We start from the raw sequence: 230686 nt of genomic DNA, 5'->3' as shown, positions 1-230686 counted from the left end.
TTCAATATCAGTTTTAAAAACATGGTTTATTCTGTGAGCTAAATCTTCAATTGATTTAGGTTTTTTATAGGATATCATAATTTTATCTACCCTTTCTAAATCTTGTGAAAAGAAGTTAAGCGTGTAGAAAAACATAAAAAAGAGTAAGGTAATTTTTTTCATAAAATTGCAATTTAGAATGTCCAATATAATAAATTTATATCAAAAGAAATTCAATAGCTACCTCACCATCAATAAGTAAAAATGCTCTTTTACTATTAGCAGGTGCAGCAATACTAATCTCTGCCGTGTTATTTTTAAAAGTAATTTTTGGTTGTTTAACATACCTTTCTCCAATAAATCCAAAATGAATTCTTTGACTAGGTTTCACGTTTTTTAAGCTAACTTTAATAGAAGAATCTGCTTCTCGTTTTAAAATTCCCGACGTAGGTTTGCTAAGGATGTAATCGTTTTTAAGAAATGAAGAACTATAAATAGGTTGGTTAAAATATTCATCTATTTCCATTCTTTTTACTCTAAGTTGCCATACAGTATCTTCTGGATAATGTGTGAAAAAATACTTGCTTTTAGGAATGTTGAAATAATAGTTGTTAAAGTTGCGTTGCCATTTTCCGTTAGTAACAGCTCCTGCTGCCCAGGTAGGATCTACATATTGCCATTTATTATTGATTTTAACGGCATTCCATGCATGATTTGTAGTGTTTCTTATACGGCCAATATCGCGAGAAGAGTTTCTTACGTAGCCTTTGATTACTTCATTTTCAATATTTAAAAGAGTACAAACTTTACTAAATGTTTGCGCAAACCCTTCACAGACAGCACTTCTACTAGTCAAAGTGTTTTTAACGATCTTGTCTTTAATAGCTCTTATTTTGGCTTGCTTTTCAGCTTCATCTCTATATCGAAAACCAATTCTTTTTTGCTTAGGATTGTAATACTCATCTAAGTTATATCGAATGTTTTTAGCTAGCCAAATAAAAACAGCTCTCACTTTATCTTCATCAGAAGTAAAATCAGTGGCAATTTGAGTTGCTAATTTTTCAGCAGTAATATGTTTTGGGTAAGTTTTTACTGTGTTATCTACAGCGGAAAAGTCTTGTGCCGATAAGGTTGAGACTGTAAGGAAAAGGAAAAAATAAAGTTGCTTCATACTAATGAGTTAAAACAACTTTATTCATCAAAAATTGTGCCTATAAATTATTTATAGTTTTTCTTATCGAAGTTAGGTTGGTAAGTAATTTTTCTAAGTAGTCAAGGTGTAACATATTTGCACCGTCGCTCTTAGCATTAGAAGGATCAAAATGTGTTTCAATAAATAATCCATCTACATTGTTTACAACACCAGCTCTTGCAATCGTTTCAATCATATCTGGTCTACCACCAGTAACTCCGCTCGATTGGTTTGGCTGTTGTAAAGAATGGGTAACATCTAAAATAGTAGGAGCGTATTGACGCATAGTAGGAATACCTCTAAAGTCAACAATCATGTCTTGGTATCCAAACATTGTACCTCTATCTGTTATCCATGCTTTTTCATTACCAGCATCGTGTACTTTTCTAACAGCATGTTGCATCGCTTCAGGACTCATAAACTGTCCCTTTTTTAAGTTAACAACTTTACCTGTTTTAGCAGCAGCCACTACTAAATCGGTTTGACGTACTAAAAAGGCAGGAATTTGTAAAACATCAACATATTCAGCAGCTTTAGCAGCATCAGATGCTTCATGGATATCAGTTACGGTAGGAACATTAAAAGTTTCTGAAACTTTCTTTAAGATTTTTAAAGCTTTTTCATCACCAATTCCTGTAAAGCTATCAATTCTACTACGATTTGCTTTTTTAAAACTCCCTTTAAAGATGTAAGGAATTTCTAATTTATCGGTTATAGAAACTACTTTTTCAGCAATTCTTAATGCCATCTCTTCACTTTCAATAGCACATGGGCCAGCTAAAAGGAAAAAGTTATTAGAATCGGCGTGTTTTATATTGGGAATAAGGTTTAAATCCATGATTAAAAATTTTGAACAAAATTAAGAAATTAAATTGGCTATCTTTAGCCTTTTAAATTAAATAAGATGAAAAAAACAATATACACTGTAATGGCTTTGGCAGTCTTAACAGCAGCCTGTAAAACAACTAAAAGTACAGATGCTAAAGTGGCTGAAAAAGTTATGGAAGCTCCTAAAAAAGAATTACAAAATCCAGTTAACATAGATTCTTCTTTGGTAAGAAAGCACTTATATACTTTGGCGGCTGATGATATGGAAGGACGTAAGCCTGGAACACCTGGAATGGAAAAAGCTACACAGTATATAGAAAATGAATATAAACGAATTGGTTTAAAACATTTTGATACGTTATCAACTTACCGCCAGAATTTTACACATGATGGTATACAAATGAGTAATATTATTGGGGTGTTAGAAGGAACTACTAAAAAAGATGAGTTTGTAATTGTATCTGCTCACCACGATCATTTAGGAATGAAGAAAGATGGAGAAGGTGATCGTATTTTTAATGGAGCCAATGACGATGCTTCTGGTGTTGTAGGTGTATTAGCTTTAGCAGATTATTATGCGAAAAAAGGGAATAACGAGCGTAGTATTTTGTTTGTATGTTTTACAGCTGAAGAAATGGGATTAGTAGGTTCTAAATATTTTGGAAAAGACATAGATCCATCAAAATTTGTAGCAGGAATAAACTTAGAGTTAATAGGGAAGGAGCCAAAAACAGGACCTAAAACAGCTTGGTTAACTGGTTTTGAGCGTTCAGATTTTGGAAAGATTATTCAGAAAAACTTAGAAGGTACTGGATATAGATTATTCCCAGACCCGTATAAGAAATTCAATTTATTTTTCAGATCTGATAATGCTTCTTTAGCACGTTTAGGAGTGCCTTCTCATACTTTCTCAACAACACCTATTGATGTTGATGCAGATTACCATAAAGTATCTGATGAAGCTGAAACTTTAGATGTTGGTATTCTTACTGAAACTGTAAAAGCAGTGGCTAAAGGAACTGAAAGTATTATTAACGGAAAAGACACTCCAACTAGGGTTGTTATTGAAGAAAAATAATCCTTAAAAACAATTTTTTTAAAGAGCCTTTTTTAAGGCTCTTTTTTTATGCTTTTTTCTTAATAAAATTAGGTTTTATTTGTTGTTTTGGTAATTTAAATACGGTTAAATTAATTATGTTGTTAAAATTATATTAAAATTTTAGTATATTCGCAAAGTTTTAATTAAACCCTTCAATATTATGAAAAAACAAATCCTAAGCTTAGCTATTGTATTAGCTATGTTTTCTTGTTCTCAAAATGACAATTTAGAAATCGCTGATCCTCAGAATGATGTGCTTTCTAAAAAAGAAATCAATGCAATTATTAACAAATCTTTAAAATCTACTGGAGATTTTGATTGGACTTCGCAAGAAGTAAACACAATTTGGAGTGCGGTAAACCATGGAGAAAATATTTTAACTATTGGTTATGGTACTTCAAAAAATAACTTTGCAAGAAGTGCAGAAGCCAATACTATTAAAAACGATTTAATTGCCTTAGTTCGAAGTTTAGAAGGAACTTCAGCAAAAGGAGCTACTGAATTATATGTAGATGAAAATATTAATGTAATAGACATTAAGGTTACTAACAAAGAAACAATTGGAGTTTTATTAAAAGATAGTAGAGTACGCTATATAGAGCCAACTGGATATAGTTTTGTTGGTGAAAATAATCAAGCACGTTCATCTTCATCATCATCTGGAGGATCTGGATGTGGTTATGGAACGGCTAATTTAAGTTCTAATGATTATCGTACAGTATCGCCAGGAGCAAGAGTACCTTGGTCTTTCGATGCACACAATATTCCACAAGCATGGAATCATAGTACTGGTGCTGGAATTACAGTTGCTATTGTTGATTCTGGATTATCGCCAGAGCAAAAATGGATGAACCAATATTTTAACGATGGGGCTTCTTCTGGAAGATTTGTTCAGAAGTATGGAACTTTTGTCGATTCTTGGTGGGCTTGGTCTAATAACTACGATGGTGTAAACGATAAGTGTGGTCATGGTACAAAAATGGCTGCAGTTGCTACTGCTCCTAGAAATAATGATAATTTACCTGTTGGTGTAGCATACAATGCAAACTTAGTTTCTTATAGAGCTGTTGAAAATGTTGTAATTGACGATTATCATGAAAAAAGAGGTATTGTGGAAGCTTTAACAGCATTAGCTAACAGAAGCGATGTAAAAGTAATATCAATGTCGTTAGGATATCCGTTTAGCATTGGTAATGTATCGGATGCTATAAAGTATGCACATAGTAAAGGTAAAATGGTATTAGCAGCTGGAGGTACTTCAACTTCTTTTACTACTTGGTATGGAGTTATTTTCCCAGCAAGTATGTCGGAAACAGTAGCGGTTACAGGTGTAAAAGAAGGACAATATGATGAGTGCGATGTTTGTCACTCAGGTTCTAAAATCGATTTTACAGTTCAAATGCAACGTACTAATGGAACAGATAATAAAGTTCCAGTATTAAGTTACTATAACGGACAAGCTAATTATGTAGGTGGTTCATCTGTAGCAACAGCAACAACTGCTGGTATTGCAGCTTTAGTATGGGCGAAACATCCAACTTGGACTCGTGCACAAGTATTGCAAAAAATGAAAGAGTCTGCAGATTTTTATCCAAATAAACACTCAGAATACGGATATGGAAATATCGATGCTTTAAAAGCAGTTCAATAAATCAATCAACTAACTAATCATCAAAAAGTCTCGTTAATTCGAGGCTTTTTGTATTTTTATCAGGCACGTTTTTTGATAGCTAATCAATAAATTTTTAAATTATGAGATACTTAACATTCCTTTTCTTATTTATTTTAATGAGTTGTTCTTCTACAAAAGTGGTATATGATTACGACAGTCAAACAAATTTTACAGCTTATAAAACCTTTAATTTTTTTGAAGATGCTGGTAAAGGTTTGAATGAGTTAGATGTAAAAAGAGTAACTAACGAACTAACTGATAAATTGAAAGCAAAAGGAATGCGTTTGTCTGATAATCCAGATATTTTTATCAATATCGTATCTCAAGAGCGAGAATCGGAAAGAAGAAATACCATTGGTGTTGGCTTAGGTGGTGGCGGAAATGTTGGTTTTGGAATTTCTGGAGGTATTCCTATTGGGAGTAAAAAGATCAACCAAGAATTGATTATTGATTTTGTTGAAAGTAAAAGTGATGAACTTGTTTGGCAAGGAATAGCCAATAGTGAGTTGAAACAACGTAGTACACCCCAAGAACGCGTAATGCATTATAGAAAAGTAATTACAGAAATATTAAAGGGTTATCCACCAAAAAAAGCCTCTAAATAATATAGAGGCTTTTATTACAACACACTACTAAAATACTAATCTAAAGTTAGGTTTTTAGAAATTTTTCTCCAGTCTACTATTTTAAAATTCTGATGTAAACTGTCTTTGTTTTGAGTATTTGCTCCATCTTGAGCGATGAAAATACCTTTCGGATATTTAGCTCCCAAATTAACTGAGGTAACATCAATTCCGTCTGTATCGTAAGTTCCGTCAATAATACTGTCTTTTAAAGAGAAACTATGTAAGTATTTATTGCTAACCCTATCTATTACAGCATAGCTATTGTTTCCTTGTGAAGAAAGAATAATATAACCTTTACCGTTTCCTGAATCGTATAAAGTAACTCCTTCAAAGTCTGGATGCATATTTTTATCTTTAGTACTAATTACTTCAGTAGCATCTATAGAAGTGTCTGGTTCTGCATTAAATTTCCATAGGGCAGTTTCTTCTTCTCCGATATAAACCTTTGCGTAAAAATCATCGGCAACAATTCCTTCTCCTTGACTTTTTAATGCAAAACTTCTCACTAGTTTAGCATCAATTTTACTATTGTTTTCAAATAGTTCCCATTGTTCTATACCTCCTTCTTTTCCTACCAAGAAAACATATATTTTAGAAGTTTCTTTGCTTTTATACATGCCTAATCCATAAACTTCATTTAAGTTAGATGTTATTGGTCTTGCTGAAACTTCTTCTAATTCTCCCGTTGATTTTACGATTAAAATAGAAATTGTATTGTGTGTTCTGTTACTTGCAGTAACTACAGAAACAGTTTCGTTGTTGAGTACAAATCCATTACGAATATCTACATTGTTCACACGTCCTATTTTGTAGGAGTATAAGCGTTCTCCTTCTAAACTATATACTTCTAAACCTTCTTTTTTATTCGTTCCTATGATTGTTGATTTTGAAACATCTTTTGGATTGATCCAAACACAAGGATCATCGGCAGCATCGTCGTAAGAAGTAACTGGAGTTGTTTCAGCATCGGCAGTTAACGCAATTATAGGATTGCTATTGGTTGTTTTTATGGTTGCTTTTTTTTCTGTTTTACAAGCTATAAATAAAGTAGCTGTAATAATTATTTTTAAAATGATTCTCATTGTTAGAAGTTATATTTTAACCCAATATTCCAGTTGTAGTTATAGAATTCGGCTTGTCTAGTTTGGTTTTTAGTTCCTTGGTAGAAACGTAATTCTTGGTTGGTTAAGTTTTTAGCTTCAGCAAAAACACGAAGCTTTTTAGTAATGTTATAGGCAGCGTTTACATCTAAAAATAATTGCTGATCATAAAAAACATCAGTAAAGGTGTCTTTTCCATATTCAGAAATATAATCATCTGCAAAGTTTAACGATGTTCTTACCGATAGTTTTGAAGTTTCATAAGCTAGTGAAGCATTGAACATATTTTTTACGGCACCTGCTAATGGCAAACCATCGTTTCTGTCAGCAATTCCATCTGTTTTTGAATCTGTAAAAGTATAGTTTCCATAAACTGTTAGGTTTCTTAAAAAACTAGGTAAGAAGTTTAATTTTCTTTGTAAAGCTATTTCAAAACCATAGATTTCAGCTGTACCTCCGTTAAAAGGTCTTGTTACATCATAAACATCTGTGGTTCCATTTATGGTTATGGATTCTTTTGAAATTGAATTGTAAATAAATTTATCAATGTCTTTGTAAAAAACTCCCGCTGATATAATTCCTACGTTACTAAAATAATGTTCAAACATTAAATCTAGGTTCATAGATTCGGTTGGATTCAAATCTGGATTTCCATATTCTGCTTCTATATCGTCACTATTGATATTTCTATAAGGAACCAAATCGAAATAATTAGGTCTAGCAATTGTATTGGTCCAAGCAGCTCTTAGTATTGTATTCTTATTTACTTTGTACTTAGCATGGAAATTTGGTAGCCAGTTGGTATAGTTTTTACTTCCCGATGTTCTAGTTGCGTCGTCTATTGTTTGAGCAGTTTCAACATCAATAGCAAAACCATTGTAATCAATCGTTGTTTTTTCAGCTCTAAGTCCAGCGATAATTGAGAATTTTTGACCTAATTTTTGTTGTAGCATTCCATAGAAAGCATATATGTTTTCGTTGGCATCGTAATTTTCAGGAACAAACTCATCCAATACAGCTTCACCATTTGCCAAAATAAGACTTCCTAAAAATTCTTTTGAAGTAAATAATCCCGATTTATAATTGTTTCCTGCTAAGAAACCATTGACAGTATAATCGGCAGTAATTGTAGCATTCATAGTTGGAATCTGACTTTCTAAATCATATTCAAAGAAATTATTATCTCTTAATTTTTCTTTGTACTTGTGCTTGAATCCAAATTTTAAAGAATTCTTATAAGTTCCTGTGGCGTTAATAGGTATTAGGATATTGAAGTCAGAACTAATTTTACGCTCCTGTGTAAAACGTCTTTCTTGAGTTACTTCGTCATATACAAATTTAGAAGGATCGTTAAAGTCGTTATTTGTTGGAATTAAACTAGGAAACTTTGCTCTTGAAAAGTCTTGAGTTACTTCAATATTATCGTTTTCAAAACGAATATAACGCTCGTTTGGACGTTCTTCTTTCGCTTTTGAAATTCCCGTTTTCCAATCCAATTTAATGTTTCCAAAAATTAGATGTTCACCTCCCAAAGACAATTTATATACACTTTGTTTTTCTAAACGTGTATTATCGTTGGTACTGTTGTTAATTCCTCCTTTGGTTTGTCTACGAACTTCTGCTTTTGAAATTCCAGCAGCGTTAGGCTCGTCAATTTTTCTAAAACGTAATCGGTAACGATTTTCAAAGTCGTTTCTTTGGTTGTACATTGATTTAAAGAAAAAAGTATTGTTGCTGCTAGCATTCCAATCTAAGTTTACAGCAACACTCATTCTATTTCTTTTCACATCGTATCGTCTAATATCGTGTTCACCAATATAGGTTTTATTGTTTTCTTGTTCCCATTCAAACTCTACGTTGTCTGATCCATAATCGTTAGAATTGTATGAAGTATTGATTACGTATCCTAGTTTTTTATTGAAAATTCGATCAGCAACTAAAGCTGAGAAATTATAATTAGGCGAATTTCTTACTGGGTTGCGACCGTATGATCCTGTAAGAAAAGCTCTAAAAGTACTAGGAGCAGAACGTGTTATTAAATTTACAGAACCTCCAATTGCGTCTCCTTCCATATCTGGAGTTACTGCCTTGTTAACTTCAATAGTTTGAATCATATCAGAAGGAATTAAATCCATTTGAACTCTTCGGTTGTCTCCTTCTGCTGAAGGAATTCGATCTCCGTTTAAAGTCACTGAATTTAATTGAGGAGCTAAACCACGAATAATAATATCTCTTGCTTCTCCTTGATCGTTTTGCATTGAAATTCCTGGAACACGTTTTAAAGCATCTCCAATATTAGCATCGGGAAATTTTCCAACCTGATCTGCAGAAATAATGTTGGTAATATTCGCTTTATTTTTTTGTTGATTTAAAGCTTTTGCCTGTCCTTTTCCAATGCTTCCTTTAATAATTACTTCTTCTAGTTTGTTCATTTTAGGAGCTAGCGAAAAGTTCTTAATTAAAACACCATTTTGTATAGAAACAGTTTCTTCAATTGTTTGGTATCCTATAAATGAAATTGAGATTACATGATTTCCTTCTGGAATGTTTAAAAGCTCATAGTATCCATTAAAGTTACTTGAAATACCAATTTTTAAAGATGGTATTACAATAGTGGCACCAGGTAAAGGAAGGTTGCTTTCGTCTAAAATTCTTCCTTTTAAACTAGATTTGTCCTGTGCGTACCCCCATAAGCTCAAAAGACAAATACTAACTAGTAGTAGTTTTTTCATTTTGTATATAATTGATGTTGAATTAGTTCATGCAAAACTATTTATCAAAAAGAGCAATTGGATTTTGAAATTGTTAGTAAACTATTACGAACTTTTAATGAAAAGATTAATAGATTGTTAATTTGTTGAATATTTTCTAATGTTTAGTTTAATTTTAAATTACGTAAAAATTACTTTTTAAAAACATTCACTATGACATATAACGAGTTTTTAACCGATAGGATATCGCAGTTTTTTCATGAGAAACACGTTTCTTTTTATGAGAAGAAAATGTTTGGATCGCTTTGTTTTATGGTTAATGATAAGATGTGTGTTATTGTAAACAAAAACGAATTAATGGCTCGAATACATCCTGATATTTATGAGGAAGCACTAACAAAAGATGGTTGTGAAGATATGAGCTTTAGTGGGAAAAGAAAACCTGTAAAAGGCTATGTGATATTAACTGAAGAAGCTTTTGATTTAGATGAAGATTTACATTACTGGTTACAATTAGCTTTAGATTATAATCCATTAGCAAAAGCTAGCAAAAAGAAAACCTCCAAATAATGGAGGTTTGTATTTTATATTAAGATTGGTTGTTAGAATCGGTAACGAACACCTAAACCAAAATCAGATTGGAATCCGTCGTAAAAACCACTAAACCCAATTTCAGGTCTGTAATCTAAAGAGATTGCTAATGGAATATCAAAATTATATTCTATACCAACTACACCAGCAGCAAAAATAGCAGTACTACTATTTGCAGAAGCTATTCCTCCTCCAGCACCAGCAAACCATTGGAAGTTTTGTTCTAATGCCCATACCCATTGGTATAATCCAGTAGCCTTAAAAGCATCTCCTTTTCTAATACCTAAATCAATTTCTAATCTGTTGCTATCGCTTAATTTTCTTTGATAAGAGATTTCTCCTCCAAAACCATTATTATCTCCAAAACGTACCCCAATAGCATTTTCAGAAATGTCTTGTGCTTGCATTGTAAATGCAGCTAAAAATAACCCGATAGTTAAAAGTATTTTTTTCATTTTTTTTCTGATTTAATGTTATGCGAATATAATAATTAACGGTTTACTGAAGATAATAGTATTGCCATAATTCCGTTAAACTAGTTTATTTTACCGTTGGTCATAATTCTGTTTCTAACCTTTTAGAATCAAGTTAGTTTTGAGTAAAAATTCAAAATATACTATTATGATCAAAACGTTAAAAATATTAATAATTGCAGTGCTTTTTTCAAGTTGTACATCCATTAAAGAGCATCCAAATACAATTATAAGTACAGATGTAACTAATTTTTGGGAGGCTTATGATAAAATTAAAAAAACAAAAGATTCTACTCAACAAATTAATTATTTAAAAGAACTGTTTTTAGATAAAGGTACCGCTGGATTAAAAGCTATTATGGAAGCGAGAAGATATACGGCTGATTCTTATATGAAAGCAATACATAAGTATCCTAAATTTTGGGAAACAATTCGACCTAATACTTTAAAAATAAACGGATATAAAGAAGCGATACATAATGGAATTGAACGATTTAAGAGTTTATATCCAGAAGCAAGACCTGCTACAATATATTTTACTATTGGAGCACTTAAAACAGGAGGAACTACTATGGATGATAAAGTACTTATCGGTTCTGAGGTTGCCTTGGGTGATTTATCTGTAAACGCTTCTGAATTAAAAAGGGACTTTCCTAATTTGCTAAATCACTTTAAATTAAATGTTCCTGATGAAAGTATTGTGTTTGGCAACGTACATGAATATGTGCATACACAACAGGATACTACTATAGCCAATTCGTTATTGTCTAAAACATTAATTGAAGGAGTAGGGGAGTTTGTTGCAGAGAAGTCATTAAACATAGCATCGCCAAACGAAAGTATAATTTATGGTAAGCAACACGATAAAAAGATAAAGGATGCCTTTGTAAAGGAAATGTTTACCAAATTTGAAATCAGATGGTTTTGGTCTAATACTAACAATCAGTTTAAAGTAGGAGATTTAGGTTATTATGTGGGGTATGCTATTTGTAAAAGTTATTATGAGAAAGCTAAAGATAAGAAGCTAGCGATAAAAGAAATGATTGAGTTGGATTATTTAGATGAAGATGAGGTTTATAAATTTATAGATGCATCTAAGTATTTTGAAAAGCCAATAGCTGTATATAAAAAAGAGTTTGAGCGTTACAGACCTCGTGTTATTGGTATTAGCGAATTTGAAAACAATTCAGCAAAAGTTGATACTGCTATTAAAACAATGACACTTGAGTTTTCTAAAGCAATGGATACTACTATGGTAAATTTACGATTAGGACCTTTAGGTGAAAAGAATTTATTAGAGATAACTGATATTATAGGATGGTCTAAAGACAAAAAGAAAATTACTTATAAAATAGCTTTGCAACCTAATTTAAGGCAGCAATTATTAATAACAGATATTTTTCGCTCTAAAGATGGTTATTTATTGGCTCCTTATTTAGTTGATATTACCACAAAATAAATACATTTACTTTTTTGAATAACTTCTAACAATAGCTATAAGAAATTTAAAGATGAATTATTTTTTCTCAAAAAAAGCAATACCTAATTACAGCGTGTGGGCAATTACATTAATGTCTTCATATGTGATGAAAATTAGTGATTTAGGGAAAAGTAGAGAGCTAATCTATTATCTGGTTTCAGAATGTATGCTTTGGTTTTTCTTAGGTGTGCTATTAACAGGAGTTATTCAAATTGGTTTAGAAACATTTACTAAAAACAAAAAAGTTACTGTTAAAGCCTTGTATTTAGTTTTGTTAATGCTAATTGCTTCTGTTATTTTTAATTATGTTTTTTGGCCTTTGATAGATTTGTTACATGAATATTTTCTGAATAAATCAAGTTACCATGGTAAGTTTGCAACTCGTATTTTTAATTGGCTTAATTGGATTATATGGTTTGTGTCTTTTACCGCATTTAATCTGTATACTGAGGTAAAAGAAGCTAAGATGAAAAACCTAGTTTTGCAAGCAACTTTAAAAGAATCGCAGTTAAATACTTTAAAAGGACAAATTAATCCTCATTTTATGTTTAATAGTTTAAATAATATTCGAGGATTAATGTTGGAAGATGTAGGGAAAGCAAGACAAATGTTAACGTCATTATCAGAAACGTTACGCTACGCACTTACTCAAAATTCAATTACAACCATTGCGTTGGAAGACGAATTGGAAATGGTAGAAAAGTATATTGATATTTCTAAAATTCAATTTGAAAATAGATTGCATTATGAGACTGTAATAGATAATTCATCTCTTAGTGTACAAATACCTCCAATGCTCGTTCAAATGCTAATAGAGAATGCTATTAAGCATGGGATTTCTAAATTAAAAGAAGGAGGAAGAATTTTATTATCAACTAAGGTAGATTCTGAGAAACTATTCATCAGTGTTATAAATTCAGGAGTTTTAAAAAAAGATAATAAAACTACTCAGGTAGGGGTAGAGAATATAAAAAAACGATTAGAGTTATTGTATGAGTCTAAGGCTGTTTTTAGTTTAGAGGAAAGAGAAAAAGAAGTTGTTGCTATTATAGAAATACCATTATCATGAAACAATTAAAAGCGGTTATAGTAGAAGATTCTCGTTTGGCTAGAAATGAGTTAAAAGAGTTATTAAAAGAGCATAAGGAAATAGTATTGGAAGGAGAAGCTGAAAATGTAGATGAAGGCTTTGAATTGATTACAAAAAAGAATCCTGATTTATTGTTTTTGGATATTAATATGCCAGAGAAAGACGGGTTTGATCTTTTGGAAATGTTAGATGAAGTTCCTACAACTATTTTTACAACAGCTTTTGATGAATATGCTATCAAATCATTCGAATACAATGCTTTTGATTATTTATTAAAACCAATTAATCCGAAGCGTTTTGCTAAAACTATAGAGAAAGTTGTAGAAGAGTATAGTAAAGATGATAGAAAAGAAGAAAAAATAGCAAATAAGTTAAGTCCAGAAAAACAAATTTTTATAAAAGAGGGAGAGCGTTGTTGGTTGGTGAAAATAAAAGATATAACTCTATTTGAAATTGTAGGAAACTATACTAGAGTGTTTTTTGAAGACAATAAGCCACTCATATATAAGTCGCTTGCACAAATAGAAGAAAAGTTACCAGAGGTATTGTTTTTTAGAGCTAACAGACAACAAATAATAAACATTAATCATGTAAAAAAAGTAGTGGTATGGTTTAATGGGAAATTAAAAATAGAAATGCAATCTGGAGAAGAAATAGAAATCTCCAGAAGGCAATCCTATATATTTAAAGAGCGTTTAAGCTTTTAAATAATTTTATTTAACTGTTATACGTGTTCCTTTACTGTGGCTACTAAATTCAGGAGCATACATACTTTGAATTGTAGTAATTCCATTACTAAAGTTACCAGCATTATTTACTCTTACATCGTATTCGAAAACATATACTCCTTTTGGTAAGTAATCGAAAAAGAAGTTTGTAGCAGCGTCTTTAGTACTTTGGTAATACCCTAAACCGTCTTGCCACTTGTATTCTGATAATACATTTACTGGCTCAACACCACTAGCACGCATATCTTTCATATGAATAAATTCCATATTTCTATCAGAGCGTAATACAATTCTTGTGGTAATTAAATCACCAACTTTTAATGAAGTTTTATCGGTTATTTCTATAAGTTTTTTACCAGTATCTGAGTTTACTTTTTTAAATAATTTCTTTTCTAATTGTAAAGGTGTTTTTGCTGAAGTAATTTTATCTAAATCTTCAAAATATTGCCAGTATAAACCTCCCCAAGCAATACCTTTTCCTTTTTTAGAAATGGTTACTTCACTCATTTTTTTAGTAATTTCAGAAGTATTCCAAGAAGTTTTAAAATAACCTGTTCCTGCTTCTACTTTTACTGCTGGCATTTTACTTGGTTCAATTTTAAGATCACCTAAAGTAACATCAACAGCATCGGTTACTGATATCCAATCGCTACCTTGTAATAGCAATGCATACACTGCTTCTGAAGTTGCTTTGGTAGTTTTCCATTGGCTTATTTGCTTATTTTTCAACAACCATATTTTTAAATTATCAATTGTTTTGGTGTCGTTTTCTATTTCAGAAAATGCTTCAATTAGTAAAGATTGTGTTTCAATAGGTGCTTGATACCAAAACCAACTTGGTTTGTTAGCCTTCCAGTACATTCCTAATTCATTAGAAGTAATACTATTTTCTTTTAATGATTTTAGAATTTTGTTTGCAATTGTTTTAGTTCCTGTTCTGTGCTGAATTAATGCAACTAATCCCTTACCGTACAAGTTTTGTTGATCCCAATATTTAGCTGTTTGATTTGTGTAATAATCGATAGCTTTTTTTGTTTCGTTACCAATTGTAATATCATTATAAAAACTACGCATGTATAAATACTGTAAAACAAAATAGTTTACATGGTTTTTAGCTAAGTATTCTTTATACTTTTTCTCTCCATTTCTCTCTTTTACACGTTGTGCTTCTTTTAATAATTCTTGATATTGATTTTCTATCTCAAGGTCTAAAAATTGTACTGTTTTATTAATTATAGCAGTAGTTTTTGAATCAAATTGGCTAATACCAAGATGCTTTAAATGTCCAAATCCACTTGCAATATAATTGGTGATATAACGACTAGGGTAGTGTCCTCCTTTAAACCAAGGAAAACCACCATTGCTCATTTGCATGTTTTGAAGTTTGTTAACTGCTTTTCGTTGTTCGTTTTTCATTTTGTTTAAATCAAACAACAATGCAATTCTTTTCTTCTGTTCAGTTTCTGATTGCGCATCTCGTAACCATGGTGTTTCTTGAATAATTAAGGATTTTAATTCTTGATTTTTTTCAAGATGTGAAAGCAATGCTTCACTTGTTTTCCATTGATTAAATACTTCTTGAATTCTAGGGTTAGAATTTGCAATATGACTTGCTAGAGTATTGGCATAGTAACGCGCAAATGTTTGCTCAGAACATTCGTATGGATATTCCATTAAATACGGTAATGCTTGTACTGCATACCATGCTGGATTTGAAGTAACCTCTAAAGTTAGTTTATGGTTTTTTAACGTTGTTGAGGTATGATTTTTAAGTTTATTTAATGTAAATGTTTTTGTTTGATTTGAACGAACCCACATTGGTAAGGTTTCTGTTACTAACATTCTGTTAGATAATACTGGCAAAGCATTTTGCTCACCGTCAGAAAAATCACCTGCTTTAGCTATTACTTTGTATTGAACTGCTTGTACTGTAATTGGAATAGTTAAATTCCAAGATATATTAGTATTTCCATCCTTATCTACAGTAAATGATTGATTTTTTGTTGAATTATCTAACAAGTTAATTTCTTTTCCTGTAATGGCATCGCTTAGTATAAGCTGTGCTAAACCTTGTAAGTTTTTATCTGATAAGTTTGAAATTTTTGCACTTAAGGTAATTTTATCCCCTTCTCTTAAAAAACGTGGTGCATTTGGAACTACCATCAACTCTTTTTGAGTAACCGTTGTTAAGGTTTTTGTAGCTGAATGTAAGTTTTTGGTATGTGCCAATAATTGTAATTTCCATTTAGTTAAAGCTTCAGGGACTGTAAAATTAAATGAAACATTTCCTTTTGCATCAGTTGTTAAGTGTGGATAGAAAAAAGCTGTTTCTTGTAGGTTTTTACGGATCTGTATTCCTTTTGAAAAGTCTTTTTCGTTATTATTATCTACCTTTTGAAATTCATCTTGAGAAATATTAGATATCCAACCACTTATCCCTTTTTCTAATGCCAAATTTTCACTTTTCATCATTGCAGGAGCAGGAGCTTGCCCTCTTATTGTCAATTTATTTCTTTTAGAAGTTCCATAGGCTGTTACTACTACTTCCTCTAAAAGATCACCGTTTTCCATTACTACGAACAAGTGTTTGAAGTCCCCAACTGTTTTTTCTACAGTTTTCATTCCAACGAACTTAAATTCTAAAACATCTCCTTTATTTACTTTTAGGCTAAAGTTTCCTTCAAAATCTGTTTCAGTTCCATAGTTAGTACCTTTAATAATAACAGTAACGCCAGGTAATGGACCGCTTTCGTCTTCTACAACTCCTGTAAGAGTTCCATCAAAATTAGTACGTTGAATAGATAAATTACTTAAGTATTGCCTGTTAACCCAACTTCTATTGGTAAAACTAAACCCAAACCAATTTAAACGATCATAACTTTGTTGTGGGAAGCCATAGTTGCTTCTTCTATCTGAATAATTATGTATGTTAAATTGAGTATTTCCAAAACTTTGATTGGCCGTAGCTGTGTTATACGCATGATAAATTGGTTTTTCAATTGGATTGAATAGCCATTGGTGTGCTTTAAACTGATCTAAAGAAGCATCGTACATACTCGCCAATAATTCAGCAGCTAACTTATCTTTTTGTGTTCCTTTTATGGTAAACTTCCAAGTTTCGTTGGTACCTGGTTGTAGTTTATCTCTAAACGTATTTGTGATAATTTCTAAATCTGTACTTGGATATGGAACAGATATGCTTATTGCTTCTTGTTCAAATGCATTGTAATTGGTGAAATAATAAGTAATACCAAACCCGCCAATATCCTCTTTAGTTACAGGGATCTTTATAGTTTTACTATTCTTATCTAGTTTTATGTAATAAGAACTAGTAATTTGGTGTTTCTTTTCTACAAAAAACATTACCGTAATGTCTTCCGAATTAGAACTAATAGTTAGTATAGCAGTATCACCAGCTTTGTAGTTTTCTTTGTCAGTTGTTACTTGTACTAATTTGTTATCAGAAGGAAGTTTATCTTTTAAAGAATATACCGAAAAGAAATGCTTATCAGTTACTTTTTGATCAAATTTATCTTTGGTATTTAACTCAACTACATAGTTTCCAGAAGTCCATTTTTTAATATTTTTTAACTGGATTTCTTTCTCTTTTGCTGTATTGAACTTTGTTTCAAAAACCAATTTTCCTTTTTTCCATTGGTATACATTATCTTCGTTTTGATATGCCTCATGAGGAAACTTATTTATAAACTCTTTTTTAGGTATTATTTGAAAATCTGGTGCTTTCCATGGGCGTTTTCTTAACGGATAATTTGGTGCTTGTAGTTTGTATATTTTAATTGTTCCATTAGCCGCTACAAATTCGTCGTTTAGATTTTTTGTGTCAATTTTAAAAGAATTATTCTTAATCGATTTATCTATTGAACTCTCCATGTCAATAGCAGCAATTAAGCTATGATAACCAACCTTAACAGAGGAAGTAGCACTTCTCGTTTCTCCGTTAATATCTGTTACATCCGCGGTAACTTCATAGGTAAAAATAGGAAGATTATCTTTAGAAACACTTTCGTCTGCCAAAGCTTTGAACTTGATTGTAAAGTTTCCTGAATCATCTGTAGTACTTTCTCCGAAAGTTATTTCTTGTGGCTCTGAAACAAAACTTGGTTTGTACCAATACCACCATCTAGGATATTGTACTTTTCTATGAACTCTATAAACAACTTTAGCATCGGTTATGTTGGCACCAGAATACGCTTTTGCAAATCCTTTTATTGTAACACTATCGTTTATTTTGTACGATTGCGTAATTGGATTAAAGTCCGTTTCAAATTTTGGACGCTTATATTCTTCTACAGCTATTCTTGTTGAATTTTTTCTGCCTCCAACTTCTACTTCAATAGTAAAGCTTCCTGTAAGTCCTGTATTTGGTATTGTTAAAGTACTTGAGAAAGAACCAAAATCATTGGTTTTCAATTCTAAAGTTTTTATGATTTGATAATTAACATCATAAAAATTAATGGTCGAATTTTTATTAGTAACAACTTCCGATTTGTTTTTAAAAACCTTCATTGATATTCCTTTAAAATGAAGGATTTGTCCAGGACGGTATATGCTTCTATCAGTAAATAAAAAGGTTTGAATGTGTGATTTATAATTGTCGCTATTTTTGAAACGTTTGTTTAAATAAAACGGCTTAAAAACTGCTGTATCATTTTGATGACTTACGGTAGCTGTTACATTATAGTAATAGCTACTTGGATTGTAAGTAAATTCTCCATTATGATCAGTAGTGAAATATTTGGCTATTTTTTTCTCATAACGGTTAGGGTTATTAGAGAATTTAACTCTAGCATTTTCTATTGGTTTTCCTGTATTCCTATCAACTACTTGGTAAGTTTTTCTTCCGTCATTATTTCTAGCTATTAGCGCTAAATTTGTTACTTGAACATCAGTTGTACCTATAATTGCTTCTTCTAAGTTTTTAGAAGTTGAAGCGACTATTAAATAGTTTCCTAATCCTAGTTTAGGAATTATTACCTCACTTGTATGTTGTTGATAATCGTTTTCATTTTTTAATTTCGAAGACCAAGAATTTACTTTTTTTAAGGTGTTGATTAATTCAATTTTTTCTTTTTTCTGATAACTCTTTTCTAATTTTTCTAATTCTGATTTACTTATTTCGTAAGCACTGAAATAAATTTGATTTAAATTTTTATAGCTTACTAATGTTTTAGAAAATTGGTTTGAAGGAATATTTTTTTCAGTAGTTAATTGAATTGTTTTTTCTAGTATTTTATTCTTTAAAGTACCGCATTTTAATGCTCCTTTACTTTTAGGGAATTGTTTTATAATTTCATTACATATAGCAAGCGCTTCTTTATTTTTAAATCGATATTCGATGTTTTTTTCTGGTTTGTACAAATTACCAAGTTCATTATAAGATTTTGCTAATTCATAAGCGTATAAACCAGAAAGCTCATTGCCTTTTAAGTTATTTTGCGATGCGATTAAAGTTGCTATAAGTATTTGCTGTTTGTTACTAAAAACGGCATGTTGGTTTACAAAGGCTAAACGATGTAAATCAACGTCAACTAAAGCTCTCTTGCTGTTTTTTGTATGAAATTTGATTAAATCTTGATAGATTTTTAATGCATTAAATTGAAGTGATAATGAATCTTTACTTTCTAGTTTAAGTGAACTGAAAGTACCAGCATCGCTAAGATACTTTTTATTGTTTAGTTTAAATTGATACGCTGGCTTGGTAATATTTGTTTCTGTTGTTTTATAAAACTCTAATGCATTGTGTGCTAAAAAATCATAAAGCGATGGTCTATATCTCTTAGAGCCTTTTACAATATTTAAAATATCAGAAAATGTATAAATATCAATTTGTTGTAATTGTTTTTTGTTTTCTAATGATTTTTGGAACGTTAAATGTATTTCTTTGAACAAAGTATTTAAATCCCATGTTCTAAAATCATTAGTGTCAACTTTTTCTTTTGTTTGTGTTCTATTGTAAAACTTCCACCTATTTTGATTGAAATATTGCCAGTAGAGATTGGCTAAGATGTTTTCTAAAAAATTGCTAGTTGGAAACTCACTTTGATTAATGTGTTTTTTGAATTGATTGATGACTTTTAGTTGCGAATTTTCCTCTAATGTTAGAGAAAATTTACTCTTGTACAATAAGGTTTTAACTAGTTGAGGAGTATTCTTTTCTTTTTCGGCCTTTACATAGATTTTCTCTACAACTTTTAAAGCTGATTTAGGTAAGTTTTCTAATTCAAACTTGTGAACTTCTTCCCACATTTTTTTGTAGTTTTTTTGAGCGTTTACAATGGTTGAAAATAAAATCACTAATATAATTGAGGTTAGTTTTTTCATAACTATATTCATTTAATTATTCAAAGCACTTAAATGTTTATGAACAATGCAATAAGCAATGTGTTAACACCAATTTTAAGTGAGTGAACATAACTATTCAAAGAGTTTCGATTTAAAGATACTTAAAGTATTTCTATTGGTATAAACAAAAAGCAAGCCATTTAGCTTGCTTTTTATATTTATCTATAATATTTGTTTAATTACAAATTCACATCGTCTGTTAAGTTCGTGTTGTTCTTCAGAGCAATCTTCTTCTGTTTTACACTTTATAATTGGTTTTGTTTCACCATAACCAACAGCGGTAATTCTATCAGGTTCAATATCATTTTTCATAAAATACATTCTTACTGCTGTAGCTCTTTTTTGAGATAACTCTAAGTTGTATTTGTTATTACCTCTAATGTCTGAATGTGTTCCTACTTCCATAACCATGTCAGGATATTTTTTCATAAGCATGATAACCTTATCTATTGCTTTTTTAGTATCACGTCTTAAATACCAAAGATTATAGTCAAAATTAATGTCATCTGTTCTCACAACTAATTGTCCATTTTTAGGAACAATATCTTTTTCTTTAGCTATAATTTCTTTTATCTTTTTTTGTTTTTCTATTTCTAGCTGTAAGTCTTGCTTTCTTTTTAATTCCTTTTCTTTAGCATTTTGTAAAGCAATAGCTTCTCTTTTTTCTTTTTCTAGTTGCAAAATAGACTTCAAGCTCATTGAGGCATCGTTGTTCTTTTTTCGTTCCTTGTTTAAACTTAGTGTTCTTTGTTCAGTTCTATAGCCTTCTTTAATTGCTTTTACAATGTATGTTGTTTCACAGGCAACAGTAAAAAAGAATTTACCTTCATTGTCGGTATTAATTTCAGTGACTTTATTGGTTGTCTTATTACTTAGGATAATTGTGGTATTAGGTAAAATTTCTTCAGTATCAATATCAGTAATTATTCCTGAAATGTATTGTTTACAATCTTCAATAACTAAAGGTTTTTCTTCTATAATTTTATAAATATCATCACTCCCTTTTCCTTCAAGCCTGTTTGATGCAAAGAAACCTTCTTTTGTATCTGAATTGATATTAAAAGAAAAGTCGTCATATCCTGAATTTATAGGAAGCCCAACATTATCTGGTTTAGAGTATTTATTATCGGTTATTGCACTAACAAAAACATCTAATGAACCAAAACCTGGATGCCCGTTTGAAGAGAAGTATAATTTATCATCTTTACTAACAAAAGGAAATTGTTCTTTCTTTTCTGTGTTTATTGTAGTACCTAAATTTTTAGGAACTCCATAAGTGTTATTGTTGTGTATTGTTACCGAATAGATATCAAACGAACCAAATCCATTTGGCATGTCTGAAGCAAAATAAAGTGTTTTTTCATCACTACTTAATGCTGGATGCTCTGTAGAATACTCATTACTGTTAAAAGGCAAAGGAGTTATGTTTTTCCATTTTCCTTTAATGAGTTCTGCTTTGTAAATTTGAACGTGAGTAACTTTTTTATTGTCCTTTTTTCGTTTTCCTTTTACTAAGTTATTTCGGGTGAAATATGCTGTTTTTCCATCTTTGGTAAAGATGATATTTGATTCGTGAACTTTTGTGTTAATTGAAGAAGAGAAGCTTTTAATATTTTCTTCTTCAATTTGATTATCAGAAACCTCATAAATATCCAAATAATTGTTTCCGGTCCAACCAAAACGTTTGTGATAACCTTCTTCTTTTTTAGGCGCTGCAAAAATTATTGAATTTCCTTTTTGAATAGCACCAAACTCTGAGTTTTCTGTATTGATATTTAGGTTTTCAATTTTATAACGATTACCTATTGCAGCTATATTTTCTAGATACATTATTGATTTTTCTAAATCGGATAATTGCTCATCTTTATAATGAGAGCGTAGTAAATTATTTGCTCTATTATATTCTCCCTGTGCTTTAAGGGCATTTGCATACCTGAAAAAATAAGGTTCTTTTATAATTTTACGATAATCTCTAAAAAGTAGTTTATAATACTTTGAAGCCTTGTTCATATTATTTAGAAAATAATAAGCATCTGCTAAGTTTCTTATAACTTTATAACTTTTGTTTTCTGAAATTGCTTTTTCATACAAAGGAATGGCTTGGCTATAAAAAGTTCTATTAAAATATTTATGAGCTCTTTTTAAATCTCTATTAATTTGAGCATTACTCAAACTAACGATGAATATGGTAATTAGTATGGTTATTATTTTTTTCATATCGACTTTTTAAAAGAATCTAGGAGATTTATCGTAGCCATTTTTTAACCCTAATGTATCAAGGTCATAAAGCACAAATACTTCATGGGTTCCTGAATTGAAGTTACTTAGGTTGGTAGTTGTATAATCGTAGGCATATCCGATTTTTAAACTACTACTTGCTCTTATATTAAACATAGCACTTAAAGAATCGTCAAATCGATATGATAAACCACCTTCTAATCTGTTGTTAAAAAGAACATTAATAGAAGCATCAACAACAAGAGGCGAACCTTTTACTGCCTTTACCAATGTTGAAGGTTTTAATTTAACTACGTCACTTAATCTAAATACGTATCCTGCATTTAAGAATAAGTGGATTTCTTCTCCTCCGATACTTCTTAAACCGTTTTTTTCTGTAACGTGCTTCGAGTTTAAAAGGTTAGGAACTGAAAGTCCCACATAATATTTGTCGGTAAAGTAAAATGCTCCAACTCCAAAATTAGGAGATGTTTTATTTTGATTATCAAAAGCAGTATCGTTAGTTAATATTCCATTAAGAGGATCGTCGTCTGGGAACCTAAAATCAGCAAAATTTGTTCTAAAATTAGTAAATCCAGCTTTTAATCCTAAGGAAAGTTTATGACCTTCATTTAGTGATAAAATATAAGCAAAATCGGCATAAACATTATTTTCTCTTAATACTCCATCACCAATATTATCTGTTATTAAAGATAATCCTACTTCAAATTTTTCTGTAATAGGAGTGTGTGCAAAAAAAGTATATGTTTTAGGTGCTCCAACAGCATTTGTCCATTGAGTTCTGTGCATAAATCCAAAGTTAATTACTCCCAGTTCATTAGTTGTATAAGCAGGATTTATAACACTTTGATTGTACATGTAATTTGTATACTGTGGGTCTTGTTGAGAAAAAACGTTACTCAACGTACTGATAAATACAATTATTAAAAAGATCTTTTTCATATTCTTATTTACTTAAGTAAATTCTTCCTTGTTTAGCTTTAATATTGTCTCTGTTATAATTAAGAATATAAAAGTAAACTCCACTTGTAACATCGCTATTCGACATGTTTTGTCCATTCCATTTAGGTGAATTGATATTTCCTCTAAATAGCAGTTGACCGTATCTATTGAAAATTTCTAATTGATAATCAGGATAAAAATATCTGATATTTGGAATGTAATAGAAATCATTGACCCCATCTCCGTTTGGCGAAAAACCATCTGGAATAAAAAAGTTGTAATCTTCAGGATTACAGTTGTTAAGTGTTACTTCAATAGGAGTACGTTCACTTTCACACCCTGAGTTTATATGCATATTAGCTACATAGTATACAATTCCTTCTTCTAATAAATCAGCTTTATCAAGCTCTGTACCTCCTGTTGAAGCATCGTACCAAATAAATTCATGACCAGTGGTATTGGTTAATGAACTTTCAAAATCTAAAAGAGTAAGGTTTTCCAATGCACATAAAAGTGTAGTTCCAGTTAGTTGAGGTTTAGGAGGATTGATAACTGTAACATTAAAAGATAATCGGTTAATACTTTCACATCCGTTGATACTTTCTGTAGCATAGTAAGTAACTCCATCTACCAAAAGCGTATCAGGAGCTAATAAATTACCACCTGATAAACTATCATACCAAAGAAGAGTTCCTGAGTTAACGACAGCATCTAAATTCGCAAGAGTAGGTTTGTCTATACCACAAAACAAAGGTGTAGTATTTGTAGAAGTTACATTCTGAGGCGTGTGTATCGTAACTGTAACTGGAGTTCTTTTAGAGCTTTCACAATTTGTATTTAAACTTGTAGCGCTTACGAAATAGTCTTCACCATCAACTAGAATTGTGTTTGGATCAAGTTTAACATTAGTAGTGTTATCAGCGTACCAAGATAAGTTATCGCCACTTTTTATTTTTATATCAGCTAGGGTAGGTAAATTTGGATGAAAATCTGAAGTACAAAATGTTTGATTAGCATCAAGTTCTGGTGCTTCTGGAATACCATCTATAGAGAAGTTTTCTTCGATTTCAAAGTCAAACTTTGTTCTACAAGGAGTGGTGTCGTTCTGAGTACTTTTTAAGATAACATTGTAAAAACCCTTATCTAAATTGGTAATATCAATATTATAATTTGCTATTCCTCCACTAAAAATAATCGTATTTTCAGTTAATACTTTACCAGTAGCAACTTCGGTCACTTTATAGTTTATAGTGTAATCACCACTTGTAAGTTTCGGAGCATCAATTTTTACTTTTAAATCTGAAGCATCACATTTATTATCTATTGCTAAATCTAATTGAATGTCATCAGGAATTCTATTAATAGTAAAATTGTAATTAATACAACTCAATCCGTTTTCAGTAGCTGGAGTGATTTTAAAATTAAAATCATTTTCTGTTTTAGGGAATTTAGATAAATCTAGAGGAATAATAGCTTCACCATTTACAAAATTAATATCATAATTAGTTATGGTTGAAGTTGTATTGTTACTTGCTATTGTATATGTAACATTTTCAATATCATTTGATAAATTACCATCTTTATTATAAAAATCATAAATAGTTAAATCGATACTTCCACCATCATAACAAGTATTGTCTAACTTAGCTTTTGCTTCATTAATAGTAAAACTATCTTCAACTACTGTAAATGAATTACAAATAATACCTCTAATATCATCTATAGATTTTGTTCTTATAATATAGCTTCCTGGAGGTAAGGTGGTGTTTGGTAATGTTATTTCAGGAGAATTGATTGTTCCATCAATATTTACGATGTTAATGTCTAAAAGCGTGTCAGTATACATGACTAAATTAGTAGTAGCGTTTATAATTTCATACTCTAAATTGTATGTCATTGTAGAATTTAGCGTACGGTCATGTAAGATTTTTATGAATAATGAGTTTTCTCTACATTGGTTTTGAACAGAAAACTCACCTGATATTTTAGGAAGAATTACAGAGACCGTTGCAGTTTCTTCACCACAAACCCCGTGTACAGGGTATACTGTATATTTAAAATCATATTTACCTGACCCGAAATTATTATAGATTTCTTGAATGTTGATAATAGCATCTAATGGACCACTAATTTGGCCTGTTCCACTTTCATCTACCCATATGCCATTCGAGTCGCCTCCAATGATATAATCAAACAAATTAACATTGGTATAGGGGCTTAAATCATCTGTATCACAAATTTCAATATTTTGAGCTGTTCCAGCTCTAGCAGCTCTATGGACTTCTATAACTACTGTAGCTTCCCTAGCGTTGCAAGTATCAACTTTGTCAACTGTATATGTAAAAGTATAGGTGCCAACGCCTGCAGCTTGTGCATTAAAGTAGTTGTCAGTTAAAAGTCCAGTGGGAGTACCAGCGGCAGGACTCCATTGTCCGTTAATATCGGCACTTAAGTTAATTAAATCATTATCTAAAAATGTAAATAAGTCTACAGTACTATTATCACTACAAGCATTAGCACCTCCGTCTACATTGTCTTCTCCTGGATAACCTCCAAGAAGGATAGTAATCTCTGCACTTTCACCACATTTAGGGTTTGTATAAGTAAATTTATGTTCTCCAAATCGATTAATAGCCCATAAGTTTACAATACCGGTAGTTTTGTTAATTACATGTTGATTGATTGGAGTGTTGGCCGTCCAAGTACCTCCATTTTCTGGAACTCCATTTAATTGATTAAATAGATTGAAATTTTGATAGTTTGGATCAGCATCCTTATTACAAATTGTAATAGAATTATTTGCTCCAGCACATTGTGAAAAAGCTTTATTTGAAATAAAAATAAAGCAAAATAAAAAAATAAGAAGAGTGGATCTTAATAACATTGTATATAGCAATTTATATTGTTATTTTTCTGACTACAAAAAAACGGAAATTTTAGAGATTAATAAAAAAAGGAGCCTCCTTTTTAAAAAGGATTGTTTTGCTTTCTATATGCTAGTATACTTCATTATCTTTACGGAAAATTTAGGATATTTTAATGAATATACATTTTATAGCTATAGGAGGAAGTGCTATGCATAATTTAGCAATAGCGTTACAACAAAAAGGATATCAAATAACAGGTAGTGATGATACTATTCATGATCCGTCTAAGTCGCGTTTAGAAAATAAAGGTTTGTTGCCAGAAGAATTTGGATGGTTTCCTGAAAAAATTTCTACAGACTTAGATGCTATAATTTTAGGAATGCATGCTAAGAAAGATAATCCAGAATTGTTAAAAGCTCAAGAATTAGGAGTTAAAATATATTCATACCCTGAATTTTTATATGAACAATCGAAGAATAAAACCCGAGTTGTTATTGGGGGTTCTCATGGAAAAACTACCATTACTTCAATGATTTTACATGTGTTAAATTATCACGATAGGGAAGTAGATTATATGGTAGGGGCTCAATTAGATGGATTTGATACCATGGTAAAGCTTACTGAAGAGAACGAGTTTATTGTTTTAGAAGGTGATGAGTACTTAAGTTCGCCAATTGATATGCGTCCAAAGTTTCATTTGTATAAACCAAATATAGCTTTGTTAAGTGGTATAGCTTGGGATCATATAAACGTGTTTCCAACTTTTGAAAATTATGTTGAGCAGTTTTCAATTTTTACCAATTCTCTTACCAATGGAGGAATTATGGTGTATAATGAAGAAGATGAAAATGTAAAAAGGGTAGTAGAGGGAAGTGAGCATCCAATAAAAAAATATTCATATAAAACACCTCCATATTTTATTGAAAATGGAACTACTTTTATAGAAACTGAAGAAGGTGATTTACCTTTAGAAGTTTTTGGAGAACATAATTTGCAAAATATAGCTGGAGCAAAATGGATTTGTCAGCATATGGGAATTGAGGAAGATGAGTTTTATGAAGCTATTGAGAGTTTTAAGGGAGCAAGTAAACGTTTAGAGAAAATAGCAGAAAATAATTCTACTGTAATTTTTAAGGACTTTGCTCATAGTCCAAGTAAAGTACAAGCAACTACTACCGCTGTTAAAAATCAATATAAAGACAGAACTTTATTGGCTTGTTTAGAATTACATACATACAGTAGCTTAAATGCTGAGTTTTTAGCTGAATATAAAGGAGCACTAAATAATGCTGATAAGGCAGTTGTTTTTTATTCGCCACATGCTGTAAAAATTAAACAGTTAGAAGAGGTTACTGAAGAGCAAATAGCCAAAGCTTTTGAACGTGATGATTTAATAATTTATACAAATCCACAAGAATTTAAAGAATTTTTATTCAAGCAAAATATAGAAAATACAGCTGTGCTTTTAATGAGTTCAGGTAATTATGGAGGATTGGATTTTGTAGAGGTTAGGAATCTGGTTTAAATTTTAAGTACTTTTTTAAGTAAATATTTTCTGTAATTTTTAATATAAAAAGATTTTAAAATTATTTCCAATCTAGTTTTATATAAAAAAAATAGGTCCCATTTTTTTTTATTAAAAGCTGCAAGTTTTGGGGTGTTTATAAATTTTAATTGTATTTTTTTAAAGTTTTCTGTTTCAGAAGATTTTGTGTAATCTAAAGATTTTGGGTGATTAAATAGCATACTAGAACTTGCTATAAAATTATTTAACTTTGAAGAAAAAGGAGATTTAAAATCTGTCAAAGTTTTTTTTACTGAAGTTAATTTTGATAGTAGATATAAATCATAAGAATTTCTTAAGGAAATAGTTTTGTAATATTGTCCCCAATCATTAAGTTGTTTATTAAAACATGTCATTAAAACTTGATCTTCATACGATAAGATGTTTATGTTATTATGAATAGTTTTTAATTTTGGTTTAACTATTTGATAATTAAAATCTTTTTCATTTGTAATCATTTTGTAATGTACTTCAATAGCTCCTATTTTCCCTTTTTTTGTTATTTTAGGATAATGTCTATTTAGAAAAGTATTATCAATAAAGTTTTCTGATTTTTCAGCATAACCATTGTTTTTTAATATTTTTAAAGCATTGTTAAATTGATTTTTCGAAGTTAAAAAATCAATATCTCCAACCATTCTTTCAGCAATATCTTCATATAATCCTTCTAGTAAATTCCCTGTACCTTTTAGAAAAATAGGAGTAATATTATTAGCTAACAACAGATCGTTTATTTCTTTAGCTTGTACTATTATTTGCTGATTTCGTTCTCGGTTTAAATCAGTAATATGTTTCATGTATTCTACCAAGTCGTTTGGTAAATAATGAAGAAAGTTAGCACGTTTTAAATTACAATATAAGGCAGGAAATACATAATGTGAAGTGCTTAATTTTACTACATTATCCCAATCAACATTTCCTGATTTTAATTCTTTTTCAATAATCTCTTTGTTCTTAGCCTCATGTGTAATTGTTAGACACTTTCCAACAAAAAATAATGTTTCTTTATAAGTCATTATTAAAGATTTTTGAAACCGTTTCTATCATTTTGTTATTGTTAGAATACGTAAGTTGATAACAAGGGAGTTTAGCAAACCACGTTAAAAAAATTTCTGCATTTGCAGCAATAGGAGATAACCAAGAATCTGGTACTAATTGCTCAAAAGCGTCGATTTTAGATATTTCTTTTAAAATTAAATCACTGTCCTGTTCATATTTTATGAAAATTAAAGCTTTACAAGGTGAATGGGCAGTGTAATTTGAATTATTAGGAGGTAAATAACGCACGATTTTATTTAGTCTCTTGAAATGATATTCAGCAGATGTTTTTAATTCTGGATAAATAGGAAACAGGGTTTCTAAACTGTTCTTTTTTATAGAGATGGCAGAAGGGAAGCTATATACTTCTTGTTTTTCAGAATCAACAGGAACAAAGTCATCTGCTAAACAGATAAAACCATTTGTTTGTAATAGGGCTAAAGAAGTACTTTTTCCATTTCCAGAATCACCTAAAAATAACATAGATTCTTTACCATTACTAATTGCTGAAGCATGAAATACACCTAACCATTCATCTTCAACTTTTTCATGGATATGTTCTACTATTTTCATGGAGAATTTACCTTGAAAATAATGAACTTCATTTAGGTTCCAAGTATTAATTATTTCATTATTAATAGAAAAACTAATACAATCATTATTACTATATACTTTATAATGAAATTTAGCTTTTTGTTGAGGTTGTATTTCTAAGTGAGCAAATTTTGGATGAACTAATGAAACTTCAAAATCAGTCAAATAATCAACTTGAATTACGATGTCGTTTATTAGATAATACTTTTGAAAGTTGAACGATTTAGGTATCTCTATATCTTCAATGTTTTTAATCTCTTCTGTATTCGTTTTTAATAAATTCTGAATATCAGAAACCAAGTTTTCTGCTTGTTGGTAAGGAATATTTATAGAATTAAAAATATTGGTAATAATTTGAGTTTTATCAACTTTGTTGTCTAATAAAGTTAAGATTTCAGCAACTAAAGGCTCAACAACAATATATTCATTGTTGTCTTGAAACCAAACTATCGATTTATTGTCTATTTTTTTATGTATAATCATGTGTCGTAAAAATAATAAAACCCTGATTATATCAGGGTTTTATTATTAAAAATGTTATTGATTTTAAAAACCATCACCAGGATTTTCTGGACTTTGAGCCTGGGCTTTTTGAGGATTCAATATCATATAAGTTCCTAAAGCGGTTAAAGCAGTATATTTTCCATACTTACCTATTTTTTTTAATGCTTCTTTTCTTGATATATTGTTTGTATTCTTGTTTTGTTCTTTCATAATCTCAAAAATTAGACGGGGTTTATTCTAAAATGATTTTCTTATTAGTTTTTCCTATTTCTGAGTTAATTTCAAAAATGTAAATTCCCTTAGCTAAAGAAGGAATTGTGATTGAAGATATTCCGTTAGATAAAAATGTTTTTTGAAAAACTTTCTTTCCTAAAATAGAATAAACATTTAAAGAGGCGTCTTTGGTTTGTAAACCAGTAATGGTTATTGTGTTAGTATTTGATTTGTATATACTAACGTTTTCAATAGTATTATTTTCAGCTACAGTTTTTAAAGCAGTAGTGTGTATGTAAAATCTACCAATACCATCCAGATTTTTGTTTAAAGTAACTTTGTAATTGTTTTCTAATAGATTGATGAATTTATTGTCAATTCGATCTTCCAAAAATACTTTTACACCATTAGGTAAGTTTTTAGCATTAATTGAAAACTCTATTTCTTTACCTGAATCAGCTTTAAGCCCTAATGGAACAACTGTTTTTTCTATGTCACTTAAAGGTAAAGATTGTATAGCTAGGTTTCTTCCATCATTGTTACTAACTAATTGAGAGTATAATGTGAATTTAGATGAAATTCCGCCAAATATTGTACCATCATAACCATTATCAAATCCTTTAGAAGTTCCGTTGATATAGTATATATTAGTTGACTTTGAAGATTTACCTTCATTCACAATTACAGATATTTCAGTTCTTGAGTTTTTTTGAAATGTATCAGTTGTTTGATGACTTTGATTAGCGGTATTGAATGTTACATCGGTATTAGAACCTGCACTAACAAAGAAAGCCTGGCCAGGGGCTACTTGAAAACTACCGTGTGTTCCTGACATTCTTACGTCATAACTACTAGTATTTTCATTCCACATCCAAACTGTTTGTTCAGATAAATTACCTGCATTATCAGTAAAAAAAGTACCTAAATTAATGTAAGAAGTAAATGGATTTCCAACTAAGTTAAAATTGTTGGTTGCTTGAGTAACTCCGTAATTAATATTATTAGAATTAATAGTCCCTGTAAAATTAATATCTCCAATAGAAGCTAGTTTAACTGATAAACCTTCTCCTGAAGAAATAGTACCAGTTGAGGCATTTGTATAATAATTCCAAGCAGTTCCATCGTTTTTATAAGGTGCAATTCCTATTCTTCCTCCACCAGAGCCATTAGCAAAAGTGTTATTAGTTCTTAAATCTTGAACACTTTCTCCAGAAACTGGAGAAGCAACTAAATACCAGTTTGTAGTTGGTAAATTTCTTTTGTAAGTAGCGCTTCCTGTAAATGCTGCATTGGCTATTAATGAGGCTCCAGATTCTATTAAAATAGAATTAACAGTAGTTGATGAAGAAACCGTAGGGTAGTTGGTTAATCCAGCTGGAATAACTACATCAGCACTACTAGAAGGTACAGCTCCTCCTAACCAGTTTGTTGTAGTGCTCCAGTTATTGTCAGTAGCTCCCGTCCATTTAATAGTAGATGCAAAAGAAGTATTATCTGTATTATCTCTACCTGGAGAAAATAAAACAGGGTTACTAACAATAGTAGAATGATCTACAAAAGAGCCAGTAAAGTCAACATTTCTAGCAATAGATTGGTCATTTCCTGCTGCACCATATATTTCAGTTAGAATTGTAGTACCTGATTCATTTTTTATTATAATTGTGTCTCCAGTATTATTCAATCCTAAAGCATTAGAGCTTGCTACTTGAACTAAACCAGGAACAGTAACTAGAGTACCTCCACCAAAAACAACAATAGCTTCATTTGCAGGGATGATAGTTCCATTAGGGAAAGTATGTCTATCGCCAGCTCCATCTGCTAAGATCCATCCAGAAATATCTAAACTAGATCCACTTACATTGTATATTTCAACAAATTCGTCTTCACTTGTATTTACTGTTCCGTCTCCATTAGCATCACCGTTTGTAGGATCTGGATCAGCATGAATTTCATTAATCACAATAGGTAAATCATCATCGGTAATGGTAACTGTGTGTTGTGATGTGGTTATATCGGCTGTTCCAGAAGTTACAGCAATATTTAAAACTACAGTCTCACTTAAGTAATCAGCATCATCATTAATGTCTATAGAAATATTTTGACTTCCGTTACCTGTAAATGTTAAAGAGCTAGTATTTAAAGTATAATCTGCAGCTGCAGCTGTACTACTAGCATCTACAGTTACACTTATGGTAACATCAGCTGAATAATTACTAAAAGTAACAGGTATTGATGTGTTAAAAGTAGCGTCTGTTTCGTTTTCGGTACTAGTTGCGTTATCAAAATTTACTGCAGGATTACCCGAAGGAGCTGTACCTTCAACTAATACATCATCCATCCATAAAAAACCTGCTCTACTAGAAGTAAAGTCAAAGCTCAGACCAAAATTATTATCAAAAGTATAATCAGTATTTGTATTTGTTCCTTTAGAAACAAGGTTGTCAAATCCACCATCACTATCTACTAATAATTCCCAGCTACCAGCATTTGTTCTTGTAACTTTAATACCATATGTATTATTCGAATTCCAGTTTATATCTGATGTAATAATTGCAGTTCCGTCTACTGCTCCATCAGTAACTTTCCATAAAGATAGAAAATCAGAAGTTCCTGAAAAATTTACACCTACAGCATATCCATCAACTGTACTTCCATTTAAATCTGTTTCGTTTGCTGTTAAATATACCCAGAATCTGTTAGCTCCAGATGGATCCCAACTCCCGTTTTTTAGATTAAATTGCCATGTTACATCTTGAGAAGTTAAATCTAAGGAAGATATATCATGATAAATGTAACTTTCACTAGTTGTGCTAGAAAGGTTATGTTTTAAAGATCTTGTGCCAGTTATGGGAGAGTCAGTTGAATTTACCCAATGAGAAGCCGTTCCCTCTGTCCATCCAGTAATATCACCATCTTCAAAGTTATCATTAATTACTTGACTTTGTATTGTAACAAAAGAAAACAATAAGAAGAAGGAGAAAAAGTAATTTTTTTTCATTATATAGTTTTTATGGTGTTTATAATTAGAAAGTTATGAAAAATAAGTTTTAAATGATAGATGTTTTTAAATGTTAACAATTTGTTAAAGAAAAAGGCTTCAATATAATATTGAAGCCTTTTTTTAAATTTATTTATTGCATATGATTAAAATCCATCACCAGGATCTTCTGGACTTTGAGCCTGCGCTTTTTGAGGGTTTAATATCATATAAGTTCCTAAAGCAGTTAAAGCGGTATATTTTCCATACTTACCTATTTTTTTTAATGCTTCTTTTCTTGATATATTATCTGTATTCTTGTTTTGTTCTTTCATAATTTTAAAGGTGAAGGGGTTTTATTCTAAAATAATTTTCTTAGACATATTACCTAAATCAGAATTTAGTTTAACAATATAAACTCCTGAAGCTAAAGTTGGTAATGTAATTTTACTTACTCCATTAGAGTTAATATTTGTATTAACTATTTCTTTACCAAGTATAGAGTATACTTTAATATTAGCTTTAGCTCTTAATCCAGTTACAGTAATTTCTTGTACATCTGATTTGTACATGCTTACATTTTCAAGAGAAGTACTAGGTGTGTTTAACTTTTGAGCAGTAGTATGGATATAAAATTGTCCAATTCCTTTACTAGCATTTGTTAAGTTTACTGTATGTTCTTCTTCAGAAAGATTGATGAATTTATTATTGATTCGATCCTCTAAAAAGATTTGAGTATCAGAAGGTAAGTTTTGTGAATTTACAGAGAAAGTAATTTCTTTGTCTCCATCACTAAGAAGACCTACAGGAATCACCATTTTTTCAATATTTGAGTTAGGTAAAGTTTGAATAGCTAACTTTTTTCCTTCATTATCATTTAATAATTCTGTAAATACAGCAAATTTATGATTTACTCCTCCATACATTTTAGAGTCATATCCATTGTCAAATCCTTTTGTTTTTCCGTCTATAAAGAACACTTTAGTAGATTTTTTGTTTTTTCCTTCAGAAACAAATAATTCAAAAGAAGTTTTTGGTGCTTGTTTCATAAAAGTATCAACACCTTGGTGACTTTGATTTGCTGTAGAGAAAGTAACATTACCAGAACCACTTGCTTCTACAAAGAATCCTTGCGCTGGAGCTATTTGAATTGGACTCACTGCATTATAAGTTACATATTGTGAACCATCCCATAACCAAACCGTTTCTTCACTTAATAATCCTGTGTTTGCATTAGTAAAAATACTTGAGCTAACAAAAGATGTATATGGATTACCAATTAAATTAAAGTTGTTTCTGCTACCTGTAGCAATAGGGAAGCTTACATTTGAAGTATTTAAACTTCCAGTAATTGAAACATCTCCAGCAGCAGCTAATTTCATAGATACACCAGTTCCTGATACTAAAGGACCAGTAGTTGCATTGGTAGCATAAACCCATGGAGTAGGGCCGTTATTTGTAAATGCACCAATACCAATGTTACTTCCAGAACCAGTTGCAAAAGTATGATTAGCAATTACATCTTGTTGTGTTTCACCTGAAACAGGAGCAGATACCAAATACCAGTTGGTGGTAGCTAAGTTTCTTGAATACGTTGTAGTACCAGTAACAGAAGCGTTGGCAATTAGTGAAGCTCCTGAAGCAATATTTATAGAGTTAACTGTTACTGATGATGAAATTGTTGGGTAATTCGTAATTCCATTTGGAATAGTTACATCAGATGTAGCGACTGGAACAGAATTTGTATTCCAGTTAGAAGCAGTATTCCAAGAGTTACTTGTTACTCCAGTCCATGTAATAGCTGAAGTTTCTGTGATTGTAGATATATCTACATCGCTAGAAGTATTTCCAGCATCATCTTCTGCTTGTACTACAAAATTGTTAATACTATTTTGAGTTAAATTAACAGAAAAACTCCAAGAGTTTCCAGAAACGGTATTAGAACCTAATGAAACTGAGTTATCAGCTGTTCCATCGTTGTTAGCATCCACATAAGCATGTACGGTAACCCCGTTTTCAGTATGTGAACCAGAAATTGTTTGTGTATCAGCGTTTATTGTTACAGCTCCAGAAGGAGTTGTTACTATTGGATTGGCAGGACTAGTTGAATCTTCAGTAATTGTAGGTACGTCGACATCACTAGAAGTATCACCACTATCATTTGCTTGTACTACAAAGTTATTAGCTGTATCCTGTGTTAAGTTTACAGAGAAGCTCCAAGCATTTCCACTAACTGTTGCAGAGCCTAAAGAGACTGCATTGTCTGCAGTTCCATCATTATTAGCATCAACATATGCATGTACAGTTACACCGTTTTTGGTATGTGTTCCAGAAATTGTTTGTGTTGCTGCATTTACAGTAATAGCACCAGAAGGAGTTGTTACTACTGGAGCAGCAGTAGGTACTGAAGAAACACTAACTGTCCTAGCATCATTAGCACTACCACTATTTTTATCTGTTGCAGTAACTGTAATGGTTCTATTGGATGTTCCTGGAGTGGTAGAAGTATTTCTATATCGTAACGATTGTAAAACTTCTTGTACAATAGCATTTGTGGCATCAGCATCAAAAGTAATAGTTAGTATTGTATTATTTGTTACAATACCACCACTAGCACTTAAATTTCCAACAACAGTTCCGTTAGAAAGAATATTAGTTCCACTAATAGTAATAGCTGTTCCGTCACCATCAGTATCTGAAATACTTAATTCATCTGCAGCTTCTGCGTTAGCCGTAATTTGAAGAGCTAAAGTTCCGCCATCCCAATCTGAGTCTCCATCTGAATCATTAACAGTTGCTGTAGCGTCTATTTGAGTAGCTGTATTTCCTTCTGTGTAAGCTAGTACAGTGTTGTTAATAGAGATTGTAGGATCTGTGTTTGAAGAGGATGGATTGTCGATAACAAGTTCGTCAATAGAGAATCCACCAGTTATAGCTGTTTCAGGTATAATTACAATTTCGTCTATATTTGAAAAAGAACCTGTTGTGGGGTTTGTAAAATCAAGATTGATTTCAGTATTATGAGCAGGAGATGATAAATTTAAAGTACCAACAATAGCTCCGTCTCTTTTTCCTTGAAACGTAAAGTTTAATGTTGCTGCACCTGAAGATCGTTCATAAGCAAACTCCATAGCAGTAATACTAAATTCAGTACCGCTATCAGAAATTAATGTTGCTGATGAAAATGTGCCGACCGCATCCCCAAGCCAAGAAAGAACGTGGTCAGATGATCCTCCAATAGCATTTGTTCCTGCGCCATTTCCAGAGTTAGCAAAGGCAATTAATCTACTATTACTACTAACAGCAGATACGTTAAAATTATTAAGTAAAGCGTTTACGCTCTGATTGGCTGACGGGTTTGTGGCATTACTAAGAACAACTACTGAACTTCCAAATTCCATAGTTCCTGGAGTTTGAGCTCCTAATTTTTCTGAAGTTAGAATTGATAAGTAGAATAGAAAAAAATAGGGTAGGTAGGTATGGTATTTTTTCATCATGTTATTGTATATTTAATTGACTAGTTATTATTTTGTTAGAAAACTCTTACAAAAAATAGATGTAAGAGTTGTATAAAACATATGTAATAGATATTTAGTTTCTTGAAGGAAAAGTACCTTGTATACATATAATGTATCGAATAGTTGTGGTTGGTTGAGATAAAAGAACTGCTTGATTTGACCCTGTGCTATTTACGGTAACATTTGGGGCAGTTCCTCCTGTGTTAATCATTTGCCCATTTATGGTATTAGTTTCAGGTCCAAAAGACTTTACATTTGTAGCACTTAATCCAGGACCAAAATTAGCTACAGCTGGTATGTCTCCAGCTTGAGGAGTTTCGCGTACCGCATTATCTGTGCTATATTTAATGGTTGCAACACTCCCAGTTCCTGCTGTTACTGTGGTAGTATGACTATGAGAAGGAAGTTGTAAAATATTAAGGTTTGTGTATTCAGATCCATACTTACTACCTTGAATTCTAGTACTTAACCCAGGTCCAGATCCTGCAGAAACGGCTACTCTACCTCTAAAGTCAGGTAAGGCAAAGGTAGTTCTACCATCTCCTCCATATATTGTCCCTATAATTGAGAATAATGCAGTGTTTTGTGAAATTGGCATTAATTGACCATTACAGAAAGCCCAACCTCTTGGAGGAAAGTTTCCTGCAAACATTTTAACTTCTCCTAAAAAGCCTTCCTGTTGGGCATTACTTGTTTTGGTAGATAATAGGCAGACAAATAATAATCCGATGAATTTCAATTTTAATTTCATAATAAATAGTTTTAGTTTGGTTAATGATTTTTTATTTAATTCCTCACAGCAAAGCTATTGGTCACTATCATAGTTTTTTTTAGAAAAGTATTAAGTGAAGTGTTTTAAGGAACGAGTGGGTGTTTTTTTGTAATAAGCGTTTTTGGGTTTTAAAAAGAATAGTATGTTAAAAACATAAGGTAATTTGTAAGAACAAATTTTTCTATATGTGATACAAAACCAATAAGAGATATGTGAATTTTTGATTTTGAATTGATGAAGGATTCATATAAAAAATCAGAAAGAGAATGTATTTCTCTATAGGTTCGGGGGACGTTTATCGAATTATTTTCTTTGGAAGATAATAATCCAATAAAATTATTTTTCATTTTCATATTAAATAAGTCTAGTTTGACTAGTCCAAATTTAACATCAGGAAATTTATTTTTCGGGGTGTTTTTCCCCTAAAAGGTATGATGAAAACATCCTTTCTTCAAAATAGTTATTATGTAAAAGCTTAGTTTTTACGCCAAAAGAAAGGAGTAAGTAAAATTAGAACTGTAAATAATTCTAAACGCCCAATAAGCATTAGGAAAGAACAAAACCATTTTGCTCCTGTAGACAAATGATTAAAATTGTCAACAGGACTAACACTTCCAATAGCTGGTCCTATATTACCTAAAGAAGAAGCACAAGCGCCTAAAGCAGAATATAAATCTAAACCAAAGAAAGCTAAGACTACTGTTCCAATAATAAAAATAAGCATGTATAAAACAAAGAAAGAAAGTATGTTGAATACAATAGTTTGATTTACTGCTTTTCCGTCATAACGCACCGGTATGATAGCATTAGGGTGAATTGATTTCTTGAATTCTAAAAAGCTGTTTTTTAGCATTACAATGTGTCGAACAATTTTTACACCTCCAGAAGTAGAACCTGCCGATCCTCCTAAGAAAAATAATGAAAAGAAAATAGCAGTAACAAAAAAGCTCCACATTGTAAAATCAGCTGTTACAAAACCTGTAGTGGTTACTACTGATATTACTGAAAATAAAGAATGTCTAATAGCGCTTTCTACTTTACCCCAAACCATAGGGTGGTTAATAGTGGTTTGTAATGCTGGATCTTGATAGAAAATAATCATAACAGCAACAATAGAAGATATTATAAGTGTTCCAAATAAATAATATTTGAACTCTTCACTTTGAATTACTTTATTCACTTTTCCTTTCAAAGCAAAATAGGTAAGCACAAAATTTGTACCAGCTATGAACATAAAAAAGATAATGATATATTGTATTAAAGGAGTCCCATTCCAATGAGCAACACTAGCATTTTTTGTTGAAAAACCTCCTGTGCTAACTGTAGCCATAGCATGATTTATTGCATCAAACCAAGTCATTCCAGCTACTTTTAAAAGTAAAAACTCTATAGCAGTTAATAAAACATATATTAACCATAAACGTTTAGCAGTATCGGTAATTCGAGGATGTAACTTATCTGTTGAAGGCCCTGGAGCTTCAGCCATAAATAATTGCATACCTCCAATTCCTAATAAAGGTAATATAGCAATGGTTAATACAATTATTCCCATACCGCCAATCCAGTGAGTAGCACTACGCCAAAAGAGTATTCCTTTGGGCATTGATTCAATATCAGTTAAAATTGATGACCCCGTAGTTGAATAACCAGAAATAGTTTCAAAAAAAGCATTTGTAATACTAGGAATACTACCAGATAATACATAGGGAAGCATTCCAGTAAATGATAATGTAAGCCATCCTAAGGTTACAATTAGGTACCCTTCTTTTTTTTGAATTTTTTTATTGTCAGGTTTGTTAAAAAAATAAAATACTAAACCTAAAGCAACAGTAATAATACCGGCATTTAAAATTCCCCATTTAGAAGGTTCATCATAATAAAAGCTAAATGGCAATGAAAGCCACATAAATAACCCATTAAGAATTGCGGTTATTCCTAAAAAACGATAAATTAATTTGAAATTGAGACTCTCCATTAGTTGAATAAATCTTCTACAGTTGATATGGCTTCAGGTAAACAAAAAACGATTGCTCTATCACCACTTTGTAATTGAAAATCACCAAATGACATATGGGCTTTACCATCTCTAACTACTCCACCAAAAACAGCTTCTCTAGGAAAACGTAATTCTTTAATAGGTTTTTTAGTCACTTTAGCGTTTTCTTGAACTTCAAATTCAAAAACTTCAGCATCAATGTTATGTAAGTTAGCTAATGCTAATATTTCACCTTTTCGAATATGACGAAAAATATTACTAGCAGCTATTAGTTTTTTATTAATAAGAGTATCTATACCAATAGTTTGAGAAATGTTTATATAATCCATATTCTCAACCAAAGCAATTGTCTTTTTAACGCCTTTAGATTTAGCTACTAAACAAGACATAATATTAGTTTCTGAATCTCCAGTAACGGCTACAAAAGCATCCATTTCTCTAATATTTTCTTCCTCTAAGAGACCTAGATCTCTACCATCTCCATGAATAACTAATGTGTCTCTTAAATCTTCAGCAAGATTTAAAGCTTTTTCTCTCTTTCTTTCTACTAGTTTTACCTTAAAATTGTCTTTGCAAAGATTTCTAGAAGTTTTTCGACCAATACTACTTCCTCCAAGAATCATAACATTTTTAATTTCTATCTGCTCTTTACCAATTATAGGGTGCAATTTATCTATGCTATAATTAGGAACAGAAAAATAAACTTGATCGTTCATTTTATAAGGAGTATCTCCACGAGGAATAATAGTTTGAGCTATACCTTCTCGTTTAATAGCAATGGTAATAAAGTCTACCAAGCTAAATTTGTCTTTAGCTTCTTTTACTGTTAAATCTAAAATAGGCGATTTATAACCAAGGGTAGTTCCCATGATATTAAACAAACCGTTTTCAAATGCTACAGTATCATTAAATGATGATTGATTTAAAAGGAACTTGATTTCTTCAGCAGCTAATTCTTCTGGTGAAATCATAAAGTCAACACCGTAATCTTTAAAATTGATGCAATCGTTTTTTAAAAATTCAGGATTGTTTATTCTAGCAATTGTTTTTTTTACGCCTAAAGCTTTTCCTACTACTGAAATCGTAAAGTTTGTATTCTGACTTTCAGTAACAGCTAATAGTAAATCGGCAGATTCAATACCAATTTCTTTCAAAAGTTTTATTGAGGTAGCATCTCCTTTTTTAGTAAAAACATCTAAATGATTATTGATGTAATTTAATTTATCACCATCAAAATCTATCACAAAGGTGTCTTGCGACTCGTAAGAAAGGAGTTTAGCCAAATGAAAACCAACGTCTCCAGCCCCGGCTATAATAATCTTCATATTTTTTATTGAAAAAGATAGAACGCAAAGATACTGTGCTTCTTTGGGTTGTGCAAAAAATGAATTATATTTATCCCTGCTATACAAATAAATTAATATGAAAAAGATACCAATAAAATCGTGGGCTATTGATGATATGCCACGTAAAAAACTGAGGCTGAAAGGAAAAAGTACACTTTCCAACGCAGAATTAATTGCAATTTTAATAGGAGCTGGAAACCGACAAGAATCGGCTGTTGGATTGGCAAAAAGAATTTTGCTATCTGTTGATAATGATTTAAATAGTTTGTCAAAATTATCAGTTCCTGCTTTAATGAAGTTTAACGGAATAGGAGAAGCAAAGGCAATTGCAATTGTATCAGCTCTTGAATTTGGAAAACGAAAATTATTCGCTCAAAAAGAAGAAGAGTTTAAAATTTACGGATCTAAAAATGCTTTTAATATTATTCATCCACTAATAGGAGATATCCAACACGAAGAATTTTGGGCTTTGTATTTGAATAATTCTAATGTAGTATTAGAGAAGTTTCAAATTAGTAAAGGAGGCTTTACAGCTACTTTAGTAGATGTTAGGTTGTTATATAAAAGAGCTTTAGAATTGTCTGCCGTTGGAATTATAGTTTGTCATAATCATCCATCAGGAAAATTAGAACCAAGCAATTCAGATATTGAGTTGACTAAAAAAATAAAAAGAGCAGGAACTACATTAAACATAAAATTGCTAGATCATTTAATAGTTACTGAAAAAACGTACTTTAGCTTTGCCGATGAAATGATTTTATAATTTTCTGGTTTTACAGTTAACATTTACTCATTATGATACTGATTTATACTCATAAGGTTACCCCAAGAGTACGTTATATTTTCAAACATATTTTTACACGTATCTTACAAATTCCAATAGACTTTACAGGAAAGGTGGAAGATTTTGTTGCTTATAACGGAGCAAAGTTTTCATATACTAATGTAGCTTTGGGAAAAGAGTTTTTTGTAAAAAGTAATGAGTTGTTGTTTCAACAAGGAGTAAGGGATATTGATATTAATGTTCAAAAATGGGATGACGTTTCTTGCTTTTTCTTAACAGGAGAACAATCAGAAATACCTTTCGATATTTTTGCAGCTAGCTTTTATTTAATATCTAGATATGAAGAGTATTTACCACATATAAAGGATAAGTATGGTAGATTTTCAGCTGAAGAAAGTTTAGCTTTTAAGAATAACTTTTTAGAAAAACCAATAGTAGATATTTGGGCTTATAAATTTTTGGAGAAATTAAAAATTAAGTTTCCTGATTATGAACATTCAACAAGAAAATATGAATATATTTCTACTATAGATGTTGATAACGCATTTGCCTATAAGCATAAAAGTTTTGTAAGAACAATTGGAGGTTTTTTTAAAGATATTTCTCAATTCAAAATTTTTACTATTTGGGATCGATTAGCTGTACTGTTTAGTATTAAAAGGGATCCTTTTAATACTTTTAATACAATTCTTGAACTAAAAAAAATATATAAAGTAAGAACTATTTTTTTCTTTCTTATTGGTGATTATACAACTTTTGATACCAATGTGTCTACTTCAAAAAGTAAGTTTAGATTGTTAATAAAGGATATGGTTGATTATGCGAGGGTAGGTTTACATCCATCATACTATACCATGAATAATGGATCTTTATTAAAAAAAGAAGTTGAAAGGTTAGAAAGTATTACAAACGTACCTGTTAAACGATCTCGCCAACATTACTTGCGTGTGTCATTACCAGAAACCTACCAAAGATTGATTGATTTAGAGATTGAAGAAGATTATTCAATGGGATATCCAAATTATACTGGTTTTAGAGCAAGTACATGTACTCCGTTTTATTTTTATGATTTAGAATTTGAAATTCAAACACCTTTAAAAATATTCCCGTTTGCATTAATAGATTCTACTTTGAATGATTATATGAAATTAACAGCCAAGCAATCTTTAGGAAAAATAAGAGATTTAAAAAATGAAGTTAAAGCTGTTAATGGAACCTTTATAACTGTTTTTCATAATGAAAGTTTAAGTAATTATCAAAGATGGAAAGGATGGAGAAGAGTATACAGTTCTATGTTGAAAATTGTAAGAAGTTAAAAATAGATTAATGGATATTAAGCACGTTTTTTTTGATTTAGATCATACTTTATGGGATTTTGATAGAAATTCTAAACTAACATTTGAACAAATATTTGAAGAGCAAAATATAAATATTCAGATTGATAAATTTTTGAAAGTATACATGCCAATTAATTTAAAGTATTGGAGACTGTTCAGAGAAAACAAAATTTTAAAAAAAGATTTACGATACAAAAGGTTAAAAGAGGCTTTTGATGTACTCAATTATAAAGCTTCTGATGATTTAATAGATAAAATTTCAGAATATTACATCAAATATTTACCTAATAATAATTATTTGTTTGAGGGAACTTTTGAAATATTAGATTATTTAATTAAAAAATACGAACTCCATATCATAACCAATGGTTTTGAAGAAGTACAAAATGTAAAATTAAAGAAATCAGGAATAGATAAGTATTTCAATAAAGTGATAACCTCTGAATGTATAGGTGTGAAAAAACCTAATCCTAAGATTTTTGAATATGCTTTGAAACAAGCTAATGCATTAGCAGATAATTCAATGATGATTGGAGATAGCTATGAAGCAGATATACAAGGAGCACTGAATGTTGGTATGCAAACAATTCATTTTGTCAATGGGCCTAACCTAAATAATACAATTACAAGTATTAATTCGCTTGCTCAATTAAAGCAATATTTATAGGTTTGTTGCGTTATAAGAAAACCAAATTATGATACTTAAAAGATATTGTTTATTTCTATTACTAAGTTTTACATTTTTTTCATGTGTTAAGAATGTAGATTTAGATCAAGTGGATGATTTTGATTCCCAGCCTAAATTTGTTGCATCATTAGTTTTTTTTAAAATGCCAGCATTGAGCTTTTTAGATAATACTAACAGTGAAATTACTGGGCCTATTACTGATCAATCTAACTTAACCATAATAGAAGAGGAAGTAGTACAAGAAAATTTAATAGAAATCGTTTTTGATTTTGAAATAACAAATCCATTTAATAGAAATATTAATTTAAATATAGAGTTTTTGGATGATTCAAATGTTATTACTTATGCGATAACTCCATTGTTAATACAAGCAAATACTCCAAAGTTTGAACATAAAGAAACTATTATAATTAACAATTCCCCTTTATTCTTAAATACAAGAAAAATTAGAGCTTCTTTAGAGCTGTCAACTCTTACAGGAACACCAATAGACCCTAATGATTTAAATGAGTTTATTCTAAAATCTGCAGGGACATTTACCTTTAAAATATAATTATTAATGCGAAATTTTTTTAAACTAATTGTATTATTAGTATGTGGTGTTTTGTCGGTTAGTGGACAAAATAAACAATTGCTTTATGACTTTGACGAGATACCTCAAACAATGTTATTAAACCCAAGTATTAGACCTAGTTATAAAAGTCATATTGGAATCCCTCTTTTATCAGGAATTCATTTTAATGCAGGAATGAGTGAAATCACAGTAGCTGATTTATTTAGAAATGATAATGTTGATTTTAACATTAAAGTTAGAAATGCAATAGATAGAATTTCAGTGGATGATTATGTAAGTTTTAATCACCAGATTGAAATATTGAGTGCAAGTTACAGACTGAATGAGAAAGATTTTTTGAGTGCTGGTTTTTATACAGAGATTGATTTTTTTGCCAATTACCCTAAAGATGTCATTGATTTAGTGAATGATGGAAATGCTGCAAACTTAAATAGAACTTTTTTAGTGTCTCAAGTAAATGTAAAAGCAGATGCATTAAGTGTTTTGCATATAGGATTATCAAGGAGGATAAACTCACAGTTTACGCTTGGAGGTAGATTTAAAATTTATTCTGGTATAGCTAACGTTACATCTACTAATAATACTGGTAGTTTTACTACACGTTTAGGACAAAACAATATTTACACTCATACAATAAACAATTTAAACTTTAATGGGTATAGTTCTGGATTATATTATGAAAATGATATAACTGCTGGAGATATTATTAGTAAAGGTTTTTTCTCTAATCTAGGTTTAGGTTTCGATATAGGCTTTAGCTATCAATTAGATAAGCAAACAAAAATAACAGCTAGTTTACTAGATGTTGGTTTTATCAATTATTCTAGTGATATAAGAAATGTTACAGCTAAAGGTGATTATAGTTTTTCAGGTATAGAATTCTTATATGATAGTGCCAATACTAATTATTGGGAAAACTTAAACAACGATTTTAAACAGCATGTTCCTTCGGAAGAAAATAAAGAAGCTTATTCAGTAATGAGACCTATTAAATTTAATGCTTCATATAAATATGGATGGGGTAGGAGTAGAAATGAAGAAAATTGTAGCGATATTACTTATAAAGAATATTATAATAACTCTGTTGGGGCACAATTGTTTTCAGTTTTCAGACCAACTGGACCAAAGTTTGCCTTAACTGGTTTTTACGAGCGTAAAATATCAAGAAAAATCAATACTAAATTCACTTATACTATAGATGATTTCTCTTATACAAATATAGGTTTGGGTTTATCAAGTAAAATAGGTAAATTTCACGTTTATGGTTTAGTAGATAATATCTTTGGATTAGCAGATGTAGCAGATACTAATACAGCTTCATTTCAATTTGGTATGAACTTAATTTTTAAATAAATATGAGAAAAATATTTTTTGTTTTTTTACTGATTACAGCATCAGTTTTTAGTCAGAATAGTGTAAATAATTATAAATATGTTATTGTACCTGTTAAGTTTGATTTCTTAAAAAAGGCAGATCAGTATCAAACAAGTTCTTTAACTAAATTCTTCTTTAATAAACATGGATTTAAAGCTTTTTTAAGTAACGAAGAATTACCTGAAGATTTAGTGAAAAATAGATGTAAAGCTTTAATAGGTTCAATTAGCGATGCTTCAGGAATGTTTAATACTAAAAGCGTTGTCGAGTTGAGAGATTGTTATAATAACTTAGTATATTCTTCAAAAGAAGGTAAAAGTTTATTAAAAGATTATAAAAGAGCGTATCATGAAGCAATAAGAAATGCTTTTAAATCTTTTGATGGATTAAATTACAAATACACTCCATCAAAAGAAGAAGTACAGGTTTCTAACAAAACTGTAGTTGCCGAAATCACAAAAGGTATTGAAACTAAGAAAAATGCAAAATCAACTGTAAATAAAGTACATCAATTACTATATGCACAACCAACAGATTCGGGTTATCAAATGATAGATTCAGATCCTAAGGTTGTTTTTAAAGTATTGAAAACTAATGTGAAAGATGTTTATGTGATTCAAGATAAAAATGGAATCCTTTATAAAAACGGGAATGTTTGGATTGCTGAATATTATAAAGATAATGTAAACGTCATTGAGAAATATGAAATTAAGTTTTAATTAACTTAATAATTATATTTATCACCCCAGTGTTGTCTTAGCAATTCTCTAAATTGGTTTTCTCGAGCATTATTACCTGGCTCATAAAGTTTAGTGTTTTTTATTTCGTCAGGTAAAAATTCTTGATTAACAAAATTGTTTTGATAATTATGAGAGTATTGATAGTCTTTACCGTAATCTAAATCTTTCATTAATTTAGTTGGGGCATTTCTTAAATGTAAAGGAACAGATAAGTCGCCAGTAGTTTTAACTAAATTTTGAGCTTCACATATAGCCATATAAGAAGCATTACTTTTAGTAGAATTCGCTAAATATATAGCACATTGACTTAATATTATCCTAGATTCTGGGTATCCAATTGTAGAAACAGCTTGAAAGGTATTATTCGCCATAATAAAAGCTGTAGGATTAGCATTTCCAATATCTTCTGAAGCTAAAATTAACATTCTTCTTGCGATAAACTTTACATCTTCACCACCTTCAATCATTCTAGCCAACCAGTATACAGCAGCATTAGGATCACTTCCTCTAATAGACTTTATAAATGCAGAAACAATATCATAATGTTGTTCTCCAGTTTTATCGTATCTAACTGTGTTTTTTTGAATTTTTGATAAAACTAACTCATTAGTTATTTCTATTTCTTGTTCAGCAGCTACTAATAACTCGAATATATTTAAAAGTTTACGTGCATCACCACCTGATACTTGTAATAATGCATCTGTTTCTTTTAAAGTTATTTTTTTTTGAGAAATGAATTCATCTTCTTTAATGGCTCTATCTATTAAAGCGATTAAATCATTTTTATCAAAAGAATTTAAAATATATACTTGACATCTAGAGAGTAGGGCTGGTATTACTTCAAAACTAGGGTTTTCTGTAGTAGCTCCAACTAAAGTTACCCATCCTTTTTCTACAGCACCTAATAATGAATCTTGTTGAGATTTGCTAAAACGATGAATCTCATCAATAAATAGAATTGGATTTTTTTGTGTGAACAAACCTCCACTTTTCTTAGCTTTTTCAATAACTTCTCTAACATCTTTTACTCCTGAACTAATTGCACTTAATGTATAAAAAGGTCGATTTGATTCTTTTGCAATAATATTAGCTAGAGTTGTTTTACCTATGCCAGGAGGTCCCCAAAGAATTAATGAAGGAATGATTCCTTGTTTAATATGATTGGTTAAAATACCATTATCACCAACTAAATGTTGCTGGCTTATATAATCTGATAATTTTTGAGGACGTATTCTTTCTGCCAAAGGTTGATTCATAATGTAAAAATAGAAAAGTTTTATGACAGATCTTCCGAAATTTCTATTTGGATTTATTTTTGTTAATTTGATTATAATGAAAGAAGAAAATCAATTAAAATATTCAAGTAAGGTTTTTATTATTCCTTTTCTTTTTGTCTTTGTAATATGGTTAGTTTATTGGATAGAGATTAAGTTTGGGTTTAATTTTAACAAATTTGGGGTGTTACCAAGAAAAATAACAGGTTTAAAAGGGATTTTAAGTTCACCTTTTATTCATAGTGATACAAATCATCTTTTTAATAATTCAGTACCTTTATTTGTGCTCTCAGCATGTCTTTTTTATTTTTATGAAGAAGTTGCATTGAAAGTTTTGGTCTATGGAGGTCTTGCAACAGGTTTTCTAACATGGATTATAGCTAGGGAATCTTATCATATTGGGGCTAGTGGAATTGTTTATTTACTTTTTAGTTTTATTTTTTTTAGTGGGATTATAAAAAAGTATTATCGTTTAGTTGCTGTTTCTCTAATTACAATTTTTTTATATGGTAGTATGATATGGTATGTATTGCCAATTAAGGAGGGAATGTCTTGGGAAGGACATTTATCAGGATTTATTATGGGGCTTATTTTATCTATAGTATATAGAAAGAGAGGTATTATAAAAAAGAAATTTGAGTTTACGAGGACAGAGTTTGACGATATGTTTGATGAAAATGGTAACTACGTTCCACCAGTTTTAGAAGAAGAATCAGAAATAAAAGAGATAAACTATAAATATATTTATAAAGAGAATGAATAAAAAAGTCTTGCTTTAGCAAGACTTTTTGTAGTTGTAACATTAAGTTCGTTGTCTAACTGTTTCGTAAAGAAAGGCTCCGCAAGCAACAGAAACATTTAAAGAACCTATTTCTCCTAATAAAGGTAATTTTGCTTTATAGTCTACCATTTTTAAAACAGAATTACTTACACCTTTATGCTCAGAACCCATTACTATAGCAATAGGTTGATTAAAATTAACATCAAAAATAGAGTCTTCAGTTTTTTCAGTAGCAGCAGCTAACTTTATTTCGGCTGCTTGTAATTGAAAAATGGCATCTTTAATATGATCAACTTTACAAATAGGTACTTTAAAAGCTGCACCAGCTGAAGTTTTTATAGTTTCTGCATTGACAGGAGCGCTACCACTTTTTTGGATAATGATTCCATCTACACCAGTACATTCAGCAGTTCTAATAATAGCTCCAAAATTACGTACATCTGATACTTGATCTAATAATAAAAATAAAGGGGTTTTATCAGAGTCTAGAGTTTTTTCAATGAGTGTTTCTAAATCATGAAAATCTACGGGGGAAATTTTAGCTACAGCCCCTTGATGATTATTATGCTTTGATAATCGATCTAGTTTTTCAGTAGGAACTACACTTACTGAAATTTTATTTTTCTTTATTAATTTATCTAATTGAAAAAATAAGTCACCTCTAAGTCCTTTTTGAAGGTAAACTTTATTGATAGAAGCATTACTTTCAATAGCTTCAATTATTGCTCTTATACCAAAGATAGTTGTATTTTCTTCCATGCTGCAAATGTACTTGAATTTATTGTATAAAAAAACCACCTCGTTAGAGGTGGTCTTTTTAACTAATTGTTAAAAATTAGATATTGTTAAATCCTGCATAACCTGGATTGTTGTCAATTTCAGTTTGAGGTATTTTTAAGAAGAATAAGTTACTATTAGCAGGAACGTTAATCGGAATACGGTGAACAGCGTTTCTTGTAATAGGTAAGTTATATCTCTTAGCGTCAAACCAGTGAGGTCCAAATTCTCCATAGAATTCTTTCTTTCTTTCAAGTAAGATTTCATCTAATAAAGCTTGACCTGTAGCTGTAGATTTTACTGCATTAGGATCTCTTGAAGATTGTAATGCAAATAAAAGATCTTGTGCCACTGAAGCATTTCCTAAGTGGTATTGAGCCTCAGCATCAAATAATACCATTTCTGATTTTCTTAAGATAGGAATATCAGATGCAAAAGTAAATGCATACTTAGTTGAAATAAATTCTCTCCAAGGAGTAGAAGCAGAAACACCATAAATATCTCTAAAAGTATTTCTTACGTCAGTAGCAGTAAACTCGTTAACGAATGCTGGGTCAAAATATGAAGCTCTATAACTTAAAGTAAGGTGATCCATCATTGGAGCAGCGTGCCCCCAGAAGAAGTTAGTCTCATCAGAACCATTTTGGAATAAAGCCCATAACCACTCTTGATCAGCCATATTGTTAAATCCGTTACCCCAGTTAGAAGAAGCAACAGCACTACTAGCATTACCTCCATAAGAAGCTCTAGCTAAAGTAGACATTAAAGACCAATCATCTTGTGTTACAGCTAAAACTCTAGCCATTACAGCCTGAGCAACTGCTTTGTTTACATAACTCTTACCAATTCTAGTTGTTGGTAAATCAGCGATAGCGTCAGTTAAATCACTTTTAATTTGATCCATAATTACGCTTGCTGCAACAGGAGGAAGACCTTGAACAGAAGCAATAGATGCTGGGCTAGTATATAAAGGAATTCTTACTAAATCTTTATTGTCCTTAAAGTTTGGAGCAAAATCTAATAATAATTCAAACATATGTAAACCTCTAAAGAATTTACCTTGAGCTATAAATTCTTTTTTATCAGCTGGTGTTAAAGTAGGACTATTAGTTACTCCATCAATTAAGATGTTAGCAAAGTTTACATTCTCGTAGTTAAAACTCCAAGAGAAATTAGTTCTTCTAAAACCAGCTTCTCTATTTTCATGACCATAATCAAATGTATACCAACTTGGTCCTTGAATTAAGTCATTTCCTTTTACTGCTCTAGCAAAGTAAATAGAGTAAATACCACCAGCATCTGGTCGTCCATACTGTCCTTTATAGTTTGCTAAGATACCAGAAATAAATGTCTGAGTAATGTTTCTATCACTGAAGATTAAGGCATCATTTACCCCACTATTATCTTTAGGAGCATCTAAAAACTCATCAGAACATGATGTAAGCACTGAAGTAAACAGTACCACTAAGAACATAGTAAAAATACTATATCTTTTTTGTTTGTTGTTTAAATATCTTTTCATTTTAAATGTTTTTAATTGTCTTTAATATTTTTATCATTTTATTAAATGAATTAATAAAAATCTAATAAATCTAAGAATCTAGAATTCTATTAAAGTTCCAAATGTAATAGTTTTTTGTAATGGAGATCTGTTAGCAGTTAATCCATTAAAAGCTTGCTCAGGATCGATTCCTTTGTGACTTTGCCAAGTAAACATATTTTCACCTAAAAGATATAATCTTACTTTAGATAATCCAACATTATTTAAAATGTCTGAAGGTAAGTTATAACCGAAAGTTATATTCTTTAATCTAATGTAATCGTTCTTAAATAAGAATCTTGTAGATCTGTTGTTAAAACTGTTGTTAGCAGTAGTTAATCTTGGGAAATCAGTGATATCTCCAGGTTGTTGCCAAGCTTTGAAGTTATCAGGGTGAGCAGATCCTCCAGCGTTAGCGAAACTAGCAATTAAACCAGAGTAGTCAGTATCTAATAACCAACCTCCGAAACTATAGTTGAATAATAAAGATAAGTCAAAGTTCTTGTATCTTAAACTAGTGTTGAAACCACCTTGAATATCAGGGATAGAGTTTTTACCAGTTTGATATCTTGTAGCGTCATCATATACATTAGTAGTAGTTCTACCAGTTACATTTCCGTTAGCATCTACTTGATCTTGGTACCATAATGCATCTCCTGTTGCAGGATCTACACCAGCCCATTCTCTAATATAAAACTCTTGAATTGAGCTACCTGGAATCCAAAGTTTACTTCCGTTAATTCTTCTGTCGAAGAAAGGATTTAATTTCTTTAATTCATTTTCTAAGAATGTAAAGTTACCTCCAACACTCCATTGGAAATCTTCTTTGTTAAAAATATTACCGTTTAAAGTAACCTCCCAACCTCTGTTTTCAAGGTCTCCAGCATTAGTTCTTAAGTTTGGAGCTCCTGTTGAAGCAGTAGTTGTAATATCTTGAACTAAGTCAATACTATTTCTTTTGAAGTATTCAACAGAACCAGTAAAATTATTATTGAAAAGACCAAAGTCTAAACCAAAGTTAGAAGTAGCAGTAGTCTCCCATGTTAAGTTAGGATCAATTAAAGTAGAACCTGGTAAAAATGATGCATTACCTTCAACTGGAGATAAAGTAATATTTCCAAAGTTAGCACCACTAAATAAAGCACTAGTAGGGAAGAATCCTCCTGGTAAGTTAATGTTACCTAATTCACCATAAGAACCTCTAATTCTTAAGTTGTTAATCCATTCTACATTAGAAAGGAAGTTCTCTTTATGAATACTCCAACTCGCACCAACTGAGAAGAAATCACCAGTTCTAAATGCTTTAGAGAATTGAGAAGTATCATCCTGTCTGTATGATGCATCGATAAAATACTTATCGTTAATGCTGTAAGATAATCTACCTAAGATACTGGCAATTCTTTGCTCAGCTCTAAGACCACCAAAAGATTCAGCAACTGTACCACTTCCAAATTCTTCTTGTCCAGGTAAGAAACCAGTTGAAGAAGCACGGAAAGTATCAGTATATTGATAGTTAACCTCGTAAATAGCATCAAAAGATAATTTATGAGTACCTCCAAAATAAGAATCACTATAGTTTAAAGCTTCAACAAAGTTAAGAGCAGAAGTTACGTTTCTAGTTTTAGAAACTCTACCTCCTACATTAGAAGCAGCTCCAATTAAATCATCATCAAATGAATGGCTATCAAACATAAAGCTTTCATAGTTCATTGTAGATCTTAACTTGAACTTGTCTAAGAAGCTAACTTCAGCATAAGCAGAACCAGTAAAACTTGTACGGATTCTTTTTTCAGAACCTAATTCTAATGAAGCTAAGATATTTTCTCCATTAATACCTGGTCTGATACTGTTAACTGACTGACCAACTGGTCTACCATTACCATTACCTAAATCGTAGATTCTGTTTCCATCACTGTCTAAAATTAATTGACCGTTAGCATCTCTAACGTAGATTGGATAAATACTACTATTGCTATAGATATAAGAAATAGCTTGAGTTGTAGAACCTGAAGTTTGATCAGGATTGTTAGAAGAAGATCTAGAGAAACCAGTTGTAATACCAGTTTTAAGCCAATCGTTAACATCTGTATCAATTGCAGCTCTTGTAGAAATTCTCTCAAAGTCTGAAATAATTACTGGACCTTCTTCATTTAAGTAATCTAAAGAGAAAGAATAGTTAGTATTATCGCTACCTCCAGTTACAGATAAAGAGTGGTTAATACGTGATACATTATTTCTTAAAATAACGTCTTCCCATTTAGTATCCCAAAGTAATTGAGAACCAGCAACTAAGTTTCCAGTATTGTCAATTGGATTTGCAGTACTGAAAGGGTTATATCCTAAAGTAGGAATTAATTGATTAGTTGCATTGTTAGCAGCATCTGTAGCAGATTGACCAAGAGCATATTGGTTGTTATTTCTGATAGCTTGCCAAGTTAATTTTAAGTAATCTTCTTGGTTTACTAAGTCATGAATACCAACAGCTGGGTTAGAAATACCATATTGACTTCTTACAGTTACTTTAGCAGCAGTGTTTCTCTTACCTCTTTTTGTAGTAATTAAGATAACCCCGTTAGCAGCCCTAGATCCATATAAAGAAGCAGAAGATGCATCTTTTAATACAGAGATAGATGCAATTTGATCCTGACTAATCGCATTTAAGTTACCACTATATGGTGCACCATCAAGAACAATAAGTGGAGCAGTACCAGAAGATAAACTACCAATACCTCTAATGTTAATAGTAGGGTTGCTTCCTGGTTGTCCTCCAGATGTTAATAAGTTTACACCGGCAACACTACCTTGTAAAGCTCTTAATGGAGAAGTTACTTGTTGGTTTTCAATAAGTTCAGTGTCAACTACTTGTACAGAACCAGTAATAGCTTCCCTTTTTTGAGTACCATAAGCAACAACAACTACTTCATCAAGTAAGTTGTCTGTTTCCATAGTAATGTTGATTTGATTAGAAGCTCCAACAGTTTTTTCAACTGTTTTCATACCTACAAAGCTAAAAACTAAAACCTCTCCAGTTTTAACTTTGATAGCATAATTTCCTTCAAAATCAGTTTCGGTACCTTGAGTAGTACCTTTTTTTATGACTGTCACTCCAGGAAGAGGACCCGACTCATCGGCAACTGTCCCTGAAACCGTCTTTTCTTGTGCAAAGGAGATCTGCACAAATAACACTAGTAAAAGTGTTAAAATTCCATTAAACTTTGTTCTCATTATGTAATTATTTGAATTAATTAGTCGCTAAAGTCTTAATTTTATCTTAAATACACAATTTTTTAACAAAAAAAACGTCTTTAGACTAGCTAAAAATGCTTTTTTCAGAGACAAAAATCATTAGAATCTTTTAATATTTATCAATTTAATATTTTGTTAGTTTTTTAAAGGGTTCAGCACATTATTTATCTGTAATGTATAGTTAAAAGGTAGTTTTTTAGATAGTTAGTTTGACTATTTGTGTATAAATTAAGAAGCCAGTAATTTAATTACTGGCTTCTTTTTATGTTTAACTTTTTAACATATTAGTTGAAAAGCCATAACTTATCAAAAATAGTAACTCCTTTTGGTGTATTTGAGTTAGTATTTAATGATTCTTGTGGATATGGTACTCTTTGAATAAACTGAGCAGCTACAGGATTACCATCAGGTTTGATTGGAATAGATAATGTAGCTGGATATTGATAATCATGTCTTCTAACATCCATCCATGATTCTCCGTTCATTGTTACCATAGCTTTATGCTTTTCAGTCATAATTTTCTCTAAAGTAACAGTTGCAGCTGTTTCACTACCAAAGTTAGTAATGTAATTGGCGATTTCTGTCTGATAAGCAGGAACATCTCCTCCAGAAGTAGTTAAGAAAGTAATACTAGCTGGTGTAACTAAATCTAACTGTGCTTGAATAGCTGCGTTTAATGCCGTTGCAGCTCTTGCTCCATCACCAGAACGAAGAGCAGCTTCAGCTTCTATATATAATAATTCAAAATGAGTTACAATTAATTGTGGAGAGTTGTTCTTACCATAAAAACCTTGAGGTCCTACAGGAGAGTAACTTACGTTAGTTGTTCCTAAAGCGTTTGGTTTTCCAACATATCCAACATCAAATCCATCAGTGTTCTTATTGTTCCAATAAGAAATTTTTCTAGGATCGTTTGTGTTAGTAAGAGTATTCATAAATACTTCTGATGCAACTAATTGATTGTTTTCAAACATATGGAACCAACCATTTAAATATTTGTCAGTTCCTTCGTAAGGAAAAGTTAAATCATATGCAGCTGCAGTAAATCCTGCGTTCTTAGCATTAGTAACAGCTGTTAAAGCAGCAGTAGCTGAGCCAGCTGGATCTTTTTTGCTAAAGTGATTTCTATAACGTGCTTCTAAAGCATAAGCTAAAGCTTTCCACTTGTCTTTATTTCCTCCGTATGCAAAGTCTTCTGCTCCAAGATTAACTGTAGTAGTTTTGTCTAAGTCAACTACAGCTTCACTAAGAAGTCTGAAAATTTCAGTATAAATTTCTTCTTGAGTGTCAAATTTTGGTGTAGAATTTTGTCCTCCTTGTAAAGCTTCAACCCAAGGAATAGCTCCATAGTATGATGTTAATGTTCCTAATTGAAGAGCGGTAAGTACTTTTGCAGCACCAACGTGTTGCCAAAGTTGCTGAGTTGTACCTCTTTCAATAACGTCTTTTAAATCATTCAAGGCGTCATATTGAGTAGCCCATGTAGAGTTAACATTTTGGATGTCGTAAACATCATAGTTGATACCAGCTCCGTGATTTCCAGCGAAAGTTTGTACCCATAAACCAGACCAAGTGTCCCAGTCAGTTCCATTTGTAAATCTTCCAAATTTATATAAGACAGCTTCTTCTCCTGCTGTGAAAACTAAAGGTACCCCTGCGTTAGTCGGGTTATTTGGGTCAATATTTAAATGACTAATATCCGTGCACGAAGACATCAAAAATACTAGTGATAATACTGATAATATATATTTTTTCATAATTTTAAAATTTAAAATTTAGCTCTTAATGTAAAACCATAACTTCTTGTATTTGGAGCTGTAATAGTATTGAAACCTTGAACGTTTCCAGCACCAAGTCCATTTGTTTCAGGATCCACTCCTTTATAATCTGTACTTAACCATAAGTTTCTACCAGTGAAAGTGAAGCTTAAGCTATTCATAAATGTGTTTTCTAAGAATTTGCTTGGTAAATTATAAGATAAACTTAAAGTTCTTAATCTTACCCAAGAAGCATCTTCAGCAAAGTTTTCATCTATATTGTTGTAAGTTTGGTGGTAAAAAGTATTTGTTAAAGGTACAGCAATTGTACTTGGTTGTCCAGTACTTTCTATAACTCCATCAAAAACTTTTGTAGCGTTTGCATTAGGGTCTGCTGCGCTGTAGAATCTGTTTTCAGTAGTTTTACTTAAACCAGAGTAAATCCAAGAAACTTCAGCATCATTATATAATGTTCCTCCTTCTTTAAACTCTAAGTTAGCACTTAAAGTAAAGTTTTTATACGATACACTATTGTTAATGTTTAAAATAAAGTCAGGGTTAATGTCACCTAACACTTGGTCTTGAGCAATTTGAGGAACTCCATTGTCATCTAATAATAATTGACCTTGAGCATTTCTCTTGTATGCGTTACCAATAAAGGTACCATATGGTAAACCTGGTCTAGCAACTAATTTTGTACCATTCCAGTATCCATTACCAATAATGATTTCTTCTACTGCATCAGGAACAGAGATAACTTTGTTGTCGTTCTTAGTGAAGTTTAATAAAGCATTCCATCTTACATCTTCAGATTTTCTTAAGATATCATTGAAAGTTAAAATAGCTTCAATACCTGAGTTTTCTACTTCTCCACTGTTTGTGATAAACTCTGTAAATCCAGTTGTAGCTGATAATGGTACAGGTACTACTTGATCAGTGGTTGTTCTCTTATAGTAAGTGAAATCTAAACCAATTAAATTGTCTAAGAATTGTAATTCAGTTCCAACCTCCCAAGAAGTTGATATTTCTGGTTTGATGTTAGGATTGTTTTGTCTTGTGCTTACAGTAAAGATTGGTTGAGCGTTAACATTAGGAGTTAAACGAGCATAAGTATTAATAGTTGAAAATACTGGAGCATCGTTACCTAATTTAGCCCAAGATCCTTTTAATTTACCAAAGTTTAAGATAGACTTGTTTTCCATTAACTCTGAGAAAATGAATCCACCACTAATAGATGGGTAGAAGAAAGAGTTGTTGTTTGTAGGAAGTGTAGAAGACCAGTCATTTCTTCCTGTTATAGAAGCAAATAAATATCCTTTATAATCTATAGTAGCTTCACCAAATAAACCGATAATTCTTTTGTTGTTGTCAGAATTAGTAGCAGTTACGGTTTTTGCGTTAGAAATATCATTAAAGTTTTTAATTAATAATTCTTGACCTTCAACATATAATCTGTCATATCTTTTGTCGTAAATATCAACTCCTGTTAAATATGATAATTTAAGGTTGTCGTTTAAGTTAAAAGCACCAGTAAAGTTAAGGTTAGAAGTAATATCTTTACTGTTAATTCTAATTTCATAGATGTCTCCAAGTCTACCAGTAGTGTTAACTGAAGAAATTGGACGAACTAATTTCTTTTGATCACTATAGTTATCAACACCAATACGGTAATTCATTTTTAACCAGTCAGTAATGTCGTATGAAAGGTTAACGTTACCAATAATTCTGTTAACTTGTCCTTTCTCACCTTCTTCGTTTACAATCCAGTTAGGATCTGGTACGAATGCACTAAACCAAGTTCTTTCAGAGTTAGCATCTTTCCATGGTCTGTTGATGTCCCACATATGGTGCCAGTAAGTTAAACCAGCTCCAATACCAGTGTCACCACCTTGAAAAGCATTAGTTCCTACTGTTGAGTATGTAGCAACTGCTCCAACTTTAAATCTATCGTTGATTTTATAATCTCCTTTTAAAGTGAAGTTTGTTCTTTCGTAAGTGTCATTTGGAACTATACCTTCGTGGTTAGTATGTCCAATAGAAGTATAGAACGTTCCTTTTTCATTACCTCCAGAAACAGATACATTAACGTTTTTTCTAACACCAGTTTGCCAAAATCTCTTGTAGTTGTCTCTAAATAATGGGATTGCTTGTCCTGAAACGTCTTCAGTAGTTCCGTCACCGTCTAAATCTGTAATAGTATTAGCAGGGAAAACTGGGTTTGAAGCATAAGCAGGTCCCCAACTCCAGTGAGTTACATTAGAGTATAAACCATTTCTACCTCTAGCATACTTGTGAGTAAACTCAGGTAATTTATTAGCATTGTCTATTGTAATTCCAGTAGATAAATCAATGCTTAAACCTTTTTGGTTCTTACCTTTTTTAGTTGTAATAATTACAGCACCATTTACAGCTCTAGAACCATATAATGCTGTTGCAGCACCCCCTTTAAGTACTGTCATAGAAGCGATATCGTCTGGGTTGATATCAGAAGCTCTGTTTGAACTTACAACTTTACCGTAGTCTCTAAAGTCACTACCGCTTACGCTACCTGAACTGTTACCAGAATCAGTTGTGTTGTCAATTGGAATACCATCTATTACGAATAAAGGTTGGTTGTTTCCTAAGATACTTGAAGAACCTCTAATTACAATGTTAGTAGAAGCTCCTGGAGAACCTCCAGAGTTAGTAATGTTAACCCCTGCAACTTTACCGTTTAAGGCGTTTACAATACTACTTTGTCCAGATTCTGTAATGCTTTTTGAATTTACAACTTGAGCAGAGTATCCTAATTTGTTTTTGTCTTTTGAAATACCAAGTGCTGTTACAACAACTTCGTCTAATACATTATCAGATGTCATAGTAACGTTAATAGTGTTTGCGCTTGCTACTGTTTTTTCTACTGTTTTAGATCCTACAAAACTGAATACTAAAACATCTCCTGTTTTTGCCTGAATAGCGTATTCACCATTAAAATCTGTTTCTACCCCAGTAGTTGTTCCTTTTTTAATAATACTAACTCCAGGTAAAGGACCAGTTTCGTCAGAAACCACACCTGAAATTGTTCTTTCTTGAGCAAATGTAATTTGAACAAGTAACGCCATGAAAAGCGTTAAAATTCCATTAAACTTTGTTTTCATTGTGTAATTATTTGAATTAATTGCACCAAAAATCATAAAATAATCTTAAAAAAACAACATAAATCATAAAATAATCTTAAAAGTTTAAAAATGTTTTAATGGTTTTTGTAAGGTTTTATGGGGGATGTCGACTCTTTTAGCTTGGGTTAAAATTTAACTGATTTATAAGAAGTTGTGTTATTTGATATAAGGGTGAAATAAAAATAACTAGTTGATATTTGAATGTTTAGAAAAATATCGTACATTTGCGCACTCTTAAAATTAGAGTAATTTAAGTACAAATTAAAAACAAGTAATAATTTAGTATGCCAACTATTCAACAATTAGTTCGTAAAGGAAGAACCAAAATAACTAAGAAGAGTAAATCGGCTGCATTACAAGCATGTCCTCAAAGACGTGGAGTTTGTACGCGTGTGTATACCACTACACCTAAGAAACCTAATTCAGCAATGCGTAAGGTAGCAAGGGTAAGATTAACAAATGGTAACGAAATCAACGCGTATATCCCAGGAGAAGGGCATAACTTGCAAGAGCACTCGATAGTATTAGTTAGAGGTGGAAGGGTAAAAGATTTGCCAGGTGTTAAGTATCACGTTGTTCGTGGTGCATTAGATACTGCAGGAGTTGAGGGAAGAACTCAACGTAGGTCTAAATACGGTGCAAAACGCCCTAAGAAGTAAAATTAATCAATTAACTTTTTTAATGTAAAGACATGAGAAAAAGAAGAGCGAAAAAAAGGATTTTGTTACCGGATCCAAGGTTTAACGACCAATTGGTAACACGTTTTGTGAATAACTTAATGTGGGATGGTAAGAAGTCTGTAGCGTTCAAAGTATTTTACGATGCAATGGATATCGTAAATGAAAAAAAGACTGACGAAGAGAAGTCGGCTTTAGAAGTATGGAAAGACGGGTTGTCAAATGTTATGCCTCACGTAGAAGTACGTTCTCGTAGAGTAGGAGGTGCAACATTCCAAATTCCAATGCAAATTAGACCAGACCGTAAGGTTTCTATGGCTATAAAATGGATGATTTCTTATGCGCGTAAGCGTAATGAAAAAACAATGGCTCAACGTTTAGCTGCTGAGATTTTAGCTGCTGCAAAAGAAGAAGGAGCTGCTGTTAAGAAAAGAGTTGATACTCATAAGATGGCTGAAGCAAATAAAGCATTTTCACACTTTAGATTCTAAGAAATGGCTAGAGATTTAAAATTTACAAGAAATATAGGTATTGCTGCTCATATTGATGCAGGAAAAACTACAACTACTGAGCGTATCTTGTTTTATACAGGAGTTTCTCATAAGATTGGAGAGGTTCACGATGGTGCATCTACGATGGACTGGATGGAGCAAGAAGCAGAAAGAGGTATTACAATTACTTCAGCTGCTACTACTTGTGAGTGGAAGTTTCCAATTGAAAATGGACAACCTACTCCTGATACAAAAGGATATCACTTTAATATAATTGATACTCCTGGTCACGTTGATTTTACTGTAGAGGTAAATCGTTCGTTACGTGTATTAGATGGTTTAGTATTCTTATTCTCTGCTGTTGATGGTGTAGAGCCTCAGTCAGAAACAAACTGGCGTTTAGCTGATAACTATAAAGTTCCTCGTATTGGATTCGTTAATAAAATGGATCGTCAAGGAGCTAACTTCTTAGAAGTTTGTCAGCAAGTAAAAGATATGTTAAAGTCAAATGCAGTGCCAATCGTATTAAATATTGGTGATGAAGCTGACTTTAAAGGAATTGTAGATTTAGTAAAGAATCGTGCTATTGTATGGCATGATGATAACTTCGGATCTACTTTTGATGTTGTTGATATTCCAGAGGAATTAAAAGAGGAAGCTGCTGAATTAAGAGCGAAATTAATCGAAGAGGTAGCTGCTTATGATGAGAATTTATTAGAGAAATTCATGGAAGATGAAGACTCTATTACAGAAGAGGAAGTACACGCTGCTTTACGTGCTGCTGTAATGGATATGTCTATTATTCCTATGGTTTGTGGATCGGCATTCAAAAATAAAGGAGTTCAGTTCTTATTAGATGCTGTATGTCGTTACTTACCTTCTCCAACAGATAAAGAAGCAATTTTAGGTACTGATCCTAATACAGGAGAAGAGATTGCTCGTAAACCAGATGTAAAGGAGCCATTTGCTGCTTTAGCATTTAAGATTGCTACAGATCCTTTTGTAGGTCGTTTAGCTTTCTTCCGTGCATATTCTGGTCGTTTAGATGCAGGTTCTTACGTGTTAAATAATCGTTCTGGTAAAAAAGAGCGTATCTCTCGTATTTACCAAATGCACTCTAATAAGCAAAATGCTATTGAGTTTATTGAAGCTGGAGATATTGGAGCAGCTGTTGGATTTAAAGATATCAAAACAGGAGATACTTTATCTGCAGAAAAAGCACCAATTGTTTTAGAATCTATGGATTTCCCAGATCCAGTAATTGGTATTGCTGTTGAGCCTAAAACTAAAGCTGATGTAGATAAATTAGGTTTATCTTTAGCTAAATTAGCAGAAGAAGATCCTACATTTACAGTAAGAACAGACGAAGCTTCTGGACAAACTATTATCTCAGGAATGGGAGAGTTACACCTTGATATTATTGTTGATCGTTTAAAGCGTGAATTCAAAGTAGAGGTTAACGAAGGTCAACCACAAGTAGAGTACAAAGAAGCTATTACAGCTACTGCTGAACACAGAGAGGTTTATAAGAAACAATCTGGTGGACGTGGTAAGTTTGCTGATATTGTATTCAAAATGGAGCCAGCAGATGAAGGTGTTCAAGGTTTACAATTTGAATCTATAATTAAAGGAGGTAACGTACCAAAAGAATTTGTTCCTTCAGTAGAAAAAGGATTCAAAGAGGCAATGAAGAATGGTCCTTTAGCAGGATACGAGATGGATTCAATGAAAGTTACATTAGTAGATGGATCTTTCCACCCTGTAGATTCTGATCAGTTATCATTCGAATTAGCTGCGAAATTAGGTTATAAAGCTGCTGCAAAAGCTGCAAAAGCTAAAATAATGGAGCCGTTAATGAAGTTAGAAGTGTTAACTCCAGAGGAGAACATGGGAGACATCGTAGGAGATTTAAATAGAAGAAGAGGTCAAGTAAACGACATGAGTGATCGTGCTGGATCTAAAGTTGTAAAAGCATTAGTGCCATTATCAGAAATGTTTGGTTATGTAACTGCTTTAAGAACTATGTCTTCTGGTAGAGCAACTTCTACAATGGAATTTTCTCACTATGCAGAAACTCCTTCAAATGTTTCTGAAGAAGTAATCGCAAAAGCTAAAGGTTAATAAGATATTAAGATGAGCCAAAAAATTAGAATTAAATTAAAATCTTACGATTACAACTTAGTAGATAAATCTGCTGAGAAAATCGTAAAGACAGTAAAGTCAACTGGAGCTGTAGTAAACGGTCCAATTCCTTTACCAACAAATAAAAAGATTTTTACAGTATTACGTTCACCACACGTAAACAAAAAATCTAGAGAGCAATTTCAATTATCTGCTTACAAAAGATTATTAGACATCTATAGTTCTTCTTCAAAAACTATTGATGCTTTAATGAAACTTGAGTTACCAAGCGGTGTTGAAGTTGAGATTAAAGTATAAGTAAATTATGAACTTTCGGTTTAATTTTGTTAAACCGAAAGTTTTTTTTACTTTTGCACACCGAAATTTCATATTTCGTGGTGTACGAATTCTGGTGATTATCAGAATTTAACATGTCCTGAGGGTTTCGCGAAGGAAAAACGGTAAAAAAACAAATTCAGAGTGAAGGCGTTTTTCGCTCTTTTTTTTTGAGAAAACCAAAGGAAAAACTGAAACTTTTGTTTCAAACAATTATTATTAATAGACGCGCTGGATAAAAAAGAAATCTATCGTCTTAAAATTAACAAATATGTCTGGGTTAATAGGTAGAAAAGTAGGTATGACCAGCTTATTCGATGAGAACGGGAAAAATATTCCTTGTACTGTTATCGAAGCAGGGCCATGCGTAGTTACCCAAGTCAGAACCGAAGAAGTTGACGGATACAATGCGTTACAACTAGGTTTCGATGACAAAAAAGCAAAAAGCTCTAATAAAGCTTTAGATGGACACTTTAAAAAAGCTGGTACATCTGCTAAGAAAAAAGTCGTTGAATTTCAAGGTTTTGATGGAGAGTACAAATTAGGAGATTCAATTACTGTAGATTACTTCACTGAAGGAGAATTTGTAGATGTTTCTGGAATCTCTAAAGGTAAAGGATTTCAAGGTGTTGTTAAACGTCACGGATTTGGTGGAGTTGGACAAGCAACTCACGGTCAACACAACCGTTTAAGAGCTCCTGGTTCGATTGGTGCTGCATCTTACCCTGCAAGAGTATTCAAAGGAATGCGTATGGCAGGTCGTATGGGTGGAGACAAAGTAAAAGTTCAAAATTTAAAAGTATTAAAAGTGGTTGCTGATAAGAATCTTATCGTAGTAAAAGGAGCTATTCCTGGTCACAAAAATGCTTTTGTAACTATCGAGAAATAATGAAAGTAGCAGTTTTAGATATTACAGGGAAAGATACTGGTAGAAAAGTTGAGCTTTCTAACGAAGTATTCGGAATTGAGCCAAATGATCACGCAATCTATTTAGATGTTAAGCAATATTTGGCAAATCAAAGACAAGGTACTCATAAATCGAAAGAAAGAGCTGAAATAGCTGGTAGTACAAGAAAGATTAAGAAGCAAAAAGGAACTGGTACTGCACGTGCAGGTTCTATCAAGTCTGGAGTTTTCAGAGGTGGTGGACGTATGTTTGGGCCAAGACCAAGAAACTATTCTTTCAAATTAAATAAAAACTTAAAGCGTTTAGCACGTAAGTCTGCTTTAAGTATTCAAGCAAAAGATAGCAATTTAGTAGTTGTTGAAGATTTCAATTTTGAAGCTCCAAAAACTAAAGAGTTTATCAATGTTTTAAAAGCTTTAGGATTAGAGACTCAAAAGTCTTTATTTGTGTTAAGTGAAGAAAGTAAAAATGTTTACTTATCATCTCGTAACTTAAAAAAATCTAAAGTAGTAAATGCTACAGGAGTTAACACTTATAGCGTATTAAACGCTAACAAAGTAGTTATTTCTGAAAGCTCTTTAGAAGGAATTCAATCTAATTTAAGTAAATAGGGAACAAAATGAGTATTTTAATAAAACCTATTATTACGGAAAAAGCAACAAACGATAGCGAGGTATATAACCGTTATGCATTTGTAGTAAATAAGAAAGCTAACAAAGTAGAAATCAGAGGAGCTGTTGAGGCTGCTTATGGTGTAGCAGTTACTTCTGTTAAAACTATGAACTATCCTATTCAAAGAACTACTAAATACACTAAGAAAGGTTTAGTAACTGGGATAAAAAGTGGATACAAGAAAGCAATTGTTCAGTTAGCTGAAGGAGAAATTATTGATTTTTATAACAATCTTTAAGAAAAGACAGAATGTCAGTTAGAAAATTAAAACCAATAACACCAGGTCAGCGTTTTAGAGTTGTAAATGGGTTCGACACCATTACTACTGATAAGCCGGAGAAATCTTTATTAGCTCCGAAAAAAAGATCTGGAGGTCGAAACAATCAGGGTAGAATGACAACACGTAACATCGGTGGAGGTCATAAACAAAAATACCGTATTATTGATTTTAAAAGAGATAAGCAAGGTATCCCTGCAACAGTAAAAACTATCGAGTACGATCCAAATCGTACTGCATTTATTGCATTAGTTAGTTATGCTGATGGTGAAAAGCGTTATGTAATTGCACAAAACGGATTAAAAGTAGGTCAAACGATCGTTTCAGGTAAAGACGTAGCTCCAGAAGTTGGAAATGCTATGTATTTAAGTGAAATTCCTTTAGGTACTACTATTTCTTGTATCGAGTTACGTCCAGGACAAGGAGCTGTTATGGCTCGTTCAGCTGGTTCATTTGCTCAATTAATGGCAAGAGATGGAAAGTATGCTACAGTGAAGTTACCTTCAGGTGAAACAAGATTAATCTTATTAACTTGTATGGCTACTATCGGAGTTGTTTCTAACTCAGATCATCAATTATTAGTATCTGGTAAAGCAGGTAGAAGTAGATGGTTAGGTAGAAGACCAAGAACTAACCCAGTTAGAATGAATCCAGTTGATCACCCAATGGGTGGTGGTGAAGGGCGTTCTTCAGGAGGACATCCAAGATCTAGAAACGGTATTCCAGCTAAAGGATTTAAGACTAGATCTAAGACTAAAGCTAGTAATAAGTATATTATAGAACGTAGAAAGAAATAAGACATGGCAAGATCATTAAAAAAGGGACCTTTCGTTCACTATAAACTAGAGAAAAAGGTGTTGGCAAACGTTGAAACTGAGAGCAAATCAGTTATCAAAACTTGGTCAAGAGCAAGTATGATTACTCCAGATTTCGTTGGTCAAACAATTGCAGTTCACAACGGACGTCAGTTTGTACCAGTTTACGTTACAGAAAACATGGTAGGTCATAAATTAGGCGAATTTTCACCAACACGTTCTTTTAGAGGGCACGCTGGTGCAAAAAATAAAGGAAAAAAATAAGTAGGAAATTATGGGAAGTCGTAAACATAACATGGCAACACAGTTAAAAGAAGCTAGAAAGTCTAGAGCTTTCGCTAAAATAACTAATTGTCCTACATCACCAAGAAAAATGCGCTTGGTAGCGGATTTAGTAAGAGGAGTAGAGGTTGAAAAAGCTTTACAAATCTTAAAGTTTAGTCCAAAAGAAGCATCTCGTAACTTAGAAAAGTTATTATTATCAGCTATTGCTAACTGGCAAGCTAAAAATGAAGATGCAAGTATCGAAGATGCTGGATTATACGTAAAGTCAATCTGTGTAGATAGCGCAGGTATGTTAAAAAGATTAAGACCAGCTCCACAAGGTCGTGCACATAGAATTCGTAAGCGTTCTAATCACGTAACTTTAGAGTTAGGTGCTAAAAATAACAGTAATTAATCAAAGTAGAAATGGGACAAAAAACAAATCCAATAGGAAATCGTTTAGGAATCATCAGAGGATGGGAATCTAACTGGTATGGTGGAAATGACTACGGAGATAAATTAGCTGAAGACGATAAAATAAGAAAGTATATTAATGCTAGATTATTTAAAGCAAGTGTATCTCGTGTAATTATTGAGCGTACTTTAAAGCTTGTAACCGTTACTATCACTACTGCACGTCCAGGTATCATCATTGGTAAAGGAGGTCAAGAGGTAGACAAATTAAAAGAAGAGCTTAAGAAAATTACTAGTAAAGAAGTTCAAATTAACATTTTCGAAATTAAGCGTCCAGAATTAGATGCTAAATTAGTAGCAGCTAGTGTAGCTCGTCAAATCGAAAACAGAATTTCTTACAAGAGAGCAACAAAAATGGCTATCGCAGCTTCAATGAGAATGAATGCAGAAGGGATTAAAATCCAATTATCTGGTCGTTTAAACGGAGCAGAAATGGCACGTTCTGAACATTATAAAGAAGGAAGAATTCCTCTTTCTACTTTTAGAGCAGATATCGATTATGCACTTGTTGAAGCACATACTCAATACGGAAGAATCGGTGTTAAAGTATGGATTATGAAAGGTGAGGTTTATGGAAAGCGTGAATTATCTCCATTAGTAGGATTATCTAAACAAAAAGGTAACTCTAACAAAGGTGGTGGTAATGGAAAGCGTCAACCTCGCAGAAGAAAATAATTTTTAAAATTAGAAATTAAAAATGTTACAGCCAAAAAGAGTAAAATACCGTAAGGTACAGAAGGCCAAAGGTAATATGAAAGGTAACTCTAATAGAGGAAACCAACTTTCTAACGGAATGTTTGGAATCAAATCATTAGACCAAGACCTATTAACCTCTCGCCAAATAGAGGCAGCTCGTATTGCGGCAACTCGTTATATGAAAAGAGAAGGGCAACTTTGGATTAAAATATTTCCAGACAAACCTATTACTAAGAAGCCTTTAGAGGTACGTATGGGTAAGGGTAAAGGTGCTCCAGATCATTTTGTTGCTGTTGTAAAACCAGGTAGAATTTTGTTTGAAGTTGGTGGTGTACCAATGGATGTTGCAAAAGAAGCTTTACGTTTAGCAGCTCAAAAACTTCCAGTAAAGACGAAGTTTGTTATCGCAAGAGATTTTGATTTTAACGCTTAATTCTAAAAGACATGAAACAATCAGAAATTAAAGAATTATCTATCGCAGACTTACAAGAAAAGTTAGGAGCGTTAAAGAAGAATTATACGGATCTTAAGATGGCTCACGCCATAACTCCATTGGAAAACCCATTAGAGTTACGTAGCTTAAGAAGAACTGTGGCAAGAATTGCTACAGAGTTAACCAAAAGAGAATTACAATAATTCTAGTCAGTTTTAAAGATGGAAAAAAGAAATCTTAGAAAAGAGAGAATAGGTGTTGTATCTAGTAACAAAATGGAGAAATCTATAGTTGTTTCTGAGGTAAAAAGAGTAAAGCACCCAATGTACGGTAAGTTCGTATTAAAAACGAAAAAGTACGTTGCACATGACGAGAATAACGATTGCAACGAAGGAGATACTGTAAGGATAATGGAAACACGTCCTATGAGTAAATCTAAGCGTTGGAGATTAGTAGAAATCCTAGAAAGAGCTAAATAATATGTTACAGACAGAATCAAGATTAAGAGTCGCAGATAACACTGGAGCAAAAGAAGTTTTAGTGATTAGAGTTTTAGGAGGAACAAAAAAGCGTTACGCTAGCGTTGGAGATAAAATTGTAGTAACTGTAAAGTCTGCAACTCCAAACGGAACTGTAAAGAAAGGTCAAGTATCTCGTGCAGTTGTTGTTCGTACTAAGAAGGAAATTAGACGTAAAGACGGATCATATATCAGATTTGATGATAATGCTTGTGTTCTTTTAAATCCTACAGAGGAAATGAGAGGAACTCGTGTATTTGGTCCTGTTGCCCGTGAATTACGTGATAAGCAATTTATGAAGATAGTATCATTAGCACCTGAAGTGCTTTAAATCGACATTAAGATGAAGAAGTTCAAAATCAAATCAGGAGATACTGTTAAAGTATTAGCAGGAGATCACAAAGGATCGGAAGGAAAAGTTTTACAAATCCTTAAAGATAAGGATAGAGTTTTAGTAGAAGGTGTTAACATGGTGTCTAAGCACACTAAACCTAGCGCTGCTAATCCTCAAGGAGGAATTGTAAAGAAAGAAGCTCCATTACATATATCAAACGTTGCTTTAGTTGAAAACGGTGAAGCAGTAAGAGTTGGTTACAAAATGGATGGAGATAAGAAAGTAAGATTTTCAAAAAAATCAGATAAAGCAATATAACCATGAGTTACGTACCAAGATTAAAAGAAGAGTACAAGAGCAGAGTTATCAAAGCTCTTACTGATGAATTTGGTTATAGCAATATAATGCAAGTGCCTAAATTACAAAAGATTGTTGTAAGTAAAGGTGTAGGTGCAGCTATAGCAGATAAGAAGTTAATTGAATATGCTGTTGATGAGTTAACTACTATCACAGGTCAAAAAGCAGTTCCAACAATTTCTAAGAAAGACGTTGCAAACTTCAAATTACGTAAAGGAATGCCAATTGGTGCAAAAGTTACGTTAAGAGGTGATAAAATGTTCGAATTTTTAGATAGATTAGTTACAGCTTCTTTACCACGTGTAAGAGACTTTAACGGAATCAAAGCTAACGGTTTTGATGGTAGAGGTAATTACAATTTAGGAATTACTGAACAAATCATCTATCCTGAAATTAATATTGATCAAGTAAAAAAGATTAGTGGTATGGATATTACTTTTGTAACATCTGCAAACACTGATAAAGAAGCTAAATCATTATTAGGAGAATTAGGTTTACCATTTAAAAAGAACTAAAAGATGGCTAAAGAATCAATGAAAGCGCGTGAGCGCAAAAGAGCTAAAACGGTAGCTAAGTATGCAGAAAAGAGAAAAGCTTTAAAAGAAGCTGGAGACTACGAAGCATTACAAAAATTACCAAAGAATGCATCACCAATTAGAATGCACAATCGTTGTAAATTAACTGGTCGTCCAAAAGGATATATGCGTCAGTTCGGAATTTCACGTGTAACTTTCCGTGAAATGGCTAACCAAGGATTAATTCCAGGAGTAAAAAAAGCAAGCTGGTAGACAGCACGTTTTTATAAATTAAAAAAGGTATATAGCAGTAAAATGCTATATGCCTTTTTTGCTTTTTCTATAATTATATACCATAGATTACTCGGCTTAATTTAAGTTGAAAATAGACAAAAATTAGACCTGATTTACTCCAATAAATTAAGAGTCAAAATGATAAGATTTAAAAACGTTTGAATTTTAAAAAAAATATGTATATTTGCACTCTGTTTTTTATAGGGTAAATTATGTCTTGTAAGTAACTGTTAATAAATTAGCAAAGCCTTATAAGTGATTTATTTCTGAAAAACAAAAAATGAATATTAACTGGTTTCAGGTTCAGTAACAACTTTTTTAAAAAGAAAATTATTGTAAGTTATTGAAAACCAAAGCCGCAATTTAATTAATTATGTATACAGATCCAATCGCGGATTTTCTTACTCGAGTGAGAAATGCTATTGCAGCAAATCACAGAGTAGTTGAAGTTCCTGCTTCAAAGTTGAAGAAGGAAATGACGAAGATTTTGTTCGATCAAGGTTACATTTTAAGTTATCAGTTCAATGACGATAAAGTACAAGGAACTATTAAGATAGCTTTAAAATACGATCGTGACACGAAAGAATCAGTAATCAGAAAAATTCAAAGAATTTCAACACCAGGTTTACGTAAGTACGTTGGCGCTAAAGAAATGCCAAGAGTATTAAACGGATTAGGTATTGCTATCGTTTCTACATCTAAAGGTGTAATGACAAACAAAAAAGCAAGACTTGAGAATGTTGGTGGAGAAGTTTTATGTTACGTTTACTAAAAAACATTTTGTAAGATGAGTAGAATAGGAAAAAATCCAATCGCATTACCACAAGGTGTTGAAGTAAAAGTAGACGGAAACGTGGTTACAGTAAAAGGTAAATTAGGTGAGTTAACTCAAGAGTTAAAATCTGATATTACTGTAAAAATCGAAGATGGTACTTTAACAGTTGAAAGACCATCAGATAGTAAAGACCATAGAGCAGCTCACGGTTTATATCGTGCATTAATCAACAATATGGTTGAAGGTGTTACTAAGGGATATACTAAAGAATTAGAGTTAGTAGGTGTTGGTTATAGAGCATCTAACCAAGGGCAAAAATTAGATTTAGCTTTAGGTTTCTCTCATAACATAGTATTAAATTTAGCTCCAGAAGTTAAGGTTGAGACAGTATCTGAAAAAGGTAAGAATCCAATCGTGAAATTAACTTCACATGACAAACAATTAGTTGGTCAAGTTGCAGCGAAAATCCGTTCTTTCCGTAAGCCAGAGCCTTACAAAGGAAAAGGAATTAAGTTTGTAGGAGAAGTATTAAGAAGAAAAGCAGGTAAATCTGCATAATAAATTAAGAGAAATTATTATGGCATTATCAAAGCTTGAAAGAAGACAACGAATTAAGTATAGAATTAGAAAAGTTGTTACAGGAACAGCTGCTAAACCAAGATTATCAGTTTTTAGAAGTAACAAAGAAATCTATGCTCAGTTAATTGATGACGTAGCTGGAGTAACTTTAGTATCAGCTTCATCAAGAGATAAAGGAATTGCATCTGGTTCTAAAGCAGAGGCAGCTACAGCAGTAGGTAAATCGATTGCTGAAAAAGCAGTTAAAGCTGGCGTTGAAACAGTTTCTTTCGATAGAAATGGTTTTTTATACCACGGTAGAGTTAAAGTATTAGCAGATGCTGCTAGAGAAGCTGGTTTAAAATTTTAAGAAATTATATTATGTTAGGATATAAAAACGTAGAAAGAGTAAAACCAAGCGGATTAGAGCTTGTAGATAAATTAGTTGGTGTACAACGTGTTACTAAAGTAACTAAAGGAGGTAGAGCATTTGGATTCTCTGCTATCGTAGTTGTTGGAGATGGTAACGGTGTTGTAGGTCACGGATTAGGAAAGTCTAAAGATGTTGCTTCTGCAATTGCTAAGGCAGTAGAAGATGCAAAGAAAAATTTAGTACGTATTCCTATTTTAGATGGAACTTTACCTCACGAACAAAAAGGTAAGTTTGGAGGAGCAAAAGTTTTTATTAAACCAGCTTCACATGGTACGGGAGTTATTGCCGGTGGTGCAGTACGTTCAGTATTAGAATCAGTTGGTATTAAAGACGTATTATCTAAGTCTCAAGGATCTTCTAACCCACATAACGTAGTAAAAGCAACTTTTGATGCTTTATTACAGTTACGTAGTGCAGCTACTATTGCTAAGCAAAGAGGTATTTCTTTAGAGAAAGTTTTTAACGGTTAAAATTTAAGACGATGAGTAAAATTAGAGTTACACAAGTAAAAAGTCAAATCGGTCGCCTTAAAAATCAAAAGAGAACTTTAGAGGCATTAGGATTACGAAGAATGAACCAAACAGTAGAGCACGAGGCAACTCCTTCTATTATTGGTATGGTAAATACAGTTAAACACTTAATTTCTGTAGAGGAAGTTAAATAAGACAATATATAATCATGAGTTTACACAACTTAAAACCAGCAGAGGGATCTGTTAAGAAAGTTAAGAGAATTGCACGTGGTGAAGGTTCTGGTAAAGGTGGTACTGCTGCTAGAGGTCACAAAGGAGCTAAGTCTCGTTCTGGTTATTCTCGTAAAGTAGGGTTTGAAGGAGGTCAAATGCCACTTCAAAGACGTGTACCTAAATTTGGATTCACAAACATTAATCGTAAAGAGTATGTTGGTGTTAATTTAGACAAATTACAAGGATTAGTAGATAACGGAAAAATTACAGATACAGTTAATTTAGACGTTTTAGTAGAAAATCGTTTAGCTCGTAAAAACGACTTAGTAAAAATATTAGGTGGTGGAGAATTAAAAGCTAAATTAAATATAACTGTACATAAATTTACTGCATCAGCAAAAGCGGCTATCGAGGCTGCAGGTGGTGAGGCAGTTACCTTATAAGAATTGTAAATGATGAATTTTATAAATACTTTAAAAGATATTTGGAAGATAGAAGAGTTAAAATCTAAATTAATTTTAACCTTAGGTTTAATTGCTGTTTACCGTTTTATGGCGGCAGTTCCATTACCTGGAATTGACCCTACACAGTTATCAGCTTTACAAGACAGTACTTCCGAAGGTCTTTTAGGTTTATTAAACGCATTTACAGGTGGGGCATTTGCTAGAGCGTCGGTTATGGCACTTGGTATAATGCCTTATATTTCAGCATCTATTGTAGTTCAGTTAATGGGTATTGCAGTGCCATATTTACAAAAATTACAAAAAGATGGAGAAAGTGGACGTAAGAAGATTACGCAAATAACAAGATGGCTTACGATTGCTATTACATTGTTTCAAGCACCAACCTATATTGGTATTATTCAAAACCAAATGGGATTAGGACCTGAAGCATTTTTAGTAACAGGAGTTCAATTTTGGGTGTCATCAATTATTCTTTTAAGTGCAGGAACAATTTTTGCAATGTGGTTAGGAGAGCGTATTACTGATAAAGGAGTTGGTAACGGTATATCGTTATTAATTACTGTTGGTATTATTGCTAACTTCCCAGCTGCTTTTGTTCAAGAATTACTTTCTAAGCAAACAGCAGGAGCTGGAGGGATAATGATGATATTAATCGAATTAATAGTTTGGTTTGTAGTAATCTTGTTAACCGTATTATTAGTTACAGCAGTACGTAAAGTAGCAGTTCAGTATGCACGTCGTACAGCAGTTACAAACATTAAAGATGTTGATGGTGCTCGTCAGTACATTCCATTAAAATTGAATGCAGCTGGAGTAATGCCAATTATTTTTGCACAAGCTATTATGTTTTTACCAGTAGCTTTAGGTCAAAAATTCCCAGCATTAAATAGTTTGACTGATAATTTCGGGTTATGGTACAATGTTATATTTGCTTTCTTAATTATTGTTTTTAGTTATTTTTATACGGCGATTACAATCCCAACAAACAAAATGGCTGAGGACTTAAAGAGAAGTAATGGTTTTGTTCCTGGATATAAACCAGGAGAAGAAACAGCTAACTTTTTAGATTCAGTGTTATCAAAAATAACATTACCAGGATCTATCTTTTTAGCAGCGTTATCTATTTTACCTGCAATCATTGTTAAGTTTGGAGTTACTCAAAACTGGGCAATGTTCTTTGGAGGAACTTCTTTAATCATTATGGTTGGAGTTGCAATAGATACCATTCAGCAAATCAATTCGTATTTATTAAACAGTCGTTATGATGGTTTAATGAAAACAGGTAACAGTAACAGAAAATCGTTAAAATAGTATGGCTAAGCAACCAGCAATTCAACAAGACGGAACCATTACAGAAGCATTATCAAATGCAATGTTTCGAGTGGAATTAGAGAACGGACATATTGTTACGGCTCACATTTCAGGAAAAATGCGTATGCATTATATCAAATTATTACCTGGAGATAAGGTAAAATTAGAAATGAGCCCATACGATTTAACTAAGGCAAGAATTACTTACAGATATTAAAAAAACACACTGATGAAAGTAAGAGCATCATTAAAGAAAAGAAGTGCCGATTGCAAAATAGTACGCAGAAAAGGCAGATTATACGTAATAAACAAAAAGAATCCTAGATTTAAACAAAGACAAGGGTAATGGCAAGAATAGCAGGTATAGATATTCCAAAGAATAAAAGAGGTGTTATCGCTTTAACTTACATCTTTGGTATAGGAAACAGCAGAGCTAAAGAAGTTTTAGCAAATGCAAAAGTAGATGAGAGTATCAAAGTTCAAGATTGGACTGATGATCAAATTGCAGCAATTCGTGAGCAAGTAGGAACTTTTACCATTGAAGGTGAGTTACGTTCTGAAGTTCAATTAAACATCAAACGTTTAATGGACATCGGATGTCAAAGAGGTATTCGTCATAGATTAGGTTTACCTTTAAGAGGACAAAGAACTAAGAATAACTCTCGTACAAGAAAAGGTAAGAGAAAAACTGTAGCTAACAAGAAAAAATAATCATTGATTGTTTTTTACTAATAGTAAAGAATTATGGCAAAGTCTAAAATAACAAAAAAACGTAAAGTTGTAATTGAATCAGTAGGTGAAGCTCACATTACTGCATCATTCAACAACATTATTATTTCTTTAACAAACAAAAAAGGTGACGTTATTTCTTGGTCATCTGCAGGAAAAATGGGCTTCAGAGGTTCTAAAAAGAATACTCCATATGCAGCTCAATTAGCAGCAGAAGATTGTGCTAACGTTGCAAAAGAAGCAGGTTTACGTAAAGTAAAAGTGTACGTTAAAGGACCAGGTAACGGTAGAGAATCTGCAATCAGATCTATCCACAATTCAGGAATCGAAGTAACAGAAATCATTGACGTTACACCAATTCCTCACAATGGATGTCGTCCACCTAAAAGAAGAAGAGTATAAGTTGATGTAAATCAACTTATACTTTGTTTTAGTGTACTTTTGTACACAACAAATTATATTTTAAACAAAAGTAGGAACAAGATTATCGAAGGAGTTAGCCTTAATTCATAATCCCTACTAAATTATTAAGAAATGGCAAGATATACAGGACCAAAGACTAAGATTGCTCGTAAATTTGGCGAGGCAATTTTCGGAGAAGACAAAAACTTCGAAAAAAGAAATTTCCCTCCAGGACAGCATGGAAATGCTAGAAGAAGAGGAAAAAAATCTGAATACGCTATCCAATTAATGGAAAAGCAAAAAGCAAAATACTCTTACGGTATTTTAGAGCGTCAATTCAGAAACTTATTCAAAAAAGCATCTGCTTCTAAAGGAATTACTGGTGAGGTTTTACTACAATTATGTGAATCTCGTTTAGATAACGTAGTATTCCGTTTAGGAATTGCTAACTCTAGAAGAGCAGGACGTCAATTAGTATCTCACCGTCACATTACTGTAAATGGTGAAATCGTAAACATCCCATCTTATAGTTTAAAAGCAGGAGATGTTGTTGCAGTAAGAGAAAAGTCTAAGTCATTAGAAGCTATTGAAAATTCATTAGCATCTAACAACAACGTTTATGAGTGGTTAAGCTGGAATGCTGATCAAAAATCTGGAACTTTTATTAAAGCACCAGAAAGATTACAAATTCCTGAGAACATTAAAGAGCAATTAATCGTAGAATTATACTCTAAATAATAAATTAATCATATTGAAGTTCAGCCAAAGGGTTTATTCGTATTTCTTCAAACTTATAAACCGCGCAACTGAATAACAATTAAAAAGAAGAACAAAAACTATGGCAATTTTAAATTTTCAAAAGCCTGACAAAGTAATAATGATTGAATCTACTGATTTTTCAGGAAGATTCGAATTCAGACCTCTTGAACCAGGTTTTGGATTAACAATTGGAAACGCTTTAAGAAGAGTATTATTATCTTCTTTAGAAGGGTTCGCAATTACATCATTACGTGTTGACGGGGTTGATCACGAGTTTTCAACTATTCAAGGTGTTGTTGAAGATGTAACAGAAATCATCTTAAACTTAAAACAAGTTCGTTTTAAGAAACAAATTGAAGAGTCTGATAGAGAAACAGTTTCTATTGCAGTATCTGGTCAAGAGCAATTAACAGCAGGAGATTTACAAAAATTTATCTCAGGTTTCCAAGTACTAAATCCAGATTTAGTATTATGTAACATGGATAAGTCTGTAAACTTCAATGCAGAAATCACTATCGAAAAAGGTAGAGGTTTTGTACCAGCTGAAGAAAACAAAAGAGCAGGAGCTCCATTAGGAACAATTTTTACAGATTCTATTTACACTCCTATTAAGAATGTAAAGTATGGTGTAGAAAACTTCCGTGTAGAACAAAAGACCGATTACGAAAAATTAGTTTTCGATATCGATACTGACGGTTCTATCAATCCAAAAGATGCATTAACAGAGGCAGCTAAAATTTTAATCCACCACTTCATGTTATTCTCTGATGAGCGTATAACATTAGAGGCAGATGAAATTGCTCAAACTGAAACATACGATGAGGAATCATTACATATGCGTCAGTTATTAAAGACGAAATTAGTTGATATGGATTTATCAGTTCGTGCTTTAAACTGCTTAAAAGCTGCAGAAGTAGATACTTTAGGAGACTTAGTATCATTTAACAAAAGTGATTTAATGAAATTTAGAAACTTTGGTAAAAAGTCGTTAACTGAATTAGATGAGTTAGTGGCAAACAAAAACTTAAGTTTCGGAATGGATTTAAGCAAATATAAATTAGATAGAGATTAACCTTTCATATTTTGCTCCCCTTAGTGGGTTGTAGCAAGATGAGAGCTAAAAACCAAATGTCATGAGACACGGAAAGAAATTTAATCATTTAGGTAGACAAACAGCGCACAGAAAAGCGATGTTAGCAAATATGGCTTGTTCATTAATCGAGCACAAGCGTATTAACACAACAGTTGCGAAAGCAAAAGCTTTACGTAAGTTTGTTGAGCCTTTAATTACTAAGTCTAAAGAAGACACAACTCACAACCGTCGTGTTGTATTTAGTTACTTACGTAATAAATATTCTGTTACAGAATTATTCAAAGAAGTTTCTGTAAAAGTAGGAGACAGACCAGGAGGATATGTTCGTATCATCAAATTAGGAAACCGTCAAGGAGATAACGCTCCTATGGCAATGGTAGAATTAGTTGATTACAACGAATTATACAATCCAAAAGGAAACAAAGCTAAGAAGAGTACTCGTCGTAGCCGTCGTGGTGGTGCGAAGAAAGTTGAAGCTGCTGTTGAAACTACAACTTCACAAGAAGAAGAATAAAAATGAAAGTTTTTATAAATTATATCAAGGGGATAAACATTTAATGTTTATCCCTTTTTTTATATATTTTTGCATACAAATTACACAACACACTAAATGAAATATCAAGCACGTAAAAAAGCATTAGTTTTATTAGCAGATGGAACTATCTTCTACGGAAAATCTATCGGAATAGAAGGAACAGCTACAGGGGAAATTTGTTTCAATACCGGAATGACAGGTTACCAAGAAATTTTTACAGATCCATCTTATTTTGGACAAATGATGGTAACTACAAATGCTCATATTGGTAACTATGGTATCAATAATGAAGAAAATGAATCTGAAAGTATCAAAATATCAGGGTTAATTTGCCGTAACTTTAGTTTTACACACTCGAGAGTAGATTCTGATAGTAACTTATACGATTGGTTTGAAAAGCATAATCTAGTTGCTATATCAGATGTAGATACTAGAGCATTGGTTTCTTACATCAGAGATAATGGAGCAATGAATGCTATTATTTCAACAGAGATTGATAATATTGATGAGTTAAAGAAGCAATTAGCTGAAACTCCAAATATGGAAGGATTAGAACTAGCTTCAAAAGTATCTACTAAAGAACCATATTTTGTTGGAGATGAGAATTCATCAATCAAAATTTCAGCTTTAGACATAGGAATTAAAAAGAATATTTTAAGAAACTTAGTAAAAAGAGGAGCTTACGTTAAAGTATATCCATACAATGCTAGTTTTGAAGAAATGAGTGATTTTAATCCTGATGGTTACTTTATTTCTAATGGACCTGGTGATCCAGAGCCATTAGTAGAAGCACAAAATACAGCAAAAGAAATAATCGAAAGAAATTTACCATTATTTGGTATTTGTTTAGGACATCAAGTTATTGCTTTAGCTAATGGGATTTCTACTTATAAAATGCATAACGGGCATAGAGGAATTAACCATCCTGTAAAGAACTTACTTACTGGAAAGGGAGAAATAACTTCTCAAAACCACGGATTTGCTATCAATAGAGAGGAAACTGAAGCGCATGCTGATGTTGAGATTACACATGTACATTTAAATGATCATACAGTAGCAGGAATTAGAATGAAGTCTAAGAATGTATTTTCAGTACAATATCACCCAGAGGCAAGTCCAGGTCCACATGATTCAGAATATTTATTCGATCAGTTTATAGAAAATATAAAAAAGGCAAAGGTAGAAGCGTAAACGTTTTCGTAATTAGTTTTACACAAATAACCAATAATCGGCCACAATTAGTAAATTAGCAAGTATAAAAATAGCATTCCCGTGAGTTTAAATTCACGGGAATCTATATTAAAAATAAACAATTATGAGTATTATAATCAACATTCACGCACGTCAAATTTTTGATTCAAGAGGTAATCCAACAGTAGAAGTAGATGTAACTACAGAAAATGGAGTTATGGGTAGAGCTGCAGTTCCATCAGGAGCTTCAACAGGAGAGCATGAAGCAGTAGAGTTGCGTGATGGAGGTGATAAATATATGGGGAAAGGTGTGTTAAAAGCTGTAGAGAATGTAAACACATTAATTGCTCAAGAATTATTAGGAGTATCAGTTTTTGAACAAAATATGATTGACCAGTTAATGATTGATTTAGATGGAACTCCAAATAAATCTAGAATTGGTGCCAATGCTATTTTAGGAGTATCGTTAGCTGTCGCTAAAGCTGCTGCAAATGAATTAGGATTGCCATTATATCGTTATGTAGGAGGTGTATCAGCAAATACATTACCTGTACCAATGATGAATATCATTAATGGAGGTTCACATTCAGATGCGCCAATAGCATTCCAAGAATTTATGGTAATGCCAGTAAAAGCTAAGAACTTTACAGAGGCAATGCAAGTTGGTTCTGAGATTTTTCACCATTTAAAGAAAGTATTACATGATCGTAATTTATCTACTGCAGTAGGAGATGAGGGAGGTTTTGCTCCAACATTAGAAGGAACTGAAGATGCAATTGAAACTATTGCTTTAGCTACTAAAAATGCAGGGTATGCATTTGGAGAAGAAGTAATGATTGCTTTAGATTGTGCAGCAGCAGAATTCTATGTAGATGGTAAATATGATTACACAAAGTTTGAAGGAGCCAAAGGAGAAGTTCGTTCAAGTAAAGAACAAGCAGATTATCTTGCATCATTAGCAGAAAAATATCCAATCATATCAATTGAAGATGGTATGGATGAAAATGATTGGGAAGGTTGGAAATATTTAACAGAAATTTGTGGAGATAAGGTACAATTAGTTGGAGATGATTTATTTGTAACTAATGTAGAGCGCTTATCTAGAGGAATTGAAAACGGTATTGCAAATTCAATTTTAATTAAAGTAAATCAAATAGGTACTTTAACCGAAACAATTGCAGCAGTAAATATGGCGCATAACGCAGGATTTACTTCTGTAATGAGTCACCGTTCTGGAGAAACAGAAGATAATACTATTGCAGATTTAGCAGTAGCATTAAACACAGGGCAAATTAAAACAGGTTCAGCTTCTCGTTCAGATCGTATGGCAAAGTATAACCAATTATTACGTATTGAAGAAGAGCTTGGAGATGTTGCTTTCTTTCCACAAGAAAAAGCATTTAAAGTAAAATAAAAGTATAGTAAATACAATAACTAAAACCTTGTTAGATTAGCTAACAAGGTTTTGTGTTTTTAACAAATTATGTTATAAGTAGTTCCTATTTTTTCATATTAAAAATCTATGAATACCTATTTTTAAAATCTTACAAAAATTGGTATCTTCGCAACTCACTTCAATAATAAAAATTTTAAGAAATAAAATGTCAGATATAGCAAAATTACAAATTGGCGAAAATACGTATGAGTTCCCATTAGTTAAAGGAACGGAAAATGAAACTGCAATTGATATTAAAACACTAAGAGGAGCTACTGGAGGAGTTATTACCATAGATCCAGGATATAAAAATACAGGTTCTTGCCAAAGTGCTATTACATTTTTAAATGGAGAAGAAGGAATTTTACGTTATAGAGGTTATGCTATCGAAGATTTAGCTGAAAAAGCTGATTTCTTAGAAGTAGCATATTTATTAATTTTTGGAGAGTTACCAAACAAAGAACAACTAGATAAGTTTCATAACGATATTCGTTCAAAAGCAATTGTTGACGAAGACGTAAAGAAAATTATTGAGGCTTTTCCTAAGAATGCACATCCAATGGGAGTGTTATCATCTCTAACAAGTGCTTTAGTAGCATTTAATCCATCTTCTGTGAATGTTGATTCAGAAGAAGAGATGTATAATGCTATTGTAAAAATATTAGCAAAATTCCCAGTATTAGTTGCTTGGGCAATGCGTAAAAAACAAGGATTACCATTAAATTATGGATCTACTAAATTAGGATATGTAGAAAACGTTATGAAAATGATGTTTGAGCAACCTAATGAAGAGTATGAAATCAATCCAATAATTAAAGATGCTTTAGATAAGTTATTAATTTTACATGCAGATCACGAGCAAAACTGTTCTACTTCTACAGTAAGAATCGTAGGGTCATCTCACGCAGGATTATTCGCATCATTATCAGCAGGAATTTCAGCTTTATGGGGACCTTTACATGGAGGTGCTAACCAAGCTGTATTAGAAATGTTAGAAGCGATTAGACAAGATGGAGGAGATACTAAGAAATACATGGCGAAAGCTAAAGATAAAAACGATCCTTTCCGTTTAATGGGATTCGGACATAGAGTTTATAAAAACTTTGATCCAAGAGCAAAAATTATTAAAGTAGCTGCTGATGAAGTATTAGCAGATTTAGGAATTGAAGATCCAATTTTAGATATCGCTAAATCATTAGAGCAAGAAGCTTTAAATGACGAATACTTCGTAAAACGTAAGTTATATCCAAATGTAGATTTCTATTCAGGTATTATATACAGAGCAATGGGAATTCCAGTGGAAATGTTTACAGTAATGTTTGCTTTAGGACGTTTACCAGGATGGATTGCTCAATGGAGAGAAATGCGTTTAGGTAAAGAACCAATTGGTAGACCACGTCAGGTTTATACAGGAGAAAACCACAGAGAATTTGTAAAACTTAGCAGAAGATAAAAAATCGTAAAAGATGTCATTTAAAATTTAGATGACATTTTTTATTAAATATAATTGATGATGAAAGAAATTAAAATTATCAAAAATAGATCAGATATTGGAGCTGGAACACGTGGGTCTGATATGGGAATTGATGCTGTTGAAATAGCAGCTATTAATAGAGATAGTAATTATTTTGATTCTTATGAATTTGAAGATGTAATTACAGAAAATGAATCAGTTTACAATAAAGAAAATAACTCATTTGCTAAGAGAATAAGCAGTGTATTTAATCAATGTAAAAGATTAAGTAATCATGTAAAAGTAAATTTACAAGAAGGAAAATTCCCAATTGTAATTTCAGGAGATCATTCATCTGCTTTAGGAACTATTAGTGGAGTAAAAGCAGCAAATTCAACTAAAAGAGTAGGAGTAGTTTGGATTGATGCACATGGAGATTTACATTCACCGTATACATCACCTTCAGGAAATATTCATGGAATGCCATTGTCAGCAGCTATTTCTGATGATAATTTAGATTGTCAAATAAATGATGTAGACAGAGAAACTACTGAATTATGGGATAGAATGAAAAATATTGGTACGCCTGGACAAAAAGTTTTACCAGAGGATATCGTATTTTTTGGAGTTCGTGATACAGAAGAACCTGAGGATAAGCAAATGGATAAGTATGGAATCAAAAACTATATGGTTGCCGAGGTTCGATACAGAGGATTAGAAGTTTGTGTAAAAGAAGCTTTAGAAAAATTATCAGATTGTGATGTAATTTATGTTTCTTTTGATGTTGATGCTATGGATTGTGATATGATTTCTTATGGAACAGGAACCCCAGTGCCAAAAGGATTCGATCAACATGAGGTGATAGCAATTATAAATCAATTACTAGAAAGTAAAAAAGTAGCTTGTTTAGAGTTTGTTGAAATAAATCCTTTGCTTGATTTTAAAGGAAATAAGATGGCAGAAACAGCTTTTGAAGTACTTGAAGAAGTAACAAAAACGATAGAAAAGTTATAATTTAATTACTTACACACAAATCATAAATAAAACGAGCCTTATTATAAGGCTCGTTTTTTGTATAAAAATCAAAATTAATTATTATTCATTAACGTAATGAATATTGGTAGCTTTTATTTGGAAATCGCTAAAAAAACCTTCAATGCTTAGTATACCTTCATGAAAGCCTGGTTCTAAAGAAATGTTAACCTTGGCTCTAATTAATTTCGGAGGATTTGGACGAACAGTTATACTACCTTTTGCTTCTGAATTAATAGAAGTATATCCAGTACTTCCATTAAACTTGTCAACACTATCAAAATGAAGATTCGTACTAGAACCTAATCCCCATAGTGTATTAATTTTAATAGTACCTATGGCAATGTTTTCACCTGAAGCATGATCGCTAGAAAGAGTTAGTTCCATTGTACCGAACGGACCATTTATAGAATATGGATTTTGAAAAGCATATTCAGCAATGATGCCAATGTCTCCATTCGATAATTTTTCTAATTCAGTATTTGAATTAATAGCTTTTTGAATTGTTGTAGACATGATATAATTTTAAAAATTATAAACGAATAATTCCAACAACGTGAGGTTTCCCTTCTAAAGGTTGATAAATTTCTACGATAGCTTGCCATACTGCCATTGAAGGAGGCACAGAAGCTTCACATTTAAAACGATAGTTTATTCCAGCAACTACTTGCTTAGAAACTTCTTCTGGAGTGTAATTAACCCCTACTAATCCAGCCATAGCTTCATCAAATACTTTACGATCTTCAGGAGTTAAAGCTGTGTATGGAGACCATCCTCCAACTACTGTTTGGTTTTCTGTTAAAGTTTCAGTTTTCATAATTATATAAAGTTTGTAATTAGGTTACCAAAACTAATTCTAACAAGCTTTGTAGAAGTGGGGTTTTTACCCTTTATACATTGATATTTTCCCTTATTTATTTTAGTCAATTTCTTTTATGTAAATAAAAAATATATGAGTATTTTATAAATATATCATGCTAGTTTTTAATATGATTAACTCAATAAAAAATAATTACTTACATTTGTCAGCGTAAGCTTTAGGAGTAGCTAGGTAACTAGTTTGAGAAATATCCTTAGAACCTGATATGGTTAACACCAGCGTAGGAAAAAGTTAGTATCTTAAAATTTAGTGCATGACGTAAGTCAGTACTGAGTATTCTTCTATAGTTTACTTTAAATATTGAATATGATTTTAATTAAAGTAAACGAAAATAAACACCAGTTTTCAAATAATTTAACAGTAAAAGAACTAATAGAGAATCTTAAGGTTCAAACTAATGGTATTGCTTTGGCTGTAAATAATAATGTCATAAAAAAAGAAAATTGGACTTCAGAAACACTCCAAAATAACGACGAGGTTTTAATTATAAAATCAACTCAAGGAGGATAAAAAATATATAACAACAACTAATTTGATTCATTAAACAGTAGTATGAAGAAAAAAGATACAGCTCCAAGCAAAGGAGTAACAAGACAGCCGTTTCCAAATTCAAAGAAAATTTATGTAGAAGGTAAAATCCATCCACAAATGAAAGTAGCGATGCGAGAAATTGAGTTAAGCGATACCGTAGACTCAATGACTAAAAAAAGAACACCTAATGAACCAGTAACAGTTTATGATACTTCTGGACCTTATACAGATCCTAATTGTGAAATAAATATTCATAATGGATTAGAGCGTATTCGTGAGCAGTGGATTTTAGACAGAGGAGATGTTGAGGAATTAGATGAGTTTTCTTCTGAATATTGCAATGAACGTTTGAATAATGAAAAATTAGATCACTTACGATTTAATTTAAAAAACAAACCTAAGAGAGCAAAGAAAGGGCAAAATGTAACGCAATTACATTATGCAAAAAAAGGAATAATTACCCCAGAAATGGAATACATCGCTATTCGAGAAAATCAACGAATAGATGAAATGACTAGGTTAACTAAACAACATCCAGGTCAAGATTTTGGAGCTAGTATTCCTTCAAAAATTACTGCTGAGTTTGTAAGAGAAGAAGTAGCAAGAGGAAGAGCAGTAATTCCATCAAACATAAATCACCCAGAAGCAGAGCCTATGATTATAGGACGTAATTTCTTGGTGAAAATAAATGCCAATATTGGAAATTCAGCAACAACGTCTTCTATAGAAGAAGAAGTAGAAAAAGCCGTTTGGGCTTGTCGTTGGGGAGCAGACAATATCATGGACTTATCTACAGGTAAGAATATTCATGAAACACGTGAATGGATTATTAGAAATTCACCTGTACCAGTTGGAACTGTACCAATTTACCAAGCACTAGAAAAAGTAAATGGAGTTGCAGAAGATTTAACTTGGGAAATATTTAAAGATACTTTAATAGAACAAGCTGAGCAAGGAGTTGATTACTTTACAATTCATGCAGGAGTGCGTTTACGTTATGTACCAATGACTGCAAAACGTGTTACAGGAATTGTATCAAGAGGGGGATCAATAATGGCAAAATGGTGTTTAGCACATCATAAAGAGAGCTTTTTATATACTCATTTCGAAGAAATTTGTGAGATAATGAAAGCTTATGATGTAGCTTTTTCATTAGGAGATGGATTACGTCCAGGTTCAATTGCAGATGCGAATGATGAAGCTCAGTTTGCAGAGTTAGAAACTTTAGGAGAGTTAACACAAATAGCTAGAAAACACGAAGTACAGTGTTTTATAGAAGGACCAGGTCACGTTCCAATGCACATGATTAAAGCAAATATGGATAAGCAACTAGAAGCATGTGACGAAGCACCATTTTATACATTAGGACCTTTAACAACCGATATTGCTCCAGGTTATGACCACATAACATCAGGTATTGGAGCTGCAATGATTGGTTGGTTTGGATGTGCAATGTTGTGTTATGTAACACCAAAAGAACATTTAGGATTACCAAATAAAGATGATGTGCGTACAGGGGTAGTAACCTATAAACTAGCAGCACATGCGGCAGATTTAGCAAAAGGGCATCCAGGAGCACAGCATAGAGATGATGCATTAAGTAAAGCTCGATTTGAATTCCGATGGGAAGATCAATTTAATTTAGGATTAGATCCAGAGTTAGCTAGAGAATACCATGATGAAACACTACCAGCAGAAGGAGCTAAAATTGCACATTTCTGTTCTATGTGTGGACCTAAGTTTTGTTCTATGAAAATATCGCAAGAAGTACGTGATTTTGCAGCTGTAAACAAAGTAGAGGGAGATGAAGTGTTTGAGAAAGGTATGCAAGAAAAATCAAAAGAGTTTATTGATAAAGGATCGGAAGTATACTTATAATCTTTGTTGAATACGAATGTACAGTTAGCAGTTAATTGTACATTCGTAATTCATAATAAATAAACCATATGATGATTGTTTTAATAGCACCGGAAATAGATATAGATAAAGAAATAGAAATCTTACATCAATTATTTGAAGAAGGATTAATGTATTATCATTTTAGAAAACCATCTAAAACATATGAAGAACATGTTAGCTATTTAAATCAAATTGATAAGAAATATCATGATAGAATTGTAACACATTATTTTCACGAGTTAATTAACGAGTTTGACCTAAAAGGAATTCATTTTCAGGAACAAAAAAGAATAGACGCTTTAGAAAATGGAAAAGAATATTTTATAGGATTAAACATGATAGGGAAAACAATGAGTAGTTCGTTTCATGAGCCAGAAGAATTAGCAGCTTGCGAAATTGAATTTGATTATCATTTATTAAGTCCAGTATTTTCATCAATATCTAAGAAAGGGTATGAAGGAAGAGGTTTTGATGTAAATCATATAGATAAAACTATTATAGGTATGGGAGGAATAAATGCAAGTACAATTGGTAAAACCCTCGTTTTAGGATTTCAAGGAATAGGACTTTTAGGTGGAGTATGGAATGCTGAAAATCCATTAGAGAGTTTTAAGGAAATTAAACGTAGTTACGAAGAGAGTACAAAGCAATAGATTACTCCAGTTAAAGTTTTAAAATGTCAATTAAAAAAGATACAAAAAGCTATATACTTACCATAGCAGGTTTGGATCCATCAAGTGGAGCAGGAATAACATCAGATATTAAAACATTTGAAGCTCATGGTTTGTATGGACTGTCTGTATGTACTGCAGTAACGGCTCAAAATGATATTGATTTTAAAGCTTGCAATTGGATTGAAAAGGAAATGATTTTAGAGCAAATAACATTGCTTTTTGATCGGTTTACTATTCCTGTTGCAAAAATTGGAATTGTTCAATCGTGGGAAACATTACTGGAAATATTACAAACATTGAAGGGATTAAATCCATCAATAAAAATAATTCTAGATCCTATATTAAAAGCAAGTGCAGGTTTTAAATTTCATACAGAGGAAAACTTAGAAATACTTGAAAACGTATTGAAAGAATGTGAATTTATTACTCCAAATTATGAAGAGATAAAAGCATTATTTCCAGAAAAGACAATAGAGGAAACAATTGACTTTATTTCAGAAAAAACAAATGTTTATTTAAAAGGAGGGCATAGAACAGAAAAAAAAGGATGGGATGAAGTGTATTACAGTAAAATTGTAAAAATGAATATTCCTCCAAACACAGCAGCTGTTTTTCAAAAGCATGGTAGTGGTTGTGTATTATCAGCAGCCTTAGCAGCTAATATAGCAAATGAAAAACCATTGGAAGATGCTTGTAAAGAAGCAAAATGGTATACAGAGCAATTTTTAAATTCAAATGAAACTTTACTAGGAGTTCATAATTATAACTAAGATGGTAAGTAAATTACATTACATAACACAAGGAAGCACTCCAGAAGAGCATTTAGAAAATATTCAGAGAGCATGTTCTTCGGGAGCAGAGTGGGTTCAACTCCGATTAAAAAAATTAGATCCTAAAACAATTTTAGAAACAGCTAAGAAAGCTAGAGAAATAACAGCGCATTTTCAAACAAGGCTAATTATAAACGATTATTATAAAGTAGCAAAAGAAGTAAATGCAGATGGAGTTCATTTAGGAAAGAAAGATACTTGCCCTTTAAAAGCACGTAATTACTTAGGGAAATTCTATACAATTGGAGGAACTGCCAATACTTTAGATGATTGTAAAAAACTTTTAGAAAAGAAAGTAGATTATATAGGGCTAGGACCTTTTAGATTTACAGAAACTAAAAAGAATTTAAGTCCAGTTTTAGGAACTGTAGGATATCAAGTATTGTTAGAAGAACTAAAAACAGAAACTCCAATTATTGCTATAGGGGGAATTACTATAGAAGATGTTCCAGAGATTATAAATACAGGAGTATATGGTATTGCAGTATCTGGAGAAATAACTAAAGACTTCAACAAAATAGGAGCATTTCATAAAATATTAAAAGCACCAAGCACTAATGAACAGGTGTATAAATTGGGTGATAATAAATAGAAGCTATGAGCACAGAATTAAAAATAGCAGATAAAACTTTCAATTCACGATTATTTACAGGAACAGGAAAGTTTAGTACGTCACAATTAATGAGAGATGCTTTATTAGCATCGGAAAGTGAATTAATAACGGTAGCGTTAAAAAGAGTAGATGTACAAAATGAAGATGACGATATCTTAACACATTTAAATCATTCAAGAATAAATTTATTGCCTAATACTTCAGGAGTAAGAACAGCCAAAGAAGCCGTTTTTGCAGCACAATTGTCAAGAGAAGCATTGGAAACAAATTGGGTGAAATTAGAAATACATCCAGATCCAAGGTATTTATTACCAGATCCAATAGAAACTTTAAAAGCCGCAGAAGAGTTAGTAAAACAAGGTTTTGTAATTATGCCTTATATACACGCAGACCCTGTTTTGTGTAAACGATTAGAAGAAGTAGGAGCACAATGTGTAATGCCATTGGGAGCACCAATAGGGAGTAACAAAGGTTTAAAAACCTTAGAGTTCTTAGAAATAATTATAGAACAATCTAATGTGCCAGTAATAGTGGATGCAGGAATAGGAGCACCATCGCACGCAGCACATGCAATGGAAATAGGTGCAGACGCAGTATTAGTAAACACAGCTATAGCCGTTTCAGAAAATCCAGTAGCCATGGCAAAAGCATTTAAGATGGCAGTAGAAGCAGGAAGAATGGCCTACGAGGCTAAATTAGCACCTGTAAGGAAACAAGCAGAAGCAAGTAGTCCATTGACAAGTTTTTTAAATTAAGACAGTTTAAAAAGGAGTTAAACAGTAATTTTTTAAAATTATTGAATTACAACATATTTCATTAGAATTTAAGATGAAATAACAAAAAGTGAATTGTGATAGAACAAACTTTTGAAAACATATTCAACCAATATAATTGGGATACTACCCTCCAAAGCATTTTTGAGAAAACAGCAGGAGAGGTGGAACAAGCTTTGGCAAAGGAAAAACTAGATTTGGAAGATTTCAAGGCATTAATTTCGCCAGCAGCAAGACCTTATTTGGAGCAAATGGCACAAAGAAGCCGTATGCTTACCAAAAAGCGCTTTGGAAATACTATACAAATGTATGCTCCCATGTATTTAAGCAATGAGTGTCAAAATATATGTACCTATTGTGGCTTTAGCTTAACAAACAAAATTCCGCGCCGTACCTTAACAGATGCTGAGATATTAAAAGAAGTAGCTTTTTTAAAAGAAAAAGGATACGATCATATATTGTTGGTAACAGGTGAAGCCAATAGAACAGTTGGTGTTGAATACATAAAGAACGCTATAGAGTTAATACGTTCGCAGTTTTCAAACATTACTATAGAAGTACAGCCTTTAGATCAAGAAGAATATGAGTTACTTATAGAGAGTGGTTTATACGCAGTTTTGGTATATCAAGAAACATATCATAGAAACGAATATAAAAAACATCATCCAAAAGGGAGAAAATCAAACTTCGAATATCGATTAGACACTCCAGATCGTTTAGGAAAAGCAGGAATACATAAAATAGGATTGGGAGTTTTGTTTGGCTTAGAAGATTGGAGAGCGGATAGTTTTTTTACTGCCTTACATCTTAAATATTTGCAGAAAACCTATTGGAAAACTAAATACTCAATATCGTTTCCGCGTTTACGTCCTCATTCAGGAGGATTAGAACCAAAGGTAGAAATGACCGATGCAGATTTGGTACAGTTAATATGTGCTTTTAGGCTACTAGATGAAGATTTAGAACTCTCAATGTCTACTAGAGAAAGTGAAGTATTTAGAAATAATATTGTTAATTTAGGAGCTACCTCTATGAGTGCAGAATCTAAAACCAATCCAGGAGGTTATAGTGTTGAACCACAGTCATTAGAACAGTTTGAAATATCAGACGAAAGAAGCACAGAAGAAATAGTTACCATGCTAAAAGAACAAGGATTAGAAGTAGTTTGGAAGGATTGGGAAGTTTTTAGTTAAAAGAAAATATGTTTACCAAAGAAGAACAAAAACAATACAATCGTCATCTAATTTTAGATAAAATAGGTGTAGAGGGACAACTAAAATTAAAACAAGCCAAAGTTTTAGTAATAGGAGCTGGAGGTTTAGGATGTCCAGTACTACAGTATTTAACAGCAGCAGGAGTTGGAACTATTGGGATAATTGACGATGATGTGGTAGATCAAAGTAATTTACAACGTCAAATATTGTATACTATAGACGATATTGGTTTTTCAAAAGCTGAAAGTGCTGCAAAACGATTGTCAAAACTAAATCCATTTATCCAGTTTAATGTTTATAAAGAAAAGTTAACCAGAGATAATGCAATTTCAATGTTTAATGCATATGATGTAATTGTTGATGGAAGTGATAATTTTTCAACAAGATATTTAACCAATGATGCAGCAGTACTAACGAATAAACCTTTGGTATACGGAGCAATCTTTAAGTTTGAGGGGCAAGTAAGTGTATTTAATTATAACGGGAGTGCTACCTATAGGTGTTTATATCCTACACCACCAAAACCAGAAGAATCACCTAATTGTTCACAAATAGGAGTACTAGGGGTATTACCAGGAATTATAGGTGGATTTCAAGCAAATGAAGCAATAAAAATTATTTGCGGAATTGGAGAAGTATTAGCCAATAAACTTTTAATGTATAATACTTTAAATATGCGTCAGATGACTTTGAATTTAGAAAAAACATCAAAGTCAAAAGTAACGGCACTAGAAGATGATTATGATTTTTTCTGTGGAATGAAAACAATTGCTAACGAAATAACATTAGCAGAGTTAGAAGAGAATACTGAAAAGTATCATCTTTTAGATGTTAGAGAAGATTGGGAGCGTAAGCAACATCATATTGGAGGACAGCATATTCCACTAGGAGAGTTACAACAACGATTTGAAGAAATAGATATGACAAAAAATGTAGTTGTGTATTGTAAGTCGGGAATAAGAAGTAAAAAAGCAATCATATTTTTAGAAGAGCAAATAGAAGAAATCAAGTTTATCAATTTAAAGAATGGACTTGGATAAAAGTAAAAGATAAATTCCCCTAAGTATAAGCTTAGGGGAATTTTTATATCTTAACTATTAATTTTCTCTATTAAAATTCTAAATCAACAACTAAGTCAAACTCATCATAAATAGCTTTGTCTTTTAATCCGTCAAAGAAACTAGTTGAACCATATTTTACATTGTATTTAGATCTATCTATTTTTAAAGAAGCATTCGCTTTATTTCCATAAACTGAAAGTATAAAATCTACTTTTTTAGTAATGCCTTTAATAGTTAAATCACCAGTAACTTTATATGAATTCTTTCCTGTAGATTTTACTTTTTTGAAAACTAAAGTTGCAGTTGGGTTTTTCTTAACTCCAAAGAAATCATCAGATTTTAAATGCCCTTCTAACTTATTTTTATATTCACCATTTAAATCAGTACAGGCAATGCTTGTCATATCTATAGTGAATTCACCACTAGTTAATTTATTGTTGTTAAAGCTTAAAGAACCCGTTTTTAAAGCAATAGTTCCTTCATGTGAACCAGTAACTTTGTATCCTTTCCAAACAATTTTACTGTTTTTAATTTTAATATCTTTCTTAGTGTCTTTTAAAGTAGTAAAAGAAAATGTAAGAAAAGCTAATAATGCTATGGCCCCGATATTTTTAATTGTATTTTTCATTTTTATTGTTTTTAAGCGTTGTAATAAAATTTTTCTTTAATTATTTTTCCATCTTTCCAGTCTTGAACGGCAACTTGTGTAAAGTTTTTAATCCCCCAATCTTTATGAGTATAATCAAAATGCCATTCGACCATAGTTGTATTTTCTCCAATAGTAACTTTTAACGGTTGTGCAGCTCTAAATTCTGTAATAGCAGCAAAAAACTCTTCTTCACGTTGTCTGTTAGCAGATTTACCTTCAACAATTGGATCGTTATTTTCTTGCATTACAACATCATCATGATAAAATTGATCAAAAGCTTCCAAGGCTTTACCTTGAAGAATCATATCATTAACAGTGCTGATTTTCTCTAATAAAGTATTCATCTTTTTTTGTTTAAATATTATGATACAAATATCTAAAGCATAAAAAAGACTAAAAATGAAGTAGATTATGAAATGATGTTAAACTAGATTAACTTTTATTGGTTTTGAATAATTTGACTTTTAATTTTACTTAAAAATTCTTTAGTAATACCTAAGTAAGAAGCAATCATATATTGAGGAACTCGTTGTTCTATTTTAGGGTATGTTTCTTTAAAAATTAAATAACGTTCTTTAGCAGAAAGACTAAAGTTTCTGATAATTCTTTTTTGAGAAGCAACGAAAGCACGTTCTACTATTTTTCTAAATACGCGCTCTAATTTTGGAATTTCAGCATATAAATATTCAAGGTTTTCAAAAGTAAATTGGATAAGCTGAGTAGTTTCAATACATTGAACATTAAAATCAGAAGGAGTTTGAGTTATAAAACTTCCTAAATCAGAAGCCCACCAATCTTCAATAGAAAACATTACAACATGTTCTTGCCCCTCTTGGTTGGTATAAAAGGTTTTGGTACATCCAGAAATTATAAAATTAACCGTTTTACATACATCTCCTTGCTGAGCTATATATTGATCTTTTAAATAGTTTCTGAACGTAATTTTAGCGTTAAGAATATCTTCTTCCTCTGCTGTTAAGGAAGTATGTTTATTAATATAATCTAATAAAGGTTTTGTATTCATTTGCTTGTTACTAAGATTTCAAATTCTCTTTAGTTATGGATCCCCACTTATTCATTTCAGATAAGACAGGTAAAATTCCAAGTCCAAAATTAGTAAGTTTATATTCAACACGAAGAGGAACTTCTTTAAAAATTAATTTTTCAATAATTCCATCTGCCTCTAATTCACTTACTGTATTTGCTAACATTTTATCACTTATATAAGGTAGAGCTTCTTTGAGCTGATTAAACCTAACTTTACCATCATGTATTTTCCATAAGACAGCTGGTTTCCATCGCTTACCAATAAAACGTAACGTTGTCATGAATGGGCAATCATATTCTAAAAACTTTTCATTTTCAAAATTAGTTGATGCTTTTTTTCTCACACTTACCTTTTTGTTAGTTGCTTACTGTTTGGTTATTGTTATACAAACATACAATTTTGCATAGAGTTTAAAACGTATTCAGATGAAAATTAACTTTATAGGTGCAGGAAATGTAGCATCGAGCTTAGGAGATTTATTTACAAATGTAGGTTATGAAGTAAAGTATGCAACTCCAAATCCAAAAGAAAATCAAATAGCTATTTCAGAAGCTTGTGAAAGCGGAGATATAGTCTGTTTTGCAATTCCATACAATGCAATGAATAATGTGTTGTTAGCAAACAAGGAAGCTTTAAAAGGAAAAATAGTAATAGATATTACAAACGCTATTCATATAGAAAATTGGACTCCTTTATTTTTAGGGGAAGATAGTGGGGGAGAGCAAACCGCTAGGTTATTATCCGAAAGTAAAGTGGTAAAAGCATTTAATACCATATTTGCCGATGTAATGAAAACAGGTAAACAAGAAATTAGTGGAAATAAACTTACAGTTTTTATTGCCTCTGATGATGAAGATGCTGCTGAGGTTGTAAAAAAACTAGCTAATACTATTGGGTTTGAAGGTTTAGTTGTTGGAGGTATTCAAAATGCACGTCATTTAGAAGCTATGGCTCATTTAAATATTTCGATTGCTCTTAATGGAGGCGGAACCGATGCTGGTTTTACCTATTTCCAAAGAAAATAATAAATACAAAGACCAATCATAATTACTAATGAATGGTCTTTTGTTTTAATATTGAATTTTATACTTATTGAATCAATGTGTTTTTATCAATGATTGTTTTGTTTGTTATTTTTTGACCGTTCATGAATGATGTTACAGTTGAGGTAAAAGCCGTAGGCGCAAATAAAGCGATAAAATGAGGAGCATCTTTTACACCAATAAATTTTATATCGTTGTTCTTAGCCATTTTTTTATAATGACGAAGCGCTCCATTGTAATGTGTCTTTGGATCTAATGTTCCATGTAAGATTAATGTTGGAGGCATATTTTTAGGAACTTTAGCAAAGTAGTTATCACGTTGATAAGTAGGCATAGAATTCTCAGCAATTAGTTTAGGTAATGGACTAGTAAATAATAAGCCTTTCGATTCTTTAGTAACGTCACTTTTTTTAGCTTCTGGTTTTAAATTATTTTCAGAGCCTGTAATTACCTGAGTTAAAGGTATAGAGTTAGATGAGGTTTTGTATTTAGCTCCATATTCTGTATAAAACTTTGTAATGTCAGCAATAGCACTATTTAATGGTTCTACGTTGTTGTTAGCTAATGCTTTAATAATCGTAGGAATTTTATTTCGAACTTCAGGAATATCTAACATCATCCCAAAAATTATAGATAAATCTTGCTTAGGTAATTTTTTAGCAAAGTCGCTGTTGTTTTGAGTTTTCTTAAGAATGTTTTGTAACTGATTGTTTAATGAAACAGTATTATTTGGTTCTGGTTTGTTGTATAAATCTAAAACTGCGCGCCCAACATTATTCGTTACAAATGATCTTTGACTTAAATCATAGTCTGTATCATCTTGTAAAGGAACTAGTGAGTCGAGAATAACACCGTCAATCTTCACTGAGTTTAATTGAAGTAAACGTAATACTAATTGAGTTCCGTAAGAAACTCCGTATACATAACGTTTCCCTTTTCCACTTAATTGATTCATTAAAACACTCAAATCATTAGCAGCATTGGTAATAGAAAAAGCTTGTGTGTATGATTTGTTACTAAACATTTGTCCAAAACAAGGCCCCCATTCATTATTAGCCAAAGCAATACCATTAGGTGAATCTATACTTTCTTGTTTAGGACATATTTTACTAGACAATCCAGTACCTCTGTGATCTGGAACAAAAATATCTAAATGCGGAAATAGTTTAGAAAATTGGTTGATTAGAGGATAGAAACTAGCACCAGATTCACCAGGGCCTCCAGCAATAAGCCAAATAGAACCTTTCCTTTTTTTTAGTGAAGGAAATTTTCTAACAAATATATTTAGAGTTTGATCTTTATTTGATTGGTAGTCCAAAGGTGTTTTTACTGTAGTACATAAAGAAGATTTGAATTCTGAAAATTCTTCTTGATCTGAACATTTTGAAAATTGAGCATTACTGTTTAGTGTAATTAGGAAGATAGTAACGAATAGTAGGTAGTGGTGTTTTAGCATTAAAATTGAATTGTTTTAGGTTAGGTTTTTAAGATTACTGTTTACAGTTTTTTTTGAAATCAGCATAGCAATAGAAGAAGTAACCTTTTTTTTTAGATTAAAGGTTCATTCATAAGCTTTCTATATAGACGACATAAGTTTATAAATGGTTACTGTTTTGATAAGATTTTAAGTAGAATTAAAATCTATTATTGATATAATATGCTCTCTATCTAGCCTTAAAAAAGTCAACTTTAGTTATTTCAGAGCTTTTTAAACTCCAGAATGTAGCTTGAATTTTCTTGTGTTTAAAATCTTGGGTTGTATATTCACAATTATAATTCATATCAAAAACCTTATCCCAACTCTTTTCAGTTAAATCCTTTAAAGAATCAGGGTATTGTTCAATATCTGTAAATTTTACTTTAGCTTTATTAAGAAGTTTGTCAAAGTTTAAAACTTGTTCTTCATTATCAGGAATGTACCAATAATTTAATGGGTAATGCCATAAGAGAAAATCTGATAATAGAACTTGGTTTTCTGGTTTTTCAAATTCAATTCTCACGCCTTTTGTACCTTGTGGTAAAAAACCTGATGTTCTTAAGTCAGGTCTTCTGGAAGTACTATCCTTATATTGATACCAAGCCCAAATGGGAAATATATTATCTTGAGGCCTAGGTCCAATCCTGTTTTCCATCTCTTTAATCATCCATTTGTAGGTTTCTTTAAAATGAGGATCAGCGTATTTTTCTAAAGTATAAATTTCTCCATCTTTAATTAGTTTATCGTAAAATTCTATAGGTTGAATTGTCCAGAGTTTCATTTAAAGATTATCTTTTTAAAATGCCTAAATAGTTTATCCAAGGACCAACTTCTTCTGTGTATTGTTTGGCCATAACTCTAGATATTTGAGCAATATGACCTAAGTCATGTACAGCCCAAGTTGAAATTAATTGTTTGAGTGTTACTTGACCAAACTCGGGATGAATTCCTGTAAGGTTATAATCTTCGGTAGTAATGTTTAAAGAAATCAATTCGTTAAGATTACTTTTTCTTATTGTTTTGAATTCTTTTATTAACTCTTGAATTGGTTTGTTTTGGTCTTCTTTAAGTTGAGCAAAACGATCAAAAGGTTCAAAGAGCTTGTTTTCAGATTCGCTTAAAATTGTTTTGATTCTAACCATCCAATCTGTTTTTTCTCCAAATATTAAATGTCCAACAATATCATAAGGACTCCAAGTATTTTCACCTTCATTATTTACAATCCATTCTTTAGATAAACCATTTAATAAGGCTTCTAAAGCTAGAGGAGTTTTTTCTAAAATCTCTATTGATTTATTTAATTCAAAGTTCATTTTAACTTATTGTGTATTCAAAGTTATTATTCTGTTTTTATCATTAGACTTACTCTAAGTTTGATGTAATATTTTGAACGACTTCATTTCTGTATTCAGTAGCTTTTTGAACAAACTCTTCAGTAACAGCTAATCCCTCTTCATGCTTTGCAGACCATAGGATAAGCTCAACTAAAACAGGTATTAAGTCTTTTCCTTTTTCTGTCAAAGAATATACCTTTTGAGTTCTTAGTTTCTCATAAACTCTCGATTCAATAAGTCCAGCTTTTTCAAGCCTTTTTAATCTATCAGATAATATGTTAGTTGCTATTTTTTCTTTTGATTGTAGAAATTCTTTATAAAATTTTTTTTGATCAAAAACGAGGTCTCTAATAATTAGTAAACTCCATTTATCGCCCAGTAAATCAAGAGCGTAACTGATAGGGCAGTTCGAACGATTTGTGTTTTTTTTCATATTTACTTGTTTTTTGCAAGTGAATAATTATCTTTGCTTGCAAAATGCAAGTTATGTAAATATTTAATAAAATGGAAACTTTTGAGATTAATTTAAACAGATTTAAAAGAGAAAATTGGACAAATCAGGAATGTGAAAACGCTGAGGTTGTTGTAGACTTTGTACAGAATATTATGAATAATCATAATTTTGAGTATGTAAAAAAGAAGTATGGTAGCCATAAATACAAGCAGCACAATCAAAGCATGGTTGATGGGTTAAAAGGAGTGTTAGAAGTTGTATCTAATTTTGCTAAGCGCTATCCTGATTATACATACGATGTAAAACATATGTACGTAGATGGACCATTTGTAATTGTACATTCTCATGCAACAAATAATAAAAAACACAGAGGCAATCCTAAAAAAGGATTAAATATTATGGATGTATGGAAGGTTGAAAATGGTGAAATTACTGAACATTGGGATTCTGTTCAACCAATTCATGGTTCCATGAGATTCTTATTTTGGATGATTGGAGGAAAGTTTAGAAACAATAATACTTATTTCTAAATGGAACTTTTAATAAAGTATTGTATTTGATGATTTTCAAATTAACTATTTAAATTATCAAATGCAATATTTCATCAATGCTAAATTTAGCTGTTTAGTAACCAAAAATTGTATGGCTAATTAACCGTTTTTTTTCTTTTTTACTAATAAGTAGATTATAAAAATAGGAGCTATCATTGGAACAATTCCCCAAGTCTTTTTTGCAATAATCCAAGCAACAAGTCCAGTAACAATGATGCCTGCTAAAAAACCAATTAGTAAAGCATTAATTAATTTTGAGCTCTGTTTTTGATTAGTAATTTCTTTATCAGCTAATTCTGAGTTTTTGTTTTCTTGTATCAAAATATGTAGTAAGTTTTTTTAGTTTCAATTGTTTTTAAATTGTAAATGATAAATATATGTAATGCTTTTTTATATAGATTATATTAGGTCCTTTTCAAGATTGCTATTGCAATGAAGTTTCCTCTAAAGACTACATGTAAAGAGTCTCCTTTAAATTCGTCATTTACTTTTGTTAATTTACTATTTAGCTCGCTTTCAAATTTAGTGTACTCCAATTCCCAAAGGTCATCTCTAATAAATTCAAAAAAGCTTCCTCTAAACGCAATTGAAGTTACTTTTCCGTTTGTTTCTGCAATACTCCAAACTTGTTCATTAACACTTTCATATTCGTTATTAGCATTTTTTCTGATAATATTTCTAGAAAGCAAGTCAGCTATATCATCACCTAAGTTTATACCAAAAGAATTCTCTTTTATATCCCATTTCCAACTTGATTTAATTATTTGTGTCATATATGAATGTATTGGAATAGCTTTAATCTAGAGGCAACCTAAATAATACTGAAACAATTTTTTTTGATTGCAATATACTCTAATTAAGGAAAAAATGGCTCAAGTTAATTAAGCATTACAAAATGAGATTTTGCTTAAAGAATACTTTTTAATTAAATTACTATGAGAAAATAAATAAGCAACTAGAGTTTTTATAAAAAGTTTGTACAACTCAAAAAGTAATTAAGAAAAGTTTGTACAGAAATTTTACCGTTAATTTTGTACAAACTTAAAATTAGAATATTTAAAGTTGTACAAAGTATATAATGAGAACTGTAGCATATTTATAAATTTCTAAGATTTATAGAGTAGGTAAAGCGGAAGGTTAATGTGTTTCTGTATGTTTTGTATTTATCCAAAAATATTATTTTATCATTAAAGCTTATCTCCACCTAGCCATAGAGCTAAATACCAGTCTTTTCCAAACAAGGATGTAAAGTTGTCCAAATCAACTCTATTGTTAACTCCATAATAAATACTTTCTTCACCAATTGCGATTATATCATTAGCTGAAGATTGATAAAAATTCATGTTAAGATCATAAATATTTGCAGCTTCTATGTGAATTTCTTTACTTTCTATTTCAAACAGGAAACCATCGTTTATGGCTTTTTTAAGTTCGTTATTAGAACATTTACCTCTAGCCGTAAAATTTTGATTGAAGCATGTTATTTTTAAAACTTCATTAATTAAAAAATCCTGAACAGAATATTTTGTATTCCTCCATTTTCTTTTAAATGGCTTAAATAATAGATTGTTATTTGTGTTTAACCCCCATTTATCACCAGTTTGATCATCAATATGAAGCTCTAAAATTCCAAGACTATTATGTTTTAAACCATTTAAAACTGATTTAAATATATTAGAATGAATTCCAATTTGTTTGTAAAAATCAAACAGTATTTTAGGAAACTTAATTCCAGTTTTTATCTCGATGTTTTTAATGTCTTCGTCAAAATTGATAAAATCATTTTCATTTATATTATTCAATTTTTTTATAATTTCTAATTCCATCAATTTTTATTTAAAGATAAAGTATATATAAGTTTTGAATAAAAAGCTATTTACTCAATCTTAATATTCTAAACGCTCCTTGAATAACTAAAATAAAAACGATTGTTCCGATAACCAAATCAGGTTTACTTGAATTTAACCAGTTTACTAAAAGCCCAGCTATTATTACTCCAAAATTAATAATTACATCATTTGAAGTAAAAATCATACTTGCTTTCATATGGGCTTCTTCCTTACTTTTTGATTTTTGTAAAATGTAAAGACAAATTCCGTTTGCGATGAGTGCAAAAATTGAAACGACAATCATTGTTGAAAAATCAGGAAGTTTCTCATTGCCAAAAAATCTTCTTAACACTTCAATAAAACCTATAACAGCTAGCGTTATTTGAAAATATCCAGCCAGTTTTGCTATTCGTTTTTTCTTAATTAAAGTTCCACCAACAGCAAACAAACTAATTCCGTAAACCAAACTATCTGCAAGCATGTCTAAACTGTCTGCAATTAACCCCAATGACTTGGAGATTATACCCGTTGTCATTTCTATTAAGAAAAAAGTAAAGTTAATTCCCAATACAGACCAGAGTAGTTTTTTCTGGTTTGCATTTTCTTTGAAATCTGTTTTGTCGGTTTGTTCAGTAGAAATTTTTTTTCCTCCCAAATTGAGTTCAAGAATTGATTTTTCTATTTGGTCAATTTCTCCGCTGTGGAAAACAGTCAATTTTCGGTTTGCTATGTCAAAGCTTAAATTAGCAATGCTTGAGATTTCATCCAATTTCATTCTGATGAGGTTTTCCTCTGAAGGACAATCCATTTTAGATATCTCAAATATTGTTTTATTTAGTTGTTTTCTCGACATAAATCACAGCTTATTTATATGAGCTAAAAGTTAGTTTACTTTTCTTATTATAAGAGTTCAATGTACTAAACTTAAGTTAGTAATACAGAGAAGTAGATATTATTTTATTGAATTTTAAGTAGTTTCTTTCGTGATCTATTTACCAGTGGTTGGAGCTTGATAAGTTTTCATTTTAGTAAGAAGCTCATCAATATTTTCACTAATTAAAACCATCTTTCTATTTTTTTCTTTTAAAAGTCCCATTGAAACCATATGATCTAAGAAAGTAATAAGACTGTTGTAAAATCCATTAATATTAAGAATTCCAATTGGTTTTTTATGCAACCCTAATTGTCCCCACGTCAACATTTCAAAAAGTTCTTCCAATGTTCCAAAGCCTCCAGGTAAAGCAATAACACCATCGCAAAGCTCATTCATCTTGGTTTTTCTCTCATGCATAGAATCCACTAAGATTAATTCAGTTAATCTAGTATGAGCTATTTCTTTTGATTTAAGAAAAGTGGGTAAAACTCCTATCACTTTCCCAGAATTTGAAAGTGCTCCATTGGCTACTGCTCCCATTAATCCAACATTTGCTCCACCATAAACCAATTCAATATTTTCAAGAGCTAGTTTTTTTCCAAGTTCTTTTGCTTGGAGTTCAAAATTATTATCTGTTCCAAAACTTGAACCGCAAAAAATTGTAATTCTTTTCATTTTAGTATTTACTTGTTTTATATAATGTGTAACGTGTTCATTAATGGTTTCGTTACGTTGGACTAAGTTAGCAAATAAGCAATGAATTAAAGATATTGTTGGCTGGTTGTTCTAATTTCTACAAGACAATCGTGGTAATCACTTTTTTTCTGACTGTTTCCATGATGAGATACATTAAGAAGTATTCCCTTAAATTTTAATTTTCCATTGCTGATTTTTCAACTAGCTCTTCAATATTCCTTAAGAATTGTTATTTCAATATACTATTAAGTTTTTCTCTAATTTCTTGAGCAGTTGGACTTATTGCTAAGATATTTCCTGTTTTATCAATTAAGAAAATCCCACCACCTGTACCATCAACCCCATACTTTTGCCAAATAAGGTTTTCTTCATCCAATTCAACAAGGTTTAACCAAGGGAATTTTTCTTTTTCTAAAAATTTTTTGAGATTTTCGGTGTTCTTAAATTCACCAGCAACGCCTACTACTGTAAGACCTTTATCTTTAAATTCTTCGTATATAGGAATTAGTTCTTTACTATGAGCTATACAGGGTCCACACCATGTACCCCAAAGATTGATTATAGCTATTTTATTATCTATTAAATCTGATAGTTTAATTAATTTCCCATCAATTGTTGGGGCTGAAAAATCAGTGTATTTTTTTCCTAGCTGAACACCATTCCTACTTGAAATTAAAGTCAATACAATTTCATTATAGGGATGTCCTTTAAATTTACTAGAAAAAGCATCATATTTTTTCTTTACGGCCTTTACATCGTCTATTTTTTTATTAGAAACGAGATTATTATAAAATAAATAATAAGCAAGCAAGTTTTGGTTATCATTTATATATTGTTGTTCCCATTTTTTTTGTTCATCATAGATTTTTTTTATTTTTTCACTGAGGATCTTTGCAGGGATAGTTAAATCTAATTTTAACTTTTTTAAGTGATCCATTTTTTTATACAATGTATCTATTTTATTTTCCTCTTTTTCTAGATCATTTAATATAGATTTCATTGGTTCGCTGAAGTACGTATTATTGTTTATAAGAACTTCAATACTATCCCTTAATGGTTTTATTCTATTTTGAAATTTTATATTTTTAATGTTGGAAAAATCTTTGTATTCTTTATTTTGTTTACCACCTATGATTTCATTTTTATCAAATTCTGATTCTGGATGAATGGTTAGTTTTATTGTTCCTGGTTCTAAAAACACATTTATGTATCTTCCTCCTGACCATCTAGATTTTCCAAAGGAAAGTCTATACCCTTCTGGGTTTTCGACTAATAATTCATGTTTAAATTTACCGTTAATAATAGGTATTTCTATTGCTGTACTTACGCGTAAATCTTCATAAGGTTTAGCTAAAATTATTGATTTATTATCGTTTCCTGTATACGTTCCTTCAATGATACATAGTTGTTTGTTTTTTGAACAACTACTCAAAGTTATAATTAGTAGGGTTAATAAAGTATTGATGTAATTTTTAATTTTCATAAAGTTATTTTTGGTACACTCAAATTTTACATAGCGGTTAAACATAATTTGTTGTTGAGGTTTGATTGTTGTTTTCTATTTCAATTTTTTATTTCATTCCGATATTTTTCTCTGTTCGTTGCGTGAATTTCAAAAAATGTAATTCCACTGTCAAAAATTTTAACTTCAAAATTACGTTTAATTGAATATCTATCATCCAAATCGTTTGATAAGTATACAAATCCTAAAAACAAAACTCCAAATACAATCCAAAATATTTTAGAAATCAGTTTAGGAATGTTGATTTCCCAAAATTTATTTATGGTCAAAGTTAATATTAACCAAAAGGCAAAATAAGTCAAAAAATTAATGGCTATTTCTATCAAAAAGTATTGAGTTGACAGTGAAGTATGGAATCCTTCGCATTTATAAATCAATGGAAATCCATAGAAAAAAGCATCCTTTGCATCTATCGCAATTCCGAACCACCATTTTGTTATAATTCCAAATGAAATTAAAGTCAGAGGTAAAGTCAGTTGAAATATTAATTTTTTCATTTATTCAATTCAGGAGTAACCAAGAACAAACAATTACTTATAGTTATTGTTGTGTTTAGTTTTTTAATCCAATCCAAAAGTCAGAGTTATTATTTTATTCGATTCTTTTTCGGTTGAGATTGCACAAACTAAATATGAAAAAAAAATTGGGTCAGTCAATTTTTCAGAATCAATTTTTTCTGCATTGATATAATAAAAATTCCTAATTGATAATTCAAATTTGTCCAAATTGGAAATAGCTAATTCAAAATTCTTTTTGAATATCGGTAAATCTTCTCCCCAATCTTCGTCTTGACAATATTTTTGAAACTCGGATTTAAAGTCGCTAAAATTAAGTTTTTTAAAATCTGATATGTCAATTTTATTCAGAAGAATTGAGCCATAATAATTCGTTGGTTCTTTTAATTCTTTTTCCATAGTTTTAATTGGACCAAATTCTTTTTCTTTTAGAATATTATTCTTTAATAATTCTTTTAATTCAGGGTTTTTCTCTGAACAGTCAAAAATATTCACGCAGTAGAATCCAAGTCCACTTTCATCTGATTTCCATATATTTTGCTTTAGTTCTAAGTTCATTTTAATTAAACACAACGGTCTGGTATAATCGTCAGTTACAGGTTTTAAGTTACTGTTTTTTGGTTAAGCATTGGCCTTTGTAATTAGGACGTAGTCGAATCCTTCGTAATTACGGTTATACATAGTTGTAGGTAGTTTTTTATGCGTATCCTAATCTCAAATATTCCACTCCATTTTTTTTATAACATTCGAGTATCATAATCAAATCATTAATATCTTTTACGAACTCTCCGTTTCCGTAATATTCAATTTCTGGTGGATACAAAATTCTTATATTTTCAGGTAGTTCTTGATTGTTTTTAAACTTAATTTTATTTGTAAAACCTTTGTTTTTTTCAAGTGTTATTTTGAATTCAATAAGCAATTCAAGTATTGATTCAGTCTTTATTCTTGTTTCCTTTTTATGTTTTTTAAATTCTATTTCTGCATTTTTGATTTGACCATATTTTTCCATTTCCTTAAATATAGACTCATCATCAGTGAAAGTTTTCTGAAAAAGACTCAAGTCAATATTCAGTTCATTTTCTAATTGACTGACAGCAGCATATTCATCATATCCACCAATTTGTTCAAAAAAGTATGATAATCCAGATGGAAAATCATTCGTACAGTCGGTTTCAGTTTCCGGAATCAGATAATAATACATTCCCATATTCAACTTATTTTCTTTTGTTGGCAAAAAGAATATTAAACTAATAAATAATGTAGTTAGTGTTTTCATTTCTAAAATTACTACAACTGTCACGTATAACCATCAGTTATGGATTAAAATTATAGGCTTTATTCCGAATGGATTCGTACTTAGTCAAATCAGCCGTAATTACGGTTATACATTATTGTGCAACGTTTTTATTTTTTTATACAACTCTTTTTCTAATTCAATTGATTTTTTCAATTTAACACTTTCTATTCCGTAAACCCATTCATTTTGATATTCTGTCCAATTAGATTTTTCTAACACGATTTTTTGCCCTATTTCGTTTTCTAATGATTCGAGTTTTTTAAATTCAGGGTTGGTCACTTTTATAACTCGTACATAATTATGAGCAATCAATTCTGACAGGATTTTTCCACAAACAAATTCATTTCCGATTTGAGTATCAGATTCAGAGTAATATTTTTTTACAGAATTATTCAACTCGTAAATTCCTTGAATATCATCATTTATTGAATCAATTAATATGAATTTTATGTGTTCAATAATTTTCGAATTCATTTTTTGATTATGATTTGACAAATGTTGCATAATCGGAATTGTATATGGAACATAGTGTACAAAGACACTAACTTTTGGATTAATACAGAATCGAATTTTTATATTTTGTTTTTAATTTTTCTCTTTTAAAAGCCAAATTAAAAATTTGGTATGCATTTTAAAAATACACAGTCCCTTCGATTTAGCAATTATTAGCTATATTTTATACATTGTGTTAGCCAAAGTTATTTTTCATACTCATAATAAATAATGTTTTGTATTTCCTTTGTCTCATAATCTTTAATGATTTCTTTTTCAAGTAAGCCATTGTCATAATAATAATACTCAGTTTCATCCATGAACTGAGCTTGTTCAACGATTTTAATTTTACCTATTAAAGATTTTTTATATTCAAGATGAGGGAATTCAATTAATTTAAATAGTCTATCATCATCGTATTCGTAAAGTGTTTTCTTTACACTATCTTCATATTTGAAGTATAGGCATTCGTCTAAAAATCCATTCTTATTAAATGTATATTTTACTTTGTCTGGTTCATCAAGATGTGTAATTTTATTAACGGACTTTGTTTTATTCCATTCGTGTTTTATTCGATATACTTCTCCATCATTATATGTGTATCGTTCAAAAGATAAATCATTTCCCAAGTATTCAAAATCACCAGTATAAATTTTAACTTCTTTTTCTTTTTCAATATTTATTAGAACCTCTCTTATTTTTTTATCATTTGAATAAGTGAATTTTTTAATTGAATCAAATTCCTTATCATTTATTGAATCTTCAAATAGATAAAATTTAACAATAAAATTACTATCGGAATATTCATATTCGGAAATTATGCCATTTCTGTAATCAATAATTTTAGAAACTTTATGGTCTTTATAAAAATATTCTTTTCTAATGTCATTTTGTTTATTTGACTTTGTGAAAATCGTTAATTTTTTGAAATCAAGAGGTGCTTGTAGAGGGTCAAAATGTCCTTTAAATATCATTAGTTTTTAATTGGGCTAACTTGTTTATATGTAGAGCTTTGTTTCTTGTATTAGTTATAATTAGTAAAGAGAAACTTAAAATTGCATTCCTACTCTAAAATTCAAGACTCTACCAGTCATAAAATTTGGTATTCCATATTGTGCTTTACTATAAGCGTCACGAACCCATGTATTGGTTATTGAATTACGTATATCAAATACATTAAATAATTCTAAACCAGCAGTAAACTCTTTAAAATTCTTTAAAAAACCAGTTTTGTGCTGTTTGTTGGCATCAGCAAATACATAAGAGATACCAACATCAGCACGTTTGTAATCGTCTAATCTATTTTGAAATTCGTAAACATCAGCATAAGCAGGAGCTCCACCAGGCAACCCTGTATTGTAAACAATATTTAAATGCGCTTTTAAATCTGGTAAATTAGGTACGTAATCTTGAAATAAAGCACCAAATTTTAAACGTTGGTCGGTAGGTCTTGCAATATAACCTCTATTATTGATATTTTCTTCTGTTTTTAAGTATCCAAAACTAACCCAACTATCATTGCCAGGAACAAATTCACCATTTAAGCGTATGTCTAAACCATAAGCATAGGCATCGGTAACATTATCGGCACGATATCGGATACGAACATTGTCTACAGAATAAGCATTAACATCAGATAAGTCTTTATAATATAATTCTGTAGTTAGTTTAAATGGACGTTCCCATAGTATAAAACTGTAGTCATTTCCCGCAACAAGGTGAATAGACTTTTGAGCTTTTACATTCGGATTTATTTGTCCGTCGTAACCACGTAGTTCTTTATAAAATGGAGGTTGAGAATACCATCCTCCTGAAATTCTAAAAAGCATGTCTTTTTCCCAATCTGGTTTTATAGCAAATTGTGCTCTTGGGCTAAAAATAAATTGGTTATCACTACTACTAGTAGCTGTTTTTACTTTCCAAGTTTGTCCTCTCACTCCAATATTCATCCAAACCTGATGATCGCCCCAGTTTGTTTTTCTACTAAATTGAACAAATCCTGATAAACGATTAATATCTACTTCGTTTTCTGCTCTAACATTTCTAAAAGGTTCAATAGGTCCAGTAAAAGGTTGGTAAGGTTGATTATTTCCTGTATGATGAGGTGGGCGTACCGAAAATCCTAACGAGTCGATTACTTCCCATTCACGTATACGGTCTTTAATGTTTTCTGTTTGGTATTTTATTCCTGCTCTCCACTCATTTTTTCCATCTTTTAGTGTTGCTCTAAGTTGAACATTACTAATCAACGCGTCTAAATCGTTACGAGCGTGATTGATTTGTGATCCTATTCCTTGAGAAAATTGTACTTCGCCAAAACTTTCTGAACCTATATTACTATCAACTTCTCCTAAGTTATAAGAAGCAGCAATATCAAAATGTTCTTCTTCTTGGGTGTTAAATGAAGAAACTGTTCCTGTAATTTTTAAGTTTTCGTTGGCTTGATATTCCGCAGAAAAAGCTCCGAAAAGTGTTTTAAACTGATCTATTTCTTGCCCTTGATAAAACACAATCAACTCTAAAGGATTGGCAAGGGTACCAAAACGGGTTTTTCTCGTTAATGGTTTGTAGTTATAATCGTTTAAAGAGAAGTTACTTAATAAATTTAAGGTAAGTTTATTAGTTGCTTTGTACGATAAAAAAGTTTGTACATCTGTAAAACGAGGTCTAAAATTAACTTCTACCTGTTTACTATTTACAAATAAGCTATTGTCTCGATAACGAACACCCACAATTGCACTTAGTTTATTGTTTAAAAAAGTGTCTTCAATAGAAAAACTTCCTCCCAATAAACTTAAGTCTAATTTGGCAGCAAAATCTTTAGGCTTTCTATAAGTAATGTCTAAAACAGAAGAAAGTCTATCTCCATATTTTGCTTGGAAACCTCCTGCCGAAAAATTAATATTTTGTACTAAATGTGGATTTATAAAACTCAATCCTTCTTGTTGTCCTGAACGAATTAAAAAAGGACGGTATACTTCAATTCCATTTACATACACTAGGTTTTCATCAAAATTACCTCCGCGAACATTGTATTGGGTACTTAGTTCATTGTTATTACTAACTCCAGGAAGCGTCATTAAAATATTTTCTACTCCAGCATTGGCACCTAAAATAGTCGTTGCTTTTTTTGCTTCTATTTTAGTAATTCCTTGAGCTTCTTTTTTTAGATTCTTTATAACTACTTCTTCTAATTCTTGGGATTTGAAATTTAAAGTAGGAGAGTAGTTAAAAACTTTTCTACCTCTTGAAGTAAACTTTTTTACAACTGATTTATACGATACATGACTAAAAGTTACCGCAACCGTTTTTCGCATAGGAATGGTAAATTTATAAGTACCATCAGCTTTAGTAGTTGTACCTTTTGATAAGTAGGAAATTGCTACTCCTTCAATGGGGATATTATATTTGTTTGTAATTTTTCCTTTTACAATCACTGTTTTTTGTGCAAAAACTAATGAAGGGAACAGTAGTAATAAAAGTAGTTTTCTCAAGGGTTTTATAATTTATTTTTTTTGAAAAATGTAGCAGAAAAAGTTTTAGTATTTCCCACATTATCAGATACTACAAGTTTAAAAAGATGTTTGCTACCTACCAACTTTTTATCGGAAAAATCGTAAGTAAGGATGCCTTTTTTATGGTTGTATTCCATTAAAACCCACTTACCATCTATGGTTGCACGATAATTTTTTATTCCTGATTCGCGATCTTTTATTCTTAACTTTAATGTTTTGTTTTTAGAAATCCATTGCCCATCTTTAAAATTATAAGATTGGATGGTTGGTTTTACCTTATCGAATAATAATGTATAATCTCCTAATACTTTGGTGGTGGTAAACACCTTATCAATTCTTTTTCTAGTTGAAACGTGTCTTGGATATTTTGGATTGGTAACATTTGCAATATATACATGTTGTTTTTGCTCTTCATTTAAAAATGATGTTTCAAACGTTAATGTATATCTTTTGTCAAGAGGAATGGTTGGGTTATGAATTTTAGCAATTCCATTGTCTAAAGAAAAATCAATAAAGCAATCTTCATAGAATGTGTTTTTAGGAAAAGCAATGGTTATATTTTTGTGCGTAAACTTATTAAAGTCTTTGGCTATTACTTTGTAATTAGTAGTATCTTTTTGTTTGAAAACTAAATTACTTTCTACTCCTTTTACAGGAATAGTTAACGAAGATGTATTGTTTTTAAAGTCTTTGGCAATAATCTCAATATTGTAACTAGCTCCGTTTTCGATATTTATTTTTCCATTGTTTACTAAGTCTTCATAAAGATTTAGTCTGTTAGCTTCTACTTTATGAGTTTTTTGAACTCTATTCTTATAGGTTTTGTAATGTTCATAATCAATTAATAAGTTGATGTATTTACTTTCAGCAAAAGAAAAAGTTTCAACATCGTGGTAATAAACTCTACTACCATTTACTTTCATTTCTAAACTATAAATACCGTTTTTATTTAAGGCCCCATTTAATCTGTCAAAAACACTAATTCCAAAACCAATTACACCGCTGGCATTAATACTTTCACTGATGAATTTATTGTCTCCTATACTTTTAAACGATATGAGAGTTTTTAATGAGGAATTATTAATACGAGAATTATCATTAAGTGGATAGGCGATTAATTTTTTTATACTTGGACTTTTATTGTCAGCCACAGTTAAACCAAAATGCATTGGGTTAATAATATGTTCGGTTTCTGTATTTCTTATCTCATAATGTAAATGAGGTCCTCCTGAACTTCCTGTATCACCAGTATAACCTATGATATCTCCTTTTTTTACAGGAAATTTTTCTGGTTTAGGAAAAAGGTTTCCTGTGTTATAGTTTTCTTTTTTATACTGTATAGCTTTTACATACTTCTGAATTTTTGGTGCATATTTTTTAAGATGCCCATATACAGTAGTATAACCATTTGGGTGTTTTACATATAAAGCTTTACCATAACCATATTGCTTTACTTTGATACGAGATACATATCCATCGGCAGGAGCATATATTGGAATTCCTTGTTTGCCTTGAGTTTTAATATCAATTCCAGAATGAAAGTGATTACTTCTTAATTCACCAAAAGTACCAGAAAGTATAATAGGAATTTTCAAAGGTGCTGAAAAATAGTTTTTTGGATATTGTTTTTGCGCGTAGCTAAAACAAAAAACGAAGCTTAAAAAGAAAGAGAAAATAAATTTCAAATTATAACAGTTTTAAACAAAAATACTAAAATAATATCAAAGAGTTAGACGCTTAATTACTAGTGTTTTAGTAAAATATAGCAAAAGAGTTGCGATTTAAAATCTATATTAATAACTTTGTAGATATAGTTTTATTCTAAAAATTAAATGAGTAACCCTTTAGAAGCAGTTCATTTACTGGAAGATAAGTTGAAAAAACTACTTTCTTATTATGAATTTTTAAAAGAAGAAAATCAGGTTCTGCTTCAAAATAATGCTAAGTTACATATTTTATTAGAAGAGAAAGAGCAACAATTAAAAGCAAGAGATGAAGAATATAAATTGCTTAAAGTTGCAAAAACTATAGAAGGTAGTAACGAAAACACGAGAGAAACAAAACTCAAAATAAATGCTTTAGTTCGAGAGATTGATAAATGTATTACTCTTTTGAATTCATAAAAAGTTCTTTACATGGCAAAAATAAAGGTTAATGTAGTAATTGCTGGTAGAACGTATCCGTTAAGTGTGAAAGACACAAATGAAGAAGAAGGAATGCGTAAAGCTGCAAAAGACATTAATGAGTTGATTGCTAAGTTTGAACAAAATTATGCGGTAGCAGATAAACAAGATGTGTTGGCAATGTGTGCATTGCAGTATGCGTCTAAAGCAGAAATAGTATCATTAACAAATACTAAAGAAAATACCGAAGTATTACATAAAATAAATGAATTGACTAAGTTGTTAGAAGATCATTTATAACGTTCTTTAAAATACATAAATTTAATATTACTGCCTACATTAGTACATTGTTTGTTAAACTCAACACTATTTATTTAGAAAGGATGAGTCTTGGTTAGTAAAGCATGCCGATTTATTCGGATCCTTGATAAGCCAGTTAGTCCTAAACTTGTTTTTTGGAGTTTATAAAACCCTATTAATGTAGGTTTTTTTATACAATCAAATCAAAATTATGGAAGGAATATTATTCCCTGTATTAGCAGGGATTATAGGGGTAGCAATAGGGTTCTTTATTGCTAAAATGTTAGAGAGATCTAACGCTAATAAATTAATTCAAGAGACTAAGAAAGAAGCTAAGAATATTGTAAAAGAAGCGAGAGTAGAAGCAGATGCAATAAAAAAAGATAAAATATTACAAGCCAAAGAAAAGTTTATAGAATTAAAATCTGAACACGAAAAGGTAATTTTATCGAGGGAAAAGAAAGTTTCTGACGTAGAAAAGAGAATAAGAGATAAAGAAAGTCAAGTTTCTTCAGAATTAGATAAGAATAAAAAATTAAATAAATCACTTGAGAAAAAAGCAGGGGATTTAGATTATAAATTAGACTTTTTAGATAAAAAAGAAACTGAATTAGATAAGCTTCACAAGCGTCATGTAGAAATGCTAGAGCAAATCTCAGGTTTGTCTGCTGAAGACGCTAAAACAGAATTAGTAGCTTCGTTAAAAGATGAAGCTAAAGCTGATGCAATGTCTTTTGTACAAGACACTGTAGAAGAGGCAAAAATGACAGCTCAACAAGAAGCTAGAAAAGTTGTTTTAAATACTATTCAAAGAGTAGGAGTAGAACAGGCTGTAGAAAACTGTGTGTCTGTATTTAACTTAGAATCTGATGATGTTAAGGGGCGAATCATTGGTAGAGAAGGACGTAACATACGTGCCTTAGAAGCTGCTACTGGAGTTGAAATTATTGTTGATGATACACCAGAAGCAATCATTTTATCTTGTTTTGATCCAGTTCGTAGAGAAATTGCTCGTTTATCAATGCATAAATTGGTAACTGACGGAAGAATTCACCCAGCAAGAATTGAAGAAATTGTAAAGAAGACCGAGAAGCAAATTGGTCAAGAAATCATAGAAGTTGGTAAGCGTACCGTTATTGATTTAGGAATTCATGGATTACACCCTGAGTTAATTAAAACTGTAGGGCGTATGAAATACCGTTCTTCATATGGACAAAATTTATTACAGCACTCTCGTGAAGTAGCTAACCTTTGTGGTATTATGGCTGCTGAGATGGGATTGAATGCTAAAGCAGCTAAAAGAGCTGGTTTATTACACGATATTGGTAAGGTGCCAGAAACAGAAAGTGAATTGCCACACGCATTATTAGGAATGCAATGGGCTGAGAAATATGGTGAAAAGCCAGATGTATGTAACGCAATTGGAGCACACCACGATGAAATTGAAATGAAGAGTTTATTATCGCCAATAGTACAAGTATGTGATGCTATTTCTGGAGCTAGACCAGGTGCTCGTAGACAAGTATTAGATTCTTATATTCAACGTTTAAAAGATTTAGAAGACATCGCTTTTGGATTTAATGGAGTTCAAAAAGCTTATGCAATTCAAGCTGGACGTGAATTAAGAGTTATGGTTGAGAGTGCTAAAGTAAACGATGCTAAAGCTGCTGAGTTATCATTTAATATTTCGCAAAAAATTCAAAATGATATGACGTATCCAGGGCAAGTTAAAGTAACTGTAATACGAGAAACAAGAGCTGTTAATGTTGCTAAATAATTAATAGCTTAATCAATAAAAAAAGCCTCATCATTTGATGAGGCTTTTTTGTTATCTATTTCTTCTTGATTTTCCTTTTTGTTCTGGAGTTGCTTTGAAGTATAAATCGTCATTGTGATTTCTTCTTTGCTTACGTCTTTTAATAATTCTACTTCTCTTACCGATTTTTGCATTAGGTACTGCTCTGTAATAATAGAAGTCATTATCTTCTTTAAATTGACGGTAGTTTCTTCTAAAATTTCTCTTATAGAAATATACATCATCGTAATCAAAAACACCTCCGATATTAATATCAATATCTATGTTGTCATTATAATATACATCATCTCCACAGTACTCATCAAATTTTACATTTCCATAAAATCTTGGATTTCCCCAACGATCGTATCTAATTGTTAAATTACCGACTTTAGATAATTGTCCAAAACGATATCTTATATAAACACTACCAATTCGTTTTACATTTCCTCTGCTATCATAGTTTATAAAAGTATTACCTACACGTCTTACTCTACCTTTGAAGTCACGTTCAATTCTAACACCACGGTTTACTCTAGTACGTCTACCATAATAATCTACATATCTAGTGTTTTTATAGTGAGTGTTAAAGTCAAAATCACCATTTAAAAATACATGAAATTGCACACCTCTTTCTACGAAGGTAACTACATCATCATAGCGATTTGTAACCCCAATTTTGCTAGTTGATTTGTTTGTGTTATTAGCGTTTACTGTTGCTAATGACATGATTGCTAATAAAAAAAGTATCCCTGTTCTCATAATTGCTAATTTTAGGGTTATGCTTACTCTGTTCGCTTTTCGGCCTCCGCGTTTGATGTATAATTTTCAAAGAGCGTGCCAAAAAATAGTAGTAATTAATCATGATAGCTTTTTAATAGGGAATATGTGGTTTTATTTGATTGATAATGAGTTGTTTGATAAATTTTGCAAAAATATTTTATGAGTACTTGTAAAAAGCTCTATATTTATACGACACACTTGAAAATTTAGATTAACAAATGATTGATGCAATTGAGAAAAACTTACAAAGAGGAGTTAAGTTATTAAATTCTATTACCGATGAACAATATAGTAATAAGAATGTACCTCCTTACTATTCAAGTATAGGAGCAAATATGCGTCATATCTTAGATGTTTTTGCGTGCATTTTCAGTGGTTTAGATAGTAAATGTGTGGATTTTTCTAATAGAGAGCGTAATCAATTAGCGGAAGAAAAAACAGCAGCAGGTATAGAATATTTTAATAGTGTAATTTGTCAATTACATTCATTGAATCCTGCTGATTTTAATAAAATTATTTCTGTTACTGATGATTTGGGAACTGGTAAAGTAACTACTAATTATACTTTAGCGAGTGCTTTGGCTCAAGCTCATAGTCATGCAATACATCATTTTGCAAGTATTGGTTTTATTATTAACCAATTAGATATAGAACTACCTGATCCTGATTTTGGTTATAATCCAACAACACCTAAGAGAGCTGTCTCTTAAGTGTTGCATTTGTTTTATCTTTGGATATATACCCATCCTTTTTGTGTTTTACTTAATGTATCGTTACCAAACTTTAAAGTATAGAAGTAAGTTCCAACTGGTAAATCATCGTTAGCATTTACTGTAGCTCTTCCAGAAGACTTTCCATTCCAATCGTTTTTATAGTCAGATGTTTTATAAACTAGATTTCCCCATCTGTTGTAAACTTCTAATTCGCTTTTGTTATACTGCTCTAATCCTTCGAATACTAAAGTTTCGTTAGTGCTATCTCCATTAGGAGTGAATATAATGTTTACATCATCTAATTTTCCATTAGCTACACCAGCACCTATAGTGATGATTTCATAATCATTAGGAATAAACTCGTTTGAAGTTACCTGACCAGAAGTTAAGTTACCTGATACATTACTACTTCCAAGATCCACCCATTTGTTTTCAGTTTTACTCCAACCTACAACTTTTAATTCTTCTACGTTATTAGTTATAGCTGTAATATCACTTTGACTATCCCAAGTTAATGTAACTGTTGTTTTGTTAGTTCCTTTTAAGTTCCAAAATTCAACTTGACTAATGTTTTCTATAAAAGCTTGCTTTTGATTTGTAACAAAAGTTTGAGCAAAAGTATTTGGTGAATTAGGGTCTTCGTTAAAATAAGCTCCTTTAAAAGTAGTGTTTTGGTTTTGAGCAGGAACAATCATTGGTCTTAATTTGTTGCCAGCTCCAATAGGGAAAACAAATTCTTCAGTACCAGAAACAGAAGCATAACCATCAACATGTCTGTTATCATCTTCACCAGCATAAAAATCATGTTGAATAAAATCTAAAGAAACATTAGCATTTGATTTTGGAGTAACAACCTTTCCATTTATAAAGCTTAATTCATTAGTTACTCCTAAAGAGTTTTTAAGCTCTACATTATTAGTAGCATCTATTTCTATATTTTGAAAAGTAGCTTTGTTGCTTCCAGAAACAGTTATTGTTTCATTATTACTGTAAAAACCAGCTAAACCTTCGTTGTTATTGTCAAGAGTACCATCATTAGTTAAATCAGTATGAAAACCAATGTTAGCGTTTGTGTGCATTTTTACATTACCAAAGTTGTGAAATGCAGTTTGAGCACCTACAGAATATGTAAATAATAATACGGCTATTTTAGTTATTGTTTTCATAATTATTGATTAAAAAGGTTGTTGTTATGTAAATGTTTCTTTGTATTTACACTTCAAAGATGCTTCAAATCAATAAGGATTGATGGCGGTTTTAGTTGAACTGTGTTTTTCTACCGATTAGTGAATTTGACTAGAAAAATCAAGGTCAAAAAAATACCATTTAACGTACGTTAAATGGTATTCATATAAGTTTTAAATATTTTAAAATTATGTTGAAGTTGTTCTATCTCTGAATATAAACCCAACCTTTTTGTTTTTTACTTAATGAATCATTACCAAACTTTAAAGTGTAGAAATAAGTTCCAACTGGTAAATCATCGTTAGCATTTACTGTAGCTCTTCCAGAAGACTTTCCATTCCAATCGTTTTTATAGTCAGATGTTTTATAAACAAGGTTTCCCCATCTGTTATAAATTTCTAATTCACTTTTGTTATACTGCTCTAATCCTTCAAATACTAAAGTTTCGTTAGTGCTATCTCCATTAGGAGTGAATATGATGTTTACATCATCTAACTTTCCATTAGCTACACCAGCACCTATAGTGATGATTTCATAATCATTAGGGATAAACTCATTAGAAGTTACTTGTCCAGAAGTTAAGTTACCTGATACATTACTACTTCCAAGATCCATCCATTTGTTTTCAGTTTTACTCCAACCAACAACTTTTAATTCTTCTACATTATTAGCAATAGCTGTAATATCACTTTGACTATCCCAAGTTAATGTAACTGTTGTTTTGTTAGTTCCTTTTAAGTTCCAAAATTCTAATTGACTAATGTTTTCTATAAAAGCTTGCTTTTGATTTGTAACAAAAGTTTGACTTAAAGTAGTTGGTGAATTAGGATCTTCGTTAAAATAAGCTCCTTTAAAGGTAGTGTTTTGGTTTTGAGCAGGAATAATAATTGGTCTTAATTTGTTATCAGCTCCAATAGGAAAAACAAACTCTTCAGTACCAGAAACAGAAGCATAACCATCAACATGTCTGTTGTCATCTTCACCAGCATAAAAATCATATTGAATAAAATCTAAAGAAACATTAGCATTTGATTTTGGAGTAACAACCTTTCCATTTATAAAGCTTAACTCATTAGTTACACCTAAAGAGTTTTTAAGTTCTACATTATTAGTAGCATCTATTTCTACATTTTGAAAAGTAGCTTTGTTGCTTCCAGAAACAGTTATTGTTTCATTATTACTATAAAAACCAGCTAAACCTTCATTGTTATTGTCAAGAGTACCATCATTAGTTAAATCAGTATGAAAACCAATGTTAGCGTTTGTGTGCATTTTTACATTACCAAAATTGTGAAATGCAGTTTGAGCACCTACAGAATATGTAAATAATAATACGGCTATTTTAGTTATTGTTTTCATAATTATTGATTTAAAATGGTTGTTGTTATGTAAATGTTTCTTTGTATTTACACTTCAAAGATGCTTCAAATCAATAAGGATTAATGGAGGTTTTAGTTGAACTGTGTTTTTCTACCGATTAGCGAATTTGGCTAGAAAAATCATGGTCAAAAAAATACCATTTAACGTACGTTAAATGGTATTCATATAAGTTTTAAATATTTTAAAATTATGTTGAAGTTGTTCTATCTTTGAATATAAACCCAACCTTTTTGTTTTTTACTTAATTTATCTTGGCCAAACTTTAAAGTATAGAAATAAGTTCCAACAGGTAAATCATCATTAGAGTTTATTGTAGCTCTTCCCGAAGATTTTCCATTCCAATCGTTTTTATAGTTAGATGTTTTATAAACAAGGTTTCCCCATCTGTTATAAATCTCTAATTCGTTTCTATTGTATTGTTCTAATCCTTCAAATACTAAAGTTTCGTTAGTGCTATCTCCATTAGGAGAAAAGATAATATTTACGTCGTCTAATTCACCGTCAGGAACACCAGCACCTATAGTGATGATTTCATAATCATTAGGGATAAACTCGTTTGAAGTTACTTGACCAGAAGTTAAGTCTCCAGATATATTACTACTTCCAAGGTCCATCCATTTGTTTTCAATCTTGCTCCAACCAACAACTTTTAATTCTGCAACATTGTTAGCTATAGCAGGAATATCACTTTGGTTATCCCAAGTTAATGTAACTGTTGTTTTGTTTGCTCCATTTAAATCCCAAAACTCAAGTTGACTAATGTTTTCTATAAAAACTTGCTTTTGGTTTGTTAAAAAGGTTTGAGCAAAAGTAGTTGGTGAATTAGGGTCTTCGTTAAAATAAGCTCCTTTAAAGGTAGAATTTTGATTTTGAGTAGGAATAATCATTGGTCTTAATCTATTGTCGTCACCAATAGGGAAAACAAATTCTTCAGTTCCAGAAACAGAAGCATAACCATCAATATGCCTGTTGTCATCTTCACCAGCATAAAAATCATGTTGAATAAAATCTAAGGATATACTAGTGTCCGATTTTGGAGTGATAACTTTTCCGTTTATAAAGCTTAACTCATTAGTTATTCCTAAAGAGTTTCTAAGTTCTAAATCATTATTAGTATCTATTTCTACGTTATAAAAGATAGCTTTATTATTTCCAGATACTATTCTTGTTTCATTATTGCTGTAAAAACCAACTAATCCAACATTGTCATCATCAAGAGTACCATCATTAGTTAAATTAGTATGAAACCCAATACTAGCATTAGTATGCATTTTTACATTACCAAAATTGTGAAATGCAGTTTGAGCACCTACAGAATATGTAAATAATAATATTGTTATTTTAATTATCGTCTTCATAATACCACTGTATTAAATCTTCATTTAGTTAAAAACCACATGGTTGTCGTTTTATAACTGTCCTCATTACACTGTGATGCATAATTCCTACTTACACTTCAAAATTGCCATGAATCAATTAAGTTTGATACATAGATTAGTTGAAGTATATCTTTCTTCTGGCTAGTGGATTCGTCTTTTGAATAAGGTTTTACTGTTTTTTAACGTACGTTAAAAGATGTTTCAGTTAGATTTCAACTGAATTTAAGTTAACACAAAGCATATAAAATAATTATGATAACACCCGCATATTATTATAGTTGTTCTATATACTCTCAGACGAAAATATTTTAATAGTTAGATAAACTATTATTGAAGTAGTAGTAGGTTTCTGTGCATTAAATGTTATAATTTTTTTAAGAGGATTAAACTTTTAATTTTGAAGCTGCAAAAGTAATGTGTTTTTTTGAGACTCTTACGCTTTTATTTGTTAAAATTTTGTTTAACTAATAGATTATTAATTAGTTAAGTTTGTGTATTGTGTAGTTGATGCTAAAAAATATGTTTATTTGTAAGCTGTATAAATCACTAATAAACTTTCGTTTAAAACATCATTTCTCCTTGCAGTAGATCCTATTGTTCCCAAAGAATAGGCTACATTAAGTCTAAATCCATTAGATAAAAAAGTATTTAAAGAAGCAGTAATCTTCCCTAAATCATCACCGTTTTGACTTCCATATCTAATTCCTATACAATTTGAATTAGAAGCATAACGAGAAATGTCATTTATCGAATTTCCGTGTCCCCCAACATAGATAACTTGTTGTGTAAAAGGCGCCCCAGTGTCTCTTACAAAACCATTCATTGTCCCGAATGAATTATTAATCCATGCATTGTTGTTTCCAACCCCATTATCATTATCAATATTAGCTGACTCAATATTTGCGTGAGCTGTAAATGTTATTTGTGAAGGTTGAAAAGGTAGTCCTGTTATATCTTGTGTAAATGTAGCTGAACCTCCGCCAGGACCGTTAATAATAAATGAACCGACAAAAACAGTAGGGCCTAAATAAACTCCTCCGTTTGCTCCTGTAGTTATTTGATTATCAGTTTCAGCTGCAATTAATTCTTTCTTTTCAACAACACCAGTTGCTGTTGCTGTTAAAATATTATTATTAGTGGTAACTGTAGAGATGTCCCTCACCCTAAGTTTACCATTAACATCTAAACGCTCTGTAGGTGCGTCAGTGTTTAAACCAACATGTCCGTTGTTGTTTAAAATGTTGAATGTTTCATCATGCCAAGTGCCATCGTTTCTAGTGATGTAAAAGGCATCAGTATTTCTTCTTCCGAAAGCAAATTTAGCTACTCCAGCGTTTTCAAATGTAAAGGTGTTAAATCCACCATCTGTATCATTGAAATTAATATCAGGCTCTGTCCCTTGAACACGAATAATTCCAATACCATCAGCTAAGTCTCTGCTAATATGAAGAGGACTTGTAGCTCCTACTATCCCTAAGCCGACATACTGGTTTGATTGGTTTATTCTCATAGCCTCTATATTGTTTGTTCTAAATGCTAAATCTTGTCCATCGCTGGTTCCTAGGAAGTTAGTCGTAGGATTTGTTCCTCCATTACCAGCTAATGACCAAAAATTATTAGCAAATGATAACCAAGTTGTACCATCCCATATTTTTATGGTATTTGGTGTTGTACTTGTATCGAACCAAATATCATTTTCTACTGCAACTGGAGTAGGGGTGTTTGGGTCTGTTGCAGAGGTATAAACATTGTTATTATTTACTGTATTTACCGTTCCTTTTTTATCAACTACATTAATTTCTTGTGATTGAATTGAAAAAGAAAATGTTAACAATAAAATTGTAACTATAAACTTTATTATGTTACTAGAGTGAGTCATAAATTTTTTAAACAATGTTTGTTTTAATGATTATTAAATAAATTAAATTCCCCAAAATGTGATTGCATTTTGTTCTATTTCTTGTATTTGTGCCGTTGAAATATCTCTGTTGTACATTATAAATTCTGTAAAACTAGTTCTTGCATGATTTCCTGTTTGATTACCATTGGCCCATCCAATTGTAAAATCTTCCGTTCGGGTACATCTACCATTATTATAAACTCCATTAAATCGCTGTGTTCCCCCAGAACGAGCAATTGTATTGGTGTTTGTTTTCATAAAAGTATATATTTCCCAAACATTATTGTTTGAATTATTGATAAAAGAACGTGTAGCATTACAACAAACACCAGGGTCAAAATAAAGCCTTCCATTACCCCAATTTATGTGAGTGGCCCATCTATTGGCGTTAGTTAATACACCAAAAGAGTGTTGATAGTTATTTGTAGCCCTTGCTATTGTAATCACAGTTCCTTCATCTCCAGCATTTGTTACATCCTGTATTCCGTTAGGAGTATCAATGACCAAATGGTCATTTGATCCATCTCCTTGAAAATAAGGATTACCAGTGTTTGGATAAAATCGAGGCTGTCGATTTCTTGTTGTTTGAATAGCATCTCTTCCTAATCCACTTTGATCGTACCATGTATGGATAAAAACATTGCTTCCTCCTCGCCAAGCATTTATGGCTGCTATGTCTACAATATCATTATCTCCCCATGTAAAGTCCTGTTCAGCGTTATCTCCAGCTCTTCTTAGTCTAACTAAAGGACCATTATAGTCGCTTTCAATAACTCTCATCGAAAAAGCAAAACTAATATTTCCTAAATTTTCATCAAGTATATGATGAGGCTTCATTGTAGGAAAGTTATTGTATTTTACTATTTGACTGTAAGTAAAGGAGTAAATACAACAAAAAAACAATAAAATAATTTTTTGTTTAATCATAATATTTGATTTATCTCCTTAGGTCTCCTGTTAAATGAAAAGTATTAGTGCTTGTTGCTACTAATCCAGCACCAGCATCTCTGCCTGCAGTAATAAACCTTGAAAGTCTATTTAAAACAGTAACTCCTCCAGCTCCACTGATAGTAACTCTTCCGTTACCTGTTTGGTAAATACTTATGTTATATCCAATAGGTAAACCTGTAGGTACTGTAAGTGTAACGTTTGAAGCACTATTAAATGTAATTACTTTTCCGTTGTCTGAAGCAACTAATGTGTAATTTGAAGTTTTATTAACTACTGAAGCTAAATTTAAATCTACCCAGTCTGTTCCGGTACTTGTTGAAGATAAGACTTGACCAGATGTTCCTTCATCTCCATCTTTATCTTTAAAGGTTCCGTCTAATTGCATGTTGTTTGTAATATGCAGACTCTCATTGGGAGTATTGTTGCCAATTCCTAATCGGTTGTTGGTATTGTCCCAAAATAGATTAGTGTTGTTTTCAGTAAGTTTACCGTCTGTTCCCGCAAAAAATATAGAACCTGTTGTGCCGGTATGTGCTATGTCTACCCACGCTGTACCGTTCCATATATTTATTGAATTTGGATTAGTACTAGTGTTAATCCAAATATCGTTTTCTACTGCTACAACTGTAGGTGTATTAGGGTCTGTTGTAGCTGTAAATACATTGTTGTTGTTAATGGCTTTTATAGTTCCTTTATTGTCAACTACACTAACTTCTTGAGCATTGATTTTTAAAGAAAAAAAAATCAATGCCAAAGTTGTTAGAGTCAATTTTAGAAAACTACTATTAACCATTAAAAATTATTATTTAATGTATTGAATTTCTACAATATCACCAGCGTACATTGGTAAATCAGTAGCACTATATGTAATTGTAACAGTATCAGCAGTAACTGAAAAATCAGTTCCAAATCTTAACTTTACACCATTTCTATACACAAATAATTTTGCAGCGGTTGTAAGAGCTGTTAAAGTAGGTAATCCAGTAACAGTAATGTCTACATCAGCAGTTGCATTAGCAGCTTGTGTGTAGTCTACTCTAATACCATCAACTTTTAATAAATCTGATAATTGCATTTTTTGAACCGCTCCAGTAGCTTCATCTCTAATTAATACAGTAAATCCTGTACCAACATTACCGTGAGCTTCACGATCTACAGCATTAGTAGAAGCAGTAGTAACATCTGTAACTAATTGTAAACCATCTAAAGCAAATTCTTTAGCAGCATCAGCTGTAATATAGGTGTTATCAGTTAATACACCTCCTAATTGCCAAGTAGTTACTACACCACCAGAAGGAGTTGTATTTGTGAATGAAGTTAAACCATTAACAGCTTGTAAATACTTAATAGTACCTTTGTTGTCTACTAATTTTACAGCAGTATTTGATGAGTTTAACGTAGCATCCGCTTGTTTAGTAATATCACCTGTTGTTGTCTGTGCATTCACAGTACCAATAGCTAATAAACCAATGGCGGCTAATGCTAATTTAAATTTGTTCGTAATTGTCTTCATAATTGTTTTAAGATTTATATATAGGGTTTAATAAAATTGAACTATTCTTATCTGATCACCCTGATAGCATACTGCTTCAGGTTCTATTTCTATAGTTGTATTATTTACAACAGTAAAATCTATTCTTATTCCGTTTCTGTAAACATTTACTTTTTTAGAATCGCTTATAAGTATAGATGGGGTAAATTGTAATTGTCCGTCTGTGGCAACTATTTCAGTAACTTCTTCTCTAAAGAAACCTGAAGAAGGTACTTTTCTTAATTGCCCTGTGGTTTTATTAACAGTTACTATGTCGTCTTGAGTTGTGTCTCCGTCCTGTAAACCTATGATTGAAAGTGTGTTTACAGCAGATGCTTCTATAATTGTTGGTTTGATTAAAACGCCACCTAGTTCTATTGTTGTTCCAGAACCATTTGTTGTAGCAGCTAATCCGTTATTTGCATTAATATTTAAACTTGTACCAGAACCACTACCAGCAGCCACCCAATTTGTCCCGTTGTATGCATAAATCCTACCATTACTTTGGTCTACGTATACATCACCTGCTATAGGTGTTAAAGAAGGATTGAAAAGAGGAGGTCCATTACCTCTTGTTGGGTTAGAATCTATTCTAATCCATGTGGTTCCATTCCAGATACTAACCGCATTATTTTTTGAACTGTCAATCCAAAAATCACCTGTGTTGTTACTAGTTGGAGCTGTTCCAGAAGTTGTTACATTTATTCCAGTACTAGTTCCATTATTACACAAGTTTTCCCAAGTAGTCCCATTGAAAAAGAAAACACACTTCACATCGGTATTATATACTAATGCACCTTCAAGTGGCGTTATGCTATTCATAACAGAAGTACTAACTCTACTAATTACTAAAACTTTATCTGGACTTTCTAATTCTAATACAGAACTTGGATGTATAATCGAAGGATTGTCCCCAATTTTTACTTGAGCGTAAAAAGGGATTTGAATGATAAGGAGAAGTATTAAAGAGATTTTTACCTTCATACTTTTGGGGGTTAGTATTACAATAATAACTAAATTTTTTGTTAAAAAAAAATAAATTTAACCAGAAAAACCTTGTTTTATTCTTTTGACACAGAGTTTTTTAAAAGGTCACAAAGGTACATTAACTTTTGTTTAATTTAGCAATATATTTAGTATAATTGACTAGTTTTTTAACGTCTTTAAGTAAACCTATTGTTGTTCTGTATGGTACGTTTTTTTGATCGTGATTATATCTTGCTATTTTGTTTAATTGTGTCCAATGTTTTCTAATTTCTTTTAATGCTTGAAAGTAATTAATGTTCTCTGAATCGTAGATATGAGTAGGCTCTGCTAAAATTCCATTTAGTTCAAGGATTTTAAACTTTCCATTTTCTACATCACTAAAAGAATTGTATTTAAGGTCTAATCTTCCATAGAACCAATCGTTAGATTGATTGTTTAATTTATTGAAAGTAGCCTCGAGTTTTTCTGAAATAAGATGATTTCCGTTGATAAAACGAGTTCCTTTCGAATGATTTCCAATAGATGATAATTTTATCTTTTCACCTTTTGAAATGATTTTTTGTAAACCTATATTCTTTGAATTTTCTTTAACTAATTCTAAATAAATTTTAGCTCTATTATCTTTTTTTATGAGTTCTTCGATAGTAGATGTTCCATCACCAATAACATGTAAAAATTCTTTTAAAGTAATAGAGGTAATTTTGCCTTTTTTCTCATTAGGTAATCGATGATAAAAGATTCCACATTCATTTTCTTCAGTTAAAAACTCTTGAATTAAAATGTCTATTGGGTACTTTTTTAAATAGCTAATTAAATTGTCTTTATTCTCAATTTTCTTAACTAATAGGCCTCTAAAACCAATATCAGGCTTAGCTATTAAAGGATATGTTATTTTGCTATTATTAACTGCTTTTAAAGTGTCTTCTATATTTGAATTAGCCTTATGAAATATCGTTTTTGGTAAATATTCCTGAGGTAATAATTGAAGTGTTTTGTATTTAGATTCTGTTCCAATTCCAGAATTTTCAATACCAGGGTTTGTTGCTGTGTAGAAAACTAAACTACCAGCTTTTACTCCATGATAAAAAGCAAAAGGGATGTTAGGAATATAGAACATGTAAAAAGGCCAATGTTCCCAATTTAAGAGCTTTGTTAATTTGATATTTGACTTCAATTTATTTTTGAAATAGATTGTCTAAGAAAGCTTTTATAGTTTTAAACCCATAGTAAACGGTAAATAAAATTAAAAAACCACCTAGCGTTAGTAGTGTGTAGGCTATATAATTTTTAGGGCTCTCAGTAAAAACCCGTAAAGCTTTGAATCCAATACTTAAAACTATTGGAGATACAATTAATAATCCAAGTAGAATTAAGAATCGTTTTACTACTTTATCAAAAGTTGTAGTTTTAGTCATTGTCAAAATTTTTAATAGCTTCTTTTACACTTCCATATTTTTCTAGTAACTGACTTGCCTTTTTTTTGTCGATGTTTAGTTCAGAAACTAACATGTTTTCTCCACGATTTACAAGTTTGTTGTTAGACAATTGCATGTTAACCATTTTATTGCCTTTTACTTTTCCAAGTTGAATCATGGTAGCAGTTGAAAGCATGTTTAAAACTAATTTTTGAGCTGTTCCTGCTTTCATTCTAGAGCTTCCTGTGACAAATTCTGGTCCTACAACAACTTCTACAGGAAATTTAGCTGTTAATGCTAAAGGGCTTTTTTCGTTACAAGTAATACAGCCTGTGACTATATTGTTTTCATTACATTTTTCTAAGGCTGAAATTACATAAGGAGTGGTTCCAGAAGCGGCGATACCAATTACAATATCTTTTTCTGAAATGTTGTAATCAACTAAATCTAACCATCCTTGTTTTGTTGAATCTTCTGCAAACTCTACAGCTTTTCTAATAGCTATATCTCCACCAGCAATTAAACCAACTACTAAATCATGAGATACACCAAAAGTTGGAGGGCATTCACTAGCGTCAACAATTCCTAAACGACCACTAGTCCCAGCACCTATATAAAATAATCGTCCACCTTCTTTTAATTTTAAAACTATTTGTTCAGTTAGTTTTTCAATTTGTGGTAATGATTTTTCTACAGCTAAAGGTACGGTTTGATCTTCCTTATTTATATTGAATAATAATTCAGAAATATTCATTTTTTCTAAATCATTATAATTAGAATCTTGTTCTGTTGTTTTGGTGAATTTCATAATTCAAATTTACTAATTATAAACTTTTGAAAGCTATAAATGTAAAGCTATTTATAGATGTTTAAATAGAAGATAGGGGAGAAGGTTAGAAGTATTGTGTTTAAATAAAAAAAGCAGATGAAATCTCATCTGCTTTTAAATTTATTTATTGCTGTGTTATTAAATACTAGCTAAAATAGTATTTAATGTTTCACTTGGACGCATAACATCGTCAGCTAGGTTATCAGTAGGTTCGTAGTATCCACCAATATTAACTTCTTTACCTTGAACTGAGTTTAATTCATTTACAATTGTATCTACATTTGCAGCTAATTTTTCTGCTACAGGGATAAATTGAGTTTTCAATTCGGTATCTTTATCTTGAGCAGCTAATGCTTGTGCCCAGTACATACCTAAATAAAAATGAGAACCTCTATTGTCTAGTTCACCAGTTCTTCTTGAAGGTCCTTTTTTATTGTCAAGTAATTTATCAGTAGCGTCATCTAGCGCTTCTGCTAATACTTTTGCTTTACTATTATTGTTTGTTTCTCCTAAGTGTTCTAAAGAAACAGCTAAAGCTAAAAATTCACCTAAAGAATCCCAACGTAAGTGGTTTTCTTCAACTAATTGTTGAACGTGTTTAGGAGCAGAACCTCCAGCACCAGTTTCAAATAAGCCTCCACCATTCATTAAAGGAACAATAGAAAGCATTTTAGCAGATGTACCTAATTCTAAAATAGGGAATAAATCTGTTAAGTAATCACGTAATACGTTACCAGTAACAGAAATAGTGTCTTTTCCTTCTTTTACTCTTTCTAAAGTATATTTAGTAGCTTCTACTGGAGATAATATTTTTATTTCTAAACCAGTTGTATCGTGGTTTGGTAAATATTTTTCTACTTTTTTAATAATTTCAGCATCATGTGCTCTGTTTTTTCCTAACCAGAAAACAGCAGGTGTTTGAGTAGCTTTAGCTCTTGTTACAGCTAACTTTACCCAATCCTGAATTGGAGCGTCTTTAGTTTGACACATTCTCCAGATATCACCCTCTTCTACATTGTGCTCTAATAAAACAGCTCCGCTAGCATCAATTACTTGAACCTTACCGTTAGAAGCAATTTGGAAAGTTTTATCGTGAGAACCGTATTCTTCAGCTTTTTGAGCCATTAAACCAACATTAGGAACTGTTCCCATTGTTGTTGGGTCAAAAGCACCATTTTTTATACAGAAATCGATAGTTTCTTGATATAATCCAGCATAAGAACTATCAGGAATTACAGCTTTAGTATCTTGTTGTTTTCCTTCTTTGTTCCACATTTGTCCTGAAGTACGAATCATTGCTGGCATAGAGGCATCAATAATAACATCAGACGGAACATGTAAGTTGGTAATTCCTTTATCAGAGTTAACCATAGCTACATCTGGGTTGTTAGCATAAATAGCATCGATGTCAGCTAAGATTTCAGCTTTTTTATCAGCTGGTAATTCTTCAAGATTACTTAATAGGTTTCCAAATCCATTATTTACATCTACACCAATTTCTTCAAAAGTTTGCCCGTGTTTAGCAAATAAGTCTTTAAAGAAAACACGAACAGCGTGACCAAAAATGATAGGATCTGAAACCTTCATCATTGTAGCTTTCATGTGTAAAGAAAATAATAATCCTTTTTCTTTAGTATCTTTTACTTGTTCTTCTAAGAAAGTTAATAAAGCTTTTTTGCTCATTACTGAAGCGTCAATTACTTCTTCTGCTAATAATGAAACTTTCTCTTTTAAAACAGTTTTGTTTCCGTTTGCATCTGTATGAACAATTTGTACATCAGTAGCTGTTGGAACTGTTGTTGATTTTTCACTGTGAGCAAAATCTCCATCAGTCATAGTTGCTACATGAGTTTTAGAGTCTGAACTCCATGCTCCCATTGAGTGAGGGTTCTTTTTTGCGTAATTTTTTACAGCTTTTGGAGCTCTACGGTCAGAATTACCTTCACGTAAAACTGGATTTACAGCAGATCCTTTAACTTTGTTGTAACGTGCTAAAATTGCTTTTTCTTCTTCTGTATTAGCTTCTTCTGGGAAATCAGGTAAAGCATACCCTAAAACCTGTAATTCTTTGATAGCAGCTTTTAACTGAGGTACAGAAGCAGAAATATTAGGTAATTTTATAATGTTAGCCTCAGGTTTCTTAGCTAAATCTCCTAAAAAGGCTAAAGCATCTTCTACTTTTTGCTCTTCTGTTAGATAATCTGAAAAGTTAGCAAGAATCCTTCCTGCTAAAGAAATATCTTTAGTTTCTATCTCTATGTTAGATGATTTTGTAAATGCCTTTACAATTGGTAAAAACGAACGTGTAGCTAACGCTGGAGCTTCATCCGTTTTTGTGTACATAATTTTAGCAGTCTTGTTCATGTTTATAGATAAAAAATTAAATTAATTTTGAAGTGATGCAAATTTAAGAATTCGGAATGAGTTTTTTGATGCTAAAATGTTATTAATTAGCTTGTTTTATTGCGAATTTGATAAAATAAAAAAAGAGAAAGCTGTTTTTGTTGTTAAAAACAAAAGCCATATCAAACAATTTCTTGTCTAACATGGCTTTCTTTTGAAATAGTATTTGCACTGACCTGTATTGCTACATCGTCAAATAAAACAGTGTTTATGTTATTTCCTTAGAAATTACTGCTTAACTATTTCAAATTGAAACATAACCTTATAAACATTCTATCTATAAAATTTAATGTTTCATTTTGCTTTTAACGAACTCTAAAGTTAAATGTATTTAATAATTACTTATAACCAAATAATTATAAATTATGAAATAACTTATAATTATTATTAAATTGATATTGTCTACTTGCTTTAAAGTGTTTAAAAGCTTTATATAAAGAACGTTACTTTATAAGTTTACTTTAAATGATTTTATAGTAGTAACTATATATTTTAATAATAAACTCACTTCAAAGATATGATATCATTTCTTTGAAGTGAAATATTTAACAGTTTAAATATCAACACGATATGAACGTAGGTTATTAACATTTGTGAATAAAAAAAGCACTCTGTTTAAACAGAGTGCTTTTAATTTCTTTTGGAAAGAGAAATTCTTAGTTTCTTCTTTCTTTAATTCTTGCTTTCTTACCAGTAAGACCTCTAAAGTAGTAGATACGAGCTCTACGAACTTTACCTCTCTTATTAACTTCAATTTTTTGAATAGCAGGTAAGTTTACAGGGAAAATACGTTCAACACCTATAGTACCAGACATTTTTCTGATAGTAAATGTTTCAGAAGTACCTGAACCTCTTTTTTGAATTACAACTCCTCTAAAGAACTGAGTACGTACTTTTTCTCCTTCTCTAATTTCGTAATACACTGTAATAGTGTCTCCAGCTGAAAATTCTGGTAATTCGTTTTTTGTTACAAATTCTTCTTGAACAAATTTTACTAAATCCATTTTAATAAATATTTATATGGTTGTATAAAAGCAACATTCACGATTTTCGTCAGAGGTTGATTTTGTGGCTGCAAATTTAAGACTTATTTTCTAATAATTAAACTCAATTGGTTAATTATTTTTTTGTTAGCATTTTTTGAAACAGTTTTAATAAAGGGTTGACATAATGTGAATTATGTAATGAATGTTTATAAATACTTAAAGTTAATTTGATGTTTTTCGAATGTTGTAAGGATAGTTTTATAGCGATAAAATTAAAGTGTAATTGTAAAACTTAAATAATGTAGCCGCTGTTTAGTATGAAAACCACGTAAAATGATAATTTTTGTATAAAACCCTAATTTTTTCATTAGATAATAAGTCCGGATTTGTGTAGAATAAGTCCTAAAAACCGAAAGAACTCCTAAAACATGTTATAGGATTCCTTTGTAAATAAATGCTTTACTGCGCTTTATACTTTTGTTGGTCAATTGTTAAAATAATTTTAGTAAAAGTATTTAGTTATATGAGCTACAGTAGTGCTATTTCTTCTAGTGTTAGATTAAAAAAACAAAAGTATGTCTTAACGGATTTGTTTTTATCAATAAAAAAACAAGTGTTTCTTATTTATGGGATGTTTTTTTTAAGCTCACTTTTTTTAGTATGCTTATTCAATAAACTTTCACTACACTTATATTTAAATCAGTTCCACACTTCTTTTTTTGATTTCTTTTTTAAATATACGACTCATTTAGGTGACGGGATTATGTTTGGTGTTTTAATCTTAATTTTCTTTTTTGTTAAAAGAAAAATGGCATTGGTTTTTCTAACTAGTGGAATTTTAACTTTAGTAATGACGCATTTTTTTAAGAAGATAATTTTCAAAGGTGTTCCGAGACCTGTTGGAGCTTTAGGAGAAGAGAGTTTATACTTAGTTAAAGGAGTTAAAATGGCGTACTGGAATACTTTTCCTTCAGGACATACAATTACTGCTTTTGCTATTTTTACTATTTTGTGTTTGTATTTCAGAAAGAGTACGTTGCAATATTTATGGTTAGGACTAGCACTAGTAGCTGGTATATCTCGAGTATATCTTTCTCAGCATTTTTGGGTTGATGTTTTTGTAGGGTCAATTATAGGTATATTTATAGGTTTTGTAAGTATGGGATTGTTTTGTCCTAAAAGAAATAAGTTAAGTTAATGAAATGGTCATATAAAAAAGCAACAATAGCGCTTATAGTTTTAGGAACTTTACTAAGGTTTTTTTTAGGAAGAGTTTTGGAGTTTGGAAATGATGAAGTTTATTATTGGTTATATGCAAAATTTCCAGATTTAAGTCACTTTGATCATCCTCCTATGGTTGGTTTTTTTATCCAATTTTTTACTGGAAATTTATATTTCGACTCAGAGCTATTTATTCGGTTAGCGGCAATTATACCTACAAGTATAAATATGTGTGTTGTTTTTTTAATAGGAAGTTATATAAAAAGTGAAAAAGTAGGGTTTATAGCTGTATTATTATATCACTTACATATTTATGGGTTTATAATTGCTGGAACATTTATACTTCCTGATTCTCCATTAGTTTTCTTTTGGTTATTGAGTTTCTACTTTTTTATTCAGGTTTTACCTCAAAAGTCGAGCAAAGAATTAAACACTAAATTACTTTTAGCATTTTTCTTTGCAGCTTGTGCTATTTATTCTAAATATCAAGCAGTCTTTTTATTGTTTGGAGTAGCTTTATATATAGTTTTATTTTCAAGATCTTGGCTGAAAAACATATGGTTATATGTAGGACTTATTTTTTCTTTAATAGCTGTTGGTTTGATATTTTATTGGAATTATGAGAATGATTTTATTAGTTATAAGTTTCATAATAAAAGAGTATCGTTGTTTAGTTTAGATTTTAATATCAATTCTTTTATAAGGGAAGTTTTAGGGCAGTTTGTTTATAATAATCCATACATAGTTGTTACTTTTATATTGGTATTGATTTCTTTTTTTAAGAAAAAGTTTGTGTTCAATAAATCGACACAGTACTTTTTTTACTTGTGTAGCCTTCCATTGATTTTAACTACAATCTATCTTTCGCTATATAGAAATACATTACCACATTGGTCTGGAGTTGCTTATGTAACACTATTGCCAATTATTGCATTGTTTATAGAGGAAAAAAAGAATATTATAAAGAAATTATCATTCGGAATACTTGGGCTTTCAATATTGTTGATTGTAGCTTCACAAGTAATTAACAGAGGAATTATGTTACCTGCCGATACTACATTAGAAAAAGAAAAATTAGGAAAGAATGATGTTTTGCTAGATATGTATGGATGGGAACAAGCTTCTAGAAAGTTGTCAGTAGTTTTTAAAGAATATGATTTAGATAAAACCCCTATTATATCTAATAATTGGTATCCAGCTGCACATATAGATTATTATATAGCAAGACCTAATAATATGAAAGTGTATGGAGCAGGTACTTTAGATAAGATACATAAGTATTATTGGATTAATAAAGAGAATCCCAGATTAGGAAATGAAGTATTGTATATAACTGATGGGAGAAACTTCAAAGATCCCAAAGAGCTATATGGAAGAGATTACCAAAATATTTCAATGATAAAAGCTGTTCCGATAGAAAGAGAAGGAATTATTGTAAAGTATATTTTTTTATACAAGATGTCTAAGGTTTTGATTGATAGTTAGTACAGTAATAGACCCAGAATTTACGAACTTCCTTTTTGTTGTAGTGAAGTATTATAGGATTTAGTTCGGTAACAGTATTAAAGTATGGAAGGAGTTTTTTAGGTATGTCTCCTTTCATATTTTTATTTTTAAATCGTTTGTCAGAATCTAGAAAAATAGCATTTTTATTATTTAACAACGATAAATTGTCTCCTAGATAATCAAAATGTAAAGCAGGTAAGCCAATAATATTTTGTGCGTATACTTTTTCATCTATAAAAAAGTTCAAGGCAGCAGAGGTTTTATAACCATCATCTGCAAAAATAAAGGTATCTGTAGTATAAGTTTCTTGAATTTCTTTTGTTTTATTAGCTAATTCACACCAACCAATCCAAGTATCATCACTTTTAATAGGAACCACATAAAATAAAACTTGAAGGCTTACCAGTAAATGAAACCCTATTGAAGAGATTACTTGATATTTAATCAATTTTTTAGAGATAAACATTCCTGCTAAAATAATTCCAGTGATGTAGGAAGGCATTAACCAATTTAGTTTAATCCAGTAAACAGGACTGATGATAAAAAATCCAATGAATGTAGGGATAAAAAAAGCTAGAAGAAACAATATTTCACTGCTAGGCAGTTTGAATTTAGTAAGAGCTCTTTTGATATATTTAATAGTGAAAACAATGATAACTCCAAAAAGAATAGGGAGTAATAAAAGTGTTTGATGACAAATAGCTCCTAAAAAGTATTCAGGAGATAAGTTAAATTCAGAAATATCACCAGTTCTATTTGAAGATTGAAAAACAAATGAGGCAAAATCATGTTGGTAATTCCACCACCAAACTGGAAAGGCAACTAAAAAAGAGATCACAAGGCTTAGCCATACCCAGGGAGATGTAAGTAATTTTCTGTACTTATTAGAAAATATAACAAAAGCAATTAACCCAAACTGCAATAACAATGCAGTGTATTTACTATTAAAAGCTAAACCCATAGCAATACCGCTATAAATCCAAAACCATTTTTTTTCTTCAAAAATAGCTTTGAATAAACAAATAAGACTAAGAGTCCAGAATAGTAGAAGAGGAACGTCAGGTGTTGAGTTGAATGATAATACTGAAATAAATAGTGTAGATGTTATTAGTATTATTGCGTTGTTTAATTTTTGTTTAGATAGGAATTTGGAAGCTAGTTTGTAAAAGAAAATAAGAGTGAGTGAAGTAATTGTAAAATCGGCTAACTTTATTATAAAAACAGATTTTCCAAAAAGAAAAGTAAAGCCTCTTAAAATATAGCCTATCATACCAGGATGATCAAAGTATGATAGGGATAAGTTTTCACCGTAAAAATGATAATAAGCGTCTTGTGGCATTAAACCCATAAAAGGGAGTAGAACTAGTCTGAATAATTGAAATCCAAGGATAATACTTATTATCGGGTATTGTTTGGTGAAATTTATAAGTTTATTCATCTAAGAGGTCTGGTCTAATCCGTTGTGTCCGCTCATACGCTTTTTCGTTTCGCCATTCTTCTATTTTTGGAAAATTACCTGACAATAGTATGTCTGGAACTTTCATACCTTCATATTCAGAAGGCCTTGTATACACAGGAGGTGATAGTAAATTATCTTGAAAACTATCAGTTAAAGCAGATTGTTCATCTCCTAATACTCCTGGAATTAATCGAATAACAGCATCACACAAAATTGCAGCAGCTAATTCACCTCCGGTTAAAACATAATCACCAATAGATATTTCTTTAGTGATGTATTTATCGCGAACTCGCTGATCTACACCTTTATAGTGTCCTGTCAAGATAATAATATTTTCTTTTAATGACAAGGAATTTGCTGTAGTTTGGTTTAAAGTTTTAGCATCTGGAGTCATATAAATGATTTCATCATATGTTCTCTCAGCTTTAAGTTTCTCAATACATTTAGCAATAGGTTCAATCATTAAAACCATGCCAGCACCTCCGCCAAATTGCATGTCGTCTAGTTTTTTATAGGAACCAATCCCATAATCTCTTAAGTTATGAAAATGTACTTCGGCTAAACCTTTGTCTATTGCTCGTTTCATCATTGAATGTTCAAACGGGCTTTTAAGTAGTTCTGGAGCTACGGTAATAATATCTATGCGCATAGCTGCAAATGTACAAGAATTATAATTTCTTTTTTAAGAAATCATTTATAGAAAGTTTAAATTTTCTCTTTAAAAGGAATCTCTTTTTTAATCTCTTTTTTCTTGGTGTTACCAGGGAAAGTTAATGTAGTGCTTGAATACAATGTTCCAAAAGTTATATTAGCATAATACACTTGAGAAATTGCATCTTCAATTTGTTGTGGAGATAATTCTTTTAATGGATGTGTAAAAACCGACCATAAGATTTCATCAGAAAGAGCATATTTTACATCTAAAGCAGTATGGAAATTTGCTACTAAAGAATTTAAAATTAATTCTTCAGTAAGTTGTTCTTTTTTGGCTATGGGAGAAATGATTCTCATTCGATTTGCTTTTTTATCAGCAACACAAATTAATATTCTGTTTTTATAAATAAATCTCCATGTATTATTTTGGATTAAAAGACTATCAGAGCTTTTAGTTATTATCTCATCTAGTTTTTCAATACTCATATTTTGAGCAGTGATTGTGTAACTAAAGAAAACTAAAAAAAAGAATACTAACTTCATATGAAAACAGTTTTTAATACAGTCGGAAAAAGATTAAAAAACTGACAAGTAAGCTTAGGATTCGGGGAATATTTTTTTAAACTTTTTTGGAAGCTCTTTTTTTATGTTTATTAACTCATTTGTAAATGGATGTACAAACTCTAATGATGAGGCATGTAAATACAATCCTTTACCATTTAAAACTAATTCTTTTATACAATGCTCCTTGTCGCCTAGTATAGGGTTTCCTAAGGAAAGTAGGTGTTTTCTTAGTTGATGTTTTCTCCCTGTGGCTGGCTTCAATTCTACTAAGTTTAAGTATGTAAAACGTGGTGAAGAAACTGTTTGTATTGTTTTATAATGAGTAAGAGCGTTTTTAGAATCGATAGGAGAATTTATTTCGCCGATAGATTCCATCTTTCCAATACTAATAGCGTGATATGTCTTTTGAATATTCTTTTTTTCAAATAACTGATTTAGTAAAGTAATACTTGAGGTCGTTTTACCGATTAAAAGTAGTCCACTTGTGGGGTAGTCTAAACGGTGAACTGGTCTCGGACGCACAGCATCAAATAAAGTACTTTTTGTTAGGTTTTGTTCTAAAGAATTATCGATGGTAGCAAAAGAATTTCCATTAACTAAAATCCCTGAAGGTTTGTATACAATGGCCAAATGTTCGTCTTCAAACAAAACTTCTAAAGAAAAATTGAATTTCTTAACTGTAGAGTTTTGTTCGATTTTAAATAGCTCTATTGTTTCATTGCCTCTAATAAATAAAGCGGTAGAAGCTATTTTTCCATTAACAAAAACTAACTCTTTTTTTATGGCCTTTTTTATACCAGATTTTGTTGGGATAGTTTTAAATATTCCAACGGCGTATTCTTGTAACCGAATAGGAGTTTCTAATAAAGGAACTTTGTGAGTTTCTATATGTTTCATAAATTTATATAAACCATTGCCAAGGTTCTGCAAAAATCAATATAGCCGAAATAATAAGAAGAATTAAAGAAATGTATATGGTTGATTTTAAATTATTAGAAATTAAAATAATTAGAAAGGCAAAAATCTCAAAAATAAATAAGTATACTACATAAAAATATTTAATATAATGAAGTCCAAATAAGGCCCTTTTTTTACCCGAGCTTGACATATATTCATTGTAGATGTTATAGTTGATTACAATGAAAATTATATTACAAATAAATATAAAAGATAAAAAGAGGAAGTTTGTTTTTTGGTGAAGCTTCATTGTGGTAATATCTTTTTGATTAAAACCCAACAGCTTTATCATCACCTCTAGGGTCAGCTCCTCCTTCTAGTTTTCCGTTGTTTAAAACTAATATTCCTTCAACTTTACCAATAACTGGTGCATCTTCTTCATTTAACGTATATCCAATTTTTTGTAAATCTTTTTTTACTATAGTATCAAATTTATTGGGTTCCATCATTATTACATCTGGTAACCATTGATGGTGAAAACGTGGTTGATTCACAGCTTCTTGCATTCCCATTTTAAATTCATGTACATTTAAAATAGTTTGTAAAACAGAAGTAATAATAGTTGATCCTCCTGGTGTTCCAACGACCATCCATAACTTACCGTTTTTTTCAACAATAGTAGGAGTCATAGAGCTTAACATTCTTTTTTCTGGCGCTATTTCATTGGCTTTTGCTCCAATTAAACCAAACATATTAGGAACTCCAGGTTTACTGCTAAAATCGTCCATTTCATTATTTAAAAAGAATCCTAAGTCTGAGCAGTATAATTTAGAACCATAAGCTCCATTAATTGTTGTAGTAACCGAAACAGCGTTTCCAAATGAGTCTACAATTGAGTAGTGTGTTGTTTCGTTACTCTCAACCATTTCAATGCTTCCGTGTGATACATCTTTTGATGATGTTGGTTTTTCAAAAGAAAAATCATTCATTCTATCTTTTGTATACTCTTTACTAATTAATGTTTTCAATGGAATTTTTACAAAGTCTGGATCTCCTAAGAAATGGCTTCTGTCCGCATAAGCTCTTCTTTCTGCTTCTGTAATTACTTGAATTGTTTTAGTAGAGTTATGTCCGTATTTATCTAAATCATAAGGCTCAATAGCATTCATAATTTGTGCTAAACAAATTCCTCCACTTGATGGTGGAGACATTGATATTACTCGTAAATTATCATATGAAAAAGTGATTGGTGTACGCCATTTAGCTTCGTATTTAGCTAAATCTTCTTCGGTCATAATTCCACCGTTGTCTTGCATAAATTTTACAAGACGTTTAGCAGTTTCTCCTTTATAAAATTCATCACGTCCATTTTTTAAAATACGTTCAAAAGTTTCTGCCAAAGCTGGATATTTAATAGTGTCGTTCTTTTTCCAGTTTTTATCAAAAATGATAGGTTCTTTATTAGCCTTTAAAAAATAAGGCTGGTATTTTTTTATTCTTTTTTCCTGTTTTTCAGTAACAATAACCCCTCGTTTAGCTAAAGCAATTACTGGAGTTAATATTTTAGACATTGGTAAGCTTCCAAATTTTTTATGAGCTTCAAAAACTCCTGCCACTGTACCAGGAACTCCAACTGCCATAGCTCCTAAAGTACTTTTGTTTTTAATAATGTTACCTTCTTCATCTAAAAACATGTCTTTTGATGATGCTAAAGGTGCTTTTTCTCTATAATCTAAAGCGCCAATTTCTCCATCATTTTTACGATACACCATAAAACCACCACCGCCAATATTTCCTGCGTATGGATAAGCTACTGCCAAAGCTAATTCAGTTGCGGCCATTGCATCAAAAGCATTACCTCCTTGCTTAAGAATTTCGGAACCTATTTTAGAAGCTTCTTCACGAGCAGAAACAACCATGGCTTTATCGGTAATTAAACCTGTAATTTTTTCTTTTTCTTTAGGTGTTGTTTTACAACTAACAATACTAATTAATGAAAGGGCGATTAGAAATGTTTTTTTCATATGTTTAAGCAGGCTGATTTAGTTTTGAATTGCAAAAATTGCGTAGTTCCTCAAAAAATAAGGTAAAGTCTTCTTCTAATGTTTGGTAATGGATTAATAGATCTTCGGTAGCCAAATTCATTTTTGATTTACCTTGAGTTCGTCTATTCATTCCGTTTAGTACTTCTTGAATTCCTTTGGCAAACTGGTAATTATAAAGCCAGTTGTACTTTGTCATATAAGGAAGTAACTCTTGTGTTTTTTCAGGGAGTATATCGATGTTTTCTTCTAATAATTTATATACTGAGTTAGTATATACACTAAGTGGTATTTCTGAGTACTTTTTCCAGTTTTTAGCTAAGAAGTGATCGTAAAAAATATCAATGATAACGCCATTGTAATGTCTGTAGCGTTCATGTAATCTTCTTTTACTCTTTTTAACGATTTCGTGAGTGTCGGTAAAAGTATCTATTTCTCTATGTAAAATAATGCCTTTTTTTATGCCTTCGGGGAAGTGTGAAAATTTATTTCCTTTAATATGATCGGCAATAAAATTTCCAATCATCAACTCAGTATCACTTCCAGATAGGTATAGATGGGCTAAAAAATTCATTTGATAAATGTAAAAAAAAACCACAACTTAAAAGTTGTGGTTTTAAAAAATATGTTTTTGACTAGTTTTTTACTGGAGTATTTTTTAAAATTTCTAATAAAAACTTCCAATATTTTTGAGTTGAAGAAATTTGTGCACGTTCATCTGGAGAGTGTGCTCCTTTAATATTAGGTCCGAAAGAAACCATATCCATGTTAGGATAGTTTTGACCTAAAATTCCACATTCCAATCCAGCATGACAAGCAGCTACATTAGGTTTTTCTCCATGTAAATCTTCATATAATTTTGTAACCGTTTGTAATATTTCTGAATTTACATTTGGCAACCAACCTGGATAAGATCCAGAAAACTCTACGTTAAATCCTGCTAATTCAAAAGCAGCACGCAATGAATTTGCTAAATCCCATTTGTTTGTCTCAGAAGAAGAACGTGTTAAACATCCTATTTTAATGTTTCCTTCTTTAACAATAACACGTGCAATATTGTTAGATGTCTCTACCAATCCTTCAATATCTGGGCTCATACGGTATACTCCGTTTAGAGCAGTGTATAAAGATTTGATTAAACCTTCTTGAACTCCTAAATCCATTACTTTATTTGGTGTTTCAGCAGGTGTTAATTCAATAGATAAATTAGGTTCTAAAGTCGCAAATTCAGCTTTAATATTGTTGATTAATTCGTGAATTTCAAATAAGAAAGGTTCTTTAGAAACAGTATCAATTACCACAGTAGCAAAGCTTTCACGTGGAATAGCGTTGCGTAAGCTTCCTCCGTTTATTTCAGAAACACGTAAGCCAAAATTAGTGAAACCATCAAATAATAAACGGTTCATTATTTTGTTAGCATTTCCTAAACCTTTAATGATGTCCATTCCTGAATGACCACCGTTTAATCCAGTAATTGAAATTTGAAAAGCTGTGGTGTTTTCTGGAGTATCTTCTTCGTTATAAGTTCTAGTAGCTGTAATATCTACACCGCCAGCACATCCCATACCAATTTCATCATCTTCTTCGGTATCTAAGTTTAATAAGATTTCACCTTGTAAAATTCCACCTTCAAGTCCCATAGCACCAGTCATACCAGTTTCTTCATCAATGGTAAATAAAGCTTCAATAGCTGGGTGTGCAATATCAGTTGATTCTAAAATTGCCATAATAGAAGCAACTCCTAATCCGTTATCGGCTCCTAAAGTAGTTCCGTCAGCTTTAACCCAATCACCATCTACAAACATTTTGATTCCCTCAGTGTCAAAATCAAAATCAGTATCGGCATTTTTTTGGTGAACCATGTCTAAGTGACTTTGCATTACTACCATTTTACGGTCTTCCATACCTGCTGAAGCTGGTTTGCGAATAATTACATTTCCAACTTTGTCAACCATGGTTTCTAAATTTAAGTTATTACCAAAATCAACCATAAATTGAATTACTCTTTCTTCTTTTTTAGAAGGACGAGGTACAGCATTTAAGTCAGCAAAATTTTTCCAAACTGCCTTAGGTTCTAAGTTTTTTATTTCAGAATTCATTGTGAATTGTTAGTTTAGTTTTAAAGTACGAAGATACTTTTTTTAGATGAAATATATTGGTCGTTTCTTAGCTGAAAAATTGTAAATTCGCAGCATGGATTTTTCATCAAAATTATTAGAAAATGCAGTGAATGAAGTAAGTCGATTACCAGGTATTGGTAAGCGAACAGCGCTTCGTTTAGTGTTACATTTATTAAAGCAACCTAAAGAAAATACAAAGTATTTAGCAGAGGCTTTAACCAACTTACGTAATGATGTGAATTCGTGTAAAAAATGTCATAATATTTCTGATACTATTTTATGTGACATTTGCAGTAATCCAAATAGAAATGAAGAAATTGTTTGTGTGGTTGAGGATATCCGTGATGTAATGGCTATTGAAAGTACTGCACAATTTAAAGGTTTGTATCATGTGTTGGGTGGTAAAATTTCACCTATTGAAGGTATTGGACCTCAAAACTTAAAAATAGAATCGTTAGTTGAAAAAGTTAAAGAAGGAGAAATTAAAGAGTTGATTTTTGCTTTAAGTTCTACCATGGAAGGAGATACAACAAACTTCTATATATATAAGCAGATTGAAAAATACAATATAACTACTTCTACCATTGCAAGAGGTATTGCAGTAGGAGGAGAGTTAGAGTATGCTGATGAAGTCACTTTAGGGAGAAGTATTATCAATAGAATTCCTTTTGAAAAAAGTCTCAAATCTTAGGTTATTATTTGTTGTTGTAAACAAGTGATTTAAGGCTTTGTTTAAACCATGTAATAATTCTAAAACTTATCATAAGTTTACATTTAAACTTTCAAACATTTATAAAGAAGTTATTTTAAATTTTAATAAGATTTATTTTTTCTTTATACCTTTTTTTTACATGTTTATTCCAATTATTTAATAGTTTATTCCATTTTTTCTGTTTGATTTTGAGATATTAAAGAGCTTTGAATAGAATGAAAAAAGAAAACTAGTTTACTTTTTATACAATGGGCGTAATCTGAAAAGCCTTTTTTAAATAGAGTAGGAGAATAAAAAAATAAAAAAATGGAAAATTATGTAATCGCTACCAATCAGGATGGACGTGTAGAGGCATTTTATATTGAAGAGAATATTGTTATGCATACATGGCAATTAAAAAAAGATGATAAAACTATTTGGTCAAAGCCTAATTATCTTTTTAGTAATAATAATGGTCAACTAGGGCAACCTTTAAGAAATGCTATTAAAGTTGATGCTACTTCTGATATGAATGGATATATTCAAGTTGTTGCTTATACACAAGATGGTAGTTATTTTACCTGTTATCAAAACGCTGATGGTTGGTTTGGATGGGATCTAATTACACAAAATTAAAAGTTTTTAAGTTATTAATGAAAACTTCTCATTTAAGAGAAGTTTTTGCTTTTTTTTAAAATGGTTTTTAAAACTTAACTATATGTTGGTGATAAGGAAAATTCTTTTACATGAATGAGTTAGCGTCACTATCATAACCTACAAATAAAATATTGCCAAAAACTTCTCTTAATTCCTTGCGTTTTTCAATAGAAAACTTGTTTGGAATAACTCTTATTTCTCTCAGTTTTGGTAGAGAAAGTAGTTCTTTAGGTAAATCTTCTAAAGGATTTCCGCCAAGTTCAATGCTTTCAAGTGATGTTAGTTGTAGAAGTTCTTTAGGAACTGAATGGAGTGAATTGTTAGAGATTACTAAAGTTTTTAAGTTTTTTAAGTTGGTAATAGATTCTGGGAGTAGTTCTAATTTATTTGAATTTAAATTAAGCCAAGTAAGACTTTGTGGTAATTCTGAAAATTCTTCTATATTGTTATTGTGAGCGCTTAAAGAGTTTAGTTTTGATAGTTTTCCTAAAGAAGGAAGTTTTGTTAGTTGATTATATTCAATGTTTAATCGTTTTAACTCTACTAACTCAGCTAATTCATCTGGTAAATGACTTAAATGATTATTTGATATATCAAATACGTTTAGGTTTTGCAGTTTGGTAATGTTTTGACTTATGCTTTCTAATTTATTATGTGATAGGTCTAAATCTTGTAGTTTGGATAAAGAGAATAATGCATCAGGAAGGTCTTTTAGATATTCATTTTTTGCTTTAATTTGCTCTACGTTTTGAAAGAGTCTAATTTCTTCAGGGATAATTCCTTCTCGTGATCCATTACCTCTAATCCATTTTGTAGAAACTTCGTGTGTTTCGCCAAAAAAAGTATAAAAACCTTCTTTTAATACCTTAGATACTGATTTTTTATATTCTTCACGAAGAACTAATTCGTAAGTAATAGGCTCTTTTGAGTTAAATATCATATCGTACTCCGAATCATGCCATGAAGCGCTTGATATTAAATAGGAGTCTTGTTTTTTAAGTTGCTTAAATTCATCAGTTTTTACTGAATTGATGGTGGCTATTTCAACAAGACCTAAAAATAAGTCTTTAAAAAGATCTAATTCAATTTCCATTTCATTATACCATTCCTCGATATTTTCAAATATTTGATTAACCATGTCGGTCAAATCAATTTCCCAATCCAACCAATCTTCGTTGGGCCATTCTTGATATTCATTTTCAGAACCAAAATAAAGAGTTATCCCATTGTTGTAATAGTCGTCCCAATTAATGGCAAAGGTACCTATGTTTTCTTCAAAAGGAATTTCTTTGTATGCTGATTGCAAGCGTTGTTCAATTTTTATTAAATCGGTATGCCAATCCCATTGCTTCAATCGTTTAATGATCTCTGGGTGGTCTTCTTTTATCCATAAATTTTTAGTTTGTTTTAAGTAAATTAAAGCTTCATGTATATAAGTGTTAATACTTTCTTTATAATTAATCATTTTCTGTTTTCATATTTAGGATTGTTGCATTTAAAATACTATTGAGGTTAGCATAATATTAGCGATAACGAATATACCTAAAAACTAAATTTAAAGTATCTAAATATGAAGAATGAGTAATCTTTTTTAAAGTGTTTTGTGATAAAAGAGAATAAGAACTATGAGTAAGAAAAAATACTAACTGCGCTTAGGGAATCGAGGGAAATCATTACACACGCAGTTAGTTAGTTGTCTAAGATTGTTTGTTCAATTATCTCTGTAAATGTATAATAAGTGAACTGTTGTTAGTGTAACAAATGTTACAAATTAATTGAAAAGATTAATTTATAAAACGATGTAGTTTGCTGGTGTAGAATAGGGTCGGTAGTTGATTTTTAGGTGTGAAATTTACAGTTTGATTTGTTTTAAGTGTGTTAACTTTGTTGAAAGCTAAAGAAATAAATATAAAATTGATATAATGATAAGACTACTAGAAGAAACAGATGTTAGAGGACTGAATAGTTTACCTCCAATTGATTGGAGATTTGATTATGAAAGTTTTTTAAGTGATTTTTTAGGAGAAGATTATTTTCGAGCTTTTGTTATAATTCATGAATCGAAAATTGTTGGTACTGGAAATGTTTTCTTTAAAGATAAAATAGGTTGGCTTGCTAATATAATAATTGATAGGAAACAAAGAGGAAAAGGATTGGGAGGAAAGATGGCAAAATTTCTTATAGATTTTATAAAAGATAAAGGCTGCGAAACTCAGTTATTAATAGCTACTGAATTGGGGGTTCCTGTGTATAAAAAATTAGGGTTCAGGCAGATTACAGAATATCAATCTTACGAAACAGAATTTGAAAATGATTACATTTTCTCTAATTCGATACGTGAGTTAGTGATAGGTGATTTAGAAAAAGTATATGAATTAGATTACTTAGTGAATGGAGAGTGTAGAAGACATTTATTAGAAAAGTATTGTAGGTTAGGATATGGGTATTTTGATACTAATAATGAATTGAAAGGATGTTATTTGCCTAGTTTCGGAAGAGGATTGGTGTTGTCAAAAGAGGTAAATGCAGGTGTTGAATTATTGAAATTAAAGCATGCTAAAAAAGGAAGTGTGACGTTGTTACCATTAGATAATAAAAAAGGTGTTGATTTCTTTGAAACTAAAGGTCTGAAAAAAGGAGCTAAATGTGTTAGAATGGTATTAGGGAAGGAAAACGAATGGAATCCTGAGTTTATATATTCTTATGGGAGTGGATGTTTTGGATAAATTTTATGTTGTAATTGTTTTATTGTAATCATCCCATTTTTGTATAAGGAAAGACTCAATATTAATAATTTCATTTAGGGTTAATAACTTGCTAAAATGCTCAACATAAGAAATAATGTATTTTTTGTAATAATCAAAAGAGCCATCTTTTAATCTAAATTCAAAAGACTTCCATTCTTGAAATTCGTTTAAAATATTTTCTAGAAAGATATTTCTGTTTCTTTTATTACTAAGTGATTCTCTAAGGCCATTTTCTATAAAACAATCAAACTGTTCTTTGCCAGCTTGCCCACAACAGCTAATGTTTCTTGCAATTGCTAATTTATAGGTCTCAAGACACCAACCGTATTTTTTAAGGATAGATTCGATATTCCATATTTGTTCAACTTCGTGTTCTAAATCATTTGTTCTTAGAAAATCGATATAATTAGGTATCCATTTTTTGTTTTGAAAAACTAATGAAAGTATAGCGTAAGTACCAGCAGGAGGTCCTTCTTGGTGTTCACCTCTTATCATTAATCTATTACCTTCTTCACCATCATCAGTTACTTTACAATACTCTAAAATTAATGATGCTAAACTTTCGTGTTTAGCTGCTAATTCAAAAAAAGATGATTCTTCTAATGTTTTAGAAGTGTTAGTGTTATCGATAAATTTTATCTCAAACTTTATGCTATCTAATCTATTGTTAAAATGTTGAATTACATTAGTTTGTTCGTCGGGATATAATAGTTTTATTTCTTTAATAGAGGTAATTATGGTTTCAAGTATTTGTTTTAAATCTGTTTTGTTTAAATGATTATCAGAAAGATCTTTAGTTAAAATTTTTTCATGTAGAACTTCTTTTTCCTCATAGTTATCACCGATTAAACCAAAAGCATTTATCAAAATATTTATCTTGTTCATAGATAAAGTGGGGTTAGTATATAGCGAATATACTTAAAACATGTGGTTTTAAAGAATTAAAAAAGCTCTCTAAAGAGAGCTAATTTCATTGTTAATGAGCTGATGTAGGATTATTTTAAATCGCCTACAAAAAAGTAGCTAGCTCCACTACCATGCCCGTGGTCTTTACACCAACGATTACCTCCTTGAACTACTGAGTTATATGATGCTGCAGTAGCACTAAATGTTGTTCCGTCTGCGCAAGTTACTGTACCGTATCCTCCACCATTGATTACTTGTTGCTCTTCTTTACTTAAAGCTGTACCTAAGTTTGAAATGTTGTTTATCATAATATAAAAATTTAAGTTTCTCAAATAAAAGAAATGTTATTGCATGATTGTGATGAAATTCATAAGTGTAAGTAAGAAATGTAAAAGTGATAAATTGAGTGATTAATTTTAAAGTTTTTATAGAGAAGGTTGATCGGAAGAAGTTGTTTAGGGAATAAAAAAAGCGATCCGAAGATCGCTTAAAGCTATTTTTTACACGGAAGACATCTTCTAAGTGTAGAATGGTAGCATAGCATTCCGAAACAAACAGAGCCAAGTCCACCTCCGTTAATAGATTGTTGTTCTTTTTTGTTCAAAGTTGTACCTAAGTTTGAAATGTTCTTTATCATAATATAAAATTTAAGTTTCTCAAATAAAGGGAATATTATTGAGCGGTTTATAAAGAATTCAAAAGCGTAAGAAACAAATGTATATATGTAGGAGGTATACAGAGTGTTTTTTATGTGGTTTCATTAGTAGTAGTTTTTTTAAAAAAGGATATGAAATAAAAAAAAGAAAAGAAGCTGTCCCCCCGGATACTTCTTTTCTAAATTAACTAATCAATCAAACTATTAAAAAAACTTTTAGTTTACACTTCAAAGATAGTAAGGGTTTATGGTTGTGTTTCTGAAAATTAGATGAATAGAGAAAAAGTGTGGATGAAATGTAGTAATATGTAATTAAAGAAATAAAAGATATTGTTTTACTTAGTTAAATAGTGAAGTAATCTTATTAACTAAAGATGTTTGGTGTTTAGAAGTAGGGAAGAAAGTAAGAAGAGAAAGAGGGGGAATTTATTTTCTAATTAGAAAAACTTTGTGAGTGTCAGCCAGTTTAGAGAAAGAGTTGATAGATTTAAAATACCCTAATCGATTATGTCCTTCAATTAAATGATGATTTTTTTTAGTTTTTATATTGGTATTGTCTAATTCAGGGAAATCTATAGGTTTTATAACTATTGGTGGGGTAGCCCAAGTTTTATTGTTTTTCCAGTGATTAAGATCTCTAGGGTTTAAATATGAAAAACTCTCAAAACTTTTGTGTTTTGATTTCATATCTACGTAAGAACTGAATTTGTTGAGTATGGTAAGTTTATTAATTTGATTTGTTGTGAGTTCAACTAGACTAAACTTTACTTCATAAAAATTAATCGATGAATAATTTTTAATAGTAAAAGATTGGTTAAAATGAGGGTACATCCACTGTTTCAAGACTTCATCAGGGATATGATTAAAAGCATTGTTTTTCCTAATTCTTATAAGATAGTCTTGAAAAGACTCATTGGTTAAGCGTTTTAGTTCTAAAAAGGAATTTGACATCTCATTCTAATTTAAAAATTTGGGGTAAAATTAGTTTTAGGAATTGGCCAAATTGAAAAAATTAGATAAAATGATTGAATCTATAGGTGAATAGAGGGTTTTGTTTATTTGAATAGATGTCAGATTGGGGTTAGAAAATTGATAATTCTGATTTTGTGGTGAATTCTTCAAGGAACTTCATTCCTTTGTAGGAGTTTCCTTTAGCGTTTAATTTAGGGCTCCAAACAGCAATACTGTATTTTCCTGGGTGCACTGCTATAATTCCACCGCCAACACCACTTTTACCAGGTAATCCTACTTTAAAAGAAAACTCACCAGACTCATCATAAAATCCACAAGTTTGCATTAAAGCATTGATTCTTTTTGATTGACTCTTGGTTAAGATTTGAGAATTAGTCATTGTTTTTCCTTCGTTGGCTAAGAATAAAAACACTTCAGAAAGTTCTTTGCAATTCATCTCTAAAGAGCATAGATCGAAATAGAAATCAAGAACATCAGAAGGGTTGTTTTTGATGTTTCCAAAAGATTTAATAAAGTTACATAAAGCAATATTTCTAAATCCAACTTCTTTTTCAGAAGTAGCAATTTTACTAGAGTAATTTAATTGGGGGTTGTTGGTAATATTTCTAACAAAATCTAAAAAGTCATCCTTAGGATTGTCTAATATGCTGAGAAGAATATCTGAAATAACTATAGCACCAGCGTTTATAAATGGATTTCGAGGAATTCCATTATCAGTTTCAAGTTGAACTAAAGAGTTAAAGGCATTGCCAGAAGGTTCAACGCCAAGTCGGTTCCAAATATCTTCTCCAAGAGTTCGGTAAGCTAAGCTTAATGATAAAACTTTGGAAATACTTTGAATAGAAAACTTTTCAGAATAATCTCCAATACCGAAGCTCAAATTATCCAATGTAGCTATATGAATCCCAAATTTATTTGAGTCTACTTTTGCTAATTGAGGTATATAGGTAGCTAGTTCACCTTTATTTTCAATATTGTTAGTTTTTTGATAAACTTCTTTAATTACTTCTTTGAAATCCATTAGTAGATATGATTAATACTTTGAGTATTAGTTTTAAGAATTCTAATAAGAATATAAATAACTTAGTTGTTTAATTTTTTGTCTTCATCAATAAGTTCTTGTTCGTATTTGTCCCAAGATTTTTTAGCTCTAATTTTTTTGTAAAAACGAATTCCCATCATTAGTAAAACCCCAAAAAGAATAATACCTACAACTCCCCATATCCAATTAATAGTATCTTTTAAGACAACTAAAAAAACAACAGCAAATAAAATTATGGTTGGAGCTTCGTTAAAAATACGAAGCTTTGTAGAGGTATAGCGTATCTTATCATTTTGTAATTCACTATATATTTTATGACAAAAACCATGGTAAAAATATAAGGCTAAAACAAAAGAAAGTTTAACGTGCATCCATGGCATTTCTAAATAATAAGGATTTTTCCAAAGCATCCAAAAAGCAAAAAAACTAGCTAAAAATAAGGACGGCCAAGTAATTATATACCATAAGCGCTTAGACATTAATTTGTATTGAGTTTGTAAGATAGATTTGGCAGGTTCGTCTTTTTTTTCAGCTTCTACATGGTAAATAAATAAACGACCAATATAGAATAAACCTGCAAACCAAGTTACTACAAAAATAATGTGTAAAGCTTTTACATAAAAAAAATCCATAATTAGTTTTTGTTAAAATCGTTAATCCATCCAGCTAAAACATCAACCCATTCGTCATTATCATTAATACAAGGAACGGTATAGAATTCTTCACCACCAGCTTCTAAAAACTCTTCTTTACCTTCCATGGCAATTTCTTCTAGAGTTTCTAAACAATCAGAAACAAAGGCAGGAGTAACAATTGCAAGTTTTTTAATACCGTCTTTTTCGGCTTTATTCACAATAGTTCTATCAGTATATGGTTGTAGCCAAGGGTCTACTCCTAAACGTGATTGGAATGAGGTTGAAACTTTGTTTTCATCTAAATCTAATTCTGATATTACGTTCTTAGTAGTTTGTAAGCACTGATGACGGTAACAGAATTCATGAGCTTTAGATGGAGTGCTACAACAGCTACCATCTATTTTACAATGACTTTTTGTGATATCTGATTTGTATATATGGCGCTCTGGGACTCCATGGTAAGAGAATAATATATGATCGTAATCTTTATCAGATAAGTAATCTTTAATACTGTTAGATAAAGCTTTGATGTATTCTGGTTTGTTATAAAAAGCAGGCACATCAGTAATCTTCATTTGAGGGAAAAACTCTTTACGTAATTCCTCAGCTAACACAACGATTGTTTCAGTAGTTGCCATAGCAAATTGAGGATAGAGTGGAACTAGCATGACTTCGGTAACACCTTTGTCGTGTAATTCTTGTAATCCAGTTTTTAAAGATGGGTTTCCATATCGCATGGCTAGCGCTACGGGGAGTTCAGTTTTTGCTTGAACCTTGCTTTGTAATCTTTCGGATAAAACAATTAATGGTGAACCTTCTTTCCACCATATTTTTTTATAAGCAGCTGCTGATTTTTTTGGACGAGTATTTAAAATAATACCTTTTACAATAAAAGTACGTAGCCATAATGGAACGTCAATAACGCGTTCGTCCATTAAAAATTCACCTAAATATTCTTTTACGTCCTTAGGGTCAGTGCTTTTTGGTGAGCCTAAGTTTACAAGTAAAACTCCTTTCATTATATACTTTTCAGTTGGTTTGTGGTTTCATATAGAGCAATAGCTAAACTATGAATTACATTCATAGAAGAGTTGCGTCCAAACATTGGAATGGCAACAGTTGCATCTAATAAATTTATATTTTCAATTCCGTTTCTTTCGCTTCCTAATAGCAAGACTATTTTTTCTTTAGAGGAAAAATCAAAATCTTGAATGTTTACGCTTTCGTCTGTGATTTCAATACCTATAATAGTATTTCCTTCTTCTTTTAAATTATTAATAGTTTCTTCAAAACTGGTATAATATTCATAGTCAATTTGATTTAATGTATTCCTAGCAGTTTTCTTAACAATTCTGTTTTCAACTGTTGGGGAATTTTCATGCAGAAATATTTTTTTGACACCAAAACTTTCAGAAATACGGAAACACATCCCAATATTTTCAGGTGTTCTTATAGCATCACAAACTATGGTGATGGGAAAAGTTTTTTGAGTGTTTTGTATGTCGTAATGTGTTAGTTGTTTCATTTATTCTTTTTGTAAGCTCATTACATATTGTTTTGGGGTGGTGCCAAATTTCTTTTTAAAAGCAGCTATAAAATGGCTAGAAGTACTATATCCAACTTGAATGCCAACTTCATTTACGTTAAATTGATTGCTTTCTAAAAGTTTACGAGCATGTTCCATTTTATAATCAAATAAAAAACTGTAAACCGTGTCTCCGTAAATTTGTTTAAAGCCTTCTTTTAACTTCTTTAGGTTTAAACCTACTTCGTTAGCTAGTTCTTGTAGGCTAGGAGGTTCACTCATTTTTGAAATAATAATATCTTTTGCTTTTCTAATCTTTAAAACATCTCTATCGTCAACTAAAAAAGGGCAGTATTCATCATTGGTATTTTCACCATTGTCAAAATGAAGACTTAAAAGTTCGTATGTTTTACCTTTTATATAAAGGTTACGCATAGAACTTTGGTTTTTTGCCGTTAAAATTTGCTGAAGTACTATTAAAGCGTTTGCTTTTATCTCAGTATTATCATAATACTTTTTGTTTTTGTTGTCATCACTTAAAAAAGGAATATAACTAGCCTCGTTGGAAAACAACGCGTGAAATTTTTCAATGGATATGATTATTGAAACCAAAGATGTTTTTGGTAAAATTTCTAAGTTGATAGGTAAATTCTGTTGGGGATTGTATAAGAAAATTGAATGCTTATCAAGTACATTAAAAGTATAACTATTGTTGTTAAAATGAAACTTGCAATTTCCTTTAACACAGTAATGTAATTGAATATATGAGCTGTCAATATCTCTTTTGTATACTTCTGTTTTGTTAGAATTGTTTTGGAATTTTAATACAAAAAAACCTTTTTCTAAAGAAACTTCTCTAAATGTACTTTCTGCGATGTTTTTTGACATAGATCAAAAGATAAATTAAAAATTTTTATTTAGAATGATTCTAATGTAATCCATCCTTAATAGTTGATTTTATTGCAAAAATACACTTTATCTGTGTTTTAGCATTAATTTTACGATAAAAAACAAATAACGACATTAAAAGTTCTTTTAGCGATACTTTTTTATGAGGAAACTTTATATTTTTGACCCACTTTTTATTGACGAAGACTTAATGGTAGAAGAAAAACATAACAAGAATTTATACAACATAGGAGTTAGCTATAAAAAAGCTGACGCAACTATTAGGGGGAAGTTTAGTGTTTCTAAAGAAAACCAAGTAGCACTTTTAGAGGAAGCTAAGAGTAAAGGTATGAAAGGTATTTTTGTACTGTCAACTTGTAATAGAACAGAAATAACTGGTTTTGCAGATCATCCATTTCAATTAATAGGAATGCTTTGTAAGTATTCAAATGGATCTGTAGAAGAATTTGCTCAAGTATCAAATGTATATAAAAACAAAGAGGCGATTAACCACTTGTTTCGAATGGGAACAGGATTGGATAGTCAAATTTTAGGAGATTATGAAATTGTAGGTCAGTTAAGACAAGCTTTTAAATTAGCTAAAGAAGCTGGGACTACCAATGCATATTTTGAGCGATTGTTAAATCACGTAATGCAAGCAAGTAAGCGTGTTAAAAATGAAACTAGGTTAAGTTCAGGAACAACATCCGTTTCTTATGCAGCTGTTCAATACATGATTAAAAACCTAGAAGACTATAATTCAAAAAATGTTTTAGTTTTTGGATTAGGTAAAATGGGAAAACATACTTGTAAAAACTTAGCGGAATACACGCAAAATAAAACAGTAAGTTTAATTAATAGAACAGAAGAAAAAACAATAGCCTTTGTAAAAGAAAATACTTCGATTAGAAATGCGAAGTATGAAAACTTAAATAAGGAGATTGCAAATACAGATGTTTTAATAGTTTCTACAGGAGCTTCAGAGGCAACCATTAAGAAAGAACATATTTTAACAAACAAAGAATTGTTAATTTTAGATTTGTCTATGCCGGCAAACGTTTCTAAAGAAGTAGCTGATTTAGATAATGTAACATTGGTAAATGTAGATGAATTATCTAAAATAACTGATGAAACCTTAGCAATTCGTCAACAAGAAATTCCTGTTGCAGAAGCAATTATTGAAACACATAATGAAGAGTTTCAAGAGTGGTTAAATCATAGAAGGTTTACACCAGCAATTAACGCATTAAAACAATCGTTAAAAACAATCCAACAAGGAGAAATAGCTTTCCACAAGAAAAAAATAAAAGATTTTGATGAAACTCAAGCAGAAGTTATAACATCAAGATTTATCCAAAAAATAACTACACAGTTTGTAAAACACTTAAAAGATGAAGAAACTTCTGTAAACAAAAGTATAGAAGTGATGGCTAAAGTGTTTGGAGCAAATTTAGAAACTATCCATGCAGAAGATAATTAGAATAGGTACACGAGATAGCCAGTTGGCTATGTGGCAAGCAAACAAAGTTCGCAAGCAATTAGAAGAATTAGAGTATAAATGTGAAATAGTTCCAATTAAATCTACTGGAGATTTAGTTTTAGACAAACCTTTATACGAACTAGGAATTACAGGAATATTTACTAAAAATTTAGATATCGCTATGTTAAATGGCGATATTGATATAGCAGTACATTCATTAAAAGATGTTCCAACAGTATTACCACAAGGAATTGTGCAAGCGGCTGTGTTAAAAAGAGCAAACTATGCTGATATTTTGGTGTTAAAAGACAATGAAGAGTTTTTTGGACAACCAAAAGGAATTATAGCAACAGGTAGTTTACGTAGAAAAGCACAATGGTTAAATCGTTACCCAACACATGAGGTCGTTGATTTAAGAGGAAACGTAAATACGCGTTTAGAGAAATTAGCAAACAACGATTGGAATGGAGCTGTTTTTGCAGCGGCAGGATTAGAAAGAATAGGTATAAGACCAAAGGGAGCAATTAGTCTTTCATGGATGATACCTGCACCAGCACAAGGAGCAATTATGATTACAGCTTTAGAAAATGATGATTTCTCTAAAGATGCATGTGAGCAATTGAATCACTATGAAACGCAAGTTTGTGTTGGGATAGAAAGAGAGTTTTTAAATAGACTTGAAGGAGGATGTACAGCACCAATTGGAGCATTAGCTTATATTGACGACAAAACTGAAGAGATTAATTTTAAAGGTATTTTGTTAAGTAGAGACGGAAAGAAAAAGATTTCTGTAAATAAGAAAGGAAAGCTTGGACGTCATAAATTTTTAGCAAAAGATTGTGCAGATTATGTAATTAATAAAGGAGGAAAAGAATTAATGATGGAAGATATGGGACTTGAAAAAGAGTTTGCCATATTTTCAACAAAGAAATTATCAGAAATTCAAAAGAAGTTATTACCAACCTCTATAGCAGTTGAGGATAGTGATTTTATTAAAATTCGTTTTAATAGAATAGCTCCTAAAGTTGTTAAAAATGAAATTGAAAACGTAATCATTACAAGTAAAAATGGAGTAGAAGCAATAGCGAATTCATTTACTTCTGATGAATTGAAGTTTAAAAATATTTATTGTGTTGGTCGAAGAACAAAAAAGTTAATCGAGCAAAAAATAGGTAAGGTTACACATTCAGAAAGAAATGCTGAGAAGTTAGCAGCGTATCTTGTAAAAGAAATAAAAGGTCAGGAAGTAACATATTTTTGTAGCGACTTAAGATTAGATACATTACCAAGTGTTTTAGCAGAAAACGGAATTACAGTAAATGAAGTAGAAGCTTATAAAACGATGTATAGCCCAGCTAAAGTAGGTGAGAAAGTAAACGGAGTTTTATTTTATAGTCCATCTACAGTAGAAAGCTACATGAAAGAAAATGAAGCAGATAAAGTGGCTTTTTGTATAGGAGAAAGCACAGCTAAAGAGGCAAGAAAACATTTTGAAAAGGTAGAAGTTGCAAAATTACCTACAGTAGAAAGTGTAATAGAATTGGTGAATTTACACTTTGTAAAAAAATAGATTAAAATGTCATACGAGCGCAGTATAGAGATATTTGTAAAAAAAATCTCAACTGCGCTCTGTTTGAAAATATGATAAACTATGTTTAGAACACGCAGACTAAGAAAAACAGATGGAATCCGAAGATTAGTAAGAGAAAATCAATTGTCGGTAAACGATTTTATTTATCCTTTATTTATTGAAGAAGGAGAAGGAATAGAAAAAGAAATTGTTTCTATGCCAGGAATAAAACGTTGGTCTTTAGATACTGTTTCAAAAGAATTAGATGAAGTAGTTGCTTTAAACATACCAGCGGTTATTTTATTTGGTATTCCAACTGAAAAAGATGAGGTAGGAACAGAAACATGGAATGATAACGGAATTATGCAACAAGCTGTTCGTTATATTAAAAAGAATTATCCAAGTTTATACGTAATCACAGATGTGTGTTTTTGTGAATATACTTCTCATGGACATTGTGGTGTTTTGTGTGATAATGATGTTGATAATGACGCTACTTTAGTAAATTTAGCAAAGCAAGTAATATCACATGCAAAAGCAGGGGTAGATATGGTAGCGCCTTCAGGAATGATGGACGGAACAATAGCCATGATTAGAGAGAGCTTAGATCAGGCAGGATATCCGAATTTACCAATTATGGGATATTCAGTGAAATATGCATCAGCATTTTATGGACCATTTAGAGATGCAGCAGATTCAGCACCAAGCTTTGGAGATAGAAGAACTTACCAAATGGATCCAGCAAATAGAGATGAAGGATTACGTGAAGCTACGTTTGATGATGAAGAAGGAGCAGATATTTTAATGGTAAAACCAGCATTATCGTATTTAGATATTATTAGAGACTTAAAAGAAAATTTTGATCGTCCAATAGCTTGTTATAATGTAAGTGGGGAATATGCAATGGTAAAAGCAGCTGCAGAAAAAGGATGGATAGATGGGGAAAGAGTAATGATGGAGAGCTTATTATCTATGAAAAGAGCAGGAGCTGATATTATCATTACCTATTTTGCTAAAGAAGCAGCAAGAGTTTTAATGCGATAAAAAATGAAGCAATCAATAGTACATATAGCTTTAGTAGTAAGAGATTATGATGAAGCAATTGAGTTTTATACAAAAAAACTTAAATTTACTTTGATTGAAGACACATATCAACCAGAACAAAATAAAAGATGGGTTGTTGTGGCGCCACCAAATTCAGAAGGAACGTCAATTCTGTTAGCAAGAGCATCTAAAGAAGAGCAAAAAAATTTTATAGGAAATCAAACAGGGGGAAGAGTTTTTCTTTTTTTAAACACAGACGATTTTTGGAGAGACTATAAAGATATGATAGCTAAAGGAATTGAGTTTGTTAGAAAGCCTAAAGAAGCTGAATATGGAACGGTAGCAGTATTTAAAGATTTATATGGGAATTTGTGGGATTTATTAGAATTAAAATAAACAACTCACAGACTAAAAAATAATTTAATTGATAACTAAAGTAGAGTTATGGAATTTAAAAAATCACAAGAATTATATCAACAAGGATTAGTAAATCTAGTAGGAGCAGTAAACTCACCAGTAAGAGCATTTGCTTCAGTAGGAGGGAATCCATTGTTTATTAAAAAAGCAAAAGGAAGTAAAATTATCGATGTAGATGGTAATTCTTATATAGATTTAGTATTGTCTTACGGGCCTATGATATTAGGTCATCGTCATAAAAAAGTACAAAAGGCAATTACAAAAGCTTTAAAAAATGGATATTCATTTGGAGCATCAACAAAAAACGAAATTAAATTAGCAAAAATAGTTTGTGATGCATTTCCAGGAATGGATAAAGTTCGTTTTGTAAACTCAGGAACAGAAGCTGTTTTAAGTGGAATACGTTTAGCAAGAGCTTTTACAGGAAAGGACAAAATTATTAAGTTTTCAGGATGTTACCATGGACACCAAGATGCATTATTGGTAGCAGCAGGATCTGGATTAGCGACTTTAAGTTTACCTGGCTCAAAAGGAGTGCCAGAAGGAGCTGTAAAGAATACTTTAATAGCCAATTATAATGATTTGGAAAGTGTAAAAGCGCACTTTGAAGAGCATGATGATATTGCAGGGGTTATTTTAGAGCCAGTAGCGGGTAATATGGGAGTTGTAACTCCACAAAATAACTTTTTAAAGGAATTAAAAGAGTATTTAAAATCAAAAGGAGCCTTATTAATAGTAGATGAGGTAATGACTGGGTTTAGATCGAAATTTGGAGGAGCTCAAGAATTATTTAATGTAGAAGCTGATATTACTTGTTTAGGAAAAGTAATAGGAGGAGGTTTCCCGGTGGGAGCTTACGGAGCACGTAATGAAATTATGGAAATGGTAGCACCTTTAGGAGGAATGTACCAAGCAGGAACATTAAGTGGTAATCCAATAGCTATGGCAGGAGGAATTGCTACTTTAACAGAATTGAAAAAGCAAAATCCATACGAGAAGTTTAACGAAATAGCTCAAATAATAGAGGTGTTTTTGTTAGAATCAGCAAAAAAATATGGAATAGAAATTACAGTGAATAGGTTTGGGTCAATGATCAATCCTTTCTTCACTAATAAAAAAGTAACGAATTTTGATGAGGCACAAACATGTGATACAGAGAAGTTTGCTGTGTTTTTCTGGGAAATGATGAAAAATGGAGTATTTTTACCTCCATCACAGTTTGAAGCATGGTTTTTATCATCAGCTTTATCAGAAAAAGATATAGAAAAGATAGCGAAAGCGATTGATAAATCTATGGAAGCTGTTTCTAAGATGTAAATTAAAATATAGGAGTTTATGAAAACAATGTTCGCAATTTTTTTTAGTATACTATTAGCATCATGTCCTAATGGCAATAAAGAAAATCAAGAAACAATTATAAACTCTTTATATAAAGGAACATTACCAGGAAATAGTTTAGGAAAGTTTGAAAAAGAGAATCTTGTAATTAAAACCGAAAAAGATTGGAAATTATTTTTGAAAAAAGCTGAAGTAGCTAATCAAATGGATGATTTGATAGATTTTTCAAAGAGTGTTATAGTGGTAGCTATAGATTCTCAAAAAAACACAGGAGGATTTTTAGTAGAAATTTCAAAAATAAAGGAAGAAAAAAGTAAGTTATTGGTAACAATAGAGTCTAAAGGTCCAAAGCCAACGGATATGGTTACTATGGTACTTACACAACCAATACATATAGTAAAAATACCAAAAACAAAGAAAGACATAGTCTTTGTAACAGAATAAAATGATAAAAAACGATTTATTTTTAAGAGCCTTAAAAGGAGAAACTGTTGATCGTCCACCAGTATGGATGATGCGTCAAGCTGGAAGATATTTACCAGAGTTTATGGAAATTAGAAAAAAGTATGATTTCTTTACACGTTGTAGAACTCCAGAACTAGCATCAGAGATTACAGTGCAACCTATTCGTAGATATGGAATGGATGCTGCAATTTTATTCTCAGATATTTTGGTAATACCACAAGCAATGAATATTGAAGTGGAAATGAAGCCAGATTTTGGTCCTTATTTACCAAATCCAGTAAGAGATAAAAAAGGTTTAGATAACGTAATAATTCCAGATGTTCATGAAGAATTAGGATACGTTATGGATGCAATTAAGGCAACCAAAGAAAAATTAAATGACGAAATTCCTTTAATAGGTTTTGCAGGTTCACCATGGACTATTTTGTGTTATGTAGTGCAAGGTCAAGGGTCTAAGAATTTTGATAAAGCAAAGGAGTTTTGTTATACACAACCAATTTTGGCACACCAATTGCTACAGAAGATAACAGATACCACAATTGCTTATTTAAAAGCTAAGGTACAGGCAGGTGTAAATGCTGTTCAGGTTTTTGATTCTTGGGGAGGAATGTTATCTCCAACTGATTATCAGGAATTTTCATGGCAATACATTAATCAAATAATTGAGGCATTAAAAGATGATGCTCCAGTAATCGCTTTCGGAAAAGGATGTTGGTTTGCGTTAGGAGAAATGGCGAAGTCTAACGCATCAGCATTAGGAGTAGATTGGACATGTTCGGCAAGAAATGCACGTTATTTATCAGGAGGAAATGTTACATTACAAGGTAATTTTGATCCATCTAGATTATTGTCTCCGCCTGCAGAAATTAAAAAAATGGTACACCAAATGATAAATGAGTTTGGTAAAGACAAATATATTGTTAACTTGGGGCACGGAATTTTACCTAATATTCCGCTAGATAATGCAAAGGCATTTATTGATGCGGTAAAGGAGTATAATATTTAAAATTTAATCCCCTTAAATTATTAAAAATGAAGAGATTATTACTGGTTTTAGCGTTGATAGCTGTCTCGAATACTTTTGCACAAAAGAAGATTTATTATAAAGATATTGTTGATGATTGTATTGCAACTTCAAGCAATGATGCAGCGTTATTAGACGATATTGTTTACAATTGTATTAGAGATAAGTACATTTCAAACTACGATTTTACTTCTATTGATGGGAAAACTATTAGTACAGATGCAATAAAAAAACCAATCGTATTATTAACAGCAGCTACTTGGTGTGCTCCTTGTTGGGGAGAAATACCAGCTTTAAATAAGTTAGTTGAAAAGTACAGTGATAAAGTTGAATTTATCATGCTTTTTTGGGATAAAGAAGATGGAGTAAAAAGAATGGCAAAAAAATTAGATAAGAGAATATTCTTAGTGCCTTCTAAAGAAAAATTAGCTGATAGATCAAGTATTAGAGTTGCTGGATTTATTCATAAATTAGATTATCCATCTGCATACCTAATTACAGGTAAGAAAAGAATTTTAGACTTTAAAAGAGGTGCACTATCTCCAACTAAAGATATGGGGTGGGATGAAGTAAACGCAGCCAACGAAGAAGAATTAGAAGCTTTTATTAAACCAGTAATTAAATAAAAGTTATTTAAATAAATAAGTAATAAAAAAACTCTTTCTGTAAAGAAAGAGTTTTTTTATGCATAATATTTACAATAAAGAGATTAATTAATTAATTAATTAATCTCTTTATTACTCTAAGTTTATGTGTGTGTTGATGAGTATCTACATTGTAAATACCACTGTGATCTAATTTGTCAATACGAACTTTACCATGAGCGTGAATAATATTATAATCGTTCATAATAATACCAACATGGGTAATAATACCTTCTTCGTTATCAAAAAAGGCAAGATCTCCAGGTTCACTTTCTTCAATAAAACTTAATACATCTCCTTGTGTTGCTTGTTGTTTAGCATCACGTAAAAGATTATAACCACATAATTTATATACTGTTTGCGTAAAACCTGAACAATCAATTCCAAAAGGAGATTTACCTCCCCATAAATACGGAACATTTAAAAATAAATATGCTGTTTCTATAATAGCAGCTTTTGTTAATTGTTTATTACACACCTTTCCTTCATAAAAATAAGAAGTAGTATTAATGGTTATTTTGTTGTTATTAAACAAAGGAAGTCTAGCTCCCATTGGTATGGTAGTTAAGTTATGACTATCATCAGTAATAAAGTCTATTAATTCGCCTGCAAAATGCTTTTTTTCTTGACATAATAGACTATAGTCTTCATTAGAAATTTCTTCGTATTGTTTGTTATCGATATAGCCTTCATAATTATCAAAGGCTAAACGAATTTTACTCCACTTTTTAGTTTTTTCTAAAACTTCAAAATGTTCACCAAAAACAACCTGATTCACCATTTCTGAAACATCAGTAGGCTCTAGTCGAAGAGGAACAACACTTAAATTACAAATTCCGAAAGACATTAACAGCTTTTATTAAAATTATACTCTTTCAATTACCATTGCACTAGCACCACCACCACCGTTACATATACCAGCAGCACCAATTTTAGCGTTGTTTTGTTTTAATATAGATGTTAAAGCAATTATAATTCTAGCTCCAGAAACACCTAATGGATGACCTAATGACACAGCTCCACCGTTTACATTTACTTTATCTGCAGATAATCCTAAAATTTTCATATTAGCTAATCCTACTACAGAAAATGCTTCGTTAAGCTCAAAATAGTCTACATCATCAATAGAAACTCCAGCTTTAGCTAAAGCTTTAGGTAATGCTTTTGCAGGTGCAGTAGTAAACCATTTAGGCTCATGAGCAGCATCAGCATATCCTTTAATTTTTGCTAAAGGAGTTAATCCTAATTCAGCAGCTTTTTCTGCAGACATTAATACTAAAGCAGCTCCACCATCATTAATTGTTGAAGCGTTAGCAGCTGTTACAGTTCCTTCTTTTGTAAAAGCAGCACGTAAAGCTGGAATTTTTTCCATTTTTACGTTTTTGTATTCCTCGTCTTCAGAGAAAATAATTGGTTCTCCTCTACGTTGAGGAATCTCTACAGGAACAACTTCGTCTGCAAATTTACCTTCACTCCAAGCTTTAGCAGAACGGTTGTATGATTCAATAGCAAAAGCATCTTGATCTTCTCTAGAAAATTCATACTCAGTAGCGCATTCATCAGCACATACTCCCATTGCTACTTGCTCATATGCATCAACTAAACCGTCTTTTTGCATACCGTCTTCCATTTTTACAGGACCAAATTTAGTAGCACTACGAGCGTGTTGATAATGAGGTATCATACTCATGTTTTCCATACCACCAGCAACAACAATTTCAGCATCGCCTAAGGCAATTGTTTGCGCTGCTAACATGATAGATTTCATACCAGAAGAACAAACTTTGTTAACTGTTGTACAAGGAACAGTATCAGGAATTCCAGCAAAAATAGCTGCTTGACGTGCAGGTGCCTGACCTAAACCAGCAGAAACTACATTTCCCATAAAAACTTCCTCAACCATTTCTGGTTTTAAGTTTATTTTATCTAAAGCTCCTTTAATTGCTACCGCTCCTAATTTTGGAGCTGGTGTAGTTGATAAAGTTCCTAAAAAACTACCTATTGGAGTTCTTGCAACCGATACGATAACTACTTCTTTCATATATTGAGTATGTTGTATTAAGATTAGTTCTGCGAAAATAACCATTTTATAACAAGTACTCAAATAATAGATAAAGGTTATATTTACATTTTTAAAAGCTAAAAATGAACGATTTTATCAATAAATTGTATAAGAACAATGCAATAATTTACAAAGTATTGTTATTCTTAATAACCGTTACAGCAATTGTTTACTTATTTCCTAAAGGAGGGCAGTTTAAATACGATTTCCCTCAAGGTAAGCCATGGCAGTATGATAATTTATATTCACCCTTTGATTTTGCAATTCAAAAAACAGAAAAAGAAAAAGAAGAGGAGATTAAAAATATAGAAGCAAATGCTAAAAAATATTTTGTTGTAGATACAGGTGTTAAAGCAAAAGTATTGGAAGAGTTTGAGAGTAAAATTATACCATCAGATTCTTTATCGGTTAAAGAAGTTCAGTTTCTGAAAAAAATAGGGAAAAGTATTATTAATTCTATATACAGATATGGTTTATTAGATGCGATTAGTAATGCAAAAGCTAATAAAAGAGACATTGTTATTTTAAGAAAAGGAAATTCTATAGAGGATGTACCCTTTTCTAGATTGATTCAATCCAATGAAGTTTTAAGTTATGTTAATCAGAAAGTAAAAGATTTAAATGTAAATCAACAACAACTAATTTTAAGATACATATCAGAGACTTTAAGGTCAAATGTAAGTTACGATGTAAAATATAGCGAAAGAGAGCTACAAGAGGCTTTAAATAGTATTTCGTTAGCTAAAGGTAAAGTATCGAAAGGAGAGTTAATTATTTTAAAAGGAGATATTGTTGAAGGAAAAAAGTTTAATGTATTAAAATCATATGAGTTAGCTTCTAGCTCTCAAATTTGGACAGAATCGAATTATAATTGGATTGTTTTTGGGTATACAATTTTAGTATCGTTGGCTTTGTTAATGTTATTGCTTTTCTTAGAGAAATACAGACTTGAGATCTATAAAAACAATAATAAAGTAACTTTTATATTCTTCAATATATTCTTAATGATTTTTGTACAAACAATGGTTGTTAAGTACAATTCAGAATATTTATATGTTGTGCCTCTAAGTATTTTGCCAATTGTTTTAAAAGCGTTTTTTGATGCACGATTAGGATTATTTACTCATGTATTAACAGTATTATTATTAGGGTTTATTGTACCCAATAGTTTTGAATTTATTTATTTACACATTATTGCAGGAATTGTAACAATTTTAACGGTTTCGGAATTGTATAAAAGAGCTAGTTTATTTGTCTCAATAGGACAAATTACACTGATTTATATGATTACCTATTTTGCATTTTCAATTTTAAAAGAAGGAAATGCAGATAAAATTAATTGGTTATACTTTGGATTGTTTGCAGCAAATGGATTGTTATCGTTTTTAGCGGTTTTCTTTATCTACTTCTATGAAAAACTATTTGGGTTGGTTTCCGATGTTACATTATTAGAGTTATCAAACACAAATTCGAAGCTTTTAAGAGATTTAAATGAAAAAGCCCCAGGAACATTCCAACATTCTATGCAAGTAGCTAATTTGGCCGAAGCAGCAGCAAATGAAATAGGAGCGAATTCAATGTTAGTAAGAACAGGAGCTTTGTATCATGATATAGGGAAGATGGTACAACCTATGTACTTTACCGAAAACCAATCAACAGGAGTTAATCCGCATAACGACTTGTTGCCTAAAGATAGTGCTCGAATTATTTTAGATCATGTAATTAACGGAATTGAAATAGCTAAGAAGAATAAGTTACCAGATAGAATTATTGATTTTATAAGAACACATCACGGAACAAGTGTAACTTATTATTTTTATAAAAAAGAGCAGGAGAATAATCCAGACGAGGAAATAGATATAAAGAAGTTTCAATATCAAGGACCAATCCCATTTTCTAAAGAAACGGCAATTTTAATGATGTGCGATGCAGCAGAAGCAGCTTCTAAGAGTTTAAAAAATCCAACAGCACAATCCATCGATGAATTAATAGATAAGATTATAAACAAGCAAAAAAACGATAATCAGTTCCGAAATTCGGATATTACGTTTAGAGAAATAGAAAAAATAAAAAAAATTATTAAGAATAAGTTGATGAATATCTACCACTTACGTGTTGAGTATCCAGATTAGTGATTTTTTTCTTCAAAAAAACTTGCGTGAATGTTTAATCGGTTATATATTTGCACTCGCAATTTTTAATTCAAAGTTTCAAACGCTTTGAAAGTCTCCGGAGAGGTGGCAGAGTGGTAATGCAGCAGATTGCTAATCTGTCGACCTTATTGGTCGCCAGGGTTCGAGTCCCTGTCTCTCCGCTAAGAATTGCACTCGGGGCGTAGCGTAGCCCGGTTATCGCGCCGCGTTTGGGACGCGGAGGTCGCAGGTTCGAATCCTGCCGCCCCGACAAAATAAGAGTTACTGGTCGCGTAGCTCAGCTGGATAGAGCATCTGCCTTCTAAGCAGACGGTCACAGGTTCGAATCCTGTCGCGATCACAATAAGCCTTACTGGAAACAGTAAGGCTTTTTTGTTTTTGTATGATTCATTTTAACTAACTTATGTTGTAGCTGGTATAACCATAAAAGGAATCGTTAATTGATGTCCTAAATTTGCTATTACATGTTCTCTAAATAAGTTTTCAAAGAAACTGTGTTTGTATTTTATCATTGTCAAAATATCAATTTTATAAGTATTAATTAAATCGATAATTTCATCTGTTATATTTGTGTACTGAGTTATTTCAGTATAACTAGTTTCTACATTTTTCAAATACATTTGTAAAGAATCTAAATTTTCTTTTTGACTAGTATCTAATTCTTCATTTGTTTGTATATGGAATACGTTTAGTTTAGAATTATACAAACTAATAAGATCTTTGATTTCATCTAGTTCTGTACTATTGTATAAGCGTTTAAATCCACTAGAAAAACCAATATTTTCAGGTTTTTTGTATTCAGTACCATTAGGTATTGCTAATATTGGACATTTAGAAAGGTTACTTATAATTTCTACAGTGTTACTTCCTAAGAAAATTTCTTTAGCACCTGTTGCTCCTTTGGTTCCCATAACAATTAAATCTATATCATGGTTTTCTACAGCAATAGCTACAGCTTGTTCAATATCATGCGTGCTTGTTGATATTTTAAAACTATGCTTAGGGTTCGCAAATGTTTTTTCTACTCGTTCAAGTAAATGTTTTAAATCATTTACAGCATTCTCTTGCATTACACGAGTTAATTTATTTGAAAAAGAAGAGATTCTTGATGACTTAACTGGTGCTGAATGAAGTAAATGAAAAACACATTGTTCATTAGTAAAGAGTTTAAGTGCATAAACAGTGGCTGTCCATGCATTCTCTGAAAAATCGGTTGGTATTAAAATATGTTTCATAATAGTAGGTTTTAGAAATTATAAATGAGACTTCATAATCTGCTTACGCTTACTTAACTGTCTTTCTAGGTCGCTAACTGTATTTTTTACAGCCAATTGATAATTGTCTTCATTAGAAGAAGCAAATATTTGAGGACCAGATTGACTTAAAACCATTTCACAGATTTTACCTTTTGATGTAGGATCATTTTCATATTTTATATAAACTTGAGCTTTTATAAGCCAATCATATTTTTTATAAAGTTTATCAAGTTTTTTTTGAATGAATTCTTGTAAATTTTCACTTACAGGCATTTTAACGAATTGAATATGTACTTCCATTTTTTTTGTTTTGATATTCAAATTTAGCTGTAAGAAATATGTTTTGGAATGATATATATCAGTTTATATCTAAGTTTATTGAGGTATATTTACAGGAAACTGTGTAGATGTTTTTTTGAAATTGACAACAGGATAAAATTTGAAAGAGTATTTTTAAGATATTAAAATTGGTATTTGAATAAAACTCTTTTTTGAAAAGTTAAATAGTAACTATGGTATTATGAAGAGAGTAATTACTAAACCTACCTTTTAGGGTAGCAATGTGTCGTTTGTTTTGAACTAGCTTTGTAATAAACTTAATAACTATGGAAACAAGATATATTAGGAATAGAATCTACTTAACAGAAAGTGAACAAGAGACGATAAAGAATTGTCCTGTTGTACTTGGAGGTTCTGGCATTGGAAGTATTATAGCAGAATGTGCCTTGCGACTTGGGTTCGAAAATATAACTATAATAGATGGAGATGAAGTTGAGTTATCAAATTTGAATAGACAAAATTACACAGAAGCAGATTTAAAAACTAGTAAAGTAGAAGCTATAAAAAAAAGGTTATTGTCTATAAATAAAGAAGCTAATATTAAGATACACGATTGTTATTTAACAACTGAAAATGTTGAAGAGTTTATTTTAGGTCATAGGATTGCTATTAATGCCTTAGATTTTACATCTGATGTACCTTTGACTTTTGATAAAATTTGTCAGAAAAATAATATTCCGGTGTTGCACCCATATAATTTAGGTTGGGGAGGTTTAGTAACAGTGATTAGTCCAGAAGGTTTACCATTAGATTCAATAGAAAAGCCTAATCAAAAATTTAACGAAGTTAAAATGGTTGAATATGCTACAAGTTATTTAAAATTTTGGAGAACACCTCATGCTTGGTTAGAAGAGGCTATGGAAAAATATATGAAAGAGAAAAAAGTTCTACCACCGCCTCAATTATCAATAGCATCTTGGTTAGTAGCAGCTATGAGTACACATCTTTTGTATAATATTGCTACTAACAAAAAAACCAAACAGTTTCCAGAATTTTATTTGTCAACAATAATGAATGATTTAAATTAATTTATTGTTTGTAGTATAAGTAATAGCTTCTGAAATATTAGCTACCCCAAGTTTTTCAAATAATTTCTTCCTGTGAAATTTTACAGTATCAGGTGAGACGTATATAGCTTCAGCTATTTCGTTTATTGTATATCCTCTGGTTGAATGTTTAAGAATTTCTTTTTCTCTGCTGGTTAATTTTGTCGATTCAGTTTCCTTCCAGAAATCTCCTTTTAAATCGTAGTGATATACTTTATTATCTTTTTTATTTGTTACTTTAATATTCCCTGATTTATTTTCGGAAGAAAGAGAAACAATTGCAATTGCTTTCCATAATTTTCCTTCTGATGTCATAAATAAAGGAGTCATTTTATGATTAATCAATGTTTTTTCACCTTCTTTATTAACTAAATGAAAATCATATGAAATAGTGTAGTTTTTACGTTCTTCCATAGGTACTCTTTCATAAAACTCAAAACCAATAGTGTTAATTTTTAAAAGAAGTTCTAGATCAGACTCTATTACATGCTTAAAATAAAATGCGTACCCCATTTTTTTTACTTCTTCAGCAGTATTCCCGCATAATAACAAAGGGTTGTCAGAAACATAATCAAAACCTTTTTTCTCATAATCAATTACATATAAACTTTTGTATGTTGTTCTGGCAAAAGCATCAATTGATTCTAAATAATTAATAGCTTGTTTTTGGTCGTCTTCAGAAACAAAATCAACTTTATTAACAAAAGAGAAAAAATTATTAATATCTGGCATTATAGTTTTTTTTAAGCTTGCTAAATATAATATTTTTAAAAGAATTACACAAAAGGGTAAAATCTTAACTACTCTTTTGTGTGGTTGTGTTTAAGTGGTTCATTACTACACTTTTGTGTAATGAATTTTGAATCTTCTCTAAATAGATTTGAGTACCAAACTTAATACCATGATACTCACAAAAAATTATTTAGAAAAGCTCAAGAAAAATCAATTATTAGATTTAGCGGAATTTGTAGTTACCGAAAACTTCAAACATCATTTAGAAAATAATCTTCCAGAAAATTATAAGAATGATGTAAATGCTATTTATAAAGAGGAATTAAAGTTTTATGAAAATTCAGAAGTTTTTACTACTAGAAATGAAGAAGGAGCAATAGTAGGTGCAATTAGAGTTTTAAAATGGAACTTTATAGATGTTCTACCTATTCAGAAAATTTTTGGAATCAATCCACTTTTAGCAATTAACACTCCTAATGTAAATGATATTTACCATATAGGACGATTTGCGGTAAATAAAGATATACGTGATTTTAATTTATTTAAAAAATTACTAGTCTGTGTAGCTAAACTTATTTGTAATCACAAAGGTAATATGGCTTTTGCCGAATGTGATAGTAAATTATTAAGGGTTTTAAATCTTTTAGGAGTAAAGGCTATGGTTATAGGAGAATCTTTAAATTATTTAGGATCGGAAACAATACCTATTGCAATGACTTATGATGGCGTGATTGAATTTTATAATAATAATAAACATTTAGTAGAGGCTGTTTCAGATAAAGAATACATGATATCATCTTCAAAAGAAAAAACTAATAATACAATTAATACAACAATTGCACTGAGTGCTTAAATATTAAAACAACCAAAATGAATTTAGAGAAAATAAATAATTTAAATTCTTCAGATGTTTTAATAGATTTAATAAAAGAAATTAAAATCCCCCTGAAGTCTATAATAGAAGCTAATAAAAAATTAACAACAATTGATATTATTACAAATAAACAACCAGAAAGAACAACAAATGATATAATCTTTAATAGTAGTAAAGAAATTGCAAGTTTAATAGATGAGGTTGTAAAATTAGCTAAAGAAGGAAAACCCAAAGAAAAGTCCCCTTTGATTTATCAAATATATCATGGTAATGAAAGAGTACAATTTATGTGCAAAAAAGAAATTAACCCTAATAAAATTTCACAACAAGATACTTCATGGTTACTAGAAATGGAAAATGAAGTATATAAAAATATTAAGCATAAAGATTTAAATCTATATGATCTATCATACAAAATGGCTGTTAGTGAAAGACAATTACATCGAAAAATAAAAGGACTTTTACATTTAACACCAAATAAATACATAAGAATATTACGATTGCATAAAGCGAAACAGTTTATAGATGATTATGTATACGACTCAATTTCTCAAATTTCTTATGCTGTTGGTTATTACGATACACATTATTTTTCAAAGTTATTTAGACAACAATATGGGATTTTTCCCAAAAAACTTCTTAATGAAAGAAGGTTTTAAATGGTTTTGATCCTTTCTAGATAAAAAGTGATGCTTTTTATTACGTCGTTTTCAACTGATTCTTTGGCAGTTTTAAAATAGCTTCAAAATATACCTTTAGCCTTATTAATTTTAATACAGAAGCAAATGAAACGTGTACTTTTTTTATTAGGACATCTAAATGATTTGGATATAGAATGGATGATCAATAATGGTAATAAAGAAGATTTAGAAGTAGGTGATAGATTAATACGTAAGGGAGAAGCTATAGAGAATTTATATATAGTTCTTTCTGGTCAACTGTCTATAACCGATGGCTCAAGTGATAAAAGTATAGCGCTTATAGGGGCAGGGGAAATTGTAGGAGAAATGTCGTTTTTAGAATCTAGACCACCTTCAGTATCAGTTATAGCAACACAAGTAACTTCTGTGTATAGTATTTCTAGAGAGTTAATGAATAGTAGATTAGCAAACAATTTAGAATTTAAGGCTAATTTTTATTACGCGATCTCATTATTCTTATCTAATAGGTTAAGGAAAACCACGGGACAATTAGGATATGGAAATCCAGAAGAGGCAGATACAATAGATGAAAATGTACTAGATGGTATTTCACAAGCTGGTTCAAGGTTTGGTCAAATACTTCAAAAATTTTCAGAAGTATAAATAGCTTTAATATGATGCGTAAAGTTGTTATATCAATAATGTTATTACATTTTGTAATTAAAGGATTTAGTCAAAAAGTAATTCCAGTCGACTTGATTGAACTAACGAAAATTACTCTTGCAAAAAATCCATTGGTTAAGCAGAATTTATTAACAGTAAAGGATGCTGAAGGTAGTTTGAGAATACAAAGAAGTGCATTCGATTATCAGTTAACTTCAGGAATATCATCAAACCGAAATACGTTTAGTTTATTAGAAGCAGATCCAAGAAATAATTTTATTAATAAATTAAAGTCGGAAGGAACCAATGTTTCAATAGGTTTTAAAAAAACATTTCGTTCTAGTCTTACAGCCAATTTAGAAGTAGATTATAAGCTAGCTACAGATAATTATCCAATTAATAGATTTAATCAAAATGTAGGGGAGTATATTGGTAACCATACAGTTTTAAGTACATTTTCGTTAACTCAACCTTTATTAAGAGGGAGAGGGAAATCAATTTCAACAGCTTTAGAACAAGCATCAAAATTAAATTTAGAGAGTACAAATCATACTGCAGAATTTCGAAATTCATTTGAGTTGTTTCAAATGAGTATTGCATACTGGGAATATGTAACAGCTTATAAAAGTTTAACTATTTATAAAGAAAATGAAGCTAGAGTAACACGAGTTCTAGAAATAACCCAAGAGTTAGTGAAAGCAGATAGAAGACCTGCTAGTGATTTAGATCAGGTTAAGGCAGATTTGGCAAATCAAGAACGTCAAACAAAAGTAGCAGAACAAATACTTTACAACGCTAAGTTAAATTTAGGGAGAGCTATTGGTTTAAGTGAAGATGATAGTAAAAAATTAGGAACTCCTTTAGATCAATTCCCAGCCATAAATAAATCAGGATATACTGAAAAACTCAATGAAAATATTTTTTTAGAAATAGCACAAAAGAATAGGGCTGATATTGAAGCTGCTAAGAAAATACAAAAGGCTTTAGAATTACGATTAAAACTTTCAGAAAACAGTAAAAAGCCACAATTAGATTTATCAGGGTTTGTAAGCTATGGAGGTATAAATAGCGGTAACGGTTTAAGTACAGCATTGGCAACATTTTCTAGAAATGAAGGAAGGGACTTAGGGTATGGTTTACGGTTGAATTTTACATTTCCACTTAATAATAATCTAGCAAAAGGAAATTTTATTAGAAACAAAGTAGCTCTAAAAGATCAAGAGATTACAACAGAAAACTTAGAAAGGAACATAAATTTAGATGTATCTATTGCGTTCAATAATTTGAAAAATAACGTGGGAGTGTTAAAAAAAGCAAAAGAGGCTTTAGAGTTTTACAAGCAGGTTTATAATAATGAACAAATAAAATTTAGAAATGGAATGACCATTTTATTAAATCTTATCCAGTTTCAAGAAAGACTCACTTTTGCAGAATTAGACTATTTAAGAGCTCATCAGCAATTTGCCAAAGCTATTGTAAATATTAGATATGTAACAGGAACACTATTGGTCAATAAAAATGGAGGAAGCGATGTAAATAAGACATTGTTTTTCACTATCCCTAACTAAAAATAGTAAAAAATAAATAATCATGGCAGCAGGATTTTTCAGAAAAGCAGCATTAGAAAAGTTATCGACTCCAGAAAAACTGGATCAATTAATTAAAGTAACGAACCCTAGAGGATGGATTGCTTTACTCACTATAGTGATAGTTTTAGGAACAGGAATAGCCTGGTCTTTTTTAGGTAATGTAAAAACAAAGTTAAATGTTGTAGGTGTTTTGTTAGGAGGCGAAATTCATGAAGTCGTAGCTACTTCACAAGGACAATTGATAAACCTTAATGTAAAAATAGGAGAAAGGGTAAAAGAAGGAGATATTATAGCAACTATTGAGCAACCTGAGTTATTCCAGCAGATAGAAGAAGTAAAAGCTACTTTAAAAGAACGTGAGTTTGACTTGAAACATCTATTGTCATATGGAAATCAAGATACTCGTTTGCAAGGAGAATTAGTCCAACAACAAAGAATAAGTATAGAGCTTCAAATAGAAACAGAGAATAAAAATTTAGGCTTTTTAAAGGCGCAACTGGCTAGAGAAGAAACTTTGTTAAAACAAGGCTTAATTACCAACTCTCAATTAATAAATACAAAGCAACAAATAGATGTTGCAAAAAATGCCATTGAACGATTAAAAAGTCAATTAGTACAATCTTCTAGTAAAAAACTAAATATAGGATTTGATTTGCAACAAAAATTGAATGTAAGTAAGCAACGCATCGCAGAAACTAAAAGACAATTAGAGCATTTAAAAGAACGATTTGACATACAAACCAATATGCGAAGTTCTTATTCAGGAGAAGTAGTAGAGGTATTATCAGAAGCAGGTATTGTTGTTAGACAAGGAACTCCCTTATTTAAACTAAAAAATAAGAATCAAATTGCTAATGACGGAAAACTTAGAGGAGTACTTTATATCCCTTCACAAGATGGTAAAAAAATTAAGGAGGGTATGGAGGCTTTTGTTGTGCCCTCAACGGTTCAACCTCAAGAATATGGTTTTATGAAAGGTAGAGTAACATATGTTTCAGATTTTCCGATAACACAAAAAGGAATGATGATGACAGTAAAAAATGACCAGTTAGTTTCTGGTTTGTTGTCTAAAGGAGCACTATTTGAAGTATATGTTGAGTTTGAAGAAGATAAAGAAGCTTTTAGTGGTTTTAAGTGGACATCAGCAAAAGGACCTGAAATTGCAATTAATGAAGGTACTTCATGTATGGGGAAAATTACGGTAAAAACAGAACCCCCAGCAGCTATTGTCGTTCCTGCTTTAAAGAAATTTTTTGACTTGTATTAATAATACCAAGAAATTATGAGTAAGAAGACAGAATCAATTATTGAAAAGCAAGCTAAACCTGTTAAAACACCTACTGTACTTCAGATGGAAGCGGTAGAGTGTGGAGCAGCAGCATTGAGTATTATTCTTGGATATTACGGAAAATTTATTCCTTTAGAAAAGTTAAGGATTTCTTGCGGTGTATCAAGAGATGGATTAAAAGCAACAAATATTTTAAAAGCTGCAAGAGAGCACGGATTAGAAGCAAAAGGATATGCTAAATCAGTAGAGAAGTTAATGCAATTACAAATGCCAGCAATTATTTTTTGGAATTTCAATCATTTTCTAGTCATTGAAGGGTTTACCAAAAATAAAGTGTATTTAAGTGATCCTGCTCAAGGAAGATATCATGTGACTCACGAAGAGTTTGATGAAGCTTTTACAGGAGTAGTACTTACCTTTAAACCTGGAGAAAATTTTGTAAAAGGAAACGAAAAAAAAGGATTGTTCAATTCATTGGCTTCTAGAGTGAAAAGTTCCAAATTGAGTATAACGTATATAATTTTAGTAAGTTTATTTTTAGTGATTCCGGGGCTTGTTATTCCATCGTTTACAAAAATATTTATTGATAAATATTTGATAAATGGGGTGTCTGAATTTATAATGCCTTTATTACTAATAATGGGTGCAGTTTTACTTATTAATTCAATGCTGGTTTATTTACAACAATATTATTTATTAAGACTTGAAACCAAATTAGCTTTAACTACATCAAGCAAGTTTTTATGGCATGTGTTTCAGCTACCTATTTCATTTTTTACACAACGATACAGTGGTGAAATAGGAAATCGAGTATCCTTAAATGATAAAGTAGCTAAACTATTAAGTGGTGATTTAGCTAATGCTGCTTTAAATGCTATAGTAGTTGTCTTTTATGCGTTGTTAATGTTGTCTTATGATGTTGTACTTACGGTGATTGGAATAATTATGGCAGGATTAAATATTGTAGCCTTACAATATGTTTCTAGAGCCAGAAAAGATGGAAATCGAAGGTTTCTAAATGAAAATGGGAAACTTCTTGGAACTACAATTTCAGGTATAAGTATGATTGAAACTTTGAAGGCATCTGGAAGGGAAAATGATTTTTTTACTACATGGACTGGGTACTTAGCAAAAGTAATGAATGCTCAACAAGAATTGGGTTGGTTAACTACACGATTAAATATAATTCCGCCTCTTTTAATGTCACTAACCACTACCATTATATTAGGAGTAGGGGCTATGAGAGTTATGGATGGTCAAATGACTTTAGGGATGCTTGTTGCTTTTTTGTATTTAATGAACAACTTTATGGGGCCAGTAAACCAACTTGTAAACGTAGGAAGGTTACTTCAAGAAACAGAAGGAGATATGGCCTGTATTGATGATGTTTTAAATTATGATAAGGCAAATGAGCTTCGTGATAGTAAATCAGATATTAAAACTTCATTAAATACTAATATTAAATTGAATAAGCTAATTGGGCAATTTGAAATGAAGAATATAACATTTGGTTATAATACAACAATGCCTGCGTTAATTGAGAATTTTAGTTTAAGTCTTAAACCAGGAAGTAGAGTTGCTCTAGTAGGTGGATCTGGGAGTGGAAAATCTACAATAGCAAAATTAGCTTCAGGATTATATGAACCATGGGAAGGAGAAATACAATTTGATGGTAAGTTGAGAAAGGAAATTCCTAGACCAGTAATCACAGAATCAGTAGCAGTTATAGACCAAGATGTTTTAATGTTTAAAGGATCTATTCAAGAAAATATAGCATTTTGGGATTCTAAAATTCCCGAAAAACACATTATTCAATCTGCTCGAGATGCTGCTATTCACGATGTAGTAGCTGCTAGAACAAATGCTTATGATAGTCAGGTATTAGAACGCGGTTCAAATTTTAGTGGCGGACAACAACAAAGATTAGAGATTGCAAGAGCTCTAGCATTAAACCCAACTATTTTAATTATGGATGAAGCTACAAGTGCCTTAGATCCAAAATCTGAAAAAATAGTTATGGATAATATTAAGAAACGTGGATGTACATGTTTAATTGTTGCACATAGGTTAAGTACTATTATGGATTGTGATGAGATTATTGTAATGGAATTTGGAAAAATTGTGGAACGAGGTAAGCATCAGGAATTATTAAACAAAAAAGGCACTTATGCCAGACTAATTGATTCAAAATAAAGGATATGTTTGAAAAGAAAAAAATAAGGTTAGATGCCAATCAATCATTAATCCTCAATGAGAATGATCGATTTTGGATGATAACATCAGGTGAGGTAGATGTGTTTTATACAACCATAGGTGAAAATGGGGCATATTTAAGTAAACTAAAATATTTATACAGTGCTAAATCTGGTGAAATATTATTTAGCTTGCTAACAGGAATGGTGAAAGAAGACAATATTAAATTACTTATTGTAAGTAAAGGAGCTTCTTTATTAGCTATAAATAAAAATAAATTATTAGAAATTGATCATTTCTTTTTAAAAAGTATGATTGATAAATGGGTTTTGAAAACTGCAGAAGTTATACAAAATGTTATAGTGCCTAGGTTGTACGAAGTATTAACACCATCAGAATCTGTTGTTTTAAAAAAGGAAACTATAGCTTTTCCTAATAAAGGTATTGTATGGTGTTTCGTAACAGAAGGAGTAATTTTAAAGTATACAGATAATAAGCATATCAACTCAGAAGAAAAACCAAGTTACCCATTCGCTGTTTCAAACAGTTTATGGATAAAAACACTTGAAAAAGGGAGTAGACTTAAAACTTTAAGTACAAGAGAAATACTTAAAGATGAAATATATTTTATGCTATCTTTAAATGATTTGCAAGATCATTTATACACTAAATTAATTGAAAATTCTGAATTAGCACTAAGAGAAGAACAAAATCGTATTATTGACAAAGTAACTTTTGAAGAATCTAAATTAACTAAAACACTTGAGCAATTACGAACCATTGTAATAGGAAAAAAGGATAAAGTATTATTCTCATCGTCCAAAAGTAAGGAGTTGGATAGTAATTTGTACGCAACTTGTAAACTAATAGGTAATGAGGTAGGTTTTAAGTTTGAGGCTCCAAAATATATGGAATCTTACAAGAATAGTACTAAAAATCAACTGTTTGCTATAGCACAAGCTTCAAAAGTCAGAGTTAGAAAAATAATTTTAAGAGGAACTTGGTGGAAAGAAGAAAACGGACACTTGTTAGCATTTTATAAAGAAGATAAAAGACCAGTGGCACTTATACAGAATACTTCTACAAGTTATATTTTAAAAGATGTGTCTAAAGGGGAAGAACATCTAGTAAATTATGAGGTAGTAGAACAATTAGAGCCAATTAGTTATATGTTTTTCTATGGGTTTAATGATACAATGACATCTGTAAAAAGGATAGCTAAATTTGTTTCTCAAGGCATTAAGAAAGATTTAAAATACTTAGTGTTAGCTGCTTTTTTTGGAAGTTTAATAGGATTGTTAGTCCCTATATTATCAGGAGTTGTGTTTGATGATGTTATTCCAACTGCCGATAAATCATTACACTTTGAAGTATTTGCTATTATGCTCATTCTTGGTTTGGTTACTGCTGGACTGCAACTAGTTCAAGGGGTTTTACAGCTTAGAGTAGAAACTAAATCAAGTATAAATATGCAAGCTGGTGTTATTGATCATTTATTAAGATTACCAGTTACTTTTTATAAGAAATTTTCAGCTGGAGATTTAACCAATAGAGCTTTAAGTATTAATGCTATACGTCAAATATTATCCAATACTGTTTTGACAGCTTTTTTAAGTGGAAGTTTTTCATTTGTAAATTTGGTGTTGTTGTTTTATTACAACTCTGATTTAGCATGGATTGGTGTTGGTTTAGCTGTATTAGCTATAATGTTTATTACTATAATAGGTTGGTTAAAGTTAAAATATGATCGTCAAATTTCAGATGTTCAAGGTGATCTACAGGGATTCTTATTTGAGTTTTTATCAGGAATTTCTAAAATAAGAATTACAGGAGGAGAAAAAAGAATATTCACTTTATGGGCAGAAAAATTTTCAAGATTAAAGCAACTAGGATTCAGTTCTGGAAGTTATCAAAATTTTGTTGAGGTTTTTAATAGTTCTTATCCGTTATTTACAAGTATTTTCTTTTTTGCTTTTATTTATTATACAGTAAGTAACGCAACGGTTGTTGGAACAATGATTTCTGTAGGAGCTTTTATGGCATTTATTAGTGCTTTTAATCAATTTTTAAAAGACTGTTTAAAAATGAGTATGGCTCTAATTACCTCTTTGAAAGTAATAACACTTTATGAGAGAGTTAAGCCTATTTTAGAAGAAATACCAGAGTCTTCTGAACAAAGTACTGATCCTGGAGAATTGATTGGTGACATTGAAATGAATTCTGTTCTATTTCGATATCATGAAGATCAACCCTTAGTTTTAAACGATGTTTCTTTTAAAATAAATCGAGGAGAAATGGTTGCTTTTGTGGGAACTTCAGGTTCAGGTAAATCTACTATCATGCGTTTATTGTTAGGGTTTGAAGAACCTGAAAATGGATCCATTTATTATGATAATGATGCATTTGATTCTATGAATAAAGAATTGGTTAGACAACAGATTGGCGTAGTGTTACAGAATGGAGCATTAATGTCAGGAAGTATTTATCAAAATATTGTCGGGAATTCTGAACTTACTTTAGATGATGCATGGGAAGCTGCTCGTTTGGCTGGTATGGAACAAGATATTAAACAAATGCCTATGCAAATGCATACAGTAATAAGTGAAGGAGCTGGAACTTTTTCTGGGGGACAACGTCAACGCTTAATGATTGCTCGAGCGATAGTTCACAAACCTAGATTACTTTTCATGGATGAAGCAACGAGTGCTTTAGATAATAAAACTCAAAACATAGTTTCAGAGAGTTTAGATAAACTACAAGCAACTAGAATTGTTATTGCACATCGTTTGAGTACTGTAAAAAATGCAGATAGAATTTATGTGTTAGACAAAGGAGCCATTGTAGAGTCTGGTACTTATGAAGAATTAATGGATAAGAATGGTGTTTTTACTAGTTTAGCAAAAAGACAAATTGCATAAAAAAATAAAGAATGAACGAAAATGATAAACGATTATTCCTAAAACAATTTGTCAAAAGTGAAAAAGCTGTAGATGAATTAATAGTATACACTAAAAATAAATTTAATTCTATAGACAAAAAAGCAAGTTCCTATAATAATGAGTTTATTAAAGTTTGGGAAGATTATAAGAAAGAGTCAGTAGAAATAGGCTGTTTTAATACTTTGAAAAAATACCTAGTTCAGTTGCAATTCCCAGTTAAGAAAAATATATCAAAAACTGAGGAATATAAAAATGTGACTTTGAGAGGTAGACAAAAACAAAGCGATGGTTTTTTAGAGTTAAATAAAGCTGATGATATTGTTTTTGAATTATACGAGAGTCCTATAGTAGGTAAAGTTCCTGTTATTATAGTTCCTAATGAAGAAGATTTTACCACAGTAATTTGTGCATTATCTAATAAAAATGAACCTAAAAAGTTACCAAATTCTATGGGAGCTTTGTTTATTAATGGTATCAATAATTGGGATAGAATACATAAACTAAAATCAAGTTGGTTAAAGAAAAATCCTTTAGGGAATTGGAAACAAGCGTTTAAAACAGATATATTACCCAATCCATATTTATTTAAAGATAAACTTATAGTACTGAGTGGTAAAGGGTATAGTGGAATAAAAAGTAAACAGCTAGGAATTTCTGATGAAGAATGGAAATCATCATCTTTAATAATTAGAAGAGAGCATGAATGTGTACATTTATTTACTTTACAATATTATGGGAGAATGGCAAACAATATTCATGATGAAATAATAGCCGATTATGCAGGGATAACGAGAGTACTAGGTAATTTTAATAAAGAATGGTTCTTAAACTTCATGGGATTAGAAGCATATCCAAAGTATAGGTTAGGTGGACGTTTACAAAACTATCAACAACCTATTTCTCTTTCAGAAGAGTCATTTAACGGACTAAAATTATTGGTCAAAAGAATAAGTGAAACTATTGCAAATTTTGATGATATTTTAGGAGAAATAAAAAACTCGAATGACTATTTAAACAGAATTAAAAGTATTTGTGAAGTAAGTATAATTACAATGGCTTCGCATAAAGGTGTAGAAGCATTAATTAATAATTATAATAGTAAAAATTATAGCCAAAGCACAACTTTTTTCTCCTAACAAATTTGTTCTGTAGCACTTATATTGAAGAAACTCTGAGACTAGGTAAAGTCACAGTAGTATATTTCTTATAGTTTTTCTTTTTTATGTGTAATTATAATTTTTGAATTATAATACTCTATGTAGTTAAGTTTATTTTAAGGAAAGTAAAACTTAACTGTGAGTATTAAAATTAATAGACTTAACTATCTTTTTAGGCATTTTTATCAGACTTTTTGACGTTTTCTTACCTACCCAAAAGTGTAATTTTATTGCATAAATTTTAATAATTATAAATTATGAAGCTTACTAGAGAACAGAAATTATTGCAAACAATTATTCACAAAGCGTGGGAAGACAATAGTTTTAAGAAGCACTTAATTGAAAACCCTATAGATGCTATCAAAAATTTAACAGGAGAAAATGTAAAAGTTCCTGAAGGTAAAACAATTGTTGTTCGTGATCAAACGGACTCGTCATTTATATATATTAACATTCCTGCAGAGCCAAATATGGATGATATGGAATTGACAGAGGAACAGTTAGAGATTGTAGCAGGTGGAGGCAATCCAACACCTCCAATAATAGATGATCCTCTTTCGGGTATAGTGGGAGGTTAAAGAAACGAATTAAGTGAAAAAATCATTTAAATATATTATTATAGAGAAGTATCTAATGATAACAATACTTCTCTGTTTTTTGTTATGTAATATTCCTGTTTTAGGGCAAACAAATCAAAAAAACCTTGCAGATAGTTTACTTAAAACAAGTAGAAAGTATTTAAAAGAGGGAGATTTTAAAGTAGCTCGTAATCATCTTGAAAAAAGTCTAACTATTTATAAAAATTTAGGGAATAATAAATTTATAGGAAATTGTTACAGTAAAATAGCAACAACATATTATTACCAAGGAGAGTTTTCAAATGCGCTCTCTAATTATACAAAAAGTATAGAATACTTTAAAAAATCGAATTTCTTAAAAGGAGTAGCTTCATCACTTAATAATACTGGTGCTATATATTATTATTTAGGGAATTATTCCAAGGCTTTGGACTATTATAAAAAAGCCTTAAATATTCAAGATGGGCTTAATAATAAACTTCAAATTGCTTTTGCTACTCAAAATATAGGAGGGATTTATTTAGAATTAAATGATTTACATAATGCTAAGCGAAACTTTTTATTAGCAAAAGAAGTTTATAGTGAAAAAAAGGAAATGAAATCGCTTTCTAAAGTTTTAAATAGCATAGGAGATGTCAACTTAAAAGAGAAAAATTATGATGAAGCTTTAAGTAATTTTAAAAAGTCATTGAAAATATCAAGAAGTAAAAACGAAAAACAAGTTCAAATAGAGGTATTATTTAATTTAGGTAAATTATATGAGTTGCAAAAAAACTATCAAAAATCATTAATCAATTATAGAACATCTTTAAAACTTTCAAAAGAAATAAACAATAACCTCTACGAAAGTTCGAACCTTATTGCTTTAGGAAATATAGATCTAAAACTGAATAAAAAATTTGAAGCGATAAAAAAATGCAAAAGAGGATTAGAAATAGCAAAAAAAATAAATGCTATTTCAATTCAAGAGGAGGCTTGTAAATGTTTATATGATGCATATAAAACAACAAATAATTTATTTGCTGCTTTAAAGTATAATGAACAAATGCATGTGTTGAAAGATAGTTTAAACCTAAAACAAACTTCTGATAAAATACTTAACATGCAGTTTGAAAAAGAAATGCTTCTCGATAGTATTGCACATGTTGAAAAAGAACGAAAAGCAGAATTATTACACCAAAAAATAGTTCAAAAAAAGGAAAGTCAACGTAACATTTTCATGTTGATAGGTTGCTTTGCATTTCTTTCAGCAATTGGAATTTTTAGTAGGTTACGATTTGTAAAAAAATCGAAGGCACGTTTACAAGTTGAAAAAGATCGATCAGAACATTTATTGCACAACATTTTGCCAGAAGAAGTTGCTGAAGAGCTTAAACAGAAAGGTTACGTAGATGCCCAAGATTTTGATAAAGCCTCCATTTTATTTACAGATTTTAAATCGTTTACAGAAACGGCTTCTCATTTAACACCACAGGAACTTGTAGAAGAGATTAATATTTGTTTTAAAGCCTTTGATGAAATCATAGAGTATTATCAAATTGAAAAAATTAAAACAATTGGAGATGCATACATGGCTGCGGGTGGTTTACCTAAACCAGACGCTGATGCCGTTAAAAAAACCATTTTAGCTGCTATTGATATGCAAAATTTTATCGTAAAAAGAAAACAAGAAAACATTATACATAATAAACCAGCTTTTGACATGCGTGTTGGTATTCATGTTGGTCCAATCATAGCAGGTATTGTAGGGGTAAAAAAGTTTCAGTATGATGTTTGGGGAGATACTGTAAATATAGCTAGTCGTATGGAAAGTAATGGGGAAGTTGGAAAGGTTAATATTAGCAGTAATACCTACGAACTGGTAAAACAAGAACCTAATTTAACTTTTGAATATAGAGGGAAAATAACGGCTAAAGGTAAAGGAGAGTTAAAAATGTATTTTGTTATGTTAGAAGATAAAATCTAAAATAGCATACATAGATTATTTTTAATAAATCAGTTTTATCAGTTATTTAGACACTTTCAACAAGTAACATTACCTTAATTTTCTTCAATTATCTATACAATAAAAAATTAATCGTTTTGAAATTATGAAAATTATTGAACAGCCAATAAAAAACTCACACAAAATAAAAGACTCTAAAGAAAAAAATAATCCTACACGTAATAGTTTTATTTCAGAAAAAGATTTTGAAATCTTGGATGATAAGATAGCTTTCGCTAATGTAAGTAAGTCAGATTATTTAAAAATAAAAGATTTAGGAAAAGAGTATTACAAGGGGTTTCTTTGGTGTAGGATAAAAATGAATATCAAATCAAGAAAGGTATTTAATAAAGCTGATGATCTCTTAAATTCAACATTTAAACCTAATAGTTTTGCTTATGAATATTGTCAGGTAAATGCAATGGCTAAAAAATCTTATTTGGAATTTAAATTGCAAAACAAAGAAAGTGCTATTGAACTTACTAAAAGAGGTATAAATTATATAGTTCTTTTACAAAATCGAGAATACTTGCCTTATATACATTTTATAGGGATACATATGCAAAAGTTGATACAAAATTTGGCCAAAGTACATTTAGTAAACAATGAAATTGAACAATGGTATAATATAACTTTAGAAAACATTAATCTGTTTGCAAATTTTATACAACCCAAGGTTTGTCCTGGATTTAATATTTCAAGTTTTAAGAAAATACCATTTGAGTATAGATATTCCATGTTAATTCAAATTATAAGTGAAACCATAATGAATATCCATCAATTTAATATAAATGGAGTAGAGTTATTGTTTTCTAATATAAATATTGAAGATAAATCTACCCATATTGCTCAGCAAATAGATTGTTGGATAAAATTAAATAGCTGCATAGATCAAAAGAATGCAGAAACGGATTCATTTAGTGAAAGATATTTTGCCTTTTTAGAATCTGAGAATAAAAGATACGATCTTCGAATATTTAAACATTATCTAAAAAATAGAATCCAAAAAGAAGGAATACAGCTCAAAGCAAGTTTAGTAAGCTAATAACTTATGCATTGTCATTTGTCAAACGACTATTCAAAATGTTTATAAATCTAAGAACATTGTTATAGTATTTATAGGCTATAAAAATCACTATAAAAAACAATTTATTTAAGTAAAAAAATTTCGTCAGCATTTTTGGCATTTTTAACAAAAAACATTGCGCTTAATTTGTATACAACAAAAGGAAATAGCTAGATAGTCAATAAAAAGAATTAGTTTTTTTAAAGGTAATCTAGGAGTCTTTTGAAGAATTTGAATACATAATTATTAACTTAAAACTATAGAAAAATGGATATTACAAATTTTCCACAAAAAGATCAAGAAAACTTCAGAAAGTTAATCGAAAGAGCGCATGAGGATCGTGAATTTAAAAATCAATTAGTTGCAGATCCTAAAGGAACTATTGAAAAATTAGCAGGAAAAGAGTTTGATTTACAAGGTTTCAAATTGGTAGTTACAGATCAGTCTGATCCAAGTACTGTATATGTCAATATTCCTGTAAATGAAAATGCAGAAGATCTTGAGTTAACAGAAGAGCAATTGGAACTTGTTAGTGGAGGAAAAGATTGTTGGATTACTGTTTCTATTAATATTAGATTTTAATTCTTTTAATGAAACATCAAACACCATTTATACGTTGTGTAAATGGTGTTTTTTGATTGTAAAAGTTTTATAATTAATTTCAAAAAGTAAAAAACAAAACATTGAGTCAAATATTAATTGTTAATAGAATATTATGAATATGATCTCAGAAAGGATACAGAATAAAGTGCAAGATTTTTTGGTGAAATCAAATGAAAGAGTATTGATTTCTTATTTAAAAGAAAATAATATCCTAGCTAAGGATTCTGAGTTTGTTATTGAAGAGCTGTTGAAAAATAATAATCAACCTATTTTTAAAAAATATCCTGTATTAAAGAATAGTTATTTTAATGAGAAAAATAAAGTGAATTCTAATTTGAGAGATATTAATAATAAATTTTGTAAAGATAAATTAGTATTGACTTCTAAGAAGATGATTTCTTCTAATAATGACTTAGTAGAAGATGTAAATATGGCAGGAGATTTTCATAATAGTGCATCAACTTCTATAGTTACATGTAGCAATAATCAAAAATTAGTTTTTAAACCTACAGATGGGCAAATCTCACATTCATACTTTACCTTTTTAGATTGGATAAATAATTATATTGATTTGGGGCAATATAAATATGAGATAATTAATCATAAAGATTACCATTGGCAAATGTTTGTAAAAGAAAAGCAATGTAAAACAGAAAAAGAAGTTTCTGTTTTTTATAGGAGAGCTGGTAGTTTGTTATGTATTTTATATTTGTTAAATTCAAGAGACTATCATGCAGATAATGTAATAGCACGTGCCTCTACACCTATACTTATTGATCATGAAGCAATAATGAATCCAAAAGCTTCTAAGGCTTTAATACCTTTTTTCAAGCAAATTGATTTGGATAATGAAGATACAATTTTCGATAGCTTTTTATTACCAAATAAAGAAGTTGAAGGTTTATTACCTATAGGTTTGTGTGGTTTGGGGTATTCAAAGCAAACTTATACTTATGCTAATGTTGAGGTTGGAGAAAATCGTTTTACAAAAGACTGGAAAATGATTACCAAGAATTTAAGATATGATTTTGTTAAAAAAAATGTTCCGATATTAAATGGTAAAGAAATTTTTTTAGAAAACTATTTAGAAGATTTTATTATTGGATTTGAAGAGTGTTATCAACTTTTATTAAATAAAAAAAGCTTTTTATTATTTGAAAAAGAGTCACCACTTAAAAGTTTTGAAAATATTCCTATACGTTTTGCTTGGAGATCAACCCATGTTTATTCTAAGATTTTAAAATATATGGGACTTCCTAAAAATTTGAAAGATATAGATTTATACAAACAAAGTATTAGAAAATATCTATCAATAGCATTTAAAAGAGTTCCTAAAGATTCTGAATTGTTAAATATTTTAGAGCATGAGATAGTGCAAATGTTAAGAGGAGATATTCCTTATTTTGAAATTAATTCATCGTCAAGAGATTTAACTACTGAGTTTGGAGTTATTAAGAATTTCTTTGAGTTAAGTTGTATAGAAAATTTTGAAAGAAAACTTAACAAGTTTTCTTTAGAAGATTTAGAGTTTCAGAAAAAATTAATTAAAGTAAGTGTAGAAAATTAAATTAAGTATTTTTTAAAGAAAACTGCTGTGGAAAACTAATTAACTTAATTATAATTACTTTATTATGAGTTTGATAAGATTTGAAAAATCAAATTAATCAATAATATACCCAAATTTTTATGATTTATATAATATCATAGCCCCCAACCTTTTTTACTTCAAATAAAAAAGAAAAGAAGTAATCTGCCATCAAGGATACTTCTTTTCTTAAAACTAACTAATCAATCTAACTATATAATGAAAAAAACAAAATCTTTATTTATACTTCAAATATAATTAGGATAAAAGGTTATTGTTTTAAAAATTAGATAAAGAGTAGTTAAGTTTCGGTGAAGTAGCTTTAGCTACAATTTAAACGAAAATAGGATAAGATATCTCGGTGTATAAAAACAATGAGGAGTCTAATTATATATCTTACGAAAGGTTAATTCATGTTGACCTATAAAATTCCTCAATGAAGTTTTCTAAGCTAATTTTTGATTTCGATGGCAAAATTAGATATAAAAAAACTTCTGTAGTTTATTTCATTCAGGGGACCGAATTTAAATATAACTATATCCTCATTGCCTAATAAAGATACTCAATAATTAAATAAGGTTGCCTAAAAATGTTAATATTTAATAAAAGAAAGAAAAAATAATATTGAAAAAATAGGGATTATGTAAATATAAAATTGAAGTTTATTAACTTTCCTTATTCTATTCTTTGGATTAGAGATGTAAAATTTATAGCAAGAATATTTAGCTGGAAAGAAACTTCAGGTGCTTTGTTTTTAAAAGAGCTTATTTTTAGATTTATACAAAATATTTCAAACTAAATGAAAAAAAGAAAAGTAAAATTAAAAATTAGAAAAGCCCATAGATATTTAGGAATTATATTGGGAGTTCAATTTTTATTTTGGACTATAAGTGGAATGTATTTCAGTTGGACAGATTTGAATAATATTCATGGAGATCATTTGAAAAACTTAGAATATATACCTAAAACTTTTAATAATTTGATTAGTCCTTCAGATCTTAAAATAGAACAAGGTGTTTATGCTATTGAAATAAGAGATATTAATAATACTCCTTATTACTGGATAAATAAAACTAAATTATACAATGCTTATAATGGTAATCCAAAAGAAAAGAATAAATAAAGAAGAAGCTCTGTTCATAGCTAAAAAACATATGAATAGTAATTTAAAAGAGGAGTCAATAGAATTAATAAGTAAAACTAATAAGCATCATGAATACAGAAAAAAAATACTACCTGCTTATGTTATTTCTTATAAATCAGATGAAGCTATAAAGGCATATATTTCCATTATTGATGGAAAGTTTCAAACAGTTAGGCATCGAAATTGGCGCTGGTTTGATTTTTTATGGATGACTCATACAATGGATTATGAAAGTAGAGATAATTTTAACACTATCTTGCTAAGAGTATTTTCATTTTTTGGTTTAATAACTGTTTTAAGTGGTTTCTTTTTGTGGTTTACATCATCAAAAACTTTGAATAGATTGAAGAGAAAAAGTAATTAATTTATTAGTTGCTTTTGTGTGAGAAATAAGGGTTAAAAAATCATAAAAAAAAAGACCTCAACAAAAGGGGATGTCGAGGTCTTAATAGGGGACTAACACAATGAATTATTTGAAGCAAATCTAGATATTGATATTAAATAAATAAAGTTAAAAATTTCAAAAAAATAGTTAAAATTTAATAGGTAATCATTGATGATAATTGAGGGTACAGAGTAAAATTAAAAACATGAAATTCTTTTTATAAATGAAGGGAAGATTCATCGAGTTTCTTTATAGTGTTGAAAAACAAGTAGATATTGAGTGTGGGTGATATTGTATAGATTATACTCGTCTGTAATAATGTTAAGGAATAAATATTAACAAGTTGTAAAGTAAAAAAGGAACTCATTTCTGAAGCCCCTTTTATTATTCATTACAAGTGTCATCCCCATAACACATAATCGGCGAAAATATGATTCTTCACTATTATAGTAGGGTAAAAAACCATAAAAAAAGTAAGGCAAAACCGTAAAATATAAAAAGAGGATAAAAGTGTTAAAAACAGTTTCTATAATTGTTTTTTAACTTGAAGGTTTAAATTGAAAAATTTTATAGATGTGATTAATAGTCCAATTCCAAATCCAATAAAAACACCTTTTAACAAATCAGAAATATTAAAATAGTGTACTAATATTTGTGAAAATGATATTGAGATTAACCCTAAAATAAATAATATAATAATTTTTGATCTTTTCATAGTGAATTGTTTTCTATTAGTTGAATAAAAATAGAAAATGTTACAATATTTAGAATGTAAAGTTTAGAAGTAATTTAAGAATTAAAAACAGAGACAATTTACATTGCCAGTAAAAATACAACCTTTAAAACCAGGTAAGGTCTCATAACAATAGCAGGTTGAAAAATCAAGAACAATTCGTGATAAAGGAATAAGAAAGAAAATTAAAATTAAGCTTAAAGAAATTAATTTAACAAAGAAAGAAGGCTTTTTGGTTTCAATAAACTTTATATTTAGTTGGTCGTAGCAATTTTCCATAAAGTAAAAATAATAAAACAAATTATGACTGAAAGTTTAGCAATAACTAAAATAAAAGAAGAGTTAGGCAAAGCAGAAACAAAGCATCCAAATTGGCCAAAAGATATATTGCATCAAATAGCGATAGTAAATGAAGAGTCAGGAGAAGCAACTAGAGCGGCATTGCAGTTTGAATATGAAGGAGGAAAAATAGAAGAAGTTGAAAAAGAATTGATACAAACAGCTGCTATGTGTATCAGAATGTTAAAAAACATTAGATAGGTTTAATTGAATTATTATGCATATAAATGAAGTATCTGGAAAGATTAATCTGTTTTTTAAAAAAGATTTTAAAAAAAAGTTTACAATTTTTTTATTGAAACCAATATTAATAACCATTCTTTTCTTAGCAGATTTTTTTCTTTTACCAGAGGTAACTCTAAACGATTCAATTTCTTATGTTAGCTTTATAAAAACACCACAAACATCACAGGATAATTCGGTAAGGGCTAATAAAAGTATTGGTTATAAGTATACAACAGCTACAGATTTAAAGTTTTCTACTATAGAAACTAAAATAGAATCACCTAAGATAAAATTAACAGTAAGTCCGCTTTTTAAAACAGTAAAAACAGTAATAACATCTGAAAATATAAAAGTAGATTTGGCTTCAGGGTTTAATGGTTTTAATAAGCTTTTATTGATTTTGTTTAATGGGGTTATAATGATTTCAATTGTTTATGTGAATATAACTAAGAAGATAACTGAAAATGCTCGACTAAATTTAATCTTTTTTAATTTGTTTGTTATAGCGGTATGGATTTGCGCGCTAATTTTAATTTAATGCATCAAATAATTTAACGAGGGATATACTAGTTTTTGCAACATCAATAATTATTATCAGTCCTTTATAAAACACTAAAAAGTTAATAATGGATGTATTAAGGATAATTATAGTTTTTTGTACGATTATTTTTACTTCAATAAAACCCGAGTCTGAACTAAACTTTAGATTTGAAGATAGAATTAGAATAAAAGAAGCAATAAGAATTTCAGAAACTTATGGAGATTCTATTTGGGAAGGTTTTAATAAATCACCTTTTACAATCGTATTAGTTACAGATAAATATGAGTATTTGATCAATCATCCTAATCCTACAAACGATTTTAAATTATTAGGTATAGATAAAATTTTAGAAATTAAAGTTTATGTTAGAAAGAAACAGTTTAATAAACGTTTTCTAGCAACTTTTCCTGCTGTTAATGGAGTAAATTGTATTGTTATTGGAACACCAGAGAACACTGGGTTAAATTCTACTGAATGGATTATTACTTTGCTACACGAACGTTTTCATCAGTATCAATATAGTTCACATAATTATCATAAAGAAGCATTAGCATTAGGGATTTCAAAAGGAGATACAACTGGAATGTGGCAATTAAATTATCCATTTCCTTATGAAGATTTAGATGTAAACAAATATTATGAAAAGTATACTGAGTTTTTAATAAAAGCAGTAGAAGCAAGAAATAATAAAAATTGGGAGAAGATATATAAGCAGTATATAGATAAGAGAAAAGAATTTAAAGAGTCTCTGGGAGAAGATGATTATAAATATATTTCTTTTCAATGGTACCAAGAAGGAATTGCTAGATATACTGAATATGCATTTTTGAGATTATTGCAAGATTTTGAATCATCAAAAGAAGTTTTAAATTTAAAAGACTTTGTAGCTTATGAAGTGTATTTAAAAGAGTTTTATACTCGACATCTAGAAAACGTAAAAAAAATGAAGCTTTCAAAGGAAAAGAGAATAACTGTTTATGATATAGGATTTGCAGAAGCTCTTATAATAGAATATGTTAATAAAGATTGGAAAGATAAATATTTAATAGAAAAGTTTGATCTGAAAAAACTATATGATTAAAGTAGCAAGAAGTTAAACAGCCGAAGTTTGTAACCAAGAACTTCAGCAGTTTGATTATTAATTATAGTAAGGTACAATGTCCCCATGAATCACAATAACATGGCTCCCTAAATATTTCACCATTTGGAAATCTTGCACAACACATTCTACGTCCACATTGAGACCATCTAAATCCACCATTAATAGTTTTTTGTTCTTTTTTGTTTAGGGGAGTACCTAATTTTGAAATGTTTTTTAACATAGTTGTAAAAATTAAAGTTTCTCAAATTTAGATAGATACATTTTTTTTAAGGTAGAAAAAACCATAATAAATGTAAGGTGAATCCGTAAAATAAATAGCTTGTTTAGTGTAAATTTTAATAGATAGAATTATTTAATAAATAGAGGTTGATTATTTAAATGGATAACAAAATCACTTTCTAAACACATAATAAGTGTAGCTTTTAAATCAAGTCATATTTTTATATGATTATAAACCAATTATATTTGCCGATAATTTTTATAAAATACAAAGGAAGATTTGAATAGATAAAAAGTAATTAAGTTTCCTAATTGTATTTATTTAACAAAACAAAAAATATTATGAAAAAAAGATTGCTATTTTTATTTGTAGCTGTATTGACTTTAAATTGCTATTCACAAATTTCTTTTGAGAAAGGGTATTATATCGATAATACAAATCAAAAAATTAATTGTTTAATTAAAAATGTTGATTGGAAAAATAATCCAACTGATTTTGAGTATAAGATTTCAGAAAATACTGAAGTAAAAACATTAACAATGAAATCGGTTAAAGAATTTGGTGTTTATAATGCTTCAAAATACATAAGAAGCGTTGTAGATATTGATAGATCTAAAGAGGATGTTAGTGATTTGAGTACAGATAGAAGTCCTATTTTTAAAAAAGAAGAACTTTATTTAAAGGTGTTAGTAGAAGGTAAAACCAATTTATATGAATATACGCAAGGAAATTTAAAAAGGTTCTTTTATGGTAATGAAAATTCAAAAATAACACAGCTAATTTATAAAAGATATAGAACTACTGACGATGAGATAGGTGAAAATAAGAGGTTTAGACAACAACTTTGGAAAAACCTAAAATGTCCGAGTTTTAAAATAATTAAGGTTGAAAATTTAGATTATAGAAAAAATGAATTGGTTAATTATTTTATAGAGTATAATAACTGTAATAATCTAAAATATGTAAGTTATGAGAAAAAAGAAAAAAGAGACATGTTTAATTTAACGTTTAGACCTCGATTAAATAGTTCTTCACTATCTATACAAAATTCATTAATTAATTCTAGAGATATAGATTTTGGAAATAAATTAGGTTTTGGAATAGGGTTAGAAGGAGAGTATATACTGCCTTTTAATAAAAACAAATGGACAGTAATATTTGAACCTACTTATCAGAGTTTTAAAGCAGAAAAAATAATGAGTGTTACTAATGTTTCTGGAGGAGAATTAATTGCAAAAGCCGACTATAGTTCTTTTGAGTTACCTATAGGTTTGAGGCATTATTTTTTCTTGAAAAACAATTATAAAATATTTGTAAATGCTTCTGTACTTTTTGATATAACTTCAAATTCATCAATAGAATTTTTTAGAAATGATGGGTCAAAATTAGATTCGTTAGAAATAGAATCAAGAGGAAACTTTGTTTTGGGGTTAGGATATAAATATAATGACAGGTATAGTTTAGAGGTGAGGTATCAAACTAGAAGAGAAATTTTAGATGCTTATACATTCTGGGCATCAGATTATAAAACAGTATCAGTAATATTTGGGTATTCAATATTTTAAAAATGTTTAATGATTAAGGAGAAAAAGAAGCATAAAAAAAGGGGGCATAAAAATGCTCCCTTCATAATGTAAAAATGAAAAGCCCCCTAGCAATCCAATTTCGAATTTTTAGACGAGAAATACTTTAAAGCTTACAAAATATTTCTAAAAAAGAAAAAATGCTCCAAAAGGAGCATTATCACTAACTATTAAAAACTGATTTACCTTAAGATTTAACCTAATGTTTTGATTGAAACAAGTGTGTAGGCATAATAAAGAACGCTTCCGAAGAAGCATCCTCTATTATATTAATTCAAGGGAAACACAATAATTAAACTGTTACGGTTAATTTTACCCTAAATAATTAACATTTTTTTAAGATAATTTTTAGAGTTACTAAAACAAATACTTTCTGTTTTAAAATTAAAATTGACTTTAAGAGGTTGGTTTTCAGTGTTTTGTTTTGTGTTTACGTTGGTGTGTGTAATTAAGATGTAACAATACTATTTTAAAATTGTCCTTTAGGAAATATTATTACATGAAAACATTATATACAGTTATTTTAATTGCTTTTTTATCAAGTAATCTAATAGCTCAAAAAAAGTCCATTAACGAGAATAGATATATAGCTATTGGAGGAATAGAACATTGGATAACAATTAAAGGGGAGGATAAAGAAAAACCAGTGATTCTTTTTTTACATGGAGGACCAGGGAGTGTTGTGAGTCCATATTGTGATAGTATTTATGGAGGATGGAAAAAAGATTTTATTTTGGTTAATTGGGATCAAAGAGGAGCAGGAAGAACATTTGGTAAGAATGCACCAAATGAAGTAAACGAAGATTATTTTATTGAAAATAAACTTACACTAGATACAATGGTAAAAGATGGTATTGAGTTATCTGAATATCTTATAAAATATTTAAATAAGAAAAAAATACTATTAATGGGAGCTTCATGGGGATCTATACTGGGAATAAAAATGGTACAAGCAAAACCAAGTTTATTTAAGGGATATATAGGAAATGCACAATTTGTTGGTTATAAAAGAAATTATTTAAATGCTTATAAATCTGTTTTAGCATTAGCAGAAAGTTCTAAAGATAGTATTTCAATAAATAAACTGAAACAGTTAGGAAAACCGCCGTATGAAAACACGAGGGATTTAGGACAAATGTTAAGGATTGTGAAAAAATATGAACGTAAAAATTCTACTCCTATTCCTAATAATTGGTGGAAAATAAATCCAGAGTACAATAATAAACTTGATAAACAAAATAGGTTTTACGGAGACGATTATTCTTTTTTATATTTCGCAGGGCATAAAAAGATGAGAGTTAAATCTATGGTAGAAAACCTTGATTTTTATAATGATTCTTTAGAGTTTAAAGTCCCAATTTATATTGTGCAAGGAGAAGAAGATATATTAACATCAGAAAAAATAAGTAAATTATATTTTGAAAAAATAAAGGCACCACGTAAGGGTTATTTTACAATAAAAGGAGCAGGCCACAACCGAAATGAATTTATATTGAAAAAACAATTTGAAATTCTAAAAGAGAAGTTATAAAAACAAATAAAAATGAATAAAAAAGAGTTAGCTAATAAATACTTAGAGTATCTTGAAAATGGAGATATTGAAAAGGTAATTGGTTTGTTTAATGAAAATGGAATAGTCGATTCACCTATTTATGGAGTAAAAAAGGCAAGTCAATTTTATCATGAATTGAAAAATGACACTTCAATTTCTAAATTATATCTTAAAGGAATATTTGAACAAAATGATTCAAATGATTTAGCTCTGTATTTTACTTATGAATGGACTTTAAAAAATAATAAGAAAGTAGAGTTTGATGTTGTTGATATTATTGAATTAGATTCTGAAAATAAAATATCTAAGTTGAAAATAATATACGATACAGTTATAGCAAGAAGACTAGTTGAAGAATTAAAATAGTTCAACTAGTTAATGAAAAAGTAAGCAATGAGGGAAATAGTTGTTCTATTTTACTTGAGTTAATCAAATTATTAGTTTCTCTTAAAGTAATAAGAAGCTTGTTTTCTCAAGAAAATTTTAGTGTTTAAATCAATCAGGGAATTGAATTAAAATATTTACCATCTCATTGCTTTATAATGTGTTTGTACAGTTCTTTAAAGTAATATTGTTTAAATGAATGAAAAAAGAGAATATGAAATAAGAAAAATTCAAAAGTGCAAGGGAGAAATGTAAATACGATTCTCAATATGAAATAAAAAGGAGCACGGTTAAATGCTCCTATGTTAATTAATGTTTTAGGTTTAATTAATTCAAATTCATTTAATTAGTTGTGGTTTTTGATTGAAACTTACAAATATTTTATAAAAATAAAGCCTAAATGATTTTTCATTTAGGCTTTATTAATATTTTTTAATTAACTAGCTATTTATTTTTATACCAATAAGCAGTTCTACCAAAAGCGGCAAAGCCTATATATCCACGAATTTTTAGCTTATTCTTATTTTCTAACTTTATATAGCATTTATATTCCTTACCATTTTTAGGGTCTAAAATTTTTCCACCAGACCATTCATCACCATCTTTTTTTAATCCAGTTAAAATGTTCATTCCTAAAATAGGAGCGTTTTTACGTTTGCCTTTACATTTGTCACATACGGCTTCTTGTCTATCTTTATCGGTAATCTCTATAATTTTAGCATAGGCTTTTCCGTTTTTTTCATAAATTTCAATTACAGAATCTACTTTGTTGGTTTTTTCGTCAATATTTTGCCATTTACCAAAGATAGATTGAGAAAAAATTGAAGTACTAAAAGCGATACATAAAAAGGTAAAAATTATTTTTTTCATTTTTTATAAGTTTTATAGAGAGAAAATTTCAAAAATTATTCCAATTAATCGTATTGAGCATCAAAATTGCTATCCCATTTTTGTTGAACTCGCAATACTTGTTCTATCACATCTCGAGCGCAACCATTTCCACCAGTTTTATCAGAAATATATTTAGATACTTGTTGGATTTCTCTAACAGCATCATTAGGGCAACAAGGCATACCTACCAATTTCATTACAGGGAAATCTGGAATATCATCACCCATGTATAACACATTTTCTGTGTTTAAATTGTATTTTTCAACTAATTCATTGAATTGTTTTGTTTTATCATGTGCTCCTAAATAAATATCACTAATGCCTAAATTAGCCAAACGAGTACGTACTCCCTCATTTTTACCTCCAGAAATAATGCAAACTCTATAACCAGCTTTAACAGCAGCTTTTAAGGCATAACCATCTTTAATATTCATTTGACGTACTAATTGTCCATCAGGAAAAACTGTAACAATACCATTGGTTAATACTCCATCTACATCAAAAATAAATGTATCTATTTGAGGTAATATTTCTTTATAACTTTTCTCCATTGTTTTGGATTGATTTTGTAATTAATTTATAAATTTCTTGTTGTTCAGTATTTAACAATTCTAAGTGATTTTGAATTGTATCTTGATCGTTTCTTTTGGCAGGACCAGTTTGTGCTTTTTCAGGCGATAGTTCAATAATTTTTTTTGAAGTTTCTTGAATTAAAGGAAGTAAAACTTCAAAAGGAACTTTATACTCTGTACAAATATCAGAACCAATTTTATACATATGATTGGTAAAGTTGTTTACAAAAACCGCTGCTACGTGTAATCTTTTTCTTTGTTCTGAATTTATAGCATATATTTTTTTTCCTATGGCTGAAGCTAATTGTTCAAGTATTGGAAAATCTTTTTCATTAGATGTTTCCAAACAAAATGGTATCGTAGAAAAGTCTACTTCTTTTTCTTTTGAAAAACTTTGAAGCGGGTAAAACACACCAGATCGAGCATGCTTTTTTAGTAAGTCTAAAGGAGCTGAACCCGAAGTATGTACTACCAACTGATTATTTGTTGTTAATTCAGAAGAAACTTTTGCAATCGCATCGTCAGTAACAGCTATAATATAAACATCAGCTTCATTAAGTAAGTCTAAAGAATTCGTTATAGAAGTTTGATGTTTAAAATCGATAACTTGTTCTATAGAACGCGCATATATTTGCGTTAACTCTACATTAGAAGCTTTTAAAAAAGCTTTGGCTAAATGTGTTGCTACATTGCCTCCTCCAAGAATACATACACGAATCATAATAGCGAAGATATATATTTTTATGGAAGAGAAATTACTTAAAAATATTTTTTGCATATTTGTAGTATTATGATTGTTTAAGTTTTTTACTTCAGACTTGTCGTATATAACGACCCCAATTTCATCCTTAATACTTTAAGGAGTATTTTTCATATCAAAAAAAATAATGATGACAGAGAACAATCAAACAACCAAACAAAATATATTCTCACTTTTTAAAGATGCCGTTTTCGGAAAACAACAAGATTTTACACAAGGAAGTATCAATAAGGCTATTTTCATGTTGGCAATTCCTATGATTCTTGAAATGATGATGGAGTCAATTTTTGCTTTAGTAGATATCATTTTTGTATCAAGAGTTAGTGTAAATGCCGTAGCAACAGTAGGACTTACAGAGTCTGTATTAACTTTAGTATACGCAGTAGCTATCGGATTAAGTATGGCTGCAACTGCATTGGTAGCAAGAAGAACAGGAGAAAAGGATAGTGAAGGAGCAAATCAAACAGCTGTTCAGGTAATATTTTTAGGAATAGCGATTTCTATAGCAATTAGTTTTGTAGGAATACTGTATCCAAAGGAAATATTAGGATTAATGGGGGGAGAACCAGCCTTAATAGAAGAAGGGTATCGATATACACAAATAATATTAGGGGGAAACATTACTGTAATGTTACTTTTTTTAATCAATGCAATTTTTAGAGGCGCAGGAAATGCTTCTATTGCTATGTGGACATTGATTTTATCTAATGGATTGAATATTATTTTAGATCCTATTTTTATTTTCGGACTAGGTCCTATACCAGCTTATGGTGTAGAGGGTGCAGCAATTGCTACTACAACAGGTAGAGGAGTAGCAGTGGTAGCACAATTATTAATACTGTTTTTTGGAGCAGGAAAAGTAAAATTAGCATTAAAAGACTTAGTACTCAGAACTTCAGTAATGATTAATTTAGTAAAAACATCATTAGGAGGAATAGGACAATTCATTATAGGTACATCGAGCTGGGTGTTTTTAATGTGGATAATGGCAAAATTTGGAAGTGAAGTTTTAGCAGGGTATACCATTGCTATATGTATAATGATGTTTACATTAATGCCTGCCTGGGGAATGAGTAATGCAGCAGCAACGTTAGTAGGACAAAATTTAGGAGCAAAACAGCCTGATAGGGCAGAAAAATCAGTATGGATTACTAGTAGATTATGTGCTTATTTTATGGGAGCAGTATCTCTTATTTATATCCTTTTTGCACCTACTTTTCTAAGTTGGTTTTCAGATAGTACAGTAGTTATAGAAAATGGAGCTTTATGTTTACAAATCATGGCAGCTGGTTATATAGCTTATGCTTATGGAATGGTTATAATACAATCGTTTAATGGATCTGGAGATACGAAAACACCAACATTAATCAATTTTATATGTTTTTGGATGTTCCAATTGCCTTTAGCATATATATCAGCTATTGTTTTAGATTTTGGACCTAAAGGAGTGTTTTGGTCAATAACATTGGCTGAGGTACTAATTGCAGTAATAGGTATTTGGTTATTTAGAAAAGGAAAATGGAAAACAGTTCAGGTGTAAAAGGAGTTTTATACTTTAGTTAAACTTGTTTATAGAAAGAATAGAAAATTTATAAATCAATTGTTATAGTAGGTAACAATTAAGAAAAGAATATAGAATAAATGAAACTAGATATATTGGCATTTGGAGCACATCCAGATGATGTAGAGTTAGGTTGTGCAGCAACCATAGCAAAAGAAGTCTCTTTAGGAAAAAAAGTAGGAATTGTAGATTTAACAAGAGGAGAATTAGGTACTAGAGGATCTGCTGAATTACGAGATATAGAAGCGACTAAGGCTGCCGAGATTTTAGGAGTATCTGTAAGAGAAAACTTAGGTTTTGCTGATGGTTTTTTTAAGAATGATAAAGAGCATCAGTTAGAAGTTATAAAGATGATACGTAAGTACAAACCAGAAATAGTATTATGTAATGCTATTGATGATCGTCATATTGATCACCCAAAAGGAAGTAAGTTAGTATCTGATGCGTGTTTTTTAAGCGGATTGTTAAAAATAGAAACTGAACTCGATGGAACGTCTCAAGAAAAATGGAGGCCAAAGCAAGTGTATCATTATATTCAATGGAAAAATATTGAGCCAGACTTTGTAATTGATGTATCAGGTTTCATGGATAAAAAGATAAAATCGGTATTAGCATACTCATCTCAGTTCTTTGATCCGAAAAGTAATGAGCCAGAAACACCAATAACAAGCAAAAATTTTACAGAAAGTGTAGAATATAGAGCAAAAGATTTAGGAAGATTGATTGGAGTCGATTTTGCAGAAGGTTATACCTCAGAACGTTACGTGGCGGTAGAAAATTTAAGTAAATTAATTTAAAAAAAAGTTTTGCAGATATGAGAAACTGTCTTATATTTGCACCCGCAAGTCACATGGTGGTTGTAGCTCAGTTGGTTAGAGCATCGGTTTGTGGTGCCGAGGGTCGTGGGTTCGAATCCCATCATCCACCCAAAAGCTTTCTCGTTTAGAGAAAGCTTTTTTTATTTTAAAATACTAGATAAGATAAAAGTAAATGAAAAAATAAAGCTTCTCGATTATTTTCGAGAAGCTTTATAGTTTTTGCGCCATTCTTCATATTTATCTCTATGCTTAAAACGCTTATGAGACCATAAATAGAATTCGGGTTGGTCTTTAATGTTCTTTTCAGTAATCTTTAAATATTTATCAGTAATTTGATAGTTGTCAAATTCTTTAGGATTTTCAGTGATAAGCTCAAAATGAGTTTCAAAGTATCCTCTTTTTATTTTTTTTGCTACGTAATTAACAACTACAAAATCGTATTTTTTAGCTAACATTTCTGCTCCAGTATGAATAGGTACTTTAACCCCCATAAATTCGGTCCAGTAATGGGTTTTGTGTACTTGTGGAGATTGGTCACTTAACAGTATGTATAAGCTTTGGATTTTATTCATATAGTCTTTGTGGATCCCTTTAACCGTTTCTGAAGTTTTAAAACCAGTGATGCCAAATTTCATTCGAGATTCTTTTACTTTTTTCTCAAAATATTTATTTCCTAATTTAGTATATGCCCCGGCAACATTAATGTTAAGAACAAGGGGTAGGTTAATAGACCATTCCCAATTAGCTTGATGTGCGCCAACTAAAGCAATGCTTTTTCCTTTCGCTGCAATTTCATTTATCAGTTCGGGATTTTTGTATTTGTAACGTTTCAATATCTCTTTTTCACTAATAGTAAAAGCTTTTACACTCTCAAAAATTAAATCGACAAAGTGTCTGAAGAATTTTTTAGATATTTTTTTTACTTCAGAATCATTCTTTTCTGGAAAAGCCATTTTAATGTTTGCTTCAACAACTTTTTTTCTATAACCAACTAGGTAGTATAGAATAAGAAAGAAGATATCTGAGAAGAAATATAAAATTCTCATTGGTAGTCTTGAAATCAACCAAACTATAGGGTAAACAATAGAAAATAGTAGTAATTGCATGTTTTAAATTTAAAACGCAAATATCGCATTAAAATATCAATCTACTACTTTATTAACTTTTGATTATGTTTGTTGATATTTAAAGAAAGTTATGAGTCAGATAGTATTAGTATTGATAGTTGCCAATGTTTTAGTTTCCTATAAAGGATTTAACGATCTTCTTTTTTTTGATCGCTATAAATTTCAAGTTCAGAAAATTCTAAATGGAGAAAAAGTAAGGATGTTAACTTCTGGCTTTTTGCATGCAGATTGGGTGCATTTAGGGTTTAATATGTATGCTTTGTATCTTTTTGGAGGCTTAGTAATCGGTAATTTTTCTACAATAAATTTTGCATTAATTTATTTGGGTAGTTTATTGTTAGGAAGTATGTATTCTTTATATCAGCATAAACACGAGTTTTATTATAGTGCAGTAGGTGCGTCTGGAGCTGTTTCTGGTATTATGTTTTCTGCAATTATGTTGTATCCTAGTAAAACATATCGTTTTATATTTTTTCCTTTTATAGACTTTCCGGCTTATGCGTTAGGAATAGGTTATTTAGTGTATTCAATTTATGGGATGAAGAAACAGTTGGGGAATATTGGTCACTCAGCGCATTTAGGTGGGGCTATAGGAGGTTATGTTTTAACATTGTTTTTGAAACCTAGTGTTGTTAGTAACAATCCAATAATGATTGGGGTAATGGGGCTAATTATTTTAGTGATGTTTTTGTTTGGAGATAAGCTAAAGTTAAATGAATAAAAAAACCAAAACATTTGTTTCGGTTTTTTTGAGCGAGAGACCGGGTTCGAACCGGCGACATTCAGCTTGGAAGGCTGACGCTCTACCAACTGAGCTACTCTCGCATTGATAAAGACTTTTTGACAATTACTTGTCGTATTTTAATTTGAGCGAGAGACCGGGTTCGAACCGGCGACATTCAGCTTGGAAGGCTGACGCTCTACCAACTGAGCTACTCTCGCATAGGTAAAGACTTTTTGACAATTACTTGTCATATTTTAATTTGAGCGAGAGACCGGGTTCGAACCGGCGACATTCAGCTTGGAAGGCTGACGCTCTACCAACTGAGCTACTCTCGCATTAGGTAAAGACTTTTAACAATTTCTTGTTGTTCTTTAACTTTTAATAACAATTAAATTACTTGTTGTTAAAAGCGGTTGCAAATATAGTATAGTTTCTATTATTTACAATGAAAAAAAAGAAAAAATTAATAGAATTTTTGATCTTCTCTCATAACTTTCAGAAAATGAAAGCCATAGATTTCAAAACCTTCGTTGTAGTAAAATTTATGAGACTTTCTGTTACCTGTGTAAGTATTTAGTTCTATTACTTCACAGCCTTTAGATTTTGTATATTCATAAATCCAGTTAAAGAATTGTTTACCAATATTTTTTCCTCGGTAGGTTTCGTCAATAATAACATGATCAGGCTCAACACTTTTACCAGAGTAATGTCTTAAACTATACCAAAGTCCAGAAATTCCAATTAATTTATCTTCGTCAAAAACTCCAACACATTCATAAGTATCATATTTAATCATTTCTGAAACACGTTTTTCTAAAATATCATGTGGAGTAGTTGTGTTTACTTTTTTTAGAAGTGGAAGAATCGATAAGATGTCTTTTTTATCTATAGCTTTAAAGCTTAAATTCATAAGTAGTTAATTTTATGTAAAGATAAAAAAAGGCTTGTATAAAAGGTGTTAAAAAAAGAAAAGAGGTTATCATTTACAGACACCTCTTTTCTAAGATAATATTAAATTCTTGATAAAGTAATTTGTTGTTACATTATTAATTTCATTGTATTAAACAGGTAAATTTTTATAAACCCTAAAAAAAAAGAGTTATTTAAATGAAATAACTCTTTTAATTGCTTTAGCATTTGATATTTAATGTTATGTCTAAATTTGCTGATTATCCAAAAGTATCTTTAAAGAACAGTTTTAGACATAAAATAAATAAAGAAATATCGTAAATAATGAGTAGCTAAATAATAGTGTTTATTCTCTACATCCTTCTCTAGCCATACAATGATCAAAAGCATCAAAATCTTCAGGATGTTTTAAGTTACAACGAGTATAGGCTCCATGACAATCGTAAAAATGATTTGGGTCAGTGTTACCACCAAAGAGTGTTTTTTGAATAGATTTTGTAATTAATGAAATGTTTTCTAAGTCTAAGATTGAATTAGTCATAATACAGTTTTTTAATTATTTTGAAGGTTTACTGTATTGTAAAAGTAACAACAAATAATTATGAACAAAAAGGAATTGGACTAGTTATTTTATAAAAATAATTTATAGAAAAAAATCTTTTGATAGTATATATATACTTAAAATATAGTTAGAAATTAACTACTGTATATACTAGGATAATAAGAAAGCTAGAGCTTATTATTTATTTAATAAAAAGTTTAAGATAATAAGGGTAAATCCAAAAGTAAACTTAAGTAAGTACAAGAATAATTTAATGATAAAAACCATAGCGTAAAATATTTACAACAAAGTTAACTATAAAGTTATTGAGATAAAAATTTATAAACACTATTATGATATAATTATGAATTAAATGATTTTAAAATCTTTAGAGTTCTTAATAAGATTATCGTAATACTCTTTGTTAACTGTGATTGGAACTTCTAAGTGAGAAAGTTTTATCTTAAAAAAGTATCCATCGGTTTTTAATAATTGTACGGTTATTGGAGTTGTTTTTTTCATAATATTTATTGTTTGTGTTTTCAAAAATACTTGTGAAAAAGAGGAGTTAAGAAAAATTTTAGATTAGGTGATAAAAGGCTAAGATGAATTGCGAAAAATAAACGATAAAGTAAAATTTTAATCGATGAACTGCTTTGTTGAATAAAAAAGTATCGATTTATATGTATGTAAGTTATTATTTTAAAAAATAAAATAGTAACTTACTGGTAGCAATTATAAAGGGAATATAATAATAAGTATATGGGGAAAATAAAATGGAAACTACGAAATGTAGTATTGTCCGGTTTGTTGTTTTTTTTATGTTTTAATCTTTTAGGACAAAGGAAAGAAGTTAAAATAACAGCTAAAAAAATAACGGACAATATTTATATGCTACAAGGACAAGGGGGGAACATTGGTTTATTTGTAGGTAATAAGAGTGTTTTTATGATTGATGATCAATTTGCACCATTAACCAATAAAATTTTAGCCAAGGTTAAAGAAATATCCGACAAACCAATTAAATATTTAGTGAATACACATTGGCATGGAGATCATACTGGTGGGAATGAAAATATGAGAAAACATGATGTTTTGATTTTTTCACAAGAAAATGTTCGAAAAAGAATGAGTACTGATCAAAAAGTAAGAGGAAGGCTAAAAAAAGCTTCACCCAAGGAAGCTTTACCAGTGATAACTTATACTAACGATATGAATTTTCATATAGATGGTGAAGATATACTGGTTTCGCATGTGCATAATGCACATACCGATGGAGACTCTCATATTTATTTTTTGAATAGTAATGTTATTCATATGGGAGACACCTATTTTCAGGGAAAATTTCCTTTTATTGATTTAGATAGTGGAGGAAGTATTAATGGGTATATCGCTTCTATAGATAAAGTGTTATTAATGTCTAATGATAAAACGGTTATTATACCGGGGCATAGAGGTTTATCAACCAAAGAAGAGCTTAAAGTGTATAGAAAAATGCTGATAACTTTAAGGGACAGGGTTCAAAAAAATATAGAAAAAGGGAAAACATTAACAGAGGTTTCTAATGATGAAGATATAACAAAGGAGTATAAGGAAGAATATGGAGGGTGGTTTATATCAGCAAAAGAAATGAGAGAAACTATTTATAAGAGTTTAAAACAATGATTGAAGTTAAAAAAATAATAGCAGGAGAAACTTCTAAAATAAGGTTAGAGGTTTTACGTAAAGGAATAGATTTACCATATAAGTTTAAGGAAGATTTAGAAGATGATACATTCCATTTAGGAGTTTTTTATAAAGAGAAGTTGGTAACTATAGCAACATTTATAAAAAATAATTTAAAAGAATTAGAGGGAGAGCATTATCAATTAAGGGGAATGGCAACTTTACCTGAAGTTAGAGGAAAGGGCTTTGGAAAAATAATAATTGAAGAGGCTGTAAAAGTTTTAAAAACACAGAATATAAAATATTTGTGGTGTAATGCTCGTAAAGAAGTAACAATGTTTTATGAAAAATTAAAGTTCATAAAGGTAGGAGAGGAGTTTATGGTAGAAAAAGTAGGGCCACATTTTAAGATGTATACTAAAGTATAAAAACAAATATTCAAACCTTTTGAGTTTAAATTCAAAAGGTTTGAATGTTTTGAAATAAAGCTTAAAAGTTGGTTTTAAAAAAAAAAGCTATAATTTGTATGTAACTTTTAATAGTAAAATTCTAGTAAAATAAAGAGGTGTTTAATGGATTGTTCTGGTTGTTCTTAAAATTTTAATGCTTATAATGTTATAGCTTAAAAACTAAGAGAGTTTTACCTAACAATTTATTTTTTTAATTGTTTATATGTCTTTTTCCTTTTTTTATAATAATCTTTATCTAAACCAATATCTAACCACTTTTGATAAGTTTTTTTATTGTAGTTTTCTAATGTGATTAGTTTTCCTTTTTTAGGCGATGCTATTAAATATTTTTTATTAGCATTATTTATTTTACTAGCAAAAAAATAAAAACCACCTCTTTTAACTTCTAAAATTAATCCGGGTAATCCATCATAACCGGCAGGGCCAAAAGGCAAAGGGATGTCAGGAGTATACCAAGCAGTAATGTAGAATTTTACATTTTCTTTTTTTAAATTATTGTATTCAGTATAAATCGCAGTAGCTTTATAACATAGATATTTATCTATCATTTTTTTTTCTTTAGATAAAGTCCACTCGTATTGATTAATAGGATAAGTGATTCTAAACTTTTCTCCATCTCTTGTTTCTACTTGTCTTAATTTTATTTTGTCTTTTAAGTTTTTATAATAAATACCTTTACCTCCACCAAGAGCTATAAATCTCCTGTTCATATTATCGTCCATTTTCATGCTTTCATTGTGTTTGAATAATGAAGCTTTATTATTAACAATTAAAGAATAGATCAAGTCTTTTAAAACTCTAGGTTTTTTTTCTGTTTTCTTTTTAAGTCCTTTTACATAAGTAACTTCTATGTTTAGATTTTGAGATTGTAAAGGGATTGAAATTATTAAAGAAGTAATGATAAATAGTTTTTTCATAGGCTTTCCTTTTTTAGATCTATACCAGTTTTGTTTTTAAATCTTTTAAATAATTCCTCTTCTGTAATTTCTTCTCCTTTAGGTTTTTTTATAGTTAAGTTTTGGTGGTTTTTTATCTTTTTAGCAACTATTGTATTGCCATTTAAATCTAGTCTTAATATTAAACCAGGAAGCCCATCATATCCTAGCGGACCAAATGGTATAGGGATTTTAGGGGAAAACCATGCAACAATTGGTTTATGGCGTTTAACTTCTGGTAAATTTTTATCTAATTGTAAAATGGCTTTATAACAATTGTATTTACCTATCATTTTTTTTTCACTACTTATTTTCCAAATAAAATTTTTCGATTTTAATTTTATAAGTTTTTTTTCATCAAACAAATCGACAACTCTTATGTTTTCTTCTTTTTTAAGGTTTTTGAAATAGATAGATTCTCCTCCAACTCTTCTAACAAAAAAAGCATTTAGATTTTCAATTTTATTATCTATGATAGGTAATAAGTAAAACTCAGATTTGTTTGCATTACATTTTAAAAGATAATTAATGCCTTTTAGGAATTTTGGAGAATTGGACTTTGTAATTCTTTTATCAGTCAATGCTTGTTGATATGTTACTTCAATGTTTTGTGCATTAATAGATAGTGTAATTATTAATATGAAAGCTAATAACCTCATTCTTTCTAATTTTTAAAAGGTTATATCTGTTTCAGATATAACCTTATGTTTTAATTTTAAATAAAAACAGGGTCAAGCATTTCACTTCCATTGGCATTGGAAGCTTCACAGGCTCCAAGATAATAACTGTAAGTAGCTAGATATTCGTAGTGATTCCAGCCTCCCCAAAATCCTCCGACCCATTCTTTTTCAGTTTCGGTAGCATCTGAAGCCTATTCTTCACAATCTTGTGTTAAATAATAATTAGAGAAAGAAGGAATTGAAAAAGTTAATGTTAAAATTAACAGTAAGAACATTTTTCTCATGATATAAAACTGTTTAAAAAATAATGACTACTCTTTTAAGGTTTTTCATCTTCCACCTTGTTATTTGTTAAGACAAATAATTTTAATAGTTAAATAGAGTGTGGAAGTATTTTTAAACAGAAATTTCAGGACGAAATTTTCAGGGAGCAATTTTTAAATACACCACTAAATTAAGTGGTTTTTTTTGAAAAAACAAAATTTTAAAGTTTTTTAAGTTTGAGGTTATTGTGTTTTAAGTGGTTGTTTTTTGAGTGTTTTGTGTTGGGGTTTAAGGATTGGTGAGTGTGAATAATTATTTGTGGTGAATCAACAAAATAGCTTGGCTAAGTAATAATTTTATAAAAGATTGTGTACGTTTTAATGAGGTAACTTATAGAGGAAAAGATGCCTTGTTTGGAATGGAATTTACCTTCGACTTAAAAACCAAAGAACCACTTTCTATTGTTGCTGATGATTGGGAGGATATCACGCAAGTTTGTTGATTTTAAGATATAGGGTAAATCCTTACCTATTGCAAGGGAAATCCGTAAAAATTAGAGGGTTATCTTTAATATATTTGTTTTAAAAAGTATGACAACAAACTTATATATTAAAGCTTTAGAAATTGGTTATGAATCAGGTGATGATGGGATTTCATTTAATGATATCTTAACTAAGTTAAAGAGTTTAAAATATTCTTTAGATGAAGGATTATTTAGGAGCTGGTTTTATAGAAACTTTGATCATAAAGAAAGATATAGGGTAATTAATAATCCAGGTGCTGGGGTTAGTCCAGTAAATGATAGTAAAAACTTTAGATTAAGCTCAGAATCTTTATTTCAGTATATTGAATATGTAGAACTAAAAGAAGCAAGAATAAATTCAATTTCAGCAAAGAGGCATTCCTATTTAGCTATAGGAATATCATTAATAAGTGTTATCCTTCCCTTAATTTTGTTTTTTGCTAATGGTACTCAGAAAGTATCTATTGAAGGATTTTCAAAGGAAATTGAATATGTAATTTTAGATAATAATCGAGAAGTTTTAAATACTAATAAATTACTTCAAAAAGTGTTAGTGTCACAAGATAGTTTGTTGAGTAAAGTTGAGAATATTGTTTTATCTAATAATGATGAAAAAGTATTAATCATTGAGAGGTTAAAAGAAATTAATTCAAACCTAGATTTTATATTATATAAAGTTAAAGCTGTTAAAAAATAGGTTGTTTTTATTAGAGATGGAAAAATGGCAAGTAAAAAGATAAAATTTAAAGAGATTGATGATAAATTATTAAGTGAAATAATTTCTAGTCGTAATTTAAATGCAAATGAACAATCTATTCATACTCAAAAATATCATGAGTATTATTCAAGAAATTTACATGGTGGAATTCAATGGGATTATAATGCTTACATAAGAAAAATTAAAGGATTAATTAACCAGAATGATTTAAAAGATAATTTTGAGTTCATACAATTAGTTAAAGCGGAGGTAATTGAAGAAAATGGACGAGAGTATTTTGTTAAGTATAAAATTTGTATTAAAAATTTAAAAATTCTTTGTGCTTCAGAAGGATTTTCTTTTAAAAATTTACCAATATCAGAAAATTACCCTATTAATTCTACCTTAGTAAAGCATCAATATAAAGGTGGTGTTTATTTAAGTTTTGAGAATAATGAATTTGTTAGAAAACCAGGTTTTAATGGTAATCCTTATATAAATTTAGGTTTGTCTAAATATGGTAAACTTAATTTTTTTAATAATAAATTTATTGATGTTGATTTATATTTGAATGCAAATTACGATGATTGTTACGTGAATTTTTCTAACAATGAATTTGATAATAGGCATATATCTTTAGGTGCTGCAACTGAAGGAGATGATACTCATGGTTTAAAGTCTAGTAACTGGAGGTTAACAAATATGGTGTTTGGAAAGCTAAGAGCTTCGAAGACTTTTGAAAGGAGAATCAATAATGATGGTTTTATTAAAGCTAGAGAAAAGTTTTATGAAAAAATTAAAGATGAAAAAATTGAAGACATCAAAAATAAAGATATACTTGAATATTTATTGGAGCTAGATTCAAAATTAAATATCAATCATAATGATGTCGAGTTTGTTTATTCAAATGTTGTATTTAGTTTTAGAGATAATAAGATCAATGTAATTAATATAGTTGGTAAAAAATTATTCTTTTTTGGGAAAAATGAAATTAATAAAATGGAAACAACTGACAGTTCTGAAGATTTATATTTTGGCCCATATAATATTTTAGATAAAGAAAAAAATCATGTTTATCATCATAAAGCATTATTTATAGCTTTAAAAGAAGATGCAATTAAAAGAAAAGATAAATCTCAAGAACTTATATTTAACCGTGAAGTATTAAGGTGTGAACAATCTATTTTGAAAAGTGAAAAAAAATCATTTAAATGGTTGTTTAGAGATAAATCATGGAAAGATAGGGTTTTACTGAATTTTAATGAAAAATCAAATAATTTTGGATTAAGTTGGGTTAGACCAATTTTTAAATGGATGCTTATTAGTAATCTAATTTTTATAATTCCATTTTTATTATTTCACTATGATTTTTCTTGGAGTTTGTCTAATGCTTTTAATACAGTTGGAATGTTTGTTCAATTCCTTTTACCTACAAATACGATAGAAAAAGTTACTGGATTAAATAATGTAAATAAAATTTGGGAGGCATTTAATATTATCAAAAATGTTTTTTTAGCTGCTTTTATATTTCAAGCATTAATTGCTTTTAGGAGATTTAAAAATACATAACAATAAACCTCGAACAAGACAATCTCTAGGTTGTACATTACTATGTTAAATAGCATTTGTTTTTGGCGAACTTATTCGGGTATTTTCTTTTTTATATATAATTCATTGGTTTTTAATATATTTGATGTGCGACATTTAACATATTAAACAATTAAGAAACAATGAGTCCCAAAAATTATTTTATAAATCATAGCCCGAGTGTGGTAATCGGAAGATTACATACTTCAATTTTTAATTGGTGTTATTTGTCGCAAACATACTCGGGTCTTTTAAAAAATATTAACTATGCGACAAGTAACACTAGAGAAAGAGGACTCACCTAAATCTCAAAATCAATTTAAACTCCTAAAACTATAGAGCTATGGGAAGTTTAAGTTTAGAAACCTTATTTAAAATCTATATAGACATAGAATGTATAGAAAGAGATCCTTTATTAACTGATAGCCAAAAACGTGAAAAGCTAATCAAGTTAAGAGATGAGTATAGAAAACTCAAAGCTGCATGTGCAAAAGCAGCTAAGATGGTTGAGAGCTATGTAAAAAATAAAATATCAAGGAGTTTAAAAATTCATAATCTCGGAGGTATAGCACCTAATGGTAAACCAATAGAACCCATATTGGAGGCTACCAAAGTAAAAGCCAAAACAGGTTCACATAGGTTGTTGGGGTTAAACTTAACATCCAACCAATATGGGTTTATCCATCATTACGGAGCTTCTTCCAGAACCGAGCACATCGTACAACTTTAAAATACTGCTTTTGTACGTAAATCACATCCATTCAAATTAAAAGCCAAAGGACTATTTGATGATATCTATCAAAAAAGTGGTGCATTAGAATTACTATCAGAAGGGCTTTCAGAAACCAGAACCAATGCCGTAAGTGCACATATAAAAGGAGTTGTTGTAGAACTAAACAAGCAAAGCAATGGCTAAAACTAAAAACACCAATCTAAACCTAACCATTCGTATTAATGGGAAAGAGGTTAAAAATAACCTTTACTAATATTACAAGAGACTGGAACGTAATCTATAAAGGGGATTAGATTTTTTTGATTTTGAGATTTTGACATTTTTTTTTACGACAAATGCGTGATTTGTATGTAAAAATTTAAATACCAATTGGCGAGTTTTTGACACGCTTTTTTAGTGAAAAACGAAAGAGCCCTTTAAAATAAAGGGCTCTTCGAATTTTCGTAGCGAAGAGCAGATTTGAACTGCCGACCTCAGGGTTATGAATCCTGCGCTCTAACCAACTGAGCTACCTCGCCGTTTGCGGGTGCAAATATAGCACTTCTTTTTAATTGAACAATGAAAAAATGTGATTTTTTTTTAAAAAAATAAATATCTATCTTGCCTACTTTAAGAAAATACAAATGAGTAAAGTAAAATTCGAATTAGAGTTTCCTGTGCATGCTTCTCCGAGTATGTTATATCAATGCTTAGCAACTCCTTCAGGATTAGAAGAGTGGTTTGCTGATAGAGTGAATTCTCGAGGTAAAATAATGACTTTTATTTGGGACGGTTCTGAAGAAGAAGCTAAAATTGTTACCAAAAAAAATAATGAGTTAATAAAATTTAAGTGGACAGAAAGCGAAGGTGATGAAAGTTACTTTGAATTTAGAATACAAGTTGATCCTTTAACTAAAGATGTAGCGATTATTATTACCGATTTCGCAGACGATGAAGATGATGCTGAAGAAGCAAAATTGTTATGGGAAAATCAAATAGAAAATTTAAAGCATAACATAGGTGCTTAATATTTATATAGAACAATAAAAAAACTCGACATTTTGTCGAGTTTTTTTATGTGTAATAATTACCTAAGTCGTAATTTTGCAGTCAAATTTTTGAAGAATGATAAATTTTAACGGAGAAATAATTTCTGAAAACGAATTACAACTTTCAAGTGAGAATAGAGCATTTAAATATGGTGATGCTATTTTTGAAACGATAAAAGTATCAAAAGGAAAAGTAGTTTTCTTTGAAGATCATTATTTTAGGTTAATGGCTTCTATGAGGATGTTAAGAATGAAAATTCCGATGAAATTTACCTTAGAGTTTTTACAAGATGAAATCTTAAAAACTATTGAAAACCTTGAAAGAACCAAAACTTATAGAGTTCGACTAACAGTATATAGGAAAGACGGAGGTTTATATGCGCCTAAGTCTAATGAAGTAGATTATTTAATCGAAGTAAAAGAGTTTGAGTATAAAGAAAAACCAGTTTATAAAGTAGACTTATTTAAAGACTTTTATAATTATTCAGGATTATTATCTACAGTGAAAACTACCAATAGAATGTTGAATACATTATCAGCTGTTTTTGCAGAGGAAAATGATTTAGATAATTGTATTTTATTGAATGAAAGAAAAGGGGTAGTAGAGGCAACCAATGGAAATATTTTTATCATAAAAAATAAGGTTATTAAAACCCCAGCTTTAACAGAAGGATGTATAAAAGGTGTTCTTAGAAAGAAGATTATTGAAATTGTAGAAAAACATCCAGACTATACTATTGAAGAAACTTCAATTTCTCCATTCGAAATTCAGAAGGCAGACGAAGTTTTTATAACCAACGCAATCATAGGAATACAGCCAGTTACTAATTACAGAAAGAAACAATTTGTTTCTGAGATAACAAACAAACTAAAAAGTAATCTTAATGTATTAATGCTTACAGCGAGTTAATTCATTTGAACATCACTAGGAGCATTAGCCCAAATTTTATATTTACCACCTTTTTGAAGTAATTGATCTTTCCAAAAGGTTTCGTTGTTGGTTGAAAGAATATTTCTGTAATCATTTTCTGATACAAACCAAGAGTTGGAATAAAGCTCGTCTTCTAATTGATTTACTCCCCAACCAGAATATCCTAAGAAGAAACGAATGTCTGTTGGTTCTAAAAGATTATTATTAAGTAGCTCTTTTAAAAGTTCAAAATTCCCTCCCCAAAAGATACCATTAGCTACTTCAATACTGTTAGGTATTAAATGAGGTACTTTGTGTATAAAGTACAAATTGTCTTGTTCTACAGGGCCTCCTTGATATACAGTGAAATCACAGTCTATTTCAGGTACTAAATCGTTTAGAGTGTAGTTTAAAGGTCTATTTAATATAAATCCAACCGAACTACTTTCAGTATGTTCTGTAAGCAAAATAATAGCTCTTTTAAAAGAACTATCATTTAAAATAGCAGGTTCTGCAATCAATAATCTGCCCCTTTCAGGTTTTAGTGCAACCATATTTCATTCTAGTTTGTTCTACTAAAATAAAGAAAATTTTAATAAAAATTTAACAAAAAGATTAAAATACGTGCAATTTAAGGGAAAATCCTTTTGAAGATTATTGCTTTTAGCTTCTTTTTATTGAAGATCAAATCCTTTCTAAAACAGCAATAACTTCGTTCTTTTTTCTAACAGAAACGGGAACTGTAGTTTTATTTTTTAAAACTAAATAGCCTCCATCTGACTTTATGAATTCCTTAATGTATTGTAAATTAACTAAATGACTTTGGTGAACACGTAGGAATCCTAAATCTTTGAGCATATCAGCGTAGTATTTTAATGTTTTTCCTACTAGTATTTTTTGACCATCATTCATAAAAAATTCCGTGTAATTATTGTCTGCTTTACATCTAACAATATCCATTAAATTAACAACAACAATTTTGTCAGAAGTGTTTAAAGAAATCTTTTTTGGGTGTAAATTGGGTTGTTTTATAGATTGTTGTAGTACTGTTAATTGCTCTTTATCGGGTGTAATTTGATTTTTAGCTTTACTTATAGCGTTAGATAAATCTTCATTTGAATAAGGCTTTAAAACATAATCTATAGCAGCAAATTTAAAAGCCTTAATAGCATATTCGTCGCTAGCGGTAACGAAGATTATTTTTGAAGATAAATCTGGATGAATTTCTAAAACATCAAAGCCAGTTCCATCTCCTAACATTATATCTAAAAAAAGAATATCTGGTTGTTGTTTACGCAATAATTTAGAAGCTTCTACTACACTTTTTGCTGTTCCGATTATTTCTATTTCTGCATGTTGGTTATTAATATCGTTTTGTAATAGTTCTAATGCAGAAGGCATATCGTCAACAATTATTGCAGTCAGTTTTTCCATATTAAAAGTCAGTTTTTAAAGGTATTTTAAAAAATACTTTAGTTCCTCTAACTAAATTATTTTCAGTAATTTCCTCAATGCTAAATTTACTTTTTTTCGATAAAGCTTTTATACGTTCTTCTGTTACTTTTATAGCAATTGAATTATGATTGGTGTTTTTTTTGTTTTTCTTAGATTGATTAATTCCTATTCCGTTGTCAATAATAGCACAAAGTAAAAAATCTTTTTGAGTAGAAAAGTTAATGGTAATAAGACCACTTGCTATGCTTTTAATTCCATGTTTAATGCTGTTTTCTATAAATGGTTGAATAAGCATTGGCGGAATCAATATTTCTTCTGAATCAAATTCAAAATTTGTATTTATAACATACTCAAAAGGATTTGTGCTCATTTGTTGTTCTAACTCTATGTAGTTTTTAAGTATCGCAATTTCCTCCTTTAGATTAACTTCTTCCTGTCTTGAATTGTTTAATACACCACGCAAAAGAGTTGCAAATTTGCTAATAGTTACATTGAGTTCAGTAGATTTTCCAGAATTTCCTAAAGCTTTTATTCCGTTTAAAACATTGAAAATAAAATGAGGATTCATTTGTAGCTGTAATGCTTTCTGTTCTAATGATAATAAGTGATTTTTTAATTCTAGCTTTTCAACTTTAGCTTTGTTTTTCCTTTTTATTTTTCTGATATAATTAATAATAATGCTCGTTAGCACTAATATAATTATAGCACCGCTTAGTTGTTGGAACCAGCTTTTTTGATATAGAGGTTTATCAATATAAAAATGAAATTTTACTGGGTCACTTTCTAACCCATTAACTTTTGATTGTATTGAAAAATTATAATCTCCAGAATTTAAATTAGCTAAGTTTATAGAAGAATTAAATGTCCATGGACTAAACTGATCATTTAATTTATAGCGGTATTTTACTTTTTTAGGAGCATTAATATTTGCTGTTTTATAACTAAAAGATATGTGATTTTGATTAGGTTTTAATTGTAGTGTTTTAGTATAATTATTAATATCAATAGAGTCAATAGATTGGTAAACAACTTCGATGTTCTGGAAAGCTATTTTAGGTTTTATAGGTGAATCATTATTTCTAGTAAATTTATAAATACCATGATTATTGGTGGCAATCCATATATTTTTTTGAATATCCTGGAAAACGGTGTTTATTTGGTTTGTTTTTAGAGTGTTATACTTGTTTATACGCTTGATAAAAGAATAATTTTTGTCAAGTATTTCTATTCCTTCGTCTTTTGAAACAATCCATAATTCGTTATCTATTTTTACAATGTCATTTATTTTCTTTGGAGAGTTACTAAGTGATTCGGCTTTGTTATTTTTTATAATTTTAAGACCGTTTTTATAGGTAGAAGTGATTACATTTTTATTGTCAATTAATATAGAAGTGTAATTTCCTAAATCTATTCTTTTTAAGAGAGTAGGATTAATTAATTTATCAAGTTTCCATAAACCTTTGTTTGTTGCAATCCAAAAGAAAGTACCATCGAATTCTAAATCGTTAATACTATTTAAATCGATTTGAAAATTGGTTCGAATAGGGGATAGGAAATCTTCACGTACTCTTAAAATTCCTTTGTTAGTTCCTAAAAAAGTGTGTTCAGGTGTTTTTAATATACAATTGATTCTCTTGCTCTCAAAGTTTATAAACTTATTATAGGTTTTAATGCTTAAACCTTTATTGGTTCCAATTAAAAGAGTGTTGTTTTTTTCAGAAACAATTTGCGTTTTGTTAGAAATTAAATTGTTTTTGGTAGTATAATTTGTAAAATCATTTCCATCAAAACGAATAATTCCTTTGTCGGTAGCAAACCATAAATGGCCTGTGTTATCTTGTGTTATATCGTTAATTTTTAAACTAGGTAATCCATCGTTTAAGGTATAATTTTTTAAAGAGTTTAGTTGAGCAACTGTCTTAGTTACTATTAGAAAAAAAAGGATGAAAAGTATTAATTTATAAAACTTCATAGAAACAAACTTACAGTAAAAAAGTAACTGCTCAAATTAAACAGTTACTTTTTAAGAATTATTAAACATTATTCAATTATTTCATAGCATATAGACGTTTATTATTTGTATCTGGCTTTATGTGTTCTAAATCTCCATAAGGCTTAGTTAAAGGCTTTAATACACATAGAACAGAAGCTTTTCCTTTTATAATCAACTTATTGTTTTTAACAGTATAAGTCCATCTAAATTTTTCAACAGGGATGTTTAATTTTTTTACATCTGTTATTAAGTCTACATCACCAGCAATAAAATCCATTAGTTCTTCTTGCATTACAAATGTTGGAACATCATCGTCAGAATTTTCATAGTCTAATTCCCACATTATTGGAATGTTGAACTGTTTTGTATAAGGTTCACCTATATAACGTTCTCTTTCATTTGTTAAAGCACTAAACCAATCAATTTCTTTTTCATTAGGATATTTTCTTGCAATTTCTTTAGATAAATCTACTTTTCCTGGTGAGTGAGCTGTAGGATAAAATACATAGTAAGGTTTAGCTAAAAAATGATTGGTAAATTCACCTCCAAAAACATTAAAATACGGAGAAGCTAATATTTGTGGCATCTCATCAGATTTAAACGATAACTTTAAAGTGTTTAAAAGTTCTTCGTTATTACCAACTCCATTAGAATGAAACACGATTTTACTATTTGCATTTATCCCTTTATTAATTTTTGGTAATTTACTTTGATTAATAGCTCTTTGTAAAGACTCGATTGTAACTTTTTCTCCGTTAATAGTAGTTTCTAAGCTCAGTCCTTTTAATGGATTGTTATAGTTTACAATATGAATTTCTCCATAAGGCTTTTCAGTAACATTAGAATTCATCCAACCTATAATTTCTTCTAAAGAATACATGTCGTTTACAATTTGATATTTCTTTTCCTTAAAATATGTACGAGCATTGTTATAAAATTTATTTTGTCCTTTGTCATAACCTGTAATAAATACAATGGGGTTTCTAGGTTTTTTATAAATTTTCTTAATTACTTCTTCTTTTTTAGCAATGTTTCCCGACTCTAGTTTTGTATTCGTTTTCTTTTCTTCACAACTAGTGAAAAATCCTGTAAGTAGTAATAATCCTATTACTGTTCCTACTTTAAAAATGTTTTGTTTCATAGGTTTTTGTTTTTTAGGTTAATATGTTATTGCTGTAATATGATGGTTACATTTCTTTCTAAATTAAAATCGTTAGATAGTTTGTTTAAAATGTTAGGTAAGTTTCGATCGTTAATCCATCTACCGTTTTCTTGCTTTTCTATTGAAGCAATAAGTCCATCGTTATTTACCTGTAATTTTAAACTATTGTATTTGTTTAAATACATTTTTAAGATTGATGAATAGCTATTGTTTGACCACATAATTTTTGTTTTATATGGTCAAATTTAGAAGAGAAAGAAGGAGTAATTTTGAGTTAATTAGAATTCGTTTGGAATAAATTAGAATTCGTAATTGATTTTTCTTGAAGGCTTATAAAGTAAAGTTGATTTTAGGTTTGTAGTGTTGAATAAGTGATTTTTAAAATATTTTTTCCTATTGGGAGGTAGGGTATTTTTTGTGTGAATCTTTATATGAATATTAATTATAAATAATTTGATATGAAATATGTTTTAAAGATGTTATCGTTTTTCACTTTTGTTTTTGTCTTACAATCTTGTGATAAAGACACTGAAATTGTCCCTAATAATAGTTTTGATTCGATATCAAAAGAATGGAAGAAATTAGATATTGGAACAACTGAAAACTTAAATAAAATTCATTTTATAAATAACTCTGAAGGTTTTATAATAGGGAATAAAGGGAAGTTGTTTAAAACAGAAAATGGGGGAATTGATTGGACGGAAATTCCATCAGGAGTTACTCACGATTTGGTTTCTATTAGTTTTGATGGAAAAAATAAGGGGGTAATTAATGGTTTATTTACTATCGATGGAGGAAAAAATTGGAAGGTAGTCAAGACTACTTCAAGTTACTATTGTTATTATGCTAGTGAAGATGTAATGATTGGAGGAAGTAATTCTTCTTTTGCAGGAACTGTTTATCGTTCAACTGATGATGGAGCAACATGGACAGAGGTTTATAAGAATCCTCATACTGGTTTTTATACATCAGCAGGTTTTATAGGTGATGTAGGTTATTTATCTTCTTGGTATTCAGGTAGAATTTTAAAAACAACCGATAAAGGTAAAACTTGGACAGTGGCTGTAGAAGGTACAGCGAAACCTACTGGAGGAAAGAATACATTTGATGATTTTTTTGATCTTACTGTAGTAGATGCGAAAACTTTATATGCAGTTTCTAATAGTTATTTATCTAAAAGTGATGATGGAGGAGCTACTTTTAAAATAGTTTATCAAAAACCATCTCTAACATCTGGGTCGTTAAGAGGATTGTATGTGAATAATGAACAAGTTGTGTTAACGGATCTTACAGGAAATGTATTTGTGAGTAAAAATGGCGGAAAAGATTGGGATGTAAAACAGCCAAAAAAAACTGTAACATTTAACGATGTTTATATAGCTAATGGAATTGTTTATGCAGTAGGAACTAATGGTGAGTTGTGGAGAAAAAATATTAAATAACATAGTTAAATAAAAAAAGAAGTGTCCGCCATCGAAAAGACACTTCTTTATAACTAACTAACCAAATAACTTATAATGAAATTCTAAATTATATGGTAAAGATAGTATGGAAAAGCCTTGTGAAATTTTAAATTAGACAATAGGAAGTAAAGTAAAGATGAATTGCTTTTTTAGTGAAATGAATTGATTTTGAGAGGGAAAGGAAAGTTGTGAATTAAAAAAAGCAATGAGGAAGATAACTATTTATCTTACTTAAGGCGAATTCCTTTTCTTATTTCCCTTAAACAATAAGAAGTTTATCTACCTATAAATATTTCTATGAAGTTCAATTAAATCAATTCTTTGATTTCGATGGCAAAAATTAGATATAATAAGAACTTCAATACGTTATTTCAATCAGGGGACCGAATATTAATAATTACGACCTCATTGCTTCATAAAAATAAAGAAAAAAAAATAACTTTACAAAGTTTTTTTTATTCTAGAAGGAATTATTTTTGTTTTTAAGTATTTGTTATGTAGTGTGTTAGTGGATTTTGTTGAGTGGGCTAAGTTTAAATGAAAGTTATAATAATTGGTAAATAATAGTAGAAATGAAGTTTATTATAAAGAAGGGGGCTGGAAAAATGATGATACTAATGCTAACAGGGATTTTTCTTGTTATTACCTTTAGTTATCAGTTATTAGTCTTTTTACAAACCAATGATTTTGTTTATCAATTTCCTGGTGATTGGGATAAACCAATGGGGGTTTTAGTTGGATTCTTTTTGATATTTCGTTCTTTAAAATTTACGAAAGAATCTAAAGATTTATTCATAAAAATAGATGAAGAATATTTAGTGTATAGAACTAATGAATTAGAGGCTAAACATAAGATACCATTGACGAATATTGAAAGGGTTTATAAAGAAAAAGGGGAAATTCGTCTTGTTACTAAGGATTTAATTACTGTGAATGTGATTGATTTAGATAAGGTTAGATTGGTGGATGAGACAAAAAGTTTGATAAAGAAATCTTTAATGGATTTGAATAAAAAATAATAATTATCAATGAGGAAAAAGATTATTTTTATATTTAAATGAAGTTAAAATTGTTATGGAAAAGTTAATAGGTTATTTGGAGGTAATGATTAAGAAGTACTATTCAGTAGCCCGATGGATTTATTTAATAATGCTTGTAGGTGGTATTGGAATTTACTTTCTTTTGTACTTTGCTAGTGGTCATGAGTTTAATCCGCCAGTAGAAGATTATGTTTCGTTATTAGTTATGTTTTTAGCGTTTGTGTCCATGGTAGCATACACAGATTTAAAACTTAAAAAAAATAAAATATATTTTTTATTAAAAAGTTTTGTGTTTATAACATTATTGATAACCAATTTTTTTGCTATAAAAGTATTGATATTTCTTATAGGGTTTAAATTTGGAGATGATGTAAGTGTTTTTGAGAGCGTATTAACTTTTTTATTGCCTATAATTTTTATAATTGTTAGTATTATAAATGTTTTATCTCTTTTTGAAAAACATATCAAAATAAAAAAGCGAACCTAAGTTCGCTTTTATTTTTTTAATGACCTCCGCCCCAATCGCAAAGACAAGAATAAGGTAAATACTTTGGACAGTAATTTGGACAATGAATTTCACCGTTTGGGCCACCACTTCCTTTTACTGATTTTTGTTCTGATTTGTTAAGTACACTTCCTAAGTTAGAAATTGTTTTAAGCATGTTGATTAGTTTTAAGTTTCTCAAACATACTTAAAAAGATATTTACAAAGATTTATAAAACCGTAATAAAAGTAAGGTTTTACCGTAAATATAATTATTAATAACAATCGGTTTTTATCTGATGATTCTTTTGAAATTTTTCAATAGGAGTGTTCAATTCAGTTAAAGTTATGTTTTCCAATACTTTTAATACAGCATTCATCATTGCAATAGAACCACAGATCATAATAGTGCCTTTATTTTTTAAAACAGAAATAATTAGTTTACTTTCTTTAGAAATTAAATCTTGTACATAGTGTTTTTTGTCTTCTTGAGAATAAGCTGTATACACATTTGTATTTTGTAAATATGGTTTATACATGTTTAAAGACTCAGAAGTTCTTCCTCCCCAAAATAAATGTGTGTTAGTATTATTGTTAAGCATTCCTAAAAAAGGAGCAATACCAGTTCCATTAGCTATAAGTACGACCTCTTTATTCTTTTTAGGAAAATGAAAAGATTTATTTTGTTGAATAGAAGCCAAAATAGCTTCATTTTTATTTAAGTTTAAAAGTAAATTAGAACATACACCTAAATCATGTTTTTTAATACTTAATAAAACATCATTCTCAATTTTTCCTATTGAATATAATCTTTCAACATTATCTATACTTGGAGTTATAGAAAGCAAATCACCAGAAACAAAATTTAATTTTTTACTAGGTTTTAATCTTATAAGAAAAGAATCGTCTTTATTTAATTCTGTTTTATAAACAGTTGTAAAGTCTAGTTGTTTTTTTAGCTTTTTAGCTTCTTGTTTTAAATCGAGATTTATTTTTGTGTTAGCACTCCACTGTAGCCCCCAAGTTTTAAAATCTGCAAAACTCTGGTTGTTTATTTTATATAATGGGGTAACAGCTTTAAAATTAGGGAGCTCTTGTAGTGTGTTTTCAATATCAATTGCAAACTGACAATAATTAGGGTAGGCTAAAGAGCCAAAACCAACAATAGCATAATCAATTGAATTTTTCTGCTTAACTTTTTTTGCCAATTTTAAAAAGGAACTTGCATTAATAGGCGGAGCACCTTCTCCATAAGTTGAAGTTAAAATGATTAGCTGTTTGGCGTTTTTGTAAGAAGTATAGTTATTTAAATAATCTACAAAAACAGTTTTTTGTCTTGCTATTAAAGCTTTATATATAGAAGTAGTAAAACTATAAGTGTTTCCTGTTTCAGAACCTACTAGTATGATAAATTCAGCATTGTTTTTGTTGAATTTATTTTTAGGTAAAGAGCTTTTTGCTCTTCTTTTTAAGGTAATAGCGAAACCAGAATAAACAAAGAATATTATAGCGATACAAGAGAGTAATAAAATGATAGACCATAAGATAGTGCCACGACCTGTATGTAAGAATAAACTCCAACTAGATAATATATGAGTTAAAGATGCTTTTTGGGTACTTATAATATCTCCAGTATACTGATGTATGTATAGTTCTTTGTTATGTAGTTTTACTATAAAATAATCTTCTTCATCATCGGAAAAAGGAAACTCTATACTTTCTAATTCGTTTAGCTTGGTTTCTTTAAAAAGAGGAAAGTTTTCAGAACTAATTTTTTGAGCATCTTTTGTTTTAGAAAAATCAATATTATGGGAAGTTTTAGATTTCGGAAGTAAAGAAAACTTTTCTAAGGATAAATATACTCCAGTTAGGGTAATAATTATAATGGGTATTAAAGCATATCTACTTAAAATTACATGATAATCTTGTGCGAAATTTTCTCGAATAACTTTAGTGAAAAAGTTTTTAACTCCCCCTTGTCTTTTAATAATAAGAATGCTTCCAGTAATAGTAATTAATAAGAGAAGAAAGGAGAAAAGAGCGACTAAAAAACGACCTGTAGATTTTAGAAAAAGAGATCTATGTAAGTTAGTAGTCCATTTATAAATTGTAGCTCTTTTTACGATATTATTAATTTTTTTACCTGTAACTGGATTGATGTAAAAAGTGCTATTATCACCATTTTTAGCAACTACAGATGCAATTATAAAGTTATTATCGTCAATTTTTAAATCAACAATTTCATCATATTCTTTTTTTAAAGAGTTAATGGTTTGTGCAATTGTAATTTCATCGGTGTTTTGTATAGCATAAGGTTTTAACTGATTCGAAATAGGTTCGAAAGCTAAAATTATACCTGTTAATGAAGCTATAACTATAAAAGCAAAAGAAGATATAGCCAAAGTTAGATGGCTATATCTCCAAATTGAAGTAATCATTTTGTTGTACTATTATTGTGGTATCATACGAACGTAACGTATAAAACCGTTACCTTCAATTTTACTTTTAATATTTTCTGAATTTAGATCAAATTCTACATCGTCTTTATAGTATTCTTGATCTTCTACAGCAGATTCAAAACGAATTTTATATCCTTTATTAATCTTATCATTAGGAATTTCAATAATACTAATAGCTCTATTTCCTCCACTTATTGTTGCACCAGTTATAGCATCAATATTTGAGCGTACTTTGCCATGGAAACTCCACCATTCTGTAATATCGTGATACCATTCTTGATCATCTCCTTGAACGTATAATGTTTTTTCATATTCTCCTTTAGGATTTAATAATGAAATGACAATATATGCTCCTTCACCGTCATAATTCTTCATTTGAATCATGCATTTATACTTACTACTATCTGGGGTAGTAAATGCCATTATTCCAAATGTTACTATAAAAAGTATTGAAAGTTTTTTTATCATTTTTTAATTCAATTGTTTATTTCAAAAAGCTAATATCGATATTTTTTAATGCTTCGTTTTCTTTTGCTAAGTCATATAAGGTTTCATCAAAATCTGTTTTTACAGATTTATTTGCGCCTAACGATACTAAGTGTTTGATAATCTTATCATTTTTAGCAGTCATAACCGCTTTTTGTAATGCTGTTAAACCTTTGTTATTTTTTGCATTAATATTAATTTTATATTCTTTAATAAAATCTAACATTGGAATGCTTTGCTTATCTACAGATAAATGATATAAAGTATTTCCGTCTTTCTGAGTTTTTTCAATATCTAATCCTTTAGATTTTAAAGCATTTAGTTTTTTAGAAAACTCCTCTTTATTTTTAGGATTAAATGTTTTGAATAAATAATAGTTTAAGTTGTTTCCTTTTTTGTCAACTATAGCAACATCAGAGCCTTTTGATATAAAATAATCAACTACTTCAGGTTTGTTTCTTAAAGCATAAGTTAAAGCAGATCTACCATCCTTATTAGTATGATTAATATCTTTCGTTTTGTCAGCTAATAATTTTATAATCTCTATAGAATTTCTACTCGAAGCATTTAATAAAGGAGTATTTCCTTCTTTATTAGCTTGGTTTGCATCTACACCTTTGTCAATAAAATACTCGTAAGTTGCTATATCTTTATTTCTATATGATAAATTGTGTAAAGGAGTAGTACCTTCTTTATTAGTAATGTTTGGATTAATTCCTAAACCTTCTAAATATTTAAAATAGTCTAATGAGTTATAACCTCTTCTAGAACCTCTGGTCGCAAATAACATTGCGTTTCCACCTTTTTTATTCAATGTTTTATATGGTAATCCTTTTTTAATCAGTAATTCTAGCATTTTTTTATTACCAGATTGAGCAGTATAATTAAAAGCACCATTACCATCTTTATCGGTAGAGTTAATATCTAACCCTTTTTTAGTGAAATAGTCTACTAATTTAAAGTCTTCTAATTTTGGAGTAATTAATAACAAAGCATTAGCTCCTTTAGGAGTTTTATCTTTTAAAATGTTTGCTCCTTTACTTATTAAAAGGTCATACAGTTTTGTGTTTGTTACACCTGCAACAGCAGCAAAGTTTAGTAGTGAATATCCTTTATCATCAATGACATCAGTTTTAGCACCATTGTTCAATAAATGGTTAACAATTGGCATATTATTTTTATAGGCTGCCCAAAAAATATAAGTCCTACCATCATGAGTTAATTTGTTAACATCATTTCCTTTTTTGCTAAGTAAGTGTTTAATTACATTTTCGTCTGCATTTTCTAACAAAGCATATACAACAGCATCAAAACCATATCTGTTTAGTTTTGTAGCACTGTTACCTTCTTTAATTTTTTGTTCAACTTGGTCAATAGAAGGTTTAGTTTTCCAAAAATCTCTTTTTAAAAAGATGTTTGTGTTTTGAGCAAAAACTACCGAGCTTATTAAGAATAAACTCAGTAGTAATTTAATATTTAATGATTTCATTTAGATTATTTTTTTACAAATGACTCTATAATGTTATTCATTTCGTCTTCTTTAAGCTTTTCAGAATAAAGGTGTTTGAATAACGCTTTATTGTCAACTTTAGCCTTCAAAGATAGGTCTTTATTTCTTCCGTAAACCTCAGACCATTTATTTCTAACCGATTGCCACTTAGCTTGGTTCTTTTTCCACCAATCTTGAGCAGCTTGGCAACGAGAATCTGGAACTCTTACATAAGTATTGTATCCTTTTTCTTTTGCAATAACAAAATCTTTTTCTCCTGCTTTACGTACTACTTTCTTGTTATCTTGATCGTGAACCCAACCGTAATCAGTTATTTCATGACGATTACCTCTTTCGGTAACATTATAATCAGCTCTTTGAGTATATTCTCTTCTTGGTAATGGAGCATCAGTAGTGTTTTCCCAATAGCTTTTTCCATCAACATGAACCCAAGTACCAGACCCTTCATAACGTGGACTATCATCTACTTGATATACTTTTTGTGTCCATTGTTTTTTAACGTCAGATTTTGGTTTGTTTACATATAACCAATTGTTATCTCCATTAAACATATAGAAATCACGATTTTGGTACATCCAATCTTGTCTCCAGTGTTTAACGATATAAGGTTCTGCTGGATTTCCTACTTGTAATAAATGTTGGATTGATATTTTGTTTTTTTCATCCTCCACTAACTGGGCCCATTCTAAACCTTTAGCGATTTTAGTTTTTGATGGCTTGTATAATGAATCTTTACTATAGTTAAATGTCTCAGTAAAGTTAAAAGTCACTTCAAAACAACCACACATTTTTTTAATGGCTTTTAAGTCTTTACTTTTTTTGCTTTGTGCATTTACAGTGAATGCTGCAAACGTTATTAGAGTTACTACGAATAAGTTTCTCATTGTTTGTTTTATTATGTTTTTAAAAATTTTTTACAAAAATATAAAATTTATTTAGATTGATTTAAAATAACTCTATATATTTGTCGAAAATTATTAAGAATGTTTCTAAATAAAACTTTAACTTTTCTACTTGTGTTTACAGGAATAGTAGTTTTCTCTCAAGAAGAACAAAGTAGAGATAGTATAAAACATAATGACTTAGATGAAGTTGTGGTTACTGCAACTAGAACCAAAAGACAGTTGTCTTCAGTACCAATGCCAGTAACATTAGTATCAAAAAAACAATTACAACAGTCAGGTTCTGTAAGGTTAAGAGATATATTATTAGAACAAACAGGAATTGTAATGGTTTCTGATTTTGGAAATTCAGAAGGAGTTCAATTGCAAGGTGTAGCTGCTGATTATACTTTAATATTAATTGATGGAGTACCAGTTGTAGGTAGAACAGCAGGAAATATAGATTTACGTAGGCTAACTGTAAATAATATTAAACAAATAGAAATAGTAAAAGGACCATCATCTTCTTTATATGGTTCAGAAGCTATCGGAGGAGTAATAAATATTATAACAGAGCAACCAAAAGAAGGTCAGTTTATGGGGGACTTGCAGTTGTTAGCTAGAGGAGGAGCAAGAAATGAGTTAGATATTAATACTAATGTAATTTCTAAAAAAAGTAAGTTTGGAATTGTAGCAGGTCTTAATTTGAACTCAAGTAAAGGATTTGATTTAACGCCTGAATCTCCTAACTCTAAAACAACATATCCGCACCAAAATTATACAGGGAATTTACAATTGAGTTATGATTTTTCTGATAAACTAAAAGCTCTAGTAGCTGGTAGATATTATAAACAAGAACAGAATAATCCTACTTCAGATAACAAACAAATTGATTGGAATTTTAATGCGAATGTTTCTCATAAGCTCTCTGATTCGTGGGATATAGATTACACATTTTATGGAACTCGTTATAAAACAGTGAGTATTTTTAATGGAAGTTTAGATTTATTTAATAGAAGTCTGTTTAGACCTGAAATAAAAACTACTGTTTCATTAGGAGATTATGGTACTGTAGTAGCTGGTGTAGGAGCAAATTTTGATGCCTTAGAAAGAAGTGCTTTCGATGGAAATAAGAAATACGAAGCTCAATATGTTTTTGGTCAGTATGATTTTAATCCAATAGAGAATTTAAACATTGTAGCTGGTGCTAGATTTGATAGTCATAATAAATATAAATCGGCATTTTCACCAAAGCTTTCTGCAAGTTATAAAATAAACAGTTGGATTACTGCAAAAGGATCAGTAGGTTATGGATTCAAGGCTCCAGATTTCCGTCAATTGTATTTTAACTTTAGAAATTCATCTGGGGGTTATATAGTTCTTGGAACTCAAACTTTACATGATTTATATCCAAATGCCACAGGTATTAATAATATTGAAAGAGACTTAAAGCCAGAAAATTCAATAGGTTATAATTTTGGATTTCAATTAAAACCCTTGTCAAATTTAAATATTGGAATTAATTTATTTAGAAATGATATTCAAGACTTGATAGATACTTTCGATACCCAATTATCTGCAACAGATTTAGGATTATCTCCTGGGACTCGAACTTTTTCTTATAGAAATATTAGTGAAGTATATACTCAAGGAGTAGAGGTAGATGTAAATTATAGAATTTCCAATAATTTTAGATTAATAGGAGGTTATCAATTCTTAGATACAGGTGATAAAGAACAAGAGCGTTTAATAAAAGATGGAAAAGTATTTTTTAGAAGAACACCTTCATCTCCATCAGAACAGTTAACTCTTTCTCAGTATTTCGGATTACCAAACCGATCAAAACATACAGCAAACTTAAAGCTGTTTTATGAAAACTTTGAGCATGATTTCACAGCAAATATAAGAGCTGTTTTTAGAAGTAAGTATGCGTTTTTTGATACAAATAACAGTCAAGGTATTATTGATAACTATGATAGATTCGTAGCTTCTAGAACTTTAATTAATATGGCTGTAGATAAAACTTTCTTTGACTTAATGACAATACAATTAGGAGTTGATAATGTGTTTAATGAAAAAGGAGAAGAAAATAGAGCTACTAATTATATAACCGTTCCTGGAGGTGATAGAGTGCCTAATGAAAATGCTTTACAGTTAGGTAGAACCATATATAGTAGAATAACTTTTAAATTTTAGAATAAACCTTAAATATTAATAAATCAAATAAAATGAGACAATTAAAAACAATTTTAGTTTTAGCAATTATATCTTTTGTAGCTATTTCTTGTAGCGATAATGATACAGCTGTAGTTAAGCCAGTAGAGGCTAAATCTGTTGAAAATTTACATGCGCCAGCTGGAGGGTTTGGTGGAAAATATACTGGACCTTTTGCAAAGTTTAGTTTTAAAAAAGGAACAATTGTAACTGATGACAGTTGGGATATTGCTTTTAGAGCAACTGAAATTATCGTTAATGGTGGAGTAAAAGGAAAGCTTTTAGAAGATATTGATAGAACAGGTAATGCAAGTATGGATTTAGTATCTGGAGCTTTTTCAAAAATAGATATGGCGCCAAATACTCTTAAGCAAGATGCTGCTGATGCTTTAGCGGTTGCAACTGGAAGTGGAAATGGATGGTATACTTATGCAGGACCTCCAAGTCATGCTATTACAGCAACAGCAGGTAAAGTTTTTATTATTAAAACTATTGATGGAAACTATGCTAAAATGGAAATTTTAAGTTACAATAAAGATAAAGACCTTTCTAAAGACAGTAGATATTATTCTTTCAACTACGTTTATAATCCAAATGTTGGAGATAAGTCTTTAAAATAAAGAAAAACTTCAGTAATGTAATTATTGAATTTTGTTAGTTTTTGTTACGTTTGAATGGTTTAATCATTATGGTTAAACCATTCTTTTTATAAAAAAAACACAAGTCTCTAAATTATTAGAAGACCTGTGTTAAGATTTTTTAAATACTATATTACTATTTAGTGTAATCTATAGCTATGTTTATAGTAGTGTTCACTGTAATTCCTCCTTGAGAAATCTTTTGTTCGATGGTTTTTCTTAATTTTAATGAGTTAGAGGTTAATTCAATGATTTTAAAATCAGCATCACCAACATTTACTGTATTTTTAATTTGATCAGGTAAATTAGCGCTAACTAATTCTCCATTTTTAAGAGTTAATATATTATTATTTAATTCCCAATCAACCACACTAGTAACATTTTCTACTTTAAATATTTCAGTAATTGTTTGACCACCTGATATTGAACTTGTTTTGATGTCATAAGAACCAGAAGCATTAGCTTTATTAGGACTTTCAGTAAAAGTAGTAGTAGCGTTAATATTAATTCCTTCTCCAATAAAATTTGTTTTTGGAATTGAAATTGGAGCTCCAGAAATTTCTAAATTTCCATCATAGGTATAATTTGTAAGATTCCACTTACCAAGAAGGTCATTCTGATTGAAGTTTACATTTTCATCAGAATCAGTACAACTAATAAAAGTAATAATTGAAAATATTAATACTAGTTTCATTAACATAATTTTTTTCATAATGTTTTTTATTTAAAATATTTAAAAAGTTAGTAGATGAAAGAGTATGACAAATAACTAATTAACTAGAAGTTAGAAAAAGAATTTTCATAGCAGCTTTCATTTTTTATGTAAAAATATTCTTTTTAGAGAAATAATAAAATGAAAATAGTAATATTTTAATGTTAGATAATTTTTTCTGCCAAATATTTAGAAGTATATGAATTTTTATTTTTAGCCAATTCTTCTGGAGTACCTGTGAAGATTAATTGACCTCCATTTTTTCCACCTTCTAAACCTAAATCAATAATATAATCGGCACACTTAATAAGTTCTATATTATGTTCAATTACAATGATTGAATGCCCTCTTTCTATTAATGCGTTGAATGAAGCTAATAATTTTTTAATATCATGGAAATGTAAACCAGTTGTTGGTTCGTCAAAAATAAATAAGGCTTTATCTTTAGTATTTCCTTTTACTAAGAAAGAGGCTAGTTTTATACGCTGGGCTTCACCTCCTGAAAGGGTAGAGGAAGATTGTCCTAGTTGTACATATCCTAATCCAACATCATGTAGAGGTTTTAATTTCTTTGCAATTTTAGGTTGATTGTGTTCTGTAAAAAAGGCAACAGCATCATCTATAGTAAGATTTAAGATGTCGTCAATAGATTTCCCTTCGAAAGTAACTTCTAAAACCTCCTTTTTAAAGCGTTTTCCATTACAAGCTTCACATTCTAAATGAACATCAGCCATAAATTGCATTTCAATAGTAACTTCACCTTCACCTTTACAAACTTCACAGCGTCCGCCTTCTACGTTAAAAGAAAAATGCTTTGGTTGATAGTTACGTATTTTTGATAGCTTTTGAGTTGATAATAATTTACGAATATCATCATAAGCCTTTATGTATGTAACTGGATTAGATCTTGATGAACGACCTATTGGGTTTTGATCTATGAATTCAACATGTTTTAAGTTATCATAGCTTCCTTTGAGTTCTGTGTATTGTCCAATTTTATTTCCATATCCAATCAATTCTTTTTGCATTGCTGGATATAGAATTTTCTTAACTAAAGTACTTTTCCCGCTACCTGACACTCCTGTAATAACAGTTAGATTATTTAGGGGAAAAGAAACATTAATGTTTTTTAAATTGTTTTCACGAGCTCCAATAATATCAATAGTATTTTTGGAAGCTCTACGTTGAACAGGAACCTCTATTTTTAGTTTTTCTGATAAATATTGAGCAGTTAATGATTCTGATTTTAATATTTCTTTAAAAGTACCTTCTGCTACTACATTACCACCATAAGTACCTGCTTCTGGACCTATATCAATAACATAATCGGCTTCTTTCATAATATCTTCGTCATGTTCTACAACAATAACAGTATTACCTAAGTCGCGTAGGTTTTTTAAAACTCCAATTAACCTTTCTGTATCTTTTGGATGTAATCCAATACTAGGTTCATCTAATATATACATTGAACCTACTAAAGAACTTCCTAACGAAGTAGCTAAGTTAATACGTTGACTTTCTCCTCCCGAAAGTGTGTTTGAAGTTCTGTTTAAGGTTAAATAATTTAATCCAACATCTTGTAAAAATTGTAAACGATTATTAATCTCAGTAAGTAATCGTTTTCCTATTTTTTCTTCGTACTTGTTAAGTTGTATACTTTTGAAAAAAGCAGCAAGTTCATCTAATGGTAAGCTAACCAAATCAGAAATTACTTTACCGTATACTTGTACATAATTTGCTTCTTTTCGTAAACGTTTACCATTACAATCAGTACAAGTAGTTTTACCTCTATATCGAGATAACATTACTCGATTTTGAATTTTATAACTTTTTTCTTCTAATTTTTTGAATAGACTATTAATTCCATCAAACTTTTTAGTACCATTCCAAACTAATTGTTTTTGCTCTTCAGTAAGCTCAAACCAAGGTTTATGAATTGGAATATCAAAGTCTGAAGCATTTAAAATTAAGTTATCCTTATATTCTTTATAACTATCTGTTTTGAAAGGGAAAATAGCATCTTCATAAATAGAAAGTCCAGTATTAGGAATTACTAATTCTTCGTCAATTCCTATAACACTTCCATAACCTTCACAAGTTGGACAAGCTCCATAAGGATTGTTAAAACTGAAAAGGTGTGTATTTGGTTCTAAAAAGGAAATTCCATCCAACTCAAATTTATTACTAAATTCAGTAAGTTTATTATCGGTTAAGTTTTCAATAAAACAAATTCCTTTTCCTTCAAAAAAAGCAGTTTGTACAGCATCTCCTAAACGATTGTAAAAATCTTCTTCATTTTTTACAACAATTCGATCTACAACTAAAAGTAATTCGTTGCCTTTAAAATCAGTAATAGGAAATTCATCAATTCTATATACAGTATCGTTATGTTTTATACGAGCATATCCCTGCTGGGTTAATACCTGAATTACTGTTTTGATATCTCTTTTTTCGTTGATAGCGATAGGAGCTAATAACAATAATTTAGTGCGTTCTTCAAATTGTTTTACAAAATTTAAAACGTCGGAAACCGTATGTTTCTTTACTTCATCACCAGAAATAGGAGAGTAGGTTTTCCCAATACGGGCATATAATAGTTTGATATAATCGTAAATTTCTGTTGAGGTACCTACGGTAGATCTTGGGTTGGTAGAATTTACCTTTTGCTCTATGGCAATTGCTGGAGCAATCCCTTTAATATAATCTACTTTTGGTTTGTGTAATTTACCTAAGAATTGACGTGCATAAGACGATAAACTTTCTACATAGCGTCTTTGACCTTCTGCATACAAAGTATCAAAAGCTAAGGATGATTTCCCTGAACCAGAAAGTCCAGTAATAACAACTAATTTATTACGAGGAATAACGACATCAATATTTTTTAAGTTATGGAGACTTGCTCCTTTTATAATGATGTTTTCTTTAGGATTTATAGTAGAAATATCTGTCTTCATTTACGCAAAAAAATAAACGATAAAAGTACGGTTTATTTTTTAGGTAAGAAACAGATATTGAAGTGTAGTTTAAATTAAAACCACACTACCAAGTAGTGTGGTTTATTTAGATTCTATAAACTTGTTTCTAGATTTTGTTCTTTTACAAAAGAAGAAAGTTTATCTACATTCAATTCGTCAGATAATTCAACAAGTTCAACTTTTTGATAACCAACATCTACCCATTTTCCATCAAGTAAAAATGAGTATGTAGCTGTTCCAGATTTCCAATCGTCTTCTAAAGACATTCTCAATTTTACATTTTGTATTGGTTGAGGCGCTCCTAATATTAAAGGTGCATAAGGAGACACTCCTTCCATTACTACTAAAATATTACATGAATTCATTGTACACATATATGAATAGTCACCACTTAAAATAGTAGGGATATTCAAAGGAGGATTTACTGCTTGGGTAATATTTCCTTTTCCAATAATCTTTTTAGTGTTAGTATCAACTATTAATGATACATTAAAAGAAATTCCACCAGCAAGATTATTGCTAATTCTGTAATTTAAATTAAAATAATGTCTGATTTCGTTGTTTTGATTTTCCATGAGGGACTTTTTAAGTTTAATAATTTTCCTACTCATAAGGCTTTTCGGATTACGCCTCGTTTTTATAGTAGTTTCTGAACTCTACATTTCGAAGTTGTTTTTAGTGCTATTTTGTACTTCTTTAGTTAAAGTTATACTATAAAAGGTATCAAGATTGGGTTAATGTAGTGAGTGCGATTTGTTATGTTGTAAATAAAAAGAAAAGAGGTATTAGTTTAATTAAGTAAAATGACTTTAAGTGTTGAATTTCATAGTTTAAAAAAAATATAAGATTATTTATTAGATTCTTTTTTGTAATAAAATTTACTGTTTAATAAAAAAGGCATACCTGATAAATAAACAAAGTGCTTAATAATTTAAGCACTTTGTGAGATAAATAGTTTAATAACAACTGTAGTTATTTACTTTTAATAAAGTATATCCTAATTTCCTTCAATAGTAACAATATTTGGAGCAGAGGAGTTGTATCTAATAAAATGAGTACCATTTCTAAAAGTATTACAACTGTATGTATCTCCAGAAGCATCTGTAAAATGATAATCATAATGTTTTGAGTTTACGAACTCTAAACGATACTTATAAGTAATCCCATGCTGATTGTATAAAGCGTATTTAGAAATTGCCGAAGCCGTTTTAACATCTGGGGTAGTATTTATCCACTTTTTAATTTTTCGAACTTCCCAGTCTACGTTAATTTGAAAAGGCTTTTTACTACTAGTTTTTATAGTTGTTGAAGTTTTTTCATCAGTATCTAAATAACCTATTTCAAACTTTTTTCCTTGTTTGGTTATGAATTCCTTCCATTCAATATTGCTTTCGTCAATATTGGTTAATAATTTTTCAGTCATAGTTTTCTTTTTTTATTATTTAGTTTCTATTTTTTTAATTAAAACAGCTATTTTAATACATTAATTGTTATACTAATTCTTTTACACCAATTCTTAAAGAAGGATTTTCAAGTAATAATTCTTTTATTTCTTCAGCAGTGCTATACCTTTTTATACCTCCTTTCCAAGTTTCTAATACGGGAATATTACGCATGCCTTGGGCTGAATAAACTCCTTTTCCATTACTATAAGTAAGAGGGTTCTCTTTTAGTAATACAAAATCAGCACATTTTCCTACTTCTAGTGAACCTGCCCATTTATCTGCGTGACATTGCCAAGCTGAATCATAAGTCATAGCCTTTAACGCTTGAAATCTGGTAATACGTTCTGTTTCATTTAAGACCTGAGTATTTAATTCTTTTGGAGCTCCTTCCATTATTCTTGTAATAGATTGTTCCATCATGCGTAGTGGTCCTAACGGGGTAACACTATTGTCACTATGAAGTGTAATCCTCATATTATAATCATGTAAAGCTGCATGGCATCTATCTAAGTGATTACTTCTTTCTTTTCCTAAAATAGTTTGTTGGAATACCCATCCCCAGTAACCTACGTGGCCTATTAAAAAACTTGGAGATATTCCTAATTCCTTCATATCTTCCATATTTTGATCAGATAATAAAGAAGCATGCTCTATTCTATCTCTTCTGGTTTCTATGGTAGATTTATTAATACCTGCTAGTTTGAAAGCATTGATTGTACGATCAAGTGCATGATCTCCATTAGCATGAACCATTACTGGCCAATTATTATCTACAGCTTTACTAATTAGGATATTGAACTCTATAGGATAACCGTAATTGAAGACTCCTTCATTTGTTTGGTCAGAAATTTTTGTTCCTTCTTCTCCGTAAAGAACAAAGTTTTCATTACAATCATAAGGTGTTTTTTGGTAACCAGTTAGTCCTTGATTGGAACCATCAGATACTACTTTTACATAAGCTAAGTTAAATTCATTGTTTCCTTTGTTAGGGATGTATCTACCTTCTATTTTAGTATCAAAATCTTCTAGGGTAATTGCAACTAATGCTCCACCTATTCTTACTGAGCAATTTTCATTGGCTTTCTGTTTTAGATATTCTGGTTGGTTTAGTCCTTTTTGAGAAAAAGGTTCTATTCCAGCATCAAAAAGATAAGTTGCACCTCTAGAACTAGCTTCTTGAAATATTTTATCAACTTCGATAGATAATTTTTTTTCAAAAGTAATGGGATTAATACTGTCAGCTATTATTTTTAATACAGGTTCCATTTCTGCAAACTCTTTCAGTATTCCATTATCATCTATTGTTATTGTTTTATTTTGTTTTCTGACTAAATTAATAGCAACACTATTAATATAAGCCAAATGCATGGATGAATTCATTAAAAAGACAGGTTGGTTTTTTGATATTTTATCTAAAATTTTAGCATTGAATTCTTTATTGTGATTTGTTAATAAAGAAGGGTCTACATTACTACCAAAAATCCATGTATTAGAAAAGCTTTCTTCTTTACCGTCAATAGCTTCTTTTTTTAAAGTTTGTATAATCCATTCAGTACTATACTTATCTTCTTCTTTAGTAGCTACGTTAGTTCTTAATTCTTGTCCTATAAAAGGACCTACATCGGTAGCCATGTTGAAAATGGCTGTTGGAAGAATATGAAGATGAGGTTCAAAAAAACCTGGTAATAGTGTTTGTCCACCAAAAATAATTTGTTCAATGGTGTCTTCAGGCATTTTTTCTTTTACGTGATTATAAGAACCAGTAGCTATTATATAACCATCTTTTATTCCAACAGCTTCAACCATGATATCTTTACCTCCTGCCATTGTTTGTATATAACCTACAGTTTGGTCTTCTTTGTCTAAAGGATTGGTTCCTGTTCGAAATATAATTGTTTCTGGAGTAGTATTATTTTTAGTAGTTTTTTCATTGTTTGTATCTTCAAATTTAACATCAGGAAATAAAGATTTCCACATTGGATTGCAACATGAGCAATGTAAACCTTCGGGGTGATCGTGTGAGTGGCTCATAATTTTGATTTTTTAAATATTATGTTATTTATAGCGCGATTAAGAATATCGTTTAATGTAAAGCTATTACTTATGTAGTTTGAATTAGAGATAAATGTTGTGAACACACATTTAGATGTAGTAAAATAGTCTCTTTAATCGGTAAGTTTTCAGTATTGATTTGATGATAAAAAAAACGAGACTGCATTTAAACAGTCTCGTCTCACCTCATTAAATTCTATAA

General features: G+C 30.3%; 224 protein-coding genes, 8 tRNA genes, 1 other RNA gene, 1 pseudogene and 1 riboswitch (1 of these 235 running past the window's edge). Of the genes and pseudogenes, 120 read left to right on the top strand and 114 right to left on the bottom strand.

The window, feature by feature from the left end; genetic code table 11:
- The 3 genes in view from ACOQN8_RS01615 to kdsA are tightly spaced (at most 40 nt apart) and all read right to left on the bottom strand, a layout consistent with a single transcriptional unit that may run on beyond the window.
- Positions 1–162, bottom strand: partial view of a transglutaminase domain-containing protein gene (locus tag ACOQN8_RS01615; protein ID WP_420551342.1) — the 5' portion only. The gene continues 798 nt to the left of window position 1, outside the view; only the first 162 of its 960 coding nucleotides appear in the window; the start codon lies at positions 160–162; its stop codon lies off the left edge, out of view.
- Positions 163–196: 34 nt separating this feature from the next.
- Positions 197–1150 (bottom strand): transglutaminase domain-containing protein, encoded by a 954-nt coding sequence (locus tag ACOQN8_RS01610; protein ID WP_420551341.1) that lies wholly within the window; start codon positions 1148–1150, stop codon positions 197–199.
- A gap of 40 nt (positions 1151–1190) precedes the next feature.
- Entirely contained in the window at positions 1191–2009 is an 819-nt protein-coding gene (gene kdsA / locus ACOQN8_RS01605) for a 3-deoxy-8-phosphooctulonate synthase (RefSeq protein WP_420551340.1), read from the bottom strand.
- Between the two features lie 66 nt (positions 2010–2075).
- Between kdsA and ACOQN8_RS01600 the strand changes: the two genes are divergently transcribed.
- From ACOQN8_RS01600 to ACOQN8_RS01590, 3 genes are all read left to right on the top strand, one after another.
- A complete protein-coding gene (locus tag ACOQN8_RS01600; RefSeq protein WP_420551339.1) occupies positions 2076–3077 on the top strand; it encodes a M28 family peptidase in 1002 nt (333 codons plus the stop codon).
- A gap of 181 nt (positions 3078–3258) precedes the next feature.
- A complete protein-coding gene (locus ACOQN8_RS01595; protein WP_420551338.1) occupies positions 3259–4749 on the top strand; it encodes a S8 family peptidase in 1491 nt (496 codons plus the stop codon).
- A gap of 101 nt (positions 4750–4850) precedes the next feature.
- Entirely contained in the window at positions 4851–5375 is a 525-nt protein-coding gene (locus ACOQN8_RS01590; protein ID WP_420551337.1) for a DUF4136 domain-containing protein, read from the top strand.
- Between the two features lie 35 nt (positions 5376–5410).
- On the opposite strand, the gene ACOQN8_RS01585 is transcribed toward ACOQN8_RS01590, so the two are convergent.
- Complete coding sequence (locus tag ACOQN8_RS01585; RefSeq protein ID WP_420551336.1) at positions 5411–6478, bottom strand: phytase; 1068 nt, start codon at positions 6476–6478, stop codon at positions 5411–5413.
- Positions 6479–6480: 2 nt separating this feature from the next.
- Positions 6481–9228, bottom strand: coding sequence for a TonB-dependent receptor (locus ACOQN8_RS01580; RefSeq protein WP_420551335.1), 2748 nt, complete (start codon positions 9226–9228; stop codon positions 6481–6483).
- A gap of 192 nt (positions 9229–9420) precedes the next feature.
- On the opposite strand from ACOQN8_RS01580, the gene ACOQN8_RS01575 reads away from it, so the two are divergent.
- Entirely contained in the window at positions 9421–9777 is a 357-nt protein-coding gene (locus ACOQN8_RS01575; RefSeq protein WP_420551334.1) for a TfoX/Sxy family protein, read from the top strand.
- Positions 9778–9809: 32 nt separating this feature from the next.
- On the opposite strand, the gene ACOQN8_RS01570 is transcribed toward ACOQN8_RS01575, so the two are convergent.
- On the bottom strand, positions 9810–10253 hold the full coding sequence (locus ACOQN8_RS01570; protein WP_272149924.1) for a hypothetical protein: 444 nt from the start codon (positions 10251–10253) through the stop codon (positions 9810–9812).
- Positions 10254–10419: 166 nt separating this feature from the next.
- Here ACOQN8_RS01570 and ACOQN8_RS01565 point away from each other — a divergent pair, with 166 nt between their 5' ends.
- The 3 genes from ACOQN8_RS01565 to ACOQN8_RS01555 are packed head-to-tail and all read left to right on the top strand — an operon-like array spanning position 10420 to position 13548.
- Positions 10420–11730, top strand: a complete 1311-nt coding sequence (locus ACOQN8_RS01565) for a DUF2268 domain-containing putative Zn-dependent protease (protein WP_420551333.1) — start codon at positions 10420–10422, stop codon at positions 11728–11730.
- A 52-nt stretch (positions 11731–11782) separates the two neighbouring features.
- A complete protein-coding gene (locus ACOQN8_RS01560) occupies positions 11783–12820 on the top strand; it encodes a sensor histidine kinase (protein ID WP_420551332.1) in 1038 nt (345 codons plus the stop codon).
- Positions 12817–13548 (top strand): LytR/AlgR family response regulator transcription factor, encoded by a 732-nt coding sequence (locus tag ACOQN8_RS01555; protein WP_420551331.1) that lies wholly within the window; start codon positions 12817–12819, stop codon positions 13546–13548. Before ACOQN8_RS01560 ends, ACOQN8_RS01555 begins: the two co-directional genes overlap by 4 nt.
- 6 nt (positions 13549–13554) lie before the next feature.
- Here ACOQN8_RS01555 and ACOQN8_RS01550 read toward each other — a convergent pair whose 3' ends face one another.
- From ACOQN8_RS01550 to ACOQN8_RS01535, 4 genes are all read right to left on the bottom strand, one after another.
- Complete coding sequence (locus tag ACOQN8_RS01550) at positions 13555–19911, bottom strand: alpha-2-macroglobulin family protein (RefSeq protein ID WP_420551330.1); 6357 nt, start codon at positions 19909–19911, stop codon at positions 13555–13557.
- Between the two features lie 183 nt (positions 19912–20094).
- Positions 20095–22149, bottom strand: coding sequence for an OmpA family protein (locus ACOQN8_RS01545; protein WP_420551329.1), 2055 nt, complete (start codon positions 22147–22149; stop codon positions 20095–20097).
- A gap of 9 nt (positions 22150–22158) precedes the next feature.
- Positions 22159–23112, bottom strand: a complete 954-nt coding sequence (locus tag ACOQN8_RS01540; protein WP_420551328.1) for a PorP/SprF family type IX secretion system membrane protein — start codon at positions 23110–23112, stop codon at positions 22159–22161.
- A 4-nt stretch (positions 23113–23116) separates the two neighbouring features.
- Positions 23117–25996 (bottom strand): T9SS type B sorting domain-containing protein, encoded by a 2880-nt coding sequence (locus tag ACOQN8_RS01535; protein ID WP_420551327.1) that lies wholly within the window; start codon positions 25994–25996, stop codon positions 23117–23119.
- 155 nt (positions 25997–26151) lie between these two features.
- Here ACOQN8_RS01535 and ACOQN8_RS01530 point away from each other — a divergent pair, with 155 nt between their 5' ends.
- Positions 26152–27504, top strand: a complete 1353-nt coding sequence (locus ACOQN8_RS01530; protein WP_420551326.1) for a UDP-N-acetylmuramate--L-alanine ligase — start codon at positions 26152–26154, stop codon at positions 27502–27504.
- On the opposite strand, the gene ACOQN8_RS01525 is transcribed toward ACOQN8_RS01530, so the two are convergent.
- From ACOQN8_RS01525 to trkA, 9 genes are all read right to left on the bottom strand, one after another.
- Positions 27501–28559, bottom strand: coding sequence for a nucleotidyltransferase domain-containing protein (locus ACOQN8_RS01525; protein ID WP_420551325.1), 1059 nt, complete (start codon positions 28557–28559; stop codon positions 27501–27503). The genes ACOQN8_RS01530 and ACOQN8_RS01525 overlap by 4 nt on opposite strands.
- The gene (locus tag ACOQN8_RS01520) at positions 28549–29658 is read right to left on the bottom strand and encodes a phosphoenolpyruvate carboxykinase (ATP) (protein ID WP_420551324.1); all 1110 of its coding nucleotides are present in this window, start codon (positions 29656–29658) and stop codon (positions 28549–28551) included. Before ACOQN8_RS01520 ends, ACOQN8_RS01525 begins: the two co-directional genes overlap by 11 nt.
- 63 nt (positions 29659–29721) lie before the next feature.
- Positions 29722–29889 carry a hypothetical protein gene (locus ACOQN8_RS01515; protein WP_420551323.1) on the bottom strand — a complete coding sequence of 56 codons (168 nt, stop codon included), beginning with the start codon at positions 29887–29889 and terminating at the stop codon, positions 29722–29724.
- Between the two features lie 22 nt (positions 29890–29911).
- A complete protein-coding gene (locus ACOQN8_RS01510; RefSeq protein ID WP_420551322.1) occupies positions 29912–32890 on the bottom strand; it encodes a lamin tail domain-containing protein in 2979 nt (992 codons plus the stop codon).
- Positions 32891–33036: 146 nt separating this feature from the next.
- Complete coding sequence (locus ACOQN8_RS01505) at positions 33037–33204, bottom strand: hypothetical protein (protein WP_175578724.1); 168 nt, start codon at positions 33202–33204, stop codon at positions 33037–33039.
- A 21-nt stretch (positions 33205–33225) separates the two neighbouring features.
- Entirely contained in the window at positions 33226–36366 is a 3141-nt protein-coding gene (locus ACOQN8_RS01500) for a T9SS type A sorting domain-containing protein (RefSeq protein ID WP_420551321.1), read from the bottom strand.
- Between the two features lie 94 nt (positions 36367–36460).
- A complete protein-coding gene (locus tag ACOQN8_RS01495) occupies positions 36461–37138 on the bottom strand; it encodes a phage tail protein (protein WP_420551320.1) in 678 nt (225 codons plus the stop codon).
- Between the two features lie 496 nt (positions 37139–37634).
- Positions 37635–39134, bottom strand: a complete 1500-nt coding sequence (locus tag ACOQN8_RS01490; protein ID WP_420551319.1) for a TrkH family potassium uptake protein — start codon at positions 39132–39134, stop codon at positions 37635–37637.
- Positions 39134–40480: a Trk system potassium transporter TrkA gene (gene trkA, locus ACOQN8_RS01485; protein ID WP_272149911.1), complete on the bottom strand. Its 1347-nt coding sequence runs from the start codon at positions 40478–40480 to the stop codon at positions 39134–39136. The genes ACOQN8_RS01490 and trkA overlap by 1 nt, the downstream gene beginning before the upstream one ends.
- A gap of 97 nt (positions 40481–40577) precedes the next feature.
- Here trkA and radC point away from each other — a divergent pair, with 97 nt between their 5' ends.
- From radC to ACOQN8_RS01455, 6 genes are read left to right on the top strand one after another with little or no spacing between them, the layout of a single operon-like run.
- Positions 40578–41264 carry a RadC family protein gene (radC, locus tag ACOQN8_RS01480; RefSeq protein WP_272149909.1) on the top strand — a complete coding sequence of 229 codons (687 nt, stop codon included), beginning with the start codon at positions 40578–40580 and terminating at the stop codon, positions 41262–41264.
- Between the two features lie 32 nt (positions 41265–41296).
- The gene (locus ACOQN8_RS01475; RefSeq protein ID WP_420551318.1) at positions 41297–42601 is read left to right on the top strand and encodes a polysaccharide deacetylase family protein; all 1305 of its coding nucleotides are present in this window, start codon (positions 41297–41299) and stop codon (positions 42599–42601) included.
- A gap of 10 nt (positions 42602–42611) precedes the next feature.
- Positions 42612–43289, top strand: a complete 678-nt coding sequence (locus ACOQN8_RS01470; RefSeq protein WP_420551317.1) for a YjjG family noncanonical pyrimidine nucleotidase — start codon at positions 42612–42614, stop codon at positions 43287–43289.
- Between the two features lie 28 nt (positions 43290–43317).
- Positions 43318–43863 carry a hypothetical protein gene (locus ACOQN8_RS01465; protein WP_420551316.1) on the top strand — a complete coding sequence of 182 codons (546 nt, stop codon included), beginning with the start codon at positions 43318–43320 and terminating at the stop codon, positions 43861–43863.
- A 6-nt stretch (positions 43864–43869) separates the two neighbouring features.
- Positions 43870–45237, top strand: coding sequence for a DUF5723 family protein (locus ACOQN8_RS01460; protein ID WP_420551315.1), 1368 nt, complete (start codon positions 43870–43872; stop codon positions 45235–45237).
- 2 nt (positions 45238–45239) lie between these two features.
- Entirely contained in the window at positions 45240–45977 is a 738-nt protein-coding gene (locus tag ACOQN8_RS01455; RefSeq protein WP_420551314.1) for a hypothetical protein, read from the top strand.
- A gap of 5 nt (positions 45978–45982) precedes the next feature.
- On the opposite strand, the gene ACOQN8_RS01450 is transcribed toward ACOQN8_RS01455, so the two are convergent.
- The gene (locus ACOQN8_RS01450; RefSeq protein WP_420551313.1) at positions 45983–47254 is read right to left on the bottom strand and encodes a replication-associated recombination protein A; all 1272 of its coding nucleotides are present in this window, start codon (positions 47252–47254) and stop codon (positions 45983–45985) included.
- Positions 47255–47330: 76 nt separating this feature from the next.
- Here ACOQN8_RS01450 and ACOQN8_RS01445 point away from each other — a divergent pair, with 76 nt between their 5' ends.
- Positions 47331–48035 (top strand): rhomboid family intramembrane serine protease, encoded by a 705-nt coding sequence (locus ACOQN8_RS01445; protein WP_420551312.1) that lies wholly within the window; start codon positions 47331–47333, stop codon positions 48033–48035.
- A gap of 39 nt (positions 48036–48074) precedes the next feature.
- On the opposite strand, the gene rlmB is transcribed toward ACOQN8_RS01445, so the two are convergent.
- The 5 genes from rlmB to ACOQN8_RS01420 form a co-directional block, all read right to left on the bottom strand.
- On the bottom strand, positions 48075–48812 hold the full coding sequence (gene rlmB / locus ACOQN8_RS01440) for a 23S rRNA (guanosine(2251)-2'-O)-methyltransferase RlmB (protein WP_420551311.1): 738 nt from the start codon (positions 48810–48812) through the stop codon (positions 48075–48077).
- 76 nt (positions 48813–48888) lie between these two features.
- On the bottom strand, positions 48889–50352 hold the full coding sequence (locus ACOQN8_RS01435) for a RagB/SusD family nutrient uptake outer membrane protein (RefSeq protein ID WP_420551310.1): 1464 nt from the start codon (positions 50350–50352) through the stop codon (positions 48889–48891).
- Between the two features lie 78 nt (positions 50353–50430).
- A complete protein-coding gene (locus ACOQN8_RS01430) occupies positions 50431–53595 on the bottom strand; it encodes a SusC/RagA family TonB-linked outer membrane protein (RefSeq protein WP_420551309.1) in 3165 nt (1054 codons plus the stop codon).
- Between the two features lie 305 nt (positions 53596–53900).
- A complete protein-coding gene (locus ACOQN8_RS01425; RefSeq protein ID WP_420551308.1) occupies positions 53901–55373 on the bottom strand; it encodes a SusD/RagB family nutrient-binding outer membrane lipoprotein in 1473 nt (490 codons plus the stop codon).
- A gap of 11 nt (positions 55374–55384) precedes the next feature.
- Positions 55385–58510, bottom strand: a complete 3126-nt coding sequence (locus tag ACOQN8_RS01420; RefSeq protein WP_420551307.1) for a SusC/RagA family TonB-linked outer membrane protein — start codon at positions 58508–58510, stop codon at positions 55385–55387.
- Positions 58511–58815: 305 nt separating this feature from the next.
- Between ACOQN8_RS01420 and rpsL the strand changes: the two genes are divergently transcribed.
- The 36 genes from rpsL to ACOQN8_RS01240 all read left to right on the top strand — a co-directional run bounded on the left by rpsL (position 58816) and on the right by ACOQN8_RS01240 (position 81549).
- On the top strand, positions 58816–59190 hold the full coding sequence (gene rpsL, locus ACOQN8_RS01415) for a 30S ribosomal protein S12 (protein ID WP_028887479.1): 375 nt from the start codon (positions 58816–58818) through the stop codon (positions 59188–59190).
- A gap of 32 nt (positions 59191–59222) precedes the next feature.
- Positions 59223–59699 carry a 30S ribosomal protein S7 gene (gene rpsG, locus ACOQN8_RS01410; protein WP_150900313.1) on the top strand — a complete coding sequence of 159 codons (477 nt, stop codon included), beginning with the start codon at positions 59223–59225 and terminating at the stop codon, positions 59697–59699.
- Positions 59700–59702: 3 nt separating this feature from the next.
- Positions 59703–61820 (top strand): elongation factor G, encoded by a 2118-nt coding sequence (gene fusA / locus ACOQN8_RS01405; RefSeq protein ID WP_235273064.1) that lies wholly within the window; start codon positions 59703–59705, stop codon positions 61818–61820.
- 12 nt (positions 61821–61832) lie between these two features.
- On the top strand, positions 61833–62138 hold the full coding sequence (rpsJ, locus tag ACOQN8_RS01400) for a 30S ribosomal protein S10 (RefSeq protein ID WP_024740605.1): 306 nt from the start codon (positions 61833–61835) through the stop codon (positions 62136–62138).
- A 289-nt stretch (positions 62139–62427) separates the two neighbouring features.
- Entirely contained in the window at positions 62428–63045 is a 618-nt protein-coding gene (gene rplC / locus ACOQN8_RS01395; RefSeq protein WP_150900311.1) for a 50S ribosomal protein L3, read from the top strand.
- A complete protein-coding gene (gene rplD / locus ACOQN8_RS01390) occupies positions 63045–63674 on the top strand; it encodes a 50S ribosomal protein L4 (protein WP_150900310.1) in 630 nt (209 codons plus the stop codon). Before rplC ends, rplD begins: the two co-directional genes overlap by 1 nt.
- 8 nt (positions 63675–63682) lie before the next feature.
- Positions 63683–63973, top strand: coding sequence for a 50S ribosomal protein L23 (gene rplW, locus ACOQN8_RS01385; RefSeq protein ID WP_150900309.1), 291 nt, complete (start codon positions 63683–63685; stop codon positions 63971–63973).
- Positions 63974–63984: 11 nt separating this feature from the next.
- Positions 63985–64809, top strand: a complete 825-nt coding sequence (gene rplB, locus ACOQN8_RS01380) for a 50S ribosomal protein L2 (protein WP_235273056.1) — start codon at positions 63985–63987, stop codon at positions 64807–64809.
- Between the two features lie 3 nt (positions 64810–64812).
- Entirely contained in the window at positions 64813–65091 is a 279-nt protein-coding gene (gene rpsS / locus ACOQN8_RS01375; RefSeq protein WP_150900307.1) for a 30S ribosomal protein S19, read from the top strand.
- A gap of 10 nt (positions 65092–65101) precedes the next feature.
- Complete coding sequence (gene rplV / locus ACOQN8_RS01370) at positions 65102–65506, top strand: 50S ribosomal protein L22 (protein ID WP_150900306.1); 405 nt, start codon at positions 65102–65104, stop codon at positions 65504–65506.
- Positions 65507–65517: 11 nt separating this feature from the next.
- Complete coding sequence (gene rpsC / locus ACOQN8_RS01365) at positions 65518–66240, top strand: 30S ribosomal protein S3 (protein ID WP_150900305.1); 723 nt, start codon at positions 65518–65520, stop codon at positions 66238–66240.
- 22 nt (positions 66241–66262) lie between these two features.
- Positions 66263–66694 (top strand): 50S ribosomal protein L16, encoded by a 432-nt coding sequence (gene rplP / locus ACOQN8_RS01360; RefSeq protein WP_150900304.1) that lies wholly within the window; start codon positions 66263–66265, stop codon positions 66692–66694.
- Between the two features lie 11 nt (positions 66695–66705).
- Positions 66706–66897 carry a 50S ribosomal protein L29 gene (gene rpmC, locus ACOQN8_RS01355; protein ID WP_150900303.1) on the top strand — a complete coding sequence of 64 codons (192 nt, stop codon included), beginning with the start codon at positions 66706–66708 and terminating at the stop codon, positions 66895–66897.
- A gap of 18 nt (positions 66898–66915) precedes the next feature.
- Positions 66916–67173: a 30S ribosomal protein S17 gene (gene rpsQ, locus ACOQN8_RS01350; RefSeq protein ID WP_028890734.1), complete on the top strand. Its 258-nt coding sequence runs from the start codon at positions 66916–66918 to the stop codon at positions 67171–67173.
- 1 nt (position 67174) lies between these two features.
- Complete coding sequence (rplN, locus tag ACOQN8_RS01345; protein WP_150900302.1) at positions 67175–67543, top strand: 50S ribosomal protein L14; 369 nt, start codon at positions 67175–67177, stop codon at positions 67541–67543.
- A gap of 12 nt (positions 67544–67555) precedes the next feature.
- Positions 67556–67864, top strand: a complete 309-nt coding sequence (gene rplX, locus ACOQN8_RS01340; protein WP_150900301.1) for a 50S ribosomal protein L24 — start codon at positions 67556–67558, stop codon at positions 67862–67864.
- 2 nt (positions 67865–67866) lie between these two features.
- Entirely contained in the window at positions 67867–68418 is a 552-nt protein-coding gene (gene rplE / locus ACOQN8_RS01335) for a 50S ribosomal protein L5 (protein WP_150900300.1), read from the top strand.
- 3 nt (positions 68419–68421) lie between these two features.
- Positions 68422–68691: a 30S ribosomal protein S14 gene (gene rpsN / locus ACOQN8_RS01330; protein WP_091891535.1), complete on the top strand. Its 270-nt coding sequence runs from the start codon at positions 68422–68424 to the stop codon at positions 68689–68691.
- Positions 68692–69085: 394 nt separating this feature from the next.
- A complete protein-coding gene (gene rpsH, locus ACOQN8_RS01325) occupies positions 69086–69484 on the top strand; it encodes a 30S ribosomal protein S8 (protein ID WP_150900299.1) in 399 nt (132 codons plus the stop codon).
- A gap of 15 nt (positions 69485–69499) precedes the next feature.
- Entirely contained in the window at positions 69500–70045 is a 546-nt protein-coding gene (rplF, locus tag ACOQN8_RS01320; protein WP_235273053.1) for a 50S ribosomal protein L6, read from the top strand.
- Positions 70046–70064: 19 nt separating this feature from the next.
- The gene (gene rplR, locus ACOQN8_RS01315; RefSeq protein ID WP_150900297.1) at positions 70065–70415 is read left to right on the top strand and encodes a 50S ribosomal protein L18; all 351 of its coding nucleotides are present in this window, start codon (positions 70065–70067) and stop codon (positions 70413–70415) included.
- A gap of 8 nt (positions 70416–70423) precedes the next feature.
- Positions 70424–70948: a 30S ribosomal protein S5 gene (rpsE, locus tag ACOQN8_RS01310; RefSeq protein WP_150900296.1), complete on the top strand. Its 525-nt coding sequence runs from the start codon at positions 70424–70426 to the stop codon at positions 70946–70948.
- 11 nt (positions 70949–70959) lie between these two features.
- Positions 70960–71142, top strand: a complete 183-nt coding sequence (gene rpmD / locus ACOQN8_RS01305; protein WP_150900295.1) for a 50S ribosomal protein L30 — start codon at positions 70960–70962, stop codon at positions 71140–71142.
- 14 nt (positions 71143–71156) lie between these two features.
- Positions 71157–71606 carry a 50S ribosomal protein L15 gene (gene rplO / locus ACOQN8_RS01300; RefSeq protein WP_150900294.1) on the top strand — a complete coding sequence of 150 codons (450 nt, stop codon included), beginning with the start codon at positions 71157–71159 and terminating at the stop codon, positions 71604–71606.
- Positions 71607–71618: 12 nt separating this feature from the next.
- A complete protein-coding gene (gene secY, locus ACOQN8_RS01295; protein ID WP_272150113.1) occupies positions 71619–72938 on the top strand; it encodes a preprotein translocase subunit SecY in 1320 nt (439 codons plus the stop codon).
- Position 72939: 1 nt separating this feature from the next.
- Positions 72940–73155, top strand: a complete 216-nt coding sequence (gene infA / locus ACOQN8_RS01290; RefSeq protein ID WP_068206835.1) for a translation initiation factor IF-1 — start codon at positions 72940–72942, stop codon at positions 73153–73155.
- 12 nt (positions 73156–73167) lie between these two features.
- Entirely contained in the window at positions 73168–73284 is a 117-nt protein-coding gene (gene ykgO, locus ACOQN8_RS01285; RefSeq protein ID WP_010181906.1) for a type B 50S ribosomal protein L36, read from the top strand.
- Positions 73284–73649 carry a 30S ribosomal protein S13 gene (gene rpsM, locus ACOQN8_RS01280; protein WP_272149881.1) on the top strand — a complete coding sequence of 122 codons (366 nt, stop codon included), beginning with the start codon at positions 73284–73286 and terminating at the stop codon, positions 73647–73649. The genes ykgO and rpsM overlap by 1 nt, the downstream gene beginning before the upstream one ends.
- A 33-nt stretch (positions 73650–73682) precedes the next feature.
- Entirely contained in the window at positions 73683–74069 is a 387-nt protein-coding gene (rpsK, locus tag ACOQN8_RS01275) for a 30S ribosomal protein S11 (protein WP_150900292.1), read from the top strand.
- 132 nt (positions 74070–74201) lie between these two features.
- Complete coding sequence (gene rpsD, locus ACOQN8_RS01270; RefSeq protein ID WP_150900291.1) at positions 74202–74807, top strand: 30S ribosomal protein S4; 606 nt, start codon at positions 74202–74204, stop codon at positions 74805–74807.
- Positions 74808–74907: 100 nt separating this feature from the next.
- A complete protein-coding gene (locus ACOQN8_RS01265) occupies positions 74908–75900 on the top strand; it encodes a DNA-directed RNA polymerase subunit alpha (protein WP_150900290.1) in 993 nt (330 codons plus the stop codon).
- Positions 75901–75961: 61 nt separating this feature from the next.
- Positions 75962–76435 (top strand): 50S ribosomal protein L17, encoded by a 474-nt coding sequence (rplQ, locus tag ACOQN8_RS01260; protein WP_150900289.1) that lies wholly within the window; start codon positions 75962–75964, stop codon positions 76433–76435.
- Between the two features lie 96 nt (positions 76436–76531).
- The gene (gene carA, locus ACOQN8_RS01255; protein WP_150900288.1) at positions 76532–77647 is read left to right on the top strand and encodes a glutamine-hydrolyzing carbamoyl-phosphate synthase small subunit; all 1116 of its coding nucleotides are present in this window, start codon (positions 76532–76534) and stop codon (positions 77645–77647) included.
- 124 nt (positions 77648–77771) lie between these two features.
- A complete protein-coding gene (eno, locus tag ACOQN8_RS01250; RefSeq protein WP_235273047.1) occupies positions 77772–79061 on the top strand; it encodes a phosphopyruvate hydratase in 1290 nt (429 codons plus the stop codon).
- A gap of 187 nt (positions 79062–79248) precedes the next feature.
- Positions 79249–80535, top strand: a complete 1287-nt coding sequence (locus ACOQN8_RS01245; RefSeq protein ID WP_150900286.1) for a citrate synthase — start codon at positions 79249–79251, stop codon at positions 80533–80535.
- Positions 80536–80592: 57 nt separating this feature from the next.
- On the top strand, positions 80593–81549 hold the full coding sequence (locus ACOQN8_RS01240) for an arginase (protein ID WP_150900285.1): 957 nt from the start codon (positions 80593–80595) through the stop codon (positions 81547–81549).
- Positions 81550–81630: 81 nt separating this feature from the next.
- On the opposite strand, the gene ACOQN8_RS01235 is transcribed toward ACOQN8_RS01240, so the two are convergent.
- Complete coding sequence (locus ACOQN8_RS01235) at positions 81631–82083, bottom strand: hypothetical protein (RefSeq protein WP_150900284.1); 453 nt, start codon at positions 82081–82083, stop codon at positions 81631–81633.
- 16 nt (positions 82084–82099) lie between these two features.
- Positions 82100–82384 carry a hypothetical protein gene (locus ACOQN8_RS01230; RefSeq protein ID WP_150900283.1) on the bottom strand — a complete coding sequence of 95 codons (285 nt, stop codon included), beginning with the start codon at positions 82382–82384 and terminating at the stop codon, positions 82100–82102.
- Between the two features lie 212 nt (positions 82385–82596).
- Positions 82597–82691: riboswitch (TPP riboswitch) on the top strand.
- A gap of 62 nt (positions 82692–82753) precedes the next feature.
- Here ACOQN8_RS01230 and thiS point away from each other — a divergent pair.
- The 8 genes from thiS (at position 82754) to moeB (ending at position 90021) form a co-directional block, all read left to right on the top strand.
- Entirely contained in the window at positions 82754–82957 is a 204-nt protein-coding gene (gene thiS / locus ACOQN8_RS01225; RefSeq protein ID WP_150900282.1) for a sulfur carrier protein ThiS, read from the top strand.
- A gap of 42 nt (positions 82958–82999) precedes the next feature.
- The gene (gene thiC / locus ACOQN8_RS01220) at positions 83000–84856 is read left to right on the top strand and encodes a phosphomethylpyrimidine synthase ThiC (RefSeq protein WP_420551306.1); all 1857 of its coding nucleotides are present in this window, start codon (positions 83000–83002) and stop codon (positions 84854–84856) included.
- 71 nt (positions 84857–84927) lie between these two features.
- Positions 84928–85530 carry a thiamine phosphate synthase gene (locus ACOQN8_RS01215; RefSeq protein ID WP_420552799.1) on the top strand — a complete coding sequence of 201 codons (603 nt, stop codon included), beginning with the start codon at positions 84928–84930 and terminating at the stop codon, positions 85528–85530.
- 23 nt (positions 85531–85553) lie between these two features.
- Positions 85554–86321, top strand: coding sequence for a hydroxymethylpyrimidine/phosphomethylpyrimidine kinase (locus tag ACOQN8_RS01210; RefSeq protein WP_420551305.1), 768 nt, complete (start codon positions 85554–85556; stop codon positions 86319–86321).
- 1 nt (position 86322) lies between these two features.
- Positions 86323–86973 (top strand): thiamine phosphate synthase, encoded by a 651-nt coding sequence (gene thiE / locus ACOQN8_RS01205; RefSeq protein ID WP_150900278.1) that lies wholly within the window; start codon positions 86323–86325, stop codon positions 86971–86973.
- A gap of 5 nt (positions 86974–86978) precedes the next feature.
- Positions 86979–87749: a thiazole synthase gene (locus tag ACOQN8_RS01200; RefSeq protein ID WP_299122186.1), complete on the top strand. Its 771-nt coding sequence runs from the start codon at positions 86979–86981 to the stop codon at positions 87747–87749.
- Positions 87750–87847: 98 nt separating this feature from the next.
- On the top strand, positions 87848–88960 hold the full coding sequence (gene thiH / locus ACOQN8_RS01195) for a 2-iminoacetate synthase ThiH (protein ID WP_420552798.1): 1113 nt from the start codon (positions 87848–87850) through the stop codon (positions 88958–88960).
- A gap of 8 nt (positions 88961–88968) precedes the next feature.
- Positions 88969–90021: a molybdopterin-synthase adenylyltransferase MoeB gene (gene moeB, locus ACOQN8_RS01190; protein WP_420551304.1), complete on the top strand. Its 1053-nt coding sequence runs from the start codon at positions 88969–88971 to the stop codon at positions 90019–90021.
- A gap of 70 nt (positions 90022–90091) precedes the next feature.
- Here moeB and ACOQN8_RS01185 read toward each other — a convergent pair whose 3' ends face one another.
- The 4 genes from ACOQN8_RS01185 to ACOQN8_RS01170 form a co-directional block, all read right to left on the bottom strand.
- The gene (locus ACOQN8_RS01185; protein ID WP_150900274.1) at positions 90092–90670 is read right to left on the bottom strand and encodes a YceI family protein; all 579 of its coding nucleotides are present in this window, start codon (positions 90668–90670) and stop codon (positions 90092–90094) included.
- A gap of 11 nt (positions 90671–90681) precedes the next feature.
- The gene (locus ACOQN8_RS01180) at positions 90682–91035 is read right to left on the bottom strand and encodes a nuclear transport factor 2 family protein (protein ID WP_150900273.1); all 354 of its coding nucleotides are present in this window, start codon (positions 91033–91035) and stop codon (positions 90682–90684) included.
- A gap of 95 nt (positions 91036–91130) precedes the next feature.
- Positions 91131–91715 (bottom strand): Crp/Fnr family transcriptional regulator, encoded by a 585-nt coding sequence (locus ACOQN8_RS01175; RefSeq protein ID WP_420551303.1) that lies wholly within the window; start codon positions 91713–91715, stop codon positions 91131–91133.
- 10 nt (positions 91716–91725) lie between these two features.
- Entirely contained in the window at positions 91726–92082 is a 357-nt protein-coding gene (locus ACOQN8_RS01170; RefSeq protein WP_420551302.1) for a winged helix-turn-helix transcriptional regulator, read from the bottom strand.
- A gap of 82 nt (positions 92083–92164) precedes the next feature.
- On the opposite strand from ACOQN8_RS01170, the gene ACOQN8_RS01165 reads away from it, so the two are divergent.
- A complete protein-coding gene (locus ACOQN8_RS01165) occupies positions 92165–92764 on the top strand; it encodes an NADPH-dependent F420 reductase (RefSeq protein ID WP_420551301.1) in 600 nt (199 codons plus the stop codon).
- Positions 92765–92828: 64 nt separating this feature from the next.
- On the opposite strand, the gene ACOQN8_RS01160 is transcribed toward ACOQN8_RS01165, so the two are convergent.
- The 4 genes from ACOQN8_RS01160 to ACOQN8_RS01145 form a co-directional block, all read right to left on the bottom strand.
- Positions 92829–94238: an alpha/beta hydrolase gene (locus tag ACOQN8_RS01160; RefSeq protein ID WP_420551300.1), complete on the bottom strand. Its 1410-nt coding sequence runs from the start codon at positions 94236–94238 to the stop codon at positions 92829–92831.
- A gap of 208 nt (positions 94239–94446) precedes the next feature.
- The gene (locus ACOQN8_RS01155) at positions 94447–95040 is read right to left on the bottom strand and encodes a DUF3841 domain-containing protein (protein WP_420551299.1); all 594 of its coding nucleotides are present in this window, start codon (positions 95038–95040) and stop codon (positions 94447–94449) included.
- Between the two features lie 7 nt (positions 95041–95047).
- A complete protein-coding gene (locus tag ACOQN8_RS01150) occupies positions 95048–95572 on the bottom strand; it encodes a DinB family protein (protein ID WP_420551298.1) in 525 nt (174 codons plus the stop codon).
- A gap of 49 nt (positions 95573–95621) precedes the next feature.
- Positions 95622–96026, bottom strand: coding sequence for a winged helix-turn-helix transcriptional regulator (locus ACOQN8_RS01145; protein ID WP_420551297.1), 405 nt, complete (start codon positions 96024–96026; stop codon positions 95622–95624).
- Between the two features lie 71 nt (positions 96027–96097).
- Between ACOQN8_RS01145 and ACOQN8_RS01140 the strand changes: the two genes are divergently transcribed.
- Complete coding sequence (locus tag ACOQN8_RS01140; protein WP_420551296.1) at positions 96098–96577, top strand: nuclear transport factor 2 family protein; 480 nt, start codon at positions 96098–96100, stop codon at positions 96575–96577.
- A gap of 120 nt (positions 96578–96697) precedes the next feature.
- Here the strand turns inward: ACOQN8_RS01140 and ACOQN8_RS01135 are convergent, their stop codons facing one another.
- From ACOQN8_RS01135 to ACOQN8_RS01075, 13 genes are all read right to left on the bottom strand, one after another.
- Positions 96698–96919, bottom strand: coding sequence for a hypothetical protein (locus ACOQN8_RS01135; RefSeq protein ID WP_420551295.1), 222 nt, complete (start codon positions 96917–96919; stop codon positions 96698–96700).
- An 83-nt stretch (positions 96920–97002) separates the two neighbouring features.
- A complete protein-coding gene (locus ACOQN8_RS01130) occupies positions 97003–97371 on the bottom strand; it encodes a hypothetical protein (protein WP_420551294.1) in 369 nt (122 codons plus the stop codon).
- Positions 97372–97785: 414 nt separating this feature from the next.
- Entirely contained in the window at positions 97786–98424 is a 639-nt protein-coding gene (locus ACOQN8_RS01125; RefSeq protein ID WP_420551293.1) for a hypothetical protein, read from the bottom strand.
- 46 nt (positions 98425–98470) lie between these two features.
- Entirely contained in the window at positions 98471–99280 is an 810-nt protein-coding gene (locus ACOQN8_RS01120; protein ID WP_420551292.1) for a cation efflux transmembrane domain-containing protein, read from the bottom strand.
- Positions 99281–99415: 135 nt separating this feature from the next.
- Positions 99416–99976 (bottom strand): LOG family protein, encoded by a 561-nt coding sequence (locus ACOQN8_RS01115; RefSeq protein WP_420551291.1) that lies wholly within the window; start codon positions 99974–99976, stop codon positions 99416–99418.
- 250 nt (positions 99977–100226) lie between these two features.
- On the bottom strand, positions 100227–101480 hold the full coding sequence (locus ACOQN8_RS01110) for a redoxin domain-containing protein (protein ID WP_420551290.1): 1254 nt from the start codon (positions 101478–101480) through the stop codon (positions 100227–100229).
- An 80-nt stretch (positions 101481–101560) separates the two neighbouring features.
- Positions 101561–102016, bottom strand: a complete 456-nt coding sequence (locus ACOQN8_RS01105) for a hypothetical protein (RefSeq protein ID WP_420551289.1) — start codon at positions 102014–102016, stop codon at positions 101561–101563.
- A 63-nt stretch (positions 102017–102079) separates the two neighbouring features.
- Entirely contained in the window at positions 102080–102592 is a 513-nt protein-coding gene (locus ACOQN8_RS01100) for a hypothetical protein (protein ID WP_420551288.1), read from the bottom strand.
- 139 nt (positions 102593–102731) lie between these two features.
- Positions 102732–103313 carry a hypothetical protein gene (locus ACOQN8_RS01095; protein WP_420551287.1) on the bottom strand — a complete coding sequence of 194 codons (582 nt, stop codon included), beginning with the start codon at positions 103311–103313 and terminating at the stop codon, positions 102732–102734.
- 105 nt (positions 103314–103418) lie between these two features.
- Positions 103419–103808: a hypothetical protein gene (locus tag ACOQN8_RS01090; protein ID WP_420551286.1), complete on the bottom strand. Its 390-nt coding sequence runs from the start codon at positions 103806–103808 to the stop codon at positions 103419–103421.
- 224 nt (positions 103809–104032) lie between these two features.
- Positions 104033–104800 carry a hypothetical protein gene (locus ACOQN8_RS01085; protein WP_420551285.1) on the bottom strand — a complete coding sequence of 256 codons (768 nt, stop codon included), beginning with the start codon at positions 104798–104800 and terminating at the stop codon, positions 104033–104035.
- A gap of 75 nt (positions 104801–104875) precedes the next feature.
- A complete protein-coding gene (locus ACOQN8_RS01080) occupies positions 104876–107320 on the bottom strand; it encodes a TonB-dependent receptor (RefSeq protein ID WP_420551284.1) in 2445 nt (814 codons plus the stop codon).
- A 5-nt stretch (positions 107321–107325) separates the two neighbouring features.
- Positions 107326–108936 carry a M23 family metallopeptidase gene (locus ACOQN8_RS01075; protein WP_420551283.1) on the bottom strand — a complete coding sequence of 537 codons (1611 nt, stop codon included), beginning with the start codon at positions 108934–108936 and terminating at the stop codon, positions 107326–107328.
- A 237-nt stretch (positions 108937–109173) separates the two neighbouring features.
- On the opposite strand from ACOQN8_RS01075, the gene ACOQN8_RS01070 reads away from it, so the two are divergent.
- The 4 genes from ACOQN8_RS01070 (at position 109174) to rny (ending at position 111541) form a co-directional block, all read left to right on the top strand.
- Positions 109174–109464 (top strand): hypothetical protein, encoded by a 291-nt coding sequence (locus tag ACOQN8_RS01070; RefSeq protein WP_150900251.1) that lies wholly within the window; start codon positions 109174–109176, stop codon positions 109462–109464.
- A 12-nt stretch (positions 109465–109476) separates the two neighbouring features.
- On the top strand, positions 109477–109764 hold the full coding sequence (locus ACOQN8_RS01065) for a cell division protein ZapA (RefSeq protein ID WP_150900250.1): 288 nt from the start codon (positions 109477–109479) through the stop codon (positions 109762–109764).
- A 58-nt stretch (positions 109765–109822) separates the two neighbouring features.
- Positions 109823–109928: non-coding RNA, 6S RNA (gene ssrS / locus ACOQN8_RS01060), on the top strand.
- Positions 109929–109975: 47 nt separating this feature from the next.
- On the top strand, positions 109976–111541 hold the full coding sequence (rny, locus tag ACOQN8_RS01055) for a ribonuclease Y (RefSeq protein WP_150900249.1): 1566 nt from the start codon (positions 109976–109978) through the stop codon (positions 111539–111541).
- Positions 111542–111592: 51 nt separating this feature from the next.
- On the opposite strand, the gene ACOQN8_RS01050 is transcribed toward rny, so the two are convergent.
- Positions 111593–112321, bottom strand: coding sequence for a hypothetical protein (locus ACOQN8_RS01050; protein WP_150900248.1), 729 nt, complete (start codon positions 112319–112321; stop codon positions 111593–111595).
- Between the two features lie 239 nt (positions 112322–112560).
- On the opposite strand from ACOQN8_RS01050, the gene ACOQN8_RS01045 reads away from it, so the two are divergent.
- Complete coding sequence (locus ACOQN8_RS01045; protein WP_150900247.1) at positions 112561–113052, top strand: DinB family protein; 492 nt, start codon at positions 112561–112563, stop codon at positions 113050–113052.
- 14 nt (positions 113053–113066) lie between these two features.
- Here ACOQN8_RS01045 and ACOQN8_RS01040 read toward each other — a convergent pair whose 3' ends face one another.
- From ACOQN8_RS01040 to rplS, 13 genes are all read right to left on the bottom strand, one after another.
- Complete coding sequence (locus ACOQN8_RS01040) at positions 113067–114221, bottom strand: T9SS type B sorting domain-containing protein (protein ID WP_420551282.1); 1155 nt, start codon at positions 114219–114221, stop codon at positions 113067–113069.
- Between the two features lie 223 nt (positions 114222–114444).
- The gene (locus ACOQN8_RS01035) at positions 114445–115599 is read right to left on the bottom strand and encodes a T9SS type B sorting domain-containing protein (protein ID WP_420551281.1); all 1155 of its coding nucleotides are present in this window, start codon (positions 115597–115599) and stop codon (positions 114445–114447) included.
- 224 nt (positions 115600–115823) lie between these two features.
- Positions 115824–116978, bottom strand: a complete 1155-nt coding sequence (locus ACOQN8_RS01030; protein ID WP_420551280.1) for a T9SS type B sorting domain-containing protein — start codon at positions 116976–116978, stop codon at positions 115824–115826.
- Positions 116979–117522: 544 nt separating this feature from the next.
- Positions 117523–118878 (bottom strand): hypothetical protein, encoded by a 1356-nt coding sequence (locus tag ACOQN8_RS01025; protein ID WP_420551279.1) that lies wholly within the window; start codon positions 118876–118878, stop codon positions 117523–117525.
- Between the two features lie 42 nt (positions 118879–118920).
- A complete protein-coding gene (locus tag ACOQN8_RS01020) occupies positions 118921–119736 on the bottom strand; it encodes a hypothetical protein (RefSeq protein WP_420551278.1) in 816 nt (271 codons plus the stop codon).
- Between the two features lie 100 nt (positions 119737–119836).
- Entirely contained in the window at positions 119837–120604 is a 768-nt protein-coding gene (locus ACOQN8_RS01015) for a hypothetical protein (RefSeq protein WP_420551277.1), read from the bottom strand.
- A gap of 48 nt (positions 120605–120652) precedes the next feature.
- Positions 120653–121363 (bottom strand): hypothetical protein, encoded by a 711-nt coding sequence (locus tag ACOQN8_RS01010; RefSeq protein ID WP_420551276.1) that lies wholly within the window; start codon positions 121361–121363, stop codon positions 120653–120655.
- Between the two features lie 27 nt (positions 121364–121390).
- On the bottom strand, positions 121391–122365 hold the full coding sequence (locus ACOQN8_RS01005) for a hypothetical protein (protein ID WP_420551275.1): 975 nt from the start codon (positions 122363–122365) through the stop codon (positions 121391–121393).
- 121 nt (positions 122366–122486) lie between these two features.
- A complete protein-coding gene (locus ACOQN8_RS01000) occupies positions 122487–123542 on the bottom strand; it encodes an ATP-grasp domain-containing protein (protein ID WP_420551274.1) in 1056 nt (351 codons plus the stop codon).
- 1 nt (position 123543) lies between these two features.
- Entirely contained in the window at positions 123544–123783 is a 240-nt protein-coding gene (locus ACOQN8_RS00995; protein WP_420551273.1) for a DUF6095 family protein, read from the bottom strand.
- Complete coding sequence (murQ, locus tag ACOQN8_RS00990) at positions 123776–124591, bottom strand: N-acetylmuramic acid 6-phosphate etherase (RefSeq protein WP_420551272.1); 816 nt, start codon at positions 124589–124591, stop codon at positions 123776–123778. Before murQ ends, ACOQN8_RS00995 begins: the two co-directional genes overlap by 8 nt.
- A 159-nt stretch (positions 124592–124750) precedes the next feature.
- A complete protein-coding gene (locus tag ACOQN8_RS00985) occupies positions 124751–126976 on the bottom strand; it encodes an NADP-dependent isocitrate dehydrogenase (RefSeq protein ID WP_420551271.1) in 2226 nt (741 codons plus the stop codon).
- 695 nt (positions 126977–127671) lie between these two features.
- Positions 127672–128019: a 50S ribosomal protein L19 gene (rplS, locus tag ACOQN8_RS00980; protein WP_150899700.1), complete on the bottom strand. Its 348-nt coding sequence runs from the start codon at positions 128017–128019 to the stop codon at positions 127672–127674.
- Positions 128020–128809: 790 nt separating this feature from the next.
- Between rplS and ACOQN8_RS00975 the strand changes: the two genes are divergently transcribed.
- Together ACOQN8_RS00975 and ACOQN8_RS00970 are read left to right on the top strand one after the other, a co-directional pair.
- Positions 128810–129199 carry a phosphatase PAP2 family protein gene (locus ACOQN8_RS00975; RefSeq protein WP_333909539.1) on the top strand — a complete coding sequence of 130 codons (390 nt, stop codon included), beginning with the start codon at positions 128810–128812 and terminating at the stop codon, positions 129197–129199.
- Positions 129199–130707 carry an ArnT family glycosyltransferase gene (locus ACOQN8_RS00970; RefSeq protein WP_420551270.1) on the top strand — a complete coding sequence of 503 codons (1509 nt, stop codon included), beginning with the start codon at positions 129199–129201 and terminating at the stop codon, positions 130705–130707. The genes ACOQN8_RS00975 and ACOQN8_RS00970 overlap by 1 nt, the downstream gene beginning before the upstream one ends.
- Here ACOQN8_RS00970 and ACOQN8_RS00965 read toward each other — a convergent pair.
- The 7 genes from ACOQN8_RS00965 to ACOQN8_RS00935 form a co-directional block, all read right to left on the bottom strand.
- On the bottom strand, positions 130685–132166 hold the full coding sequence (locus tag ACOQN8_RS00965) for a glycosyltransferase family 39 protein (RefSeq protein WP_420551269.1): 1482 nt from the start codon (positions 132164–132166) through the stop codon (positions 130685–130687). The genes ACOQN8_RS00970 and ACOQN8_RS00965 overlap by 23 nt on opposite strands.
- On the bottom strand, positions 132159–132836 hold the full coding sequence (trmD, locus tag ACOQN8_RS00960; RefSeq protein ID WP_420551268.1) for a tRNA (guanosine(37)-N1)-methyltransferase TrmD: 678 nt from the start codon (positions 132834–132836) through the stop codon (positions 132159–132161). The genes ACOQN8_RS00965 and trmD overlap by 8 nt, the downstream gene beginning before the upstream one ends.
- A gap of 56 nt (positions 132837–132892) precedes the next feature.
- Positions 132893–133384, bottom strand: coding sequence for a hypothetical protein (locus tag ACOQN8_RS00955; protein ID WP_420551267.1), 492 nt, complete (start codon positions 133382–133384; stop codon positions 132893–132895).
- Between the two features lie 54 nt (positions 133385–133438).
- On the bottom strand, positions 133439–134302 hold the full coding sequence (locus ACOQN8_RS00950) for an RluA family pseudouridine synthase (protein WP_420551266.1): 864 nt from the start codon (positions 134300–134302) through the stop codon (positions 133439–133441).
- 329 nt (positions 134303–134631) lie between these two features.
- Positions 134632–136326, bottom strand: coding sequence for a gamma-glutamyltransferase (gene ggt, locus ACOQN8_RS00945; RefSeq protein WP_420551265.1), 1695 nt, complete (start codon positions 136324–136326; stop codon positions 134632–134634).
- Between the two features lie 4 nt (positions 136327–136330).
- Positions 136331–136918 (bottom strand): acyl carrier protein phosphodiesterase, encoded by a 588-nt coding sequence (locus ACOQN8_RS00940; RefSeq protein WP_420551264.1) that lies wholly within the window; start codon positions 136916–136918, stop codon positions 136331–136333.
- Between the two features lie 61 nt (positions 136919–136979).
- Complete coding sequence (locus ACOQN8_RS00935; protein WP_420551263.1) at positions 136980–138443, bottom strand: aminoacyl-histidine dipeptidase; 1464 nt, start codon at positions 138441–138443, stop codon at positions 136980–136982.
- Positions 138444–138537: 94 nt separating this feature from the next.
- Between ACOQN8_RS00935 and recR the strand changes: the two genes are divergently transcribed.
- Together recR and ACOQN8_RS00925 are read left to right on the top strand one after the other, a co-directional pair.
- The gene (recR, locus tag ACOQN8_RS00930; RefSeq protein ID WP_420551262.1) at positions 138538–139155 is read left to right on the top strand and encodes a recombination mediator RecR; all 618 of its coding nucleotides are present in this window, start codon (positions 138538–138540) and stop codon (positions 139153–139155) included.
- A 327-nt stretch (positions 139156–139482) separates the two neighbouring features.
- Complete coding sequence (locus ACOQN8_RS00925; protein ID WP_420551261.1) at positions 139483–139791, top strand: PLL family lectin; 309 nt, start codon at positions 139483–139485, stop codon at positions 139789–139791.
- A gap of 106 nt (positions 139792–139897) precedes the next feature.
- Here ACOQN8_RS00925 and ACOQN8_RS00920 read toward each other — a convergent pair whose 3' ends face one another.
- Positions 139898–141277 carry a leucine-rich repeat domain-containing protein gene (locus tag ACOQN8_RS00920; protein ID WP_420551260.1) on the bottom strand — a complete coding sequence of 460 codons (1380 nt, stop codon included), beginning with the start codon at positions 141275–141277 and terminating at the stop codon, positions 139898–139900.
- A 457-nt stretch (positions 141278–141734) separates the two neighbouring features.
- Here ACOQN8_RS00920 and ACOQN8_RS00915 point away from each other — a divergent pair, with 457 nt between their 5' ends.
- Entirely contained in the window at positions 141735–142538 is an 804-nt protein-coding gene (locus ACOQN8_RS00915) for a GNAT family N-acetyltransferase (protein ID WP_420551259.1), read from the top strand.
- 3 nt (positions 142539–142541) lie between these two features.
- Here the strand turns inward: ACOQN8_RS00915 and ACOQN8_RS00910 are convergent, their stop codons facing one another.
- The 9 genes from ACOQN8_RS00910 to ACOQN8_RS00870 form a co-directional block, all read right to left on the bottom strand.
- Positions 142542–143444, bottom strand: coding sequence for a hypothetical protein (locus tag ACOQN8_RS00910; RefSeq protein ID WP_420551258.1), 903 nt, complete (start codon positions 143442–143444; stop codon positions 142542–142544).
- 110 nt (positions 143445–143554) lie between these two features.
- Positions 143555–143773: a hypothetical protein gene (locus tag ACOQN8_RS00905; RefSeq protein WP_272149821.1), complete on the bottom strand. Its 219-nt coding sequence runs from the start codon at positions 143771–143773 to the stop codon at positions 143555–143557.
- A 185-nt stretch (positions 143774–143958) separates the two neighbouring features.
- Positions 143959–144102 (bottom strand): hypothetical protein, encoded by a 144-nt coding sequence (locus tag ACOQN8_RS00900; RefSeq protein ID WP_420551257.1) that lies wholly within the window; start codon positions 144100–144102, stop codon positions 143959–143961.
- Between the two features lie 444 nt (positions 144103–144546).
- Positions 144547–145071 carry a hypothetical protein gene (locus ACOQN8_RS00895; RefSeq protein ID WP_420551256.1) on the bottom strand — a complete coding sequence of 175 codons (525 nt, stop codon included), beginning with the start codon at positions 145069–145071 and terminating at the stop codon, positions 144547–144549.
- Between the two features lie 130 nt (positions 145072–145201).
- Positions 145202–146113 (bottom strand): glutaminase, encoded by a 912-nt coding sequence (locus ACOQN8_RS00890; protein ID WP_420551255.1) that lies wholly within the window; start codon positions 146111–146113, stop codon positions 145202–145204.
- Between the two features lie 62 nt (positions 146114–146175).
- Entirely contained in the window at positions 146176–146766 is a 591-nt protein-coding gene (locus ACOQN8_RS00885; RefSeq protein WP_272149818.1) for a CopD family protein, read from the bottom strand.
- A 2-nt stretch (positions 146767–146768) separates the two neighbouring features.
- Positions 146769–147788 carry a ferrochelatase gene (gene hemH, locus ACOQN8_RS00880; RefSeq protein WP_420551254.1) on the bottom strand — a complete coding sequence of 340 codons (1020 nt, stop codon included), beginning with the start codon at positions 147786–147788 and terminating at the stop codon, positions 146769–146771.
- Positions 147788–148294 (bottom strand): TrmH family RNA methyltransferase, encoded by a 507-nt coding sequence (locus ACOQN8_RS00875; protein WP_420551253.1) that lies wholly within the window; start codon positions 148292–148294, stop codon positions 147788–147790. The genes hemH and ACOQN8_RS00875 overlap by 1 nt, the downstream gene beginning before the upstream one ends.
- Positions 148295–149182, bottom strand: coding sequence for a helix-turn-helix transcriptional regulator (locus ACOQN8_RS00870; protein ID WP_150899738.1), 888 nt, complete (start codon positions 149180–149182; stop codon positions 148295–148297).
- Positions 149183–149393: 211 nt separating this feature from the next.
- Between ACOQN8_RS00870 and hemA the strand changes: the two genes are divergently transcribed.
- The 8 genes from hemA (at position 149394) to ACOQN8_RS00830 (ending at position 157146) form a co-directional block, all read left to right on the top strand.
- On the top strand, positions 149394–150662 hold the full coding sequence (hemA, locus tag ACOQN8_RS00865; RefSeq protein WP_420552797.1) for a glutamyl-tRNA reductase: 1269 nt from the start codon (positions 149394–149396) through the stop codon (positions 150660–150662).
- A complete protein-coding gene (gene hemC / locus ACOQN8_RS00860; protein ID WP_420551252.1) occupies positions 150646–152232 on the top strand; it encodes a hydroxymethylbilane synthase in 1587 nt (528 codons plus the stop codon). The genes hemA and hemC overlap by 17 nt, the downstream gene beginning before the upstream one ends.
- Before the next feature lie 81 nt (positions 152233–152313).
- Positions 152314–153276, top strand: coding sequence for a porphobilinogen synthase (gene hemB / locus ACOQN8_RS00855; protein ID WP_299122294.1), 963 nt, complete (start codon positions 152314–152316; stop codon positions 153274–153276).
- Between the two features lie 3 nt (positions 153277–153279).
- The gene (locus tag ACOQN8_RS00850) at positions 153280–153672 is read left to right on the top strand and encodes a VOC family protein (protein ID WP_420551251.1); all 393 of its coding nucleotides are present in this window, start codon (positions 153280–153282) and stop codon (positions 153670–153672) included.
- A gap of 48 nt (positions 153673–153720) precedes the next feature.
- Complete coding sequence (hemL, locus tag ACOQN8_RS00845; protein WP_420551250.1) at positions 153721–155010, top strand: glutamate-1-semialdehyde 2,1-aminomutase; 1290 nt, start codon at positions 153721–153723, stop codon at positions 155008–155010.
- A gap of 18 nt (positions 155011–155028) precedes the next feature.
- Complete coding sequence (locus ACOQN8_RS00840; RefSeq protein ID WP_420551249.1) at positions 155029–155475, top strand: protease complex subunit PrcB family protein; 447 nt, start codon at positions 155029–155031, stop codon at positions 155473–155475.
- A 1-nt stretch (position 155476) separates the two neighbouring features.
- Positions 155477–156502, top strand: a complete 1026-nt coding sequence (gene hemE / locus ACOQN8_RS00835; RefSeq protein WP_420551248.1) for a uroporphyrinogen decarboxylase — start codon at positions 155477–155479, stop codon at positions 156500–156502.
- 26 nt (positions 156503–156528) lie between these two features.
- Positions 156529–157146, top strand: coding sequence for a TlpA family protein disulfide reductase (locus tag ACOQN8_RS00830; protein ID WP_235272895.1), 618 nt, complete (start codon positions 156529–156531; stop codon positions 157144–157146).
- Positions 157147–157237: 91 nt separating this feature from the next.
- Here ACOQN8_RS00830 and ACOQN8_RS00825 read toward each other — a convergent pair whose 3' ends face one another.
- Both ACOQN8_RS00825 and ACOQN8_RS00820 read right to left on the bottom strand, forming a co-directional pair.
- Positions 157238–158011: a C40 family peptidase gene (locus ACOQN8_RS00825; RefSeq protein WP_150899749.1), complete on the bottom strand. Its 774-nt coding sequence runs from the start codon at positions 158009–158011 to the stop codon at positions 157238–157240.
- Between the two features lie 18 nt (positions 158012–158029).
- Positions 158030–159205, bottom strand: coding sequence for an acetyl-CoA C-acyltransferase (locus ACOQN8_RS00820; RefSeq protein ID WP_150899751.1), 1176 nt, complete (start codon positions 159203–159205; stop codon positions 158030–158032).
- A 104-nt stretch (positions 159206–159309) separates the two neighbouring features.
- On the opposite strand from ACOQN8_RS00820, the gene ACOQN8_RS00815 reads away from it, so the two are divergent.
- The 4 genes from ACOQN8_RS00815 to ACOQN8_RS00800 all read left to right on the top strand — a co-directional run bounded on the left by ACOQN8_RS00815 (position 159310) and on the right by ACOQN8_RS00800 (position 161719).
- Positions 159310–161358 (top strand): HD family phosphohydrolase, encoded by a 2049-nt coding sequence (locus ACOQN8_RS00815; protein ID WP_420551247.1) that lies wholly within the window; start codon positions 159310–159312, stop codon positions 161356–161358.
- Between the two features lie 99 nt (positions 161359–161457).
- Positions 161458–161540 (top strand) — tRNA-Ser (locus ACOQN8_RS00810).
- A 14-nt stretch (positions 161541–161554) separates the two neighbouring features.
- A tRNA-Pro gene (locus ACOQN8_RS00805) sits at positions 161555–161629 on the top strand.
- A gap of 16 nt (positions 161630–161645) precedes the next feature.
- A tRNA-Arg gene (locus tag ACOQN8_RS00800) sits at positions 161646–161719 on the top strand.
- Between the two features lie 61 nt (positions 161720–161780).
- Here the strand turns inward: ACOQN8_RS00800 and ACOQN8_RS00795 are convergent.
- Both ACOQN8_RS00795 and hpf read right to left on the bottom strand, forming a co-directional pair.
- A complete protein-coding gene (locus ACOQN8_RS00795; protein ID WP_420551246.1) occupies positions 161781–162614 on the bottom strand; it encodes a universal stress protein in 834 nt (277 codons plus the stop codon).
- A gap of 18 nt (positions 162615–162632) precedes the next feature.
- Positions 162633–162935 (bottom strand): ribosome hibernation-promoting factor, HPF/YfiA family, encoded by a 303-nt coding sequence (hpf, locus tag ACOQN8_RS00790; protein ID WP_420551245.1) that lies wholly within the window; start codon positions 162933–162935, stop codon positions 162633–162635.
- A 305-nt stretch (positions 162936–163240) separates the two neighbouring features.
- On the opposite strand from hpf, the gene ACOQN8_RS00785 reads away from it, so the two are divergent.
- Positions 163241–164002 carry a ThiF family adenylyltransferase gene (locus ACOQN8_RS00785; protein WP_420551244.1) on the top strand — a complete coding sequence of 254 codons (762 nt, stop codon included), beginning with the start codon at positions 163241–163243 and terminating at the stop codon, positions 164000–164002.
- On the opposite strand, the gene ACOQN8_RS00780 is transcribed toward ACOQN8_RS00785, so the two are convergent.
- Positions 163994–164752, bottom strand: coding sequence for a helix-turn-helix transcriptional regulator (locus ACOQN8_RS00780; RefSeq protein WP_420551243.1), 759 nt, complete (start codon positions 164750–164752; stop codon positions 163994–163996). The two genes, ACOQN8_RS00785 and ACOQN8_RS00780, sit on opposite strands and share 9 nt — an antisense overlap.
- A gap of 169 nt (positions 164753–164921) precedes the next feature.
- On the opposite strand from ACOQN8_RS00780, the gene ACOQN8_RS00775 reads away from it, so the two are divergent.
- The 14 genes and pseudogenes from ACOQN8_RS00775 (at position 164922) to ACOQN8_RS00710 (ending at position 183420) form a co-directional block, all read left to right on the top strand.
- Positions 164922–165605, top strand: a complete 684-nt coding sequence (locus ACOQN8_RS00775) for a hypothetical protein (RefSeq protein WP_420551242.1) — start codon at positions 164922–164924, stop codon at positions 165603–165605.
- A 17-nt stretch (positions 165606–165622) separates the two neighbouring features.
- Complete coding sequence (locus ACOQN8_RS00770; RefSeq protein ID WP_420551241.1) at positions 165623–166285, top strand: helix-turn-helix domain-containing protein; 663 nt, start codon at positions 165623–165625, stop codon at positions 166283–166285.
- Positions 166286–166411: 126 nt separating this feature from the next.
- The gene (locus tag ACOQN8_RS00765; protein ID WP_272149800.1) at positions 166412–166930 is read left to right on the top strand and encodes a cyclic nucleotide-binding domain-containing protein; all 519 of its coding nucleotides are present in this window, start codon (positions 166412–166414) and stop codon (positions 166928–166930) included.
- Between the two features lie 11 nt (positions 166931–166941).
- Complete coding sequence (locus tag ACOQN8_RS00760) at positions 166942–168498, top strand: TolC family protein (RefSeq protein WP_420551240.1); 1557 nt, start codon at positions 166942–166944, stop codon at positions 168496–168498.
- Between the two features lie 22 nt (positions 168499–168520).
- Positions 168521–169786: an NHLP bacteriocin system secretion protein gene (locus ACOQN8_RS00755; protein WP_420551239.1), complete on the top strand. Its 1266-nt coding sequence runs from the start codon at positions 168521–168523 to the stop codon at positions 169784–169786.
- 15 nt (positions 169787–169801) lie between these two features.
- Positions 169802–172000 (top strand): NHLP family bacteriocin export ABC transporter peptidase/permease/ATPase subunit, encoded by a 2199-nt coding sequence (locus ACOQN8_RS00750; protein ID WP_272149797.1) that lies wholly within the window; start codon positions 169802–169804, stop codon positions 171998–172000.
- 5 nt (positions 172001–172005) lie between these two features.
- The gene (locus tag ACOQN8_RS00745; protein ID WP_420551238.1) at positions 172006–174918 is read left to right on the top strand and encodes an NHLP bacteriocin export ABC transporter permease/ATPase subunit; all 2913 of its coding nucleotides are present in this window, start codon (positions 172006–172008) and stop codon (positions 174916–174918) included.
- Positions 174919–174929: 11 nt separating this feature from the next.
- Positions 174930–176075, top strand: coding sequence for a DUF7005 family protein (locus tag ACOQN8_RS00740; protein WP_420551237.1), 1146 nt, complete (start codon positions 174930–174932; stop codon positions 176073–176075).
- A gap of 278 nt (positions 176076–176353) precedes the next feature.
- Positions 176354–176674: an NHLP leader peptide family RiPP precursor gene (locus ACOQN8_RS00735; RefSeq protein ID WP_420551236.1), complete on the top strand. Its 321-nt coding sequence runs from the start codon at positions 176354–176356 to the stop codon at positions 176672–176674.
- 55 nt (positions 176675–176729) lie between these two features.
- Positions 176730–178640 carry an adenylate/guanylate cyclase domain-containing protein gene (locus ACOQN8_RS00730; protein WP_420551235.1) on the top strand — a complete coding sequence of 637 codons (1911 nt, stop codon included), beginning with the start codon at positions 176730–176732 and terminating at the stop codon, positions 178638–178640.
- A gap of 124 nt (positions 178641–178764) precedes the next feature.
- Positions 178765–179703, top strand: a complete 939-nt coding sequence (locus ACOQN8_RS00725; RefSeq protein WP_420551234.1) for a hypothetical protein — start codon at positions 178765–178767, stop codon at positions 179701–179703.
- Positions 179704–179991: 288 nt separating this feature from the next.
- Entirely contained in the window at positions 179992–180306 is a 315-nt protein-coding gene (locus ACOQN8_RS00720) for a hypothetical protein (RefSeq protein ID WP_420551233.1), read from the top strand.
- A 133-nt stretch (positions 180307–180439) separates the two neighbouring features.
- Entirely contained in the window at positions 180440–181894 is a 1455-nt protein-coding gene (locus ACOQN8_RS00715) for a DUF4135 domain-containing protein (protein ID WP_420551232.1), read from the top strand.
- Between the two features lie 817 nt (positions 181895–182711).
- A pseudogene (locus ACOQN8_RS00710) lies at positions 182712–183420 on the top strand (hypothetical protein).
- Positions 183421–183967: 547 nt separating this feature from the next.
- Here ACOQN8_RS00710 and ACOQN8_RS00705 read toward each other — a convergent pair.
- Positions 183968–184156: a hypothetical protein gene (locus ACOQN8_RS00705; protein ID WP_420551231.1), complete on the bottom strand. Its 189-nt coding sequence runs from the start codon at positions 184154–184156 to the stop codon at positions 183968–183970.
- 321 nt (positions 184157–184477) lie between these two features.
- Between ACOQN8_RS00705 and ACOQN8_RS00700 the strand changes: the two genes are divergently transcribed.
- From ACOQN8_RS00700 to ACOQN8_RS00690, 3 genes are all read left to right on the top strand, one after another.
- On the top strand, positions 184478–184714 hold the full coding sequence (locus tag ACOQN8_RS00700) for a hypothetical protein (RefSeq protein WP_272149788.1): 237 nt from the start codon (positions 184478–184480) through the stop codon (positions 184712–184714).
- A gap of 94 nt (positions 184715–184808) precedes the next feature.
- Positions 184809–185276, top strand: a complete 468-nt coding sequence (locus ACOQN8_RS00695; protein ID WP_420551230.1) for a hypothetical protein — start codon at positions 184809–184811, stop codon at positions 185274–185276.
- Positions 185277–185364: 88 nt separating this feature from the next.
- Entirely contained in the window at positions 185365–186360 is a 996-nt protein-coding gene (locus tag ACOQN8_RS00690; protein ID WP_420551229.1) for a hypothetical protein, read from the top strand.
- Positions 186361–186421: 61 nt separating this feature from the next.
- On the opposite strand, the gene ACOQN8_RS00685 is transcribed toward ACOQN8_RS00690, so the two are convergent.
- Positions 186422–186601 (bottom strand): hypothetical protein, encoded by a 180-nt coding sequence (locus ACOQN8_RS00685; protein ID WP_272149785.1) that lies wholly within the window; start codon positions 186599–186601, stop codon positions 186422–186424.
- A 341-nt stretch (positions 186602–186942) separates the two neighbouring features.
- Between ACOQN8_RS00685 and ACOQN8_RS00680 the strand changes: the two genes are divergently transcribed.
- From ACOQN8_RS00680 to ACOQN8_RS00670, 3 genes are all read left to right on the top strand, one after another.
- Positions 186943–188166 (top strand): tRNA modification GTPase, encoded by a 1224-nt coding sequence (locus ACOQN8_RS00680; RefSeq protein ID WP_420551228.1) that lies wholly within the window; start codon positions 186943–186945, stop codon positions 188164–188166.
- Positions 188167–188683: 517 nt separating this feature from the next.
- Positions 188684–189715, top strand: coding sequence for an alpha/beta fold hydrolase (locus ACOQN8_RS00675; protein WP_420551227.1), 1032 nt, complete (start codon positions 188684–188686; stop codon positions 189713–189715).
- A gap of 12 nt (positions 189716–189727) precedes the next feature.
- On the top strand, positions 189728–190102 hold the full coding sequence (locus ACOQN8_RS00670) for a nuclear transport factor 2 family protein (RefSeq protein WP_420551226.1): 375 nt from the start codon (positions 189728–189730) through the stop codon (positions 190100–190102).
- A 462-nt stretch (positions 190103–190564) separates the two neighbouring features.
- Here ACOQN8_RS00670 and ACOQN8_RS00665 read toward each other — a convergent pair whose 3' ends face one another.
- The 3 genes from ACOQN8_RS00665 to ACOQN8_RS00655 are packed head-to-tail and all read right to left on the bottom strand — an operon-like array spanning position 190565 to position 192361.
- Entirely contained in the window at positions 190565–190990 is a 426-nt protein-coding gene (locus ACOQN8_RS00665; protein WP_150899776.1) for a DUF2147 domain-containing protein, read from the bottom strand.
- Between the two features lie 44 nt (positions 190991–191034).
- Positions 191035–191562, bottom strand: a complete 528-nt coding sequence (locus tag ACOQN8_RS00660) for a KdsC family phosphatase (RefSeq protein WP_150899777.1) — start codon at positions 191560–191562, stop codon at positions 191035–191037.
- Complete coding sequence (locus ACOQN8_RS00655) at positions 191546–192361, bottom strand: Rossmann-like and DUF2520 domain-containing protein (protein WP_420551225.1); 816 nt, start codon at positions 192359–192361, stop codon at positions 191546–191548. The genes ACOQN8_RS00660 and ACOQN8_RS00655 overlap by 17 nt, the downstream gene beginning before the upstream one ends.
- 112 nt (positions 192362–192473) lie before the next feature.
- Between ACOQN8_RS00655 and ACOQN8_RS00650 the strand changes: the two genes are divergently transcribed.
- The 3 genes from ACOQN8_RS00650 (at position 192474) to ACOQN8_RS00640 (ending at position 194831) form a co-directional block, all read left to right on the top strand.
- Complete coding sequence (locus ACOQN8_RS00650) at positions 192474–193883, top strand: MATE family efflux transporter (RefSeq protein WP_420552796.1); 1410 nt, start codon at positions 192474–192476, stop codon at positions 193881–193883.
- 101 nt (positions 193884–193984) lie between these two features.
- The gene (gene bshB1, locus ACOQN8_RS00645; RefSeq protein ID WP_420551224.1) at positions 193985–194701 is read left to right on the top strand and encodes a bacillithiol biosynthesis deacetylase BshB1; all 717 of its coding nucleotides are present in this window, start codon (positions 193985–193987) and stop codon (positions 194699–194701) included.
- A 56-nt stretch (positions 194702–194757) separates the two neighbouring features.
- Positions 194758–194831 (top strand) — tRNA-His (locus tag ACOQN8_RS00640).
- Positions 194832–194916: 85 nt separating this feature from the next.
- On the opposite strand, the gene ACOQN8_RS00635 is transcribed toward ACOQN8_RS00640, so the two are convergent.
- Positions 194917–195828: a lysophospholipid acyltransferase family protein gene (locus ACOQN8_RS00635; RefSeq protein WP_150899781.1), complete on the bottom strand. Its 912-nt coding sequence runs from the start codon at positions 195826–195828 to the stop codon at positions 194917–194919.
- Between the two features lie 91 nt (positions 195829–195919).
- Here ACOQN8_RS00635 and ACOQN8_RS00630 point away from each other — a divergent pair, with 91 nt between their 5' ends.
- Complete coding sequence (locus tag ACOQN8_RS00630; protein ID WP_420551223.1) at positions 195920–196570, top strand: rhomboid family intramembrane serine protease; 651 nt, start codon at positions 195920–195922, stop codon at positions 196568–196570.
- Positions 196571–196601: 31 nt separating this feature from the next.
- Here ACOQN8_RS00630 and ACOQN8_RS00625 read toward each other — a convergent pair.
- The 6 genes from ACOQN8_RS00625 to ACOQN8_RS00600 form a co-directional block, all read right to left on the bottom strand.
- Positions 196602–196674: transfer RNA gene (locus ACOQN8_RS00625), tRNA-Gly, on the bottom strand.
- 44 nt (positions 196675–196718) lie between these two features.
- A tRNA-Gly gene (locus tag ACOQN8_RS00620) sits at positions 196719–196791 on the bottom strand.
- 44 nt (positions 196792–196835) lie between these two features.
- A tRNA-Gly gene (locus ACOQN8_RS00615) sits at positions 196836–196908 on the bottom strand.
- Between the two features lie 128 nt (positions 196909–197036).
- Positions 197037–197483, bottom strand: a complete 447-nt coding sequence (locus tag ACOQN8_RS00610) for a GNAT family N-acetyltransferase (protein ID WP_420551222.1) — start codon at positions 197481–197483, stop codon at positions 197037–197039.
- Between the two features lie 345 nt (positions 197484–197828).
- Entirely contained in the window at positions 197829–198023 is a 195-nt protein-coding gene (locus ACOQN8_RS00605) for a hypothetical protein (protein ID WP_272151862.1), read from the bottom strand.
- A 369-nt stretch (positions 198024–198392) separates the two neighbouring features.
- Positions 198393–198545 carry a hypothetical protein gene (locus ACOQN8_RS00600; protein WP_175578698.1) on the bottom strand — a complete coding sequence of 51 codons (153 nt, stop codon included), beginning with the start codon at positions 198543–198545 and terminating at the stop codon, positions 198393–198395.
- A 240-nt stretch (positions 198546–198785) separates the two neighbouring features.
- Here ACOQN8_RS00600 and ACOQN8_RS00595 point away from each other — a divergent pair, with 240 nt between their 5' ends.
- Both ACOQN8_RS00595 and ACOQN8_RS00590 read left to right on the top strand, forming a co-directional pair.
- Positions 198786–199688, top strand: coding sequence for an MBL fold metallo-hydrolase (locus ACOQN8_RS00595; RefSeq protein ID WP_420551221.1), 903 nt, complete (start codon positions 198786–198788; stop codon positions 199686–199688).
- A complete protein-coding gene (locus ACOQN8_RS00590; RefSeq protein ID WP_150899787.1) occupies positions 199685–200116 on the top strand; it encodes a GNAT family N-acetyltransferase in 432 nt (143 codons plus the stop codon). The genes ACOQN8_RS00595 and ACOQN8_RS00590 overlap by 4 nt, the downstream gene beginning before the upstream one ends.
- Positions 200117–200340: 224 nt before the next feature.
- Here ACOQN8_RS00590 and ACOQN8_RS00585 read toward each other — a convergent pair whose 3' ends face one another.
- Both ACOQN8_RS00585 and ACOQN8_RS00580 read right to left on the bottom strand, forming a co-directional pair.
- Entirely contained in the window at positions 200341–201075 is a 735-nt protein-coding gene (locus tag ACOQN8_RS00585) for a GLPGLI family protein (RefSeq protein ID WP_420551220.1), read from the bottom strand.
- Positions 201072–201752: a GLPGLI family protein gene (locus tag ACOQN8_RS00580; protein ID WP_420551219.1), complete on the bottom strand. Its 681-nt coding sequence runs from the start codon at positions 201750–201752 to the stop codon at positions 201072–201074. The genes ACOQN8_RS00585 and ACOQN8_RS00580 overlap by 4 nt, the downstream gene beginning before the upstream one ends.
- Before the next feature lie 875 nt (positions 201753–202627).
- Between ACOQN8_RS00580 and ACOQN8_RS00575 the strand changes: the two genes are divergently transcribed.
- The 3 genes from ACOQN8_RS00575 (at position 202628) to ACOQN8_RS00565 (ending at position 205574) form a co-directional block, all read left to right on the top strand.
- Complete coding sequence (locus tag ACOQN8_RS00575) at positions 202628–203257, top strand: hypothetical protein (RefSeq protein ID WP_420551218.1); 630 nt, start codon at positions 202628–202630, stop codon at positions 203255–203257.
- Between the two features lie 24 nt (positions 203258–203281).
- Entirely contained in the window at positions 203282–204826 is a 1545-nt protein-coding gene (locus ACOQN8_RS00570) for a hypothetical protein (RefSeq protein WP_420551217.1), read from the top strand.
- Positions 204827–205187: 361 nt separating this feature from the next.
- Positions 205188–205574, top strand: a complete 387-nt coding sequence (locus ACOQN8_RS00565; RefSeq protein WP_420551216.1) for a hypothetical protein — start codon at positions 205188–205190, stop codon at positions 205572–205574.
- 447 nt (positions 205575–206021) lie between these two features.
- Here the strand turns inward: ACOQN8_RS00565 and ACOQN8_RS00560 are convergent.
- Positions 206022–206095, bottom strand: a tRNA-Met gene (locus ACOQN8_RS00560).
- A 105-nt stretch (positions 206096–206200) separates the two neighbouring features.
- On the opposite strand from ACOQN8_RS00560, the gene ACOQN8_RS00555 reads away from it, so the two are divergent.
- Both ACOQN8_RS00555 and ACOQN8_RS00550 read left to right on the top strand, forming a co-directional pair.
- Positions 206201–206584 carry an START-like domain-containing protein gene (locus ACOQN8_RS00555; protein WP_150899788.1) on the top strand — a complete coding sequence of 128 codons (384 nt, stop codon included), beginning with the start codon at positions 206201–206203 and terminating at the stop codon, positions 206582–206584.
- A 97-nt stretch (positions 206585–206681) separates the two neighbouring features.
- Positions 206682–207515, top strand: coding sequence for an aminotransferase class IV (locus ACOQN8_RS00550; RefSeq protein ID WP_420551215.1), 834 nt, complete (start codon positions 206682–206684; stop codon positions 207513–207515).
- Here ACOQN8_RS00550 and ACOQN8_RS00545 read toward each other — a convergent pair.
- From ACOQN8_RS00545 to ACOQN8_RS00525, 5 genes are all read right to left on the bottom strand, one after another.
- Positions 207512–208069: a YqgE/AlgH family protein gene (locus ACOQN8_RS00545; RefSeq protein ID WP_150899790.1), complete on the bottom strand. Its 558-nt coding sequence runs from the start codon at positions 208067–208069 to the stop codon at positions 207512–207514. The genes ACOQN8_RS00550 and ACOQN8_RS00545 overlap by 4 nt on opposite strands.
- A gap of 130 nt (positions 208070–208199) precedes the next feature.
- Positions 208200–208949, bottom strand: coding sequence for a LytR/AlgR family response regulator transcription factor (locus ACOQN8_RS00540; RefSeq protein WP_150899791.1), 750 nt, complete (start codon positions 208947–208949; stop codon positions 208200–208202).
- A 1-nt stretch (position 208950) separates the two neighbouring features.
- Positions 208951–210942, bottom strand: coding sequence for a sensor histidine kinase (locus tag ACOQN8_RS00535; RefSeq protein ID WP_420551214.1), 1992 nt, complete (start codon positions 210940–210942; stop codon positions 208951–208953).
- Positions 210943–211018: 76 nt separating this feature from the next.
- Positions 211019–212104, bottom strand: a complete 1086-nt coding sequence (locus tag ACOQN8_RS00530) for a hypothetical protein (protein WP_150899793.1) — start codon at positions 212102–212104, stop codon at positions 211019–211021.
- Between the two features lie 26 nt (positions 212105–212130).
- Positions 212131–212346, bottom strand: a complete 216-nt coding sequence (locus ACOQN8_RS00525) for a hypothetical protein (RefSeq protein WP_150899794.1) — start codon at positions 212344–212346, stop codon at positions 212131–212133.
- A 237-nt stretch (positions 212347–212583) separates the two neighbouring features.
- Between ACOQN8_RS00525 and ACOQN8_RS00520 the strand changes: the two genes are divergently transcribed.
- The 3 genes from ACOQN8_RS00520 (at position 212584) to ACOQN8_RS00510 (ending at position 215115) form a co-directional block, all read left to right on the top strand.
- The gene (locus tag ACOQN8_RS00520; RefSeq protein ID WP_420551213.1) at positions 212584–213567 is read left to right on the top strand and encodes a WD40/YVTN/BNR-like repeat-containing protein; all 984 of its coding nucleotides are present in this window, start codon (positions 212584–212586) and stop codon (positions 213565–213567) included.
- 593 nt (positions 213568–214160) lie between these two features.
- Complete coding sequence (locus ACOQN8_RS00515; protein WP_420551212.1) at positions 214161–214607, top strand: hypothetical protein; 447 nt, start codon at positions 214161–214163, stop codon at positions 214605–214607.
- A 55-nt stretch (positions 214608–214662) separates the two neighbouring features.
- A complete protein-coding gene (locus ACOQN8_RS00510; protein ID WP_420551211.1) occupies positions 214663–215115 on the top strand; it encodes a hypothetical protein in 453 nt (150 codons plus the stop codon).
- A 16-nt stretch (positions 215116–215131) separates the two neighbouring features.
- Here the strand turns inward: ACOQN8_RS00510 and ACOQN8_RS00505 are convergent, their stop codons facing one another.
- From ACOQN8_RS00505 to ACOQN8_RS00485, 5 genes are all read right to left on the bottom strand, one after another.
- Positions 215132–215290: a hypothetical protein gene (locus ACOQN8_RS00505; protein WP_175578699.1), complete on the bottom strand. Its 159-nt coding sequence runs from the start codon at positions 215288–215290 to the stop codon at positions 215132–215134.
- A 97-nt stretch (positions 215291–215387) separates the two neighbouring features.
- Positions 215388–217550, bottom strand: a complete 2163-nt coding sequence (locus tag ACOQN8_RS00500) for a PepSY domain-containing protein (protein ID WP_420551210.1) — start codon at positions 217548–217550, stop codon at positions 215388–215390.
- A gap of 12 nt (positions 217551–217562) precedes the next feature.
- A complete protein-coding gene (locus tag ACOQN8_RS00495) occupies positions 217563–217994 on the bottom strand; it encodes a DUF2271 domain-containing protein (RefSeq protein ID WP_420552795.1) in 432 nt (143 codons plus the stop codon).
- Between the two features lie 61 nt (positions 217995–218055).
- A complete protein-coding gene (locus tag ACOQN8_RS00490; protein WP_420551209.1) occupies positions 218056–219546 on the bottom strand; it encodes an ankyrin repeat domain-containing protein in 1491 nt (496 codons plus the stop codon).
- A gap of 5 nt (positions 219547–219551) precedes the next feature.
- Positions 219552–220451, bottom strand: a complete 900-nt coding sequence (locus ACOQN8_RS00485) for a DUF6607 family protein (RefSeq protein WP_420551208.1) — start codon at positions 220449–220451, stop codon at positions 219552–219554.
- Between the two features lie 99 nt (positions 220452–220550).
- Here ACOQN8_RS00485 and ACOQN8_RS00480 point away from each other — a divergent pair, with 99 nt between their 5' ends.
- Together ACOQN8_RS00480 and ACOQN8_RS00475 are read left to right on the top strand one after the other, a co-directional pair.
- Positions 220551–222644 carry a TonB-dependent receptor plug domain-containing protein gene (locus ACOQN8_RS00480; protein WP_420551207.1) on the top strand — a complete coding sequence of 698 codons (2094 nt, stop codon included), beginning with the start codon at positions 220551–220553 and terminating at the stop codon, positions 222642–222644.
- Positions 222645–222676: 32 nt separating this feature from the next.
- On the top strand, positions 222677–223282 hold the full coding sequence (locus ACOQN8_RS00475; RefSeq protein ID WP_272151796.1) for an HmuY family protein: 606 nt from the start codon (positions 222677–222679) through the stop codon (positions 223280–223282).
- A gap of 154 nt (positions 223283–223436) precedes the next feature.
- Here the strand turns inward: ACOQN8_RS00475 and ACOQN8_RS00470 are convergent, their stop codons facing one another.
- From ACOQN8_RS00470 to ACOQN8_RS00450, 5 genes are all read right to left on the bottom strand, one after another.
- Positions 223437–224012: a lipocalin family protein gene (locus ACOQN8_RS00470; RefSeq protein WP_420551206.1), complete on the bottom strand. Its 576-nt coding sequence runs from the start codon at positions 224010–224012 to the stop codon at positions 223437–223439.
- 164 nt (positions 224013–224176) lie between these two features.
- Entirely contained in the window at positions 224177–226966 is a 2790-nt protein-coding gene (gene uvrA / locus ACOQN8_RS00465; RefSeq protein ID WP_420551205.1) for an excinuclease ABC subunit UvrA, read from the bottom strand.
- Between the two features lie 113 nt (positions 226967–227079).
- Positions 227080–227562, bottom strand: coding sequence for a DUF1842 domain-containing protein (locus ACOQN8_RS00460; protein WP_420551204.1), 483 nt, complete (start codon positions 227560–227562; stop codon positions 227080–227082).
- A 422-nt stretch (positions 227563–227984) separates the two neighbouring features.
- Positions 227985–228410, bottom strand: a complete 426-nt coding sequence (locus tag ACOQN8_RS00455) for a hypothetical protein (RefSeq protein ID WP_420551203.1) — start codon at positions 228408–228410, stop codon at positions 227985–227987.
- A gap of 67 nt (positions 228411–228477) precedes the next feature.
- Positions 228478–230463 carry an amidohydrolase gene (locus ACOQN8_RS00450; RefSeq protein WP_420551202.1) on the bottom strand — a complete coding sequence of 662 codons (1986 nt, stop codon included), beginning with the start codon at positions 230461–230463 and terminating at the stop codon, positions 228478–228480.
- Positions 230464–230686 lie beyond the last annotated feature (223 nt).

It is taken from the genome of Tenacibaculum aiptasiae, from assembly GCF_965221665.1.
In the GTDB taxonomy this organism is placed as follows: Bacteria; Bacteroidota; Bacteroidia; order Flavobacteriales; family Flavobacteriaceae; genus Polaribacter; species Polaribacter aiptasiae.
This window is presented reverse-complemented; position numbering and strand designations above follow the sequence as displayed.

Coding starts and splice junctions, on each gene's coding strand:
- ACOQN8_RS00510 (WP_420551211.1), top strand. CDS start 214,663: ATGGAAAAGTTAATAGGTTATTTGGAGGTAATGATTAAGAAGTACTAT.
- bshB1 (WP_420551224.1), top strand. CDS start 193,985: ATGAAACTAGATATATTGGCATTTGGAGCACATCCAGATGATGTAGAG.
- ACOQN8_RS00475 (WP_272151796.1), top strand. CDS start 222,677: ATGAGACAATTAAAAACAATTTTAGTTTTAGCAATTATATCTTTTGTA.
- ACOQN8_RS00925 (WP_420551261.1), top strand. CDS start 139,483: ATGGAAAATTATGTAATCGCTACCAATCAGGATGGACGTGTAGAGGCA.
- rplR (WP_150900297.1), top strand. CDS start 70,065: ATGGCATTATCAAAGCTTGAAAGAAGACAACGAATTAAGTATAGAATT.
- rplW (WP_150900309.1), top strand. CDS start 63,683: ATGAGTATTTTAATAAAACCTATTATTACGGAAAAAGCAACAAACGAT.
- hpf (WP_420551245.1), bottom strand. CDS start 162,935: ATGGAAGTACATATTCAATTCGTTAAAATGCCTGTAAGTGAAAATTTA.
- ACOQN8_RS00775 (WP_420551242.1), top strand. CDS start 164,922: ATGATACTCACAAAAAATTATTTAGAAAAGCTCAAGAAAAATCAATTA.
- thiS (WP_150900282.1), top strand. CDS start 82,754: ATGATTTTAATTAAAGTAAACGAAAATAAACACCAGTTTTCAAATAAT.
- hemH (WP_420551254.1), bottom strand. CDS start 147,788: ATGAAAGGAGTTTTACTTGTAAACTTAGGCTCACCAAAAAGCACTGAC.
- ACOQN8_RS00700 (WP_272149788.1), top strand. CDS start 184,478: ATGACTGAAAGTTTAGCAATAACTAAAATAAAAGAAGAGTTAGGCAAA.
- ACOQN8_RS01125 (WP_420551293.1), bottom strand. CDS start 98,424: ATGGAATTAGAAATTATAAAAAAATTGAATAATATAAATGAAAATGAT.
- ACOQN8_RS00895 (WP_420551256.1), bottom strand. CDS start 145,071: ATGTCAAATTCCTTTTTAGAACTAAAACGCTTAACCAATGAGTCTTTT.
- ACOQN8_RS01455 (WP_420551314.1), top strand. CDS start 45,240: ATGAGAAAAATATTTTTTGTTTTTTTACTGATTACAGCATCAGTTTTT.
- infA (WP_068206835.1), top strand. CDS start 72,940: ATGGCTAAGCAACCAGCAATTCAACAAGACGGAACCATTACAGAAGCA.
- ACOQN8_RS01545 (WP_420551329.1), bottom strand. CDS start 22,149: ATGAAAAAAATAATAACCATACTAATTACCATATTCATCGTTAGTTTG.
- ACOQN8_RS01045 (WP_150900247.1), top strand. CDS start 112,561: ATGATTGATGCAATTGAGAAAAACTTACAAAGAGGAGTTAAGTTATTA.
- ACOQN8_RS00650 (WP_420552796.1), top strand. CDS start 192,474: ATGACAGAGAACAATCAAACAACCAAACAAAATATATTCTCACTTTTT.
- hemL (WP_420551250.1), top strand. CDS start 153,721: ATGGAATTTAAAAAATCACAAGAATTATATCAACAAGGATTAGTAAAT.
- ACOQN8_RS01210 (WP_420551305.1), top strand. CDS start 85,554: ATGTCAATTAAAAAAGATACAAAAAGCTATATACTTACCATAGCAGGT.
- ACOQN8_RS00955 (WP_420551267.1), bottom strand. CDS start 133,384: ATGAAGTTAGTATTCTTTTTTTTAGTTTTCTTTAGTTACACAATCACT.
- ACOQN8_RS01145 (WP_420551297.1), bottom strand. CDS start 96,026: ATGAAAAAAAACACAAATCGTTCGAACTGCCCTATCAGTTACGCTCTT.
- ACOQN8_RS00890 (WP_420551255.1), bottom strand. CDS start 146,113: ATGGATTTCAAAGAAGTAATTAAAGAAGTTTATCAAAAAACTAACAAT.
- ACOQN8_RS00875 (WP_420551253.1), bottom strand. CDS start 148,294: ATGAAACAACTAACACATTACGACATACAAAACACTCAAAAAACTTTT.
- ACOQN8_RS01180 (WP_150900273.1), bottom strand. CDS start 91,035: ATGAATACTTTATTAGAGAAAATCAGCACTGTTAATGATATGATTCTT.
- ACOQN8_RS01140 (WP_420551296.1), top strand. CDS start 96,098: ATGGAAACTTTTGAGATTAATTTAAACAGATTTAAAAGAGAAAATTGG.
- thiE (WP_150900278.1), top strand. CDS start 86,323: ATGGTAAGTAAATTACATTACATAACACAAGGAAGCACTCCAGAAGAG.
- ACOQN8_RS01240 (WP_150900285.1), top strand. CDS start 80,593: ATGATGAAAGAAATTAAAATTATCAAAAATAGATCAGATATTGGAGCT.
- ACOQN8_RS00760 (WP_420551240.1), top strand. CDS start 166,942: ATGATGCGTAAAGTTGTTATATCAATAATGTTATTACATTTTGTAATT.
- ACOQN8_RS00500 (WP_420551210.1), bottom strand. CDS start 217,550: ATGATTACTTCAATTTGGAGATATAGCCATCTAACTTTGGCTATATCT.
- ACOQN8_RS00740 (WP_420551237.1), top strand. CDS start 174,930: ATGAACGAAAATGATAAACGATTATTCCTAAAACAATTTGTCAAAAGT.
- ACOQN8_RS00515 (WP_420551212.1), top strand. CDS start 214,161: ATGAAGTTTATTATAAAGAAGGGGGCTGGAAAAATGATGATACTAATG.
- rplQ (WP_150900289.1), top strand. CDS start 75,962: ATGAGACACGGAAAGAAATTTAATCATTTAGGTAGACAAACAGCGCAC.
- ACOQN8_RS00905 (WP_272149821.1), bottom strand. CDS start 143,773: ATGATAAACAACATTTCAAACTTAGGTACAGCTTTAAGTAAAGAAGAG.
- rpsG (WP_150900313.1), top strand. CDS start 59,223: ATGAGAAAAAGAAGAGCGAAAAAAAGGATTTTGTTACCGGATCCAAGG.
- ACOQN8_RS00680 (WP_420551228.1), top strand. CDS start 186,943: ATGAAAAAAAGATTGCTATTTTTATTTGTAGCTGTATTGACTTTAAAT.
- ACOQN8_RS01175 (WP_420551303.1), bottom strand. CDS start 91,715: ATGAATACAAAACCTTTATTAGATTATATTAATAAACATACTTCCTTA.
- hemC (WP_420551252.1), top strand. CDS start 150,646: ATGCAGAAGATAATTAGAATAGGTACACGAGATAGCCAGTTGGCTATG.
- thiC (WP_420551306.1), top strand. CDS start 83,000: ATGAAGAAAAAAGATACAGCTCCAAGCAAAGGAGTAACAAGACAGCCG.
- rpsJ (WP_024740605.1), top strand. CDS start 61,833: ATGAGCCAAAAAATTAGAATTAAATTAAAATCTTACGATTACAACTTA.
- ACOQN8_RS01155 (WP_420551299.1), bottom strand. CDS start 95,040: ATGAAACTCTGGACAATTCAACCTATAGAATTTTACGATAAACTAATT.
- ACOQN8_RS00730 (WP_420551235.1), top strand. CDS start 176,730: ATGATAACAATACTTCTCTGTTTTTTGTTATGTAATATTCCTGTTTTA.
- ACOQN8_RS01065 (WP_150900250.1), top strand. CDS start 109,477: ATGGCAAAAATAAAGGTTAATGTAGTAATTGCTGGTAGAACGTATCCG.
- ACOQN8_RS00950 (WP_420551266.1), bottom strand. CDS start 134,302: ATGAAACATATAGAAACTCACAAAGTTCCTTTATTAGAAACTCCTATT.
- ACOQN8_RS01560 (WP_420551332.1), top strand. CDS start 11,783: ATGAATTATTTTTTCTCAAAAAAAGCAATACCTAATTACAGCGTGTGG.
- ACOQN8_RS01165 (WP_420551301.1), top strand. CDS start 92,165: ATGAAAATTAACTTTATAGGTGCAGGAAATGTAGCATCGAGCTTAGGA.
- ACOQN8_RS01245 (WP_150900286.1), top strand. CDS start 79,249: ATGTCAGATATAGCAAAATTACAAATTGGCGAAAATACGTATGAGTTC.
- rplF (WP_235273053.1), top strand. CDS start 69,500: ATGAGTAGAATAGGAAAAAATCCAATCGCATTACCACAAGGTGTTGAA.
- ACOQN8_RS01565 (WP_420551333.1), top strand. CDS start 10,420: ATGATCAAAACGTTAAAAATATTAATAATTGCAGTGCTTTTTTCAAGT.
- ACOQN8_RS01535 (WP_420551327.1), bottom strand. CDS start 25,996: ATGTTATTAAGATCCACTCTTCTTATTTTTTTATTTTGCTTTATTTTT.
- ACOQN8_RS00690 (WP_420551229.1), top strand. CDS start 185,365: ATGGATGTATTAAGGATAATTATAGTTTTTTGTACGATTATTTTTACT.
- ACOQN8_RS01020 (WP_420551278.1), bottom strand. CDS start 119,736: ATGAAGCCTCATCATATACTTGATGAAAATTTAGGAAATATTAGTTTT.
- ACOQN8_RS01130 (WP_420551294.1), bottom strand. CDS start 97,371: ATGACACAAATAATTAAATCAAGTTGGAAATGGGATATAAAAGAGAAT.
- uvrA (WP_420551205.1), bottom strand. CDS start 226,966: ATGAAGACAGATATTTCTACTATAAATCCTAAAGAAAACATCATTATA.
- ACOQN8_RS00660 (WP_150899777.1), bottom strand. CDS start 191,562: ATGGAGAAAAGTTATAAAGAAATATTACCTCAAATAGATACATTTATT.
- ACOQN8_RS00920 (WP_420551260.1), bottom strand. CDS start 141,277: ATGATTAATTATAAAGAAAGTATTAACACTTATATACATGAAGCTTTA.
- rplC (WP_150900311.1), top strand. CDS start 62,428: ATGTCTGGGTTAATAGGTAGAAAAGTAGGTATGACCAGCTTATTCGAT.
- ACOQN8_RS01610 (WP_420551341.1), bottom strand. CDS start 1,150: ATGAAGCAACTTTATTTTTTCCTTTTCCTTACAGTCTCAACCTTATCG.
- ACOQN8_RS01570 (WP_272149924.1), bottom strand. CDS start 10,253: ATGAAAAAAATACTTTTAACTATCGGGTTATTTTTAGCTGCATTTACA.
- ACOQN8_RS00630 (WP_420551223.1), top strand. CDS start 195,920: ATGAGTCAGATAGTATTAGTATTGATAGTTGCCAATGTTTTAGTTTCC.
- ACOQN8_RS01040 (WP_420551282.1), bottom strand. CDS start 114,221: ATGAAAACAATAACTAAAATAGCCGTATTATTATTTACATATTCTGTA.
- rpsC (WP_150900305.1), top strand. CDS start 65,518: ATGGGACAAAAAACAAATCCAATAGGAAATCGTTTAGGAATCATCAGA.
- ACOQN8_RS00635 (WP_150899781.1), bottom strand. CDS start 195,828: ATGCAATTACTACTATTTTCTATTGTTTACCCTATAGTTTGGTTGATT.
- ACOQN8_RS00610 (WP_420551222.1), bottom strand. CDS start 197,483: ATGAATTTAAGCTTTAAAGCTATAGATAAAAAAGACATCTTATCGATT.
- radC (WP_272149909.1), top strand. CDS start 40,578: ATGAAAAAGATACCAATAAAATCGTGGGCTATTGATGATATGCCACGT.
- ACOQN8_RS01110 (WP_420551290.1), bottom strand. CDS start 101,480: ATGAAAATTAAAAATTACATCAATACTTTATTAACCCTACTAATTATA.
- ACOQN8_RS00480 (WP_420551207.1), top strand. CDS start 220,551: ATGTTTCTAAATAAAACTTTAACTTTTCTACTTGTGTTTACAGGAATA.
- ACOQN8_RS01200 (WP_299122186.1), top strand. CDS start 86,979: ATGAGCACAGAATTAAAAATAGCAGATAAAACTTTCAATTCACGATTA.
- ACOQN8_RS00505 (WP_175578699.1), bottom strand. CDS start 215,290: ATGCTTAAAACAATTTCTAACTTAGGAAGTGTACTTAACAAATCAGAA.
- ACOQN8_RS00655 (WP_420551225.1), bottom strand. CDS start 192,361: ATGCAAAAAATATTTTTAAGTAATTTCTCTTCCATAAAAATATATATC.
- rpmC (WP_150900303.1), top strand. CDS start 66,706: ATGAAACAATCAGAAATTAAAGAATTATCTATCGCAGACTTACAAGAA.
- rpsQ (WP_028890734.1), top strand. CDS start 66,916: ATGGAAAAAAGAAATCTTAGAAAAGAGAGAATAGGTGTTGTATCTAGT.
- ACOQN8_RS01070 (WP_150900251.1), top strand. CDS start 109,174: ATGAGTAACCCTTTAGAAGCAGTTCATTTACTGGAAGATAAGTTGAAA.
- rlmB (WP_420551311.1), bottom strand. CDS start 48,812: ATGGAAGAAAATACAACTATCTTTGGTATAAGAGCAATAATTGAAGCT.
- rplE (WP_150900300.1), top strand. CDS start 67,867: ATGAGTTACGTACCAAGATTAAAAGAAGAGTACAAGAGCAGAGTTATC.
- rny (WP_150900249.1), top strand. CDS start 109,976: ATGGAAGGAATATTATTCCCTGTATTAGCAGGGATTATAGGGGTAGCA.
- ACOQN8_RS00820 (WP_150899751.1), bottom strand. CDS start 159,205: ATGAAAGAAGTAGTTATCGTATCGGTTGCAAGAACTCCAATAGGTAGT.
- ACOQN8_RS01215 (WP_420552799.1), top strand. CDS start 84,928: ATGATTGTTTTAATAGCACCGGAAATAGATATAGATAAAGAAATAGAA.
- ACOQN8_RS00785 (WP_420551244.1), top strand. CDS start 163,241: ATGGAAACAAGATATATTAGGAATAGAATCTACTTAACAGAAAGTGAA.
- ACOQN8_RS00765 (WP_272149800.1), top strand. CDS start 166,412: ATGAAACGTGTACTTTTTTTATTAGGACATCTAAATGATTTGGATATA.
- ykgO (WP_010181906.1), top strand. CDS start 73,168: ATGAAAGTAAGAGCATCATTAAAGAAAAGAAGTGCCGATTGCAAAATA.
- ACOQN8_RS01580 (WP_420551335.1), bottom strand. CDS start 9,228: ATGAAAAAACTACTACTAGTTAGTATTTGTCTTTTGAGCTTATGGGGG.
- rpsH (WP_150900299.1), top strand. CDS start 69,086: ATGTATACAGATCCAATCGCGGATTTTCTTACTCGAGTGAGAAATGCT.
- ggt (WP_420551265.1), bottom strand. CDS start 136,326: ATGAAAAAAACATTTCTAATCGCCCTTTCATTAATTAGTATTGTTAGT.
- ACOQN8_RS00485 (WP_420551208.1), bottom strand. CDS start 220,451: ATGAGAAACTTATTCGTAGTAACTCTAATAACGTTTGCAGCATTCACT.
- ACOQN8_RS01120 (WP_420551292.1), bottom strand. CDS start 99,280: ATGTCGAGAAAACAACTAAATAAAACAATATTTGAGATATCTAAAATG.
- ACOQN8_RS00590 (WP_150899787.1), top strand. CDS start 199,685: ATGATTGAAGTTAAAAAAATAATAGCAGGAGAAACTTCTAAAATAAGG.
- ACOQN8_RS01160 (WP_420551300.1), bottom strand. CDS start 94,238: ATGCTAAAACACCACTACCTACTATTCGTTACTATCTTCCTAATTACA.
- ACOQN8_RS00460 (WP_420551204.1), bottom strand. CDS start 227,562: ATGGAAAATCAAAACAACGAAATCAGACATTATTTTAATTTAAATTAC.
- rpsK (WP_150900292.1), top strand. CDS start 73,683: ATGGCAAAGTCTAAAATAACAAAAAAACGTAAAGTTGTAATTGAATCA.
- ACOQN8_RS00830 (WP_235272895.1), top strand. CDS start 156,529: ATGAAGAGATTATTACTGGTTTTAGCGTTGATAGCTGTCTCGAATACT.
- ACOQN8_RS00470 (WP_420551206.1), bottom strand. CDS start 224,012: ATGAAAAAAATTATGTTAATGAAACTAGTATTAATATTTTCAATTATT.
- rpmD (WP_150900295.1), top strand. CDS start 70,960: ATGAGTAAAATTAGAGTTACACAAGTAAAAAGTCAAATCGGTCGCCTT.
- ACOQN8_RS00520 (WP_420551213.1), top strand. CDS start 212,584: ATGAAATATGTTTTAAAGATGTTATCGTTTTTCACTTTTGTTTTTGTC.
- carA (WP_150900288.1), top strand. CDS start 76,532: ATGAAATATCAAGCACGTAAAAAAGCATTAGTTTTATTAGCAGATGGA.
- ACOQN8_RS00940 (WP_420551264.1), bottom strand. CDS start 136,918: ATGAATTTTTTAGCCCATCTATACCTATCTGGAAGTGATACTGAGTTG.
- ACOQN8_RS00685 (WP_272149785.1), bottom strand. CDS start 186,601: ATGTTAAAAAACATTTCAAAATTAGGTACTCCCCTAAACAAAAAAGAA.
- ACOQN8_RS00490 (WP_420551209.1), bottom strand. CDS start 219,546: ATGAAATCATTAAATATTAAATTACTACTGAGTTTATTCTTAATAAGC.
- ACOQN8_RS00670 (WP_420551226.1), top strand. CDS start 189,728: ATGAATAAAAAAGAGTTAGCTAATAAATACTTAGAGTATCTTGAAAAT.
- ACOQN8_RS00815 (WP_420551247.1), top strand. CDS start 159,310: ATGAACGATTTTATCAATAAATTGTATAAGAACAATGCAATAATTTAC.
- ACOQN8_RS01505 (WP_175578724.1), bottom strand. CDS start 33,204: ATGAAAGAACAAAACAAGAATACAGATAATATATCAAGAAAAGAAGCA.
- ACOQN8_RS01590 (WP_420551337.1), top strand. CDS start 4,851: ATGAGATACTTAACATTCCTTTTCTTATTTATTTTAATGAGTTGTTCT.
- hemB (WP_299122294.1), top strand. CDS start 152,314: ATGTTTAGAACACGCAGACTAAGAAAAACAGATGGAATCCGAAGATTA.
- fusA (WP_235273064.1), top strand. CDS start 59,703: ATGGCTAGAGATTTAAAATTTACAAGAAATATAGGTATTGCTGCTCAT.
- rpsN (WP_091891535.1), top strand. CDS start 68,422: ATGGCTAAAGAATCAATGAAAGCGCGTGAGCGCAAAAGAGCTAAAACG.
- ACOQN8_RS01085 (WP_420551285.1), bottom strand. CDS start 104,800: ATGATATTTAAAGGACATTTTGACCCTCTACAAGCACCTCTTGATTTC.
- rpsD (WP_150900291.1), top strand. CDS start 74,202: ATGGCAAGATATACAGGACCAAAGACTAAGATTGCTCGTAAATTTGGC.
- ACOQN8_RS01235 (WP_150900284.1), bottom strand. CDS start 82,083: ATGTCTACAACAATTCAAAAAGCTATTAATTCAAATACTGAATTAGAA.
- hemE (WP_420551248.1), top strand. CDS start 155,477: ATGATAAAAAACGATTTATTTTTAAGAGCCTTAAAAGGAGAAACTGTT.
- eno (WP_235273047.1), top strand. CDS start 77,772: ATGAGTATTATAATCAACATTCACGCACGTCAAATTTTTGATTCAAGA.
- ACOQN8_RS01465 (WP_420551316.1), top strand. CDS start 43,318: ATGATACTTAAAAGATATTGTTTATTTCTATTACTAAGTTTTACATTT.
- ACOQN8_RS01530 (WP_420551326.1), top strand. CDS start 26,152: ATGAATATACATTTTATAGCTATAGGAGGAAGTGCTATGCATAATTTA.
- ACOQN8_RS00965 (WP_420551269.1), bottom strand. CDS start 132,166: ATGAATAAACTTATAAATTTCACCAAACAATACCCGATAATAAGTATT.
- ACOQN8_RS00825 (WP_150899749.1), bottom strand. CDS start 158,011: ATGTCTTTCGGAATTTGTAATTTAAGTGTTGTTCCTCTTCGACTAGAG.
- ACOQN8_RS01595 (WP_420551338.1), top strand. CDS start 3,259: ATGAAAAAACAAATCCTAAGCTTAGCTATTGTATTAGCTATGTTTTCT.
- ACOQN8_RS01425 (WP_420551308.1), bottom strand. CDS start 55,373: ATGAAAAAATATATATTATCAGTATTATCACTAGTATTTTTGATGTCT.
- ACOQN8_RS00535 (WP_420551214.1), bottom strand. CDS start 210,942: ATGAAGTTTTATAAATTAATACTTTTCATCCTTTTTTTTCTAATAGTA.
- ACOQN8_RS01030 (WP_420551280.1), bottom strand. CDS start 116,978: ATGAAGACGATAATTAAAATAACAATATTATTATTTACATATTCTGTA.
- ACOQN8_RS00715 (WP_420551232.1), top strand. CDS start 180,440: ATGAATATGATCTCAGAAAGGATACAGAATAAAGTGCAAGATTTTTTG.
- secY (WP_272150113.1), top strand. CDS start 71,619: ATGAATTTTATAAATACTTTAAAAGATATTTGGAAGATAGAAGAGTTA.
- ACOQN8_RS00910 (WP_420551258.1), bottom strand. CDS start 143,444: ATGAACAAGATAAATATTTTGATAAATGCTTTTGGTTTAATCGGTGAT.
- ACOQN8_RS00605 (WP_272151862.1), bottom strand. CDS start 198,023: ATGACTAATTCAATCTTAGACTTAGAAAACATTTCATTAATTACAAAA.
- ACOQN8_RS00725 (WP_420551234.1), top strand. CDS start 178,765: ATGAAAATTATTGAACAGCCAATAAAAAACTCACACAAAATAAAAGAC.
- ACOQN8_RS01430 (WP_420551309.1), bottom strand. CDS start 53,595: ATGAGAACAAAGTTTAATGGAATTTTAACACTTTTACTAGTGTTATTT.
- rplO (WP_150900294.1), top strand. CDS start 71,157: ATGAGTTTACACAACTTAAAACCAGCAGAGGGATCTGTTAAGAAAGTT.
- ACOQN8_RS01105 (WP_420551289.1), bottom strand. CDS start 102,016: ATGAAAAAATTAATATTTCAACTGACTTTACCTCTGACTTTAATTTCA.
- ACOQN8_RS01600 (WP_420551339.1), top strand. CDS start 2,076: ATGAAAAAAACAATATACACTGTAATGGCTTTGGCAGTCTTAACAGCA.
- ACOQN8_RS00735 (WP_420551236.1), top strand. CDS start 176,354: ATGAAGCTTACTAGAGAACAGAAATTATTGCAAACAATTATTCACAAA.
- ACOQN8_RS01510 (WP_420551322.1), bottom strand. CDS start 32,890: ATGAAAAAAAATTACTTTTTCTCCTTCTTCTTATTGTTTTCTTTTGTT.
- ACOQN8_RS00595 (WP_420551221.1), top strand. CDS start 198,786: ATGGGGAAAATAAAATGGAAACTACGAAATGTAGTATTGTCCGGTTTG.
- rplD (WP_150900310.1), top strand. CDS start 63,045: ATGAAAGTAGCAGTTTTAGATATTACAGGGAAAGATACTGGTAGAAAA.
- ACOQN8_RS00720 (WP_420551233.1), top strand. CDS start 179,992: ATGGATATTACAAATTTTCCACAAAAAGATCAAGAAAACTTCAGAAAG.
- ACOQN8_RS01115 (WP_420551291.1), bottom strand. CDS start 99,976: ATGAAAAGAATTACAATTTTTTGCGGTTCAAGTTTTGGAACAGATAAT.
- ACOQN8_RS00870 (WP_150899738.1), bottom strand. CDS start 149,182: ATGTCAAAAAACATCGCAGAAAGTACATTTAGAGAAGTTTCTTTAGAA.
- hemA (WP_420552797.1), top strand. CDS start 149,394: ATGGTAGAAGAAAAACATAACAAGAATTTATACAACATAGGAGTTAGC.
- ACOQN8_RS01550 (WP_420551330.1), bottom strand. CDS start 19,911: ATGAAAAAACTAACCTCAATTATATTAGTGATTTTATTTTCAACCATT.
- ACOQN8_RS01050 (WP_150900248.1), bottom strand. CDS start 112,321: ATGAGAACAGGGATACTTTTTTTATTAGCAATCATGTCATTAGCAACA.
- trmD (WP_420551268.1), bottom strand. CDS start 132,836: ATGCGCATAGATATTATTACCGTAGCTCCAGAACTACTTAAAAGCCCG.
- ACOQN8_RS01525 (WP_420551325.1), bottom strand. CDS start 28,559: ATGACTTATAAAGAAACATTATTTTTTGTTGGAAAGTGTCTAACAATT.
- ACOQN8_RS00750 (WP_272149797.1), top strand. CDS start 169,802: ATGAGTAAGAAGACAGAATCAATTATTGAAAAGCAAGCTAAACCTGTT.
- ACOQN8_RS01585 (WP_420551336.1), bottom strand. CDS start 6,478: ATGAGAATCATTTTAAAAATAATTATTACAGCTACTTTATTTATAGCT.
- ACOQN8_RS00565 (WP_420551216.1), top strand. CDS start 205,188: ATGGGAAGTTTAAGTTTAGAAACCTTATTTAAAATCTATATAGACATA.
- ACOQN8_RS01515 (WP_420551323.1), bottom strand. CDS start 29,889: ATGAAAGAACAAAACAAGAATACAAACAATATATCAAGAAAAGAAGCA.
- ACOQN8_RS01540 (WP_420551328.1), bottom strand. CDS start 23,112: ATGAAAAAGATCTTTTTAATAATTGTATTTATCAGTACGTTGAGTAAC.
- ACOQN8_RS01420 (WP_420551307.1), bottom strand. CDS start 58,510: ATGAAAACAAAGTTTAATGGAATTTTAACGCTTTTCATGGCGTTACTT.
- ACOQN8_RS01150 (WP_420551298.1), bottom strand. CDS start 95,572: ATGAACTTTGAATTAAATAAATCAATAGAGATTTTAGAAAAAACTCCT.
- rplX (WP_150900301.1), top strand. CDS start 67,556: ATGAAGAAGTTCAAAATCAAATCAGGAGATACTGTTAAAGTATTAGCA.
- ACOQN8_RS00450 (WP_420551202.1), bottom strand. CDS start 230,463: ATGAGCCACTCACACGATCACCCCGAAGGTTTACATTGCTCATGTTGC.
- ACOQN8_RS00545 (WP_150899790.1), bottom strand. CDS start 208,069: ATGGTTGCACTAAAACCTGAAAGGGGCAGATTATTGATTGCAGAACCT.
- ACOQN8_RS00770 (WP_420551241.1), top strand. CDS start 165,623: ATGAATTTAGAGAAAATAAATAATTTAAATTCTTCAGATGTTTTAATA.
- ACOQN8_RS01490 (WP_420551319.1), bottom strand. CDS start 39,134: ATGGAGAGTCTCAATTTCAAATTAATTTATCGTTTTTTAGGAATAACC.
- ACOQN8_RS01265 (WP_150900290.1), top strand. CDS start 74,908: ATGGCAATTTTAAATTTTCAAAAGCCTGACAAAGTAATAATGATTGAA.
- ACOQN8_RS01495 (WP_420551320.1), bottom strand. CDS start 37,138: ATGAAATTAAAATTGAAATTCATCGGATTATTATTTGTCTGCCTATTA.
- ACOQN8_RS00555 (WP_150899788.1), top strand. CDS start 206,201: ATGAGTAAAGTAAAATTCGAATTAGAGTTTCCTGTGCATGCTTCTCCG.
- moeB (WP_420551304.1), top strand. CDS start 88,969: ATGTTTACCAAAGAAGAACAAAAACAATACAATCGTCATCTAATTTTA.
- rplS (WP_150899700.1), bottom strand. CDS start 128,019: ATGGATTTAGTAAAATTTGTTCAAGAAGAATTTGTAACAAAAAACGAA.
- rpsM (WP_272149881.1), top strand. CDS start 73,284: ATGGCAAGAATAGCAGGTATAGATATTCCAAAGAATAAAAGAGGTGTT.
- ACOQN8_RS00675 (WP_420551227.1), top strand. CDS start 188,684: ATGAAAACATTATATACAGTTATTTTAATTGCTTTTTTATCAAGTAAT.
- trkA (WP_272149911.1), bottom strand. CDS start 40,480: ATGAAGATTATTATAGCCGGGGCTGGAGACGTTGGTTTTCATTTGGCT.
- ACOQN8_RS00995 (WP_420551273.1), bottom strand. CDS start 123,783: ATGACTAAAACTACAACTTTTGATAAAGTAGTAAAACGATTCTTAATT.
- ACOQN8_RS01470 (WP_420551317.1), top strand. CDS start 42,612: ATGGATATTAAGCACGTTTTTTTTGATTTAGATCATACTTTATGGGAT.
- rplN (WP_150900302.1), top strand. CDS start 67,175: ATGTTACAGACAGAATCAAGATTAAGAGTCGCAGATAACACTGGAGCA.
- ACOQN8_RS00455 (WP_420551203.1), bottom strand. CDS start 228,410: ATGACTGAAAAATTATTAACCAATATTGACGAAAGCAATATTGAATGG.
- ACOQN8_RS00840 (WP_420551249.1), top strand. CDS start 155,029: ATGAAAACAATGTTCGCAATTTTTTTTAGTATACTATTAGCATCATGT.
- ACOQN8_RS00745 (WP_420551238.1), top strand. CDS start 172,006: ATGTTTGAAAAGAAAAAAATAAGGTTAGATGCCAATCAATCATTAATC.
- ACOQN8_RS00985 (WP_420551271.1), bottom strand. CDS start 126,976: ATGAACAAGACTGCTAAAATTATGTACACAAAAACGGATGAAGCTCCA.
- ACOQN8_RS00530 (WP_150899793.1), bottom strand. CDS start 212,104: ATGAAACAAAACATTTTTAAAGTAGGAACAGTAATAGGATTATTACTA.
- ACOQN8_RS01575 (WP_420551334.1), top strand. CDS start 9,421: ATGACATATAACGAGTTTTTAACCGATAGGATATCGCAGTTTTTTCAT.
- ACOQN8_RS01010 (WP_420551276.1), bottom strand. CDS start 121,363: ATGAAGACAATTACGAACAAATTTAAATTAGCATTAGCCGCCATTGGT.
- ACOQN8_RS00495 (WP_420552795.1), bottom strand. CDS start 217,994: ATGGCATTTACTACCCCAGATAGTAGTAAGTATAAATGCATGATTCAA.
- ACOQN8_RS00900 (WP_420551257.1), bottom strand. CDS start 144,102: ATGATAAAGAACATTTCAAACTTAGGTACAACTTTGAACAAAAAAGAA.
- ACOQN8_RS01100 (WP_420551288.1), bottom strand. CDS start 102,592: ATGAACTTAGAACTAAAGCAAAATATATGGAAATCAGATGAAAGTGGA.
- ACOQN8_RS01035 (WP_420551281.1), bottom strand. CDS start 115,599: ATGAAAACAATAACTAAAATAGCCGTATTATTATTTACATATTCTGTA.
- ACOQN8_RS01555 (WP_420551331.1), top strand. CDS start 12,817: ATGAAACAATTAAAAGCGGTTATAGTAGAAGATTCTCGTTTGGCTAGA.
- rpsL (WP_028887479.1), top strand. CDS start 58,816: ATGCCAACTATTCAACAATTAGTTCGTAAAGGAAGAACCAAAATAACT.
- ACOQN8_RS00525 (WP_150899794.1), bottom strand. CDS start 212,346: ATGTGGTCAAACAATAGCTATTCATCAATCTTAAAAATGTATTTAAAC.
- ACOQN8_RS00600 (WP_175578698.1), bottom strand. CDS start 198,545: ATGAAAAAAACAACTCCAATAACCGTACAATTATTAAAAACCGATGGA.
- rplV (WP_150900306.1), top strand. CDS start 65,102: ATGGGAAGTCGTAAACATAACATGGCAACACAGTTAAAAGAAGCTAGA.
- ACOQN8_RS01475 (WP_420551318.1), top strand. CDS start 41,297: ATGATACTGATTTATACTCATAAGGTTACCCCAAGAGTACGTTATATT.
- ACOQN8_RS00795 (WP_420551246.1), bottom strand. CDS start 162,614: ATGAAACATATTTTAATACCAACCGATTTTTCAGAGAATGCATGGACA.
- ACOQN8_RS00570 (WP_420551217.1), top strand. CDS start 203,282: ATGGCAAGTAAAAAGATAAAATTTAAAGAGATTGATGATAAATTATTA.
- ACOQN8_RS00540 (WP_150899791.1), bottom strand. CDS start 208,949: ATGGAAAAACTGACTGCAATAATTGTTGACGATATGCCTTCTGCATTA.
- rplP (WP_150900304.1), top strand. CDS start 66,263: ATGTTACAGCCAAAAAGAGTAAAATACCGTAAGGTACAGAAGGCCAAA.
- ACOQN8_RS00575 (WP_420551218.1), top strand. CDS start 202,628: ATGACAACAAACTTATATATTAAAGCTTTAGAAATTGGTTATGAATCA.
- ACOQN8_RS01500 (WP_420551321.1), bottom strand. CDS start 36,366: ATGATGAAAAAATACCATACCTACCTACCCTATTTTTTTCTATTCTAC.
- ACOQN8_RS01520 (WP_420551324.1), bottom strand. CDS start 29,658: ATGATTATACATAAAAAAATAGACAATAAATCGATAGTTTGGTTTCAA.
- ACOQN8_RS00935 (WP_420551263.1), bottom strand. CDS start 138,443: ATGAATTCTGAAATAAAAAACTTAGAACCTAAGGCAGTTTGGAAAAAT.
- rpsS (WP_150900307.1), top strand. CDS start 64,813: ATGGCAAGATCATTAAAAAAGGGACCTTTCGTTCACTATAAACTAGAG.
- ACOQN8_RS01095 (WP_420551287.1), bottom strand. CDS start 103,313: ATGAAAACACTAACTACATTATTTATTAGTTTAATATTCTTTTTGCCA.
- ACOQN8_RS01185 (WP_150900274.1), bottom strand. CDS start 90,670: ATGAAAAATACAATTAAAAATATCGGGGCCATAGCATTATTAGCTTTT.
- ACOQN8_RS00975 (WP_333909539.1), top strand. CDS start 128,810: ATGGCATTGGTTTTTCTAACTAGTGGAATTTTAACTTTAGTAATGACG.
- ACOQN8_RS00780 (WP_420551243.1), bottom strand. CDS start 164,752: ATGCCAGATATTAATAATTTTTTCTCTTTTGTTAATAAAGTTGATTTT.
- ACOQN8_RS01005 (WP_420551275.1), bottom strand. CDS start 122,365: ATGAAGGTAAAAATCTCTTTAATACTTCTCCTTATCATTCAAATCCCT.
- ACOQN8_RS01445 (WP_420551312.1), top strand. CDS start 47,331: ATGAAAGAAGAAAATCAATTAAAATATTCAAGTAAGGTTTTTATTATT.
- ACOQN8_RS00665 (WP_150899776.1), bottom strand. CDS start 190,990: ATGAAAAAAATAATTTTTACCTTTTTATGTATCGCTTTTAGTACTTCA.
- recR (WP_420551262.1), top strand. CDS start 138,538: ATGGATTTTTCATCAAAATTATTAGAAAATGCAGTGAATGAAGTAAGT.
- ACOQN8_RS00550 (WP_420551215.1), top strand. CDS start 206,682: ATGATAAATTTTAACGGAGAAATAATTTCTGAAAACGAATTACAACTT.
- ACOQN8_RS01460 (WP_420551315.1), top strand. CDS start 43,870: ATGCGAAATTTTTTTAAACTAATTGTATTATTAGTATGTGGTGTTTTG.
- ACOQN8_RS00885 (WP_272149818.1), bottom strand. CDS start 146,766: ATGGATTTTTTTTATGTAAAAGCTTTACACATTATTTTTGTAGTAACT.
- ACOQN8_RS00970 (WP_420551270.1), top strand. CDS start 129,199: ATGAAATGGTCATATAAAAAAGCAACAATAGCGCTTATAGTTTTAGGA.
- ACOQN8_RS00755 (WP_420551239.1), top strand. CDS start 168,521: ATGGCAGCAGGATTTTTCAGAAAAGCAGCATTAGAAAAGTTATCGACT.
- ACOQN8_RS00705 (WP_420551231.1), bottom strand. CDS start 184,156: ATGAAAAGATCAAAAATTATTATATTATTTATTTTAGGGTTAATCTCA.
- ACOQN8_RS01230 (WP_150900283.1), bottom strand. CDS start 82,384: ATGAAAACTGAAACTTTAACAGAAAACCAAACAGTAGTTGGAGGATGG.
- rplB (WP_235273056.1), top strand. CDS start 63,985: ATGTCAGTTAGAAAATTAAAACCAATAACACCAGGTCAGCGTTTTAGA.
- ACOQN8_RS01025 (WP_420551279.1), bottom strand. CDS start 118,878: ATGACTCACTCTAGTAACATAATAAAGTTTATAGTTACAATTTTATTG.
- ACOQN8_RS00915 (WP_420551259.1), top strand. CDS start 141,735: ATGATAAGACTACTAGAAGAAACAGATGTTAGAGGACTGAATAGTTTA.
- ACOQN8_RS01450 (WP_420551313.1), bottom strand. CDS start 47,254: ATGAATCAACCTTTGGCAGAAAGAATACGTCCTCAAAAATTATCAGAT.
- ACOQN8_RS00585 (WP_420551220.1), bottom strand. CDS start 201,075: ATGAAAAAACTATTTATCATTACTTCTTTAATAATTTCAATCCCTTTA.
- murQ (WP_420551272.1), bottom strand. CDS start 124,591: ATGAAATTCACCAAAACAACAGAACAAGATTCTAATTATAATGATTTA.
- ACOQN8_RS01435 (WP_420551310.1), bottom strand. CDS start 50,352: ATGAAAAGATATTTAAACAACAAACAAAAAAGATATAGTATTTTTACT.
- ACOQN8_RS01090 (WP_420551286.1), bottom strand. CDS start 103,808: ATGAATTCGAAAATTATTGAACACATAAAATTCATATTAATTGATTCA.
- kdsA (WP_420551340.1), bottom strand. CDS start 2,009: ATGGATTTAAACCTTATTCCCAATATAAAACACGCCGATTCTAATAAC.
- ACOQN8_RS00850 (WP_420551251.1), top strand. CDS start 153,280: ATGAAGCAATCAATAGTACATATAGCTTTAGTAGTAAGAGATTATGAT.
- ACOQN8_RS00580 (WP_420551219.1), bottom strand. CDS start 201,752: ATGAGGTTATTAGCTTTCATATTAATAATTACACTATCTATTAATGCA.